The organism is Acinetobacter amyesii (assembly GCF_023499985.1).
Classification (GTDB): domain Bacteria; phylum Pseudomonadota; class Gammaproteobacteria; order Pseudomonadales; family Moraxellaceae; genus Acinetobacter; species Acinetobacter amyesii.
This window is the reverse complement of sequence record NZ_JAMCOU010000013.1, coordinates 1-230686: the sequence shown is the minus strand read 5'-3', so window position 1 is coordinate 230686 and position 230686 is coordinate 1. Positions and strand designations below refer to the sequence as shown.

Here is a 230686-nt window from a genome sequence, read left to right as displayed (position 1 = left end):
CCATTGACCCAATTGGTCAAACGACTTGATCATATGCAGTCTCAAATTGAGTCCCTTGAATCAACATTTAAATTGCGTAAATAATTATGATGACAGAGTCGAATACCCCAGCTTTCACAAAACCTGAATTACCAATGACTATTCAGACTATTCGTGAATATTTGCCACATCGTTATCCGTTTTTATTGGTTGATCGTGTTGTTGAAGTGACTGACAACGGGATTGTAGGCTATAAAAATGTAACGATTAATGAAGAATTTTTACAAGGCCATTTCCCTGAATACCCAATTATGCCGGGTGTGCTGATTGTTGAAGCATTGGCGCAAGTATCGGGTATTTTAGGCTTCATCATGAATAATGAGAAACCTTCAGCGGGTTCGCTGTTCTTATTTGCTGGTGCAGAGAAGGTTCGATTTAAAAAACAAGTCGTTGCAGGCGATCAACTTGTATTAAAATCGGAATTAGTGATGCAAAAGCGTGGCATTTACAAATATAATTGTGTTGCCACTGTAGATGGCGTAGTCGCAGCAACCGCGGAAATTATGGTTTCGCATCAGAAAACAGAGACAGCATGAGCAATAACGAATTAATTCATCCTACCGCCATTATTGACTCATCAGCAGTAATTGCTCCGGATGTGCAAATTGGACCATATTGTATTATTGGTCCTAAAGTCACAATTGGAGCGGGCACTAAACTGCATTCACATGTTGTGGTGGGTGGTTATACCCGTATTGGTCAACATAACGAAATTTTTCAATTTGCCAGTGTTGGTGAAGTCTGCCAAGACTTGAAATATGCTGGTGAAGAAACGTGGTTAGAAATTGGTGATCACAACTCGATTCGTGAACACTGTAGTTTACACCGTGGTACTGTTCAAGATCAGGGTCTAACTAAAGTTGGTAGTCATAATTTATTGATGGTAAATACACATATTGCACATGACTGTGTGGTAGGTGATCATAATATCTTTGCTAATAACGTCGGCGTTGCAGGTCATGTCCACATTGGTGATTACGTCATCGTAGGTGGTAACTCTGGTATTCACCAATTCTGTAAAATCGATTCATACAGTATGATCGGTGGTGCTTCGCTTATTTTGAAAGATGTACCTGCTTATGTCATGGTATCTGGTAATCCAGCCCATGCTTTTGCAATGAACATTGAAGGAATGCGTCGTAAAGGTTGGTCTAAAAATGTGATTCAAGGTTTACGTGAATCTTTTAAATTGATCTATAAAGATGGTTTAACGACAAATGAAGCGATTGAGCGTATTCGTACTGAAATTTTGCCTGATGTGGCAGAAGCGCAATTGTTGATTGACTCACTTGAGCAGTCTAAGCGCGGTATCGTTCGTTAAATACTGCGAATAAAAATAGACACCTTATAAGGTGTCTTTTTTTGCGTTAAAAATAGGACTATTTTTTAACAAAGCCTGCTTCTTCAGATTTTGGATACTTTTGGATAAGCTTGCTTTTGAGCTGCGTTGCTAAACTACTATTTCGATCGACGTCTTTTGCAATGCTATACAGTTGATATAACGCTCTAGGCGCGCGGGTCGATTCAGGGTATTGATCTACCACGATACTATAGTTCTTTTTCGCTTCCGCATAGTTGGTCGGTTCAACAGCAAGGTTGAACTCAGCTAGCCAAAAATATGCGTTGCTAATATAGACACTGTTAGGATTATTCTTAATAAAGTTTTTCATTGGTGCAATGGCTTTCTTTGCACCACCTTGTTTGTATGCGTCTAAAGCAACGGTATACGCTGCTTTCTCAAGCTCAAGTGAGTCACCACCTGCATTTACAGGTTGGTTTGCAGATGAGCTTAATGTTGATTGGGTCGTAGGTTGTTTAACAGGTGTAGGCGCTGTATTAGCTGTTACTGGGTGCAGTACCTTGTTGGTTATCCTCCGCGGCCTCTGTGTCTTCACTTGGATCTACTTTTTGTTGGAGTAGTTCTAAACGTTGATCTAAATCTGCATAGCGGTTTGTAAGTTCACTTTTTAATTGTTCGATAATATTGTCTTGCTCTTCCATTTTACCGCGTAAGCTACGCAATTCATTTTCAAGCTGTTGGTTCTTCTGCATAAGCTGCCAATTCAAATTGGTTGGAATAGGGGTAGAGCCAGCACCTGTTTGAATGGCCGTATTATTTGCTGTATACACAGTACCATTATTAGCGCCACTCAAACCACGAGATTCAATTGGAATATTGGCAAATAATGCACCTGAGCAAGTCAATGTAAGGGCACACAATACATGCTGTTTAAACATCATAAAAATTCCATGTAGTTACAAGCATGTCCGTATAGAATAGTTTTATTACAGACAGCTTTAGATAAAACGATAAGCACATTAAAAACGCCAAAGATCTGAATTGCAATAAGCTTTTACAATCTTGCTGTGTATTAAAGTAAAAATATAGTGATGAAGTTTCACGTTTTCTACATCATCGACCATCATATTGATTTATAAATAATCAAACAGTGTTTTCTACTCAGGAATTCTTGGTTTTAGGCTTGCATGTTTATTAAAAATCACTATACTCTGTTCTTGCAATGGTAGCCCTGCTGGTTACTTCGCAATTGTACTCTATAAACCCCGCCAGGACCGGAAGGTAGCAACGGTAGTAGAAATATGATGTGCCGAAGTCTTGCTGGTAGGGTTGCCACCAGTTTCAATAATAATAAATTAAACGTCCTCTCATTTTTTCAATCCTATATTCTTCTTTATTTTAGTTTTATTAATTTTTCATTTAGATTTATATCTTTTTTATTCGTCATCAAATTCTTTACGTGCAATCACTTTAAAAATCGTATCGAGATCAAAGCCTCGATATTGCAAAAAACGTATTTGTTTGGCTTTTTGTTTTGGATCACGTTCAACAGCTTTGCCAAATTTTTTTATTTTGAGCTGGTAAGCTTCAGCGACCCAATCTGTTTCTTTTAATTCATCCAGAATTAATTCACTGTCTACTTTTTTATTTTTTAACGCGAGCTTTATGCGATTAGGGCCTTTACCTTTACGTTTTTGACTCGATAGCACCATCTCTGCTACACGCTGATCGCTTTGATAGTTCTCACGTGCGAGTTCTTCCACCAAGTGTATGACTTCTTCACGACTATCCGCATACAGTGCTAATTTTTCGATTAAATCCGCTTTTGAGTATTCTTTACGTGTGAGTACTGCAAAAGCGTACGAGCGTAGACGAGAGCCGCGCAGTCCCGATTTTTTTTCAGCATGAACATCTTTACCATTGGTGTCAAAATGCAACGCAGTGTGATCGATCACCGAAGTATCGTCATGTGAAATGTCAGTTTGTGCAGCATGATTTACGCAGGTAGTTTCTTCAGCTTCTGCAAACTGTTGTTTCAGTGCTTCATAATCAAGCAAGAGTGGAAAATGGTCTTTAGTCATGGGGTCATTTTAATACAAATTTTGAGTGCAAAACAAAACGCCCCGTAGGGCGTTTCGTCTGCTATTAAAGTATGCTGTAATTAAGCATCTAAAAAGTCTGGTTCTTCTTCGTCTTTGTCTTCTACAGGTGCTGTACCCGTAGTCAGAAGTTGTTCACGAATCAGTTTTTCGATAGTTTGCACAAGTTCAGGGTGTTCTTCTAAGTGGCGAATGGTATTGTTTTTACCTTGCCCAATCTTGTCACCTTGGTATGAATACCAAGCACCTGCTTTTTGAACAATTTCTTGTTGTACTGCGAGGTCAACAAGCTCACCTAAATGGTTCACGCCTTTACCATAAAGAATTTGGAAAATCGCTTCACGGAATGGAGGAGCCATTTTGTTTTTCACAACTTTCACTTTGGTTTCTGAACCAATGATCTCGTCGCCTTCTTTCACTTGACCAATACGGCGGATATCTAAACGTACAGATGCATAGAATTTAAGTGCATTACCACCAGTTGTGGTTTCTGGGCTACCAAACATTACACCAATCTTCATACGGATTTGGTTAATGAAGATCACCATACAGTTCGAACGTTTCGCATTACCGGTAATTTTACGCAGTGCTTGGCTCATCAGACGAGCTTGTAAGCCCATGTGTGAGTCACCCATTTCGCCTTCAATTTCGGCGCGAGGGGTCAGTGCAGCTACAGAGTCGACAACGATCAGGTCAATGGCACCTGAACGTACCAGCATGTCTGCAATTTCAAGTGCTTGTTCACCATTGTCTGGCTGTGAAACAAGTAAGTTATCAATATCTACGCCAAGTTTACGTGCGTATTGAGGGTCTAATGCATGTTCAGCATCGATGAATGCACAAGTACCGCCAGCTTTCTGACATTGTGCAATAGCTTGTAATGTCATAGTCGTTTTACCAGAAGATTCAGGACCGTAGATTTCTACGATACGACCTTTAGGCAAACCACCAATACCTAGTGCGATATCTAATGTTAAAGAACCTGTAGAGACAGCTTCAACTGCCTGTACAGTATTATCACCAAGACGCATAACGGTGTTTTTACCAAACTGCTTTTCAATTTGGCTTAAGGCCGCATTTAACGCCTTGCTTTTATTATCATCCATCTTACAACCTCAATACGATGTCACGAAACAATATACTCAAGTGGATGTATTCAGTTTAAATCTGTTCCACGAGGGTATAGTGACAGAAATCATCCTTTTGTTCTATGAAAATCACAACAGGTGCGACATGTTGTGACGCTTTAACTTAATCATCATTATAAGACCATTGCTGGTCAAACTGTTGATCATTTTCTCTTTTAAATTTACCAATATCTCGACGATCTTTTTTACTTGGTCGATGATCTGGCCGAGCTAGATTATGCAACTTTCTTTGTGATGCGAGCAATTCCCGTTTTGCAATACTGACCTCAGTTTCATCATAAAGCAGCTGAGCGGTTGGGGCAGGCCCACGAACATCCGACAGTGCTTTCACCACCACGGTTTTTTTCTCAAGGCCTTGTGCAATGGTTAATTCCATGCCTACACGAACTTCACGAGAGACTTTAACGCGTTCGCCATTATGATGAACTTTACCGCCTTCAATCGCATTTTTGGCAATAGAGCGTGTTTTAAAAAAACGTGCAGCCCACAACCATTTGTCTATACGCATACCAACCGCATCTTCGGCTAGATTTGATTTACGCATATTTTTTCTGTTCCTCGGCTTGCTCAGTCATTTGAGCTTCTAAAATAGGGATTAAATCTGTTAATGCGGACAGCATTGGATAATTGCAAGTCTCGCGAGGCGCTTTGGCAGATGAAGGCTGCTGAATCGAATAGAGCTGTTCAATCCCAAAAAGTTTTGCACCATTAAGCACTTTTTCTGTGTCATCAATGAAGTAACAGTTTTTTGCATCGAAGGGATGTTTACTTGCTAATATTTGCCAAAACTCAATAAACTCTTTGGCATGACCGAGAGTTTCTGAACTGACGATAACATCGAAAAAATCACGAAGACCGGTTTCTTTGAGTTTGAATTGTAGGCCTGCATAGTCGGCATTGGTCGCAAGCCAAATAGGATAGCCATTTTCTTTAAGATAGGTAAGCAGCTCAATACAGCCTTCGCGTTTGGCTACTTTGGCTTTTTGTTCTATCTGCATTTCCAGAACATCAACGCCAACTTGTGACGTCCAAAAGCGAGAGGAGTACCATTTTAGGGTATGATTATGCTGTTGATAAAAACTAAATAGCGTTTGCTTGCTTTGTTCGAGTGAGCACTGATGCTGTTCAGCATAGCGAATTGGCAGCAGCTCATTCCAGATAAAATCATCATAAGCAAGATCGAGTAAAGTACCGTCCATATCGAAAATTATAGTCGGTTTTTGCATTCAAGATTCTCCAAAGATTTTCAAAGTTTAACAAAGCATTTAGAAAAGCTTTAGATTCAATGAAATTGCTCAACTTTCGCGTTTATTAACGATGATCAAATAATTTCAAAGTTTAACAAAGTTATTTACCTTTCAAGAAAAAATATGTACATATGTGTGTACATATTTTTGCTCTGCTTGAATATGTACAGAGTATAAAGTATTTGGACTGGAAAATTTAAATGTCTTTAAGTGATAGTTGGCTAAAATCAAATAATGGGAAACCGCGAGAAAAAGTCGAAGTTGTAACAGATAGAGATGGTTTGTCCGTCAGAATATCCCCAAAGGGAAAAGTCGTTTTTCAATATCGCTATCGTTTTGGTGGTCAAGCCAAAAGACTAGATCTAGGTACATACCCATTATTAGGTCTAAAAGATGCTCGTGCTCAGGTTCATAAATATAAAATTGAGCTAGATCAAGGCAAGGACCCAATGCAACTTAAGCTAAAAGGGGAAAGCGACTATCTGAAGCAGCTGACCGTCAAAGAAATATGTGACCTCTGGTTTAATACAATTGCCGTAAATAAAGTCTCAAAAGAATATGATTTAAGGGCATTTGAAATTCACGTTTATCCACGTATAGGTCGTAGAATTTGTGACGATGTCACCCTACAAGAATGGTCAACGCTATTATTTGAAATTACAGATGGTGCTAAAACGGTAGCAGTGAAAATACTTGGTAATCTCAAAATGATTATGCGCTGGGGGTGTGTACACGGGAAATTAATGAATCAGCCTATTCAGCATCTTAAAGCAGCTGATTTAAACGTAAAGAAAGTGAAGCGTTCCCGTTATCTTTCAGAACAGGAAATATTCTGGGTGGTGCATTCTTCTCTGAGATCCAATGCCATATCACCAAAAAACAAAGCCATTATTATTATGCTACTGTTCTTTGGCTGCCGTGTATCAGAATTGAGGCTGGCCAAGAAATCTGACTTTGATTTTCAGGAAATGATTTGGCACGTACCACCAGAGAATCACAAGATGGGGGACCGTACCCACAAGCCGATTATCCGACCCCTCATTCCACAAATTGTGCCATTCATTAAGTATGTTTTTTCACTGTCGCCTGATAGCTGTGAATATGCTTTTCCAAACTTAAAAGGTAAAGCATATACGAAGCTTTCAAAAAGCTTTCAAACAACAATTCCACCATATGTGAATGACAATGTGCGTAAGCGATTTGATGTAGAGATGCAGCATTGGACTATGCATGATTTGCGCAGGACGATGAGAACACATATATCCGAATTAGCGCCACCGCATATTTGTGAAATTATGCTGGGTCATGGGTTACCTGCTGTATGGGGAACCTATGATTTACATGAATACATGGATGAACAGGCGCAGGCTTATGAGAAGTGGTTCCATAAACTCTGCACCATATTGAACAATCACGAGCGTTTCGATATTAAAGGCTGTATTTCTAATGACTCAAGCAACCCTTTACTTCTTTCCCAAGCATCTACAGCCTTGATGCCATAGCGACTACATGAGCGCCCATGTGCTTTGATCAATGGTTCTGGAAAATCCTGTTTATCACGCCAATTGATCAAAGTGCCTTTGGTAATACCGTAGCGCTTCAACAAATCAGGCGTTGAAATATATAATCCCATCAAGACACCTCCTTTAAAATTTGTTTCACTGATTCAAGAAAATCCTTAGAAATACATTCATGTCCTATATCTGTATCTTCGCCGTTGGGATCCATCACGCCACCTTTAAAATAAGGGCCTGGGCTTGAAGGCGAAGAATAAATTCTTTGCCATTCTTTAGCCATAATTTAAGAAAAAGCTCATAACGCTTTTGAGCAGCACCATTCATGTTTCCCGCATTATCAATCTTCAAACCAGGTTTATTTGCTTTAGTGAAAACAGCTTCACCAACAATTTTATTAATTACGCATTGATATCCATCACTTGCTAAAAACATTGTGAAGGCCGGGACTAATGATTTAGGACAAATCATGAGCTCACCTCACTTGCTTGATTCTCAAGCTCGAAGCGACGCTTTTTAACGTAGTCCATTAACTTAGGTTGTATTTCAGGACTACGTGCAGAAACATCAATTTCCAAGGCATCCAATGCAGTTAAGTCAGGTGCATTCTGAATCTGAACCATAAGTGAAGGTGGAGTTTTAATCTCAGATTCTGCAGGTGCAAGCTCACGTAGGCGCTTATGAATAGCATCTAGTAATGGTTTGCGCTGTGCTTCAGTCCAGTTGCGTGTATAACCGGTAAGGACGGTAGCTTCTTTAGGTGTTTGAGCATTTGTTGCACTGGTTATTAAATCTTTCAAAAGATTTTGATATTCATCATCTGTTGATTCACTAGCTAACTTATTTTCCGCTACTAACTTTTCGGCCTCAACCTGCAAACGTTTGAGTTCTTCTACACTTAAGTTGTCAGTCGTATGTTCTGGCTTAGGTGTATATTGCTCAGGATCTAGTTCAAGCAGCTTATCCTCAGTTAACTTACATAGGTGCAGAGTGTGTTTACGTTCTAAATGACCATTTGCCATGAACACCGGACGTAATGCTAAGACTGCTTCGTTGGTGGTACATGCATTAATTTGCATAGTGAACTTTTCAACCAGTTTCACTGGATCTGTTTCAATCTCTTCAACTGCAGATTGCTCAGATGCCTTTTCTTCAACATCATTTGATGTTTGAATTTGGCTATTTTCAGCTTCTGTAGCCGGTTCATTTTCCCAAGGAAATGATGTATCAGAGGCAGGTTCCTCTTTATTTAAAGTTCCACCACTCACTGAAATCAATGCATGAGCGTGAGTAACTGCATTTTCATCATAAAGATGCACTAAGCCGCGAGTCAGTAACTCTAAGTCAGATGCTGAGTTCTTCCATTTAAACGACTTGCTTAACTCAGAAGTTAAAAGTGATGGAGAAAAACATGGTGTGCCTTTTGCTGGTGCTTCGGATATGGCTTCTGGAACTTGCATGGTACCAATGGTCATATATACGACAGCAATACGGAATTCATGATCAGGGTCAAAAAATACAGTCGCAGGGAAATTACGAATACCATCAAAATCTAGATCAGATCCAGTATGACGACATTCAATGTTTTGACCTGCAGCCATGGCAGCAAATGCTTCTTGTCCGTTTAAGATAATCATGAATTTACTCCCGCTTTAGCAATTTGATCTATTTCCTGTTTTACTTCTTGAATTTTAGATACATCGATCTGCATCAGCGAATCTATACCTAGATGTTCGCATACAGTTTTTGTATCTAATCCACGCTCATCGATGAAGGCCAATAGATCATCACGTTGCGCATCTGATATGCCATTAAATTCAGGTGAACTCATCCAAGTTTCTTTATGCTTATCAAAGGTACAATTTAGTTCTTTGGCTTTGAGTAGCATGGCTTGGCGCATGTTTTGGTAATACATATGACTCTTATCAAGGGACTCAGTTAACTGGTTTAGGTCACTGGCATATAGAGCTTCATCACAGCTTTGTTTCCAGTTTTCCAAGTCTTCAAGTGCTTTAGCAGAAGCCAATTGCGCAGGGGTTAATGTATTGATGTGTGCCTTAGCTGCTGAAATTAATTGTGCTAAAAACATCGGTTCTGTTTTTAAGTCAGGTACCCAAACTTCACCAGTTTCTCCTCCAAGAGCACCTGAGTTTTTTGCATGGTGAGTGGGAGATGGTTTAAAGTTGATGACACGAGCATTTTTACCTTCACCAGTAGTGACAGTAGTCATATAACCCATCATATCTGCGATACGGTACAGCTCATTTCTATTCTTACCACCCAAGTCAGGACGGTAAATGATCTGATCATTATTTTGATCCTCAGAGGCGTGAGCAATAAAGACAACATCCTTACCCATGCTGATTAGGGTATTCACATACTGCTTGAAAGTTTGATTGGCCAAGCCTTGGGCTTTTAGTTTTAAAGCGCCATCTTTCTGCCGGTTGTTTGGATGAAGTAGTAGGTGAGTTTTAATGCATTCAAGCATCGCGCCTACTGTATCAATGACAACAGTGTTGTAAGGTGCTAAGTCTTGAGTTGTAAGACCTGCAACGTCAGCCCATTGTTGAACTGGAATTACTGCACCACGACGAAGTTCACCGGTACGATGAGCACCACGGTCGAAGTCAAATGAAACAGCTTTATCTGCAGTAAAGCCTAAAGAGGATTTACCGAGGCCTGGATCCGCATAGATGTAAGTGATGATGGCACTGACATTTAGAGCTTGGTCTGCTGGAATAATATTAATAGTCATCACACTTCTCCCAACAAACGATTTTTAATCATGTGCTGCACCAACATTTCATTGATGTTGCGGTGGTCGTTGTAGTCCGTGAAGTCGGGGAAAGGATTGCCGTATTCATCGGTGATGTGATCTACCGATAGTTGGGTAATTTCAGCCGTATCAAATTCACTACCGGGTACGCCGTAGCTGTCTTCAAATGGTTCAAAGTCAAAGCTTACGTCTAGGGTGAAGTTATCTAAACGGATAACAGCTGTACCTGAGTGTTCACCAGAAATGTCCATTGCAGCGACTGCGGTGAACTCAGGAATGGTGTTGTGCTGAGTAGGTGCTTTGTGAATTTCAGGCTTGTAGGCGAATGCTAAAGCACCGATTGTTACGGTTGCAGCGACAAGTGTTACCTTGAGGCTATTGAAAGGGGTTAAGGTTTTGTTCATACTTATCTCGCAGTTTGCAAAGCACATCGGGGTTCGAAGATCGATGTGCTTTTTTGTTGTCTGTGAGACAAAGGTAAGATAACTTACCTTTATAGTCAAGAGTGTTTGGTAATTAAAGTTACTTTTAGCTCATTTTTGAATTATTTGTGGATAAAAGATATTTTTTAAAATACTAAATAAAAACATACTCTAATTGCTTGAAAATAGGGGGATAATATTTGAAAATTGGTTAAATTTTGAATAATAGATATATCTATGGAATTTTTTCTTTTATTGCTATTAATAGCTTTAGGTGGTGTAGTTTATTTCTTTTACACAAAGAATAAAGAGTTAAAATTAAATGAAGTTGATCTAACAGATAAGAATAAAAATTTATCTATAAAGATTAGCAAACTTGAAGCTCAAGCTAGCAGTGATTACAGACAAATTAGTGGGTTTTTGAATCAACAAGAGATACTAGGTAAGCGATTAAGTGAATTAGAAAAATATCAAGGTATTGTTGATGTTGTTGCACATATAGCATCTGAAAAAGAAAAATGTGCAAATGATATAAGTGATGCAAAACTTAAATGGCAGCAAGAATATGAATCCAATTTAAAATCACATGAAGCTTACAAAAGAGCTATTGTGTCTGAAGCTGAAGCTTTTAAGCGCCAAATTAAAGAAAAAATTAAAAATGTAGAATTATTCTTAGATGAGCATTCCCAAAAAACTCTACTTAACACGGAGCAGCAAGCTCAAAATATACTTGGTGATTATTACAATTTAGCCCAAAAAACTATGGAGTTAAATAAAATCTGTAACGCTCTTGAAAATAAAATACAAGGCTACAGTGATGAATACCTATTACCGAATCAGGCGATATTAGAAGATCTGATTGATGGGTATGAGCATCTTGATGCGGCACAAAGATTAAAGACGATAAAACTAGAAATCAAAACCGCAATCAAGCAATGTGTTGTTGCTGAGTGTGATTATGTCGAAGAGAATAGAAAATCAACAGCTATAGCCTTTATAACAAATGCTTTTAATAGTAAGGCTGATGTACATGTATCACGCTTAAGACACGACAATGTTGGTAAATTGATTGAGGCCTTAAAAGATGATTATTTACTTCTAAATAATTATGGACAGGCATTTAGAAACGCCAGAATTAATCCCTCATATCTTGCATTAAGGGTTGAAGAACTAAAGTGGGCTGCATTAGTGCTTGAATTTAAAGAAAGAGAGCGTGAGGAACAGAGAGAGATTCGTGAGCAAATTCGAGAGGAAGAGAAGGCAAGAAAAGAATATGAGCGAGCAATAAAAGATGCTGAAAAAGAAGAACAATTACTTAAGAAAGCTTATGAAAAGGCAAAAAAAGAGTTTGATCTAGCCTCTGATGATGAGAAAGCTAAATTTGACTTTAAAATGCAGGAGTTAATGGAAAAACTCAAAAATGCTGAGGATAAAAACCAGCGAGCATTATCAATGGCTCAACAAACAAGAGCCGGACACGTATATGTAATTTCAAATATTGGGTCTTTTGGTGATGACGTTTTAAAGCTTGGAATGACTAGACGCCTTGAGCCTTTAGACCGTATAAGAGAATTGGGTGATGCTTCAGTTCCATTTACATTTGATGTGCATGCAATGATTTATAGTGAAGATGCACCTTCGCTTGAGAAAAAACTCCATCATCATTTCAATCATGAGCGTGTCAATAAAGTTAATTACAAGAAGGAGTTTTTTAGAACTTCTTTAACATGTGTTAAAGACTATTTAGATGAGTTGGGTATTCAAGCTAAATTCACCTTGAAAGCCGAAGCTATGCAATATAGAGAGTCGTTAAAAATTGAACTCATGCCAGATGATGAGCAGAGAGAAATGGAGGATACCATTGAAGAAATGGAGTTAAAGCAGAAAGATTATGCATTGGTAGATGATGAAGAATAAAATAACAATAGGCCTGTAATCACAGGCCTGATTTTTAATAGTAATACATGTTTTTGAATAAATTAAGTCATATATCCTTCTAGCTTTTCAAGTATTTGAACTGATTTTTGAATTATTTCTACCATTCTTTTTTCTGAGTTTTCGTATTCACCTATATCGATAGATTTATTTTCAATAGGGGTATCCTCAAAAATTAAATCTTTATAGTCCTCAACAAGTGCATTCACAATATCTCTATTTTCAGAAATACAAGTTTTGCAATTATAAAACTTACCAGTTGGAAATGTTTTAACATCCAAAAGAACTAGGTCTAAATGCATAGAAATTTTATGATAAATACTTTCATCAATCGTTTTTTTTGCAAAAACATCTATGCATATTTTATTTATCTCTTTAATGTTGTCAGAAATACTTTTCAACACTCTTAACTGATTTGTTTCATGATTTTTATAAAAGAAACTTATGAGCGCGAAGAGAAAGCCAAAAATTGCAAAAAGTAATTTGCCATCAATCTGGCTTAGCATCGTTAATATACTCATAAATCCTATCCTTGATGATTTTTCGTTTTGTAATAATTTCAAGAATGTCTAAAAGAGATTCTTTAGTTATTTTCTTTTTACGAATCAAACCACCAAAGCTTTCCTCTAAAAAAGAAGAACCAGCCATTGTCACTAAAGAAAAATCCACAATTAATTTTTCATTAGCCTTTAATTTCTGTATAGCAGGCAAAAGCATTTCTTCACGGAATCTTTGTCCAGAATGACTTCCATCTGTATAAAAACGACCAGCAGGTCTAGGATAAAATTCCTCACCAACATTAATTATGATTGACATTCAATTTTCACCTAGAATAATTACACAAGAGCAGATAAAGAGGATTTAATAGGAATACTCCAATATACAATAGTGCCATCTACAGCTTCAGAGTAGGATTTTTTGCCAGAAGTTGTTGACCAAGCACCTTTTCTACTTAAGATATGTACAATTGTATTATCTCTTACTTCTTTAACTTGTATGATATTATCAAATCCCTTACCTCTATGTGAATCATTTGTTGAGCTTTGTCGCCATGAGGCTGCAAATTCAATCCGGTCAGCGTCAGATTTTTCAATCCACTTGAAATTTATTGCCTCTTGAAATCTTTCACCTAGTGTTTTTGGGGCTGTTTTAGGAATTGTTTTGCCTAAATCGGATATAATTATGTCGCATCTTTCATTACTTATACCAACAAACAAAACCCATTTTTTATACTTATCGTGCTCATCATAACCATGATGTACAACATTTGATACTGCTTCAGATATAGCAGTACTTACAATAAATTCTGAATCTTCATTTTTTAAAACTTCTTGTAACGCATCTTGTATCTCAACAAATTCATCACCAAAATCAGCGGTAACACCTGTCATCGTATACCATCGATCAACATATAAATGTTTGTACTCAAATGAAGGAAGTTTCATTCTTTGATGAATACCTAATTTGCTTAACATTCCTTTAACTATATTGGAGTTGGAAGCTCTGCCTGTTAAAGATAAATTAGAATACTTATCTAATTGATGAAAAAAATGAATTGTTCCATCTGGCATCAAAGTATCAACTTTTTTAAAGTCAATAAAACAAGGTTTTTTTTCTTTATTTTTACTGCGCATTTTATTAATAATACTTAGAACATTACCTCTAAATTTATTGTTAAATAGTGAAATGCTTGCAGGCATAGCCAAATGATATGTTCGCACATTGGGATCAAATATCGATTTAGTTTTAAGTAATTTTAAATTATGTAATTTAATTCTTAATCGATCTTTATTAGATAATTTTTTCATTGAAATTCTCTCAATAAGCCATTGAATTTCATCATTGATTCCCTGGTTGCCTTTTTTAAATAAGATAAGAATTTGATTAATTAATTAAATTTTTTTAAAAATTTAAACATCCCTATACAACCCAACAACCTTACCAACCAACTTGCAACCATCTTCTAACGCAATGGTTTTCTCTGGCCAGTCGGGATTCAAAGGCTGCAAATACATATTTCCGCTTTCAACAATAAGCTTCTTAAAAGTCGCTTCACTATCGCCTTGGCAAGAAACAATAACTAAATCACCTGTTTTTAAATCTGTTATTTGAAAGTCAGGATTTACATAAATTTTATCGCCAGGCCGAAAGTCAGGGAGCATTGACTCTCCAACTACTTCCAAACCATAGCCATTCTTTCCACATTTAGGATTTGGCGGTAACCATTCCTCAAACTGTGTGCCTGCAGGAACAGAATCAACAGTAGTCCATGCACCGGCTTGTACCCATGAAATAACTGGTACTAATCGGCCTGCAAGTGGGAATGGCACAGAAGTATTTGACTCCAAACCACCAAGTGCCTTACCGCTAAGCAAAAAATCAGGCGATACCGCTAGTGCTTTTGATAAAGCCATCAAGCTTTCATGTTTAGGGAGGTTGTCATCTTTCTCCCAATATATTACAGAAGTTTTAGATACGCCGATTGCATCAGCAAGTTGTTGCTGAGTTATTTTTTTTGTTTTTCTTAATGCTTTTAGGCGTGTACCAAGAGTTTCCATAATTTAAGCCCATATTCAATGTAAGGAATCTTACCATTTGACTAGGTAAGTTTTATGCTGTTTAATAAGGTAAGAAAAGTTACCTTTGTGAGTAAAATTAATGACAAAACAAGAAGCTCTAAAGCTTTTGAAATGTAATGTCGCGGATTTGGCTTTGAAGTTAGAAATAAGTTCTCAGGCTATTAGCCAATGGCCTGAAACAAAGATTCCTCTAATGCGTGAATATCAAATTCGTGATTTAGCAAAAGGGCAAATTCCTATAAAGCGTTCTTCTACTAAAAATAGTAATAACCCAGCCCTCCAATAACCACGTTCAAAGGATACCGATATGAACATATTGGATGCTGCTTACAACACTGTTCACGACTACCAAGGTGGAGCGAATGCATTGGCGCCACGAATGGGCATTAAAAGCCCAGCGGTACTGAACAGTAAGGTGAATCCAAATACGGAAACACACCACATTACCTTACTTGAGGCTTCAAAACTTATGGAGCTGACAGGGGATTACCGAATCCTACAAAGACTGAATGCTCATCACGGAAAAGTGGCCATTAACTTGCCGAATATTCCCGAATGTCGAGATACAGCGCTGACGGACTTAGTTCTGAGTTTTGGAATGGGCGGCGGGGATATCTACACGCTATTCAAAGAAATGATGGCAGATGGCCGAATTACGCGTGGCGAAGCGATTGATATGTCAAAGGTCATTCACATGCTGCACGAGATCTTGGCAGAGCTAGAAATGCAAATAAACAAATGTGTCGAGCAATAAAAAAGCCTGATCTCGAACATCAGGCTTCCAATTCAATTTATGAGGCAAATCACAAATGAATATGAAACCAAATATACCACAAAACAATGACATGGCAAACGAAGGGTTTCTTAATGGCGACGTCGTGGTCTTCACTGATCCAATCAAACCAGACCACTTGATGACCGTACACAAAGTACAAAGTGATGGTGTGTTACTGGATGGAAATCACAACTTTGCACTGAGCCATTTAGTGCGACCGGCAACAGTTGCAGAAGTCTTGGCCAAACGTCGTTTGACTGCTGCTGAACAAGCGCTTGCGGAGGTTTCATGATCACCAACAAGGCAATCAAAAAGCAGCCTGAGCATAAACACCTGCAAGGCGTTCAGAGTTGGTATGACCCAGCACTACGCACGCTTAATGGTTTATTGGATATCCGTAAGGCCAACTTACGCAAAATCAATCGTGACGAAGCCAATGCTGCAGTCACACGTGATGAGTTTATCGAAATGCTCACCAATGAACATCGGATCTCGGCCTGGTATGCCGGTGAAATTATCTCAAGCTTACAGCGTTCAGAAATGATTTTGATGTTTGGACGCTTTATACAGATTAATGAAGGGGTGAACTCAAAATGAGCCAATTTACGCCCAATAGCTTTCAAGTGCCTAACGCATTTGTGGACGAAGTGCTTAACCAAATATCGGACGCTGCATGCAAGATTTATCTTGTGGTGTGCCGTAAAACACGTGGATGGAACAAAGTGATGGATTCGATATCACTAAGCCAGTTAGAGGAAATTACGGGTAAGAGCCGTCCAACAGTCATCAAGGCAAAAAACGAGCTGATTAACGTCGGCTTGCTGGTTGAATTACCAAGCACGATTTATGGAAATACCTTCAAACTTGGTGACGAAACAAGTGTTGGTTGGACTGTAAAATTCCCTAGTAAAAAATTTTTACTAGGTGAAAAAGCAGCCGTTGCTAGTAAAGATTCTTTACCACTGCTAGTAAAAAAATTTTACCCCACTAGTAAAGAATTTTTACCATTGCTAGTAAAAAATTTTTACACACAAAAAACACTATCAAAAGACACTAATCAAAATAAAAAAATAAATAAAAAAAGATCCCGTGTTTCAGAACAATCTTCGACTGAAAAACCAAAAGTTGAAACTCAAAAATCATATGACCCGAAATCATGTGAATTACCAAGATTGGTAAATCAGGATTTATGGAATCAATTTGTGGATATGCGAACAGCTTCTAAAAAACCACTCACTGAAAACGCTGTAAAACTCATTTTGAAAAAACTCGAGTCATACGGATCTTTAGCAGACCAATCCTTGGAAAACTCAATCATTGGAAACTACCAAGGCGTTTTCCCTCCAAAACAGCAAAATTTGCATCAAGACCAGACTGGAATTCAGGAGCCGAGTTATTTCGCTCAGTCTTTTGATCAACAAGGTGGATCGAGCATCATCGATGTGACGCCAGAAGATTATGCTTTGATGGGAGGATATTGAGATGAATCACTTGGTTTGTCGTGATGATGTGCATGAGCTGATTGCAACCCTTAGAACACTCTACGCATCGCAGTTCAATAAAAACTTCCCAGCAGAGGGTAAGAACTCAATCCCAATGCAGGTCGTTGAAGACCGAGTTGCTAAGGCCATGATTGGGGTGACAACAGAACAATTTCAACGTGGTTTGCTCTTGTTGAGTACCAGTGGAAATAAATACATGCCTAGCTTTGCTGACTTCCGAACAATCTGTATTGGCGAAGATTGGTGGAATGCTCAAAAAGCTTGGATCAAAGCATGTGAGTACACAAAAATTACGAAGCCTAAACCAGTTATTTTGGCAGATGGAAGTTCTCAATATCGAGACATTACAACCTTGGCCAAGTTCGCATTAGATCAAGTCATGCTTCTCATCAATGATGGTGAAATGTACCGAGCTAAAGAAGAATTTATTCGCTTGTATGAGGCCTATGTGTTGGAAGCTCAGATCAAGGGGCGGCTTCAAGAGTGGTATCAAGAACGACCAAGTTTGGCCTGGAGTGAATCTGAGAAAAAACATGTGCCGGTTGCGAATGATGAAGCTCAACAACAGTTGGCGAACTTGAAAGCAAAAATGAATATTCGAAATCGCCATGTGCCAAAGCCACAAAAATTAGAGGCAAATAAAGCGAAGGCAGTGATTCAAAACGAATGGCCAGATCCATTTGAAAACCCAAGTGAATATCAGTCAATGATGGCGAATGGGTTTAATCGTGTATTGGGAGGTGCTTCATGAACACCTCATTCGTTAAAAAATTTGAAGAGATTAAAAACGTACTTGTATACATCGCATTTTCTACTGGTGAGGTGACTGCTTTAGAGCTTGAGGAAAACGTGACTGATTGGGGCCGTTGCCAATTAAATTTACATCTTAAGAAACTTGTAGAAGCAGGGTATCTGCATAGTAATGGCAAGCAAGTAGAACGTGCTTATACAGCTACTAACAAAACAAAGCAGTTATTTGGGGTTAAGTAGTGACCAGCTACTCAATTGCTGAATATAAACAAATGATCGGTGGTGCCAAACCTAAACGAGGTAGCAAAAGACCTAAGGTTAAAAGTCAAAAGGTACCGAATGAGTTTGAATTGAAACTGGCACTGGGGCTTAAAGCATTAAAGTTAGATTTCGAGCAAGAGTTTAAGTTTCACCCGAGCCGTAAATGGAGAGCTGATTTCCATCTAAAGGGAAGAATGATTTTAATTGAGGTTGAAGGTGGTATTTGGAGTGGTGGAAGGCATACAACGGGTAAAGGATATATCGGTGATATGGAGAAATATAACGCAGCAACAATGCTGGGTTATCAAGTCATACGGTTTAGTACAGAGCAAGTGAAGTCAGGTTTAGCAATTCAGCAGATTGAGAAAATGGTAGGGGATTTGGGATGAATGCAGCGGCAAAGCTAGAAGTAATGGATTGGTCAAAATTCACTGTAGATGAGTGGTTGAAGCAGTATGGTGCATATATTTCACAATGCAGAATGCGAGGTGGAGATGCGCCAGATCGTTTGGAAATTAATCAAATTCATTGGCTTGTACGTGAAAATGATCCTCATGGTCGCGGTAGTTATGGTAAGTTTGTTTATCTCCAAATTAGTGAATTTGAAGCTGTACAGATTGAAAAAATGCTTGAAGATATTCGAACTTCTAAACGCATTTGTAATTCAGGGAAAGTTGCTGTCGAGTTATATTTTCAGAAAATGATACGGGGTTTAACACTAGATCAGCTTGATGATGAATTTACGTTAAGTCGTAGCTCAATTAATAATATGATATTTGCAGGGAAATATTACGCTGCTGGACATGATAAACGCTTGAGAATAGATTAATTACTAGGCAAAGTATTAACACTTTTAAAGATTAGGAAGACATCAGGTGCAGAGAGTTGAATCATTTGAAGGGGATACAGTGGTTGATCTGCAGTTAAGGATTGACGCTTGGTTAAAGAAATTTCCAAATTTTAATGTTGTTCAAGTATTAAATATTCCTAGATCCCTAAATGACACGGATGAGACCGTATCAAATTATCAAGTTTTAGTATTTTATAGTATGTAGAAAACTTGCATTTAAATGGGATTATGATAAATTCTGCTATAGTGGACGAAGTTATAGTAATTCACTAAGTTTAAAAGCTCGCCAAATGGTGGGCTTTAATTACATTTGAGTTTTGATTTCATGGATGAAATAAGAGCAACTTTAGATGCTGCATATATACAGGGGCTTTTAGGGTTTGCAGGAGCTTTGATTGGAGCACTTGCTTTGATTATTTCTATTAAGATTGCTGCAAAAAACACCGTGGATGAAATAAAATTAGAAAAAGTAGCTGAATCTAAAAGAGACCAATATATTGCTTTAACAGATTCTTATACAAGATTTTTGACGTCCTCGATAATTCTACGGCCAGATAATAAAAATGATTCAAGAGAGGATTGGTATCAGCATTTGGATAAATATATTGAATTACTGGGTTGTATTAATAAAGTCAATTTAATAACAACGTCAGAAATTAGACTTGAATTGTATGAACTTGAAAAAGAATTAATTTCGTATCAGACATCAGTTTCAAATTTTTATTTTAATAGCCATCATTTGGCTTCAAGTCGCGATTTAGAATCAGCAGTATTCGAATTTGCTAAATTGTTACGTAGTGATTTAGGAATTGAAAGTAATCCAACTGTAGAAATGAAGATTACTCAATTAAGAAGTAAATAAATTTAATAGTAGTGCTGTTACAAATGTTTGAAGCGCCTAGGCGCCTATTTTATGCAAGGGGTATGTAAGTTGAAGAAAATTGGACTGCATTTTTTTTAATGCATATTCGGCTTTCATGGTGCGGTTGAAATTGATCACACGATTGATGGTTATGAGATAAAGGTTTGTCGTAGTTGTTTGAAAGAGGTTGAATAAGATATTTTGATTTTTTATCATGCATTTATTAACCAACTTTTAGAACATGATAAGAATGAAGAACATAGTAAATGAAGTGAGCTCATTAGCTGAGAAAGTATTAGATCAAAATATCAAAGGTGAAAATCTTGATGTATTAGGACTGGTAGTTCCCTCCAGTTTGGAAGAGGTTGGGGCGTATGGGTTTGGTATCTCTATTGCTAAATGTGCGATAGTTTTAAATGATCATTTATTTAGCAGGGCCTTTGAAAAATTTTCTAATGAATTAACAAGGTTGACTCCTGAACAAAAAATCAAATTTTATGATAAGTATTCAAAGAAAAAAATTCAGGAATTTGGCGAACAAGCAATTTTGGTGTTAAACAAAATTGAAATGCCATTGGCTGCTAAAATGATTGGACGAGCACATTACTTATTGGCGCTAGGAGAAATAGATGAGACAACATATTTTAATTATTGCCATGTCTCAAAAAACTTAAACTTTTACCTATTTAAAAAACTTCAAGCGGTGTATGAAAACCCTGATGAAAAAATTTTTAAAGGTGGGGTGTATTCTTTAATGGAAAGCCTTGGCCTAATGTTTGAGATTCAAGAGGGGTTGTTTGCCAGTGACTCAGCTGATGAAAGTAATCCACAAGCTAAGATTACAAGATACATGCCATCTAAATTTGGTAAAGAGTTTTATCATAATATTATAAAACCATTTCTTTAAAATTTGCCGAACGTATTACGGTACACAAAAACCCCTCGCATTCTAGATGTTGAGGGGTTTTTCTTTTCTTATTGGTGGTACCTATGACAGACAAAGTACAAGCAAAACAAGACTTAGATTTTTGCAGTGCTGAGCTGTCAAAGTATCAGAACCTAAGTCGAACTGGATTGACACGAAATGAGATGCTAGCAATAGACGGCATCATGATTAAGTTGAAAGAGCGGATTAAGAACTTGCGTGAAGCATTGTATGTTTGAATTGAAAATAATACGTTAATCAAAAACGCTAATTTATTGGGTTAATTTTACTCCCTACAATTATTCATCGCAGATGAGTATAGGAAAGTTGCCCGTTTACACGAACAACTTTAAAAATCTTAACTTAACCCCTGTGGTATCACATTAATAAATGTAATAGGATAAACACAACTCCTATAGGCGAACACTCAATCGATTGATTTTGTGTAAGCAAGTGCAATGCTAAGGGAGCTAGATCAAGATAGAGGGGTAATTGTTTGGCGACATCTCCCTCTAATACTTGATCTTTTTTTTGTTCAAAATTTAATTCAAGTTCACACTTGAAGCTTAGCTTCATTCGCACACTCCTATTTGATGCACCAAGGTTTTAGACATAAATTAAAGCCCTTTATTTGTTTAACTGATAAGCACTAGTTTCACTGAATTTTTTTACTAAAGCAATAATTCACAAAATTATGCTATTGATTTGCAATAGAATATTTTTATTTATTTTATTGCAAATTTCCACTGTAAGAGTCTGATTTAAGGAAACAAAAAACCAAGTACTGGAATGTATTTAATTGAATGTATAAATTAAAGTTATATAACTGAAATATAAAGTTACAATTTTGTGAATTGTATGGAACCTGACGCATATAAAACTCTAACCAAAAAGATTCCCCCCAAAAAGAAAACCCGTACGAGGCCATTACCAAAAGCCAGTGAAAAATACTTAGAAGCATTCGACCGTCTAAAAGAAATATTAGACTGCATGGAAATGAAGTATGAGGAATACTTTCATTTCAAAAGCACCAAGCATTGGCGTTTTGACTTACACCTCATTGAACATCGCATGCTAATTGAAATAGCAACTGGTCCATGGTCTGGAGGTCGCAAAGGCAAACTTGCAACGAAGGCTTGGAGTGTTGATCGTTATGACCATGCAGAAGAAATGGGATATCGATTTCACAGATTTGAACTTGCAGATATCAATATGGAGCGTGCAACGGCCTGGTTAAGACAATTAAAGGCATCACATGGAACAGATTAGACCATTCCCACCGACTGAACTTATGGATCAGGCTGAGGAAGAAGACGCTATACGTCTTGCACCAGCACAAGAATTACTGGCTTGGGTGAAAGATAATTATCTAACTATGGGTGGCCAACTTCACAACCCAGACCATGATCATATCGCTGAGCTGATTCACGATAATGAAGAGTTTTTGGCATTTGCATGGGCATCTTCAGCGGCTATGGCCAAAAAGCGCATGGTACTCGGTCAATGTGAAAAAGTGATGTTTAACCAAGGTGGATGGAAGAAAGCTCGTCAAGAACAACAAATGCGAGACTGGTTCGGCTTTGTGCCTCAGTACTTAATCACAATTGATGCTGCATTTTGTGAGCAAACCTCTGATCGTGAATTCTGCCGTTTGATTGAACACGAGCTATATCACATTGGTGTAGAACGAGATGAAGATGGTGAGATCATTTATAGCGATATGACTGGCTTACCGAAGCATTATTTGGCTGGCCATGATGTTGAAGTTTTCTTTGGTGAAATACGTCAGCACGGAATCGATAGCTCATTACAACGATTATTGGATATTGCTAAAAATGCTCCATTTGTATCGGAGACAAACATTGCAGCGTGTTGCGGAAACTGTGTGATTAACTGAGCCGAAAGGCTCTTTTTTTTGCCTATCTTGCGACACGTAGCGACACAAAGAGGAATTTATGGCAACACTTAAAGAGCCTGTTAAAATTTTTATAATTCAGTCTCTTGCTTGCCGTGACACCCCTCAAGAAGTCGCGGATCTTGTGAAGCAAGAGTTTGACCTGATTCTCGATCGATCTCAGGTGGCTTTGTACGATCCAACCAAGCGACGTGGGAAAAACCTGAGCAAGAAATACGTCCAATTATTTGAGAAAACCCGTGAGGATTTTGATGCTGGATTAATCGATATTCCAATTGCGAACAAGTTCTACCGCTTGAAAGAAATCCAAAAGATGTATGACGACTCTGGTAAGAACAAAGTCGCAAAACAAAAGTTATTAAAGCTTGCACATCAAGAAACTGATGGCAGGACAATTCGTCAGGAGCACACTGGTAAAGATGGTGCTGACTTGGAAATCAAAGTTATTCGAGAGTTTATAGATTAGAAGGATTCCACTGTGGAGCTTAGAATCAAAACTCCACGTTGGTCAAAACCTTGGTTTAAGACAGCACGATATAAGGGTGCTCATGGGGGGCGTGGATCAGGTAAGTCACATTTTGTAGGTGAGCAGCTGGTAGAGGAATGCGTCATTGATAAAGATCTTCGCGCTGTATGTATTCGTGAGATTCAGAAATCGATTAAGTACTCAAGTAAGCAGCTTATTGAGGACAAGATCAAGGCTCTAGGCGTATCACATCTGTTTGATGTGCAACGTGACCTAATCAAGCGAAAGGGTGGTGAGGGAGTAATTCTTTTTCAGGGTATGCAAGACCACACAGCTGATTCAATCAAATCCCTTGAGGGTTTTAAGATAGCTTGGATTGAAGAAGCTAATAGGCTTTCAGCAAAATCCCTCAGACTATTACGTCCAACAATGCGTGCTGAGGGGTCACAAATTTGGGCGACATGGAACCCCGAATCGAAAGACGACCCTATAGATGATTTTCTACGTGGTGAGTTTGCACCTGAAGACTCCATCGTTATTGAAGTAAACATCAACAACAACCCATTTGCTCCGCAAACACTGTTGGACGAATACGAGGAAGATCGTAAACGTGCCATTCGTATGCAGGCTGCAGGTGATGAAAATGCATGGCCTATGTTTGAGCATGTTTGGCATGGTGCTTACCTTGAATTTAGCCAGGCCATTATCTTCTCGGGAAGATATGTAATTGATGAGTTTGAACCAGATGAAGATTGGACAGAGGTTTATTACGGATCAGACTGGGGTTTTTCTCAGGATCCAACAACACTAAACCGTATTTTTATTCATGACGATATTCTCTATATACGTAATGAAGCTCATCAAGTGGGTTGTGAAATTGATCATCTTCCGAATCTTTTTGATGAAGTGCCGGGTGTACGTACTCACGAAATCAGAGCTGATAATTCGCGACCTGAAACTATTAGCTATATGAGACGCCAAGGTTTCAAGATTAAGGCAGCAGATAAATGGCCTGGATCTGTAGAAGACGGTGTGACGTATATGAAGAAATTCAAGCAAATCATTATTCACCCTGATTGCCCTGAAACAGCTAGAGAGTTCAAGTTGTATTCATACAAGGTCAATCGTGCAGGTGATGTACTGCCGGATATTTTGGATCTCAACAACCATCATATGGATGGTATTCGCTATGGCTTACAGCCATTGATTAAGGGTCGAAGCAGCAAAAAACCTGCTGGTGCAGGTAGTCGAACTTATTGATAAGGAAAACACATGGCAAAGTCTAAAAAAGACAAAGCGTCAAAGAAGGCTTTGTCTCTTGGCAACCTATACACTCAAGAAGCGGTAACGCGTTTTTTAGTTAATTTTGGCAAGCAACCAGATACCGATGAGGTGCTTCGTAAGGCTGGCATTACACGTCATAGATTACGAGTATTGCTAGATGATGATGAAGTTGCCCAGGCCGTTGAGACTCGCATAGATGCACTACTGGCTACACCGCTAAGAGTTGAGCCAAGTGATACAGATGAGGCCGAAAAATTAACACTTGTTCTCAAAGAATGGTTTCATGAGATTGCAGCCGGTTCTTTGAATGCCTTGTTTTTTGGCTATTCGGTTCAAGAAGCTGTTTATGAACTTAAACCAGAGGGTTACATCGGCCTGGAATGGATTGGTGAAAAGCCAATGCAATGGTTTGAACCTAAAAATGATGGTCGACTAATTTACCGTCAGGAAGGGACTGCTAATGAGCAGGAGGTCGATCAAGTATTTAAATTCTTCTTAACGCGTCGTAAAGCTTCATATGAACAACCTTATGGAAAAGCATTGCTAGCAACACTGTATTGGCTATTTTTCTTTAAGCAGAATGGATTCAAATTTTGGGCTAAATTCTTAGAGCGTTTTGGTACGCCAATTCTTTTAGGCAAATGTAAAGATACTGAAACTGAAGACATGAATAGAGCATTATTAAATGCTCATGCTCAAAGTGTATTGTCGATCGATGCTGAAGACGATGTTCAAGTATTGGGTACATCTGGTGCAAGTGGTACCGCGGGAGCCGCGTTTGAGTCCTTTAACAATCAACTCGTACGACAGATTCAAAAAGTTATATTGGGTCAAACGCTCACCAGTGGAACTGATGGTGTGGGTAGCAGAGCATTAGGTCAAGTCCATGAAAATGTAAGGATGGATAAACTCAAATCTGACATTCGATTAGTTACGCCTACTTTGCAAGCTGTGGTGAATGCGCTATGCACTTTAAATGGCTGGGGTGAGTATGAAGTAATGCTCGGCGAAAAACCTAAACCACTCAATAAGGATCAAGCTGAGCGGGATGCACACCTTAAAAATGCCGGTGCAAACCTAACGCCACAATATTTTCAGCGAGAGTATGGGCTTCAGGATGGTGATATTGCTGAGATAATCCAATCTCTTCCAAATACACAATTCTCAGCTATACCTAAACGCGCATTTAGTTTTAAAGCCCAGGCCAATAAACTTTCAGCTGAACAGCAAGAAGTTGAGGAATTAACTGATGGCCAAGCTGACTTGCAGCTTTTAAACAATGAGCAGATTAAGCAACTCGTCGCGGAGTCGGATAGTCCCGAAGGCCTGGCATTCAATTTAATGCAGTTGATTCCGTCTGTATCTGAATCTCAGTTTAAAGCCAATTTAGATCAAGCTTTATATGCGGCAGATGTATTGGGGTATGCGACAGCCGCTAAGGGGAAATAGATGCAACCAGTCACGTTCCTTGAGGCGCTCCAGTACGCGCATGAGAAAAAGATTGTGCTACCTGATGAGTTTTACTCAATGGACTTAAAGACTAGGCAGATGGCTACTACGGTGAGTTTCTTGTCGAGTCTTGAGCAAGTTGAGACAGTGATTAAGTCACTAAATAAGACTTTGGCCAATGGCGGCACATTCAACGACTTTCAAAAACTCATTGCAGAATCAGAGATTATTCTACCTAAGCATTATCTAGATACCGTATTTCGTACCAATATCCAAAGTGCTTATGGTCATGGACGATGGCAGCAGCAGAATCGAAATAAAGCCAAACGTCCTTACCTGATGTATTCGGCTATCGATGATAGTCGTGTACGCCCAGCACATTTGGCATTGAATCGAATTGTATTGCCGATTGATCACCCATTTTGGCTGACACATTATCCGCCATTAGGATTCCGTTGCCGCTGTACTGTTATCGCACTCACAGAGGCTCAGGCACTCAAATACGGTATTACCCCGGAGGATAAGTTGCCAGAAGTTGCTGAGGCATTGGACTGGTCATCGCATCCTTTGCAATTTGGTGATCTGGAAGCGTTGGTTGATAAAAAGATCAATGTGTCAGTACTAGATAAGGAATACCTATTCGAGCAGAAAGAAGTTATCAAGGCTGAATGGACTGCATCGAAAAAGCTTACGAGTTTATTTGCTCCTATGGATGATAAGACTCGGGACTTATTCGATACGGTGGCCAATACAGTGATTCCATTAGATCCTTCGATTCGACCAAGTGCTATTCGTACTTTCTTGGATTACGTACAAGGCAATGACCAGGTCATTACAGGCTATTTGAATAGCAAAACCTCATCCAAGGCTGACCAAGTGCTTAAGCAATGGTTGGTTCAGGATATGGAAGCGATTCATGTTGTAGCTAAAAACACCTCAGACGTTATTACTGGCACAACCACACTGGCTTACGCAGCTTCACTCGAAGTAGGCAAGGTGGTGACTTTGGATGCACCAATGCTTTTGGCAGGTCAGTCAAACATCATGATTCAGATTGAGAATGCGAGTGGCCTGGGGATTGATCTTGAAAAGCTGAATGCTGGTGAAGGGGTTTTGTTACCTTTGGGAATGGCTTTCGAAGTGGTTTCGATAGAGATGGTTGAGGGGGTGATGGTTTATACCTTAAGAGCTTTAAAAAACTAGCCGTTATTACACAACAAACCTGAACACGCCATGACCTTTAATTAGCTCATGGCGTTTTGCATTGAACAAATAGCAAAAAGCCAAGAATTGCAGTTCTTGGCTTTTTTGTTTCCCACAGATTTAAACGGAATAAGTGAGAACATTAGTGAATTTTAATCTAAATTTGAAGATGATGAAAGTGACTTGGGGTGCTTAAAAGAAGAAGGTTGTTGGGAATAGGAAATAGTTCATGTAAATCCGTTTTAATTTACTGTAGAATTTGAACTCAAACGTGCAATTTTGTAGTTATAGGATTCTTATGGAAAGGCTTGTTGTAAAAAACTTCCTTCTTTTAAAAGATGTAGACATAGAAATTAAAAAATATAATTTTCTTTTAGGACCACAGGCTAGTGGGAAAAGTATTCTTGCGAAACTTTTATATTTTATTTATTCAGTTCCTGAATTAATAAATGAATCTATTAATGATTGTAAGGATAAGTCTGAGCTAAATAACATTATTATTAATAGATTTGCATCTATTTTTCCTGAAAGATATTGGTCTAGTGATTCTTTTAGTATTGAGTACCAGTTGAATGATTTTTTTATTAATTTAAATAAAAATAAGGAAACATTGGAAGTAAATTTTTCTAGAAAATTTCAGAATGAAATCGATGAGACTTTAAATGAAATATTGTTTTTTTGGAAAAATGGAAGGGGTGGGAGGTTAGATTCTCAAAGTAATATAGATAGTAAAAAAACAATAAGTAATTTTCAGGATTATATTTATGAAAGAATAAGTAAATTGATTTCTGAGTGCGACTTAGATAATAAAAGGGAAACTATTTTTTTGCCATCTTCACGAAGTATATACTCTATGCTCTCAGGAATGACTGCAAAGGGTTCAAATATTTTTGCTTCTGATTTTATACTAAATCAATTTGCTAATGATTATGATTTTGCGAAAAAATTATATTATAATCATTTTAAAATTCCAGATTTTTTAGAAAATGAGGAATTCGAGTCCTTTGAGAAAAGTATTCTAAAAGGAAAGTATGTCTTCACTGGTGATGAAGAATTTTTAAATATAAATGGAAAAAATACAAGTTTAAACAACCTGTCATCTGGTCAACAAGAAGCCTTACCATTGATTGTAATGTTAAAGTATTGTGCAGCTTTAGGTGGAAGTTCTATGTTTATTGAAGAACCTGAGGCACATTTATTTCCCGAATCTCAGGCAAAAATTATGTCTTTATTAACATATTTTGGAAATATGGATTTTCCAAGTTTTAGTTTTTTTATTACAACACATAGCCCATATTTGCTTTCTATACTAAATAATTTCTTATATGGATCGAAATTGATTAAAGAGGGTAAAATTAATATAGATCAATATATCGAGATAACAGGTGGGGCTAGACCAATTAATACGGATGAAGTTAATGCATTTACTCTGGTTGATGGTAATTCATTATCTTTAATGGATGAGGATGGTGTTTTTATTGATTCTAATGTTTTAGATAGTGCTTCTACAATAATTAATGATATGTACGATAAGTTTGTAGATTGTAAACTAGGTTAATGTATTAAACGTAAATTTTAATTTGGGTAGTGGAAATGTTTTCATTGTGGCATAAGTGTACTTGTGGGAAATGTATCTGTAATACACAAGCAATATTTTGTACCGAACAAGAGAATGGTAGAAAATTAACCATTAAAAATAAAGATGGATCACATATTTGCATTATAAAACTAGATGGATGTGCATATCCGAATGGAAACTCAGAATCAAAATGTGATTATATTTTCACGATTGAGTCGGCAGATGGGAAACAAAAAAAGATTCTATTAGTTGAGCTTAAAGGTGGGAATGTGGATGATGCTTATGACCAAATTGAAAAGACAATAGGATTGTGCAAAAAACAAATCAATGGTTTTAAAAAAGAAGCAATTATTGTAGCGAAAAAGTGTCCTAGAGCTGATGATACCAAGGCAAAGAAAAAGAAAGATCTCTTTGCTACTAAGTATAGTACAAAGCTCATGATGAAAACCGATAAATGTGTTATCGATCATTCTTTTGCATAGCACCCTCGGGTGCTTTTGTATTCTTTAAAGAATAACTCTACTTATATTCCTTATGCTTTTACGCATAAACAACTATAAAAATATGCATAAAAGCATAATTTGCCTATAAAATTATAGGTAAAAGCATAATTTTGGCTATAATTGCCTATAATTTATAGCCAAACTTATAGAATTCCTATAAGCCTATTTATATTTTGAGATCGAGCATATAGTGAGTAGAGTTGAGCAAATAGGTTCTCGTTTGTATGGTTCATCTTGGCAAGCACAGATTGCAAATGAACTAAAAAATGCTGATGGAGAAAGCATTGCGCGTCAGACTGTCCAAAGTTGGCATAAGCGAGATACATTGCCACAATGGGCAATTGATCAATTATTTGAGATTGCCAAGCAACGTGAATCAGAGGTAAGGCAAGCAATTGAATTGCTATCGGAAATAAAGGAGCAGTAATTAGCTCTATTGATTATGCAGTCATTTGACTGCATAATGTGTTTATAAGGCCGCAAAAAAGTTGCAGCTATTACCTTGAGGTAGACTATGAACACTGTTGCAAATATCAATAACAAACAAATTTCGGTTATTAATTTTAAATCTATACCAGTTGTTACCTCAGCTATGCTTGCTGATTTGTATGGTTCTGATACAGATAACATCAAACAAAATTATTCTCGAAATAAAGAGCGTTTTATTCAAGACAAGCACTTTTTTAAACTTGAAGGCCCCGAATTAAGAGCTTTTAAGGACTGGGTGACTTTAAGTCACTCAGTTGAAATAAGTAAAAATACCCGAACCTTAATTCTTTGGACAGAACGCGGTGCAGCCCGCCACGCGAAAATGCTCGATACAGACCAAGCATGGGACGTATTCGAACAACTAGAAGACTGCTATTTCCATCGTAAGGAAATCTTGGCGAAAACTCATAAATCAGAACGTGAGCCATTAACCAACGCCGTAAACATGCTCGTGGCTAAAACCAAACATTTAAACTTTAGCGATGCCTACAAACTGGTTCATCAAAGATTCAACGTTCAGCATTTAGAAGACATCCCATTTGATGTCATTCCTGTAGCAGTGGAATATGTGCATCACCTAATTGCTTTATATAGCAACGCAGATAAGAAACAGCAGTTTGATACCAAACATGTAGAGTCATTAGCAAGACATGCGCTGTGGCTGAATCATTGGTGGGCAGAGTTTGGCGGATCAATCCGCAAGATAAGTCCGACTATGGGGCATGGCATACATGACCACTTCACCTTTGCTGCGGAAGACGCCAAACAAATAGTTGGTCGGGAAGTCTATATGCCTATATTTGAATTGGCGCAACGGCATGACTGGCATAAAGGTGGGCTGGGTTATAAGGCTTTATTGGAATGCAGCCTGATTAAGTCTTAGTTTAAAGTCTTGACAGTAATACCAGTTTTGGGGTAATTTTTACCACACTGAATAGTTGTGCAAACACCTAGTTTTTATAGAAAAACTATGCGAACTGTTAAGATATTCTAAACCACCTTTCGAGGTGGTTTTTTTGTGCCTGCAAATAGAGCTACACGTATAAGAGAGGAATCTAGGGAAGAATTTCAGCTCAAATCGTGCCTGAAAGCCGTCCTAGGTGAAAGGGAAAGTGAAGCCGCCATCATTGGCGGTTTTTTTATGCCTGAATTTTAGGAAATAGTTCCACATTTAAGTGTGAGCTTGGGCCGATATAGTGGCCTAGAAAAGCAAAAAGCCCATGACCGCAAATCATGAGCTTTTTAAATCTCAACCCACCGACAAAAGTAAGAGGAGAAACAACTTATGGCAGATTATATCACAGCAATTACAGGATTGATCAATATGGCATCAGGTTTATCAAATGGAATGTTAGTGTACATTTTAATCTTTGCACTACTTTGTATTCTTACATGGAAATTACCAGAGTTAATTAAGGCATTGCGTAAAGAGGATGATTGAAATAGTTAAAGCAAAATAGCACCGCCTTCGGGCGGTTTTTTTATGGAGCATGAAAATGCCAATAGATGAAAAACAGGATCACTACTGTTTTCGGTTGGGTGATTTAAGTGTTGATCCAGCTGAAGACGGAAAAAAGAAGCGTACCTTTTCAGGAATTGCATATAGCGGTGAAGTTATTACGGATCATTGGTATTGGACACGCGTCATCTTTGATTTGGACAGCATGCAAATTAAAGGTCGAATTCCTGCATTACTTGAGCATAGCTCTCGACAACGCGCAGGAGCCATCAATAGCCATACGATTAGCCATCAAGATGGTTTAGTAGTGCAGGGTGATCTGATGAGTAATGAGTTTGGTGCTCAGGTTGCTCAGGATTCTGACGATGGCTTTCCATGGCAGATGTCAGTTCGAATTGAGCCAGCAAAAACCGAGGAGGTGGCTGCCGATCAAACAGTCATCGTGAATGGCAAGACTTTGCAAGGACCAATCACAGTATTCCGTGGTGGTCGTATCCGCGAAGTTTCATTTTGTGCTTTAGGTGCAGATGAAAACACTATGGCTGTGGCTGCAAGCCATAACCCACAAACGTTTAACCCAACCAAAGAGGACACCGACGTGACCGAACTTGAAAAAGAAAAAGCTGCTCGCGAAAAGGCAGAGCAAGAACGTGATGCTGCACAAGCCGAACTTAAAAAGTTCAAAGCCGATAAGCGTGAAGATGACATTAAAAGCTTAGAAACAGCAATGAATAAGCAATTCAGTGCTGAAGAAAAGAAATCCTATACCGAAATGGATGATGCAGCTTTTGCATTTATGGCACAGCAGTTAAAGCAATTCTCTGCAGGTAGCCAGCAACCACCATCTGGTCGGCAACAACAACAGATTCCATCGCAATTCGCACACTTATTTACCCATCAAGCGAATGGAGACCAAGGTGGGCGACAAGGCCAAGACGATCAGCAAGGTACAGCCTTAGACCATGCGTTTAACCAATTTGCTGCGGCACAACAAGGAGCAAAAAATTAATGGACACAATTACTCAAACAATCACAACTACGCAACTTGTAGTCGGTGATGGCGTTCATACGGAAAACGCCAAAGTAAAAACGGCGACTGCATATAAACGCGGTGATTTGTTGAAGGTAGCTACAAACAACCTTGCAGATCACCCCGTAGTAACAGAAGGCGTGGTCGGTGATTGGAATGCCATTGCCAATACAGATATGACTGTAGAGCAGGCTACTTACCATGCAGCCAATGGTCTGGAAATGCCAATTTACGTACAGGGTGCATTTGATATTGCTGTGGTAACTGTGAACGGTACGCCGTTAACGGAAGCTCAATATGATGCGGTACGTGCCCAGGCCTTAATCAATAAAATCGAACTTCGTAAAGTCGTGGGGAAATAATCAATGAGTCAAACTTTTACATTTCAGAATGCACCGGTTGAATTACTGGATGTACCTCAGTTGGTGTTATTAACGGATACCACTCAGAAGGTAGACACGTGGTTAATGGATCGCTTTTTCCCGCAGCGTGTGTCGTATACCAAAAAAGAAGTACCAGTGGGTGAACTAAATACAGCGACACCGCTTGCACCATTTGTAACGCCTACAGCAGCTGGTCGCCAAATTAAAGTCGGTGAGTCTGGTAACGTTAAATTCGTTAAGCCGGCATATTTAAAGCCGATGATGACGGTATTTCCAAGTGATGTGCAAAATACTGCGCTAATCACTCAACTGCGTAAATTTGGTGTGATTGCCACAGGTTCAAACCGTTTAAGTGATGCAGATCTATTGCTGATTGACCAAGCGCAAAAGGCTTTATATCTACGTCAATCGATTGAAAACCGAAAATTGCTGATTGCCCGTGATGTATTGCTATATGGCAAGACGACCTTCGCTTCTGCTGACTTCCCAATGTATGAAGTAGATTATGAGCGTAATGCGGCTTGTACATTTGCTCCATTGATCAAATGGGGGCAATCGGGTGCTACACCGGTAAAAGATATTCAGACCATGATTGATCTATCAGTAGAACATTCAGGTACCTCTCCAGCAATGGCGCTTACAACATCTAAGGTGTACAACACTTTAATCAAAGATCCAGAGTTTAAAGAGAAGTTCATTGCTCCTTATGCGGGTATTAGTGTTCCTTTGACTCCTACCTTTGATCAAATGGATAAACCGCAGTTCCGTGGTACGGTCGACAACATTGAAATTTGGACGTATGACGTTCAACACAGTATTGGTGGCGGTACACCGGAACGATTTATTCCAGAAGACTTCTTTGGACTGATCTCTGATGCTAATGGTTGGATCGCTCACTGTGCTATCCAAAACGTAGAGGCTTTTGGCCAAGCTCTAGAGTTCTATCTAAGCCAATGGCAAGAAAAGAACCCTTCAAGCATTCAAATGCTTGCTGAATCATCTCCACTGGCGATTCCAAACAATAAGAATGGCCTGGTAGGCGGTCGCGGGTTCGTATAAGGAAAATATTATGACGAAGTACATTGCAAAGCAGTCGCTTGGACACTTTCGTCCAGGCCAAGAAATCACAGGGCTTGAAGCTAAACAACTTCAGGCCCTTTTAGCATCTGGGGCGATTGAAGAAGAAAAAGCTCCAGCAGAACCCAAGGCTGATGGTGCAGCCGCACGCTTAGCTGAGCTTGAAAAAGCCAATACTGATCTTCTTACAGCAAATAAGCTGATGACTGATGAAAAGGTCAAATCAGATCAGGAGAATGGTGAGCTTAAAGCGAAGGTTGCAGAGCTTGAAAAAGCATTGGCTGCATCTGACGCTGCCCTGAAAAAAGCAACTACCGAAGCGAAGAAGGCTGCTTCAGAAGCTAAGTAGGTGATCCATGTATGCGACTAAATCTGACTTGGTGGTGCGATTTGGTGATGAGCTAGAACAATTGTTAATGATGCTACCCAATGTCACCGCTGTAGATGATGCCATTCAGGACGCGACAGAGGAAATTAACGGTCACATAGGTGGCCGTTATTCTTTGCCGCTACCTAACGTGCCAAGTAACTTGAAACGTATGGCATGTGATATTGCACGCTATCGCTTGTATTTCCAGCAACCAACGGAAGAAGTCCGAAAGCGCTATGAGGATGCAATCTCATTCTTAAAGCGCGTGGCTGAAAACAAGGCACATTTACAGATCCAGTCTGAGGAATCGGACGAGATTATTGATGATGAGCCTACAAAGAAGCCAAGTACTTTACCTATCGGTAGTACTTATCGTGGTGGGGTATTTGGTGACGATGTCTTAAATATGATGCCTAGCATCAAGTGAGGCAATTATGGCGTTTGCAATCAAGATTGATTCAAATAGTTCAGCAATTGAGGCGGTAATGAGTCAATTGCTGGATATTGATGCTGAAAAAGCTCGACTATATGAAGACATTGGCCTGGCATTAACAACCAGTGTTCAAGAACGATTCATTGGTGGGTTTGATGTTGATGGCAATCCATGGAAGATGTCTTGGCGTGCGCGTATGCAAAGTGGTGAAACGCTACGTGATACTGGGCGTTTGATGAATTCTTACACATACAACGTTCTTTCGAATGGTGTTGAGGTAGGTACAAACGTCTTTTATGCGCCATACCTTCACTTCGGTGCTACGATTCTGCCAAAGACAAGCCAATACATTACCTTTGCTGTTGGTAGTCATTACAGAAAAGTAAAACAGGTGGTTAATCCTCCAAGGACACAATTAGGTATCAATTCTGCAGATGAAGAAATGATCCTAAATATCGTAGGAAGTTTTATAGATGAGTACCTTCTTCGCGGTACGTGATGAGATTGCAGAAAAACTGAAAGAAATTTCAGAATTTAAGCAGATTTATACCCCGCTAAATTCAGTAGTGGTCACAGAAATGTCGCAGGTCACTCCATCGGCGCATATCAACTTTGTACGCATAGACAAGAAAGCAAGCGCAGGTAAAGGGGGGATTAATCAGATTGGTCAGCAGTGGGCGGTGACTGTGGCGTGTCGCAATGCCCAGTCACAGAAGAATGATGGTCGAGCAGTTAGCGATGAAGCGGGGCTTTTAACTGAAAAAGTAATTCAGCTTCTTTCAGGTTGGAAGCCGCAGTCTTCTCGCAATGAATTAGACCTGATTTCTGTGCGTGATGGTTATAGTCCTGGGTTTGCATACATCACTATTATTTTTGAATCACAAAAATTTATTTAGGAGCCATTCATGGCAAAACAATATAAAGCCCAGCAACCCGTCGGGCGTTTTTCTGCCGGCGAGATTGTTGGTGGGCTGACAGAGAATCAAATCAGCAAATTACTCGCAGATAAAATCATTGAAGAAGTGAAGCCATCTGCTCCAAATAAACCCGCTAAAGAGGTAAAAGCCGATGGCTAAAAATTATATTTCACTCCAAGGTAAATTCTATTTATCTGAGATTGCAAATGGTGTTGCAGGTGCGATGCGCCATATTGGTAACGTGCCTGAATTTGAGCTTGAAATTACAACTGATCAGGTTGAGCACACAGAAAGCACATCCGGTCAGCGTACAACAGACTTTGTGCTTACAAAGACCACTGGTGTGAACTTTTCAGGACAACTTGAAGAAGTGGATGATGCCAACCTTCAGTACATCCTTTCTGGTATGAAGTCAGAAGTTGCTAGCGATACAGTGACGGATCAAGCACTGGGTACCGTGAAAGTCGGTGAAGAAATTAAGCTCAACGGCTATAGCCTTACAACAGTTTCGTTTAAAGCTGGATCTGCAGCTATTGATGAATCGAAATATGAGCTTGATGCTGTGTTTGGTACCGTGATTTTTAAAGAAACGATTGCAGAGCCAGTCACAGCCACTTACACCACTGGTGCAGTAAGTCACACCACCATTGCGAGTGATTTCAATAAAGAATATGAATTGTTCTTTAAAGGGATTAACACTGCAACTGGAGACAGTATGGCCATTCGTTTATGGCGTACTAAAAAATCACCAGAAACTACATTCCCATTAATTCATGAAGACCTTGGCCAATATGAAATTTCAGGTCAAGCCTTATCTGATGTGACCAAAGGAACGGATGCAACACTCGGTCTATATGGCCACGTTGTGACAATTCCGAAAGCTTAAACCTATTCAGGCACAAAGAACTCCACGGCGCATAAGCGTCTTTTTTTGTGCCTGAATTTTGAGATTCAATCATGAATGATTTCTTTTTAGCGAATAATCGCTCGATCACAATTAAAGTGCTTGGCAATGATGTGGAAGTGAAGCAGCTGCAGATGCAAAACTTTGATATCTGGTCACCGATTGCATCAGTTATTCGTGACAGACTAAAGCAAAGTGATTATTCAGATTTAATCGGCGCAGGCCTGGTTAAAGATTATGGCGCGCATGTATTTCAACTTTGCTCAATGTGTACAAACACTGAAATAGAGACGCTATTAGATCTCGCTGAATCAGATCCGTTGGAGTTTAGCCATCTTCTTAAACATGTGATCGAAGTAAATGGTGCGTATTTCAAAGAGGCCATTAAGCCAGGCCCTAAAATACATAAAAAGAAAGGTAGTGTTGAACAAACTTGGTTTGATTCATTCCAGTACTTGATAGCGTATGGCCATAGACATGAAGATATTCTGCAAATGACCTATGGGGCTTTTGTTAGCTACTTAAAGGCGGCTGAAAAGTATCAACGCAGCCGAGGAAAGTTTGATTCGAACATTATTCGGGTAGCGCACCATGCAGATAAAAAAGGATTTACAACGTTCCAAGATGAGCTAAGTAAACATTGAGGTAAGTTACTATTTTCACTTAATATGTGATCAATAATTATATTGAGGGTGTAGTGTGAAAAAGTTAGTTTTGATTTTGGCATTATTTATGTCAGCGCAAGCATTTGCTGTAGATATGAGAGCACTGCGTGGTAGCAATGGCTTTGTTGAGCTTGGCAACTCAGAAGCAAAACTCAAGGATGTACTTGGACAACCTGAGTCCGTAGATACTCGTGTAGTGCATGATCGTAATGGCTGGCCTCATAAAGGCATTATCTATACATACAAAGTGGATGGCCAGCTATACACAATTACCATTATTGGTGGCAATGTTTTTAAGATTAATTGGGAGCGCTGAAGGCTCAGTTTTTAGAAAATTCAATTAATTAAAAGTATCAATGTATATCTTTTGTTTAATTAAATGAGTATCTTATTCCGCTGTTTAAGAGGGAATAATGATGAAAAAAACTTTGGGTCTTTCTTTTTTAAGTTTTATATTAGTGGCTTGTGGTGGAGGTGGAGGCGGGTCTTACGACACATCTCCAGACGGTGGAACAGCGGGGAGTGGTGTTAATAATTCAAGCTTTGATAGTTTTACTCAATTTAATTGGGGTTCCGTACAATTTAAGACAGGCTTTGTAGAAATTATAAAAAATGCCCGCAATTCAGATATCTTGTATACGAATTATAAGAAATTAGAACCATCAAATGTTGAATTATATAAACGCCCAATTCTTAGTAAAGATGGGTTATATGAGCCAGATCAAACTAATTACCCTTTGGGATATCGGACTTATAAGATAAATAGTGTTTCGAAAGATGGTAATACTTTCAATAAAACACCATATACATTAAAAGGACTGAATCAGTTTAAAATTCAAGAAACTGGTGAATGGATAGCATTGGATAATGTGGTGATCAGCGAAAGAACGGCTGTTTACTGGAATATTCTTGCTAAAGAATATCCTAATAGTGTTTGGTTTAATTCAGGTGAATTAGGGAAACAGTTCAAAAATTTCTTGGCTTCAAGTAATGTGACTAAGTTCCCAACAGGCTCAAAATGTTTTAAGTCATCAAAGACTACTTATTCTTTACCCTATTTTGTCATTACTAATTTAGATGCGAAACCTTATATCAATGGTCAATTTATTAGTACTTTTGATCAATTCTTGAAAGTGCTTGGTTCAAATAAAGTTTCAGGAAATTGGGGTGGAACACCATGGGCTTATCAAAAAATGTATGATGGCTCTGAATATTATGCAGCAATTATTTATGCAAATATAAATAATAAATTAAGTGAAGGGTTTTGGGATAAATCTCCTAATATTACATTGGAGAGTAGATTGAAGGAATACACTAATCTACTTAATCAACCGTATGTAAGCTTGGAGGATAAAATATCTTTTAACGCAGGAATCGAAGAAGTCAATAAAGAGTGTACGTATTATAATGATATTGCTGCGAATACAATTGAAACGTTGATTATCCAAAGTTCTGAAAATTAATTCTATTAAATTCAATATTAAGAAACCCGCTAATTGCGGGTTTTTTAATGCCTAAATTTTGAGGTTCGCTATGTCCGGAAAAAATCTAACGTTCAAACTTATTCTTGATGGAGATAGCAAAGGCCTGATATCCGCCGCAAAGCAGTCGGAAGATGTGACGAAAAAACTGTTTGATTCAATTAAGTCTGAATCCGAAAAAATTAAACAAGCTGCCGAAGCAGCATCTAGCCAAGTTGGAAATATCATCCCAAAGGGCACGACTGAATTAGCTGATAAATTAACTCAATCTCTAACAGCTGCAACTGGAATCATTCAGGATGCGGGGGATAATGCTAAATCCACAGCAGGTAATTTTACTGATTTTGGGAATAAGGCTGAAAAAGCATTAGGTCAATTAAAAAGTGACTTGACCGAAGCTAAGCGAAATTTAGAGGCATTCTCCAAAACAAATGCATCACCAGCCGATATTGAAGTCGCACAGCGGCAAGTCGATCAACTTGAAAAAGAAGTTCAGCAAGCAGACCAAGCATTTAACGGTTTTCACGCTGAAGTTGGCAGGGCAAATAATAATTTAAAAGAAACTGATAATGCTGCTCAAACCGCTCAGAAAGGTATTGCTGGACTTAAGACTGGGTATACGGCTCTTGTTGGTGCTATGGCTGCTCTTGGCATTGGTCTTGGCATTAAAGAATTAGCAGAAGTAGCGGACTCATATACAAATCTATCAGCACGGATCAACATTGCGACAAGTGAAGGAGGTAATTTTACCCAGGCCATGGCGGGTGTTCATCAAGTCGCATTGATGACAAATACAAGCCTTGACGCCACAGCTGGCCTATTCACGAAAGTGAATGACGTTGGCAAGCAAATGGGAATGACCCAGCAACAAACATTAGATCTCACAAAAACCATCAATATGGCCATCCAAACAGGTGGTGGATCTGCTGCTTCGGCTGATGCTGCAATCACTCAGCTTACACAGGCCTTGCAATCTGGTGTACTTCGCGGTGACGAGTTCAACTCGATCATGGAACAAGCGCCAGGGATTTCCAAAGCCTTGGCTCAGTCACTTGGTGTGACCACCAGTGAATTGCGTAAGATGGCAGAGAATGGTGAGTTAACTGCGGAGAAGGTTATTAATGGCCTTCATAAACAATCTGCGGCTATTGAGGCGGATTACGCGAAATTTCCGACAACTATTGGAAATGCATTACAGCGTATTTCGACACAATGGCAAATTTTGATTGGTACCATGGATCAGGCGAACGGGGCATCAGCAACTGTAGCGCAATGGTTGGTAACTCTTGCTGATAATATGGGTATTGTTGAAATACTACTTAATGATGTTGGCTCTGGTTTTGTTTGGATTGGTGATCAGCTTTCATATATTGATGTATCTATTTTTGAAAGTCTTAAATCTGCGCTATCAAGTGCTTACGATGCAATCAAAGAGGTAGTTGTAGTTACTGCTGATTTGAGTAAAACAATTACAGAAATATTAAGTACATCGCTAACCAATGTTTTATCTGTCCTTTCATCATTTACAGGTGAAGCAACAGCAGCAGGAGAGCAAGTTAGTTTCCTTGAGCGAATACTTCAAGGGCTATCCATTACGTTTGGTTTTATTGCGGATGGCGTAACAGCAATAAAAATCGGTGTAAATCTCCTAGCAGGAGCATTCTTCGACTTAGCATCAGCAGCGAATAGTGTCTTATCGGCAGTCACATGGGGTGATGTTAGTAAGCAATTTGCATCAAATGCAGATTTGATGAAAAGCAAGGCTAAAGAATATTACGCTGAGGCTGATAAGGATGCGGTTGCCTTTGAATCTAAGGGTTTGCAGCGGTTAGAGGAAGCTGCGCAAACCCAAGAAGAGAAGAATGCACAAACATTACTTGAGGCGAAGAGCTTAGTTGACCAGTTGCTCTTGGAAGGCCAGCGTGAACTCGATGGGAAGAAGGTAACTGAACAAGAAAAGTTAGATGCTGTTCAAGCCTATGCAAAAGCCGCGATTGCAGCCAATAACGATGCAATGGATGGTGTAATGCAAGCTGATCTGATGACGAAGGGTTACATCGTCACTTTGGATGAAGCTGGGAAAGTTGCTATTCAAACTTGGGATGCAAATGCTACAGGTGCCGAAAAGGCAGCACTGTCAGCAGATAAAGCACGTAAAGCTGCGGCGACATTAAAACTTGATCTATATGAGCTAAAGAATGGTGTTACCGAAGCATTTAATAGTAATGCAAAAGTTCTAAATGATTTTGCTAATAATGTTGAAGCTTTAGGTTTAAAAGGAGAAGCCGCTGGTGAGGCAGTATATCAAGCCTGGTTAAAGTGGCTTGAAACAGCTCAAAGCCAAAATGAAGTAGATCTAGCAATATCAAAACTTCAGGAGTTTGGTAAAACAGGGCAGATGTCTGCGAAACAAGTTGAACTTGGTATGCTGGCAGTACGCCAAGTAGTATCCCATTTACCTGCAGACTTAGACCCAGTAGAACAAGCTTTTGAACGCCTTGGGATTAAAACAAAAGAGCAGCTTAAGCTTGCAGCACAGAGTGCCTTAGCAGATTTCAATACTATTCAATCAAGTGGTAAAGCTACAGCTGAGAGCTTGCGACAAGCATATGAGAGAACTATGCAAGCTGCAGCGGCATCAGGTGATCAGGCAGTCATTGCTGCAACTCAAGCCAAAGCAGCTTCACTTGGCCTAGAAGTACAAATTGATTCATCAGGTAAAGCATCAGTTAAAAGCTATGGTGAGCTTGAAGAATCAATTCATCGTGTACGCCGTGCTTCTAGTAGTGCTGAAGATGGATTCCGTAACCTTGGCCAAACTGGTCGTGACGAGGCTGATTCTGTTAAGAGCGCATGGGAAGAAGCGGTTGGTGCGGCATCGAGTGGAATGCATGAGACTCGAAAAGGTACCAAAGGCAAGATGGCTAAAAATGTCGAGGATATCGAAGCTGAGCTTAAGGGCATGGGATATTCAGATGCGGCTGCTAAACAGCATGCGAAGGATATCTATGAAGGGACTAAGGGTGTAAATGGCTACAAGTCGTCAGGCTTTGGCTTCTTCGGTGGCTTAAGCAACGTGGAGCAAGTGAATGCAGAGTTGGAGCGTATGCAGCAATATGCGCCTAATAATGTGTCGACCAAGGCCAGTGGCTTAGGATCTTCATCAAAGAGTATTTCATATGAACTCAAACTAGGTAATGAAACAGTGCAACTAACAGGATCGTCTGAGAGTCAATCAAGCCTTGAGGCGATGCTTAAACAGTTGGGTACATTGAGTAAATCAACATGAAAATAAAACGCATCTCAACATCGGAAACCGTCTCAATTGAAGACGGTTTTTTTTGGTCTGATGAATTTAGCTGGAAAGCCAAAGAGCAATCTTTGGAATATGCCATGGATGGAACGCCGAATATTCAGGAAGGTACAAAGCTCTCAGGCCGGCCAATTACGTTACAGCCTGCAGACAGTGGCATGGGATGGGCTTCATTAGGTGTCGTTCGTAAGTTGCAGGCCTGGTCAGTTCTAAATGAAAAATTTGAACTGCAATTTGAGTGGGCACATGACACACGTACTTTTAACGTGGTTTTCAATCATGTTGATGGTGCTTTAGAGGCAACACCTGTGAAAGGCATTCCACCTGTATCACTTGATGATCCTATGAATTTAACGCTCAGATTTTGGAGTGAGTAATGCCAATTGAAACCAAAGATTTAGTGATCTATCACGCTGAGCGTGACACCGATAATGCCGATGGTGGCGGGAAATATAATGGCCAGATTGTAGCAGACGGTTTAAGTAATAATTTGTTCAATGACATTTCTGAGCTGGATCGTACAGTCGGTGATGTATCGATGCGTAAGATCTTCCCAGCTGTCACAACGAATGACACTGACTTACTCATGGGGGCAACAGTCTTTGTATCTGAGCTACCTAAAGATCCAAACGTATCAGCACTGCTATTTAGCACTGAGTCATGGACTGATGAACGCCAGGCCGCACAAAACCGAGTTGAAAATTACTTGGCTAAAGGTGGCCAGATTGTTGGTACACCGTTAGATACACATTGGCAAGGTATGTCATCACTGCAAGTCGTGATGTTTCCACAAGAAACTGAATCCAGTGTCGGTGATACGATCGTGTTGATTTCAGATGAAGGAAAAGCACTTCAATTTGAACAGTATGTGCGGATTACTAAGGTTGATACCCGCACAGCAGTGATGGTTGTTGATGGTAAACCAGTTGAATACAAAGTTGCGACTTATCAAATCAACGATCCGTTAGAGCGTGATTTTGTGGGTCTGTCGGCGCGTCAGTGGTATGCAGGTAATACACAGTCTAAAACTATTCTTCGCGATACACTTGTTGCTGATACTGGTTTGTATTATTCATCTACTCAATTGGCATCTGATGCAAACTTGGGTGAATATACCGTAAACGCTGATTCCATGTTTACTCAATTGATTCCATCTGCTCAAAGTGAAACACCGATCATTGATGTCAATGCTGCAGGTGAAAGTGTTGTGTTGGTGCCGGGTAGCGATGGATTGATTACAGTGAACTATGCATCACAAGTCGTGAGTGAAAGTCAGAACTTATATATCGGCTCTGCAGTCATGCCAAGTTCTGTGTCATTTACCATGCAGGGCCAATCTATTACAGACCAAGGTGGATTGCTCAAGAACTCGCTTGGTACGCAGGTCGGTACGATCGACTATCAGCGAGGTCTAGTGAAATGGACCTCTGCTGCACCAACCGGCACCATGAGTTTAAACATTGCGTTTAAGCCGGCTGCCGCACCGAACCAATATTACCAAAGCAGTGCTATTCCAGTGACTCAAAACAATCAAAGTACCAATTGGTCGGGCGTATTGATTCCGATCCCTGCACCCGGCGCATTGTCTATTTCTTACATGGCTCAGGGTAAGTTTTACGAGCTTAAGGATGATGGATCTGGACAGTTAAAAGCAGCAAATAGCTCCTTTGGTTCAGGCATGATCAATTACGAGACAGGATCATGGCTTTTAACTGCAGGCGCATTGCCTGATGTAGATAGTGTAATTCTGCTGAATTGGGGTACACCGATTGTCACGTTTGTACGCTCAAATTTGAGTGTTGAAAAAGCTGCCTTTGAGTTTGATCTAGGACATCCAGGGGTATTACCGGGCGTGACGATTAATTGGTTGCTTGAAGGGGAAGCCAAAACAGCAACATCCAATGCTCAAGGAAAATTTACTGGTGATGCTACGGGCTCTATTAATTATGCATTAGGCACAGGCAAGATCATCCCAAATAAGTTACCGCAGAAATCGACAACTTTTAATGTGATCTATAACTTCGGTACTTCGCTTACACAAACCAAGAATGATGTTACCCCAGACTCCAGTCAAAAGTTGGTATTCACAATTGGTACAGGTTCAGCCATTCAGCCGAATAGTGTTGAGTTGGTAATTCCTGTATCTACTGAGACAGGAAACTTTGCAACCAATGTCTTGCTGACGGATGTACCGGTGACTAGTTCATCGGGGAATTTAGTGAATAGTCATGGTGCAGTTCAAGGTTCAATTAGCTATTCAACTGGCTTATGCGAAGTCACACCAGAAACGGTTTACAAGCAATTTATTACTAAATTTGAAGCAGCAGTTACTTATGGTACCGCTTAGGGGATTTCAATGGCTTTTTATAGTCCACAAACATCAAGTATTGTTGGCGAAGAAATTACTTTAAAGGCATTCAATACTGCTGATGTGAAAGTAAAGTATCGCGACACTTCAGGCTCAAATTCATCTACACATACGATGACTGTAGATAAACTCAAAGTTGATTTGTCCTCAGGTTTTGATGAGCAGATCTTAACGGGTTCAGCTCGTTTTAAAGTTGGTAATGATACATTTTTGGACCGCTCTGGTTTGCTTTATCGAAACGTAAATCCAACCAATAACTCAGGTATTCAGTCAGGTGTCATCCAGTATGGTACTGGTGTTGTCGAAATTGATAGCTGGACGCCCAACACTGATAACACTATTCAACTGCAGTCATTAACCACAACAACGGATTTACCACCTGTCAATAAAATTGCCTTTCGTACACCAGTCATTCCGCTGCGCGTTCAATCGCTAACTGTCGTTGTTGGGACTTTGGAACATGGTCAACTCACACTGACTGCTGATGAAAATGGTGTGATTGAGACTTCACGTGCTCATGGCCAAGTGAACTGGGATAATGGTTTTGTGCAGATTTATTTCTACACCAAAACCGAAGTTACAGTTGATAATCGTGCGGCGTTAGAAGCTGAGGACTGGTACGATCCGCTTCTTGAAAATGAAGAAGCAGGCAAGACTTATATCAATGTGCCAGTATGGGTGGATGCTTCAAGTGTTCGCTATAACGCGATTGCTTACACTTATCTGCCGATTGATTCTGAGTTATTAGGTTTGTCTGCTACACGTTTGCCAATTGATGGCCGTGTGCCGATTTTTCGTGTCGGTGGTATTGGTATTGTCAGCTCAACTAAGTCGCAAGAATTACCAAGTGCGATTGCTGGCACGACGTATGATTTAAATGATCAGCGCATTGCATGGTGCGAGCTTGAAGATGCAAACGGCGTAAAAGTTGGCTATGACCTATACACCATTAATTACGATTACGGTCGCGTGACATTGGGTGGTGATTTTACGCTGCTGGGATTGGTTGAGCCATTGGTTGCCAAGTATCGTTATCAAGATATGGGGCAAATTCGTGATGTGCAGATTAATGGCCAAGTCACTTTTACCAAGCCTTTGACGCATAACTATGAGGCCGACAATACGATCGTAGGCTCTGCATTGGTCATTAATGACATGCAGGCACGTTATACCCGTAAATTCGTACAACAGACCTGGTCAAATCAATGGTTGGATGAGCCAACTGGAACTTTGATCAGTGCGAATTACAATGATGCGCTGTATCCGATTCTAGTCACGAACAAAGGTGCGATTCAAGAGCGTTGGTATATCCAGTTTACAGATGCCACGAACTTTAAATGTGTTGGTGAATACACGGGGCAAATAGCAACAGGATCAACTACTGCGGATTTTTCACCAATTAATCCTGTCACCAATGCTCCTTATTTTGTGATTAAAAAAGAAGGCTGGGGAAGCGGTTGGGCCAACGGTAACGTTCTGCGTTTTAATACAATTGCTTGTAATTTCCCTGTTTGGGTTATTCGTACTGTAAAGCAGTCAGAACCTGCTGTAATTTCTGATGCATTCCAAATCATGCTGCGCGGCGATATTGACCGCGTTGTTTAAAATTTAATTCAAATATGGCCGCTTTATGCGGTCTTTTTTATGAGTAATACAAATGGTCGCAAGTACAGATATTAAGTTTTATGTGCACACGAATAACAATGCACCACAGCTTCAGAATGCTTATGGCTCCATGATTAATGTGCTTAATGCTTGTTTGGTAGATGGTATTCAAATTGGCTCGATCTCATCATTAACAGCATCAGGAAAAACAGTTACCGCAACATTTAGTTCAGCTCACAATTTGATGCAGTATCAAGTGATTAAAATTGCTGGTGCTGCTCAAGCCGAATTTAATGGTGAACATCGCGTGCTCACTGCGCCAAATGCTCAAACAATCACATTTGAGCTTGCTGCAGTACCGAGCGTGACCGCTGCAACAGGTACGATTACAGCATCATTACCGCCGCTAGGGTGGGAAAAGCCATTTTCAAGCACTAATGCAAATGGAGGTGGAAAAGCCGCATATCGATCTAAAAATTTATTGTTAGCGAGCCGACCATTCTTAAGAGTAGTAGATGAACTAGATCCTGCTTATACAGCAACTTACGCGAAATTTGCAAAAGTAGGCATTGTAGAAGATATGTCTGATATCAATACAATGCTTGGAGCACAAGCTCCCTATGATTCGACCAATCCTGATCAAAATTGGGTGGGAAGCACTGGAGGCACAGCTGCAACAACATTTAACGGATGGGCAAAATGGTATTACGCTAAAAGTAGTGATGCACCTGTAGCGACACCCGACAGTGCAAATGCTGCTGCCGGTGTTCGCAATTATATTTTAATTGGCACTGATTCTTGGTTTTATGTACTACCCGCAACAATAACCAATAGTTTCAATAAGATGTGCTACGGATTTGGCAACTTCCAAAGTTTACTTGCTGTTGATACTGCATCAACTTTTCTATCATCTACTTATGACTACAAAAATGTCGGAGCAGCCCAATACATTGCCGATACTGTAGCTGCAACAAAGGGGAATCAAGTATCGCTTTTACTTCAGCGCAAATATGATCTATCCGCAGCACCAAACACTGCGCGTGTGTGCACCTTGGCTATTAATTCTTACGCGCAAACCACAACTGGTGCTGAATCTTCAGCTGTAAGTTATCAAGGAGTGATTCCGTTTACACCTGTTGTTATTTATGAAACTGGTTCAGTGGTTCGAGGAGTGTTGCCAAATTTACACTGGCTTTTTCAACAAAAGCCTTTTACTGATTTACAGAAATTTAGCAAGGATGGTAGCGCTTTCGTCGCAGTAACAGTTGCTTCTGCCACACTCTCCGGTCAAGTTGTATTTAATTTGGGTAAATTATGAGCACATTAATCGATATTACTCCGCTCACATTTAGATCAGCAACAAATGATGGGATTATAGAATTTTCAAATGGTTTAAAGATATCTGGAAAGGTTTTGGAAAAGAACATTCAAATCCCTTGTCGCGTTCGACTATTTGAAAAACTATCTGGGCGCTTGATTGAAGACAAAGTCACTGATCATCATGGAAATTACGAGTTCAACCAATTAACAGCTTCCAAGTTTTTTATTGTTGCTCACCATCCCATGTCTCAATTTAATGCTGTCATTCAGGATAATGTGGTGCCGAAATGAATACACCATCTAAATTAGCAAGCCTTGCAATGCTTCGAGCATTAGCGAATTACTTAGATCAAGGTAGCTCAAATGCTACCCTAATTTTTTATGATGATATTAAGCCTGCCTCAGCCAGTGAAAATGCAGATGATGCAGCAAAACTTCTCACACTTAGTTTGCCAAAACCTTGCATAAAGTCTGTGAATGAAAACAACATTGAACTCTTTGCTTCAAACGCAGGAATTGCCACAAAAACAGGCACAGCAATATGGGCGAGAGTATTTAATGGAGAGGGTTTAACAGTATTTGATGTGTCAGTGGGAACAGATATTATTTTGGACAATGCTGATCTTGTGATTGGTTCTAGCGTAAAACTTGGTGTGATTTACTTAAGCCCACAGATTTAAAATGAGGTGGTAAATGTCTGACTACACACCACCAGATGCTTTAAATGTTGTTTTGAATTTTAAACAAGAGTTAAAGCCAATTGATTATCACAATTTGGTCTTAAATTTTGGCGCAGAAGACGGCTTTAATTACGCGAACTTTGGCATTGATTTAACCTTTCAGGTCAGTGCAGTTGGCACTGTTGAACCTCCCGTTGATGTGCATGGATCAGCCAATATCCATATAGATACGTCATTTACTTTGGATGTGCTTGGCACTTTTGATATTAATCATATTGTTGGCGTGTCTTGCACATTTGATGTTGGTTATCAAAAGGCTGTCGCAAGTTTAAGCGTGGTGGAAATACCGTGGTCAAAACCAATTCTAAGAGTCTTAAATGATGCTCTTTTTTTTGATCAAACTTTAGTGGTCTCAAACAATTCAAATGCTGTATTTAATGAGGCGACATTGCTGAGTAAAGCTGTACGAATACTGCATGAGCGAGCAAGCAGTTTAAGTTCTGATGCGCAGATGGTCTGGGAGCGAGGAGAGGCGCGCTTTATTCGCCAGCGTTACATGCATGAAGTATCCATTACTCTGCGACACAACCGTGAATCAAAATGGCAGGAAATGATTCGCAGGCGCAAACAATTCACCTATTCACATGAAGTCGCTGAGCAATTCGATAAGCGCTTTTCATTCGAGTGGGACAAGGGGTTAGAGATCGTCACTAAGTCCGAATTGCCTTGGGATAAAGCCAAATCTATTCATTATCACAAGCATCCGATCCAACCATGGCCAAAGCCTGAAATACCTGAATATATGGGCGATGGAAATCTCAACTTCATTTGTTCATGCACTGAAGTAGATGCTCACAATGTTATTTTAAATTTTGGTGCGGATGATTGTATTCCAGCACTACCAAATAAAAACTGGTGGTATATCGTGAATAATTTAAGTGCCGAACGCTTAGATAATGGTGAGCCGATTAAAGTCATTAATGGCACTTATAGCTGCAGCCGAAGTACGTGGTGCTGGTCTTATTCGATTACTGTGGCGCACACGGAAAAAGAGAAGTTACAGCCAATCAATGATCACCCGGTGATTCTTAAGTTGATGATCAATGGTTTTGAACATCATGTATTGCTTGAGACCGAAACGGAAACGATTAAGTTCGCGAATAAATCTTACACCTATGATGGCCGAAGTGTTACAGCTCTCAATGCAGCGGATTACGCGGCTAAGCGATCATTCATTCAAGACAATGAGCGAACGTCTGTACAGCTCGTGCAAGCAGAAATTGATCGAGCACAATCTGGTACCGGGCTAGATTGGAAGTTGATTGATGATGTGGGGTGGATCGTACCAATTGAGAGTCTGAGCTATGCAGAATTTACACCTTTGGATGCAATAAAGCATGTTGTTGAAGCTGGTGGTGGTTTCATCTACAGCCAAAAATCAGGTAATACGCTGTCAATCCTGCCTCGTTATAAAAAGGGCTATTGGGATGCAATGACTGTTGACGACTACGATATTCTGATTCCCCAAAGTATCGTGATTCAACAAACCATTGAGCAGAACAAGGATTATATCGCTGACTACAATGCCATTAATGTCGTGAATAGTCGAAGTGGTGACAGCCTGACTGTGAAACAGCGCAATACTGCAGGTGATGTTCCTCTTGAAGCTGTGAGTGGTCCAATGTTTGATGTCGTGTCAGGTGCAAGCTTTGGCAAGATGGAGTTAATCAAAGCCAATATTCAAGAATTTCACACCTTGTCAGGTTTGCCGGTCTCTCAAGAAATTGGAGAAATGCTGCCGGGTAAAACTGTGGCATTCCACGGACAGTGGTGGGGTATAATTGATTCTGTAAGTGGTTCATTTAGTCATGGCAAAGTGACGGAATCCATCAAAGTGGAGCGCATCCATCGTGAGTAATCCTTTATTTGAACTACGTAGACTATTGAACCCGACGCATGCTGAGTTAATTGGAACAATCACTTCTGCAAGTCATCCTGAGTACCGTGTTCAAGTGGATGGGGGATCTGGACCAGTGCTTTGCACAAGTGGGACGGCCTACAACATAGGGCAACGGGTGTTCATTTCAAATCAACAAATCTTACGGCCAGCTCCATCAGGTCACCACAGTCAGATAGAAGTCTGAATCATTTAAACAATGGCACCGAAAGGTGCTTTTTTATTGCCTAAAATTAGGGGGATTCATGCAAGAGCATGAGAGAAATTTACTATTGCTCATTGTCATTGGGGCAGCGATCGGGTTTGCAAAATTGCTTGTGTCTGATGAAAGGCTGACATGGCGTCTAGCAATTGGTCGAACAATTTTAGGGTCTGCAACTTCAACAATCGCTGGAGCGGTCGTTTTACAAATACCTGATATCAATCCTTTAGCATTACTAGCCATTGCTTCTGCTGTGGGCATTTTAGGAAGTGCATTTATTGAATCATGGCTTAAATCACAAGTTACAAAGTGGAGTATCAAATGAAGTTAATCGACAACTGGAAACAGGCTTGGAAACTCAAGTCAGTACAGGTAGGCGCAGTAAGCGCCTTTTTTTATGCCTTGATTTTATTCTCAGAGCAATTTTTAAATATCTGGAATGTTATTCCACAGGAACTCAAAAACAAGATTCCTGAAAACATTGAAGAGTGGGTAGGTCTCTTTATTGGTGTGGCCACAGTGCTTGCACGTCTGAAAAAGCAGCCTGAACTACACGATGTAAATCAATTTGTGACAATTACTGCAGGGCATAGCAATAGTGATCCAGGTGCTGTAAATGACAAATACAAAGAGGCTGAGTTAGTGCGACAATTCCGAAATGCCGTAGCACATTATCTTGCAGCCGCAGGTCTGTCTTATAAAACCGATGGCGTAGGCACAATCAACCTTCCTCTTACAAATGCTATCGCATTGGCGAAAGGTGCATCGATCGCAATTGAATTCCATATGAATGCCTCTGCAAACAGTCAAGCTAATGGAATTGAAACGATTGCGCTGCCAAAAGATAAGGTGTTGGCTCAAAAATTATCTAAGGCTGTGGCTGATGTTTTTGGATCTCGGTTGCGTGGACAGGATGGTTGGATTGATCAATCACAATCAGCACGTGGACGGCTGGGTTTTATCAATGCTGGTGGCTTGATTGTGGAGCTTGGATTTATTTCAAATGCGACAGAACTTGCAGCATTTCATACAAAATATTGGTCAGCTGCGAAAGCTGTTGCTCAAGTAATTATCGAACATGAAAAAGCCCTCAAATGAGGGCTTCTTTATCTCAACCACAAAGGGCTTCAATTGCCCTCAGCTTTACGTCAGATACATATATTGTATTGTAGTAGCTCTTCTCTATTCAATAGTCAACATCCCTTCCACAGAAAAATAGTTCTGCGTCAATCGATTACGACTCATTGACCATCTACGATTTGGCAGCATACATGGTCCAATCGCAAGAATCTTATCCCCGAATTTTTCCTTTACATCTTCTAAAGTCGACTGCAGTTTTTCATCCACTTCAATGGCGTCTAAATCTGCCAACAAGTCATGAATGTAAGTTTCCTTAGGCTCAATACCAGTCAATATCACGCCGCATTTCTTGAACTCAATTCCTTCTTTATATATCTCATTAATTCGCTTCATTACCGCTTTTATCATGACTGCAGCTGAGTCAGTGGGTTCGGCAAATCCAATACTGATTGATTTTCTATAAAATGGTTTGTTTGCATCAAATTTATTAGATTCTGCTGAAACTATTACGCAACCACACAAACTATTATCTTTACGCAGTCTTTTAACAGCCGATTGTAAGAATGAACTCATAGCCTCCCTCAATGAATCCAAATCAGTTACACGTTGGCCAAACGATTTCGAGCTGATGATTTGCTTCTTGCTGGGTGGAGTTTGCTCTAATTCAATACAAGCGGTACCAGTTAATTCAAGTACAGTCCTTTTCATCACAACTGAAAATTGCTGCTCTATATATTGCGGATTTGAGAGTGCTAAATCTAAAACAGATTTAATGCCCATTGCTTCTAGCTTCTTGGAATGCTTTCTTCCCACACCCCAAACTTCAGACACTTCAATATCATTAAGTACATATTCTTTAATGCATGGATCCATTTCTACAAAATTGCAGATACCGTTGAAGTGCTTATTTTTCTTAGCCACATGGTTTGCCATTTTTGCTTCAGTCTTAGATCGACCAATTCCAACACATACTGGTAGGGCAAGCCATTTCCACAAAGTATCTTTAATATTTTGAGCAATCACATTCACATCATGATTCACGTACGATGTGAGATCAGCAAAAGTTTCATCGATAGAGTATTGTTCAACATCTTTTTCACTGACAAAGCATTTAATTGTATTTACGAAACGTCGACTCATTTCAGCATATACAGCATAATTACTAGATAGCACTTGAACGTTATGCTGCTCAACAATGTCTTTGATCTTGAATAATGGTACGCCCATTTTAATACCAAGATCTTTAGCTTCTTGAGAGCGCGCTACGGCACAACCATCATTATTAGAAAGCACGATGACAGGGCGGTTTCTAAGTTTAGGTTGGAATAAACGCTCACAACTTACATAGCAATTATTGATGTCAATGAGCGCAATAATTCTATCCTGAGCACTCATTTGAACTTCTTAATTACTGATGTCACAACACCCCAAACCTCAAAAGTTTGACCATCCATAGGGTGGATGTCTTTATAATCCGGATTTTCGGCTTTAAGCCAGCACCCTAGAGCATCTTTAATTAATCTTTTAACAGTTAATTCATTATCAACAACAGCAATGACAATATCTCGATGCTGCGGTTCACGACTACGGTCGACAATCAACTCATCATTAATGTCAATTCCTATATTAAGCATGGAAAGTGAATCAACTTTAACTATAAATGTTGCGTCTGCATTCTTAATTAGGTGCTCATTCAAGTCGACTTTTCGGTCGATATAATCTTGAGCTGGGGATGGGAAACCAGCTTGAACGCGCTCAAGTGCAAGTGGAATTTCTAGGTGTGTAATTGGGTCAATTTGACGAATATTTGAAATTTCTACTTCATTTTTAGGTTTGCTGAGAAAGTTTTTGATCTCTAAAATACGGGACTCTGGCACACGAATAACTTTAGTTGACTCTAACTTTTTTCTCCCAGAGCCAACTCTAAAGCCCCCATGTGATATGATCTCAGACATAATAAACTTGATATTTGTTACAGATATCAAGATTCTAATAATTGCTTAATTAGAATTCAAATTTATAAAATTTAGTAAAATCAATAAGAAGTCAAAATAAGTCGCGCTGAGATTTGTTTTCAGATAAACGGTTTTTCGGAAAAGCTATAAACTCGTTTGGCATTTCAAAGAAAAATTCATGCGCTTCTTCAAAGTTAGTATTCAGCCAATCTTCTCTATATTCCTCAGGAATCACAATGATGCTGCGCTTTTCATCATGTGGAGCATGAAACTGTTTCATGAAAGGATGCTTATCTGCATTGATCGTGAGCATGCTCATTGAGCGAACTTGCTCACCATCGATCATTGCACTTTCATATATTGCGGCCACAGTAAAAGGCATACCATCTTCTCGTGCTATGCCGTACCAGTGGGGTTTTCCATCAATATATTTCGGCTCGTATATTGTTTCGACAGGAATTAAAGCAAATTGGTTTCTATGCCAAGCATTTTTAAAACTCGGTTTTTCTGCGACGGTTTCAGTTCTGGCGTTATAAGTATGGCGACCATATTTTAATTCTTTGGCCCACTTCGGGATCATTCCAAATTTTGCCGCGCGCCACTCAATATTGCCCTTGTTTGAGAAGACCAAAGGTGAGTTATAAGTAGGGAAGATCTCATCAGGGAATTCAAGTTGAGTTGGCTCTGGTAGGCTTAATAGAAAAGCCCAGTCACGCTTTATCGCTTCAAAGTTTGAGCACATAGACTTCTCCTTTCATTTTAATTATCATCCTTGCACAAATAATAACCCAAAAGAATAAAAAATGATTTCAAAGCAATTCAAATTAATGAGTTCTGCATTGGCAGTGTTAGGTGTGGCTGCATTTATCTATTTCCAATATCAAATGCGTCCTGAAGTACTTGGGGGATATAAAGAAGGAACTGAGCAGTATTTTGGATATCGCTATGCACGTGATAATCAACTTAAATCTGCTGATCAATGTGACGATGAAAAAGATGATCTTGAGATGAATGTGAATGCAGAATTTATAGAGGGATGCATCGGGTATTTTAGAAATAAATGAAAACAAATATTCTTTAATAGTAGTATTCAATTAAAAAGCCCTCAAATGAGGGCTTTTTATTTTTTCTTCATGACGATCATGTGTTGCTACCACTTCATTAGTAATACTTAGATTATATAATTTCAAAGTATTAAATTAGTACTTTTTGCTTATACTTAATCAGAGCAGATAATTAAATGTGTACAAGATTGTGTACATAAAAACTTATTTTAGAGTATTTTTTATAAATAAATATTTTATATTAATGGTTTATTAAGCTATCCATCCATATCGAAAATGATCGTCGGCTTTTCTGAGTAATTTGGCATATAAAGGTATTCTATGTTTAAAACAACAACAGCACCGCAAGACCCACTGATTTTGCAGTTGGTTCCCATTGTGACACAAGCTTGCGAAATTTTGCGAGAAGAATATCAGCGTTATTGCTCAGGTGCGGATTTTGATGTGGAACGTAAAAGTGATGATTCACCTGTAACGCAAGCTGACTATCGTGCAAATAGCTATATTACCCAAGCATTATCTAAAGTTTCTAGCTTGCCTGTATTGTCAGAGGAAGGTGACAAGTCTGAACGTATGCAATGGCAAAAATTTTGGCTGCTTGATCCTTTGGATGGTACCAAAGAGTTTTTACATAAAAGACCTGAATTTACCATTAATCTGAGTATGGTTGATGGCGCCAATACCACCTTTGCCATATTGGCGATCCCGGGGGAATATAGCGTATATATTTGCCCCTTAGAGGGACTACCGCTGAAATATGATAGCCAGTCAACTGCATGGTATGAGTATGTTGAAGCCTCTGTAGAGAATGTCGTACACATTGGTTTGAGTCAAAGTGCCAAAAATAAGCCGATTTATACGGACTATCTAGACGCTTTAGAAAAACTTAGTCCTTATCAGGCATACCATGCTGGTAGTGCATATAAGTTTTGTATGATGTTAGAAGATCGAGTGGATATTTACCCGCGTTTTCATCCTACCTGTGAATGGGATACTAGTGCTGGACAATGTTTAATCGAGCGTATTGGTGGTGGATTGATTGATTTTAAAGGTCGCGCATTTCTATATAACCAACGCACGACTTTATTAAATGGTGGATTTATTGCATTTAAAAATGCCGAAATGAAAGAATTGGCCTTAAATGCTTTGGCAAACATGCCTGACAAAACTTGAGCTAAATTGGGTTCATGCTATAGTGTCTGCACACTCCGTTAAATCTCCTGCATATAAGAACTGTCAATTATGGCCCTAGATTTGCTCCCTCCTAGTATGCTGAAAGCAATAGATTTATTGCCGGATGAAAAGACGCCTGTAACATTGTTTACGCGTCATTCCATTCGTGAAGTTGTACAAGGACAAGGCTTGGCCGGTTATGACTTGCAACTGACGCATCAAGGACGTGATTTAGCCGAAGCGTGGGGCAGCTATTTGGTTGAAAATACCGACCGTGTTATTCAGCACTGTATTTCGAGTCCAATTCAGCGCTGTGTGGATACGGCAGCATTGATGATTCAAGGTGCAGATAACGTCACGATTGAGCCAAATACCCACCATATCGAGATCATTGAACAAGGATTATTGGTCGAGCCGGGAAGTTTTGTGCTCGATATTAAAAAAGCAGGACCATACTTTCAAAAGCAAGGTGCTTTAGGCTTTATCAATAGTTTTGTGAATAATGCTTTGCCGGGTATGAAACAGCCCATTCATGGGGTGGTAGATGTTTTGGAGTTGATTTACAACACTCATCCAACCAATGATTATGGTCTGAGTCTAGCGGTGAGTCATGATACGATTTTGGCTGCAATTCTTGCCATTATTTCAGGTAAAAATATCGTGACACGCGAAGATTGGCCTAAAATGATGGAAGGTTTATTTGTTTGGTTTGAAGGAGATGTATTCCTTGAGTCAAAACTGAAATGGATTTGGCGTGGTGAACTAAATGAATTAAATATTCGTGAATTTCAGCAAGCTGAACAGCAACTTTAAGAAATTTTGCTAATAATAAAAAATTTATAAAAGGCATCCATGTGCGGATGCCTTTTTTATCTGTTTCAGTATTTCATTAAATAAAAGATTAAATATTGGCTTTAATTCGTGCAGGGTACTGATTTAAATCAATACTTGAACCATCGTCACTATAAGGCCAGCGGCTAGTATTAACTGGGAGGTGCTGTTGGTGGATTCGACTGTATTTGTCTGCAGCAATCAATGTCGCAATGTCATGATCCTTAATGCTATACGCTTGTACGATTTCAACTGGATATTGTGTGCGTTCAAAAAATTCAGCTTCTGTTTCCCCTTGATGCAGTGCAAAAATACGTTCTACAGCTGGTAAGTACACGCCATATGCTAACCATGAATCTACGCCTTGAGAGGCTTGAATCTCAGCGGTCGATTTCATATTTGAAATGACTTTACCTAAAATGTCTTTTTCACCTTTCGATGTAAAATATTCAATATATTGATTTTCTGCTTCTGCAAATTTTTCTAATGATGGCAAAAATTGGTTAATCGACATTTTTATCCCTCTTTTCATTTGTACAGCAATGGCTGCCTAGGATGAAAATTAAAATACCATAAAAAATATATGGGATTAAACCATTTCTTAAATTTTTTATTTACAAACTTTCTAAAAATATCCAGACAATTTCTGTCGGGAGTATACGATTGTATTAACAGGTCTACATCTTAATTTTAGTTGAAAAGTGAAGTACCTGTCACATTAATAATGATTCTACCAATAGAAAATATTTAGATTTTATTTGAATTGTTAATAAGTGACAAAACACGGCAATTGAATGATTAAAAAAAAGAAAATAGCATTAACTTTGTTGTAAATTATTGATTTATATATTTTATGTAAGTCTCTTTATTGGATTCTTTTGTGGCTAATTGGGGAATAGTAGTGAAAAGTGTGATAGATTTTTCATATAACAAATTATCAATTTATATTGTGTCATTAATGTTAGTTGCTTGTGGTGGTGGAGGCGGTGGTGATAGTTCAAGTGGTTCTGCATCAACTGCAAATTATCCAGAACCGACTCAAGACATAGTCGATGATACCAGTATTGGCTTTTATGACTACGATGCAAATGATGCAAATGATGCTGTTCGTGAAATACGAAATGATTTAGTCGGCAACTTTTCAGCGCAAGTTCAATTTGGTCAAAGTCATGTCGTCGATCCGAATGCGAACGAATCCAAGAAAATGCCACGGTTAACCAGTGAAAAAGAAGCGCTGCTTATCGTGACGCCAACACTTGATATGCAAAACATCAAGCAACTCAAAGTAGAAATCTATCAAAACAACCGCTTAATTCGTACCGCGACATTGGATGATCCGACGCAAATGCCTGTTTCAGACCAGAGTGGGCAAAGAGGTCGTCCAGATGTTTGGTACAGTAAGCGCGCGTGGACCACGAAGCTCAATTGGGATGAAGTTAAACCCGGTCTAAGATTAAAATTTATTGACGCAAATAAAGTCAGCGGTGAATTGGCTGAGGATAAAATCGATTTTGCTGCACCAGGTGAATTGGTTTTAAATAATATCCGTGTTGGTATGTTGGCAGATAAGCCAAATTCTACCGGCCACTATATGCTACTAGAGCCTGAAAAAGCGGGCACAGATTATTTCCAAACCATTCCTGCAGCAGAAATGACGGTTGCACAATATGATGATATGCAGTTAACACGTGCAATGGTATCTTCAGGTGTTATTTATGACAGTAAAAGTGCCGGAGATGGTGGTGTTTATGCAGGAGACATGCGTGAGGATGTCGGTAAATCAACCTTTAGTGTTGGTATAAACCTTGCTAACTGGGGTATTACCAGTGCATCTATGGCCAACCAAAGTCAGCCACAATTAACCCAAACAGTAGTTGTCCATCATACGAAGGGGAACTATGCCAATGGTGTGCATACTCATGGACTGAGTGGTGGTAATGGCATGCTCACGCTTTATGATTCTGTAGGGAATGAATTTAGCCATGAAATTGGCCATCACTATGGTTTAGGACATTACCCTGGTCAGGTAGGTGACAATCTATTTTGGGCTGCACATCATGCGGACAGTGGATGGGGTTATATTGCCAATCGCAATATGATGCGCGGAAATCTATCATGGACGGCGACATGGAAGTGGGATGGAGCGAATGGTATCCCAAATTTTAAAAATCTGTTTCCGTACGGAAAAGATGCCATGTCCGGCGGGTATCCTGATAGTAATGTATCACGCTACACACACTATACGGGTTACAGCACATTCCTGAAAATTCAACCGCACTTTGACCGTTATGTCTGGGATGAAACATCACCTACCGGCTACAAAAAGTGGAATAAAACCACTCGTGAAATGGAAGTCGCTCAACCGAAGATGCCAAATTCTACGGCTCCGGTTTGGTATAACGCAGATCAAAATTATCCACGACCACGTGTATTTGGGCAGCCTGTCATTACCATTTTAGGGGGCTATGATCCTGTCAATCAAGTCGGTTTGTTATATCCTGCGGCACGTTCAAACTGGGGTAATGTTTATGATTTAGCGGCGGCCAATACGGCCTTAGACCAAGCTGCATGTTGGTTGAATGTGCAATACACGAATAAAGTCAACAATATTGCTTTAGCACCTGTACGACTAGGCAGTAATGCCAATAAATTGCATGTCAATTTAGCTTTGGCAGATCAACCACAGAAAGTTGATTTGTATTGTAAAAAAGCAGGTGAAGAAGCCAAGTTATTAGCAAATATTGATATTCCAGTCTACAGCACAGCGATCAAGCCAGCCGTCAAAATTGGACGTCAGCATGGTTATAGTGCTTTGCGTGCTATCGAACTACCTCAATTAGAAAGTGCTTTGGAAGCTCAAGCTGCAAATGCTGTTGTTGCACTTAATCCAACCGAAAAAATGCTGTATGAGTCATATAAAAATGACAAGTCATTGATGAATAGTGTGGCGCGTCAGCAATTAACCCGTTATGAATCGCAACAAAACACCGCATACCGACTAAATCGATGGATGAATGTGTATGCACAAGACCTAACCAATCAAGTACCTGAGGCGCAAAGCGCACTCGACGCATTTATGAAAAAGCTTTCAGTCACTCAAGAAGGTTTGTTCGAGCAGGCGACATTGATCAAAAATGGTAACAACTGTTTGAAATCTGAAACCTTAACTGATGGAACATTAAATTTATACATCAGTGGCCCAAGCGGTTGTACGGCGGATGATACTGAACAGTGGGTATATGATGCCATTGGCCGTATACACAGCAAATCAAATCCAGATCAATGCATAACAGGCAACGGTGGTTCAGCTAAAGTGACGCTAGAACGCTGTGTGTTAAACCAAACCAACCAAATTTGGACCATGGACCCTGCGACTACAACGATTCGTCAAAGTGGTCAATGTATGGATTTAAATACGGGACGTTTGCAAAGTAACCGTGCGGATTTAATTCGATATAGCTGTACCAATGGTGCCAATCAGCGTTGGACAAATTTGACAGCAAGCCAAAACTTATTATGGACATATTTATCAGCGACGAATATGAAACTGATTGATAAATATTCTGTAAATAGAAAATAAGGTCCATCGAGGACCTTATTTTTTTGCTTTTAAAAACCTATAGGTACAAAAAAAGCCCTAAAAAGGGCTTTTTTTATCGCAACAAATTAGTTAGCTAAAGCTTTAACTTGTGCATTTAAACGGCTCTTATGACGAGCAGCTTTGTTTTTATGGATGATGCCTTTATCAGCCATACGGTCAATTACAGGAACAGCTTTTTTGTAAGCTTCTGTAGCGACAGCATAATCACCAGCAGCAATAGCAGCTACTGTGCGTTTAAGATAAGTACGAACCATAGAACGTAAGCTTGCGTTGTGTTGACGTGCTTTAACATTTTGACGAGCACGTTTTTTTGCTTGAGCAGAGTTTGCCACTCGTGCACTCCTTGAAATAGATTGGTCTGGGCGGGCTGAAATTACATCTGAAAACCAACATCAGAAGAACTATCACCAGCCCGTAAACAAGTGCCATATTGTGATTAAACTAAGCGCTTAAGTCAAGTCTTGACATGCTTTGACAACATTTTAGATGCAGAAAAATTTTAAAGAAAACGTTAGATTAGTCTAAAGTGATTGAGATTGTATGAAAAATGACTAAAAGTATAGAGAATGCGATTGTCATCGGAGCAACAGGATTGGTCGGGCGGGAATTGGTTCGTCAGCTCAGTCAAAATGCAAGATGTAAGAATATTACTGCTGTGGTACGTCAGCGTGACCATGAACTGAATGGACTGGCAAAAGTTCAACAAATGGTGATCAGTGACTTTCTTTCTCTGACTCAGGATGATGTGAGAGATTATAGTCATGCCTTTAGTTGTTTAGGCTCGACCATTAAAAAAGCAGGGTCTAAAGATAATTTTTATCAAATTGATTTTAGCATCAATGCGCATTTTGCTGAATTATTAGAATATACAGATACACAATTGATTATTGTCAGTGCTATGGGCGCTGACGCCAATTCTGCATTTTTTTATAATCGAGTCAAAGGGGAATTGGAATATTATTTAAAAACTTTAAAGTTAAATCAACTTTCGATATTAAAGCCTTCGCTGTTACTTGGCGAGCGTCATGAATCTCGGCGTTTAGAAGATGCGACACAGAAGCTCTATATGCGCTTTTCGCATTTTGTGCCTGACCGTTTCAAATTTAAGCCAGTGACAGCACAGCAAGTGGCTCATACTATGGTCGAGGCGGCACAAACTCAGACTGAAAAGTTCGAGATTTATGATAATTTACGCATACTAACAATTAAATGAGGGAAATACCGTGTCTACAGTTCCATTCGTCACTTGTGATTTACTTGATGATCATCCAGACAAAGAATTACAAGTGGTGATCCCGTCTTTGGATGGTAAATTCTTTCAAAGTTATGGTGCACGAAAAAGTTTTGGCGGTCAGGTGGTGACGGTTAAATGTTTTGAAGATAACTCTCGTGTTAAAGAATTATTGGCAACCGATGGTACGGGTAAAGTATTGGTTGTGGATGGTGGCGCTTCGATGCGCTGTGCCTTGATGGGCGATATGATTGCTGAATCTGCAGTCAGGAATCATTGGAATGGTGTCATTATTTACGGCTGCGTGCGTGATGTCGATGCAATAGCCGAACTTGATTTAGGTGTGCATGCTTTGGCCGCAATTCCACAAAAAAGTAACCGCAAAGGCGTGGGTGAAACAGATATTCCATTAAGTTTTGGTGGTGTAAACATTCAGTCTGGTGATTTTATCTATGCTGATAATAACGGCATCGTTGTTTCAAAAGAGCAATTGGTTGCTTTATAAGCGTACTTGAATTTTTAGTCGTGGAATGAAAGCGTAATTCTTGCTCATACACGACGATATAAATGTGAAAAAGAAAATACAAACATCAGCTGAGGACTCTCGGCTGTTGTATAAAAATACCAAATAAAAAAAGAAAGGAAAAAAGTATGTTGTTGCATCAATTAAAAGTGGCGCAAGCGTTGCTCTCAGGCGTAGCAGAGGGCGGACGAGGTACAAATGGGACGCCTTATCCCAAACAACCTGAAAAAGCCCTTAAACTGTACGAATTTGAAGGTTCTCCGTATTGTCGTCGTGTACGAGAAGTACTAACCACACTCAATTTGGATTATGAGGTCTACCCATGTCCCAAAGGGGCTAAAAAGTACCGTTTAGACGTGCAAAAATTGGGTGGAAAACAGCAATTCCCTTTCTTGGTGGATGACAATACTGGGGATCGTTTGTACGAATCTCAGCAAATTATTCATCATTTATTTAAATATTATGGCAAAACAGGCCAGACTCCTAAGAAGTATGCCAATTATCCTAAAATTCCGTATATTGCCTATGTTGGAACCTTAATTAATGGGGCTCAAGGCGTGTGGGTGCACCGTAAAGTTATCCATCGTGATGCACCAAGTCAACTCTTAGAACTATGGGGTTTTGAAGCGAGTCCATATACACGCATCGTACGTAGCGCATTGTCTGAAATGGAGCTGGCATATACTTTTCATAATGTGGCTAAGGAGCGTTGGCAAGATCAAGGATTAGCGATAATGCGCTTAAAACCTGGTAAATATGTACCTCTAAAAGGTGGTAAGCGTGAACAAGTGTTAAAAATCATGGGGAACAATATTCAAGTACCATACTTGAAAGATCCTAATACTGGTGTAGAACTTTTTGAATCTGAAAAAATTGTAAAATATCTGAAAAAGCAATATTTGAGCTAATCTTACTCAAGTTTAAGCTAAGTGCAGTGTATAGTCAGACAGATGGCTATACACATATTGTAATGATAAATGGGTCTAAAATTAGAAGAAAAATGCATCATAACTGCATCAATTGAATTAGAATAAATTATTAAAAATAAGAAATTTACTTAATTACAGGGATATCCTAAAAGGATTAAACTGATTAATGTAAAAGACATTTCATGTTTTTGGGGGAAGTAAATCATGTCAACACAAGAAGTCATACTACCCGTACCGGTGCTTGTCGTTGAAGATGAGGAAATTATTCAATTACGTTTACGTCAAATTTTGACGGAGCTGGGTTATAAGCGTGAAGAGCTTATCTTCACCAAAAATGTTAAAGAATCTATTCAAGCCGTAGAGACACAACCGATATCCTTAGCCTTAGTTGACTTAGGTTTGCCTGATGGTAGTGGTATCGAAATTATTGAAAAAATACGTTCCCTCGAAAGTAATACTATGATCTTGGTTGTCTCTGCATGGAGTACACAAGAAAGCTTATTTGCTGCGATTAAAGCAGGCGCAACAGGCTATGTATTAAAAGAACGTGATGATGCTGAAGTACTTTTATCTATTCGGAGTATTTTACGTGGTGGGGCGCCGATTGACCCATTTATTGCACGAGAAATCCTCAAACAAATATCTGAAGCTGAAGCACCAAGTCCAGAACAAACAGTCGCCGATGAAGCAGACTTAAACCTGCTGACCAGTCGTGAAAAAGAAATTTTATGTTTGGTTGCTCAAGGTTTGAGTAATCGTGAGATTGCTGAACAGCTTTTTGTATCACGCTATACCGTAGAAAGCCATATTAAACATATTTACCGAAAATTAGCCGTAACGAAACGAACAAAAGCCGTGAGTACAGCAAGATCTATGGGTATTTTATAATGCGTAAAGGAGGATATTTTGTATTATTTATCCTCTGTTTAGTATGGGGGAGCTTGAGTCATGCAGAGCAAGTATTCCCTGTAAATGATCAATGTAATGTAACTGTGAATAGCATTTCACGGGTGAAAACACCATCCAATCAAGAATTACCCAGAACGGGATGGAAAACCACACAATTACCTGATCGTTGGAAAGAAGATAAAGACTGGGAAGGTTATCAAGGTGGTGCTTGGTATAAACTAGACTGGTCTTGGTACTGTAAAAATAATGCCCGTTTGGCAGAACCCATCGTACTATATATTGATTATATCATTAATACGGGTTCAGTCTTTCTGAATGGCGACTTGCTGTGGACCAATAAAAATCTTCAAGAACCGATTTCTAAAAGTTGGAATGTTGCGCGCTATTGGATTTTACCGATAAGTGGAATCAAACATGATCATAATGAAACTTTGATCTATGTGTATGGTTACTCGAGTTTAAATGCTGGCTTGGGCCCAGTAGTATTTAACAATGTAATGGCAACGGTAGAGCAAGCCGAAAAAACAACATTTACACGTCGGACCATATTACAGTTAAATATTTTTCTTTCTGGGGTCTTGGGTCTAATTTGCTTTATCATTTGGTTGATGCGTCCTCGTGATACCAGTTTTGGCTGGTTTGCGCTTTCAACAGTGCTGTGGATTTTATTTCTCAGTAATGCCCTGACTACTGAAACCTTTCCATACCCAGATTCGGTTTTTTCTGCCAAAGCTAATCTGATATTTGTAATGCTGTACTTTCAGTGCTTTAGCATTTATATCTTACGCTTTCTTGGGCGTAAGTTTCCCCGAATAGAACTGTCATTCACAATGTTGACTGCTGCACTGATTGGTGTGGTGTGTATTTGGCCATTCGAACAAAATGCAGATATTTCGAGCCTTATTTTCTTTTTGTATTGTGCATTCTTTTTTATCACTTACCTCTATCTGTGTAAAATTTGTTTCAAAGAACGAAGAAAGGACTATATTTTATTAGCAATCTGTTTGACTGCGATAATTGTGATAGTCATAGCTGACATCATGGTCTTGGTACTCTTTCCAAAAGAAAATTTTACACCTTTATCACCCTTTACTTCACCGATTATAACCTTATTTATAGTGGTGATCTTGGGGGCGAGACTCAATCGAAATATACAGAAAATTGAAAAATATAATGATGATTTGGCATTTGAAGTTCAGAAAGTCAGTGATGAACTATGTAGTAGCTTGAATGATAAACATCAGCTTGAACTGAGTAATGTACGCCTGCAGGAACGGATTAAATTATCGCATGATCTGCATGATGGTCTGGGCGCATCCATTGTGCGCTCGATGATCTTGGTTGATCAGTGCGAAAGTAATATTCCAAACAGACAGTTCTTGTCGATGTTGAAATTATTGCGCGATGATTTAAGGCAAATTATTGATAGTGGATCATCTTTAGACAGTAAAGTGCCAGATTCACCTTTGCTCTGGATCGCACCTGTTCGACATCGCTTTAGTCAGTTGATGGATGAAGTGGAAATGAATGCCAAATGGTGTATTCCTTCGCAGTGGGCGATCAAACCAACGGCAATTCAGTGTCTGACTTTAATACGAGTGATTGAAGAAAGCCTGACCAATATTGTGAAACATAGCCAAGCAAATCATGTCAATGTCACGCTGTCACAGTTCGAAAATGGCGCATTGTTATTAACTATTGAAGATGATGGCGTCGGTTTTGATGTTGAGAGTGTTTCAAATCATGGCATGAGTATCGGTATGAGAAGTATGAAAATGCGTGTGGAGCGTATAGGCGGAAATTTCAAAATTCATTCTCAGCAAGGCTGTACCATTATTCAAACAGAAATTAATTTAAAATCAGCTGCATAAAATAATATGTTGAAATAATAAAAATGATGATCAATTCGATATTAAGTCATCTAAAGCGCATTGCATTCTTCTGCTGTGTCACTTTTATCGCAGCTTGTGATTCGCAGGATCAAGCGCCTAAACCAGGTGAGTATGGGCAATTTTGTTCCAACAAGCAGTGTTAAGCTCCGAAGAAATTCAGCAATTACTCACAGAAAGTCAAAGCGATACAAATGCATTAAACACTAAAAATTTTGCAGTGGATTACACGGCGACATCGAGCCAAACCCATATCGTGCAGTCTTGTTGGTCAAAGGTAGGGCAATGACCAGTGGTGAGGTATCCGTTAAATTTAAAATTGATAACTATAATGCCGCTATTCAGCAAAGCTCAAGCAATCTCATGCAAATGGATGCAGGTGTTGATCAGGTTGAACGATTAGAAACATTGGATGCAGGACAAGATTTACTTTTGTTATGGACGGTGCGCCTTTCTCGGTCAATGCTGCCAATGATCCAAATAGTATGACCAGTCAACTAAGTTTGTTAGAGTCGAGGAATGTGGAGTTTCAAAGTATTGAATTACAAATTTGGCAAGGCAAAGTTAGTCAATACGGTGTAATGCGCTATCTGTGGTTTATTGGATTGGTGTTATTGATTGTATGGGTTTATCGTGTGATCGTGGAGAAAAAAGCCGATCAAGTCGAAGATTTTTTAAATCGTAGAAAGCGAAAATAATGCTATTCAGCAGTATAAAAAGGGAGCATGACGCTCCCTTTTTATTGAGTTTATTCAGCTTCCGTTGGGACGAGCATCAGTACAGATTCATTTAATAGCATGGCAATATCTTCTAAGATATCAGCATCATATAAAGATTCGTCTAGCGCTAGACTTTGGCCATCGGCAATGGTTTTTAAATGCACTGCAAATTCGTCTGAGATACAGATTCCTTCGCCATTTGCCCAAAACAAAATATCACCGTCTTGCTCTGTATATAGTAAGCGTGAAGCCGGTTCTAACATGAGTTGATAGCCTTGATCTAAGGCCTCTTCAAGATCACCAGTGCCGATTTCTTCGGCTTCAGGAATATTGTCAGGATATTTAGGTTCTGACATTAAGCTCATGATTGCATCTTCAAGTACGGTTGAATTTTGCAATTGTTCAAATAACTTTTCTTTTAAATACTCAAGTTCATTTTCAGTCACTTGGCCAATCGCACTGATTTGGTCACGTAAAATGTCAGTTAATGGATTTTTAAGTAGAGGATTGTCTGTGAATTTGTCTGTCACTCGATCCATCATTTCAGTGACATTTGGCATGCGGAAGCCAAATGAATAGGTCAGACATTCATCTTCAGCTACGCCATAGTGTGATAGGCCTGGTGGCACATAAAGTAAGTCGCCGGGAGCAAGTACTTCATCAAAATGAACGTCCATTTCTGGCAGTAAGCGAAGCGGTTGACCTTCGACAAATGGAGTATCTGCATCACACATCTGACCCAATTGCCAACGGCGGTGACCATAGCCTTGTACGAGGAATACATCGTAAAAATCAAAATGTTGTCCGACAGAGCCACCTTTTTGTGCATACGACACCATGATGTCATCACGACGCCATTGCGGAATAAATGAAAACTGCTTCCATAGCTCGGCTAGGTCAAAAGAATAATGATCGACAGCTTGAACCAATAAAGTCCACAGTTTCGGCATTTTTTGAAAATCGGCTTTAAGTAGTGGAGAAGATTTTACTGTCCATTGGTTAGGATCACGATCTTTTTGTTTGATGAGACGTGCAGTGACGTTATCTTCTAAAGCCAATTCAAGAATGTCTTTGGGTTCTAGTATATGGGCAATTTCAGGGAGTGCATTACGAACCAATAATGGTTTTTTCTGCCAATATTCGGCAAGGAATTGTTCAGCGCTGATACCGCCGAGGATGTCAAGAGAATGAGCCATAGCTAAATACATACAATTTCAATGGATATATTGTCCCTTGAGATTCCTGTTTTTAGCAAGGCTCTATTTCATTAAATTATTTCGATTAGCTTGAGACTATTTTAAAGGATTGTCTTTGAGATATTGCATGACTAATTTTTCAACTTCCAAATCATAGCTATTGGCAGCAGCCGTGGTCGCTGAAAATTTCATGAATTGCTCAAAATGTGCATTGGTGTCAATTTTAGTATTTTCTTTATCAGACATTAATTTGAAATGATTCGGCATGACTTTTGCCATCATTTCAACATTTTCGGTTTGTAGTTTTAGAAGTTTTTTTACTTCAACTGTTTGTGGTTGAATGCTTTCAAATTTTTGTTTGCCTAGAGCAACCAGTTTATTGATTTGTTGTTCTGGCGTGTTACTACCACCGGTTTTGGTCTTAGTGCCTAGCTGTTGAATGATTTGCTCCTGCATTGCAGCGCCTTGTTGTTCTAATTCAGCATAGATAAATTTATATTGAACCCATTCATTGACTAAGTTTTTATTGTATTGCTGAGAGTTGGTCACAGTTTGATTCACTGTATTGGTATGACCGTTTGTCGAACAAAATAGAAGGCTAATGCTAATGAGGCTAGATGAAAGTAAATTAAACGTTTTCATGTTTTCAGTTCTTGGTTGTAATAAATAAGTAAGTGACTTTTTAATCATTAGCCCATAAAGAGCTAATGATGTGTTTATTATGCTGTAACAGATAAAGATTTTAAAATTATGGGACTAAGATATTAAGCTCACGCAAAATATTGCAGAGTTTAATCATCGGCATACCCATGAGTGTAGTTTGGTCTTGCCCGATCATTTCTTCAAATAAGCTAATCCCTAAACTTTCACATTTAAAACTGCCAGCGCAGTGTAACGGTTGTTCAACCTGAACATAACGTTCAATTTCAGGCAAGCTAAGTTTGCGAAACTTCACTTTATAGTGCTCGACAAGGGTTTGTTCAAAACCTGTCGATTTTTGTTGGACACTGAGTGCCGTACTGAAATAAACGATTTTGTCAGAATTGGCTTGAAGCTGCTTAATGGCTTTTTCATCGCAAAGCGGTTTACCGATAAAAATATCTGGTGCGCCTTCGCGCCATGCGACTTGGTCAGAACCAATCACAATCGCGTCTGGGTGTTGGTTTGCAATTGCTGAAGCTTTTTCAAATGCCAGTCGCTTTGCTAACTCATCAGCGTGGTTCTCACCACGAGGTGTTTCGTCTATATCTGGTACGATTGAGAGGTAATCAATCCGTAAACGGTCCATTAGGTCTTTACGGGTTTGGCTGCTAGAAGCCAAAATGATTTTGGAAGTACTCATTACACTGCATATTCCATAAGTACATCAAGCGGTACATAAGACAGCGCCGCTTGGTGACACGCTTGTATTTTAATAGGTGGGGCAAATCCTTCTTGATACGCTTCCACCCAGCGAGTCACACAGATACACCAGAAGTCACCAGGTTGTAGTCCTGGAAAACCAACTTCGGGTAAGGGTGTGATTAGGTCATTGCCAACTTTTTGGGAAAAGTTTAAAAATTCAGATGTCATTTGTGCACACATCGTATGCTGACCAAGGTCTGTTGTTGCTGTATGGCAAAAGCCATTTCTAAAATATCCGGTAATCGGATCAAAACAACAGCTTGCCAAGGGTTCGCCTAAAACATTTAAACGATTAATATTTGGGTCTGGATGAATCGACATAAGCGCTGAATCTTTATAAGGCTTTTCGCTATCATAACAAAACTTTGGCTCGACATAGCTTTTCTGCAAAAGAAGCTAACGTTTTTCTGCATAATCATTTAAAATCGTCGCGTTTTGATATCAATAAAAGAGAGTAATGCATGAACTTTCAGCGTATGACTGACCTAGATTTGGCGGGTAAACGTGTTCTGATCCGTGAAGATCTTAACGTACCAGTTAAAAATGGCGTGATTACAAGCGATGCACGTTTACGTGCGGCGTTGCCAACAATTAAAGCAGCTTTAGAAAAAGGTGCTGCTGTAATGGTGTATTCACACTTAGGTCGTCCTGTTGAAGGTGAGCCTAAAGCAGAACAGTCTCTAGCACCTGTAGCCGCTTATTTAACAGAAGCTTTGGGTCAAGATGTTCAACTGATCACTGATTATTTAGACGGTGTTGACGTTGCGCCAGGTCAAGTGGTTTTACTAGAAAACTGCCGTTTCAACGTAGGTGAAAAGAAAAACAATCCTGAATTATCTGCTAAATATGCAGCACTTTGTGATGTTTACGTTATGGATGCATTTGGTACGGCTCACCGCGCAGAAGCATCGACTGAAGGCGTAGCACGTTGTGCAAAAGTGGCTGCTGCAGGTCCTTTACTTGCTGCTGAGCTTGATGCACTAGGCCGTGCACTTAAAACTCCTGCAAAACCAATGGTTGCGATTGTTGCAGGCTCAAAAGTTTCTACTAAATTAGATGTATTAACTTCACTATCTGACATCTGTGATCAATTGATCGTGGGTGGTGGTATTGCCAATACATTCTTAGCTGCTGCGGGCTTCAATGTTGGTAAATCACTTTGTGAAAATGACTTGATCGATACAGCAAAAGCCATTGCTGCAAAAGTATCAGTACCACTTCCAACAGATGTTGTTGTTGCTGATGCTGCTGAAATTGATTTTGCAGACTTCCTCGGTTCATTAGCTGCTGCTAAAGCTGTCGTGAAAAAAGTTGAAGATGTATCAGACAATGACATGATTTTGGATGTGGGCCCTGAAACTGCAAAAGCATTTGCAGAAATCTTGAAAACTTCAAAAACTATTCTATGGAATGGTCCAATAGGTGTGTTTGAAGTTGATCAATTCGGCGAAGGCACCAAAGCATTGTCTTTAGCGATTGCAGAATCTGAAGGCTTCTCGATCGCGGGTGGTGGTGACACGCTTGCTGCAATTGATAAATATGAAGTTGCAGACAAAATTGGTTACATCTCGACTGGTGGTGGTGCTTTCCTTGAATTCGTAGAAGGTAAAACACTCCCTGCTGTAGCAGCGCTTCTTGACCGTGCTTAATTTAGTATTATCAATAAGATAATACAGTATTAAAAAAGGTTGGCTTCGGTCAGCCTTTTTTTATCGCCCATTCATTTTGCCGTCATCAAAGTGCAATATTTCTGCAATAAAATTCATCGCAACACCTAATTTGCAGTAGTAGGAAACAACGATGAACTTAAAACTTGCACTTGCTGTACTTTTAATCGCACCATTAACTTTGACAGCTTGTGCTAAAAAAGAGTCTGCACCAACGGAATCAGAAGCATCTGCTGTTGCCGTAGACAATGCTCAAACAACGCCAGAACAACAAAAAGCCATTGATGAACTTGATAAGCCAGTATTGGATGAAAAGAACCAAGATGTTCCTGCTGAAATTGCAAATGCACCTGCAGACGAAGCAACAGCTGACGCTGAAACAGCCGCTTCAGCAACAGCAGCTCACTAAGATTGTTGTCTTTATTTAAAAAGTCCCTGCAAATGCAGGGATTTTTTTTTAAATAGTGTTATTTGTTGCTGAATTGAAATGATTGAGCATGTAGAATATGCGGCATTACCTGGGAGGATATTATGGCTCTTATTTCATTGCGCCAGCTCTTGGATCACGCCGGCGAACATGCTTACGGCGTACCAGCATTCAACGTAAACAACTTAGAACAAATGCGTGCAATTATGCTTGCAGCAGATGCAACAAATTCACCTGTAATTGTACAAGCATCTGCGGGTGCACGTAAGTATGCAGGCGCTCCGTTCTTGCGTCATTTGATTTTGGCAGCAATCGAAGAATGGCCACATATTCCTGTGGTTATGCACCAAGACCATGGTACTAGCCCTGATGTATGTCAACGTTCTATTCAACTTGGCTTCTCATCAGTGATGATGGACGGTTCTTTAGGTGAAGACGGTAAAACGCCAACTTCATACGAATACAACGTAGACGTGACTCATCGTACTGTTCAAATGGCACATGCGTGTGGCGTTTCAGTAGAAGGCGAAATCGGTTGTTTAGGTAGCCTTGAAACTGGTATGGCTGGTGAAGAAGATGGTGTAGGCGCTGAAGGCGTACTTGATCATTCTCAGCTTTTAACTTCAGTTGAAGAAGCGCGTTCATTTGTATCAGATACAAATGTTGACGCACTTGCAATTGCGGTGGGTACTTCACACGGTGCGTACAAATTTACTCGTCCACCTACAGGTGACATCTTAGCGATTGACCGTATTAAAGAAATTCACGCTGCGTTACCAAATACGCATCTTGTAATGCACGGTTCAAGCTCTGTGCCACAAGAATGGTTGGCTGTAATTAATGAATTCGGTGGTAACATCGGCGAAACTTATGGTGTTCCAGTAGACCAACTTGTAGACGCAATCAAACACGGTGTTCGTAAAATTAACATCGATACTGACTTACGTCTTGCATCTACAGGTGCTATGCGCCGTATGATGGCTGAAAAACCAGCTGAATTTGACCCACGTAAATTCTTCTCTGCAACTGTTGATGCGATGAAACAAATTTGTATCGATCGTTATGAAGCATTTGGTACAGCGGGTAATGCTGACAAGATTCGTCCAATTTCTTTAGAGAAAATGGTGAGTCACTATAAATAATTTGTCTTGAGATAGATTATTTTTGAAGAAAAGCCCACAATTAAGTGGGCTTTTCTTTGATTTGAACTTAGAAATATTGCTTTAAATACAACTCAAGAATAAGAGCGTGTCATGGAATTGATCTTTGCTGCCGCGATTTGCAGTGTTCTCGTTTCAGTAATTCTAAAACTCTGTCGTGATCGGGGTTTTAACCCTGCACAAATGATCACATGGAATTATGCATCTGCGAGTATTTTATGTTTTCTATGGTTTAAGCCGGATCTAGCTCATATTTCGATTAATAAAACGCCGTGGGTTTTAATTGCGGCTTTGGGTGTATTATTGCCGACGATTTTTTATTGCTTAGCACGCTCACTGCAAACAGCAGGTATTTTAAAAACCGAATTGGCTCAGCGCTTATCTGTTGTGCTTTCTCTTAGCGCAGCCTATTTTATTTTCAGTGAATATTTTAATGCTATTAAGCTCATTGGTATTGCACTTGGTGTACTTGCGGTATTGCTGATTTTATTTTCACAGCGCAAGGGAAGCATTGATGGAAAGCAGGGGATTTTATTTTTATTAAGCGTTTGGGCAGGCTATGCACTGATTGATGTGCTATTAAAATTTGCTTCAGGTTTGGGCATGCAGTTTGCGGTGACTTTAAATTTGGTGTTTATTTGTGCATTTTTACTTTCGAGCATTTATAACATCGTACAGCACGGCAGTTTGGGGCAGACCAAAAATATCCTCGCTGGATTGGGCTTAGGTCTCTTGAACTTTGCCAATATCGCACTGTATGTGAAAGCCCACATGTTGCTTAAAGACACACCTGCAATCGTGTTTGCTGGAATGAATATTTTGGTCGTGGTTTTAGGTGTGGTTGCGGGCCTTATCATCTTTAAAGAAAAATTGAGAGTCGCAACCGTATTTGGTTTGATTGCAGGGATCATGAGTGTGGTTTGCTTAGCATATGCCATGTCTGTCTAAGATAATTTTTAGCAAAAACGATCGGGTGCTGTAGTACATCATCCCATTCAGCCAGGCCCATGAGCAGTCCTTGATCTCGACACGTTGGACACTCAGGGCAGTGGAGGTCGGTATATTGATAAGTATGCAGATACATTTGATGGCAATGACCGCATTCAAACTTCATCGGCATTTGTAGTAAATATGACATGTCCCACCTCTGCTTGATTTGTTGTTCTGATTCAATTTATTCAGCAAAGTTCAGACCAATTTATAAATTTTCTATTTTCACATTGTTGCTAAATATGTCGTTATTAAAAAAGCCCTCGTATTGAGGGCTTTTAGTTTTAGATGCTTAGTTAACGTGTGAGTTGTTGAAATCGTTGTAAGGTATTTTCAAAATAACATTTACCCACTGCAACGGGGTGTTTTAGGAAATCTTGAGTTTCAATCGTGCCTTGTAACTGACCCGGTTGTTTACAGTTTGGGCAGTTTGGATAGCTATGAAGCATATCGCCCGCATATTTTTGTAAATAAACCGTATTGCACGCTTCGCAATGAAATTTCATGGGTAATTTTATAGCTGTAGGCATAGGGAGAGACCTGAGTATATTTTGAGCAGAATATACTCGATAATTGTTTAAATAATAAGTCCCGAAATGACAAAAAAGAGGCAAAATTGCCCCTTTCGTCGGTTTTATGGAAAGCTTAGAGGTGTGTAAAAATTTCTTCAGCATTCAGACGTGATTTAGGTAATTTCGCATTGAAATCATTTTCACTTCGATAACCTAAAGTCATCAGTACAGAAGGAATCAAGTTTTGTTCAACTAAGCCCAATTCTTCAGTGATGATCGCTTCGTCAAATCCACCAATCGGTGTTGCATCGACACCTTCAATGCCTGCTGCCAAAAGCATTTGACCTAAAGCAATAAATGTTTGGTTTTCAGCCCAACGTTGAATATCACCTTTTTCATTACGATAATAATCGACATAACCTGTACGGCTGTCTTTTTGACCTTGTTTTGCTTTGTCATCTTTAAAGCGACCACTACGATCATCCTGATTTAAAAGATTATCTAAATGCTCTGCAGTGATGTCTGCTTTAGTACAGAATAAAATCGTATGTGATGAATCTAAAACTTTTGGGGCATTGTAGGCATATTTTCCTACTAAGGCTTTGGCAATGCGTTGTTTGGCTGCATCATGATCTGCAATAAAAAAATGCCAAGGCTGAATATTAATGGAAGATGGTGTTAAACGGAGTATTTGTAATAAACGCTCAAATTGTTCCTGTGGAATTTTTTTAGCAGGATTATATGCTTTCGTGGTATAGCGTTGTTTTGATACGTTTAACAGATCCATCGAATATCTCCAGATATAGTTTGCTGTAGTTTAGCGGATAAATGGCCAAATGGTCTAAGGAGAAAATTTTCCAAAGATAGATCTTAGTCGTATATGCTGGACTCAATGGCTAAAAATTAACAGATTTAAGCTGTATGAAGTGCGAATTAGAGTTATATAAAATCATAAGATAGATAAATGCTATTGGTAGTTTTTGCCAAAAGGCGTTTAATCAATTGTAGTTAATCATAGTTTAAGCATGAGACAGCAGCGATGGATTACACCAATCATTTCAAGAAAAAATTAAAAACCGAACAGCAGATTGGTTTGTGGGTCGGTTTAGCCGATGCTTATGGTACTGAAATAGCTGCAAATGCAGGTTATGACTGGTTGCTCATTGATGGTGAGCATGCGCCAAGTGACTTGCGGACGACATTGTCGCAATTGCAAAGTATTGCAGCATATCCTTCGCAAGCTGTGGTTCGACCTCCAATTGGTAGTGTGCAATTAATCAAACAATTGTTGGATATAGGTGCGCAAACCTTGCTCATCCCTATGGTCGAAACTGTTGAACAAGCTCAACTTATGGTTAAGGCAGTACGTTATCCACCCAACGGTATTAGAGGCGTTGGTGCAGCATTAGCACGTGCAACACGTTGGAACAGTATTCCTGACTATTATGCAAATGCACATGAAAATATCTGTTTACTGATTCAGATTGAGTCGGTTGAAGGGATTAAAAACTTGGATGAAATATTGAAAATTGATGGCATCGATGGGGTGTTTATTGGTGCAGTAGATTTGTCGGCGACGATGGGTTATCAAGGGAATCCGAATCATCCTGAAGTACAAAAAACCGTGATTGATGCGATTCAGCGCATACGTAAGGCGGGTAAAGCTGCAGGTATTTTGTCGACACAACATGATGTGACTCAGAAATATATCGAGTTAGGCACAGAATTTGTTGCCGTGGGTGTCGATACCAGTGTGCTCATGAATTCGTTACGTGAACTTTTATCGAAATACAAAAATGATACCCCAGTAACGAAAACAGAAGGTGGTTACTAAGCGATACAGCCTTCGTTATATTATTCACTGTATGGGTAATTAATTTACTCGATGGTTAAAATTTTAATTCAATAATTTTAGCAAAAGTAGTGGCTTAGAGTATATGTAAACTCTACTTTTGCTAATCAAAGCACAATATTGTATACTTCTGCTTAACTCGAAGCGGGTAATGTTCCTGCTTATCTTTTTTATTTAGCTGATTGTGATTTATCTGTATTCAAGCTTCTGACTTGAATCTTATCTTTGTAACTACAGAATTATTATTCCAAACCCGATTGATTAATCTCTTTGTTCTGTCACAAAAAGCTCACATGTTGAGTAAATCTTTTGAATATTTTAAATACTTGGCAAACTGCCAAAGCTGTAAATGGCGATGAAATTAATGTGAAATTGGTGCCTTTGAAACGTCAACAAAATACCAATGCTGGTTTAATTTGGGTTGATGTTGGGCAAATGATTGAATTAGAAACAGGTGAGACATTTAACCTGAATCTAGATGGTAAAAGCTTCTATACTGGCCCAAACCAGCTATATCGCTTAGCCTGAAAGCAAAAAACAGCAGATCATCTGCTGTTTTTTTTGCCTAAAAAAAGTGGCTTAAGCCATTTCAAGGTGTTGATGCTTGTTCGCAACTTGAGCGTGATTTTTATATCGGTATTGCGCCGCACGGTGGTTGTCGGGCAATTTCGCGCCTTGGCCGAAGAGTTTTTCACGCAAGGTTCCGTCAGCATATTCTGTTTGATATACACCACGACGTTGTAATTCTGGTACCACGTATTCCACAATATCTTCAAAACTCTTATGCGCCAATATGTAGGCTAAGTTAAAGCCATCGATACCAGTGTACTCAATCCACTCTTGTAAGCGGTCTGCCACGGTGATTGGTGAGCCAACAATGACTGGGCCGTTACCGCCGACACTGGTCCATTTTGCAATTTCCTCAATCGTCCAAATTTTATCAGGATCTGATTCTACATAAGATTGCAGCATGGATTGAATGGCATCGGTCTGAATGTATTCAACTTGATCGGTTGGTTTAAACTGCGAAAAGTCGACACCTGACCAGCCCGAAGTAAGCGTCAAACCACCATCATAGCTGCCATATTGCTGATATTCATAGAATTTTGCTTGGGCTTTTTCATCGGTCTCATCAACCACTATGGCCAGCATGGTATAGATCAGAACAGAATTCGGATCTTTGCCTTCTTTCACTAAATTATGACGAATACCATCTGCCAGCTTTTTTACAGCAATTTGAGTTGGTGCCGAGATGAAAACACATTCCGCATTTTGACTAGCAAACTGTTGTCCGCGTGCTGAAGCGCCAGCTTGATATAAAACCGGTGTACGCTGGGGTGAAGGTTCGCAAATATGAATGCCAGGAACTGTAAAGTATTTTCCTTCATGTTGAATTGGATGCACTTTACGGTAATCGGCAAAAATCCCTTTTTGCTTATCGCGTAGCACAGCATCATCTTCCCAAGAACCTTCCCAGAGTTTATAGAGGACCTCTAAATATTCATCTGCGATATCATAGCGGTTATCATGGCTGACTTGGGTTTTTAGGCCTAAATTTTTAGAGCCGCTTTCTAGATATGAAGTCACAATATTCCATCCGGCACGGCCTTTCGTCAGGTGATCTAAAGTGCTCATACGTCGTGCAAAAGGATAGGGATGTTCAAATGAAATCGAAGTCGTGACACCAAAGCCTAAGTGCTTGGTGACAGCTGCCATTGCTGGAACAATTTGCAAAGGATCATTCACAGGTACTTGGACAGCGCCAGTCAGCGCATGTTCAGCAGAACCGTGGTAGACATCATAAATACCCAAAACATCTGCTATAAATACGCCATCAAATTTTCCGCGTTCTAAAATTTTTGCTAAGTCGGTCCAATATTCTAGGTCTTTGTATTCTGTAGAACGGTCTAATGGATGACGCCACAGACCGGGTGACTGATGTGCAATACAGTTCATTTCAAAGGCATTGAAGCGAATATTTTTAGACATGATTTTTTACTGGGTTATTTAATCTCTTGCATAAGAGGGTATATAAAAATACAGCTGCATTTATTAATAAAAAGTCAAAAAGAAATCTGAATAAATACTAATCATAATTTATGCAAAGCTCATATATTTATATGGATAAGCAGATGTATTTTTTGTTTGGTACGGCTTATAAAGTTATTGTTTGACAATTAAAAATGTAAATTCCATGTCATCAAAACTGATTTGTTTTGATGATAATTCTATAAATAATCAAAATAAAAAGTGCTAGCTTATTTGAATAATATCTAAACTGAGCATTTTAATAATGACTTCAAAAATTGAAATTAAACTAAAAGAGGCGCAAAACATTCCGCGCGATTTCTATCAATCTAACGGTTTAGCGCATATTATTCGATCTGATCAAGAAGCTATCGATGTTGCTGAACAATTAGCTGTGGAATTTACAAAAGAATCAGCTAAACGCGATCATGAACGCCGCTTACCTTTACAGGAAGTACAGCAATATTCAGCATCAGGTTTGTGGGGCATTACTGTACCGCGTCAATTTGGTGGTGCAGGAGTGAGTTATAAAACCCTTGCAGAAGTGGTCAAAATTATTTCTAGTGCAGACTCATCCCTAGGACAAATTGCTCAAAACCATTGGGCCTTTGTCGAGCATATTCGTTTGGATGCAAATTCATCACAGCAAGAGTTTTTCTTTGATCAAGTCTTACAAGGTAAACGCTTTGGCAATGCATTTTCAGAAAAAGGTTCCAAAACAGTTGCAGAATTAACAACAGCCATTGAGTTTAAAGATGATCATGCGCTCATTAATGGTCAAAAATTCTTTGCAACAGGCGCTTTGCTTGCACATTGGATACCTGTTGTTGCTGTGAATGATGGAAAGCCTTATGCAGCCTTAGTACCCCAGCATACGCCGGGTTTAACCATTATTAACGACTGGAGTGGTTTTGGACAAAGAACGACAGTCAGCGGTTCTGTACTGTTGGACAATGTCAAAGTGGATTTAAATCACATTGTACCCATTCATCAAGCTTTTGAACGTCCAACGGCTGCGGGCGCTATTTCTCAATTCATTCAATCTGCTGTCGATGCTGGTATTGCGCGCGGTGCGATTAATGAAACGATTCAATATATACGCCAGCATGCACGTCCTTGGATTGATTCAGGCTTAGAAAAGGCGGTGCAAGATCCGTATACGATTGCCAACATCGGCGAGTTGAAAATTAAACTCCGAGCTGCAGAGGCAGTGTTGGCTTTGGCGGGTGAAGCGATAGACCGAGCCGTAGAGAACCCAACAGAAGAAACAGTGTCAGAGGCAACACTACTAACAGCAGAATCTAAGGTCCTGACGACTGAAATTGCGTTACTTGCGGCGAATAAACTATTTGAACTCTCAGGCACACGATCAACATTGTCTGAGCTGAATTTAGACCGTCATTGGCGTAATGCGCGCACGCATACTTTGCACGATCCCGTACGTTGGAAGCTGAATATTGTAGGCAACTACTATTTAAATGATGTACCACCGCCGCGCCATGCTTGGAGTTAAGAGGAGAAGATTATGACGATTCAAAATAATAAACAGCCCTTATCTTTAGGTGCTGACTATGATCAAGTGGCCGCTAAGTTCCGTCCGATTTTTCAGAGAATTGCAGAAGGCGCTTTGGCGCGGGAACAAAATAGGAAACTGCCATATGATGCAATTTCATGGTTAAAACAAGCTGGATTTGGTGCGGTCCGTGTACCCGTGGCTTTTGGCGGTGACGGGGTTTCACAAAAACAGTTGTTTCAGTTGTTAATTGAATTGGCTAAGGCCGATTCTAATGTTGTACAGGCATTAAGAGGTCATTTTGCTTTTGTAGAAGACCGTTTAAATGCGCAAAAAACACAAGATCAAACAGTTTGGTTTAAGCGCTTTCTGCAAGGCGATTTGGTCGGTAATGCTTGGACAGAAATCGGAAAAGTTGAAATTGGAGATGTTGTTACCCGAGTTACTGAAAATGTGCAAGGTCAGCTAAGGGTCAATGGTCAAAAATACTATTCTACCGGAACAATCTTTGCAGATTGGATCGATCTATTCGCTTTAGATGAAACAACGAATCAACATGTTATAGCCGCAGTTTCAACACATGACGCTGGCATACAAGTATACGATGATTGGGATGGCTTTGGCCAAAAAACCACAGGCAGCGGCACACTAAATATTCAAGATGTCAGTATTGATCGTGATCATATTTTGCCATTCGATCAGCGCTTTAAATATCAAACGGCGTTCTATCAGGTCGTGCATTTGGCAACGCTGGCAGGTATAGCACAAAATGCTGTGGACGTTTTCAGTAATGAAGTCCGTGAACGCACACGTATTTACAGCCATGGTAATGCTGATTTAGTTCGAGATGATGCACAAATTTTACAAGTGATTGGTAAGGCGTCGGCACAGTCTTATGCAGCTGAAGCAATTACACTTCGTGCAGCAGAAGCTTTGGATGTCGCATATTTAAGTCATTTTCAGTCTGATACCCTGTTGGATCAGCAAGCGAATGACCGTGCGGAGCTTGAATCCTCTAAAGGGCAAGTGGTCATATCAGAGTTGGTACTAAATTTGAGTAGTGAATTGTTTAATGCCTTGGGCGCTTCAGCAAGCTCGACAACTAAACAGTTAGATCGCTTTTGGCGTAATGCTCGTGTAGTGTCATCGCATAATCCACTTATTTATAAACAGAAAGTCATTGGTGATTGGGAGATTAATCAAACGCCGCTACCATATGTATGGCAAATTGGTAATAGTCCAGCAGTTAAGCAACCTGTCATTGCTGCTTAATTAATATCTGAAGATGTTCACTGTGGATGAAAGTAGTCCATAGTGAATTCCTCGTGAAATTATTTTTAAGTTTAAACCTTGTTTTTTTAAGATTTTAAATGACGTTAATCTGCTATATGTAGGATGCAGTTCAATTGATAATCTGTTGAGATAGTCTGGTAAAAGGCTATGTCTTAATATATGGATGTGTTGTTTTAACCAAATATGACGGCAGGATTAACTAAAGTCTAAGGGTTAGTAAGACCATTTTTTTAATTTTAAATCACTCATAGATGGGTTTTCACCAACCTCGAATATTTGAGCTTGTTCTGCGCGCCAGTCCCCTAAAACGATACGTAGTTTGCCATGCACATCATGTATTTGGGGCCGGTGGGTATGTCCATGAATCAGTAGATCGGCATGCTCAAAAGCTTTTTCTACAGCTTCGGCATTTACATCCATGATTTCATAAGATTTAACTTGCTTGGTTTCTGTACTTTTTTTGCGGAAGCCATTGGCGATTTTTTGTCGAATGCTAAGCGGTAAGCTCTTTAAGAAACCTAAAAGCAAAGGATTACGAATCACTTTACGAAACTTTTGGTAAGACACATCATCGGTGCAAAGTAAATCGCCATGTTCGAGGCGAATTTTATAGTTGCTAATGTGGAGATAATCAACGTCTTGTAATAATTGACCGTGAAATTTATCTAAAAACTTTTGACCCAATGCAAAGTCACGATTACCCACTTGGAAATAAATTTGATTTCCCAACGCAGTAAAATCTTTAAGCGCTGCAATGATTTCGTCTAACCATGGAGCAGTAAAGTCATCACCAATCCAAGCATTAAACCAATCACCTAAAATATACAGCTGGGTATTTTGAGTTTTGTATTGTTCTAACAAAGCTAAAAACCCCCGAACGAGTCGAGGGTGTTCAGGTGACAAATGTAAATCAGCGATAAACAGATAGGTCACGAATCTTTTCCTTATTCTAAAAATCCCTCCCAGCCTCCCTTTAGAAAAGGGAGGAGTTCCGACATTTATTTCATATTGAAACTCCCTCCGTTATTAAAGGGACTTGCGCAGCAATGCTACTCAGGGAGGATTTAAAAATTACTCAGAAATGATTTTAGCTGATTCAATTACAACGTTCTCTAGAGGAACGTCTGCGTGGTAGCCACGGTTACCAGTACGAACGCTTTTGATTGCGTCAACAACGTCAAGACCTTCAACTACTTTACCAAATACTGCATAGCCCCAACCTTGCGCTGTTTTACCAGTGTGGTTAAGGAAGGAGTTGTTTTTCACGTTAATGAAGAATTGAGCTGAAGCAGAGTGAGGTGCTTGAGTACGTGCCATAGCGATCGTACCAACATCATTGCTTAAACCGTTGTCAGCTTCGTTTTCAATAGAATCACGAGTTGTTTTTTCTTTGAAGTTTTCATCCATGCCGCCGCCTTGGATCATGAAACCATCAATAACACGGTGGAAAATCACGCCGTCATAGAAACCATCGCGAACATACTGTAAGAAGTTTTCAGCAGTTTTAGGTGCTTTTTCAGTGTTAAGCTCAAGAACAATACGACCTTTATTGGTGTTTAATTCGACTTGAGGAAAACTCATTGTGTAATCTCCTGTACATGGACATGAAAGCCATGGGTTTTTTGGTTGTGAGAAGCATAAGCAAACTGTAAACTACAAGGCAAGTAAAAACGTTACTTTCTTTGTTAAAAATAAAGAAAAGCGTTTTAATTATCCTAATTTTATCTTTATAGAAGTGATTTTATTACCATGAAGCCAAACGATGTTGTTTCATCCCTGCCTAACAATCCGACAACCAAGAACAATGCCCCTGTCGAAGCTGCGCAGCAGGAACAACAGCCAGGCTTAGATTTTGTACGTCAAGTCATTACCGATGATTTATCTGCAGGTCGTACCGAACAAGTTGTAACACGTTTCCCACCAGAGCCAAATGGCTACCTACATATTGGTCATGTAAAAGCTATTTGTCTAAACTTTGGTATTGCTCAAGAATTCGCAGGTCTATGTAACCTCCGTTTTGACGATACAAACCCGGATGCCGAAGAGCAAGAGTATGTAGACGGTATTGCCAATGACGTGAAATGGCTAGGTTTTGAGTGGAACGGCGAGCCACGTTATGCATCAAGCTATTTTGATCAGCTTTACACTTGGGCAGTGCAATTGATTGAACAAGGTGATGCTTATGTGGATTTGCAGAGCCCTGAAGAAATCAAACTAAACCGCGGTAATTTTGTGGAGCCGGGTAAAAATTCGCCGCAACGTGATGCTAGCGTAGAAGAAAACTTAGCGCGTTTTGAACAAATGCGTAATGGTGAGTTGGGAGAAGGTCAGGCAGTACTACGTGCCAAAATTGACATGACTTCACCTAACATTCATATGCGTGATCCTATTTTGTATCGTATTTTGCATTCTGAACATCACCAAACTGGTGATAAATGGAAAATGTACCCAATGTACGATTATGCGCATCCATTATCAGATGCCATTGAAGGGGTTACGCATTCACTGTGTACACTAGAGTTTGTTGATCACCGTCCATTTTACGACTGGGTTGTCGAGAAAGTTAAATCACCATCTGTACCACATCAGTATGAATCAAGCCGCCTAAATGTAGATTACACCATTACCTCTAAACGTAAATTACGTAAATTGGTTGAAGGTGGATTTGTGAATGGTTGGGATGACCCGCGTATGCCTACCGTTGTGGGTATGCGCCGTCGCGGCTTTACCCCAGAAGGTCTGCGTGACTTCTGTAAACGTGTTGGCGTAACTAAAGTCGATGGTAGTATTGTTGATGTTGCAATGCTCGAATATTGCATCCGTCAGTCTTTAGAAAATACTGCTTCGCGTGGTATGGCAGTGTTGAATCCACTCAAAGTGACTTTAACTAACTTGCCTGAAGCAATGGATTTGGTGCATGCACGTCATCCAAATGTAGACATGGGTGACCGTATCATTCCGTTGACTCAAGACATTTACATTGATCGTAAAGACTTTGAAGAAGTTGCGCCTAAAGGCTTTAAACGTCTGATTCCGGGCGGTGAAGTGCGTTTACGTCATGCGTATGTCATTAAGTGTGATGAAGTGATTAAAGACGAGAACGGTGAAGTGGTTGAATTGAAATGTTCAATCGACCCTGAAACTTTAGGTAAAAACCCTGAAGGCCGTAAAGTGAAAGGTGTTGTACATTGGGTTTCTGCAAGCAAGGGTATTGCTGCGGAAGTTCGTATCTACGACCGTTTATTCACTGAATCAGACCCTGAAGTGGGTGATGACTTCCTTGCAAACTTAAATCCAGAATCACTTAAAGTGGTTCAAGCGGTCATTGAGCCTGCATTGGCAGAAGCAAAACCTGAAGATCGTTTCCAATTTGAACGTGAAGGTTACTTTGTTGCAGATCAGTTTGATCATACAGCTGAAAAACCAGTGTTTAACCGCATCTTAGATTTGAAAGACAGTTTTAAACCGGGTAAATAAAATCTTAGTTTTTAAAGGGATTCATCTTTGAATCCCCAATAGGTTAAGATCAAGTAGGTTAAGATTAAGCTCAACTTCGGTTGGGCTTTTTTCATGCTTGAGATGGTTCATTAAGGCAGTACAGAGGGGAAATAAGTGATCATTCGAAATAAAAATAATAGCTTTAAACTTTTATTTGCATGGCATGGCACGATACTCCCAAAAGTCATGCCTGCGTTGGCTATCGTCGTGAGTTTGTCGGCGATTTTGGTGTATCTAAGCGCTGCACACTACCTGAATACGCCTGAAGTTCCAGCCATCGGATTTACCATCTTTGGGGTGATTCTGTCGATTTTTTTGAGCTTTCGAAATACTGCCTGTTATGACCGTTGGTGGGAAGGGCGCAAGCTTTGGGGCTCATTGATTGCCAATACACGCCACATGATTCGTGATAGCCATGTCCTTGAAGATGAGCAAAGAAACGTGTTGATGTACCGCATCATGCTGTTTTGCAACTTATTACGTGATCGCTTACGCTATGAATCACAAGATATTGCACATTTTAAAGACGGCGTAGCTTTGACGGATCAGCAATGGCAGCAATGCCGAGACAATATCAATGCACCACAGTATTTACTTGAAATTATTCAAAAAGATTTAGTCAAAGCCTATAAGCAAGGTCAGATTACAGACATTATTTACAGCACGCTCACACGTCATACTGTAGCGATGGGTGATATCCATGCAGGCTGTGACCGTATTATGACCACGCCATTACCATTTTCCTATTCGGTGCTTTTACATCGCGCAGTGTATTCATTTTGTCTGATTTTGCCATTTAGCCTAGAGGCCAGTTTAGGGATATGGACACCTGTCATTGTGGCTTTGATTGCATATTTATTTTTAGGTTTGGATGCGTTAAGTGCAGAACTGGAAGAGCCTTTTGGCTTGCAGGAAAATGATTTACCGCTGGACTCGATTGTACGAAACATTGAGCGTGAAATGTATAGCAGCTTAGAAGTTGAACTTCCGCCGCTGATTAAGACTTTTAACAGTAATTTAAGATAAATTTTTGGCCTAATTTTCAGATAAATTCGGCGATACGTACCAAGCATATTGATGCTGAAAATAATCGTCCAAGTGTCGCATAAAAGCCTGTACTTTAGGCGGAACAAAATGTCGATGCGGAATTACCACATAGATTGCAGTACTTTGAACAGGGATCTTGGGTAGAACTTGGATAAGTCGGCCAGAGAGTAGATCGTCCTCCACATGCCAGATGGAGTGGTTTGAGATGCCTAAACCTGCAAGTGCTGCTTGGCGTACGCCTTCACCTGAGTTGATATGAACTTGTCCTGAAACAGGTATATTTATGTTGTGTTGATCTTGGACGAATGTCCAAAGCTGCGAAACACCCTTAGGGTATTTCTGTAAAATGCATTGGTGTATAGAGAGCTCTTCTAGGGAGTGAGGTTCGCCATGTTGTTCGATATAGCTAGGCGAGGCACACAAAATACGACGGTTTAAGCTGAGCGGTTTAGCAATCAGTGATGAGTCTTCTAACTGTCCAATACGTATCGCAACATCTAAACCTGCGGAGACCAAATCTAAATTTTGATCGGTCTGTTCAATATCCAAAGTCAATGTTGGATGCAACTTGGCAAAGGCTGCAAATACTGGCCCTAAAATACGATTTCCAAAAACTTCTGAACATGTGATTTTTAATACCCCACTAAGTTGTTGTGGTTCAGGTTGAAATTGGCCTAGCAGAGAATTAAATTGTTCGAGCAAGGGAAAACCTTGTTGCAATAAAACAGCACCTTCCTGTGTTAAATGTAGTTGCCGTGTAGTGCGATGAAATAGGCGTAGCCCTAAACTTTGTTCAAGTCTGTGTAGACGGCTACTAGCGACAGAAACAGAGAGATTGGCCTCTTTTGCGGCTTGACTGATTGAACCCAGTGTCGCCATTCGTGTGAATAACTCGAAATCTTCAGTTAGCATTATCAATATAATCAAGAAAGTCTTTCTTGATATTCAGGGTTTTTCTGATAAATATCTGTGCCTATTCTGTGTATAAATCAAACACAGGAAATCACCATGAACTATCACAATCTAGGGCAATCTGGCTTACAAGTTTCAGAGTTCGGCTTTGGTGCAGGTACATTTGGCGGGCAAGGCCCTATTTTCTCTGCATGGGGGCAATCGAGTTTAAATGATGCCCAACGGATGATTGATCTCTGTATTGATCAAGGCGTGAATTATTTCGATACCGCAGATGCTTATTCAAATGGTGCCTCTGAGCAGATGCTCGGTGCATTACTTCAATCAAAACGCCAAGAGGTGATTATTTCCAACAAAGTGGGTATTCGATTGAATGATGGAATCAATCAAGGTGGATATTCTAGAAGTTATTTAATACAAGCCGTGGAGGCGAGTTTAAAACGGTTAGGCACAGATTATATTGATGTGCTGCAGCTGCATCAGTTTGATAGCACGACGCCACTTGAGCAGCTGATGCGCAGTTTAGATGACTTGGTACGTAGTGGAAAAGTTCGCTATATCGGTGCATCGAATTTTTCAGGCTGGCAGCTTATGAAAGCACAGTCGATTGCCCAACAGCATGGCTATGAAAAGCTAAGTGTGCATCAAGTCTATTATTCTTTGATTGGACGTGACTATGAATGGGAGTTGATGCCTGCGCAGCATGATCAACAGATTGGTGCAGTGGTTTGGAGTCCGCTGGGCTGGGGGAGATTAACAGGAAAATTTGATCGTGAGCATGCGATTCCAAAGCAAAGTCGGCTGCATGAAACAGCACAATTCGCACCGCCAGTTCGACATGAAAAGTTATTTGCAGTGTTAGATGTAATGCAAGAAATTGCCATAGAAACAGGGCACTCTATCCCGCAGATTGCATTGAATTGGCTGAAAACCAGACCGACTGTGTCTAGTATTTTGATAGGCGCACGTAATGAACAGCAACTGTTGGATAACCTTGCGGCGAAGGAATGGTCATTAAGCGTAGAGCAGTTAGCCCGATTAGACGCAGTCAGTGCAGTGTATCCACCTTATCCATACTATCCGTATTGGAATGGGCAATTTGCAGAGAAAAATCCAACGCTAGTGACATCAGCATTTATTTCAGAACATACAGCAGAATAGGGCAATAACAATTCAGTGGTAGGCAATGATCAGTGCTCTGTGCTATCACTGAATAAAATTAAAATACTGTAGGAATGCTGATGAGTGTCGTGATTGAAACCCAGATGTTAATTCGTAAGTCCATCAATATCGTATTTAATGCTTTTGTTGATCCTTTAATAACACAGCATTTTTGGTTTAGTGCATCGAGTGGCTATCTAGAAGAAGGTAAAACCGTGCAATGGACTTGGCAGAAATATAATGCAGTCGCCGATGTAGACGTGCTGAGTATTAAGGAAAACAAATTAATTCAAATACAGTGGGGAGAACCAAAAACTCAAGTCGATTTTATTTTTGAGCAGATTAGCCCGATGGAAACCTACGTTCGTATCAAAAATTCAAAGATTCCTCTGCAAGGTCAGGCATTAATTGATTTTATTATCGATAGTACAGGTGGTTTTACAACGGTTTTGGATGCAGCCAAAATTTATTTAGAACATGGCCTGCAAAGCAATTTGGTTGAAGATAAATTTCCACCTTTTAGCAATGCGAACTTTTAGCAATGTGAAGAGTGACCAAAATTAAGCATGACATCTGATACGCCGTAAGGAAAAGCTTGTGTATTAGCGCAGTATTTCTAAGCAATGTGCTGATGTATTGAAATTTGATAAAGCCACGGTTCAATGCTGCTGCAGTGAATTAACGATTTTTATGTTCTTCACGCTTTAAATAGGTATAAACCGGCATTTGCATTTTGGCTTTTTCGCGCAGTTTCTTTTTGATATAGAACACCAGTGCAAAGCAAGTGGTGGTCACGGTCAGCATCATACTGCTCATAAAACTCATCAGAGAACTGACATAGCCAATCGTGGTGAGTCGGTTCATCATACGGAACACTTGAGGACTACTTTCAACGCCGGTAATAGCCCATGTGCATAAGTGTTCACAGTTATTAATAATCAGATGATAGTTGTTTTCATGCATGCGAGAGCGCATACGACGCACCACTTTACGACCTTTAAATTTTGGATTGCTATATGACTGAACGATAATTTTTTTGCCGTGGCTGAATTTTTCGATCGAAGTCATTTCAATTGGATGTTTTTTGAAAAGGTGTGCAAAACCAGAGTAGTGAATGACTCTACCGCGACCGGCATATATGCCATGATGGCTATAACCGAAGTGTTTAACAATAAGATGTGTTCCAAGAGGAAAACCATCTTTCTGCACGTGCATGAATTTACCAGTCCTACTTTAAATCCGAATTATTTTTAAAGATTAGTCTACTTTTAATCTGTGAATTAATCGACTATTTTAGCGATGATTTAGCTAAAATTTGTTCGATTTTTAACGCACGCTATGGATAGGGTCATGCTTGGTGTTCAATCAACCTCAATGTTTAAAAAAATGCGCTTTATGATGCTGCTCGGTCTGATTTTCTCACCGACTATTTCCTATGCTAATATTCAAGCGAAACGTGTCAGTCAGCCCATTGCCGTGGATGTGGTTGAAATTTCGGATCTGAGTCAACTAAAGCTCTATTTATATGATGCAGAGCAGCAGCCATATCGAGACCTACAGCGTTTAAAGCAGTCATTAGCGCGTAAGTGTAATACGATGAACTTCGCAATGAATGCAGGGATGTATCATGCAGACTTAGCGCCTGTTGGTCTTTACGTTGAAAATGGGCTGCAGAAAAAAGCCTTGAATCGTGCAACACGAGGCTTTGGTAATTTTTTAATTCAGCCGAATGGTGTTCTGGCATGGAATGACAAGCAAGCGGTGATATTAACTACACAAAAATATGCTTCCACAGATTTTAAGGCACGTTATGCAACGCAGTCAGGTCCAATGCTGGTGGTAGATGGAAAAATCAATCCAAACTTTATCCCACAGTCAGATTCATTGAAAATCCGCAATGGCGTGGGGATCAAGAACGGGAAGTTGTATTTTGTGATCAGTCGTGAAGGCGTGTCGTTTTATGCATTTGCACAATATTTTAAGCAGCAATTATCGATTAACAATGCCTTGTATTTAGATGGATCTGTGTCTAGTGCAGATATTCAAGCATTGAATAGACATGATTCAAGTTTGAAACCTTTAGGGCCAATTGTAGCGTATACAACAGCATCTCAATGCAAACAATAAAAGCCCGAATAATCGGGTTTCATCTGTACAGTGTTTAGATTGATAGAAACTACTGTTTATTTGCCGACTAAACCTAAAAAGGTACTTTGGGTTTGGCACATTTGAATGGCTTGTTCTTTAGATTGTTTTTTAATACTTTCTTCAAACTGTTTTTTCTGTTCTTTGATTTGTTCTTCGTTTAAGCCCATTTGTTTCGACAAGGCTTCGAGTTTATCCCAGGATTCTTCGCATTCTTTGGGGATTTGGCTACAAGCACTTAGACTAAGTATACAGCAGGTAATAAGGCAATTTGTTAATTTATTCATGTGCATTCCTTTAGTTTTTATATCAATGCTGTTTAGAGGTCATCTGCCTCTAATTTAGTGCAATATTAGATTTTATTGTCGTGTGTTTAAAAATTAGACATCACTGAGTTGCCTTGGAGCATAGCATAAAAGCTGTAAATAGCGATGTGGCCAATCCACAAAACCTGATCTGTAAATAAGCGGCATATTTTTGATTAGACTAAAAATGAAAAAGGCACTCTGTAAAACAGAATGCCTTGTTTGAACATTGAATGTTCAGACTCTACTGTAGAGGTAGATGTTGGATTTCATTTAATTCCTTACGGCTATAACCGCGCGAAGCGAGTACTTTTTTAATGCCGAGGATAACATCTTCATCCGTTGCCTTTGTAAGAGCAGCAATAAGCTGTTCATTGGTTTTACAAGAGCAATCATTTTCAACACAGGCAATTTGATTCTTATGCCCGTTTTGCTGTTCTTTAGCGAACAACTTATGCCAAAAACTCATAGAGCCTTCATTTGCGACCTAACATAGGACGAAATATAACCAATCCAATAAATAAAGCAAGACTACTAAAGTGATATTTTAGCCAGTTGAATGATCATTTTTTCGATTGGACTTTTAGAATCTTTGCCTAATTGATATAAAAAGGCATCCATTACACCGCATGTGGCGAGAAAATAAAGCTTTTTTAGCATATAAAAAAGGAGCTTTTAGAAAGCTCCTTTTATGACAACAACATGACTTGAAATAATTTGTTTAAATCTTTTCAAGAAACACACCAGACTCTACATGGTGTGTATAAGGGAATTGATCAAACAAGGCAAATTTACTGATTTTATGCGTTTGTGAAAGCAGTTTAAGATTGTCATGTAAAGTATCTGGGTTGCATGAAATATAGATAATGCGTTCAAAACGTTGCAACAGTTTTAGTGTTTCATCATCGATACCTGCACGCGGTGGATCGACAAATACCGTATCGAAGTTATAGCTTGAAATTTCAATCTCAGCTTCTTCAAGGCGGCGGAATGTACGTTCAGCGTTGTAGGCTTGGGTAAACTCTTCAGCTGAAAGACGAGCCACTTGGATATTATCAATGCCATTTTGCTCAATATTCCACTGCGCGGCATAAACTGAAGACTTGGCTAATTCGGTTGCCAAAACGCGATTAAAGCGTGTTGAAAGAGGCAGCGTGAAATTACCATTACCACAGTAGAGCTCAAGTAAGTCTTTGTCTGAGTGATCCGCAACCTGACACGCCCATTCCAGCATTTTTTGACATACGCCGGCATTTGGCTGTGTGAAGCTACTTTCAATTTGTTTATACTGATATTTACGGTCAAATACTTGGAGTTCTTCAACCACATAGTCATCAGTTAAAATCACGCGCTGACCACGACTACGACCATAAATCTTGATATTGAGCTTTTCAGACAGCGCTTTGGCAGCAACTTCCCATTCAGCATTGAGCGGGCAGCGGTAAACCAATGAAACCAGCATTTCACCTTTCAGCGTTGCTAAGAAATGAACTTCAAATAATCGGCTAGATAAGATCTCTTGTGCCTTGAGTTCATTTAATAATACGGGCATTAAATCATTAATGCTTTTATCTGCAATCGGGAAATCTTTAATTTCGACAACTTGTTTTTCATTGTCTGCATTGCGTTCAAACATTGCATAGAACATATCATTTTCAGTATGCCAAATTCGGAATTCCGCTCGCATACGAAAGTTTTGTTCAGCAGAAGGAAAAACTTCTAAAGAGGGAGGGTTGTATTCTGAAAATTGAGCCGTAATGCGGGCAACTTTGGCATCAAGTTGTTGCTGATAAGTTGAAGTCATATGCAGTAAAAAATCGCAAACATATTAAAAAAAGTCATGTTAGCAAAATTCACCTTATAAGACTAAATTAATTCCACTTTTGGCTGTATTTATCTGTCGAGAAAATGAGTCTGAATGCGCTAAACAGAATATTTATCTAGGGGTAGTTAAAAAAACGCTCAATCTTTATGGAACATTCATAAAGATTGAGCTAAGTGAGGAACTGATTAGTTGGAGTTCAATTCAGTGTTTAATTCATTGTCATTAAGCTGGCATTACCACCGGCTGCCGCTGTATTGACACTGATTGCCCGTTCAATCACGAAACGTTCTACAGGTATGTCATATTGGCCTGAAGCTAAATGCGTAATGCCAATGATTGCACCTTCACGAGAAGCGATAACCTGTTGAATCTTTAATAACTCAGTTTGTTCACCATGGTGTAAAACTGCATCAAAATTGCCATGATAAAGATCCGTGATCACTTTAAATTGGTCAACGAGGATTTTTGGCATGCTATTTAAGTGTTTCAACACAAAAGTATTGTCTGCAAGTACGACGGGCTGACTACCCACCGATAAAATCGCAGCAATTTGATTCAGTTGATCTGCATCATTATTAGCTAATGAAAGCACACCCTTACGTGCCAAAATGGTATAATGGTTGTTTTCACCGGTTGGTCCTTGCAGTTCAAAACTTTGTCCAGCGGCTATGGCCTGTGGTGTTTGAATCGCAATGCCTGAAAAATGCTGCTTCGCCCAAGCGTTAAAAGCTTCATATGCAGGGAAGTGTGCAGCTTGTGTTTCTGCCTGAGCAGCATAAGGTGTAGCCAATTTTTTCTCAGAAATTTGATGCATTAAACGGTAAAGATATAAAGGACCGCCAGCTTTTGGACCTGTACCTGATAAGCCTTCGCCACCAAAAGGTTGTACACCGACCACAGCACCTACAATATTACGGTTAATGTACAAGTTGCCGACTTCTGCATGACCGATGACTTTTTGAATCGTGTCATCAATACGTGTATGCAAGCCCATGGTTAAACCATAACCTTTGGCATTAATTTGCGTTAATAGGTTTTCAATCTCACCATATTTGTAGGTGATTAAATGCAATACTGGCCCAAAAACTTCGCGTTCTAAATCATTTAAATTTGGCAGTTCAATCAAAGTTGGTGCAACGAAAGTTCCCGTACTTAAGGCATTGTCATCAGCATTAAACATGATTTGATGTACTGGATAGCCTTTGCTACGCATCTTCTCAATATGTTTTTCAATATTTTGCTGTGCTTCAAGGTCGATCACTGGGCCAATGTCAGTTGCTAAAAGTGCAGGATTTCCGACACGAAGTTGCTTCATCGCACCTTGTAACATGGTACGGACAACGTCCACATTATCTTCTTGTACACAGAGAATACGTAGGGCAGAACAGCGTTGACCTGCACTGTCATAGGCAGAGTTAACGACATCCAATACCACTTGTTCTGTCAATGCAGATGAGTCAACAATCATGGCATTCTGACCGCCAGTTTCAGCAATCAAAACCACACTTTCGCCAAATTGGTTTAAGCGCTGTGCCACGGTTTTTTGCAAGATACGTGCGACTTCCGTTGAGCCTGTAAACATGATGCCTTGGACACGTGAGTCCGCGCTGAGTTTGGCACCAATGGTTTCGCCACGGCCAGGAAGGAGTTGCAATACATCAAACGGAACACCTGCTTCCCATAAAATATGTACAGCTTGAGCAGCAATTAGCGGTGTTTGTTCAGCAGGCTTGGCAATCACGGTATTACCTGCAACCAAGGCCGCAGCAATTTGACCTGTGAAAATAGCCAACGGGAAGTTCCACGGGCTAATGCACAGCACAGTACCAAGGGGTTCAATTTGCGTATTTTCAGCTAGATCAATCATTTGAGCCGCATAATAACGTAGAAAATCTACAGCTTCACGGACTTCAGCAATAGCATTGGCGTAGGTTTTACCGCTTTCACGTGACAATAACACCATCAGAGATTGCAATTGTGCTTCCATCAAATCCGCCGCACGGTTTAAGCATGCTGCACGCTGGTCTTTGGCTAAAGTTTTCCATGAAGCTTGGGCATTTACCGCATTATTGAGAGCGATTTCCGCTTGTTCTAAACTGGCTTCGCTGACAGTGCCGACTACATCACTACGGTTTGCAGGGTTCGTAATGTTGATGGGTGCAGTGTGAATTTCATCTAAATTAGCACCCATTGCACTGGCATGCCATTGGGTATGCGCATGCTGTACTGCCGTGGTATTGAGCTGAGATAAGTCGCGATCATTGGCTAAATCGAGTCCTTTTGAGTTGCGACGTTCTGTGCCATACAAATCTTGCGGAAATGGGATAGAAGGATGCTTAGCGCCAGTGATACCTTCTTTTTCAGCCGTCGCTAATATCGTCTGTCTTGGATTGTCAATTAAATCTTCAATTTTTAAATTTTTATCTGCAATACGGTTGACGAAAGAGGTATTCGCACCATTTTCCAGTAAACGTCGAACCAAATAGGCCAATAAGGTTTCATGGTTACCCACTGGTGCATAAATACGACACGGCACCCCCAGTTTGTTGTCAGACTTCGAACCGACCACTTGTTCATAGAGGGGTTCACCCATGCCGTGCAGGCACTGGAATTCATACTGGCCTGGATAGTAAAGCTCTGGCTGTGCTAATTGGTAGATCGTAGCAACAGTTTGCGCATTGTGTGTTGCAAACTGAGGATAAATTTGCTCAGGTGCTGCCAAGAGTTTTTTAGCACATGCAATATAAGATAGGTCGGTATGAACTTTGCGCGTAAATACAGGATAGTCACTCATACCTTCAATTTGCGCTTTCTTAATTTCGCTGTCCCAGTATGCACCTTTCACTAAGCGGATCATTAAACGTTTTTGGCTACGCTTAGCGAGGTCAATAATATGGTCGACCACATAGAAACAGCGTTTTTGGTAGGCTTGAATCACAAATCCAATACCTTTCCAGTCTGCTAATTTAGGCTCAAAACACAGGCGCTCAAGTAGTTCCAAAGAAATTTCTAGGCGGTCAGTTTCTTCAGCATCAATGTTTAGACCAATATTGTAATGCTTGGCTAATACTGCAAGTTCAAGCACTTTGCCATAAAGTTCGTTATGCACACGGTCGATCTGTGAACGTTGATAGCGCGGGTGTAGGGCAGATAATTTGATCGAAATGCCTGCTCCGTTATAAACATCCTTACCTTCAGAAGCTTGACCAATCGCGTGGATCGCATCGGTATAATCTTGATAATATCGTTCAGCATCAGGTTCAGTTAATGCTGCTTCACCTAACATGTCATATGAATAACGGAAGCCTTTGTCTTCTAATACTTCTGCATGTTTAAGCGCTTCATTGATGGTCTCGCCTGTGACAAACTGTTCGCCCATCATACGCATAGCCACGTCGACAGCTTTACGGATAATGCCACGACCACTGCGTGCTAAAATACCCGTCAATAGACTAGACAGACTTTTTTGTTGAGGGGTTTCCATCAGTTTGCCCGTCAGCATTAATCCCCAAGCAGCAGCATTAACGAACATGAGGCTACTTTGGCCAACATGATCTTTCCAGTTACCTTGGTTGATTTTATCTTTGATCAGTAAATCACGTGTTGCTTTGTCTGGAATACGGAGTAGCGCTTCAGCTAAACACATGAGCGCGATGCCTTCCTGAGAAGACAATGAAAACTCTTGTAGCAAGCCTTGTACAATGCCTGCTTTACCTGTACCGCTTTTACGTTCACGTAATGAATGGGCTAAGTCAAAAGCCAATTGTTGAATTTGATCGCTGATCGGGGAAGGGATTTCACTGTGTGCTAATAAGTTTTCAATGCACTCAGTTTCAGCACGACGCCATGCTGTATTAATAGATTGTTCAAAGCTATTCTTGTCTTTAAATTCAGTGATGTAGTCATCGCTTCCCGTGACTTCAAATACTTTTCCATTCATGTTTCAATTTTCCGTGTCAAAGTTCTATGACGAGCAAATAAATCTTGAGCTTGATCCTTTATTTAATTTATCATCACAGAATATTTAGCAAATAACTCACTATAGTTTTAATAATATTTAGAGAAAAATTCAGATGAGTAGCCCATATTTGAGCTTAGACCGTATAGATATTCGAATTTTAGAGCTGCTGCAAGAAGATGGAAAATTGTCCAATATTAAGCTTGCAGAAATGGTGAATTTATCCCCCACTGCGGCGTTGGCACGTGTGCAAAAATTATCGAAAGAAGGCTTTATTTTAGGCTATGAAGCACGTTTAAATCCGGTCTTACTCAACAATGGATTTGTGGTTTTTGTGGAGATTTTACTAGATAAAACTACGCCCAATGTATTGGAAGATTTTTCGGATGCAGTGCGTCAAATTCCAGAAATCGTAGAATGTCACATGATCAGCGGTGGTTTTGATTTTGTGGTGAAAATACGCTGTGCAAATATGGAAGAGTTTAGAAAAATTTCAGGGCAGGTGCTTTGGCAATTACCTGGTATCAAGGAAACGCGTAGTTATCCTGTGATGGAGGTGATCAAAGAAAGTATGCAAATTAAACTGAAACCTGCGGCTAGGCCGAAGTAGCTAATCATCAATAATCGAGTATAAAAAAAGGGGCATTTAGCCCCTTTTTTAGTGTTAGAAATTTTAGATTTCAGACATTTCTTTTTGATATTGCGCTTCGGCTTTTTCAAAGCGTTCAACCACATCCGCTTCTGGTGCTTTGCCCAATAAGCTCACCACAACGATACTGATCGCAGAGAAAATAAATCCTGGAATGATTTCGTATAAACCAAGGTGGCCTAAGTAGTTTTTCCACACGATGACAGTCACAGCACCCACGATCATGCCAATGATTGCTCCGTTAAGCGTCATACGTTTCCACAGCAATGAAAGAATAATCAGTGGGCCAAATGCAGCACCGAAACCTGCCCATGCATAAGCCACTAAGCCTAAAACTTTACTTGCAGGGTTCATTGCAAAGGTGATTGCAAATACGGCAATTGCCAAAACCATCGCACGTCCAATCCAAACCAATTCTTTTTGCGATGCGTTTTTACGAATAAATCCTTTGTACAAATCTTCCGTCAAGGTTGTTGAACACACCAATAACTGACAGCTAAGTGTGCTCATCACCGCAGCTAAAATTGCCGCTAAAATAATCCCTGCAATCCACGGATTGAATAGAATTTTAGTCAATTCCATAAATACCGTTTCAGGGTTGGCATTAACGACGCTTGCCAGTTCTGGGTGAACTTGGAAGTAAGCAATACCGATATAACCGGCTGCTACAGCACCGCCTAGACATAGGATCATCCATGTCATACCAATGCGACGTGCATTCGGAATGGATTTAACAGAATCGGCTGCCATAAAGCGAACCAAAATATGCGGCTGACCAAAATAGCCTAAGCCCCACGCCATGCTGGATAAAATCGCAACTGTACTTAAGCCTTCAAATAAATTGGAAGCTTGCGGGCGAGCTGTTTCCAAAATAGCAGCAAGATTTTGACTGTTATCCCCTAAAGCAAGGTAGGTGATGATCGGTGTGATCAGCAGTGCAAAGATCATCAGACCGGCTTGGAAAGTATCGGTCCAACTAATAGCTAAAAATCCACCAATACAGACATAGCTGATGGTTGCAATTGCACCAATCCACAGTGCTGTTGTGTAGTTCCAACCGAATAAACTTTCGAAAAGTCGTGCGCCAGCCACCATGCCAGAAGCACAGTAAATCGCAAAGAACACTAAAATCACTACAGCTGAAATGATACGTAAAATCTTTTTACGGTCTGCAAAACGGCTCGTGAAATAATCGGGCAGGGTCAGGGCATTATTTTGATATTCGGTATGAACACGTAAGCGACCAGCAACGATCAGCCAGTTCAACCAAGCACCGATAATTAAGCCGATTGCAATCCAAGCTTCGGAAAGACCAGATAGATAAATTGCACCAGGGAGACCCATGAGTAGCCAACCACTCATGTCGGATGCACCTGCTGAAAGTGCAGTCACAACACTTCCTAAACTTCGTCCACCTAAAATGTATTCGTCAAAGTTATGCGTAGCTTTGTAGGCATACAAACCAATGGCAAGCATTGCAAGAATATAAAAAATAAAGGTGACTAATGTCGGGTTTAAATGGCTCATAGGCGGTTCATCCTTAATGAAAGCAAATCATCTCTGTCCTAGATGAAAATTTGTACTTCTGTCGTAAGTCGCAGATTCAAGCACGATTTAAAAATTACACTCTGTAACCTTTAAGCATATTTTATGTATGTTTTGCGTAAATGATATTTTTTCTTATTACAAATCGAATTTTTTATTGTGCTGCTGAAATGTTGTACAGAAGGGAATTTAAATTTTGAAATGTAAATCTACTTAAGACTTTTCATCACAAAAAGAGAACTAATGAAATTAGGTAAAAATTACACAATGTTACATGGTGAACAAGAAATGTGCATTTGAAATATTTTGTTGCAAATGTGCATCACATCATCTGTAGTGAGATGATTTGAACAGGTCGAATATGAGGTATGCACAGTCTTGGTGCGTAATTAGAGGGAATGCGCAGTGACAACGGTTCAAATGGAAAAAACGAGAATAGAGCATGATTTATTGGGGGATAAAGCAGTCCCGCAGTCATGTTATTACGGTATACATACATTGCGTGCCATCGAAAACTTTCAAATATCAAAGCAGCATGTCGGACAAAATTTAAATTTTGTACGCGCTATTGCTCAGGTAAAAAAAGCGTCAGCAGAAACCAATTATCAATTTAACTTAATACAAGATGATATTCGCCAAGCGATTCAGCAGGCGTGTGATGCATTGATTGATCATCCTGAACAATGGGCAGATTCATTTCCAATTGATATTTATCAAGGTGGAGCAGGCACTTCTATTAACATGAATGCCAATGAAGTCATTGCCAATATTGCCCTTGAGTCGCTCGGAGATGCGAAAGGCAGTTATCAACGGATTCATCCCAACGACCATGTTAATAAGTCACAATCCACCAATGATGTCTATCCAACAGCGCTGCGTCTAGCAACATTTAGCGCTTTTGATGCTTTATTTGTGGTTTTAAATCAGCTAATTGGAAGCTTACATATTAAAGCCGATGAGTTTAAACATGTCATCAAAATGGGGCGTACACAGTTACAAGATGCTGTTCCGATGACTTTGGGGCAAGAGTTCCGAGCATTTGCAACATTATTAAAAGAAGATTTGAAGTTGATTGAGCAAAATCGACAGCTTCTATTGGAAATTAATTTAGGTGCGACGGCAATTGGCACTGGCGTGAATTCTCCTGCGGGTTATGCAGCGAAGGCCGTTGAAAATCTAGCTCATTTGACCGGTCTAAAATTGCAAGGTGCAGAAGACTATGTCGAAGCAACCAGCGATTGTGGCGTATTTATTTTATTATCAAGCTGCTTAAAACGTTTAGCTGTCAAACTTTCTAAAATTTGTAATGACTTACGTCTTTTAAGTTCGGGGCCACGAACAGGTTTAGCGGAAATTCGTTTACCTGAGTTACAAGCAGGTTCGTCGATCATGCCTGCAAAGGTCAATCCCGTGATCCCTGAAGTGGTCAACCAAATTGCATTTCGAGTGATGGGCAATGATTTAACCATAACTTTAGCCGCAGAAGCGGGGCAATTACAATTAAATGTCATGGAGCCGGTGATTGCATTGTCCATGAATGAATCAATTGACCTTTTGGTGAATGCGGTGAAAACTTTAGACAGCAAATGTATTCAAGGGATTCAGGCAAATGAGCAAGCATGTTTTGATGCTGTGATGCGTAGTGTAGGAATTGTGACCTTACTCGATCCATATTTAGGTCATGCAAAATGTGATGAAATCGGCAAGCAATGTATTGCCGAAAATAAAACCATTCGCCAAGTGGTTTTAGAGCAAGAGCTGTTAACTGTAAGTCAATTGGATGAAATTTTCTCGATTGAAAATTTAGTTTCTGAAGTGACACCCTTTAGTATGCCACTCGCTCAAGTGAGTTAAATGCTTATTTAAGACTTTTAAATAGCCCCATGATGAGTAAATGACGAAGGTTAATCCTTCGTTTTTTATTTGAAGAAATTAGTGGTAAATCTAGAAAACTAATCTGATGGCAGTGATGTATTAAGTATCTATTAGATATTTAAATTCTAAAAGAAAGTATTGGGTTGAAAATAAAATGCTATATTTGCTTAGGATTGTAATTATTGTTCTATATATAGTCATGAAGGTTTGGATGAAAAATTTAGCGCATAGATAAAGTCAGAAATGCTTTAACTTGCCCCAAAAAGGACGTAATCGAAGTACAATAGGTTTTTTATCATGTTGTAGATAGTCAGATGTTTAATAAGTTAGTCGATTTATTCAAAGGCGCTAAAGAGTCGCCTGAGCAACTTTACTTAGAACAACACCACATTCAATATGATGAAACTCAGGGCTATATCATTGAAGGCGTAGTTTTAAATACTTTGTCTGAACGTATGGAATACTTGTCAAATAGAAAAATGACAAATTTCGATGATTTAAAACAGCTCTATGCCACTGCAATGATTATCAATGAAAAAATAGACTTGGAAATTGCAAGTCAATGCTTTGTTGCACGATTAGGCAATACTGAAGAAAATCTGTTGCAGTTTAAACACTATGTCAAACTATTGAATGATTATTATCGTCAATTCATCCGTGATCGTAAGTAAGTGAATGGACTGCAGTGTTTGAGTTTGATGGGTGCGTTAATGGTACTCATCAATAGAAAATACAATCGCAAATCCATATTGGTTAAAACACTGTATATAGTTGCTTAAATCTCGGAATGTAAAAAGCATCGTGTTAATATGATCACTAAGTGATTAAAACATTAAAAGCTATTTACATCATGTTCCAGCAAGAAATTTCACAACTCAATCTTAAACAGCTCAAAGCTGGCGAAAAGCGGTGGGTCGGAAACTTACAAGGCTCATCTGCTGCATTATTATTTAAAGAAATTAGCAAACAATCGAAACAGTTGTTTGTAATTGTAGCACGTAATAATCAGCATCTCGGGCAGTTAGAAAGTGAGCTGGAATTTTACGGAATTAAGCCGACTATTTTCCCTGATTGGGAAATTTTACCTTATGATCGCCTATCGCCACATCAAGACATCGTTTCTGAGCGCTTGGCGATTTTGTCCAATATGCCACAGCAAGGCGTGTTGTTGGTTTCAGCAACAACTTTAGCGCAGCGAGTTGCGCCTGCATCTTGGGTATTAGGTGAACACTTTGATATTAAAGTAGGTCAAAAATTTGATATCGAACAACAAAAATTAAGATTAGTACAAGCGGGTTATCACTTGGTGGATACCGTTTATGATCATGGTGAATTTGCAGTACGCGGCAGCATCATGGATATTTACGCTTCGGGGCAAAGTTCACCGATTCGTATTGACTTATTTGATGATGAAATCGATACCCTCAAATTCTTTGATCCTGAAACTCAGCGAACCACCCAAAATTTAGATCATTTCACGGTTTTACCTGCAAAAGAATTTCCATTAAAAGAAGCGCGCTCACTGTTTCGTAATCGATATGCGGAAAATTTTCCGACGGCAAATCCAAAGAAAAATCCAATTTATCAGGATGTACAAGATGGCATAGCTTCACCGGGTATTGAGTTTTATTTTCCGTTGTTCTTCTCTGAACAAGCCATGAGAGAGCAAAGTACGCTTTTTTCGTACTTACCAGAGAATGGCATTGTCATTACAGATAAAGCCATAGATGACACTTTGATTCAGTTTTGGTCAGACATTGTGCGTCGTTATGAAGACCGTCGTCATAATGTCGACCAACCGATTTTGCCGCCAGAGCAGATTTTCCTACAACCAAATCAAGTGTTAGAACAATTAAATCTTTGCCGTCGTATCGTGGCTTCACCTGAGGCTTTTGATGAACGCAATGGCGTGATCAATCTTGCAGCTGAGATTCCACCCCGTTTACCTGTCGATCCAAAACGTGAAAAGCCATTTTATGCTGTTAAGCAATATATCGATGCGGCAAATTATCCAGTGCTATTGGTGGCTGAAAGCGCAGGTCGACGTGAAACCTTAAAAGATGCATTGCGTCCAAGTTTGGGTGATATCCCGACGGTCGAAAGTTTTGATGATTTTATGCATTCTATGCATGCGATTGCGATCACCAATGCGCCCTTAGATCGTGGTTTATTGCTAACTGACAAACTCAGTGTAATTTCTGAAAATCAGCTTTATGAACACCGTGTGGTTCAACGTCGTCGTAAACGCCAACAGGAAGTATCAGAAGAGTTTCTTGTTCGTAGTTTAACCGAACTAAGTATTGGCGCACCTGTGGTTCATATTGATTATGGTGTGGGGCGATATGCAGGTTTAATTACCTTGAGTATCGATGACCAAGACCATGAGTTTTTGCAGTTAGACTATGCCGATGCAGCTAAGGTGTATGTCCCTGTAACAAACCTGCATTTAATTAGTCGATATAGCGGTGGTGACCCAGATCTAGCACCATTACATAAATTAGGCACAGATGCATGGTCTAAAGCCAAACGCAAGGCTTTAGAGCAGATCCATGATGTGGCGGCAGAACTTTTACATATTCAAGCCCGTCGTCACTCGAAGCCGGGTTATGGATTTGAACTGGATCAAAGTCTCTATATGCAGTTTGCCAGTGGCTTCGCCTATGAAGAAACTTTAGACCAAGCCAATGCTATTGAAGCGACACTGTATGACATGCAACAAGCGAAGCCAATGGATCGCTTGGTTTGTGGTGATGTCGGTTTTGGTAAAACAGAAGTGGCCATGCGTGCTGCATTTGTGGCAGTACAAAATAACAAACAAGTGGCTGTACTTGTGCCAACCACGTTGTTGGCGCAGCAGCACTACGAGTCTTTCAAAGACCGTTTTGCGGACTGGCCTGTACGTATTGAAGTCCTTTCACGTTTTGGTTCATCAAAATCACATACCAAAACCATTGAAGACCTCGCAGAAGGCAAAGTGGATATTGTGATTGGCACACATAAAATCTTGCAGGAAAGTGTGCAATTTAAAAATCTCGGCCTCATGATCGTGGATGAAGAGCACCGTTTTGGTGTACGTGATAAAGAGCGAATTAAAGCCTTACGTGCCGATGTTGATATGCTAACGCTAACTGCAACGCCTATTCCACGTACGCTGAATATGGCTTTTAGTGGTATGCGTGATCTATCTATTATTGCAACGCCACCTGCACGTCGTCTTGCTGTGAAAACCTTTGTGCAGGAGCATACTGGAGATTCGATCAAAGAAGCGATCTTGCGTGAATTGCTACGTGGTGGACAAGTGTATTTCTTACACAACGAAGTCGAGACCATTGAACGTACGGCAGAAACCTTACGGGAATTGGTCCCTGAAGCACGTGTTGCGGTTGCTCATGGTCAAATGCGTGAGCGTGAACTAGAGCAAATCATGCAACAGTTCTATCACAAAGAATATAACGTACTGGTGTGTTCAACCATTATTGAAACTGGGATTGACGTGCCAAACGCCAATACCATTTTGATTGAGCGTGCAGATAAACTTGGACTAGCGCAGTTGCACCAACTACGTGGTCGTGTTGGTCGATCGCACCATCAAGCCTATGCTTATTTACTAGTGCCTTCGCTCAAAGGTCTAAAAGGTGATGCTGAAAAACGCCTAGATGCCATTTCGCGTGCATCGACTTTGGGTGCGGGTTTCATGTTGGCAACAGAAGACTTGGAAATTCGTGGCGCAGGTGAGTTGCTAGGTGAACAGCAAAGTGGCTCAATGCAAACCATCGGTTATAGCCTGTATATGGAAATGCTTGAAAAAGCCACCAAAGCCATTCAAAAAGGCAAAACACCTAACTTTGACTCACCATTGTCATTAACGGCTGAAATTAGCATGCATATGCCAGCCTTAATTCCAGATGATTATTTGGGCGATGTACATCAACGGTTATTGTTCTACAAACGCATTAGTAATACGGATACTCAAGAGAAACTTGATAACATTCGTATGGAGTTGATCGATCGTTTTGGCTTACCACCGCAAGCAGTCAAACAGTTATTCTCTGTCCATCAGTTGCGTTTAAAAGCGGAGCAATTGGGTATTACTAAAATTGATATCAGCTCACATGGCGGCAGTATTGAGTTCTCGCCAGATACACCAGTTCAAGCCATATCCATCATCCAAATGATGCAAAAGCATCCGACTTTCTTCCGAATGGAAGGTGGACAACGTTTAAAAGTGATGGTCATGCTCGAAGAATATGACAAACGAATTCAATTTATAAATGACTTATTAGACAGTTTACTGAAGGAATTAACGCCAAATCACTAGATTTGGCGTATAAATTGCTTGTTCAAAATGAGTAGATTTTATGCGTGTTTTTTCTATAGAAGAAACGCTTGATTTTTTTGAAAAATTTATTAGAGTCATAAGCAAGCAACGTTTTATTCAAATACAGTTTATTTGTAATGAAACGTTCTGTACAGAATATTCACACCCATAAGGATGTGATAGTATTAGCCATCATTCTAATTTTGCATCATTTATAAAGATATGTTTAGTTTACATCCACAACTTGCTCAAGATACGTTTTATGTAGGCGACTTTCCTCTGTCAACATGTCGTTTGATGAATGATATGCAATTCCCGTGGCTTATTTTGATTCCACGTGTTCCGGGAATTACAGAGCTTTATGAATTAAGTCAGGCAGACCAAGAGCAGTTTTTACGTGAGTCAAGCTGGTTATCAAGCCAATTGTCACGTGTATTCCGTGCAGACAAAATGAATGTAGCTGCATTGGGTAATATGGTTCCACAATTACATTTTCATCATGTTGTTCGTTATCAAAATGATGTGGCTTGGCCGAAACCAGTTTGGGGTACGCCAGCAGTTCCTTATAACAATGATGTCTTGGCACACATGCGCCAAACACTGATGCTTGCACTACGTGGTCAAGGTGATATGCCTTTTGATTGGCGTATGGACTAATCCCGATTTACGGACAATATCAGGATAGTAGAAGAATGAGTGTCCGTATGGGGGCGATCGAGTGCCGTTAGACAATTTAATCAGCAAAGAGCCTAAACAGTTTGAATATTTTCATCGTTTGATGGGATATATCATGCTGTCTTTGGTGATTGTTGTCTATCATTACACTCAGCCAGATACGCAATATCAAATCTATATTCCTGTATTTTTATTTTTTCTGATTTTAGTCGTTCCTAAGTTTTCTCATTGGTTAATTTATCGATATAGCAATCAAGTTAAGCGCAATGTGCTTTTTCTGATCGATATCATAGTAATTGCTGTACTAATGTCTGCGGTACATTTAAGCCTCGTTTTAACCTTTCTTGCGGTCTTTGCGCTGCTATATACAACCATTTATAACAAAATTAATTTCTTAATGATGTCCTTAGCTGGGATTGTTGGTGTCACTGTATTTTATTTATGTAATATTTATATCTTTGGTTTTCAAGAATATTTTGAGTCAACCAGCAGTGAGTTAACCGTTCTAGGTTTTTTGTGTCTTATTACATATTTCAGTGTGGGGACATTTTATCAACACACCCAAGTTCAGTCTTTGAGCAATAAAAAGAACCACTATTATGATCAGATGAATCGTTATATGGAATTCGCTAATCAATTGAGTCGTTATGCGCCAATGCAGCTTTGGCAATCGATTATGAAAGGTGAGTCTGAAGCTAAAATCGAATATAAACGTAAAAAACTCACGATTTTCTTTTCAGATATCCAAGGGTTCACAGAACTTTCTGAAACATTAATCCCAGACGATTTAGCATTTCTACTCAATGACTATTTGAGTCATATGACTGAGATTGCCAAACAGTATGAAGCGACTGTCGATAAATTTATGGGTGATGCAATTCTAATCTTCTTTGGTGATCCACATAGCCAAGGTGTAGAGCAAGATGCAAAAACTTGTTTAGAGATGGCAATGGTTATGCGTCAGCAAATGAAGTTACTGCGTGAACGCTGGATTAAAATGGGTTATCCGCCGCTACACATTCGTATGGGTATTTCTACAGGGTATTGCCACGTTGGGAACTATGGTGCAGCTCACCGTATGGCATATACCATCGTGGGTCGTGATGCGAATTTGGCTGCACGATTGCAAAGTGCGGCCGAAGTCGATGAAATTTTGATTTCAGATGACACGCATCATTTAGTGAAAAATGACTATTTATGTGCGCCCAAAGCACCGATCTTCTTAAAAGGTATCAAAGGCCCAGTACGTACTTGGCAAGTGATGGAAAAATACACCTCACAGAAAACAGATTATCAACGTTGGTTCGATTACGAATATAAAGGCTTTAATCTATTGTTGAACTTAGATGAGGTACAAAACTTTGAATATCCTGAACTAATACATGTTTTAGAACGTATGATTAAACGCTTACAAACTCAGCAAAAAATGACCAACTCTGCTGGTATTGTTAAACTGAATTTAGAAGACGAAGTGATCGAAGAAGTCAAAAAAACTGAATCTCACTCTTAATTTCACATATACATTATAAAAATTAGATCTAATCGTATTGCCTTAAATTGTAAAAATAACTCAATTCATTCTTTTATCAAAACGTCTTCTTTTTTTTTGAATTGTTGAATAGTTTTATGCATAAAAAAGCCAGTGACGATGAACTGGCTTTTTGATTATAGAAAATTATCTATAAATTAATGATTTTCTGAAGCATGGTTGATGGTGTATTTAGGAATTTCAATTTCCAAATCTTCATCTTCAATTTTTACTTGGCATGACAGGCGAGAGTCTGGTTCTAATCCCCATGCACGATCGAGAAGATCTGCTTCGACATCATCCATTTCATCTAGACCATCAAAACCTTTACGTACAACCACATGGCAAGTGGTGCACGCTTTAGACATATCACATGCATGCTCAATTTTGATGCCGTTTTTTAACATGCTTTCGCAAAGGTTAGCATTTGATTCGACTTCAAACTCAGCGCCGTTTGGGCAGATTGTTGCGTGAGGCAGTACTTTAATACGTGGCATAATCTTGACCTATAAATTAATTTGAGTTTGACCAGTCATCGAGTTTTGTGCCTTTCAATGCGGCATCAATGTGCTGATTCATACGAGCTGCAGCAAATGCATCGCTATGTATTTTAAGCTGTTCTACAGCATGTTCAATAGCTTTGATATCAGTCGTTTCAAGTGCAGCATCTAAAACACTGCGTGCAGAAGTGAGGGAACTGAGTTGCTCTTGGCTGAGGAGTTGAGCATCCACTTTAAGTGCTTGATCAAGTGCTTCAAGTTCACGTTTTGCTTCAACCTTGGTTTCTTGAAGATGACGTAAGTTTTTGTCTTCTTCAGCAAACTTATAACCATCAATTAGTAAGCGTTCGGTGTCGGCATCAGATAAACCATAAGATGGTTTGATGTCAATTTGAGCATGCACACCAGAAGTGGTTTCTTTGGCAGACACCGTGAGTAAACCATCAGCATCGACCTGGAAAGTCACTTCAATGCGTGCTTGACCCGCAGTCATCGGTGGAATACCACGAAGCACAAAACGACCTAGACTACGGCAATGTTCAACTAGATCACGTTCACCTTGTACAACATGAATCAACATCGCTGTTTGACCATCTTGATAGGTTGTGAATTCTTGGCGACGCGCCACTGGAATGGCTGTATTACGCGAAATAAGGCGCTCAACCAAACCGCCCATGGTTTCTAAACCTAAAGAAAGCGGTGTGACGTCTAAAAGCAATGAACCATCTTTAGAGTTACCAATAAGCTGGTTCGCTGTAATCGACGCGCCAATGGCCACAACTTCATCAGGGTTAATAGTGCAGAGCGGTTCTTGATTGAAGACATCTTGAACAGCTTTTTGTACAGCATACGAGCGGGTAGAACCACCGACCAATACCACATTTTGAATATCGCTGAGTTCAAGCTTGGCATCACGCATGACACGTTTACAAACGCTGATAGTTTTATCCAAAGCAACTTTGATGATTGATTCAAAAGTAGGGCGGTCTAAAGTCAATGATTGATCAAGAACTTTAAGTTCTACAGATTCAGCCTCGGTTAGAGCTTCTTTTGCTTTACGAGCAGAAACGATGAAATGTGCATATTCAGCATCATCTAAAGTTTCAATATTCAGTTGTTTTTTTGCCCATTTTACAATCAGACGGTCTAAGTCATCACCACCAAGCGCCGTATGGCCACCCGTTGCTAGAACTTCAAAAACACCTTGAGAGAAACGTAAAATTGAAACGTCAAAAGTACCGCCACCCAGATCATAGATCACATAGTTCTGATCGTGTGCCAGATTGGTGTCTTGGTCTAAGCCATAAGCCACTGCAGCAGCAGTCGGTTCATTTAAAAGACGCAGTACATTTAAGCCTGCAAGCTGAGCTGCATCACGCGTTGCTTGACGCTGTGCTTCATCAAAATAGGCAGGCACAGTAATGACAGCACCATTTACTGGATTATTTAAGCTGCTTTCTGCACGGTCTTTGAGTTGTTTTAAAATTTCAGCAGAAATTTCAACGGGTGTTTTACGACCTTGTGCAGTTTCAAAAGCAGGCATTTCATTCGCTTCACCGACTAAGTTGTACGGGTGTTGGAATTTGATATCTGCTTTAGAGCGACCCATAAAGCGTTTTACAGAAACGATGGTGTTTTTAGGATCAGTCGTTAAGAATGTCTTTGCGTCGTCACCATATTGCGTAGTGGATTCGCCATAGTGTGCAATAGAAGGGAGTAACACACGACCATGTTCATCGTTAAGCACTTTCGCTTTACCAGAAAGTACCGTGGCTACTAAAGAGTGTGTAGTCCCAAGATCGATACCAATTGCGATGCGGTGTTCATGCGGCGCACTTGATTGACCAGGTTCTGCAATTTGCAAGAGAGCCATGTGTGTTACATCCTTTGAACGTCAAATATAAAAAATAAATTAAAAATCATCGTCTAAATCAAAGCTATCGTCGTCTAAGAAGCGATCTTCAGCTTTATCGATGTCAGCCATTACTTTTTGGAAGAAGCGTAATTTACGTACGGTATCACGTGCTTCTGCCCAGTCTTCGTCGTCATAATCAATTTTAAATTCACGAACCAAACCGTCAATCCATTGCTGAACTTCAGTTTTAAGTGAAGTGAGGTCATCAGCAGAGCCTGCCTCATCTAACTGTTCACGAATTTCTAAGGCATCTTGTAGGAACTCAAAATCACTAATCGATTGATCAAGGTGATAATCTTGTTTTTTGAGACTTAAAAGATATGCAGCGCGGCTATCAACATTGGATAAAGCTTTAAATGCTTGATTAATCTCACTAGATTTTATCAGGGCTAGATCTTTGTCTTCGGCTTTATCTGGATGATATTGTTGCTGCAACTTTAAAAATTCAGCTTTTAAAACTGCTAAATCAATATCGAGTGCTACAGGTAAGTTAAACAACTCAAAATGATTCATGGGAGATGGTGTCCGCAATAGAGGTGCAAAAAGTGTTGCTTTAAATGCAATTAAAACAGTGAATTTTACACTGTTTTAATGCGAAAAAGGAGCGTGGAAATGGCTTAAACCGTAAACGATTCGCCGCAGCCACATTCGCCTTTTTTATTTGGGTTATTAAATTCAAAACCTTCGTTTAAACCATTTTTCACATAGTCCATCTCCATACCTTCAAGATAAACTAAGCTTTTTGGATCAACGAATACTTTTACGCCAAACTGATCGAATACTTGGTCATGCGTGTCAATATCATCGACAAACTCAAGTACATAAGCTAAACCAGAACAGCCAGAAGTTTTCACGCCAACGCGAATACCTTCACCCTTACCGCGATTCTTGATGTAATTGCTGATATGAGTTGCAGCATTTTCAGTTAAATGAATCATGAAAACTCCGTTAATCTTTTTTAAAACACGTAAACAATTAAGCTTTTACTTTCTTGCTACGGTAGTCTTCTACAGCAGCTTTGATTGCATCTTCAGCAAGTACAGAGCAGTGTACTTTTACTGGTGGAAGTGCAAGTTCAGTTGCAATATCAATGTTCTTAATTGCTTGAGCTTCATCAAGAGTTTTGCCTTTTAGCCACTCTGTTACTAATGAGCTAGATGCAATTGCTGAACCACAACCGTAAGTTTTGAAGCGAGCTTCTTCAATTACGCCGTTGTCATCAACTTGGATCTGTAGACGCATAACATCGCCACAAGCTGGTGCACCGACCATACCTGTACCAACGTTTTCTGCATTTTTGTCTAAAACACCAACATTACGAGGGTTTTCGTAATGATCAATTACTTTTTCGCTATAAGCCATGATGCTTCTCCAAACCTCGGGGTCAGCCTTAAGATTAATATGGGGGTGAAATTACGTTAATCAATGAGATAGCCTTAAAATAAAAGCTATCTCACCGGGATGAATTAGTGTTCAGCCCATTCTACAGAATTAAGGTCGATACCTTCTTTGTACATGTCCCAAAGCGGTGAAAGATCACGTAGTTTTTCAACTGCTGCTTTGGTAATTTCAAGTACGTGGTCAATATCGGCTTCAGTGGTGTATTTACCAAAGCTGAAACGAATCGAGCTGTGAGCCAATTCGTCTGAAAGACCCAATGCACGAAGTACATAAGATGGTTCTAAAGTTGCTGATGTACATGCAGAACCAGAAGATACTGCGCAATCTTTAAGTGCCATCATTAATGATTCACCTTCAACAAAGTTAAAGCTGACGTTTAGATAGTTTGCAACGTTGTATTCTGGGTGACCGTTGAGGAAGACTTGTTCAAGATCTTGCAAGCCATTCCAAAGTTTGTCACGAAGTACACGAATACGAGTTTGTTCAGCATGCAGGTTTTTGCCGGCAAGTTCGAACGCTTCGCCCATACCCACGATTTGGTGAGTCGCTAACGTACCTGAACGCATGCCACGTTCATGACCGCCACCGTGCATTTGCGCTTTAATACGTACACGTGGTTGACGACGTACATAAAGAGCACCAATACCTTTAGGACCATAGATTTTGTGGCCAGAGAAACTCATCAAATCAACTTTCATTGTTGAAAGATCAATTTCTACTTTACCAGCAGCTTGCGCAGCATCTACATGGAAATAAGTTTTGTTTGCACGAGTCAATTCACCGATTGCAGCTACATCTGTAGTTGTACCGATTTCATTGTTCACCATCATCAAAGATACAAGAATTGTATCTGGACGGAGGGCAGCTTGAACCATTTCAGGTGTAATTAAACCAGTTTTTGCTTCTGGCTCAAGATAAGTAATTTCGAAGCCTTCTTCTTCAAGCTCGCGGCAAGTATCAAGAATTGCTTTATGTTCAATTTTACTTGTAATAATGTGCTTGCCTTTAGATGCATAGAACTGAGCAATACCTTTAAGCGCAAGGTTGTCAGATTCAGTAGCACCAGAAGTCCAAACGATTTCGCGTGGATCAGCTTTTACTAGATTAGCAACTTGTTCACGTGCATATTCTACTTTTTCTTCTGCCTGCCAGCCGTAAGCATGAGAACGAGAAGCTGCATTACCAAAAGTACCGTCAAACGTTAGACATTCCATCATACGTTCTGCGACTTGAGGGTCTACAGGTGTAGTTGCTGCATAGTCAAGATAAATAGGACGCTTCATGTCAAATACCTGTAACCGATAAAAGGGCTGAATCAAAGTTTGCTGAATTTTGACGAATTGATACGGTTTGAACGTTATCGCGTGCTACAAGGTCAGCAAGGGTGATTTTTGCAAGATAATCGGCAATGTGGTGGGAGAGTTCCTGCCATAAATCGTGAGTCAAGCACATTGCACCATTTTGGCAGTTGCCTTTGTGGTCACAACGGGTTGCATCAACTGTTTCATTTACAGCTTCAATAATTTCCAAAACAGTGATGTCTTCAGCACTACGAGCAAGGTGGTAACCACCGTTTGCTCCACGGATGCTGGAAACTAAGCCGTGACGCTTTAATTTTGCAAATAACTGCTCAAGATAGGCCACTGAAATGGTTTGACGAGCTGCAATTTCTGCAAGAGTGATCGTTTGTTCAGTTGGCTGCAAAGCTAGATCAAGTAGAGCAGTCACTGCGTAGCGACCGCGAGTTGTTAAGCGCATGATTCGATACACATGTTAAGTCTAGATGTGCAGATTTTATGAATCCTGACTAAAATAGTCAAGTTTTTTTGAGATTGTTTATTTGTTTTATTTTGTCTGAAAAATTATGTATTTATTTGAAACACACATTATACACTAATAACGTTATTAAAAGAACAGATATTAGACTAAAAGCGATATTAATCCGCTTTTGACGACGTTCGATACGCTTAATACGGTTTTTGTATTGTTTAACTTCAACTTGTAGCGTGTTTATTTTAGAGCGTTGCTGTTCAATTTTTTCTAAAAGTGGGGCAATACGTTTTTTAGATGCAACGATATCGTTTTCTTCGACAGGTTCAGACAGCCAGTGTTTCCAGTCAGATAAAATTTTCGGCACACTAAATAAAGAAACCAAATCACGAAATTCATCTTTTAAAACCACATCGCCATCGATACGCATGGTTTTGATGCTCTTACGATTACCAAATACAAAAATTTTCACCAAATCCATTAGTGTCGTGCGGACATCAAGGTCGATGACTTTATCTGGAGATTTAGTGTCGAACAGAATGCCGTGCTCAGTAAACTGAACATAAAAGTCAAAATAAGGGATGTAGCTATTTATTTTTAGTGCGACTTTTTGATCAACAAATTTTTTAGCTTGTAATGCTACAACGCGGTCATGTTTTAAAATGAAGGTAAAAATAGTTTCTAAAACAATCAGGGTCATAGTAAGCAACAAATGTGGTTGAGCTTGTGTTTGTTGCGTATCGCTCATAAAAAAATGTCCTTGTTAAAATCTGAAAGCACTGGAAACTGAGCGTCCTGCTCTAGAGGAACTTAGAATATACCAAAAATTTGGTAATTCACTAGCTTTGTAGAACAGTTTAATCAATCTATCAAGTTATATGTTTGCTATTATGTTGTTAAAATGAAGAATCACATGTTGATGTGCACATAAAATAATCAGGAGAAGTGCGGATTATGGAAAATACAGAAAGCATAATTGACGATGCACAGGAAACATCAGAAAAGCTGGCTAAACCTCGGGTACGTAGTCATTCTGATCGTCGCTCTAAAATGGATTTTCGTAAATATACCAAACAGATTTGGTTGGCTGGATTAGGTGCTTTTTCACGTGCTGAGGGAGAGGGGAATAAGCTTTTTGACTCTTTAGTCAAAGTTGGAGAGGAGCTTGAGTCCAAAACGATTGATATTGCAGATCAAACTGTCGAAAAAGTTTCAGAAAAAGCCAAGGAATCTGTAACCGATACGAAAGATAAGGTAGAAAAAATTTTAGATAATGGTGTTAATCATTCTTTAAACCGTTTAGGATTGGTGACTGTAAAGGATTTACAGCACTTAGAAAGGCTTATACTTCAATTACATACTAAAGTTGACCAATTGGCCGAAGAAAATGCCCAACTGAGGGCCGAAATATTAAAAAAACACTAACTTTTTTAATATTATCGAATTTTCAAGGTTTTTTTCGTCAAAAAATTCTATAAAAAGAGGTTGAGGAGTATTGCGTTTAACCCTAAAGCATTGCTATAAAGGCGTTATGGCGTTTTATACAAATTCTTGAACCTTAAATAAACGATATTAAGAGGACGTAATTTTCATGAATAAATCAGAATTAATTGATGCAATTGCCGAAAATGGGGGATTATCTAAGGCCGATGCCGGTAAAGCTTTAGATGCTACAATTGCTGCAGTTACCAATGCATTAAAAGCTGGTGATACAGTTACTTTAGTTGGTTTCGGTACTTTCAGCGTAAAAGAACGCGCTGCACGTACTGGTCGTAACCCACAAACTGGTGCGACTTTAGAAATCAAAGCAAGCAAAGTTCCTAGCTTCAAAGCGGGTAAAGGCTTGAAAGATTCTGTAGCTTAATCTTATTAAGCACATGAGACGCGCCATAAATTGGCGCGTTTTTTATTGGTAAATGTGATTAATTGATATATCGCATTCATTCATCTCGGGTTTTCGGTTAAAATTCACCGCAAATAAAATATTGGAATACTTATGGAATCGTTTCGTAAAGTCATTAAGGGTTGGCTGGGCAAGGTCTTGCTCGTTTTGTTTTTGACCCCTTTAGCACTTGTAGGTATTGAAGGATATTTTAGTGGTGGATCTAAAGATGCAGCAAAGACTGTAAACGGTACTGAAATTTCTCAAAAAGAACTCGAAGCACTGACGAACTCATTAAAAGAACAATATCTGGCATATGCTCAGGGTGATGAAACATTATTGAATCAAAATTTCATTAGCAATAAAGCGATGGATACTTTGGTTTCACGCCAATTGCTATTGCAACAAGCTGATAAATTAGGCATTAGCTTAAGTGATGCACAAATTGTGCAAATGATTCATCAGCAGCCAAGCTTTCAAGTCAATGGTCAATTTTCTGATGAAGCGTTTGCGCGATACCTTGAATCGATTGGTATGACGAATCGCACATTCATTGATAATTTACGTAAAGACCATGCTTTAAAAATGTTGTCTACAACATTTATGGAATATGCATTGGTGAGTAAGCTTGATATCTTGCAAATTGCGAACTTACAAACGGAACAACGTAGTATTCAGTTGGCGAGCATTAATCTTGAAAATTACAAGAAAAATGTAAAAGTATCTGATGCTGAAATTGCCGCTTATTATGAGCAGCATAAAAACAAATTTAAGCAAGCAACTAGTGTTGATGCAGATTTTGTCTTATTAACACCTGCCAATATAACTGCACCTGTAGAAGCTGCAACTGATGCTGAACTGAAAGAAGCGTATAACAGCTTTGTTGAGAATGCACAGAAGTCAGTTAAACCTATCGTTAAGCACATCATGATCACTGCGGACAATCGTTCAGATGCCGAAGCTAAAAAACTGGCTGAAAGTGTTCAAGCTAAAATTAAAGCGGGTTTAAGCTTTAACCAAGCTGCTGCGCAATTCTCTGAAGATCCTGAATCTAAAGCAAAAGGTGGTGAACTGGTTGCTTATGAAAAAGGTGTGTTTGGTGATGCGTTTGATGCTGCAGTTGAAGGTGCTCAAGCTGGTCAAGTGACTGCTCCAGTAAAAACAGACAGTGGTTATCACTTGATCGAAAAAGTGGCGCCAGCTGTAAAAGTGGCTTCATTTGAACAGGAAAAGGCACGTCTACAAGCAGAAGTCGCTGCTTCGAAAAAAGCCAATGTTTTTTCTGACACTGTAAACAGCCTCAATGATATGGTTGTGAGCAGTGATGCCCTTGATGTCGTGGGTCAAGAAGTGAAAGGCGTAAAAGTACAATCATTGAATGGCTTAACATTAGCATCGCAACATCCAGTTTTAAGTGATGCAAACGTCAAAGTTAAATTGTTTAACGATGATGTTAAAAATGGTGAACGTAATGTTTCATCGAGCATTCAGTTGAAAAATGGTGATGTGGTTTGGGTGAAAGTGCGTAACTATCATGCTGCGGGTGTTCAAACTTTAGCTGAAGCGAAAGCGCATGTGAAAACTCAGCTGATTGAAAAGAAAGCGTCTGATGCTGCAAAAGCCCAGATTCAAGCGACATTGAAAGAGTTTGCTGCAAAACCTGCTGCTTCAGTCGCGAAAGGCAATTTAAACTTTGAAAATGCGGGTACTTTCACTCGTGCTGATGGTTTGTTGAAACGCGAAATTCAACGTGCTGCATTTAGTGTAAAAGCGCCGAAAGCAGGTCATTGGTCTGTTACGACCACAAATCTACCAAATGAGTTGGTTGTGGTTGCTGTGACTGCAGTGAACAAACAATCTGATGCGGCATTAACGGGTGAGCAGTTAGATGAGTTAAAAAAACTTTATCAACAGCTTCGTGGTCAGCAAGAATTTGATGACTACACACGTTATCTAAAAGATCATGCCAAAATTAAATAATTAAGGCAGCTTTAAAAAAACCAGCTTTCGAGCTGGTTTTTTTTTGACTTAAATTGACAGATATAATTTTTATTTAAAAGATTTGGCAAATGAAATATCGACTCTAGCATCGTAGATTGGTGTTCTCAAAAAATAATATGAAGAAGAAATAACTCATCACGACAAAGGATTAAGCGGATGACATCTCTGTATATGCCTCAATTTAAACGTTTAAAGAAACCGTTATTGCGATGGATGGATCATTATTTTAAGCACATGATATTAATGCTATTAACGATTTGCGTTGCAAGTAGTATTCAAGCTGCAGAACGAAACTTTCAAAATGTTCTAGAGCAGGAAAGAGCTTGGGCGGGCTTGACCAGTAAAAAAGTCAAAAATAATGAAATCGAATGGACATACAGTGAAGGAGGAGATCCACGAAAACCGACGCTGTTGTTGCTGCATGGTTTGTCAGGCACGCGTGATAATTGGAACCGCGTTGCCCGTTATTTAACGCCAAATTATCATGTCATTATTCCTGATCTGCCAGCACATGGAGAAACTATTGTCGCAGATCAATTTGATCTATCGATTCTAAATTTAACTGAAAAATTACGACGATTTATTGATGCTACAAAGTTAGATCCAAATTTACATATCGCAGGGCATTCGATGGGTGGTGCAATTGCCATGCTCTATAGCGCTCAGTATCCCTTAGAAGTGAAATCTTTATTGTTGGTGGATTCGGCAGGTGTCTTTAAGTCGAGTAATACAGTGTATTTAAAAGATACGGCAAAGCTTGCAGAGCTAGTGGTCAGAAAAACTGGTGATTTTGATCGCGTGATGAAGATCGTGATGCAATCCCCGCCTTTTATTCCACAAGAATTAAAAATTGGGCAAGAAAAGTTGATGATAGTTCAGTCTAAACAAACTAATAAAATGGTGGAGCAACTGCAAAAAATGGCGACCTTGTATACGCCGGAGTCCTTTGCTTTGGCTGCACGAGGCATTGATGCACCTGTGTTTATTATCTGGGGGAAGCAAGATCAGATTATCAATGTTGAAGTGGCAGAAGAACTGAGACGCTTATTTAAAAAAGCCGAAAAGCCTCTGATTTTAGACCATGTTGGTCATATGCCTATCTTAGAAGCGGAGCAGTTAATGGCGTTGCCATATTTAAAGTTTCTTTCAACTGTTCAATGAATCAAATCTGTAAAGTGTGTGAAAAAAAAGCGAGAAATATCTCGCTTTTTTAAACTTAATTAGACACGTTAAGTCGATTTAAGTACGTACTTTAATTTCATAGCCCGTGTATTTACGAATATTGATTACACCGGTATCCAAAATCAGATATTGACCTTTAATCCCTTGTAATTTTCCTCGAATAATCGGTGTTTTGTCCAAATTATGTGATTTGATTTTTTCAGGATATTCTTCTACCGGGTAGATAAATTGGCGTGGCAACTCATCTTCTAACAGTTCAACAGTTTCATTAAACTCTAAATTTTGGCTAAATTCTTCACGAATGGTCTGAATTTTTGGTGCAAATTCTTCCACCAATTGGTCGCGAATTTCGATCAGGTTGATGGGTTCTGCTTCACCTTTTAGCAATTTACGCCAATCAGTTTTATCGGCCACTTGCGTTCCAAACATGACTTCAAGCTGACCAGATAGACGACGTGAACCAACTTTCATAATAGGCAAAGCTTGCGTCGCACCTTGGTCCAGCCAACGTGTAGGCATTTGACCAAGTCGAGTAATCCCCACTTTTAAGGCACTCGAATTGGCTAAATAGACAATATGCGGTTGAAAGCAAACTTCATGGGCAAAATCATCTTCACGGCAAGTGCCGAGATGATAATGACAGGTTTCAGGCTTCATAATGCACATATCACAAGAAGCCTTAGTCTTCATGCATTTGAAGCAATGACCTTGTGAATAAGATTTAGGTGTTTTTGCGCCGCAAGAAATACAGTAAATATTTCCCGTGGCTTCGATTTCAATTTCTTGGCCAAGGCTAAACGGTAGATCAACTTCTGAGCGATCTAGAATGAATTTATACTCAACATTTGCCTTGTGTGTATGTTGATCAGTTACACTAAGGTCTTTAAGACCTGCATGCATTTTATGGCAAATGCCTTGTAGTTCCATACGAATACTCACTTCATTATTAAGGATGCGGTCAATGGCTGAACAAAATGTCATCACTTCTATGCTAGACGATTTGTCAAAAGAGCAGTCCATTTCAACCGCAATCTGTATTGGTCAGGATCTTGAGCAATACAATCAATTTCATCCAATTCAATGGCAACATTTTAACGTAACTGAGTTTTTAAATCTGCCTTTTACCCAGCGTTTTGACCTTGGATTTGTGATTCTTGATACTGAAACGATGTTGAGTTTGGATCAGCAGCAGAAAACTCAGATATTGGTAAAATTGCGTGACCTATTTGCCAAACGCATCGTAGTGGTGAGTAAATTACACGATGAACAATTATTACGTGCTTTAGGCTTTACTCAGCTCATTGATAAAACCACGCATGAAAGTGATTTTGCTTTATGGCAGTTTAATATTTTGACTTATAAACACATTCCAGATTGGTTTAACTCTAAATTTTGGGCAAATCCTGAAAACTGGGATAAATTCCGTTGGTAACAAATACTTAGCCTGCGAGAAATTGCAAAAATTAACAAACATTTATGATAAATCTGTGTTTTCCCACGTATGCTGTAATGAATTTATCTAGGTTTCACTGGGAAAAATAAAATGACAAATTTAAATAATATTGTTGAGATTTTAGCAAAGCAGGCCCTTGGTGGTGCAAACAATCAAAATCAACAAGGTGGTCTGGGTGGTATTTTAGGTTCGGTGCTGGGTCAATTGGGCGCAAATGCAGGCACTCAAAATAACCAAACCAATGCTCAAAACCAAGCGGGTGGTTTGGGTGGAATTTTAGGCTCTGTGTTGGGCCAACTGGGTGGTGCAGCGCAGCCGCAGCAACGTAGTAGCGGTGGTAATGCATCAACCATTTTAGTAGCAGTGTTACCTCTGGTGCTGGCTTGGATTCAAAAACAAGGTGGCCTACAAGGTGCTTTGGATAAATTACGTGGACAGGGCTTGAGCAGTCAGGTTGATGATTGGGTATCTACAGGCCCTGGTGATAATGCTGCTGTGACTAATCAACAAGTACAAAATTTATTTGATGATGCCGAAGTGGAGCAAGTTGCACAAGAAACACAAACTCAGAAACAAGATGTATATAGCGCAATTTCAAGGGTATTGCCGCAAATTATTGACTCATTGACGCCACAAGCTGGACAAACCAATCAGCAAGAAGCGAATGCTGATATTCAACAAGTGATGAATTTGGTCTCAGGTTTCCTGAAGCGTTAATCAAAATATCGATTTAGGTATTTGATTGAATACAAGCCAGTGAACACTGGCTTTTTTATGATTTGAAAAATGATAACAATGTGACGCTTAGATTGTCACTAGGATGGATTAAATAGACGGTTCGACACACTGATTTTTTTGCCAATATAGTGTGATTTTTTTTGACGAATCAAAATGATTTTCGACTGAAACTCTAACTCACCAAATTCTGGCTCAACTTGCACATAATGTAGTTGACCAAACTCATCACGCACCCGCGCTTGAGCTGAAAAACCGGGACGGGCATTTCCACTTGAAATGGTGGCTAGACGACCCAGTAGGTTAACGGTATGTTTTTTATATTTGGGTGGGACAACCTGATCCAAACAATGAATCATAAATACCGTAAAGAATATGGCAATAATCAACGCAGGTAAAATCAGATAATAAGCGGGAACGAATTGACCTTCTTTGGCATGGATGCAAAACTGAAGTACATAGCCTGCAAAGCTAAAATTCATCAGTAAGAAGAACAAAATCAGAGTCTTGGAAAATTTGACATTCAATAATGCCAATTCTTGTATGCGCTGAGGGGCAATTCTTTTTAAAACTTGGCTAGGACTAATATTGATATAGTAGCCAATGGTTTCAACCATGCCCAATAACAGTACGGCTAATAAACTTAAATGAAAAGGTATTAAGTTATAGTCTGTTAAAAATGCGGACATGGTTGTATTCCAGTGTTTATTCTTCTGTGAGGTAGATTCCACCATCAGAATGCACGTTAATGTTCACTTTTTCAAGGGCTTGACCCTGGCATGGACCAGAAATACATTCCCCAGATTCGACCATAAACAGGGCGCCATGTGTTGAGCACTCAATAAATTCTTGGTCACGATCTAGAAACTGATTTTCTAGAAACTCAAGTTCTACGTGCAAGTGTGGGCAGTTATTTTGATAAGCGTAAAACATGCCATCACGTTGGGTGATAAAAATCGTTTCACCTTCAGGCGTTTCGAATGATCGTGCTTCACGTTCTGGCACATCATCCGTCATGCAAATTTTAAACATTAAGCACATTCCTTTTGAAATGATTGTAAAAGTTGAGCATAGTCTTCAACTGCTAGGCGTGGACCAAACTGAGCCACAACTTCACTTGAAATCAAGATGGCAAGTTCAGCAGCCGTTTGATAGTCATGACCTGCATTCAGTGCATATAGGAAAGCACCAGCAAATGCATCACCTGCACCATTGGTATCTACTGCGGTAACTTTACGACCTGGCACGGTAAATGTTGCTGCTTCATTATGGATTAAGGCGCCTTTGGCACTTAATGTAATGACAATGTGTTTGCCTAGTGATTGCAATTTAGCAAGTGCAGCATCTAAATGATCTGTTTCTGTGTACATCAGCGCTTCTTGTTCATTACAGAACAATAAGTCCACGCCATCATCGAGTAACTCATCTAGACCTTGACGTGCATATTGCACCATTGCTGGATCAGATAAGGTCAATGCAATTTGTACACCATTGGCTTTGGCGATTTGACGTGCTTGTTTTACCGCAAGACGCGCGCTATCTGATGTTGAAAGATAACCTTCGATATATAACCATTTCGCAGTATTTAAGCTGCCAAAATCAATTTGGCTATCAGTTAATTCAGCAGTAATACCGAGGTAAGTATGCATCGTACGTTCAGAATCAGGGCTGACCAATACCATACATGTGCCGGTTACACCTTCACTGATTGATTGAGTTGCAGTTTGGATACCTGCGTCGTTTAAACCATTTAGGTAAATTTGACCTAAGTCATCATTGCCGACACGACAACCATAAAATGCAGTTCCGCCTAAAGCACTAAAAGCAACCGTTGTATTTGCTGCAGAACCACCAGAAGCTTGACCTTTATATTCTTGAGTCGCTTTTAGATTGTTATAAAGGGCTGCTTGAGTATCACCATCAGTCAGTTGCATCGTACCTTTTTGCAGATTGTGTTGAATTAGGAATTCGTCAGAGACTTTAAATTCTTGGTCAATAAGTGCATTACCAATTGCAAAAAGGTCAACAGTTGCCATGTTGTATAATCACATCAAAAAATGAAAGTGCTTAGTTTACACGAATGCTCAGGATTGCTGTAGTTTGTTGAAGAAAATTCAATTAAAGGACAGGTGTGTATAAAAATCGGGCAAATCCATTATATTTTTACATTTTTTTTGAATTAGTTGCCGTTTTAATCAGCTTTGCTATTGTGCAAATCGAAAAATTTTACTTTTATAGAGCTATAAGGTGTTCAGACTGAATCAAGATGATTTGGTCATCATAAATAGATAACAGATTAAAAGTGTGAATATATGGAAATTACGATTCGTCCAGCAGAGCAACTTCCTGCTCAAATCGAAAATATTGCTGCTTTGGCGCAGCATGAAGGCTATACATTTATACACCGTTTAATTGAAGAATATCAAAGTGGTAAAAATCGTTTTGACCAAACGGGTGAGCAATTATTGCTTGCTTATGATGGCGATAAATTGATTGCTTGTGGCGGTTTAAATCAGCAATGGGGTGATACTGGTGTAGAAGAACGGATTGGACGAGTTCGCCGTTTCTATGTGCATCCGCAGTACCGTCAGCATGGCGTGGGTAAGCAGCTATTGGTGGAATTGGAAAAGGGTGCAAAAAAACACTTTTCTGCACTATGCTTAAATACAGAACTTAAAAATGCTGCAAAATTCTATCAAAAACAGAATTATGTCTATGTTGAAAGCCATCCAAATTATAATTATTTCAAATATCTGGTTTAGTTTTCAATCCAAAAATAGACAGTAAACACTATAAATCAAGCATCCGATATCGGGTGCTTTTTTCTTGTGATAATTCTAAAAAAGAGCGCCTTATTTTATTTTCGCAGGCATATTTATCAGTTTGCTGTATTTTCAAATAAAGTCCAAAGCCTATAAACCTTATTTATATTGGGCCACGATTATTGCCAGTACCACGGTCGGTACGACTTTAGCGGATTTTGTAGATCGTTCTTTAGGGATTGGCTACTTGGGTGGTAGTTTGCTGTTGCTGAGTTTGGTGCTCATATCGCTTTTTAGTTGGTATCGAGTCGAAGGATCGATCAATCCAAGTGTAGTGAATTTGCCGCGAACACAGATCTTTTATTGGTTGACGATTACATTTTCTCAAACATTAGGTACGGCTTTGGGGGACTGGACTTCCGATAGTGCAGGATTAGGCTATAGCGGTGGCATTTGGCTATTTGGTGGTTTAATTCTATTGATGGCATTGTTGTACTTTTTTAGTCGGGTCTCAAAGACGATTTTATTTTGGGCTACTTTTGTTTTGACACGTCCATTGGGCGCTGTTGTTGGTGATTTTTTAGACAAGCCAATCAGTTCAGGTGGATTGGATCTAAGTCGCTTTATGGCTTCTTTTGTATTGTTGTTGGCGATTGTGATTTGTGTCTATTGGTCAACACGAAATGATAGGCAATCCATAAAACCAGTCTAAATGTTTTAGTGCGAAAACAAGTGATTTTTAAAATTAAAGTTCAAGTTGATTAAAACAGTTGGAAATGTTGTTTCGGTGAATCTAGTTGTGATTTTTTAAGGTATACTTTGCCTAATTTAAATGAATAGATTAGGAGCACACATGACTGTAGATGTCACTGAAACCATTTCTCAAACTGTACATCCCGCGTTTCAGTTGATTCGTCAACATCATGTTGAAGCTTTAGACATTTTAGTGTCTGAATATAAACACAAAGTGACTGGCGCAGTGCATTATCACTTAGCCACAAACCATGACGAAAACGTATTTTTAGTTGCCTTCCGTACGCAGCCGATGGATTCAAAAGGTGAGGCGCATATTCTTGAGCATACAGCACTTTGTGGCTCAGAAAAGTTCCCTGTACGTGACCCATTCTTTTTAATGATTCGTCGTTCCCTCAATACGTTTATGAATGCGTTTACCGCAGCGGATTGGACGGCTTATCCATTTGCAACGCAAAACAAAAAAGATTTCCAAAACTTGTTAGAAGTTTATATGGATGCTGCTTTTGCTGCGAATTTGAACCCGCTTGATTTTGCGCAAGAAGGGATTCGTATTGAGCTAGAAAATGGCGAAGCGGTATATAAAGGCGTGGTATTTAATGAAATGAAAGGTGCAATGAGTTCACCTTCAGATCAGTTGTATCACCAACTTGCCCATCATTTATTCCCAGAAACAACTTATCATTACAACTCAGGCGGTGATCCGAAAGACATTCCTGACTTAAGCTATGAAGAGTTAGTAAGTTTCTACAAATCACATTATCACCCAAGTAATGCCGTGTTCATGACCTTTGGTAATGAGCCTGCATATAATTTACAAGAACAGTTTGAAACGCTTGCTTTGTCAAAATTTGAAAAAGGTCAAACGCTATATTCAAAACCTGAGCGCCGCTTAACTGCGCCTGTAACTGTAACTGAAACGTATGCAGTTGATGCTGAAGACCTCAAAGACAAAACATATCATGTGCTTTCTTGGTTATTGCCTGAAGCAAGTAATATTAAATTACGTTTAGGTATGCGTTTGGTTGAGGGGGTATTGCTTGAAGATTCTGCTTCGCCATTACGTCATTACTTAGAAACCTGTGGTTATGCACAGTCTACTGGTCCATTCATGGGCGTAGATGACTCAAACTATGAAATGACGTTCTACTGTGCAATTCAAGGTTCAAACCCTGAGCATGCAGAACAATTTAAAAATGGCGTGTTTAAAGTATTAGAAGACGTTGCGGCTAAGCCTGTTGACCCGGCTTTAGTTGAGGCGATTTTGCATCAAATTGAATTGCATCAGCGTGAAATCAATGGTGATGGTACACCATATGGCCTAAGCTTAATTCTGAATGGTTTAAGCAGTGCGATTCACCATTCAGACCCTGTGGATGTCTGGGATGTGGATACGGCCATTGAACAAGTGAAGGAAGAGTTGAAAGACCCAATGTGGTTATCTAACTTAATCAAAACTTACTTGCTTGATAATCAACATCGTGTGCAATTAACTTTGGTTCCAGATGCTGAAAAAAATGCGTTGGAAGCGGCAGCAGAAAAAGCACGTTTAAAAGAAATTGTTGCGAACTTAACTGAAGCGCAAAAAGCAGAGATTATTGCGCAGACTGAAGCACTGAACATTCGTCAAGATACCCCAGATGATTTAAACCTATTGCCTAAAGTAGGTTTAGAAGACGTTCCTGCACAATTACAGATTGTACAAGGTCAATTACGCGAAATTATCAGTAATGGATTAGATACACCGTTAAATCTTTACCACGCAGGCACCAATGGTCTTTATTACCAACAAGTTTTGATTCAGATTCCTGATGAAGTGGTGCAATCGCCGTATTTCAACCTCTTGTCGATTTTGATGGGTGAAGTTGGTGCAGGTGAATACGACTACTTAGAGCTACAACAGTTGCAAACAGCTGTGAGTGGCGGTTTAGGTATGGGTGCATCCCTGCGTTCAAAAGTGGACGATAAAGGTCAAATTAGTGCTTGGCTAACGTTGACCACTAAATCATTGGTGAATAATCTTGAAGCAATTCGCTTATTGAAATTGGCTTTTGAACAGCTACGTTTTGATGAGAAAAACCGTATCGTAGAGTTATTGCAACAACGTAAAGCACGTTGGCATTCACGTGTTTCTGGCTCTGGTCATAGCTATGCAATGCAAATTGCAGGTCGTCAACATAGTGCATTGGCGTTACGTGATTATCATAATACAGGCCTAGGCGCGCTGAACTGGTTGTCAGAACTTGTCAGCAAAATTGAGCAAGACGACACGGCTTATAATGCCTTGATTGATGAGCTTAAGTTAATTCACAACCTTTTGCTTAAAGCACCAAAACAATTCTTGGTGGTGTGTGAAGAACATCATTCAGACCGATTGGTTGAGGAAGTTCAAACCATTTGGGATAAAGTGGCGATTGATGATAACCCACATGCTTTAACTCAAGTGAATTTTGCAGATAACAACAATGACGAAGCTTGGCTCATTCAAGCCAATGTTCAGTTCTGCGCTTCAGCATATCCTGCGGTGGAAGTGTCGCATCCTGATGCAGCACCTTTAATGATTTTGGCGGCTTATTTGCGTAATGGCTTCTTGCATAGCGCGATTCGTGAAAAAGGTGGTGCTTATGGTGGTGGTGCAAGCTATGACGGCAATGCATGTTCATTCCGTTTCTATAGCTACCGTGACCCACGTTTAGCTGAAACGTTTAAAGATTTTGACGCAAGTGTGCAGTGGCTACTGAATGCTGAACAACAACCTCATCAGCTAGAAGAAGCGATTTTGGGTCTAATTGCCAGCATGGATAAACCGGGGTCACCAGCGGGTGAAGCCATTACAGCTTGTTATGCTTTATTGCATAAACGCACGCCAGCTTTCCGTCAAATGTTACGTGAACGTCTGTTGAATGTGACTTTGGAAGATCTAAAACGTGTTGCTGTGGCGTATTTGGTTGAACAACAACCGACAAAAGCTGTGGTTGCACCGGTGGCTAAGCGAGATGCTTTGGTTGAGCTTGGTTTCGAAATAAAACAAGTGAATTAAAACAAAAAAGGGGTTTTTATGGCGTTCAAATCTCTTGAGCGTACGACATTGCAACTGAGCCTCATTGCGCTCAGTTCAATGTATGTCAGTACTGTAAATGCACAAAATGCGGATGTGGCTGTTAAACCAGCTACCGCTGAAGCATGTGTGGCACTTGAGTCAAATGCAGAGCGATTATCGTGTTATGACGCTTTGTTTAAAGTGCAACCTGCTGAAAAAGAAATGTTGGTTTCTGAGCGTCAAGCCGCACAAGAAATTAAGCCTGAACCGACAGAGAAGCTAACTTTCAAAGAAAAAGTCAGTCATGCGTTTACGGACCGTTTATTTGCTGTAGAAGCACCGAACCTCAATCCAAATCTTTCATTATTGGATAGTCGTTGGGAACTTTCTCCAGAGAGTAAATTAGGGACGTGGAATATTCGCGGCTATCAACCTGTGTATTTAATGCCGGGATATTGGACTTCAGATAAAAATGAACGTCCATCAAGCCCGAATGAAAACAACACGGTACAAGCCGATCAGGAACAAAACCTGAAATCGATGGAAGCCAAGTTCCAATTGTCATTAAAAACCAAAGCTGTTGAAAACTTATTTGGTGATAATGGTGATATCTGGTTGGGCTATACCCAGTCTTCTCGTTGGCAAGTCTACAACGAAGATGAATCTCGACCATTCCGTGAAACTAACTATGAACCTGAAGCCAGTCTGGTTTTTCGTACCAACTATGAACTCTTGGGTTTGAACTGGCGTATGCTGGGCTTAACTTTTAACCATCAGTCTAATGGGCGTTCTGATCCCTTATCGCGGAGTTGGAACCGTGTCATGTTAAATCTAGGATTTGAACGTGACAATTTTGCACTGATGTTACGTCCTTGGTATCGTTTCGAAGAAGATACCAAAGATGATAACAACCCAGATATTACCGATTATGTGGGACGTGGGGATTTAACAGCATTTTATCGTCATAAAGATCATGACTTTAGTTTGATGTTACGTCATTCATTGAAAGGTGGTGATGATTCACATGGTGCTGTGCAGTTCGATTGGACTTTCCCAATCAATGGTAAATTGCGCGGCACAGTTCAATTGTTTGATGGCTATGGTGAAAGCCTGATTGACTATAACCATCGGGCAACCTATGTCGGTGTCGGTGTGTCATTAATGAATTGGTTCTAAAGATTCGCAAATAAAAAAACCACGCTACGGCGTGGTTTTTTATGACTGAGAGAAAATGTATAAATCAACCGATTTGGATCTCAGAAGGCGGGTGTTTTAAACGACTCTTCTTTGGTGTAGCAATCAGATAAGCCAGTGTTAAGGGGCCAAGACGGCCTGCGAACATCAACAACATCAGGGCGACTAAACTGGCGGGTTGTAAGTCACTGGTAATGCCACGAGATAGGCCTACTGTACAGGCAGCGGACACTGCTTCAAAGAGTAAGTCTAAAAAGCGTTTGTCAGGTTCGAGTAGCAATAGACTGAAAAAACCAATGAAAATCAACGTTACTGTAATGAAAATCACCGCTAATGCTTTAAAGGTGGTTTTTTCTGAAACAGAGTGGTTAAACACACGCAGTTCATCTTCACGTCTTAAAAAACTGACTACACTGAGCACAACAATGATAAACGTCCCGACTTTGATGCCACCAGCTGTACTGAGAGAACCACCACCAATAAACATCAGTAACATCGTTACGAGTGATGATGCATCGCTCATGCTTTCCATAGGTAAGCTGTTAAAACCCGAAGAGCGTGGAACCGTTGCATGGAACCACGCGTTGAGGGCTTGGTCACCAAGTGACATCGTGGCTAAGGTCGCAGCATTATTGGCTTCTAATAACCATATGGTGATGAAGGCGAAGACATTTAGTCCTGCAATGGTAGATAAAATCAACTTGCTATTGGTACTGAGTTTTTTCCAACTTTTATTGCGCTTAATGTCCATCAGTACCAAAAAGCCAATACCCCCAATGATGTAAAGCATACTGATGGTAAACGTAATGAAATAACGGTCAGCAAAGCTCATTAAACTATTGGGAAATAATGAAAATCCACCATTATTAAATGCTGAAACACTATAAAAGGCAGCATAGAACAGGGCCTGGTTAAAATTGTATTCTTGCATCCAAGCGATGGTCAAAATAACCGTTCCCACCATTTCAAAAAATAGCGAATACAGCAGTACGCCTTTGATGGTCATGGTCACTTTGGCAAGGCTGGTTTGTCCAATGGTTTCTTGAGCCATAATTTGTTGTTTTAGCCCAATTTTAGGGGACAAACTCATAGCGGCCAATATCGCAAAGGTCATAAAACCGAGACCACCGCATTGTAGTAACCCCATAATCACGACTTTACCAAACACCGTATAGGCTTCGCCGACATTCACAACTGAAAGTCCTGTAATGGTCACGGCAGAGGTCGCTGTAAAGAGGGCATTGATCCAACTTAAATCCCCATGATGTGAATAAGGGAGTTTTAACAGCAAGGTGCCAATGATAATGAGCCCAAGAAAACCCAATGCCAAAATACTGGGTGGGCTGAGATTAATGGTATTACGCTGTTTATTGTGCAGTTTCATGTTTTTCTACTGTCATCTTGCGCGATTGTGTGCAAAAGGAGCACGACGCTGATTACAAAGTTGCTTTAAAGTGTTTAGCCAGTCGACGTAAATGTTCGAGTAAACCTTCAACCACTAAAATATCGCCTGTTTGTAAAATCAGGTTCGGATCTAAACTATATTGAAGCTCGGTGCCACGTTTATGCAGAATCGTCTTCACTTCAGGGACATGATCCATTATTTGATTTAGACGCGTGCCTTGTTGTGATTCTTTAATTTCAACTTTCACCAAATAATGGTCATCTTCGAGCACCATGTAGCGGCTCACCATCGGATAACTCAGTGACTGAGCAACACGGACACCCATATCTTCTTCAGGATGGATGATTTTGCTGATGCCTAAATGGGTTAAAATCATGTGATGCGCTTTGGACTTGGCTTTGGCCCAAATTTTGTTGATCCCCATGTTTTTAAGATGGAGCACACATAAGATGCTGGCTTCAATATCTTCACCAATTGCGACTACGACGGCTTCACAATTTTGAATATTGAGTTCTTGTAAAACGTGCTCATCTGTTGCATCAGCAATCACTGCATGGGTCAGTTGGTCCGAAATACTTTCAACAAACTTTTTGTTGCTATCGATTCCAATGACATCGTGTTTTAAACCCATGAGTTCTGTGGCTACAGTTGCGCCAAAACTTCCTAAGCCAATCACAGCGAATTGAGCCATGCCGTATTCCTAAATTATTCTAAAGTTATTGAATATGTTGATGTTAGCTTGTTCAGCCTAGAGCGGCTATGAAAATTTACATAATCCATCTAAACCGAAAAGCTCTAATTTTTAATTTCTTCAGTGTTTTGATAGGCATAAAGTTCAGCAATATTGGGGGAATTATCCATAACTTGTTGATATTTAAAAATTTAATAGCCTAGTTTATTTTTTGGAATATATTGAAATTGATGTTGATCTTCTTTAATGACATTTAGAGTGGCTTTACGAACAAGCTCAGAATTGTTCTTTAAACGGTTTAAGCCATCGCATGAAAATTCACGGATGATGGCTTGAACAGGTTCGGGAGCGGTTTGATCATTTAGCTCATCAAAGCGAATATATACAATATAATTTGGATATTGATTCAGCATTTCAGCCTGCGCGGTATATCCGTAAATATTTTCTAGATTTTGCGTACGGGACTGATTTTGAATTTGTTTCATACTTTGACGAATCTTATCTTCCTCTTGCTTAAGTTGATAAGCCGGATATGCATAAAAATATCCACCTAAACCCACAATAGCGATCATAAATAAGGCATAAAAATTCAATTTTAAATATCCATTTTGTTTTATTTTCAATGGATTATAGGGTGTGGTGAATTTAACAACAACAATGACAGCGTTGATGATTTAAATTGATGAATATATTTATTTTGATGTAGAAAAGAATTGATGCAAATAAAAAAGCTGGAACCTAGATCCCAGCTTTAGAATAAAAGTTTTATTTATTTCAAGAAACGTTGATAACCGAGGTTATTTGTAATCTCAACATATGGATAGGTAATATTTTCCAATGTTTCAATCAAACCATCTGGGTTTTGTTTCGCATCCGTTGCTTCCATACCCACCAATACACGACCTTCCGCAGCACCGTGATTACGGTAGTGGAATAGGGTGATGTTATGCGTTGGGCCTAGACGTTCTAAGAAAGTCAGTAATGCGCCCGGACGTTCGGGGAATTCCACGCGGAATAGGCGTTCATTTTCAATATCGGCATGACCGCCAATTAAATAACGGATATGGAGTTTAGCCACTTCATCGTCTGAAAGATCGTCTACATCGTATTGGAATTTCAAAGTTTCAAAAATTTCCTGACGTTCTTTTTCGCCATTTTTGAGACTAATACCCACAAACACTTGAGCGGCACTTGAGTAGCTTGCGCGGTAGTTAAACTCAGTGATGTTACGGCCTTGTAGTGCACGGCAGAATTTAAGGAAAGAACCTTTTTCTTCTGGAATGGTCACAGCAAAAATGGCTTCTTTGCGTTCACCGAGTTCTGTACGTTCTGCAATGTAGCGCAGACGGTCAAAGTTCATATTAGCGCCGCATACAATCGACACCATATTTTTGCCTTCTAGACCATGCTCAGCTACATATTTCTTGATTCCTGCAAGCGCCATTGCACCAGATGGTTCAACAATGCTACGGCATTCATCAAAGGTATCCTTAATGGCTGCACAGATTTCATCTGTATTTACCAGTACAACTTCACGCTCAACAATTGGGCCTGAGTTATCTGATTTTTGTAGCTGAATCACTTCAAATGGTTTTTCACCAATTTGTGCAACTGCTGTACCGTCGGCAAATAAACCTACAGATGGAAGAATGACACGTTCATTAGCTTCAAAGGCTGCTTTTAAACATGCTGATTCGTCATATTCAACAGGAATGACTTTAACATGCGGTGCCACATCACCAAGATAAGCAGCTACACCGGCAATGAGACCGCCACCGCCTACAGCAACAAATACATAGTCCACATCACGCCATTGACGCAAAATTTCGTTGGCAATGGTTCCTTGACCGGCCATAACGAGTTCGTCGTCATAAGGTGGAATAAAGGTCATACCTTCATCTTTTGCACATTGGATTGCGTATTTATTGGCTACGTCAAAAGAATCACCATGCAGAACTACTTCACCGCCTAAGCGTTTAACCGCTTGTACTTTAATGTCTGGTGTGGTTTTAGGCATAACAATAATGGCGCGGATACCTAACTTTTTACCAGATAAAGCCACGCCTTGAGCATGGTTACCTGCAGAAGCAGTAATAACGCCACGTTCCAACTGAGATTTCGGTAATTGACTAATACGGTTGTAGGCACCGCGTAGCTTGAAAGAAAAGACAGGTTGTAAATCTTCGCGCTTAAAGCGAATGTTATTGTTTAGTTTTTCACTAATTCGTGGCGCTGCTTCGAGTGGGGTTTCGATTGCAACGTCATAGACTGTTGCCTGTAATATTTGTCGAACCAAACGAGACAGCATGTTAATTTTCCATCTAACAGTTTAAAATAAGCGTTCATTGTAACAAACACCCGTACATTTGGGCTGTAAAATCAGCAACAAATGTCAAAAAATAGTTGAGCCAAGTTATGAGTCTGTATGCAACCCAAGATGAAAAGAAACAAGCTGCTGCAAAAGCTGCGTTAAAGCATTTGCCAAAGGGCGGTATTTTGGGTGTTGGTACAGGAAGTACTGTGAACTTCCTCATCGAATTATTGCCAGAGCTTCAACTCGAAGCTGCTGTTGCGAGTTCTGAAGCAACTGCACAACGTTTGAAAAAATTAGGCATTGAAGTGGTTGATATGAACCACGTTGGCGGTTTAGATGCCTATGTAGATGGCGCTGACGAAATTGACCGTCATATGCACATGATTAAAGGCGGCGGCGCTGCGTTGACTCGTGAAAAAATCGTGGCGTCTATTGCGAAAAAATTCGTTTGTATCGTAGATGATTCTAAATGGGTTGATCAGTTGGCACGTGAATTTCCGCTTCCTGTAGAAGTGATTCCAATGGCACGTTCTGCTGTGGCACGTAAAATCGTTTCTTTAGGCGGTGACCCAGTTTACCGTGAAGGTGTTGTGACTGATAACGGTAATGTAATTTTAGATGTTCATAACCTAAATATTTTGAATGCGTTGGAACTTGAAAAAACCATCAATGATATTCCTGGTGTAGTGTGTAACGGTATCTTTGCTTTAAATAAAGCGGATATTGCTGTTGTAGCAACTGATAACGGTATTGAAGAGCGTACTGCGGTTTAATCTGTTGATTCAATATAGTCCTATCAAAAGTTTAATTTATATTGAAATCTCCTTCTCTTGCGCCATATATGGCTCAGGGAGAAGGCTAGGATGAGGGAATTAATCAACCTCTCCCTAACCCTCTCCTGAAAGGAGAGGGAATTATAAGTTTCATAATAAGATTATAGAATAAATGACCCCAAACCTTCCTGAAATTCAAATTACTCGGAAATTACGTGCCACACGCCTAAGACTCCGTGTAGAACCAACTCAAATCAAATTAACGGTTCCGCAGTTTTGTACTCAGCGCCAAGTTCAAGATTTTTTGAAACAATCAGAACAATGGATGATTGAGACATGGCAGAAGCAGCAGGAAAAAGCAGGGCTTCAGGATCGAAGTCTGCCAATAAAATTAAAGTTATTTAATTTAGAACAACCGTTAATGGTTGTTTATCAAACGCAAAAACATTCATTTATCTTGGATGACGAAAGCCATCAACTATTCATCAGTGATCGACAGCCTGAGCAATATTTAAAAAGTTTTGTGATTGCTTATGCCAAAGAGTATTTACCAATTTATTTAAAGCAAGTGAGCATTGAAACAGGCTTGAAATATGGTGAGTGCTCGATTCGTCAGCCTAAAACACGCTGGGGCAGCTGTTCTTCTAAGCATGACATTATGCTGAATAGTGGATTGGTGTTGTTCCCATTGGAAATTGCACGATATGTAGCTGTACATGAGTTAGCGCATACTAAGCACTTTGATCATAGTCTGAATTTTTGGGAGGAGGTGGAGAAGCATGATATAAATTTTCAGCAGCATCGAAAAATACTAAAAATGACGGCAATGCCTTGGTGGTGGGTGCTCTGAATTAAAGGCACTAAGTTGTAAACACTAAAGCATTTCTTAATATATTATGTCAATTAAATCAAATCCTTCTTGGTATGTAGGCGGTTCTAATGCGTAATAAACATTGGTTAATGCCATCAGATCGACTATTTCATCTGAAGGGCGTTGAGCGTTTCTTTTTATGCATACTTCGAGCGGAATTTGAAACCATACAGCAACGCATTTTTTACCCAATTATTTAGCTTGCTCAATTATCGGTAGACGTTCAGATTGCTTTACTAAAATAGCATCAAAAATAATATTTTCAGGTTCGCGGGATATTTGGTTTTTGGCCCAAGTTGATTTCCCAGCCCCTTGGCATCCGATCAATATATAAATGACTTTAACCTTTAGGTTAGTTTTTAATACATGCTTAAAAGCGTCAAAACAGCATTGCCATGCTTGAATATTTCTTTCTTTAGTGAAGACACGACCTTGAGCTGTGGATAGGTAATGATCAGGATTTATATGCATGATCTGACTTAATAGGATTCAGAAGATAAGCTAACATTATAAAGTGAAGCTTTATATGTCAAAACAGTTCAGAAAACCGTAACTTCCTGTCATACTACGCAGTCATCAAATGGATACTTTGAATAGAGGTAATGAGCGTGATTTCAGTAGGTATTGTCGGCGGTACAGGTTACACAGGTGTTGAATTACTGCGTATTTTACTGCGACACCCAAATGCAGAAGTAAAAGTTCTGACATCACGTACTGAAAATGGCCGCCGTGTGGATGATATGTTCCCAAGCTTGCGTGGACATACAGACCTTTGCTATTCAGATCTAAATATTGAAGAACTAAAACAATGTGACGTTATATTCTTTGCTACGCCTCACGGTGTAGCAATGAAACACGCAGAAGAGTTAGTTGCTGCAAATACTAAAGTGATTGACCTTGCTGCTGACTTCCGCTTGCAAGACTTAGCTCAATTTGAGAAATGGTATGGTTTAGACCATGCCTGTCCAGAGCTATTAAAAGATTCAGTTTATGGTTTGTCTGAATTAAACCGTGAAAAAATTCAAAAGGCTTCAGTGATTGGTAACCCAGGTTGTTACCCAACAACTGTTCAGCTCGGTTTAGCGCCAGTATTAAAAGCCGAAGGATTAGTGAAACCTGAAAGCATTATTATTGATGCAAAATCAGGTGTGTCTGGTGCAGGTCGTAAAGCCAGCCTAGGTATGATCTATTCTGAAAATGCAGATAACTTTAAAGCATATGGTGTAGCTGGTCACCGTCATCATCCCGAAATTGTAGAAGCCTTAGAAAATATTTCAGGTCAAAAAGGTGTGTTTAACGAAATTTTATTCGTACCGCATTTAGTACCGATGATTCGTGGCATGCTCAGCACTATCTATATTGATTTGACAGACGCAGGTGCTTCTGCGGATTTACAAAGCATATATGAACAGTTCTATGCCAATGAGCAGTTTGTAGATGTTATGCCTGCAGGTAGCTCACCTGAAACACGTACTGTGCGTGGTGCGAACCAATTACGTATTGCGATTTGCAAACCTCAACCGAAAAAATTAGTGATTTTGGTGGCTCAAGACAACTTGGTGAAAGGTGCAGCAGGTCAAGCCGTACAAAATATGAACTTGATGTTTAGTTTTGCTGAAAATGCAGGACTTCAAGGCATTGGTTTATTACCATAAGAAACGATTTAAAACTTCACACACATTTAAAACTGGATTTAAATGTGTGCCTTGAGTGAACTAAAAATAAGAGATGACGATGTCGAATACAGAATCTAATTTCAAGTCAGAACCTGAAAACAGTGAAAAAACGCCTTTTATGAAGACGAATATGCCACTGGCGATTGGTGCAGTTGTACTTGCATTGAGCAGCGGTTTGCTCGGATATAGTATTGGTCATCGTCAGGGCTTAACTGTGGTCGGTTATGATGCAGATGCAGAGCAACTTGTTGATGTGGTGCAAAAGCAAAAAACTGAATTAGCAGGCCTGAATAAAAGTTTGAATGCGGCAATTCAAGAGCGTGATGTTGCTGTAAGTAATTCAAATGATTTATATTTGGCTGTTAAAAAAGCACGTGATGATCAAGAATTAACCGGTAATTTGGGTGTTTTGTATCGTGAAGTATTGCGCCAACGTGGTGGTATGCCGCTTGCAGTACAACATTTAGCGATTAAACCGTTACCTGAAAATGCGTATGAATACCAACTTGATCTCGTTCAAGTAAGTCCGTCAAAAAGTAATGTGTCTGGAAGTGTTGAGCTGCGTCTAATTAAGGGTACAGAAGTACTTGCAGTGCCTTTAGAAGACAAAAACTTTAACTTTAGCGAAAGTGAGCGACTCACTGGACGTTGGACCATGCCAAAAGGCTTTAGTCCAGACTTTATTGAAGTGCGTTTAAGCGGTTCTAAACCCGTTATTCGCCGTTTTAGCTGGTCGAAAGGTCAGCCTGTTGAAAATCAATCTGCCTTCCTTTCAGAAATTCCTCAAACTGAAGCAAGTGCAAACTAAGTGTGAAACCTAAATCCTATGCGAACCAATAAGCGTCAAACGTGTTTATCTGACATTAAAAATTCATTTTACCAATCTGGTTTAGTGGACTGGCATCTAAACCCGACTCTCAGCCAAGGTACGCAGGATGATGGTGATTCAGACATTCAAGTATTGACTGCGCCACCTGAGTTAAAGCGTCCTCCTATGTATGCTGTCGTTTTAATGAACGATGATTACACCCCAATGGACTTTGTAATTGAAATTTTACAACAATACTTTGCTTTGAATCTTGACCAAGCCACTCAAGTAATGCTAACTGTACATTATGAAGGAAAGGGTGTTGCAGGGGTTTATCCGCGAGACATCGCAGAGACTAAAGCAAATCAGGTCAATAATTACGCTCGGTCGCAAAGTCATCCATTACTTTGTCAGATTGAGCCAAAAGATTAATAAGGGGATTACATGCTCAGTCGTCAATTAGAAGTATCACTACGTTTGGCTGTCAGCATGGCTCGTCAAAAGAGACATGAATTTTTGACGGTAGAACATTTATTATTGGCTTTACTGGATAATGATTCCGCTGTTAATGCATTGAAAGCATGTGGCGCAGACATTATTGTGCTTCGCAAAGAACTTGAAGAATACGTAGAACAACATACCCCTAAGCTTGGCGAAAATAGCGATCAAGCACCACATCCTACAGAAAGTTTTGATCGTATTTTGCAGCGTGCAATTTTCCATGTGCAATCGAGTGGTAATGACCGCACTGTAGAAGGTGCAGACATTTTAGTTGCGATGTATTCAGAGCGTGATTCATTTGCGGTGTATTTACTTAAACGCCATCAAATCAACCGTTTGACATTAACGCAGTATTTGTCACATGGCACACGTAAAGATGAAGTCCAAGCCGAAGAGGAAATTGAAGAGCTCGATGGTGAAAACACCACGTCTTCAAATTCTGGCCCATTAGAGCTATATACGACCAATCTGAATGTTGAAGCTCAAAAAGGCAAAACAGATCCACTGATTGGTCGTGAAAAAGAGATTGAACGTACAGCTCAAATTCTATGCCGTCGCCGTAAAAATAACCCACTTTTGGTGGGTGATCCGGGTGTAGGTAAAACTTCGATTGCTGAAGGTTTGGCTTGGCTCATTGTAAATGGCAAAGCTCCTAAACCGCTTGAAAATGCAGAAGTATTTAGTTTAGACATTGGTGCTTTAGTTGCAGGAACTAAATACCGTGGTGATTTTGAAAAGCGTTTAAAACAACTGTTAAATGCATTGAAGAAAAAGCCCGAAGCTATTTTATTTATTGATGAAATTCACATGATCATCGGTGCAGGCTCAAGTATGGGCAGCACGATGGATGCATCGAACCTCATCAAACCTGCTTTGGCGAATGGTACTTTGCGTTGTATCGGTTCGACGACTTTCCAAGAATACCGTCAAGTTTTTGAAAAAGATCATGCATTATCTCGTCGTTTCCAAAAAATTGATGTCAATGAACCATCTATTTCAGAAACGATTGATATTCTGCGTGGCTTAAAAGGCAAATTTGAAGAATTCCATCATGTGAAATACGAAGATCAAGCGTTGGTTTCTGCGGTAGAACTATCTGCGAAATTTATCAATGATCGTTTCTTGCCTGATAAAGCCATTGATGTGATTGATGAAGCTGGTGCGCAGCGTCGTTTAAAAGCTGAGCAAGATGATACAGTCATTTCAGTTGAAAACATTGAAGATATCGTTTCGAAAATTGCGCGTATTCCACCAAAAACTGTCTCTAAAGATGACAAGAGCGTTCTTGAACATCTAGAGCGTGATCTGAAACGTGTGGTGTTTGGTCAAGATGAAGCGATTGAAGCGCTTGCATCTGCGATTAAATTATCTCGTGCAGGTCTAAAAGCACCAGATAAGCCAGTGGGTAATTTTGTCTTTGCTGGTCCTACAGGTGTGGGTAAAACTGAAGTCACTAAGCAATTGGCAAAATTATTAGGCGTTGAACTTGTACGTTTCGATATGTCGGAATACATGGAACGTCATGCCGTATCTCGTTTAATTGGTGCGCCTCCGGGTTATGTAGGTTTTGATCAAGGTGGTTTGTTGACCGACGCGATTCATAAGAATCCGCATTGCGTACTTTTACTAGACGAAATTGAGAAAGCACATCCAGATGTCTTTAATTTGTTATTACAAATTATGGATCATGGTTCATTAACGGATAACAATGGTCGTAAGTCTGACTTCCGTAACGTCGTGTTAGTGCTGACTACCAATATTGGTGCAGAATCAATTTCACGTGTGAGCATTGGTTTCATGGATCAAGATAACAGTAATGATAACCAAGACGCGATGAAAAAAGCCTTCTCTCCGGAGTTCCGTAACCGCTTAGATGGTGTTATTCAATTTAAAGCATTGCCAACAACTGTCATTGAAAGTGTGGTTGATAAGTTTTTAACAGAGCTTCAGGCACAGTTAGATGACAAAAAAGTGGTTCTTGAGGTTGACCAAGATGCACGCGAATGGATGGCAGAGCAAGGATACGATCGCTTGATGGGCGCTCGTCCAATGCAGCGTTTAATTCAAGAGCATTTGAAGAAACCGCTTGCTGAAATGATTTTGTTTGGCGAGCTTGCGGAACATGGCGGTAATGTTGGTGTTTCAGTGAAGAAAGAAAATGGTAAAGCTGTGGGCTTAAAACTCGAAGTGTTTGAAGACCAAACCGCTGAACCTGCTTAAGTAATTTAATTAACGAAAAACCCGTGCTTGCACGGGTTTTTTATATTTATTCGACGCTAGATTTGGGTTTCTCAATGATGGACATACCATTAACAAAAGTGCTGACCACATTTGGTTTATTTGCACTGACAGCACTGATGGAAATTTTAGGCTGTTACTTCCCATATTTGATTTTAAATCAGCAAAAATCGCAGTGGTTATGGATTCCAACAGCGCTTGCATTGGCTGCATTTGTTTGGTTATTGACGTTGCATCCAGCAGCTTCGGGTCGTATCTATGCAGCCTATGGCGGAATCTACATTTTCTCTGCATTGCTGTGGTTGCGTTTTGTCGATCACGTAGTTCTAACACGTTGGGATATGCTAGGTGGCGTCATTGTGTTGGTGGGCGCAGCTGTGATTGTATTACAGCCTCAAGGTTTAATTCGTTAAGTTAAACAATGCAAAAGTTAAACCAAGAGCTGTAAGAAACCAAGAGCTGTAAGAAATTAGATATTTATTTAAATTTGCACTCTGTATTTTTAATGATAATTTCGTATTGATTGCTACCCGAGCTTAGATCCATTTCAATTTTATATGGATTAACACGTTGAAATTGATGCTCGAATAGTAATTCACAGTTTTGGAGTGAATTATGCTTGATGAGTTGCTTCACCTTATGTTCACCGACTGATTGTTCAAATTGCGCAAAATCAGGGGTGGTGATAATACCATCAATTTCAATCTTATCCGCTTCAATTTCCATTTTTTCCATCAACATATTCTGATCAACTTGATAGGGAAGAGTGCGTGAATCTTCATCACTAATGGCAGCCAGTATTTCGTTTAAACCTGTTTTATTTTTAATTTTAAAATTGCTATCTAAAATCTGATTTATCACCAAGTATTGATCTAATTCACTTGGTTCACCAGCAAAGCTAAAAGTAGATAAGCTCAATCCAAGAGCCAATAAGCAAATATTTCTTAAACGCATAATCTTAATCACTTATAAAAGTTATGGTTTTATTAAAGCATGCAAAAACAAAAAAAGCACCCGAAGGTGCTTTTTTTATCTAAGTAAAACCTTAGTCTTTTTTAAGATTTTCGTTAATTAAAAATTCAACAAGTGCTTTTTGTGCATGTAAGCGATTTTCAGCTTCATCCCAAACCACGGCATTTTTGTGGTCAAGCATATTTTCAGAAATTTCTTCGCCACGATGCGCAGGTAAGCAGTGCATAAATAAGCAGTCAGCGTGAGCAAGATCCATCAGGCGTTCATTTACTTGATAATCAGCAAACGCTTTTTCACGAATTTTTTGCTCTTCTTCTTGGCCCATACTTGCCCAAACATCTGTCACGATTAAATCTGCATTAACCGCAGCATCTTCTGCAGAATCAACAAGTTCCACACAGTGTGCAAATTCAGATAAAAATTCTGCTTTAGGTTCATAGCCCTTAGGTGCAGCGATTTTTAATTTAAAGCCCCACATATGAGCCGCTTCAATATATGAGTTACACATATTGTTGCCATCACCAATCCAAGCAACCGTTTTACCTTCAATAGAACCACGGTGTTCAACAAATGTTTGAACATCGGCAAGTAATTGGCAAGGGTGATGATCATCTGTTAATGCATTGATGACAGGAACTTTTGAATAAGAAGCAAAACGTTCAACAATGTCATGACCAAAAGTACGAATCATCACAATATCAAGCATGCTTGAAATCACACGTGCAGAATCTTCCACTGGCTCACCACGACCTAATTGAGAGTCGCGAGATGAAAGGAAAATTGCACTACCACCAAATTGGCTCATTCCTGCTTCAAACGATACACGTGTACGGGTGCTCGATTTCTCAAAAATCATGCCCATGACTTTACCAACGAAAGGTTGGAAAACTTCATTGTTATGCTGTTTGCGCTTGAGTTCGATACCGCGCTGTACAATTTGATTGAGTTCTAAAGTCGATAAATCGCGTAAAGTTAGAAAGTGACGTAGAGCCATTGTTACTCCACAATAATTGCTGAATCAAAAAACAAAACAACAATTAGTTGTTGGTTGGTTAGAGAAAAAGGAATCGATTAATATACTATAAGAGAGGTAAATTGCAAAAAATCTAGCGCTTTTGGTGACCGTCTAGGAAACGATCGACGCAATAACTGATGTAATTGATGGTTTCTTGATCATTTTCATCAATGGTAATGCCCATGAGAACGCGCCATTCTAAATTTCGCAAAATTCCAAAATAAAATTGAGCCGAAAACAACGGGTTTTCACAATACAGCAAACCGTGTTGATGCGCTTGATTTAAAATTTCTGCAACGGTGTTCTGAATTTGTTTTGGGCCTTGCTCATGAATATAACGTGCTATTTCAGGATTACGTCCTGTTTGTTCTAAGACTAACCGCATAAATGCCGCATTTTCAGGCATCACGATATGCTGATGAAAGTCACTTAAAGTATTGATGAGATAAGCACGAATATCGGTGTCAGGGCTCACCGTAAATGGTAGGCAAATATCTTTGAAAAATAAGCAGCGACGATAGTCACAAATGGCCTTAAATAATCCGTCTTTATTACCAAAATATTTATAGATTGACGCTTTTGAACCACCCGCATGGTTCACGATGTCATCTAATGAAACTGCATCAAACCCACGTTTTAAAAAAAGCTCCGTAGCACTTTCTAAAAGCGCAACACATCGTTCATGTCCGCGCCGCGTTTGTGGCTGGTCATGCGTTAAAGGTTCAATGTGTATTAAATCTTGCATAAAGTGATAATATTTAACAAAAAAAGAGCTGATTTGACGATAATTATAGCAAAAAATTCAGTACTTTTCTGCTTTGCTCATAAATAAGGGATCTTTGACTAAAGAATAACAACAGATAGGTGACAAGTGAAATATTTGACTAAAGTTTTAGAGTTAATATTCTACAAAGCCATAGAGTTGGAAAAAAATATGGATATACTCAAACTTCGAAAATTAAAGTAAATGCCGTGGAAAGGAATATGACACAACAAACGTCTGCAGGCTTAAGATTTAGACAAGCATTGGAAATCGAAAAACCATTACAAATCATTGGCACAGTAAATGCCTATGCAGCAATGATGGCAAAAGAAGTTGGCTATAAAGCCATATATTTATCTGGTGCAGGTGTTGCGAACTATTCATATGGTTTACCTGACTTAGGCATGACCAGTTTAGATAATGTTTTGGAAGATGTTCGTCGTATTACTGAACGTGTAGATACGCCATTGCTTGTCGATATCGATACAGGTTGGGGCGGTGCATTTAATATTGCCCGCACTGTGAAGCAAATGATTGCTGCGGGTGCTGCAGCGGTTCATATCGAAGACCAAGTGGCACAAAAGCGTTGTGGTCACCGTCCGAACAAAGAAATTGTGACGCAGCAGGAAATGGTTGACCGTATTAAAGCGGCTGTTGATGCAAAAACCGATTCAAACTTTGTAGTGATGGCACGTACAGACGCATTACAAAAAGAAGGTTTGCAAGCAGTGATCGACCGTGCATGTGCATGTGTAGAAGCAGGCGCAGATGCCATCTTTGCTGAAGCGATGACTGACATTACCATGTATAAAACAGTCTGCGATGCAGTCGGTGTCCCTGTACTGGCAAACATTACAGAGTTTGGTGATACCCCTTACTACACCAAAGAAGAACTAGGCGAGCAGGGTATTGCAATGGTGCTTTACCCATTATCACCAACACGTGCAATGCAAAAAGCGGCACTCGAAGTAATGCATGCGATCCGCAATGACGGTACACAAGTCAATGTACTAGATAAAATGCAGCAACGAAAAGAACTCTATCAATTCCTCGATTATCACACTTTTGAAAACACCTTAGATAAATTGTTCACTGAAGGAAAATAAAAAATGGCTGAAGGAAAAGTACTCACGGGCGCAGGACTGCGCGGACAAGTAGCTGGTAAAACTGCATTGTCAACTGTAGGCAAAAGTGGTGCGGGCTTAACCTATCGTGGTTATGACGTTCAAGATTTGGCAGAAAACTGTCAGTTTGAAGAAGTTGCGTATCTCATTTTCTTTGGTGAATTGCCAACAACAGAACAACTAGCAGCATACAAAGCCAAACTCAAATCATTGCGTCAATTGCCGCAAGCATTGAAAGAAGTATTAGAACGTATTCCTGCTGACTCACACCCAATGGACGTGATGCGTACAGGCGTTTCAATGCTCGGTAACCTTGAAACTGAAAAATCATTCGATGAACAACAAGATGTTGCAGACCGTATTTTGGCAACGCTACCTGCGATCATCTGCTACTGGTATCGCTTCAGTCATGATGGCGTACGTGTAGAAGAAAACACCGATGATGATTCAATCGGCGCTCAATTCTTACATTTACTTCGTGGCGAAAAACCAAATGAATTGCATGAGCAAGTGATGAACGTGTCACTGATTCTGTATGCAGAGCATGAGTTTAACGCTTCAACATTCACAGCGCGTGTATGTGCATCAACATTGTCAGATATGCATTCATGTATCACAGGTGCAATTGGTTCACTTCGTGGCCCATTACATGGCGGTGCAAATGAAGCAGCAATGGAAATGATTGAAAACTGGACGTCTCCAGAAGAAGCTGAGCGAGAAATGCTAGGCAAACTTGAGCGTAAAGAAAAGATCATGGGCTTTGGTCATGCGATTTACAAAGATAACGATCCACGTAATGGCATTATCAAGAAATGGTCTGAACGCCTAGCAAAAGATGTCGGTGATACTGTACTTTATCCTGTATCAGTGCGCTGTGAAGAAGTGATGTGGCGTGAGAAGAAATTATTCTGTAATGCTGATTTCTTCCATGCATCTGCATATCATTTCATGGATATTGCAACTAAACTGTTTACGCCAATTTTCGTGATGAGCCGTGTAACGGGTTGGGCAGCACACGTGATGGAACAACGTGCGGACAATCGTATTATTCGCCCAAGTGCGGACTATACAGGTCCGGAATTACGTAAAGTTGTGCCAATTGCAGAGCGTTCTGCAGCATAATTTTAAGTGTAATAAAAAAGCCTCAAAAGAGGCTTTTTTATTATTTGTTATTTAATTTAACAATCTATTTGGATAGTAAAACTGGATCTTCAACGCTATATCCTGTTTCAAATGGAATCCCTAGATATTTAACAGTTACTAAATAAAAAGGCTTTTGCACTACACGATAAGTTTTAGAGATTTTTAAACCTTCTTTATAGGTCTCAGCCTTTTGTACAGCGCTTTTATACTGCGAATTTTTAACACGATATTGATAGGTCCATTTATCAATGGTTTCAGTGGGGTCATACCATGATTTTGCAGTGCCATTCATGGTTGTTAATACCTGTATTCGAGCATTATTGTTATTTACAGGTGTTAACTTGACTAAACGTTTTTTTATTTTCGCGATTTCTTTATCAAACTGGGTGCTGTCTTGATCGTAATCAATCCGTTTTGTCTTTGGATTAATATACAAAGACTTCACTGTAATTAATTGCGTCGGCTTTTGGCTATTTAATTGATAATAATATAATTGTGGTAAACGACCACGACCATCTTCAAAATGACGCATTAAATAGATTTTTTGATCTTTTTTATCAAAACCTAAAACCTCAATGGTTTGAGGGCCGCCTACCGTCGCGAAAGCAGAGCAGGACAGTAGGGTGCTAATTGCGAATGCATTGAAATGACGTAGCTGCATTTTCTTGTCCTGATAAGTAAATTCCTTAATACAGTATGCGATGCAAAATGATATTTAAATATGAAGATTATGTATGTTTTATTCTGCATTTAAGATGTCTAATACACTGTGAGCAACATTTTCAGTTAACTGATCTAGGCGTTCTAAAGCCGTACCTAAAATAAAATAGTGATAATTATAGATACGACCGTCATGTAAGATTGAAATATAAAATGTACCTTCGGGTTTTTCTACGGTTGCACTGCCACCAGGTTTGAGTAATCCAGTGCAGGCCACCACAAAGTCCGCATGTAAAAATAGTTGTTGTCCTTGCTCAGCCATCGCTTGAGTCACTTCTGCGGATTCGGCCGTAAATTTTTCTATTAGTAGAGGATCTACTTTTAAAATTTCACGCTTGATTGATGGATCATAGCTCACTAGTCCACCTAATAAGATATCTGCACCACTATTCTTATAAATTGAAAATTGACTACATAAATAACCAGAGCTTGCACTCTCGATAAACGCGATAGTCATGGATTTTTGTTCTAAAGCATCGCAACACTGTTTAAGCATGTGCTTACCCCAAAGTAGAATGGTGAATGATCATTAGTATTCTTAAAATTTTAGCATTGATTTCGCTCGCCTGTAATTTCACTAAAAGTCTAAGTTGGTACTGTGTGTGTTGTGGAATTCACGAAAATAGCGTGATTGTTTAGAAGCTGTACGAAAATATGAAATAAAGGTTTCTTCGGAAGGAAAACGATGTTAAAACTTAAAATAAAGAGCGTAACAAAAGTAGGTTTATTTCAATGAAAACGACTGTTAAATATGTAGTATTAAAAAGCCTAGACTATCAATTGGGCACGCCACTTTTTCAAGAAGAATTAGACGCAGATAGCCTGTATTTTGATCAAATTCCGGCTGTAATTCAGTATCAAAATCATCAATTCAAAGTGAAAAGCAAAGAGTTAAAGCGAGTTTATTTGGCGGAAGAAAATGAAGACATGCAAACCATTATTGTGAAAGTACTTGCTGTTTAATTTCGATCAATTTGTAGTATTAAAAATACAGTTCTCATTGAGTTGGGAGCTGTTTTTTTGTATTTGACAGACTCAAATTTATATATAAATCTAGATTTAAAGGAGATATGTATTTTTAATGACCACTTGATCGTGTCGTCTTCGCTATTCGACTAACAGCTATTTAATCCCCCAGATATTATTTAGTATAATTTATCTGTTTTTTCATGGGGGGAAGAAATGATGGACTTATTTAAATTTCTAAAAAGCTTTAATACAACGGGCACTTATCTTTTAATTTCAACGATTTCGCTAGTATGCTTAGTTGTGTATTTCTATTTTATTAATCCAAAATGATCTAAGTTGGTTACCAACATCTTTGGCTTTAAATAAAAAGCTTAGTAAGTAAAACTACATAATTAAATTTTTTATCAAAAATATTGATATAAATTTTTGAATAAATTTAAAATAGAGCTAATGGTTTTAATTCATTTGTGTATGGGTAAAGCCAAAACGATAGCAAGGTTTTTCTATGCAAGATTTTATGAAAGAAGAAGCGCCACGTACGAAAGTTTTTGGACGTAGGTTTGTTCATCTAGGAATTATATTGCGGAATAAGACCTTACCGGTAGGTTTGTGCAACAAAGCCTTTAACGATATAAAAACTTTAATTTTTTAAAATTGTAAAAAAATAACTTTTAAGACTTTTAGGTTATGTATTTTAATTAAACTTAACAATGGTTTAGCTAGATATTTAAAATGGATAAAATTAATATCTTTAATTTACATTAATTTTTTATTTTTTTTTCTATTTCGCACTTTTTAAATTTATACAATTTAGTTAGATTTATAGAACAACAATTCTAAATCGAGCAATCAAAATGCCCAATCTATATGATCATCATGTTTTAAGGCAGATCTATGATTTTATAGTCGAACGGGAAGGATTCGAAAATTAACACCCTATAACCAAGCTATGGAGTTTTTCAAAGAACTTTCTCAAGGAGATCAATCGGACGTCATACAAACGGAGCCAAATATCCTTTATGGAAAATTTGGGAGCATATCTAAAATCAATCTTAGATTAGTACCCTTATTTCGAGAAAAGGATAAGTTCTTAAAATGGGCTTATGAGCAACTAAACTAACTAAATAACTTACTAAGTATTACTAAAGAGTATGAAATAACCAACTCAAACATTAGGAATAAAAAATGACTAACAATGCCAGTGGTATAGTGAAATGGTTCAATGAAGGTAAGGGATTTGGATTTATACAATCTGATAGTGGTGAAGATTTATTTGCACACTACAGTGAAATAAACATGAGCGGCTATAAAGCACTTAAAGAAGGCCAGCGTGTACAATTTGAAATTACTCAAGGAAAAAAAGGCCGACAAGCTAGCAATATCACAGTTATGTAAGGCAACTGTGTTGGGTTGCTAACCGCAGTTAATAAACATAAAAAATTTAGCCGTAAAAAATTTTTGAGGTTTCTCCATATGCGTAAAAGCTTCAAAATACTTATTACAATATTTCTATGTAGTTTAATCGTTGTCTGTTTTGTGGTTCATAGACAGAACACGGAAATAAGGTTAAGTGAAATGGAACGACTGGTTAAATAATATTTAAGCTCTTAAATTTAAATAATTAATTTAATATATCAGGGACCCTTAAAATGTTACAACTTCTAAAATGCTTGGTTGGTATTCATGGTGAGATGGTTACACGAAAGTGCTTTGATGGAAATTTAATTTTTTTGTCAGAGTTGTTTAAAAGTAAAGAAATAACGGCTCAAAATAATTTAAAGTTTCAGAAAATCCCGCTAGGAAGTAGCGGGATTTTTTTGGTGACTATATGACAGACAAAGCACAGGCGAAACTAGACTTAGAAATTAGTATGAAGTGTTGTAATCCTAATGCCCCGAATATGCCTAGCTAACAAAAAAGTTAATTTATAAGTTATGAAATATAAATAAAATTGAAATAACATTATGTATATATTAAAATATTTGATATAGTGTGTTTGATCGAATCCGTAAGCGGAACGGTAGTGTTTGAGTTGTTAACGGAATTGCGTATTCCCTCCATTCTGATGTTCAAGCATCAAATTCAAACAGTTAACGCATAGCATGAATTCGCATCATGCCGATCAAGGGAAGCCTGCAGCTATCCGTGGGTTTTCCTTAAATCATATTTTTAAGATAATGATTTAATTTTTATATCTTTTCTTAAATTTCATAGCTACTGTAAATATCATAAGTTTAAATTTTTCTTAAGTGAACAATCTCCAAAATTAAAGTTGGTTTTATTTTTAATACTATTCTGTTTACAAAAGCTCATTATATGAGTCAATAAATGAACATATCTAACGGCTGGACTACTGCTTCAGCAACTAACGGCGATGAAATTCGTGTGAATATTATTCCGTTAAAAAAAATTCAAAGCAATTTGAATGGTAAAACTTTAGTTGAAGTTGCTAAACAAGTTGTCCTAGAGTCAGGACAAAAGCTAACTTTAAATATTGATGGTAAATCTTTTTATACTGAACTAAATAAACTATATAAATTGTATTTTTAAACATTCACTCTCAAACCTAAACAGTTTAGAGCTAAATTTTTTAATTAAATTATTTATAGATTAACTATTTATTTTCTTAATTTTTGAAGAACTCTAAATTAAATATTATTAAAGGAAATTATTATGTCAAATTTAACTACAGGTACTGTTAAGTGGTTTAACGATACTAAAGGCTTCGGTTTCATCGCGGCTGATAATGGCGAAGAGGTCTTTGCTCATTTTTCTCAAATCATTTCAGGTGGTTTCAAATCACTTGCTGAAGGTCAACGTGTACAATTCACCGTATCAAAAGGTCAACGTGGTTTCCAAGCGAGTGAAATCATTGGGATTGATGGATAATACATGGATACTTTACTAAACAAAGTAATGTTAGATGTGGTTGATCAACATGGCGCTGTCTATACACTAGAAGCTATGTGCGAAAAATCCTCTGATGAGCCAAATAGTTATGGTGATTGCGTCCGTTATCTAAATATAGATGATGAAATAATTAAGCCTAGCTTTGATATGCATTTCTACAGTGATAAAACTGGAAAAATATTTAAGTTATTTTAATTTTTACATGCAATTAAATTAACCTCCTCCGGGAGGTTTTTTATTGGGTGAAATATGGAGCCTGATGTATATAAAGCGCTAACCAAAAAGATACCTCCCAAAAAGAAACCACGCACCAGGCCATTACCTAAAGCCAGTGAAAAATACTTTGAAGCATTCGAGAGGTTAAAAGAAATATTAGACCGGATGGAAATGAAGTATGAGGAGTACTTTCATTTCAAAAGTACCAAACATTGGCGTTTTGATTTACACCTCATCGAACATCGCATGCTAATTGAAATAGCAACTGGTCCATGGTCTGGAGGTCGTAAAGACAAACTTGCAACCAAGGCTTGGAATATGGATCGTTATGACCATGCTGAAGAATTGGGATATCGATTTCACAGGTTTGAATTAGCTGATATCAATATGGGGCGTGCAACGGTCTGGTTAAAAGCTTTAAAAAAAGATGAATTATTATAAGTTAGATATTTCAAAGCTTATTGTTTCAGGATGTTTGATTACTTTAACTTTCTCATAATATCCGTTAGTTTTGGATTTCAACCTTAACAATTATGAGAAGAAAGTCATGAATAAAAATTTTGAATTACATGTTTTAAGCCAGATTTATGATTTTCTAATAGAGCGAACTGAACATTCACAGCAAGGTTTGCATAACAAGGTTCTTGAGTTTTTTAAAGAACTGAATTTAGGTAATGACAATGATTTTGAAATTGTTGATCCTAAAAAGATTGCGGGTAAATTTGGAGCAGTGAGTTTTATTCACTTAATCAATGTACCAAACTTTCATGATAAAGATAAATTTTTAAAATGGGCATACACGCAGTTGAATCGATAGTTCATATCAATATGCTTTAAAGATATATTTTGAATACATATTTTGATTAAAGTGTTTTATAATTTACTGGCTCATATCAGCGCAAATGAATTGGGTGAAGCCTCACATGTATATGTGGGGCTTTTTTCATTCAATTTATGGAAAATGTGAATGATCAAATATTACAATCTTTATCTGATTATTACCTTAATATGAGGGATATTTATCACTTTTGTGTGTAATTGCAAAATAAAACAAGAACTTGATTCACATAGATCTAACAGTTGTATCCTCATATTTAAGGATTATTGGTTATATTGAATATGCTTGTTAATTAATCAATATTTACAGCAATTTCTAAACTGATAATTACTTAAAGGGAATATGAATGTCTAATTTAACAAACGGTACAGTGAAGTGGTTCAACGGTACAAAAGGTTTTGGATTTATTGCTTCCGATACTGGTGAAGAATTATTTGCACACTATAGTGAAGTACGAATCGATGGCTATAAAGTACTAGAGGAAGGTCAGCGTGTAATGTTTGAAATTACAAATGGCAAGAAAGGCAAGCAAGCCAGCAATATCCAAATTCTCTAAAAAAATATTTACTAAACATGTAATGACATGTCATGTCTTGACCCGTCAATAATTGACGGGTTTTTGTCATTAATTGCCATTAAGTTTTAATATTTAAATGCTTAATTTAATTAAATGAAAACTACATGATAAGAGCAATAAAAAATGGCCTTTACAAGACTACAAGTACTGATTGGCGGACTAATTATAAGTGTGTTGATTTCTTCTGTGTGGATTTACCATGAAAAGAAGAAACAACGACGGGAAGAAATTCAAAAAATCATCATCGAAGCTAGAGCAGGATTAAGTCACACTCAATAATAGGAGCTAAACTTGGAATACTTTAGACCATTCCCTCCTTCAGATCTAATTGATCAGGCCGAGGAAGAAGACGCCATACGTCTTGCAGCAGCACAAGAATTATTGGCCTGGGTGAAAGATAATTATTTAAATGTAGGGATAACTTCATAATCTAGACAATCATTAATATATGAAAAACTTTATTTAAAGAATTTCTTATTATTTATCTCATCAATGATTTTCATAAATTTACACAGTAATCGTCATGCTTTGTTAGTGTAGAGTTTTAACAAATATATAGGCCTAAAGTATGAAAACGTTAGCCATTATAAGCGTGGTACTCGTATTGGGGCTGGTAGGTTGCCAGCAAAAAGACAGCAATGAAAATGAAGAGACGACAACACCTCATACATTAGATAAAGACTAACTTCCTCCAATGATTATTACAGCAGATATGAAAAAACCCTCATTAAGAGGGTTTTTTTGGATTAGGGTTTTAAGCTTCAATCCAATTATCTTTAACTTCTTGAGAGTCTTTAGTCAGTACAATTTTATTGTCTGTAATTTCACCAACCCATGAAACTGGAATTAAGTGGTGATGACCATCACCATGCTTAGTCAGTTTAATTTGATCCGAACCTTGCAAGTGGTCTACTTCACCAACTTTAGTCCCACATGAAGCAATTACATCTGCATGGCTCTTAATATTTTCAACATTAATAGTAGTCATTAGAATATTATCCTATTTCAATGTGAGTGAGCATTCAGCCTATCGTAAATAGACGCTGATATCAGGGATTGAAATAGAAGGGATACAAAGGGCCTTATATTCTTACGTTCATGGCCAGATAAATTACATTGTATTATTTAGAAATAAGTCCCCATGATGGGGACTTATTGGATTATTACTTATGCTTAGTCTTAATCAGATCTGATAAATCAAAACCGATGGATTTTGCATAATCTAAGTATTCATCAACTGTGGCCTGGTCAGGGTTAGCAGTTCTGCTGAGTACCCAAAGATATTTTTTATTTGGTGACCCAACTAATGCAGTTTGATAGTCATCATCAATTTTTAGAACCCAATAATCACCACGGCCTACTGGCAACCAACGAATTGCTTTTGGTAAAAAGCTCACTTTAAGTTTCGAGTTGGCTGGCGCATTCTGAACATATGCTTCACCAATTGATTGGTTAAGTTTACCATCTGCGCTATAACAACTATTATCTACTTTCACGTTACCATTTTCATTTAAAGAATATTTAGCAGTGACGTTGTAATCACATTTGTTCTGGAAATATAGCGGCTTACGTGCAATTTCATGCCATGTACCAAGATATTTATTTAAATCTACCTTTGATACCGCTTGGACTTCCGTAGTGTTTGCATTTGCAGTTGAGAGCATTGAACCAGCTATAAGTACTGCACCACCAGCTAAAAGGAGCTTACGGGTTTTTGAATTCATGTTATAAGCCTACTTTAATTTGAAAGTGAATTAATTACTATAAATTGCTTTTAAGGTCATTTTGTTTTTTTATGTATTAAGTATTTGATCTTTAATCATTGTTTAACTTTTCAAGTTTTATTAATCCTTTTACTACCATTTTTAACAGATAAAATAATATTACTTATATAAGCCCAAAAACTAAGTGAAAAAATGCTTACATTAAGCAAAATTATAATTACTTTCTAAGAACTCACTTACTTCTAAAGCACTTCAAGAGAGTATTGAATAAGAAAATTAATTGACGAAATAAATAGTTTAGTAATGGTCTTAATTTGCTTTACTACTTAATATTGGATTATATATCTAAAAATATGATAACATGCTCAAACTCTAAACAACGGCTTTGAACGAGTCAGCTTTAAATTTTCAAACGAAAATGAAAATGCCAGCACTTTTCAATACAAGCCTGTTTCTTTCGCAAGTAGCGGATATCTCTTTGATCAATTTAGATCTGTCTTACAAATAAAACGGAATAGGGAAGGTATGTCTTCATTGAAACCGTCATGGTATTCCAATGTGAATCCAAATGTGTTTATTAGCACAGTTGTTATTATCGGCATTTTTATTGCCATTGTATTTTTAGCTCCCAATGCTTTTGATTTAATAACTAAACAACTGAATCAATGGGTTACAAACTCATTCAGTTGGTTCTATGTACTATCTGTAGCCATTTTTCTCTTAGTGCTTATTTATATTGCCTGTTCAAATATGGGTAAAATTAAACTTGGTTTAGACCATAGCCAGCCAAAGTTTAGTAATAGCTCTTGGTTCGCTATGCTATTTACAGCTGGTATGGGCATTGGCTTAATGTTCTTCGGTGTCGCGGAACCAGTGATGCACTATGTTTCACCTCCAACTGGTGAGCCTGAAACTATCCAATCAGCTCAGCAAGCTATGCGTGTAACATTCTTCCATTGGGGACTTCATGCTTGGGCAATCTACACAATTGTTGGCTTGGCGTTAGCTTACTTTGCATATAGACATAATCTACCACTAAAAATTCGCTCTGCTTTATACCCGCTCATTGGAAAGAAAATTTATGGTCCAATTGGAGATGGTGTGGATACTTTTGCGACCATCGGTACAGTATTTGGTGTTGCAACGACATTAGGTTTTGGTGTAACCCAAATTAACTCTGGCTTAAATTATTTATTCGGAATTGAATATTCAACGACGACGCAGCTTATTTTAATTGTCATTGTTACAGCTATGGCATCTTTATCTGTATTTATAGGCTTAGACAAGGGTATTAAACGATTATCAGAGATTAATCTGGGCTTAGCTTTAGTCCTGTTGCTATTTGTATTTTTTGCTAGTTCAAGCATTTTTATATTGCAAACGACTATCCAAAACACGGGGCAATACATTTCAAATTTGTTCAATATGACCTTTAATTTATATGCCTACCAGTCTGATGGTTGGATCGGTGGTTGGACAATTATGTACTGGGCATGGTGGATTTCATGGTCACCATTTGTAGGTATGTTTATTGCCCGTGTGTCTGAAGGACGTACTATTCGTGAGTTTATTGTAGGTGTTTTACTTATTCCAACAGGCTTTACGCTGATCTGGATGGGAGTCATGGGGAATGCTGCACTCTATAGTATTTTAAACGAAACGAACACCTCGCTGATTTCTGCAGTGCAACGAGATTCATCCGTTGCGTTATTTGAATATTTAGGAACCTTGCCATTCTCAGGCATTATGAGTTTTGTTGCGACTATACTGGTTATGCTATTTTTTGTGACGTCGGCAGACTCAGGGGCTTTAGTTACAGACTATCTAACTGCAAAATCTGAAAACTCTCCAACTTGGCAGCGATTGTTTTGGACAACAATAATGGCAGTGCTTGCGATTGTTTTGTTGTTCGCTGGAGGTTTAGGTGCTTTGCAATCTGCAACAATGTTGAGTGCATTACCATTCACCTTCGTAATGCTTTTAATTTGCTGGGGCTTAGTCAAGGCTCTACATTTAGATGCAACCAAGATGCAAGCATTACAGGATGCACGTATTACACCTAGAGCAATTCATAATCCAAGAAGTTGGCAGCAACGTTTAGGATTGATTATGCATTATCCGCATACACGTGAAGAAGTTGAACAGTATATTGATACAACGGTAAGCCAGGCATTTTTAAATCTACAGAAAGAGTTTAAGCGTCGTCATTTAGATGTGACAGTAAACACGATAGATGATGGCTTGCAGCTACGTGTAAACCATCAAGATGAGATTAATTTTATTTACCAAGTGGTTGTTCAAGAAAAAAATACACCAAGTTTTATGACTGATTCAGATGAAATTACGCAAGATTACCAAGCTGAAGTGTTTTTGAGAGAAGGTGGTCAAAATTATGACATCATCGAATGGACGCAAGAAGATATTTTGCAAGATGTTATTGATCAATACGAACGTCATCTACATTTTTTAAATCTAGTTCGAACCAAGAACCAATAGATAAAAAAACCGCCCAGAAAGGCGGTTTTTTCATTCATAGTTAAATTAGGCAGGTATAGAAGCAACCTTATCTTCACGGTCCCAACAACGGTGATTCTGTATCGCTGTTTTAAATTGATCACTGACATCTTTGAAACTTTGTGAAGTGAGAAGTGCAGCATCTTTGGTGAGATTCAGTTCTTTAATTAAAGCCTCTTTATCACCCAATAAAACTATAGGTTTAAGATGCTTAAATGTTTCCAATACATAATGTTTAGCTACACCATCATTCAGGAATTCATCTAGATTATCACCATCAATAACAACGACAGCATCGTAGGTAACCGAAGGTTCGCCATTCTGACGTCCATCAACTGCAATTTCTTTACCATCGTTAGATTTCACCGGCGCGGCATTTGGCGCTAATACTTCGACTACAGCGCTTTCTGATTCGCCCCAAGTTTTGACTGCATCGATAGAGGAAGTATTAGCGCCGTTGTGCACCAACAGAGCAATTTTTCGTTGCTTAATATCAGATGCAGGGTATGCCAATGTGCTTAAGTGATCAGATTTAGTGATGGTAGCTTTCTTAACCGATTTATTTTGCTTAGTCGGAGCAGCTAACCCTAATTCATTTGCAACAAATTTCGCTAAATCCAAATCAATATTTGCAAGCACCTCATTTACAACTCGTTCCCTAATTTCAACAGCTTTCACTTTTGAGAGTTCAAATGCATAGGCATCCTTTATATGCTGTTGTTCATGCTTAGCAAGACTTTGGTAATGCATGGTCGCTTGCGAGAAATGATCTGCGAAGCTTTCTGGTCTAATTCTTAACTTGCTGCCTTGGATTTGTTCAGGATGGGTTCGAAATGCATGCGGATCATTATTAGATTCTCTAGGCCAATTTTCATCTACAGAGTTAGGCTCATAATTCGCTTTACATTTATAGACTTCATGGTTTGCATAGCCGCCACGTCGATTGGTATGGAAAGGGCAGACCGGTTTATTAATTGGAATTTGATTAAAGTTTGCTGTTCCTAAGCGGTGCAGATGCGTATCTGTATAGCTGAACAAACGACCTTGTAATAAAGGATCATTACTAAAATCAATTCCTGAAACAATATTGGCTGGACTGAAAGCAACTTGCTCTGTTTCTGCAAAGAAATCATCTGTATTTCGATTTAGAGTAAATTTACCTAGTGGGGTAATAGGTACAAGCTCTTCAGGTACCAGCTTTGTAGCATCTAAAACATCAAAGTCCCATTGAGCCGCTTCTTCTTCAGTAAAGATCTGTGCCCCTAATTCCCATTCAGGATAATTGCCACGTTCAATGGCATCCCAAAGGTCGCGTCGATGGAAGTCTGGATCTTTGCCATTAAGCTTTAAGGCCTCATCCCAAACGACTTGAGCAACACCTTGCTTAGGAGTCCAGTGAAATTTAACCAAATGCGCCTGATTATCTTTGTTAATTAATCTGAAGGTATGTACACCAAAACCTTGAATCGATCGTAAATTCCGTGGGATAGCACGATCTGACATCACCCAGGTTGTCATATGAGAGGCTTCAGTATTTAAAGAAATAAAATCCCAAAAAGTATCATGCGCAGATTGACCGGTTGGAACTTCATTCGGATCTTCAGGCTTTACAGCGTGGACAAAGTCAGGGAACTTGATTGCGTCCTGAATAAAAAATACAGGAATGTTATTACCGACTAAATCGTAGTTTCCATCTTCGGTATAAAACTTAATGGAAAACCCGCGTACATCACGGACTACATCAGCTGATCCGCGTCCGCCTTGCACTGTAGAAATTCTGACAAAGATTGGTGTTGGATTTTGAGTATTAGTCAAAAATTTAGCCTTAGTCCATTTTTCGTTGCCTTCATAAGCTTCAAAATAACCATGCGCTCCAACACCACGAGCATGCACTACACGCTCAGGGATACGTTCACGGTCAAAATGAATTAACTTATCTCTTAATAGAAAATCTTCTAACAGAGTAGGGCCAGTCTGATTTATTTTTAAACTATTTTGATTGTCAGCTACAGGTACACCCAAAGATGAAGTCAGTGTTTTACCTTTAGGGTCTACATATGCCTCTTTTTCAAACTGATCAATTTTAGGGTTATTTGATTTTTTCATGAGCTACATCCCTTTGTATGATGTTATTTAGTACATGTGCTAGATAAGGTTTTGCTATTGCATAAAGCTAATATAGACAATAAAGATGCTCGGCAAATTTAAAGTAAAAAATTGTCTATTTTGTGTTCAATCTGAGGGTTGAATAGAGTTGCTTTCACAATAAAAAGCAGATTCAGCCCAGCGTTCACATTTGCAGCGGGGGCATTGAGCATTTAGAGAACTAATAAATTGTGTTTGACCACACAGCATGCACGAATAGTATTTTTTGGAATCAAAACGCTGTGCTTTTTGGTAGTGATCAGGAAAAATTGGTAGTCCCCATTTAATATTATCCTTGGCATAAGGGATTACACTTAGACACCCATCTGTTTCAAGTAAGGCTGATTTGACTTGCCCTAAGTGTTCTATTTTGTTTTGCCTTAACTCAGCAAAAAATTCGTCATATGAATACTTTTCCTGTTTGATATCTTCAACAATCAATAAGCCATCTTTGACGATATACATTGGCCTACCTTCTAACATGGATTCAAATGAATCTGATTTCATGATGAGGTATGTAGTTAATCTATAGAGAAGAATAATGACTGCAAATACTATGAGTGCTTGAATGATGGGGATATCATCATTAAACATGGGATCGCCTGCTGCAGATCCCAAACTTAAAATAATAGCTAACTCAAATACTGAAAGTTGCCTGACACCTCTTTTACCTGAAAATCTTAAAAAAGTAATAATTAAGATAAACATAATGATGCATCGGAAAATAATTTCCAATGCAAAGTTAAAAGAGGTGTCATGCAGAATTATTTTTATGAAGTCCATATTTGATACAATTTATTAATTCTAGTTTTACATACATACAGGGTTAAATTTTATCCCAAGCATCCTTAATCGCATGCTTAGCATGTTCCCATTTCAAGCGAGAATCTGCTTTAAACTCTTCCCATTTGGTTTGTAAATCCGGCTCAGAATCTTCGAAACGCGCATTTTCACCGTACAAATGACGTTCGCGCTCACCAAGCTCATAAGCTGACCTTAGATCACGGTCATAATCTATATCTGGCACTTCGCGTTGCAGATCCCCATAGTACGGTCTATTGGAGTAATCCGTGCGCCAGTCATGATGTATTGGATGTTCATTTTGATGGTCGTTCATAGTAATAACTCCGATAAATTATTTAATAAATTGCAAAAGTAGCGATCCCTGAGCTACTTCTGCAAATAAAAATTAATGTTGTTACTTTGACTATTGGTCTTGCAGATCATTCTGCTGACGCTGTTGATCAGACTGTTGGTTTTGTTGATGTTGGGGTTGCTGCTGCTGTTGCTGACCATTCTGCTGGCGCTGCTGATCAGACTGCTGATTTTGTTGATGTTGGGGTTGCTGCTGTTGTTGCTGACCATTCTGCTGGCGCTGCTGATCAGATTGTTGGTTTTGTTGATGTTGGAGTTGCTGCTGTTGTTGCTGATCATTCTGCTGGCGCTGCTGATCAGACTGCTGATTTTGTTGGTTTTGAGGTTTTTGAGTATCGCCACGTTGGTGCTGTAAGCGAGTATCATTATTTTGATCTTGGTTATAATTAGACATAATACTGTTCCTTTAAAGATTAATTAGATAATCTACTCAATTACAGTAGATCATTTATTATTAACATGAATATTGCTAATATGATTATTAAAGATGTTACATAATCTTTATTAAGTTTCAATTTGTTTAAAAGTAAAACTTTGGGGGCTGTTTTATATACATAAATAGTCCTTTTTTAATTAAATGAAACTAACAATAATAATTTTTTAATATTTTAGTGAGTGACTTGCATAGAGCTTTATATAGTATTTTTAATTTTTTGATAGGCTTACCTTTAGTTAAAATTTTGAAATTATAAAATTTTTTCTTGAAGTAAATGCAATAGAAAAAAGTACCTACAGGTTTCTTTTTGTTTTCGGATCCTCCGCGCTTTAAAAGTCCAGTGCAAGATATATAAATATCTGATTTAAATAATTTTTTCCCATTTATAATCATTTGATTGGTTACTTCTGGGGATTCAGCAGTATATTTATCTATAAGTGATTGTTTTATATTTAAAATACGCTTCTTGAATAGTAAGTCATAACTAACAATAGAACCATCCAGAAGTATTCCAGAGTTTTTATCTTGTGAAATTCTATATGCTAAATAACCTGCACTCGCACTTTCAAATAGCGTTATCGATAGGGATTTTTTAGAAATAAAGTCAAAAATTGATTTCATATAAATTATCCTATGAATATTTTATAAAAGAATCATAATTGATATTTAAATATGAATATGTGAATTAAGTCACATCAAAAAATGTTACTTTTTAAAAACTTGTTAAAAATTATGCTAAAGGTGTGTTTTATATATTAAAATTTTTAAAATATTACATTGCGTTAAATTTTATTAAAAAAAATTAACAAATACTACTTATTTTCTGAACTAAGGTTAAGAAGAATCATTTACCGCGTGAGAATTATAATGCCTACAGCAGTAAAAGAAAGAATCTTAAATTTAATAACCAAAGATCATCAGAAATATTTCGAAATTGTTGAGTTCTTCTTAGATGCTTCAATACCTAATTCTGCCAAAGAATTAAAGGCATTTAAGGTTCTAGAAAATGAAATTAAAACTCTAGACCATATCAGTGACATGCCAGACGAACTAGACCATCTTGTCGATTGGATTCATCATAATAACCGCACACAGTGTGAATACTATAAAGAATACCTAGATAGACGAAAGCAGGGTGGAGGAAGAGAGTATTTTTCATCAGTTAGTAAAGCTTATGAGTTTTTATACAAGGTTGCACCCACAAAAAAAGTGGATGGTTCATGGCTATATAGCTTTACTCAGTATTGGAATGATCCAGTATTTAGAGATTTTATTCAGATATATTTAGAGGAACTTGGTCTCGGTTCAGAAAAAGCCAATCACGTGAGAATGTACGACAACCTACTACTGGCACATGGTTTGAATCAACTATCTTTAAACTTATCTGATGCCTATTACCATCAAGCAGCAATACAGCTTGCGCTTGCATATGCACCTTCAGAGTTTATACCAGAGATAGCAGGTTTTAATTTAGGCTATGAACAACTTCCTTTACATTTGCTAATTAGCAATTACGAGTTAAAAGAACTTGGAATTGATGCACACTATTTTAATGTTCATATCACGATAGATAATTTTGATAGTGGGCATGCGCAGCTTGCGACCAATGCCATTAAAAAACTTTCTACAAGGTACAGATCTAAAGATGAGTTCATTCGTAAACTCAAAATTGGATACCTCCTAAATAATAAGGGAATGAGTTCAGTTCAGATAATTAAAAATTTAAGCACCGAAAAAATGGTCCTAGAAATATTTAAGAAAAAAGCGATCGTTGGTAAACATATGCATAGTAATAAATGTATGTTTAACAATAGAACGACGAATGAATGGCTATCTGAAGATGATAGTGTTGAAGAGTTTATTTTTGAACTTGTCCGTATGGGCTGGATAAAATTGAATCGACCACCTGAAGAGAGTAGGTTTTGGCAGATGATTCACGACGAAGACGGTAAAATGTTTGGAGTGTTTAATGCTGTTGAAAAAACTTTTATTTATGACTGGATTGCAGGTAAATCAGTAGATTCCAAACAAAATCAAGTGAATAATGAGTTTGTGAAAAACTTCCTAGAGACCAATTCATTTAATTATTTAGCCAACCATGAAATGGCTGAGCTTAAGAAACAATTTGATGGAAGTACGAATACAGGATATAAGATCAACAAACTTCTAAAGTATTTAGCACCTCATATGCATCATCAAGAAATTGGTTTATGGAGTACCCAGCGTATCGTAGAGAGTTTATTTCCATCTCTAGCCCGCCAATAAAATAAATACTCCAAAAGATTTATAACTTTCATCGTCAAAAATAACCGCCTTCGGGCGGTTTTTCTTTTATGCGATAAACAGTGATAAAATAGTGAAAATTAATGAGTTTTTAAAGCAGTCTACAAAAAATCAAAAAAAATATTTTTTTGCAATTTGTAGACTCATTTGTAGACTGTTGAGCTACAAATATAGCCAAATGACTGCAATCTTATACAACCATTAAAATTTTTAAGTGTTTGAAAATACAAGTGAATACAACCAAATGCAATCAATTCCAATCCAAACAAAACTAGGTGGATTCTACTTTTTCTATTATTCAATAGTGGGTACATTCATGCCGTATTGGAGTTTGTATCTAGAGGATCAAGGGTTTAATTATCAAGAAATAGGTATTTTATCTTCGATTGCAATTGTCACACGTTTTTTTGCACCGTTTATTTGGGGGTGGATTGCAGATAAATCCGGCAAGCGCATGCTTTTAGTTCGAATCGCAACATGGATAGAAGCCTGTATTTGGTTTCTGATTTTTATAATTCCCAACAGTTTTCAATCTGTTGCATTACTCATGCTGGTTTTTAGTTTCTTTCAAAATGCTATTTTGGCTCAGTTTGAAGGAGTAACTTTATTTTGGTTAGCTGAGCGGCGTGCAGAACTTTATGGAAAAGTCAGAAAATGGGGATCAGTTGGCTTCATTGTTGGGGTATTTGGAATTGGGGCTTTGCTAGAAATAATACCTGTTTCAATGCTGCCTATCATGTTGTTATGCATTGCATTTCTCGCATTTATTTGGTCATTTACGATTAAAGAGCCCGCTACTGCACCATCTTCACAGAAAAAACTTGAACCACTTTGGCCTATCTTAAAACGACCAGTTGTAGCGAGTTTTTTTATCATTGAATTTTTTCTGCTCTTTTCGCATGCACCGTTTTATAGTTTTTATAGCAATTACCTTATGCAGGCTGATTTTTCGACGAGCCAAATCGGTTTTTTATGGTCTGTCGGAGTCATTGCGGAAATCATTATGTTTGCCTATGCCAATGTCTTTTTTAATCGATATTCTTGGCGTAACTTAGTGCTCATTTGTTTGGGGCTAACAGGGATGCGATGGTTGATTGTAGGCTTATATCCGACGGTGTTTATCACTCAATTTGCTGCGCAAACGATTCATGCCTTTAGTTTTGGATTATTCCACTTAATCGCTATGCGAATCATTTTTCAAAATTTTACCGCAAGTCAACAAGGGCGTGGTCAAGCGCTATACAGTACCATGTGGGGCTTAGGTGTTGCGAGTGGCAGTATTTTAGCAGGTCGATATTGGGACATGCTTTCGGGACCCGTTATTTTTATGATCGCAGGACTGGCGGTTATACCTGCCATGTTTTTGGTCGTGGGCTTGCCTAAAACGAACCAAAAGCCAGCTTGAAACAATTCAGTATATTGAAAAGTCTCAATGGACTAAAATCACTTGATTACGGCCGAGTTCTTTAGCTTGATATAATGCCTGATCGGCTTGATTAATCATACTTTGCAAACTTGGAGCATTGGGCAAAGACTGATGAATCAGACCAATACTCACCGTAATATAAATCGTATTTTGTTCATCAATGATGATAGGCGTAGTTTCAACGACTTTTCGGATACGCTCAGCAATACCTTGAGCTTCAGGTGCTGCAATGTTCGTGAGTAATATACTAAACTCTTCACCACCAATACGTGCAAATAAATCTGTTTCACGTAAATTCTTACGCACAACGCTCGAAAATTCTTGTAAAACTTGGTCACCGACATAATGCCCATATTGATCATTCAATTTTTTAAAATGATCAATATCTATCATGATAATGGAAAAGTTAAGCTGAATTTGGTTTTGTAGGTAAAGCTCACCTTGCTCGAAAAAATATCGACGATTCATCGCATGCGTTAAACTATCATGATTTGCAAGGTATAAAACCTCTTTATATAGTTCGTGCCGATTTCGGCTAATAATACAAAGAATCAACGGCGAGAGAATCAGCATGGCTAGGCCAATACGAACTGAAATTGCTGTCGATAAATAGGCTAATGAAGAATCGTGTAAGTAGAACGCATTTAAATTGTAATAGGTCGCTAAAATTACCACGGCATTAATTAGGGATAAGGTAAATAAGCGATAGGTTAATGCTGCCCAAATTAGAGCCGCTAAAGGGTAGAGAATTGCCCCTGGACCTGCAGAAACGGCTGTTAAAAATACACAGAAGACAACTGCAATTGCCGGAAATATTTTATTGATCTGAAAGCTTTGATGACGTCGATCTTTGAAATAAAGTTTAAGATCGGCCAGTTTAGGAAAAGATAGAATAAGCGGTAATATAATCAGCGCATTTAATATTTCAGTAATCCACCACATACCAAAATCAATCGATAATCTATCGGTCGACATAAACGTGTTGGGGATATAAGGCACGGTGAAAATAGCAAAAAGAGCACCTGCAAGGCATCCACCACAGGCGATGATGACAATCATGGTCAGAAAGGTGAAACCTTTATTATAGTTTTGATAGTTCACCTGAAAATATCGCATAAAAAATAGCGATACCATGCTGTTGGTTAAGTTTGAAAAAGTGAGAAATAAAGTGAGTTGGAAATAATTGCCCGTCACTAAATCTGCGAGCATATAACCGGTAAATGCACCTAACCATCCTCCCAGATTACTCAGTTTAGGGAACCTTAAGAATATTGCTAACAATACTGCATTCGCAGGCCAAAAAATCGCTAAATAGCTTAATGGGCGGGTGAAAATACCGATTAAGCAGCAGCAAAGAATAACTGCAGCGACTATTACAAAAGCCATGCTGTGGCGTGCATTAAGCGGAGCAAGACTATTCGAATGCAGTTTCATTAGCTTATGTAAGCCTAGGTTAAATATGGGAGAATTCGTTTTTTTCGTATATTAAACGATAAAAAAGATTTTATATTATTTTATTGTAAATAGTGTGATTTGTTTGGCATTTAGCTGATTTGTAGTTTCGTTAACCGAGATTGATTTTTTGGATAAATAGGAAAAATGATTGTTATGAAAATGTGATAAACCGCGGATTTGTAAAAAAATGTGTTACTTTAAGAGCATGATTTATATGACTGATTAAATGTATGAAAATAGCATATCTTACAGTTTTACTCATGTTGAGTTCATCGTTGGTGATGGCGGCAGATAATAAGAATACAACTCAAAATTCAGAGGCTAAAAATCAAGTTGAAGCGGTGAATAGCTTTAGGGTGACAACACGTTCTGAATTGGTCGGCTTATGGGGTATGGAAATTCCGACCAATAAAAAGTGCGTTGAATATTATAATTTTAAAAGTAATAATGATGTTGTAATCAAAAGCGGTGAAGAGTGGTCATCTGGGGTATATGACTATCAACCCGCGCAAGATCCGAATGTGCAAATTCCAGCACTGATTTTGCAAGTGAAATATGACAATAATCAGATGGATTGTTCGGGCAATATTCAAGATCAAACCGGCGAAATTTCACAGTATTTTGTAAAGTGGAAAAGTCCATCGGTTATTAATTTCTGTGCCAATGATCAGGCTCAGCAGTGTTTTGCGACATTGCGTCGAGTTTTGCCTTAAGCATGACTATAGATCTTTCTTATGAAAATAAAAAACCACTCATTTGAGTGGTTTTTTTGACGCTGAAGATTTATTTATCTTCATGTCCTTCGACTTTCTTCAATAAATGCTTTTCAAGATAGTGAATATCCATAGCTTGTTCGCAGAAATTTTTATCTTGAAGAATCAAATCTTTATGTAGCGGAATATTGGTTTTCACGCCAGTTAAGATAATCTCTTCTAGAGCTTGTTTCATGCGCGCAATAGAGGTTTCACGATCTTTACCATGCGCAATGAGTTTTGCAATCATTGAATCATAGTATGGCGGGATACTATATCCTTGATAGATATGAGAATCTAGTCGGATACCTGCGCCGCCCGGTGCATAGAAATGATCGATTTTGCCCGGTGAAGGCATAAATGTAGATGGATCTTCTGCATTAATACGACATTCAATCGCATGACCTTTAAGTTGAATATCTTCTTGTTGAAGATCCAAACCTAAGCCAGCAGCAATGCGTAATTGTTGCTCGATAATATCCACACCAGTTACTTGCTCAGTAACAGGATGTTCTACTTGTACACGAGTATTCATTTCAATAAAGAAGAATTCACCTTCTTCAAATAAGAACTCAAATGTACCAGCACCACGGTATTGCATTAATTTACAAGCATTTACACATGCTTCAAGAATATGCGCACGTGCTTCTTCAGGTAAACCCGGTGCAGGCGCTTCTTCAAGCACTTTTTGATGGCGACGTTGCAATGAACAGTCACGATCATAAAGGTGAATTGCATGGCCATTACCATCTGCAAGAACTTGCACTTCGACATGGCGTGGCTTTTGAAGGAAACGTTCCATATAAACGGTGTCGTCACCAAACCACATTTCCGCATCACGTTGAGCAGCTTGTACAGATTCGAGTAGCGTGTCTACACGTTCAACGATACGCATACCACGACCACCACCACCAGAGGCAGCTTTTACGATCAATGGAAATCCAATTTCTTTGGCTTCTGCCAATGCATTGTGAATCGTTACAGCATGGTCACAACCCGGAACAGTCGGTACACCAGCTTTTTTCATCGCAATAATGGCAGAAACTTTGTTCCCCATTAAGCGAATGTGTTCAGGACGCGGACCGATAAAGATAAAACCTGAGTTTTCTACAATTTCAGCAAACTCAGCGTTTTCAGATAAGAAACCATAACCTGGATGGATGGCATCTGCACCGGTGATTTCAGCCGCTGTAATAATGGCAGGGATATTGAGATAACTTTCGCTGCTGGCACCTGGTCCAATGCACACAGCTTCGTCACAGAAGCGTAAGTGCATTAGGTCTTTGTCGGCATCGGAATAAATCCCTACGGTTTTAATTCCTAAAGTTTTGCAAGCGCGGGTGATGCGGAGCGCAATCTCACCACGGTTTGCAATTAAAACTTTTTGCAACATTGTGATTCCCCGTGGTCTTAAGCGCGATAGCGGAATAATGGTTGACCGAATTGGATCACTTCGCCATTTTTAACCAAAATTTCTTCAATCACACCGCTTTGAGTTGCTTCAATTGGGTTCATGATTTTCATTGCTTCGATGATACCGAGTGTTTCACCAGCAGATACAGTTTGACCAACTTTAACAAATGGTGCTTCACCTGGATTTGGCGCAGCATAGAACACACCAACCATAGGAGACGGCTCAACAGCACCACGTGGTGAACGAGGTGCAGCAGGTGCAGCGGCGGGAGCAGCCATAGCAGGCGCAGCGGCAGCAACAACTGGATTGCGACGAGTTAGAGCGATAGATTGATCGCCTTCTTTAACTTCAATCGCCTGTAAGTCAGATTCAATCATCAAATCGATGAGTTTCTTGATTTTACGGATATCCATGAACAGTATTCCTAATTAAGATTGAGAAGTTGGTTGAATTTTTTCGATGGCGAAGTCTAGTGCTGCGGCATAGCCTTTTGCACCTAAACCACAAATAACGCCAACGGCTTTATCAGATAGATAGGAGTGATGTCTAAATGCTTCGCGAGCGTGGACATTTGATAGATGTACTTCGATAAACGGAATGGCTACACCAAGAAGGGCATCACGCACAGCAACCGAAGTATGTGTTAGGGCTGCTGGGTTAATAATGATGAATTGAACGCCTTCTTGTTGCGCTTGATGAATTCGGTCGACGACAGCGCCTTCCCAATTACTTTGGAAAGTGTCGAGAGAAATGGAAGCGTTTTGAGCCTGTGAAATCAGTTTTTGGTTGATATCTTCAAGTGTCAGATAGCCATAAACTTCGGGTTCACGTTTTCCCAGTAAGTTGAGATTCGGTCCATGAATGACCAAAATGGTCGAGCTCATTCAGCCTGCTCCAATAAAAAGTTGCAAATTTACTTTGCAAGATACCTGCAAAGTTTGCTCATTATGGCATAAAATTCCACATTTTTTTTATAATTTCTTTGAATTGACGTGAAAAGCATGTGCCGAGAATGGGCTATATAATGCAAACTTTGCAGAGAATTGGCAATGTTAAAAGATTACATTTTTATCATTATATTGTAGGACATCATTTTAAACCCAATTGGCTAAAACTTTTGATATTTTTTGTGTAAACTTGCTTTATCGTGGTGCGTACGTTTAGCAATAACCAGTGCGAATGATCTAAAAGGTGTGCTGATTTGTGTATCCACCTTATAGATCTTTAGTTGAACAGCCTAAGCATGCATAGCCGTAAAGATGGTATTTATACAGCGACTTAAAAAATTCTAAGGTTTAACTTATTTCGAGTGTAAAGGAATCTAAATTGTTCTCAGTTTTCAATCGAGTTATTTGAAATAATAAATCAGCTTTGTATGCTAAGTATATAAAAACTAAAAGATAGTTAATTTTTTTATGGTTTATAAAGCATATTTCTAGGCCAATAAAAGGTTTTCATAAATGATAGGGCTCACGCTAGATATTTTGTTTGCCTCAGTGAATTGAATATTCTATGGGAGCATTTCCTTATAAGTAGGCAGCTTTAGATATGATGAACATTTATTGCCTAGCTAAGTCATACTTTATAGACCTATATATAAGCGTATTAACCATCCTGTGTATTTTCTAGTCAGTGTTTTGAATCTATGAAACGTGCAAGGCATTGACGATTTCTTTCATAAATCATGTAAGTTTGGAAAATCGGGTATTTGTCCAAATTTGTACAGGTATTGGCAAAAGTTAAATCTGTGGTGGTAAAGAAGCTTGCTGTTTGCATGCTGATTCTATTTTTTATTCGTCTATTACTGTGTTTTAGCGGTATATGTGTTGAATAAGTTTCCTTTCTTCTTGTTTATACTTTTAGGTGGAATCTACCGCATTGAGTCTTTTTCTATAAATGAATTGATAAAACAAGGCTCGAATGCTTTCCCGCGGAAAAAATTTATCTATATAAGTGTAATTCACGGTAGAATGCCCGAAACCTATATGGCCTGAGAACAAACATGGCAAAACATACGCAAAATTCATCACCTTTGGCAGAATTGATTGCAGAACAAAAGCTTTTATGTGAAGAAGTGGGTTCCGCATATGTAGAAGTGCAGGGCGATGATGTAATTGCGGTGGCGGTTCATACCTTAAATAAAGATCCAATTGTTGGTATTCGTAAGCCTGCAGAAGGTGATGAAAATGTCAGTTGGTATATTTATGGTGGTGAGCTTGAAGGCGCAGATAACTTTGAAACAATGACTGTGCGTAAACTGCAAGATGTTGTGCCTGAAGTGCTACCGTATTTAGCTTTGGATGTAGGCTATCGTTTTATGATCGATGCTGATGATTATGAAGATGTCTGGAAAGAAGGTGATGAGGCTTAATTTATGCATTCTCCGTTGATGTATAAACTTTATGTCCTTATTTTCTCTGTGTTTACTGCTTCTGTAGCATATGCAAATGTGAATGAAGCGGTTACTCGACAACTGACTCAAGCTGAATATAATGCTCAGATAAAAGCATATACTGAGCAAATTAATTCAACCAAAGCTATTTTGGATGATCCTGCATCTACTGCAACGGGTCAGCAGCAAAATCAAGCGTTTTGTTTAAGATTGAATGCATATCGACAGATATTAGAAATTTCTCAGCAAAATTTAGCTCTTGAAATGGCCAATCTAATGCAAGTGGCTTCACAGCACTATTTACAACAACAGCTACAGAGTATGCAGTCATCTGGCTTAAACGAAAGTGCGTTTTGTTCGAGTCCTGCAAAATAAATTTAGACATAAATTTTTCTTCTTTTTTAAACTCTAGTCTCACTTTCTTTCATTTTGTTCTATTTTTCAAAACTCTAAATAATCTGATATTTCAAAATTATTACAGCATTATTCACTATAGATGCATTTAGATTGTCAGGAAATGATATAAAATATGCTTAAAATGATAAGTCCATCACATTATTATGATCAAGTTAGAACGATTTATATGCAACAAACATCCCTGGTCCTGTTGCATAGATCAGTACTAATACATCAACTTGTTGATGTCGTTCTCTTTTGGCCACTGAATAAGTGGCTATTTTTTTGTGAAAAATTAAATGCTTAATCAGATTATAAATCGAATTTGGATAAAATTTAAATTATTCATGATGTGGCATCCTCATACATTGACTCATATGTGCAGTTTGGTTCGAGGAATACAGTCAAATGATTAAATCACTTTGTATTTTTATTATTTCACTCTCGGTATGAGTGATGGATAAATAGACAAATATTGCAAGTATGATAAGATAATTGAACACATTATTTTTGATGTTTGAGGAGTTGTTTACATGACAGCTTATACTTCAGTAATGAAAGCAAGCCAATATGAGGATGATATGATCCCGAGCCTTGCTATCCATGCATTTCGTCATGCTTTTGAACAAGCAAGTGCGTCATCCACTGTGGTTTATGTAAAAGGTCTACAACTGGTTCAACGTCTGCAAAATGGTCAAGAAGTACAAATAAAAGATGTATCAGCCGACTTTGTACAAGTGGATGATCTACCTAAAATTTTAAAACGTAAAAAGAAAATAGAGGAAATTGTTTAATACATGCCTCCACAACCTCGCATTAGAATGTTCGCGGGTCCAAATGGTTCAGGTAAAAGCACAGTTAAAGAATATTTATTGCCCCATCATATTGGGGCATATTTAAATGTGGATGAACTCGAAGCTCAACTGAAACATTCACACCGGCTCAATTTGTTGGATTACCATCCCGCTTTAAAATCAGAAGAATTAATTGACTTTCTCGATACGAAAAAACGTCCCGCGAATGGAGCATTAATTCCTCTATTAGCACGAAAACCGCAGATATTAGATCCGTGGAAAATAGAATTTCATCCAGACCAGATTGACTCATATCTTTGTGCAAGAATTATCGATTACATTCGTTTACAGTTTTTAGAGCTAAAAATTAGTTTTACCTTTGAAACGGTGATGTCCCATATTTCCAAGGTAGAATTTCTACGCGAAGCAAAAAGAAAAAGCTTTAAAACCTATCTGTATTATGTTTCCACTATTGATCCTGTTATCAATATTTCACGTGTTCAGTACCGCGTAAAAACGGGTGGACATGGTGTTCCAGAACAAAAAATTCGCGAACGTTATTATCGAAGTATGGATTTGTTAATGCAGGCGGTAGAAGCAACGGATCGAAGTTATTTATTTGATAACTCTGCCGATGGACAGCATGCTTCTTTCATTGCGGAAATTGAACAGGCTGAAATTTTAAAGATGAATTCAGGTATTCAGCGTTTACCGTGGTGGTTTGTAGATAAGGTGCTTAAAGAGTTTGAGCCAAATTAATATCAACTGAATATAATATAAAACAAAATAACAGGATGAACCTATGCAAAATAACGACTATAAATTACAACAACATGCAAACTCATCTTGATCAAGCCATTGAGCCGCAAGTTGAACAAGAACAGCAAAAAAATAGTACATCATCTGATCCTTTATCTTCTCTAGATTTGACTGACTTAGCTGAAATTGGTTCGAATATTATAGAATTGGGTTCAGATGCTTTAATGTGGGTGAGCGATGCACTCAGCGATATCAGTATTGATCTATAAATTATCTATTATTTCAATTAACTTCATAATAAACAGCCTATATTGAAAAATCTCCAAGGATATATTTCGTGATTTTTCAAGTTTATAAATTATTTCTAAATAAATTAATCAAACACTCTTGAAACGTTGAATTTTTCAATCAGGAAAGGCATGTCAGAATGAATATTTAGACTGGCGGCAGTTGGTTACTTCAATAAAATAGCCTAAGTATATAATAGATTTTAGAAACGCATGTGCACGCAGATCACTTAACCGCTTCTCAATATTTAAAACAAGTTCTTGGTGGTAAAATTGCGATGAGCCATAACATCAAGATTGTGCAGGAAACATTCAGCGCCATTTATAATTTTGATGTGAAATATTTTAATTCACATCAGTCTTTTGATTATTTATTTGCAGATCATGAGGCATTTAAAATCGGTGAGTTAAATGCCTATAACATTCCAACGCCTGGACATACACCTGCTTGTCTGAGCTATGTTGTTGTTGGTGATGCTGTGTTTGTCGGTGATACCTTATTTATGCCTGATTATGGCACACACGCTGTGATTTTCCCAAGGGTAGTGCGGCAGAATTATTCGACTCTGTACAAAAGATTTATCAGTTAGCACCTGAAATGCGCGTGTTTTTATGTCATGACTATTTACCAGAAAACCGGTCAAAATACTGCTGCGAAAGCAGTGTGCATGCACAAAAACAGCAGAATATTCATATCCACGTTGATACGAAAAAGAAGATTTTGTTACAATGCGAACTCAGCGTGACGCAAATTTGGCTATGCCCAAACTCATTTTACCTACCATACAAATCAATATGGATGCAGGTAAATTTCCAAAACCAGAAGGGAATGGTATCCGCTATTTAAAAATTCCTTTTAATCACTTTAAATCTGCAAATTAAAGACAAAGATCTTTTAGGTTGAATGCGGTTGGCTATTTCATTTTTAAAAATAGCCTAAGCAATTTAAATATTTGACACATACAAATAGCCTAAGTAAGGGTAATAAATTTTAACTGTCATTTGATTTCATTCCATCAACTAGGCATCATAATGTCAACATCGCAAAGTATTCAAAAATGATCCTAAATTACGAATATCATCAAAAATTAGAAGGCGAAACGTACCCGCTAGTCTTTATTCACGGTTTATTTGGCAGCCTCAGTAACTTAGGGATGCTTGCCAGAGCTTTTCAAAATTCACATTCTGTCATTCAGCTTGATTTACGAAATCATGGTAAATCACCTCAAAGTACAGAAATGAATTATCGTGAGATGGCAAACGATGTACTCGAAACATTAGATGCGATTGGCATCGATAAGTTTTCAGTGATTGGCCATTCCATGGGAGGCAAGGTCGCAATGCAATTGGCTTTAATCTCAGAGCGGGTAGAGCAACTTGTTGTATTGGATATCGCGCCCTTTGCATATCAAGAACGTCATCATGATGAAATTTTTAAAGCATTGATCGCCGTAAATAATGCGCAAATTCAATCTAGACAAGAAGCGGTTGAAATTATGCGTGAGTATATTCATTCGGATATGGTGATACAGTTTCTACTCAAGTCGTTTAGTAAAGGACAATGGTTGTTTAATGTAGATGCGTTGTATCAACAGTATGACCAAATTATTGGTTGGGAAAATATCGGAAATATTTGGCAACAGCCTGTATTGTTCCTCAAAGGTGGAGAGTCACCTTATATTTCAAAAGCGGAACATACTAAGGCTATAGAACACCAATTTCCACAAGCGAAAATTGTTGAGGTAGAAGGCGCAGGCCATTGGTTACATGCTGAAAAAACAGCTAAAGTTGTAGAAGAAATACAAAATTATCTAGAATAATACAGTGTGCCTTCACTGATATTCTGAAGGCACAACATCGAAATTATTCAATCGAAATATTATTGGCTTGAAGTTGACCTTCAGACGTGAGTAATGCAGCCATCTCTGCTGTTTTTTTCAGCCCTGGCATTCGATATTCTGTATGACCATAATCTTGAATAGATTTCCAGCGTCCGCCCCATGTTAAACCGACAGACTCAGCGGCTTGACCATAAAGTTGATAACCACGCATAGCCCAAGGGTCTCGTTCAGTAATGACCACTTTACCATTGCGTTTAAAGGCGACATCGGCTGCTAACCCAAATTGATGATAACTTTGGAAGCCTCTGGCACGAGTTGTATTCTTATTAGTAGCTAAATTATTTTGACGTTCAGGACTACGATAACCTTCAAGCAAAACCATTTCATAACCATGCTGTTCACGCATGATTTTAAACACCATTAATAAGCGCTGCTTATAACGAGGGTTCATTTTATGCCATTTACGATCTGCTGAAGGTACATCCGTAGAGTATGAATGCGTATGGATATCTTGAACTTCTGGGTTAAAGCTTGATGCCATTACAGATGGCTGCTCAATCATTGCTGCTTCTTCAGCGATCGCTTCTTGAACAAGATATTCTTCAACCTCAGGAGGCGCATCTAAAACCTGTCCATCAAGCATGGCGTAAATTTGTGGGTCGACTTTACGCAAATAATCAGCTTCCACTTTACTTGCAGTAATCGGGCGAGTAAAAGCAAATAATAAAATACTGGCAAACAGTAAGAAGCCTGCAAATAAAATCCACCATTGTTGTAAATGCCAGTGTGATTGAATTTGTTGCGGTGCTGCTGCATAGTTCAGTTCATAAGCAAAATTTTTGGCGTGCTGAATTCTTTTTTTACTTTGTGGAATGATTTGAAAGAAAAAATCCTGAACTTTAACTCTGAGTTCATAAGAAAAACAAAGCACTGTCACCAGTGCTAAGACAAAGAAACAACTAACCAAAAAGATGATCATGGGGAAACTGTAGCGCTCACAGTCGCATTAGCAGTGTTTGTTGCAGCAACCACTTTCGGACGTTTAGTTTCAGAAATTTGCGTTCCACCCATCGGTTCTTCAAAGTGTTCTTCTTTTGCTGCTTTCGTAGAAGGCTCTGTAGGTTTGGTCACCTTAGCTGTTGTTGGCGCAGCTTTTGGTTTTACTAATGTAGTTGGAATATGTTGCTTAACGGTTGTTGTAGCAGCTACAACAGGGCGCTGCGGTTGGGTAATTTCAAAAGGTGAACGGTTATTCGCTACAGCTTGAACAGGCTGAGTCACTTTAGCCGTATTGCCATGATTGAAAGCGGTAGCTAAATCATTCGAATATAAACCATTATCAGGATCTTTTTCTTCAGTTGCATGAACGGTTTGCGGCGCTGTTTCAGATGAAGCTTGCTTAATTTCGCTTTGACGGGGTGCAGTGGATGCTTCAGTTTCAGCTTTATCTTCAGTTGGGGCAGACGTAGTCATTTCTGCATTTGCAGGCTGATCGTCAGAACTTAGATAAAAATATCCCAGGCCAACAACAATAATGACCGCTGCACCAACAAGAAAGCCAATCGCAGCATGAGCTAAAGGCGGTAAATTATTCTTTTGAGTCGACTGTAAAATTCTAACGTTATTCGATTTTTCGTTTGCCATGGTGTCTAAGTCTTATGGTAAATGAATGGTGATATAAGCCTGTTCCGATGGTGCAGTTATGACATTTTGATATTGTGATAACGCCTGATTATTTTGGCTGGATAACATATATTTCAGTCCACCAAATGCTAATACAGCAAACAATGCCCAAAAGATAATGATCCAAAAAAATGGTAATTCACGGTGAATAATATTTTTAATTTGATCCGGCAGTGCCGCGAAAGGCGAAAACGCCTTTTTACCTTTCATATAATCAATTTCATCACCGACACGTGCAACGAGTGAATTGAGCATTTCAATCGATTCAAGTCGGTATTTACCATGAAAACCAAGGAGCATGCAGTAATGATAAACTTCAAGTGCTGCTAAACGATCTTTATTCTTAGAACGAATTTGCTCTAAATTTTCAAAAAAGCGGTAACCCGCAAGCTGTGAACCAAAAAGATTTAATTGCAATGGATTCATCATCCAATTGTTTTGTAAATCAAAAAAGCGTGCATCTTGTTGGGTGACAATGGTTTCATCTAATAAAGCGCAATAGGCATATTTTGCGTCCGTGATATCTTCATTGCTGAATTGAAGCTTACGGGCTTGGCTTTCAAATCGGTTTAATAGATCCATAATTTTTGTCCTGAAACTTTCAGGGCTGGATGGAACATATTGATTTTTGAGTAAGAAAACAATGTAAAACCCATCATGCAGTAGATCAACTAAATTGGTTGAACTGTTGATTTTCGGTTCAGTACTTGGTTTTGAAGAGCCTAATCCTATTTGACCATCGTCAAAAAGTGAAGGGGCATTATTTGAAATATTCATGATTGCTCCTTAACCATTCATCACAGCAATAAGTTCAATCGAGATATCTTGGAAGCCAGCTGGTATGTAAACGCAGATCGATTCAGAATCAAGCATACGCTGATACAAATCATTATTTGGCTCAACTTCAAAATAACTCACACCTGAACGAACTGGAATTGCTGTTGGCACTTGCATCATATGTTGCAATGGCACAGCCGGTAATGCCGCCATGACACGCTGTTCAACATCAACGGTATTACCGACTTTAAAGCGCAGCGGTACATAAGAAATAATGTCATGTGTAGGCATAACACTACTTGAAACAGCTAAATACAGGCGAGAATCGCGAGTAATTTTGTCACTTTCAAGGCTGCCCACCCAGTAGGATTGACGCGTTTCTTTCAAGTTAATACTGATATATCGATTTGAAATAATCGTATCGAGCAACTCACGTAAAATCACATCTAATTGAGCAAAACTTTCTTGCAAATTATGATGTTGATACTGTGGAAGCTGATCTACTTCGTAAGCTGTAGAGAAGGTGAGTAAGGAACCTGTCAGACGTAATAATTCAAAATATAAACGTTCAGGATGAATCAGTGGATATTGCAACAAATGATTTAGGGTTGCATGCGCAGTATTTAGCGCATTAACCAACCAAAATGACACGATATCGCCTGAACGGAATTCAATTAACTTTTGTTCGTTTTCACGATTGTTTGATTGAATGGTTTTAATTTTAGCTTTGATGATATTGAGCGTTCGTTTAAGCCCAGTAATCAGCGAATCACACGAACTAATATGTAATATTGGTGGGATAAATTGATAATCTAAAATAAAATTACCTGAACTTTGGCGCTTGATTCGGCCTATAGGCATATAAAGAAAACCATCAAGATTGTGCTGTGGTTCTTGGCCTAATTCAAAGATTTTGAACTCTGCACGGCGGCGTAATAAGGTAATTTCAGCAGCCGTTGCATCTGTAAACAAATCATGAGTTTCAGTCAAATGTGAATGATAGCGACTCGATTGGGTATTTTCTTCAAAATTGACGTTTCGTTTATTCGGTTGAACGATTGGTAATGCTAAATAAATTTGCATTTCACCGCGTAAATTTAATGAATCAAGTAGTACAGGCTCTGGTAATAAGTCTTGTGCAGGTGCTTGATAAATCTCGCCATCTTGCCAAATCATTTCAACTTTATTCAAAGCCAAAGTATTGGTACTGAGTTGTGATTCATCAAAAATTAAACTTTGAATACCATAAGCGAACGGTATTGTTGCGCGAACCGTATGGTTTAAACGCTGTTCATGATAAGCATCTTGTAATTGAAAGTGTTGCGGGCGTAAAAATAATCCTTCACCCCATAAAATTTTTTCTGCTTTAAACATTGTTTTTACCAGTCGCTATTCGATTCATTACTTTGTTGCTGAACACCTAACATTTCTTGTACAGCTTCAAGAGGGTTTTCATCCTTAATCACATGAGTTAACCATTCATGTAGAGGCATTTGTGACCATTTAATGGTTTTTTGCAGCATATAACTGACAGGGCTATGCGGCTCATTCACTTGAAAATAGTCAGCAATATCTTGCAAGACTTTCATGGCTTGTTCACGATTTTCAAGATGATTTTGCACTTGAGGTTTAAACTGCTGTGTATGCTGTTGTTGTATTATTTGCATATCATTCTGCACGGAAGTTACAGTGGAAAGTGTCTGGCTTTCAATTGGAGAATTTGATTGAACCTGTTCAGCGCTCGATGAATTGATAAAAGCATCTGCTTTATAGATTTTTTTTAAGCTCAAGTGAATCATTTCGATTTGAGAGTCAATGCCAGCAAAGCTTGGCGCATCTAAACCCATCAAATCATCAAGAGTCGTTTTTAAGTTTTCCCAATGGTTTAAAATATCTAAAAACTGTTGGTAATACTGGTATTGAATTGATTTTGACGTATTGAACAAGGCATGTTCAAACTGTTCCATACCATTAAAAGACTCTTCTTGATCATCATCTTCATGGTTGGATTTACGTCTTTGGTTTTGAACATGAAGTAGTCGATCATAGTCGGATAGGGAATAAGCTACCGCGCCATGAACGATTGAAACTGATTTAATTAATGTTGGGATTTGATTAATTATCCCTTGTAATAAACCTAGACGTTGATCAAGGTCATCATCTTCAATTTCAGGATGAAGTTGTAGCCAAAAGTCTTGCAAACTTTTTTGTGTAAGTTCAATCCCTTTGGCAATCCCTTCGAAACCATGAATGTGAGTCCACGCTTCAAGCAACCAACCATATAAGCGAATATCTTTTGTATGTTCGCGAAGTAGATCTGACGATTTTTGGTGCACAAAGCCCCAATCTGCCTGTTTTGGTTCTGCGATCCAGTCGCCTTGATCCAAGAGCGGGTCATCTTGTGTTTTAGCTTTTTTAATTGCATGAAAATCATTTGAAAATGAAAAATCACTACCGCAAGGTAAATCATCCGTAATCGGTTGCAATAAAGCGTCGAGCTCTAAACTCATATTCTACATCGTTCCTAACTTATGCTTCTAAGGTTTTAGTCTTTTTGCTGCTGCGTTTTTTCGCAGGTTTACTTTTAGGATCTAAAACATAAATAATTTCATCGTCTTTGACATCGATTTCAATGACTGATGGAATCTTTTGTTCACTCATCGCCATCAACAATTCAGTGGCTAAAGCAGGTAAGACCGTCGCATTTAAAATGTTGTCGACATTACGCGCACCACTATCGACCTCAGTACAGCGACTTAATAATAATTCGACTAAATCATCGGTATAGCGTGTTTGCGTACCATATTGTTTTTCAATACGCGCGGTGATTTTGCCTAATTTATGCTGAATAATGCGTACGAGCAGATCATCGTGCAATGGGAAATACGGCACGATACGCATACGACCTAAAAATGCCGGCTTAAATTGTTTATATAAAGCTGGTTTTAATACATCTAGAAGTTCTTCTGCTGACGGCCATTCTTCTACTGGCTGATTTAAACAAGCCTGCATAATGGCACTTGAACCTGCATTTGAAGTCAATAAGATCGTGGTATTTTTAAAGTCAATGACACGACCTTCACCATCTTCCAAAGTACCTTTATCGAATACTTGGTAGAATAGCTCTTGAACATCGCTGTGTGCTTTTTCAATCTCATCGAGCAAAACCACACTATATGGATTTCGGCGAACTGCTTCTGTCAGTACGCCACCTTGGCCATAACCGACATAACCTGGAGGAGCACCTTTTAAAGACGAGACGGTATGTGCTTCTTGATACTCAGACATGTTAATGGTGATTAAATGAGACTCACCACCATATAACTCGTTTGCTAACGCAAGTGCAGTTTCGGTTTTACCCACACCACTTGGGCCAACCAGCATGAAAACGCCTTGAGGTTTATTTGGATCTTCCAATTTTGCCTTGGAGGTTTTAATGCCTTGTACCAGTTGATGCAGTGCATAATCTTGACCCATCACACGTTGTTCTAACTGTGCTTCAAGCTTCAAAATTTGCTGAATTTCATCATTCACCATTTTACCAACAGGGATGCCGGTCCAGTCTGAAATGATTTCATTAATAATTTGAGCATTTACACGTTCAAAAACCAGCGGCGTTTGACCTTGTAAAGTTGCCAGTTGGTTACGAATATTGCTTAAAGTTTCAATATTTTCTGGTTTTTGCTCGGACTCTTGTTCAAGCGTTTTAATCTGTTGAATGATTTCGAGTTCTTTTTTCCACTGCGTTTCTGTTGACTGAATCTCTTGTTCAAGCGCGGATAATTGTGTTTTTACACTTTCAATGCGTTCGTGGTGAATCGGAATATTCTTATGTTCATTTTCAAGAATCGCCAATTCAAGCTTCAAATTATGTAATTGAGCTTGAAGTTGATCCAATTTTACAGGTTGTGCATTTTGCGTTAACGCAACACGCGCAGAAGCTGTATCTAAGACACTAATCGCTTTATCAGGTAATTGACGGCCAGTGATATAACGGTGCGAAGCATGGACTGCAGTAACGATAGCTTCATCGTCAATTTGTAAATTGAAATGTTTTGCCATCACTGGAATCATGGCACGCAGCATATCGATTGCGACTTCTTCAGTCGGTTCTTCAACCTGAATTACTTGGAAGCGTCGGCTTAATGCGGCATCTTTTTCAAAATACTGCTTATATTCAGCCCATGTAGTTGCGGCAATAGTTCTTAACTCACCACGTGCAAGCGCCGGTTTTAACAGGTTTGCTGCATCATTTTGACCTGCTTGACCACCCGCACCAATCAACGTGTGTGCTTCATCAATAAATAAAATGATTGGATGTGCAGAGGCTTGAACTTCATGAATGACTTGTTTTAAGCGATTTTCGAATTCACCTTTAACACTGGCACCCGCTTGTAGTAAGCCCATATCTAAAGTATGAATGCTGACATTTTTTAAAGCATCTGGAACTTGGTTGGTTGCAATTTTTAATGCAAGACCTTCAACAACGGCCGTTTTACCAACACCAGGCTCACCCGTTAAAATCGGATTGTTTTGACGACGACGCATCAAAATATCGAGCATTAAGCGGATTTCAAACTCACGACCAATCACAGGGTCAATGCCACCATTTTTAGCTTTTTCAGTAAGATTAATGGTGTATTGGTCTAGAGCTGGTGTTTTAACTGGCGTAGTTGCATTCGTTTGTGCTGCTGATTTTTCATCTGGTGATGCAGTTGCTAAATCTTCATTTTCAATGCTCTTTAGGCAAAGATCTAAAAATTTATGTTTAATCGTATCGATAGGTAATAAATCGAATAGAGAAGAAGCTCTTGCTGCAATTTGGTATAAATCTGGCGCGGTAAGGAGCGCAACAAGTAAATGACCACTACGAATTTGTGGATCTTGTTCAGCAGATGCTAATAACCAAGCTTGTTCAAGTAAGCGCACAATGGATTGGGCAAAAATAGGAGTGCGCGTATTTCCTTTTGGAAGTTGAGCAATACTTTCTTTGAGGTCATCTGCCAAACCATCTGCAGAAACTTTGTATTTTTCTAAGAGTATTTGAAGGTCATTTTTATTGTTATAGGTTAATAATTCGAGTAAAAAATGTTCAATTTCGATTTCATAATTTTGCTGTGAAATACATGTATTGGCTGACTTTTCGAGTGAAATGCGGGCGTGAGGTGAAAGTTTAGTAATTAAAACTTTTAAATTATTCATAAATAACTCATCAAATTTAGAATCCACAGTACAAAATTTTACAAGTTTGACTGTGATCTCTTTTTTCTTGCTATAAAAATAAAAACTTTAAAATCAACACCTTATATATTATTAGTGTCTTGCTTTAGGCGATATCATACAGACTAAATAAAAAAAGGAAAAAGATTTTTTTATAAAATGAAACAAAAAAAAACAAATAGTCAACAAACTTTGGAGTATTTGGCACATTTTTGTGTTGACTCTATGTGCTTATTTTTTGTTAAATCTGCAGCATATTTTTAATTTTGATAAATGAAGAGAAAACCCGCGGGAAAATAAGTGGTGATTTCTCCACATAAATTAAGTTTTAGCACGTAGAAATACAGAGGCAATTTTGAATAAATTTAGTGTTTTATTACCTATAATTTTAGCAGCCAGTTTAACACAAACCGTTTTTGCAAAAGATAAAGCGGCATCTGTGAAAAAATCCTGTTTAAAGGATTATCCACTGGCAGTAGGTGATACAGATCCAGAGATTATTGGTTTTTATAATCAGTTATGTGACAAAAAAAATAAGAAAAATGAGAACTTAAAAAATGAAATTTTTGTAGATATTGCCAAAAAATATCAAGCTAATGGTTACAATTTAAAAGCATTGCAAGCGGTCAATCTGCTACGAGAAAAGAACTATCAGTCGCCTGAACTTACTGATGTTACTTTTTTAGCAGGTATCGCTATTTCTTATAATGCGCTGAATCATATGCGGAGTAATGAAAATCGTACTCTAGATGAACAGACCTATTCTCCTGCCAAAGTGTTGTCGGATAATATTCGTTATATTCAGCCGACGATTGATAAATCTACGTCTGCTGCAGCAGATGTTCGTGAAAAAAGTACAGAATCTTCGAGCAATGTGAAATCTAAACAGACAACACCAGCTAAAAAACGAACCAATACAGCGTCTACCAAGTCTAAACAAACGACTACAGCAGCAAGCAAAAAGAAAACTACCACTACAGCAAAAACGCAGACTACAGCGAAAAAACCTGCTGCCAGTGGTTCACCTTTCGATACATTAAAAAATAAATAACAAGGAAAAGCACTCATGGCAAAACGTGAAAGTGTACAGAAAAAACTTCAACGAATTCGTCCTCCTCGTGTTCAATTGACTTACGATGTTGAAGTTGGCGACGGTAAAGAAATTAAAGAATTACCATTCGTTGTAGGGGTGTTAGGTGATTTCTCAGCGGCATCTGAAGTAGAGAAAACCAAATTAAAAGACAAGAAATTCATTAATGTTGATTTAGATAATATTGATGAAGTCATGGAGTCTTTAGCGCCACGTGCTAATTTTCAAGTTGAAAATACCTTGACTGAAGATGGTGGAAAAATGTCGGTAGATCTTACATTTAAGAGCATGGCCGATTTTACTCCTGAGCAAGTTGTACAACAGGTTGATCCACTACAAAAGTTAGTTGCTGCGCGCGAGCGTCTGTCTGACTTGCGTAATAAAATTTCAAATAATGAACGCTTAGAAGATTTATTGGATGAAGTGTTACATAACACTGATCAAATTCGTAAGTTGAGCGTGGAGGCAGAAAATGAGTAATTATAATACTGCTACTGCTGCAAACGTTGAAGCAACCGAAGAATATTCACTTTTAGATTCAATTGTCGAACAAAGTCGTATCGCGCGTACAGATCAAGAACATGATCGTGCAAAAAGTTTGATTGGTGAACTTGCTAAAGAAGTGATGGCAGGTACCATCACCGTTTCAGACAATATGACTTTATCAATTGATAAGCGTATTGCTGAAATTGATGCGTTGATTTCATCTCAGTTAAGTAAAATCATGCACCATGCTGAATTTCAAAAAATTGAATCGACATGGCGTGGTTTGTATTATTTCTGCCAAGAAACACCTTCAAATTCTTTAACAAAAATTCGTATGTTAAATACGACGAAAAAAGAATTGATTAAAGATTTCCAAGGTGCGACCGATTTTGACCAAAGCACGTTGTTCAAAAAAATCTATGAAGAAGAATATGGATCATTCGGTGGTGCGCCTTATGCAACATTGATTGGTGACTTTGAGTTTGACCGTACACCATCTGATATGTATTTGCTTGAGCAAATTTCACATGTCGCGGCGGCTGCACACGCACCGTTCATTTCGGCTGCAAGCCCAAATATGTTGGGTCTAGAATCTTTTACTGATATTGATCGTCCACGCGATGTTTCTAAAATCTTTGAAACCGCTGAATATGTACAATGGCGTTCATTCCGTGAAAGTGATGATGCACGATATGTTGCATTGACAATGCCACGTGTATTGGGTCGTTTGCCATATGATCCAAAAGAAGGTATTGCCACTGAAGGCTTTAACTTCGTTGAAGAAGTTTCCGGCGAAAACCACAATGAATATTTATGGATGAACGCGGCTTATGCCTTTGGTACACGTCTAACCAATGCTTTTGATATGCATGGTTGGTGTGCTGCGATTCGTGGTGTAGAAGGTGGTGGTTTAGTTGAAGGCTTGCCTGTCCATACGTTCAAAACCAATGATGGCGAAGTGGTCTTTAAATGCCCAACTGAAATTGCCATTACTGACCGTCGTGAAAAAGAACTGAGTGATCTTGGTTTTATTCCGTTGGTACACTGCAAAAATACGGATTATGCAGCATTTTTTGGTGCGCAATCGACGCAAAAACCTAAAAAATATGATAGCGATACAGCAAATGCCAACTCTGCATTGTCTAGCCAGATCCAATACATCATGGCAGTTTCACGTATTGCACATTATTTAAAAGCAATGATGCGTGACAAAGTGGGTAGTTTTGCATCAGCGGGTAATGTTGAGACCTTCTTAAATGAATGGTTATCGCAATATGTATTACTCGATGATGGTGCATCTCAAGAAGCTAAAGCTCAGTATCCATTGCGTGAAGCTTCTGTAAAAGTTGTAGAAAATCCAGCTTTGCCTGGTCACTACAAATCTGTGGTTTTCTTAAGACCACATTTCCAGTTGGATGAGTTGTCAGTTTCATTACGACTTGTGACCGAGTTACCTCAGTCCTCAAATTAATTTTGGGTCAACACTATAATAACTTTAAATAAATAGGTATTCAGAACAATGAAAGATATATACATTCAATTTCGTGGTAAGTACAAAGTAGACGGCGAATCTCGTGATGCAGAGCACAAGAGTTGGTTAGAAGTTAACTCTTGGACGCATAACATCCGTCAACCTAAATCTGCGACTTCTTCAAGTGTGGGTGGTCACACCGCAGAACGTGTAGAACATTCTGACATGGTTTTTGTTAAAGATTTAGATGCGACAAGCCCTAAACTTTGGGAAGCATGTTCAGCAGGTTATACATTTGATGAAGTTCAAATTGATTTTTACCGTGCGAATGGCGACAAACGCATTAAATATCTTCAAATCAAACTGAAACATGTGTTGGTTTCTAGCGTGACACCAACTGTAAATGATGAAGGTGTTCCACACGAATCATTTGGTTTGAAATATGCTGCAGTAGAGTGGACATATAACCAACAAGATATTAACGGTACTGCGAAAGGTGCTGTTACTAAGAAGTGGTCATTATCTAACAACACTGCTTCATACGCAGCGTAATAGATGGATTCAGATAGAGGCTTACTTGGGTAGCCTCTATTTTCATTTTTTTAAATATTTATAAGAAGATATGAATCTCGATCAGCTTTATCCTTATGGTTTTAGAACGACTTTATTTGACCGCTTATTACCAGCAGATGCTCAGCAGACTCAAGGTCTGTCTTTGCAAGAACTTCGTGAATCTGTTGCTTCCGATTTAGAGGATCTCCTCAATAGTCGGGTGGCAAAGTTAGATGAACTGATTGATGACTTTCCATTAGCAAAAAAGTCTATTTTGCAGTTTGGCATTATCGATTTTGTGGGCTTATCGACAGCAAATCCATCGGATCGTGACAAAATTTGTCAGTCAATTGAACAATCGATTGCTGCACATGAACCGCGTTTAAAGCAGATTCGAGTCGAAATGCTCATGGATGGCCATAATATGGGGGCACTATGTTTAAGTATTCAGGCATATTTAAATATTCATCCTTTATACGAACCAGTTATTTTTGATGCCTTATTAAAACCAACAACACAACAATATGTTATTTCTCCAAGAGCTTAATGAAGTGGGTTATCTGTGATTGAAGAGCTGTTACCGTATTACGAAAAACAACTACAGGAATTTGGACAACAGTCCCGTGAGTTTGCCAGTAAATACCCCAAAATCGCCCAGCGTTTGTCTTTAAACCAAGAACAAATAGATGACCCGCATATTGAGCGTTTAATTCAAGCCTTTTCTTTAATTTCTGCACGGATTGATAAAAAACTTGCAGATAGTTATGACGTTTTTACCCGATCAATTTTTGAGGTGATGTTTCCTCAATATTTAAAACCATTTCCTGCATGTTCTGTGGTGAGCTTCGAAGATATAAATAAAATTAAGCAATTAACAGATCGACACGTTATTCCAAAGGCGACCAGTCTAAAAGCCAAAAGTACGCGCGGTGTTCAATGTGAATATCAGACGGTACAAGAAGTCACATTATTACCGATTCAATTAAAACAGCTCAATTTCAAAACTCATCCATCGGCACATATGCATTTAAATCAAAATGCCACATTGAGCTTAGGATTTGAAATTTTTTCGAATAAGCACGCTTTACTCAAAAATGAAACTTTGCCGATCTTTTTAGACGCTATTTCTAATTTTCCTTTGCAGGTTTTGGATAGTATTTTTAAATCCACTACAAGTTTTTCGATTCGTGTAGGGCAGCACATTTTTGATATTGCCAATCCATTTGAAATTATGGGCTTTGATGAAGTTCAAAGTGTTCTACCTATCGATCAACATACGCATCATGCATATCGTTTATTGATGGAATATTTTTGTGTTCCTGAAAAATTCAATTTTTTAAATCTAAATCTAGATTTCATTAAGTTTTTAAGTTTAGAACATAGTGAATTTGATGTTCAAATGCACTTTAAACTCAATTTAAATGATCAAGCAGCGATTCGAAATTATTCTGAATTAAATGCTGCAAATTTTAAATTGTTTGCTACACCAATTGTTAATCTTTTCAATAAACAAGCAGAGCCGCAAAAGATTAATCATAAGCGAATGGAATATCCATTGGTGACAGATGCACACCATCCTGAATATTTTCAAGCCTATAGCATTTTAAAAATGAATATGGTGCGTGAAAAAAGTAACCAAGATGAAGTGTATTATCCGGTACTGCCTTTTTTTGCAATGAGTCATTATCATCAGGATAAAGTCCAGTTTTTTTATAGTTTAAATCCGCAGCAGATGAAGAATAAACATCAGGAATTAAACTATTCAATCATATCTCGTGCTTTAGACCCACATAGCACTCAGTCCGATTTTATTAGTACTGAACTACTATGTAGTAATCGTGAGTTACCTTACGAAAGTTATAATAAAGATCAAAATGCATTAACTCTGAATGATAGTAATTTGGCCCGTCGTGCTCTGATGCTCAAACGACCGTCGTTACCGTATTATTTTGAGCAAAATAAACAAGAACAGTGGCGGGTCATTTCACATTTATCTTTGAATAATATGTCTTTAATGAAAGGCGATGCGGTCTCTCATATTAAAGAACTTTTGGAATTGTATAATTTACCTAAATCGAAAGAAAACCAAATTATTATCGACTCCATAAAAAATATTCAGTTTTCTACCACACAGAAACTTGTAGATAGTAAACCGTTTCCATTATTTGTCAGAGGTTTAAAAGTACAGCTCGATATCGATGCGGATATATTTAGAGGGCATAGCCTGTATATATTTAGTCAATTGCTAGCCCATATCTTTAATTTAAAAGTCAATATGAACAGCTTTGTCGATGTCTCGGTTTTTGATGCAAATAGTCAACAGGAGTTATACCAATGCGTGCAGAACGTTGGTGGCAAGAAAGCTCTGTAATTGACGGACTTTTCCAAGAACCGAAAGCCTACGAGTTTGTTCAAGCTACTCGTTTGTTAAGACATGCACCTTATGGAGCAGCTCAAGTCCATTGGGCCAATGACTTTGAGTTTAATAGTTCACTTAATTTGAACTTCCCGAACACTGAAATTGAAAGTTTAGAGTTCAACGATGAGAAAGTTGAACTGACAAATTTAATGGTGGGTTTAACGGGTATTCAAGGTGCATTACCTTATAGTTATACCAATAAGATTAAGCTCAGCGGGCGACATCAGCGACACGAAACACAAAAGTTTTTAGGGCTGTTTAATCATAAATTAACAGCACATTATGTTGATGCCAGTTTAAATTATCATTTACCTATTCGTTATGAAATCGAGCAGGATAATCACTATCTTGATATTTTACATGCATTAAATGGTTATATCAGTAGCCAGCATGATCAGCCAGATTTAGATGATTATTTTGCTGAATTCTCAGGTTTAATGCAGGGGCAAAACAATACAGCTTATGCATTAAAAACCATGCTGAATTGTATCTTTAAGCAGAAATTTGATATTCGAGAATTTATCCCTGAAACTTTTGTATTTGAAGAAGATCAGAGAACATGTTTAGGTGGATCTCAGCCGAGCTTATTGGGGCTGAATACTTTTTGTGGTGAGAAGATTCAACAGATTGACGAAAAAATTGAAATCGTGATTGGACCTTTAAATCATGAAGATTATTTAACATTTTTACCGAATCAGGCACGCAGCCTAAAATTAAAACAAATGATTCAAACTTGGTGTAGTCCAACATTAATGGTGGATGTGCGCTTAATTTTACAAAAAGAAGAAATAAAACCGGTGTGTTTAAATTCTTTGAGCGGAATTGGTTTAGCTCAGGGAGCATTTTTACAGCCGAATAAACAGGTCGATAATACAGAAACCTGTTATGCCTTAATGGGGAATGCATAATAATGCTGAAATTAATAATTGGAACCTTTAGTACGCTTTTTGTTTTGTGTACTGCTTTCGTGATTTTTTACTGGCGAGATACAGGCTATGATCCGACGGCTTTCGATTTAGTCACATACTTTTTACTTCTTCCTTTAGCTTTATGTGCAATTATTTTGTCGCCTTATTTGCTTTACAAGGGCATTCAACATCAAAAAGAAAAAAAACTTGAAGCTGAAAAACGTGCAGAAGAACAAGCTGAGCAACAACAACTTGAGGCCATTGAACAAGCAAAACCGAAGCCTATTGATGTACAGCAATTTCGTTTAAATGTTTATTCTTCAGCGGCTTGGCATAGTTTTGGTGAAAACGAACAAATTATCCAAGATATTCAACAATTCAAAAGTCCTGAACTCGATGATAAGTTATTTAATGCATACGGTTTGCCTGTTCTTTCATTTCGAATCAAAGATTTAGATGAACTCACTAATGAAGAAGCAGATGATGAATATAGTGCCATCACCATGCGTGAAAAACGAATCCAGTCACTTATTCAGCAACAACTAGAGCAACACGTTGAAAGTCTATTTTTAATTGCAGAGCATCTGAAGCAATCAGCACTCTTTTATGATAGTGAATTGGCATATCAGTACCGTATGCATCCGGGTTGGGTGGATCCAGATTATACGCAAGATGAACATCCAGAACATTTGGCGAACAATGCACAGCAAGTTTCACGTCTAAATCGTATAAATGTTCATATTTTGCTTGCTGATAATTTGATTCATCAATGGAATGATGATTATGCTCAAATTATTCAGCAATATCTATCTGACGGATTTTCGATCATTCCCGAACAAATTCATATCGAGCCACATTTTATCGGCACTCAAGTCGCTTATTCAGAATGGTTAAGCATTTTAGAGATGATTTCAAAACAAAAGTTTGAAGTCAGTTTGATTCTGAATGCTGACTCTGAAATCGACCAAGAATGGATTGATGAAAAGATGTGGTTACAAGAAAAATACATTGCTGCAGAGTTTGCATCGAGTTGGTGTTTGGCTGCTTCAGACGTTCAAGTTCGAGGTTTAACTCCAAATAAAGTGCTACAAGTGGTGGCACATGAGCCTGAGTTGAAACGTAATTTAGAGCTTAAAGCACTGAATAATTTAGATCAGTATGATCAAGAACAACCCTTTTTATTGATGTTAGATGATGCAACAGATATGAAAGTGGTGAAAAAATTACAGCATAAATTTAATGAAACCGCGATTGAAACCTATCATTTTTTATATACAAAACAGAATCTTGGAAATACCCAGCAATTGGCAAAAATTTTTGGATTCATGTTGGGTATGCACTTGCCAGAAGAGTTAACTGCCATGATTTATAGCACAGACCAAGAATCGACATTTGCTTTTATTCAAGCATTTTCAGTAGAAGATGAACTTGAACAAGAAACTGTTTAATTAGAATTAAGACGAAATTGAGAACATTGTGAACACACTATTTTATACGATCCTCGGTTATGTTTGGCAGTACGTCACCAATCCTAAAGCGATGGTGGCTTTGTCATTTTTTGTGGCCATTGTGGCTATGCATAATTCGATTCCACAAAAGACTTTTTACATTGTGGTTGCTGTTTATATTCTCGGATTAATTCTGTGGGGTATTTATGAATTAGTGCAGCATTATCGTCATAAACAGCAAGGCGAAGAGCTGGCTGAGGCGATTGCCAAAGATAATGAAGCTGAATACGGCAAACAAAAGAATAAAGAAGAACTTGCGCTGATCAATCAGCAAATGAAAGACTCGATTCAACTTATCCGTAAATCAAAACTTGGCGACAAAAAGGGTAATGCAGCGCTATATGAATTACCTTGGTACATGGTGATTGGTAACCCAGCAGCGGGTAAAAGTTCAGCGATTTATAATTCTGGCCTTAGATTTCCATTTGAAGAAACTCATCAGAAAATGGTGTCAGCAGGTTTAAGTGGAACACGTAACTGCGATTGGTTTTTCTCTACAGATGGTGTGTTACTCGATACCGCAGGTCGATATTCTGTTTATGCCGAAGACCATTCAGAATGGTTAGGTTTCTTAAATATTCTCAAAAAAAACCGTTCTAAAGCACCAATTAACGGTTTAATCGTGATTGTTTCTGTGGCTGAGCTTGTCAGTCAAAGTCCTGAAAAATCAATCAAATTAGCCAAAAACTTACGCGCACGTATACAGGATTTGACTGAACGTTTAGAAATTTTTGCGCCAGTGTATATCGTTTTTTCAAAAATGGATTTGATTGCCGGCTTTACTGAATTTTTTGATTGTTATGATAAGGATGAATTTGATCAAGTTTGGGGTGCAACACTGCCTTATGATCCAGACTCATCTGAGCATGCCGTTGAGATGTTCGAAAAGCATTATTCAATTTTATACGATGGTTTGAAGAGCGTCAGTACTACGCACTTGAGTCGTCGTCATTCGCAAAATATTTCTCCAAGTGTAATGACATTTCCACTTGAGTTTAAAAGTTTAAAGCCAGTGTTAAAAACTTTTATTGGTACGTTGTTTCAAGACAACCCTTATCAGTTTAAACCAGTTTTCCGTGGGTTCTATTTCACCAGTGCGTTACAAGAAGGTGTGATTGAAAGTCCAATGACCGAGCAAATCGCTGAAGACTTTCATTTGGTGAAAAGTACGGATAGTGAGTTTGGCATTCCTACGAATTCTGTTTCGCAAGACCATGGTTATTTCTTAAAAGGACTCTTTTCAACCGTCATTTTAAAAGATAAAAATCTAGTTAAACAACATATCAATCCTGCACGTAAACGTCAGCGCTTTATGGCATTTATTGCTGCATTGTTATTGGTTGCTGTGGTGCTTGGGTTGTGGGTTTGGTCGTATCGTAATAACCAACAACTCGTGGCGGAAGTTCAGGCAGACCTAGATAAAGTTGTGCAAATGGAAAGCCGTAGCGGAAGTGAGCTTTCGACTCAATTGGATGCATTACTGATATTACAAGGGCATTTACAACAACTCGATCATTTTGATGAAGATCGTCCTTTGAAATACAGCTTTGGTTTATACCAAGGGAATAAAATCCGTGAAAAACTTAAAGTTGAGTATTTACGTGGTATTCAACAAATTGTATTGGCACCATCTCAGCAAAATATGGCGCAGTACTTACAACGCGTTAAAGCCAATGAAGCGACGTTGAAAGAAAATCACGTCAATGTGCAAATAACTCAAGCTGTGAAATCAAATCAGCCCTATTTAGAACCATCAGATACTAACCCTCAGGATGCATATAATGCACTGAAGGCTTATTTGATGATGAGCAATCATAAATATATGGAATCGAGCCATTTGAGTGACCAAGTTACTCGTTTCTGGCGTTCATGGTTAGATTCAAATCGCGGTCAAATGCCACGTGGGGAAATGATTCAAAAAGCTGAACAAGTTTTATCTTATGCGATGACTTTAGCTGCTGATCCTGCGTTCCCGCAAATGGAATCTGATCCTTTATTGGTTGATCAAACACGTCAATTATTGACGGCTGTTACTATGGGTATTCCTGCACGTGACCGCGTTTATAATGAAATTAAAATGCGTGGTTCGGTACGTTTCCCTGCAGTAACTGTGAAGCAAATTTTAGGTGAAACAGGCCAAAACAGCATGTTAGGTAGTTATGCCTTGCCGGGTATTTTTACTTACCAAGCATGGAATGATTATGTAAAAGATGCGATTAACCAAGCTGCGAATAATCCGACAGATACCCAAGATTGGGTACTCAATACCAATCGCTCTGATGACCTGACGTTTAGTGGTAGTCCAGATCAGATCAGTAAACAGTTAACCGAACTTTATAAGCAGGAATATATCGCTGAATGGCGTAAATTTTTAAATGCTGTGCATTATGGAAAAGGTGCAGATGTTGCTCAGCAGTCACGTTTTATCGATATTTTAGGTGAACCTGAGAATTCGCCAATTCGTAAAGTGGTGGACCGTATTGCGAAAGAAACCAGTTGGGATAATCCAATTGTTCAAGCAGAACTGGCTGCGCCTCAGAAAGGTTTTATTGCGTGGTTTAAACGTAAAGTCCTCAGCCGTGATGATGCGCAGCAGGCACAGCAAGTTGCTTCTAAAGCCGGTCAAGGTGTTATTGCAAAAGAATTTGATGTGTTCTATCAACTAGTTCGTAAGCGTGATGATCAGCAAAACAAATCTATTTTAGATGAATACATGCTGTCTTTGAGTCAAGTACGTAGTAAGTTCAATGATTTGAAGAGTGGCGGTGATATGGGACCTGCAAGCATGACATTGGTGAAACAAACCATCAATGATCAAAGCTCAGTCTTTAATAGCACACAAAAATTCGTAGATGAAAAAATGTCTGTGGGTCTAAATGAATTAGATCAACAGTTGATTCAAAAACTCTTTATGCAGCCAGTGACCCAGTCATTTGAAGTTCTGTTGATACCTGCTCAAAACGAAATAAATAAATTGTGGGCAATGCAGGCGTATCAACCATTTACAACCAATCTTGCGCCTAAATATCCATTTAATAGCAATGCTACTTTACAAGCGACCAGTTATGAAATTAGCCAAATTTTTGGTGAAAACGGAAGTATCGCTCGCTTTGTAAAAGAATATTTGGATCCATTGGTGATTCGTCGAGGCTATACCTTAACCACGAAAACATGGAAAGATTTGGGCATTGGTTTAAATCCACAATTTGTAGCGAACTTCCAACGCTATGTTGCGCCAAGTAATGGCGTTGCTACAGGGGAATTGAGTCAAGCAGCACCTGCGGCAACCAATCAATCGAACTTCCAGTTCTTCCCATTAGAAAATACACAGTTGCTTTCATATACCATTGATATTGATGGTCAGCGTATGGTGTATGAAAACGGTGTTCAGCAATGGGTGAACTTCGTTTGGCCAAATAAAGGGGCAATTCCGGGTGCACGTATTACTGCAATTGACTTGGAAGGTCAAACGCATACGATTTTTGATGAGCCGGGTGAATATGGTATTAACCGATTGATTGAAGGCGCTCAGCGTACACAAAATGGTAATTCATTTGAAATGGTGTGGCGTAGCAAACAAAATCCAAAAGTGTTTGTTAAAGTAAATTTCCGTTTAATTAGTGGTAACGCATCTGGCCCAACTACAGGTTCAGGCTATTCAGGTATGACTCTTGTTGATCAAGTGGTGACGAATAAAGGTGTTCGTGTCGTCGCAGCGCAAACGATGCCTGCAGGACAAGCGCCTGTAGCGCCACCAGCGACTTCACCGATGAGTGTTGTACAAGGAACAGCAACACCATGATGATGAATTTAAAAATGAGAGCGGTGGCATTCGTGCAAAAGAACAAGGAGTGTGACGATGTATGAAGTGAGAACGACACCGCTGTATTATGGAAAATGTCCAGCTCGTGGTGACTTCTTAAAGAGCCGTGAACAATATTCACTGATTCAGTTAATCGATCAGTGGATCACGGAGGCGCTTGAGTTCGCTATGCGTTCAGACAATTTTAATGCAGCGTATAACTCACTGCCTTCATTAGATTTCTTTATTGCCAGTCCAAAAGATAAGCGTTTTTTGGTTGCCAATTTGATTAGTAGTGAAGACAGTTCAAAGCGTCAATTTCCAATGGTGCTCGCTCATCTGCTAGAAATCGATGATCCTTTCGATAATATTTTGTATGCACCATATCGTTATAAACAAACCTTAATTGACTTATATCAGCGTAACCGAGTGATGCGTTCTATTCGCGATCCCGATATTTTGCTCGATAAATTAGGCAAACTGAATAACGAAATTCAAGTGTTCGGGACAGAAGAAACCTCTTCTTTTTATGAGCATCATACGTTGCATTCATTTGCACGTTTATTGAATTTTACGCCTTATCAGTTGGCGCAAAGCATGATTGGTCTCGGTTTGCTGCTACAACCGATTATTCATCAGGGTACGTCTCGGTTGAATAAAGTGCTGATCTTACCAATCAATAATATTAGTTACTGCTATGAAATTGCGGCTTTTTGGGTCAATTTAATTAGTCGTTTTGTCGAAAACCAAGATGCTGAGTTACTCATTGGCATCCTACACAGTGATTCACCTGTTTTACTGTTTGGTTTTCAAGGTGCTGATATTACTGCACTCAGTGATGTTTTTACCCAAAATATGCAAAGTGATCATTGGGTTTCCCTGATCGATGCCAGTTGGATTGATCCTTATCTTGAACAAAATGCAGGCTTAGCCGTTTTGGAACAGTCTTTGAGTGAGCGTCAGATCAGCCTTATTCATGGCATTAAACTTTTTAGACAGACTTTTATAGAAGAATAATGATGCAAAGAATCTTACCAATGTTGCCCAAATTTATTGCGAGTGTATGCATTTTAGGTTGTTCGACTTTGCTTTGGGCAGAGCCTATTGTGATTGAAGGTGCTGTACCGAATGAAGCAACCAAGCAAGAAATATTAAATAAAGCCTATTTGACCTATGGTCAGGCAAATGTGGTTGATAAAATTCAGGTTCGAGCGGTTACAGCACCTAATGGTTGGGGTAATAGCGTAAGCCAAATGATTAATGATGACCTAAAAAAAGTAAAACAGGGGAAACTCTCTGTACGCGGAACGCAAGTCGATTTAAGTGGCAAGATGTCAAATCAAAATGATATCCAACCCACGACCACCAAGTTTCAGTCTTTGGTCACAGCACCTTTTCGTTTCAATGCACAGCTTTCTGTCAATCAGGCTGAACAAGCCATTATTGATGCGGCTTTACGTAATCGTATTATTGAATTTGAATCGGGCAGTGCTATTTTAGCGCCATCTGGGGTACAGATCTTAGATGAAATGGTTGTCGCACTGAACCGCGTCGGTGGGAAAAAAGTACGAATTATTGGTCACACAGACAGTTCGGGCAATCCTGAGAAAAACTTAAGTTTAAGCCAAGATCGTGCTAATGCGGTTAAAAACTACCTGATTTCAAAAAATATTGCGGCGGCGAATTTAAGTACTGAAGGGATGGGATCAAATAAGCCTGTAGCAGACAATGCTACGCCTGAAGGTCGTAAGAAAAACCGTCGTATTGAGTTTGAAGTACTGTAACTATGTTAACTTAACTACAACGGCTAATACTATGAATGAACCCAGTGTATCTAGACTGGGTTTTTTTATGCCAATTGACTCAGTCGATTATTTGATAACTGAAAACGACATTTTTTAAAGCAGCAGTGTTATAACTAAATAAGACTATATTTTGAATAAAGCTTTAATTTTTGCATTTTATACCACTAAAGCATTCATATTTTGAGCAATAAAACAGTGGATTCTAAAATCAATTAAGGTTAAAACATAAGAATCAGTTTTGGATATGCGTTTCATATCTACTGCTTTCAACCTTGTCGATGAAGAATAATCACTTTTGACATGGTGCAAAGTTTTAAAAAATCTGCAGGACAGTGTGGAAAAACAACAACTCAATATGGATGAATGTGGGAGCAAAGAATGCTTGGTAATATGATGTTTAAACCGCTTTTGATTAGTAGCATGATTGAACATGCGGGTCGCTATCATGCGGATAGTTTAGTCATTTCAAAAAATACAGACACGACGATTACGAAAACCACTTGGGGTGATGTCCATAAAAATTCAAAACGATTTGCTAATGTTCTTGCATCTCTCGGTTTAAATTTAGGGGATCGTGTTGCGACCATCGCTTGGAATAACCACCGCCATTTAGAGTCTTGGTACGCTATTTCAGGTAGCGGCTATGTTTGTCACACCATTAATCCGCGTTTATTTCCAGAACAATTAATTTTTATCATCAATGATGCCGCAGACCGCGTCATGTTATTTGATAAAACCTTTTTGCCTTTAATCAAAGCAGTAAAACCACTATTAAAATCTGTTGAACATTTTATTTGTTTAGATGCACCAGATGCAGCGATTGTCGAAGCGGTGCCAGAAGTTAAATTTTATGATGAACTCATCGCGGCGCAATCTGCAGACTATACATGGCCAGAATTAGATGAATTATCGGCTAGTTCGTTATGTTATACCTCGGGTACCACAGGCAATCCGAAAGGCGTGCTGTATAGTCATCGTTCAACAGTCTTACACAGTTATGCGATTTGTATGCCGGATTCATTAAATATCTCAGCGCGAGATATTATGATGCCTGTTGTGCCGATGTTCCATGTCAACGCATGGGGTACGCCATATGCTGCGGCAATGGTGGGATGTACTTTAGTGCTGCCAGGCCCAGGTTTAGATGGAGCAAGCCTGACGCAAATGATTGATGACTATAAAGTATCCGTTGCATTGGGTGTTCCAACGATTTGGCAGGGTTTAATTAATGCTGCGCAACAAGCGGGTAGTCAGCTTGAAAGTTTAGTGCGTAATGTGGTGGGTGGATCTGCTTGTCCTCCTGCGATGTTAAAAGTGTTTAAAGAACAATTTAACTGTGAAACGATTCATGCTTGGGGAATGACCGAAACCAGTCCATTAGGTTCTTCAAACCAATTTAAAGCCAAACATTTGTTATTATCTGAAGAAGAACAATTACAAGTACGATTGTCACAAGGTCGTCCACCATTCGGGGTCGATTTACGTATTACCGATGAAGAAAACGGTACACACGAAGTTGCACGTGATGGCGAAACGACGGGTAATTTACAGATCCAAGGGCATTGGATTATTGGCAATTACTTTGGCAAAACAGAATCTGCATTAACCTCAGATGGTTGGTTTGATACCGGGGATATTGCAACCCTGAACGAAGATGGTTTCTTAAAAATTAGTGACCGTTCAAAAGATTTGATCAAATCGGGCGGTGAATGGATTTCTTCAGTTGAGTTAGAAAATTTAGCTATGGGACATCCTAAAATTGCAATGGCAGCAGTGATTGCAGCGACTCATCCAAAATGGGATGAGCGTCCTGTATTGATTGCAATTAAAAAGCCAGATGTCGATTTATCTGATACAGAAATTTTGGATTATTATGCAGATAAAGTCGCTAAATGGCAGGTGCCAGATAAAGTGATTTTCGTGGATGCTATTCCATTGAGTGGAACAGGTAAAATGCTGAAAAAAGATCTACGTGAGCAATTTGGTGCTGTATTACTAGAAAGCTAACTAATATAAGTCACTAACTAAATGTTGGTAAGGAGCAAAACGCAAAGGTAACATGCCTTTGCGTTTTTTTATAAAAACTTAAATTTTGATAAATAACATATGCTTAATATGAGGTTTTTAAATAAATTTTTTTCAACGAATCCATAACCAAGTTCAATGAATAATCTAGCCGTGTTGGGTCGCATTCAATTCAATAAAAGCGTAAATTGATGAGGCATCCACCGTTAAACCACCTTTCTTATGTTTCCAGTTTGGATCTTATTCACTTTAATGGCTGCTTTTATGCAGTCATGGCGCAATGCATTTCAAAAACAACTCAGTACCACTGTTGATGTGTATGGTGTTACCCTTGCTCGGTTTATTTTTGGGCTCCCATTTGCCTGCATTTATTTATTTGTGCTGTACCAACAACAGCCTGTGACTCAGGTGACCAAATTTACACCTATGTTTTGGGTCTATGTGGTGATTGCAGGACTAAGTCAAATTTTAGCGACGATTTTAATGGTCTTGCTTTTTAAACAAAAGAATTATGCCATCGGTGTCGGTTTAGCGAAAAGTGAAGCCATCTTTGCGGCCATAGTGGGGGTGATTTTCTTAAGTGAACATTTAAGTTTATTTGGTTGGATTGGTGTTTTGGTTGGTGGCATAGCCGTTTTTCTTTTAAGCAAAGGTTCTCAACGACAAAAGTTATCTTTGCCAACTTTATGCATCGGTGTAGGGAGTGGATTAAGTTTTGCCATTACCTCTTTATTGGTTCGTGAAGCCAGTTTAGAGCTAAGTGATTTACCGACTTTGCATCGTGCGGCGTGGGTATTGTTGAGTGTAATTGGCTTTCAATGTGTGATTATGCTGCTGTACCTCAGTCTATTTAGCCGCAAAACGCTCATTGCCATGTGGGAGAGAGTCGGTCTGACCTTTCGCGTTAGTGTCTGTAGCTTTCTAGCATCGTTGGGCTGGTTTACTGCCATGAGCATGCAAACGGTTGCGATTGTTAAAACCCTAGGTCAAATCGAAATATTATTTAGTCTATTAATCTCTGCCTTTTTCTTTAAGGAAAAACTCGCAAGAACTGATCATTGGGGTTTAGCCTTAGTGGTGATTGCGGCCATTATGGTGATTTGGGCTTAATGTGTGCTTTAAACATTCATGAAAGCAAATAGAGGCCGAATTTAAGTCAGTTTTTCGAATATATTTTTAATTAAAATATGGGAAAAATTAATGTTTACTAAGATATTTATCATGGAATTGTTTATGATTTAAAAGATGATTAAACTTTGAACATGATTGAAAATGCTCAAGTTGTTCAATTTATATATTTATTTTTCTAATTTTAGCGTTAAATTTATTTTAATTATTTTTTATTTATATTGCCAAAATAAACAATGTATTGATGGGAGGGCTTAAATTTGGAAATACTCATACAAACATTATCCTTCCCAGCATTGTTAACGATTTTAGCTTCGGCTTTAGGCTGTGGATTGCTCATCGGTTTGGAGCGTCAACGTAACAACAATTTAGACAGTGAACAGAGCTTTGCCGGTTTACGCTCATTTACCATTTGTGCATTGTTAGGAGCACTGTGTTTTTTAATCCATTTAGCTGTTGGTGTGCTCGGTGCAATTGTCGTCAGTATGTTTAGCTATTATGGATTAAGCCAACAAAAACAAGATATTGGCACAACCACAGAACTTGCTTTTGTTATGACCTATTTAATCGGCGCTGCTTGTGTTTTTAATATTCCATTGGCTGCGTGTTTGGCTGTGGTGCTGACCCTCATATTATTTGGAAAAAAAGGCTTACATCATTTTGCAGCACATTGGATCAAAGACTATGAGTTAAGAGATGGGGTCTTTTTACTGGCATTGATCCTAATTGCCTTACCTTTAACTCCAAATCAAGCCTATTGGGGTTCAGTATTAAATCCCTATGTGATTTTAAAATTACTGATATTGATCTTGGTGGTGCAGTCATTAGCACACATCGCCAAGCGGCTTCTATCTTCTGATAAAGCGATTATTTTATCGGCCTTGGCATCAGGTTTTGTGTCGAGCACAGCAACAATCGCAAGCTTAGGCATGGAAGTACGAGCAGGAAAAGCCAGTGCCAAAAGTAATGCAGGGGCAGGACTTTTTTCATGTGTTGCGACATTGGTTCAACTTTTGATCATTGTCCTTGGGGTGAGTTTTGCTTGGTTTAAAATATTAGTTATACCAAGTATCATCGGCATCTTGATATTGGTCCTTGCTGCGTTATATCTGATTTATGGCTCATCTCAAGTTCAACATAATAAAGAGTCAGAACCTGAAATGCTTCGTGTAGAGGCGAATGAAACAGTGCCGTTAGAAAATACTGATAGTCGAATGTTTAGCTTAAAACAGGCGGCAATCATTGCCATCACGCTTACTTTGATCCAAGCACTTGTTTATGGATTAAATCTCGCTTTAGGTGATAAAGGCTTAATTTTAGGGACATTATTAGCATCACTCTTTGAAGTCCATGCAGCTATGGCAACCGTGGTGATGCAAGGTAATATCGACAATTTAACATTGGTTTATGCTGTGGTGATTGGATTATCAGCCCATGCGATTTCAAAATGTGTGAATGCATTTCTCACAGGTGGATGGAAATATTTTCTATATTTTGCACCAACACAGTTACTTCACATGCTGTGCCTAATCGCGGTTTTGTTATTCAGTTTAAGATAATCAGAGGCAATTAACTGCGCCATATTATTCATGACGCAATTGCATTAATTTTGCTTTTATTTGTGGCCAACTGGTTGAAATCCAACATACCAGCGAACCTAATGTCACCAAAATGGCACCATGCCAAAAACTTAAACTCAGTGGTGTCTGTAATATAAACATTGAAATAACCGAAGAAAAAATCGGACTAAAATACGATAAAGTCACCAATATCGTAATATTGCCTTTTATAATACCTACATTCCACGCTGCATAGCCCAATGCAGTCACGATGGACACGATTAACATATACATACCGGTATGTAAGTCTACGGTAGGCATTCGCGGAATACCGTGAAATATCAACATTTTTAGCCATAGTATAATGGTAATTACGACGAAAAAGAATGAAATAGGGTTATGTCCATGACTGTATTTACGTGTAATCACACAGTAGAGTGACCATAAACTAGCGCCCATAAAAGCAAGAAAATAGCTTAATGGATTGGACTGAATGTTGGTAAAGACTGTAGACCAGTTAAAACTTCCGTTAACAGTTTGGATTAAAATAATGCCACCCAAACTAATGGCTAAACCAATGATTACGAAAAAGTTAAATTTTAATTCTTTAAATAATATTAACGCGGCAATTGTCAGACTCGGCCATAAATAATTGACCAAACTGATTTCAATCGCTTGTTGAGCTGTTTGAGCCAAAGCAATGGCATACGAAAAACACAACTCATAAATCACAAATAAAAGGGTGGCATATATCAAAAATTGGCGCGGAACCAGTTTAAGGTTTGGAATTTTAAATAAGAGCAATAGAATAATTGCGCTCAAGGTATACATAAAGAGCACAGCAAGATCAGGGCCAATACTGAAACTAATTTTCTTAAGTAAACCAACAATAGAAGACCATTGTAAGATTGCACTGAATCCAATCAGCGTTGCAAGATTTTTGGACATGATTGCTCGAAGATTTCGCAAATAGCGAATGAATTTTTAATTTTTATTATAGTCTTTATTCAGTCGTTTAGTATAAGCGTGAAATTATCAAACTCTATTTAATTAAAAAGATTTAGAGCTCGTCGTACGTCAAGAGCAGCATGGCGATGAACTAGGTTTAGGTTCTGGCTTATTAACGCACGATTTAAAACTTGGACAATGTATTCATGCCTATATTCGCGCGAATCCAAATTTTCACTTAGCAGAGGGCGTTAAGTCGGCAATTATGATTGGCAATGGCTCAGGAATGGCGGGTTTGCTTTCACATCTTAAGCAACGTGTCGCAACAGAGCACTATCAAAACTGGTTAATTTATGGTGAGCGTCACAAGATTTCGATGCAATTTTTGCTGATGAACTGCATAAATTACAAAACCAAGGTAAAATTGCAGAAATCGATCGGGTATTTTCTCGTGATGGATTTGCTGAAAAGTATGTGCAAGATGTCCTAGTTGTAAAAAAAGCTGAATTGATTGATTGGCTAGAGCAAGGGGCTTGTCTCTATATCTGCGGCAGTTTGAATATGGCTAAAGCGGTAGATGCCACTTTGCAAGAGATACTGGGCATTGAACAACTGCATACACTGCGTAAAGCAGGTCGTTACCGCCGTGATGTGTATTAAATAATTGATGTCTACTGAAGAAGTAAAGTAATGATGCAGTTCGTAATGAGATGGATCGATAGTTTAAAAAGGAATAATAATGGATAAATTTGTAATTAGAGTTTATCACGATTATAAAAGGCTAATTATAGCTATTTTTTTTATTATTGAGTTTTTGATTTTTTTAATAAAGTACTACTTTTTTGGGATAGGTTTCTGGAGTTTTATTGGTGCAGTAGTTTTTTTTATTATCTTTGTTGATCTAATTTATAATGGGAGTTATTTGTTGATCGGGAAGATAAAAAAAGAAAGTGAAGTTTATGAATATTATATTAGGTTTATCTATATTTTTGTAATTTATTTATTTTCAATATATTGCATTGTTGAGTGAAGAGTAAAATTTAAAAAATATGAGTAAATATTTTTTTTAATTTTTGTAGAATTTTGCTCGTTTATGGCTCTATTGCATAAAGATTCTTAAGGCAGACCATCATAAGTCATTAAAACTTAAGTAACTTACTTGGATATGAGGTGGGCCTAATCAAAATCTTTTGTCTTCTCCAAAGCAGGGATTAATCAATTGCTAGCCAATCTTATTGTTTGAATCTATAATTTAGAGCTGAGCAAAAAATGAATTATGAAAGAAGTCTAATGATTTAATTGAATTAGAGTAGGGGGAAGAATGGATAGTGGAGACTACCCATTCTTGGAGAATGATTAAGCGCTTACGCGGCGACGCTCAATTTCAGTCGTAGGTGCAGTAGTAGTTTCTTTTACAAGTTCAATATTGAACTGAATATGTTTAAATGGCTTATCTACACCGCGACATGCAATTTCTGCTTCATCGGTCACGTCAACAGCAGTTGCGACCAGACCATCACGTGTAGCGAATGCAAAGTCGTCCCAAAGATATTCATCACCTTCAATATTAAATTGAGTTGTTAATTTTCGATATCCAGGTGCAGATACGAAATAATGAACATGAGAAGGGCGATTACCGTGTCGACCTAGTTTATTCAACACAAATTGGGTGGTCCCTTCTGGAGGGCAACCATAACCGACTGGCATAGTCGTTTGAGCGACATATTTACCATCTTGATCAGTAAAAATTGTACGACGGAGATTAAACTCTGATTGAGACTTATCAAAGAAGGAATAATTCCCTAAGCTGTTGGCATGCCATACTTCAACTTTGGCGCCTTCAATAATATTTCCCTCAGCATCCGTTACGGTACCTTCAATAAATAAGGTGTCGACTGTATCTAGTTCTGATCCATCGTCCATACGTGCGAAGCCTACAGATTCAGGTGCCCCAGTAACGTATAGAGGACCTTCAATTGTACGTGGTGTACCCCCAGTAATACCGGCTTTTGCATCAGCTTCATCCGCACGAAGGTCTAAGAAATGTTCTAAGCCTAGACCTGCAGCAAGAAGTCCAAGTTCATTGGCTTGGCCAGCATCTGTAAAATATTCAAGACCTTTCCAAACTTCTGATTGAGATAAGTCTAGATCTTCAATTGCTTTAAATAGATCTGAAACCAAACGAACAACAACTTGCTGTACACGTGCATCTACAGATCCAGTTGCAGTGTCTACGTTCATTTTTTTAACTAAAGCATCGATTTCTTGATGGTTCATGCTACTTACTCCTTAAGTATTTTTTGTTAATTAGGACAATTCTTACTTTTGAAAAAAAATCTTGTCCTAGTCCTTCTTGCTAACTGTTTTTCGTGTTTATAAATTGATCTCAAAATTTTGAAATAAATTAAGTATCATCATCTCGAATTGAAGATGGATGACGATTTAATGCCATGACTTCAATCTTCATAAACGGATAAAGTGGCAAACCTTGTAAAAGGTTATGTAGCTCTTCATTAGTTTCGACATCAAAAATACTGATATTCGAGTACTGACCTGTAACTCGCCAAATATGACGCCATTTGCCTTGGCGTTGCAGCTCTTGTGAGTATACTTTTTCATTAGCTTTAATTTCGTTAACTTGTGCTTCAGGCAAGTCACGAGGAATATTTACATCCATTCGTACATGAAACAGCATATTCCACTCCTTAATCCGTTACAGTGTCGCTTATTTGCGGCGAAGGTTATCGATTTTGTCTTCATCCATTTCAATGCCGAGTCCTGTGCCTTGAGGCAGGTGTAATGCAAAGTCATGGTATTGCAATGGTGTTTTCAGAATTTCTTCAGTGAGCAGTAATGGGCCAAACAGTTCGGTACCAAATGCCAGATTTTCAAAGGTCGAGAACAGGTGAGCAGAAGCAATCGTTCCTACACAACCTTCTAGCATGGTGCCGCCATACAGGTCGATCCCTGCAAGGTTAGCCACAGTGGCTACATCACGGCCTTCAAGCAAACCACCCGATTGCGCCACTTTGACTGCAAATACCGATGCTGCATTGGTACGTGCCAGTTTATAAGCACTACTTGGCCCCATCAGTGATTCATCGGCCATGATGGCAATATCAAAGCGACGAGTCAGACGTTCCATGGCATCAATATTGTCAATAGCACATGGCTGTTCGATCAGATCGACACCACCGTCTTGCAGCAAGGTAATGCCTTTAATAGCATCCAGTTCTGACCAGGCACGGTTCACATCAACACGAATAGAGACTTCATCGCCGAGAGCTTTTTTGATCGCTAGTACATGTTCAACATCGGCTTCAACCGCACGAGAACCAATTTTTAGCTTGAAGAAGTTATGGCGTTTCGCTGCCAGCATTTTCTGTGCTTCTGCGATATCTTTTTCTGTATCCCCAGAGGCCAGTACCCAAAGCACTGGAACGTTATCACGTAAACGGCCACCGAGTAGTTCAGATAAAGACAAACCTAGACGCTGTGCCTGAATATCTAGCAGGGCTGTCTGAATAGCACATTTTGCAAAACGGTTGCCATTGATGTTCTTTTTTAGAACTTGCATGGTTTGTGCAATATTCTGTTTATTCAGCGACTTCAGTAGTGGGCTAAAATATGTATCAATATTGGTTTTGATACTTTCTGGGCTTTCTTCACCATAGCCTAAGCCACCGATTGTGGTTGCTTCCCCCCAGCCAATCAACCCGTCCTGAGTTTCAATTTTGATCAGCACCAATGTTTGGGTCTGCATTGTGGCTACTGCCATTTTGTGAGGGCGTATGGTTGGGATATCGATAAGCAACGTTTCTATTGATCTGAACATATCGCTATATAATCCATTATTCGATATCACATACCATATTTGAATTTATTTTGCGAAAATAGGCTATAAATAGTATTTTAATATACTTAAAAAGTATTTAATGGGGCGATTCAATGGAACTGAAAACTTTAAAATATTTTGTAGCGGCTTTGTTGCATAAATATGTAAGCATCTGATTTAAATAAATTTAATTTTGGATCAAAAAATAATCAAAATCTTTAAAATCATATGGTTATGAAATCTTTGTGCAACAAAGCCGTGTCAAACCAAATTGAAATATTTCCTCGATTTATTAATGCTCGATTATAAGAAGACCAATTGGTGGTACGATAAATTTTAGGTGCAGGCTTGTTCATTTGGAAATTATATTGTGGAATAAGCCCTTAACGATAGGTTTGTGCAACAAAGCCTATATGAGTTAAAAGTCGAATGTGGGCGTGCTAAGCAGAACAAATATAATAAAAAAGATTTATTAATCGATGGTAAATGGGTTGCAGAAGATGAATGGTTAATTCCAGGTTACATTCGACCAAGTGAAATAGTAGGAAAGAAAAAAGTATGATTAAGGTGATAAAGACTAAAGATCTTAGTCCAGAGGATATCCCAGATTCCTATCATTGGGATAGCTTTGTTAAACTTGCATTAAGCTTTGATTCATCATTAGAAAAAAAAGATTGGATTCAAAGTGATTACATAGATAGGACAAGACTACCTATATTATCTGATTCTATTATAGGTTTAAGAGAGTATCTATATAGTCTGCAACGAATAAACAATCAATATATTCGAGATGAAAATGAATTAAAAGAGAGAGTAGAGTATGTATACAAAATTTTAAGAAAAAAAATTAGAAAGCTAAGATGAATAAAGAATAATTGTATTAATCATCGGCTTTGTTGCATAAAGATTTTAAAGATAGAGCTTTCATAAGTTGTTCAAATTTAAGTGACAACTTGGGTATGAGGCCGGCCGAGCTCCGCAAACTTATTTAAGATGGCCACACGTGCATGAATCTCGTTGACTTGGCTGTCAAAATTTCGAGCACTGAGTTTATCGCCTAATAATTTGATGCAGTGCATCTTGGTTTCAACCAGACTTCGCTGATGGTAGCCCGACCATTTTTTCATAGTGTCCTGCCTAAACGTTTAACAGTGCGAAGTACTTCATTTCGCTCTAGCGAATGAACTTTTTTATCTTTCCATGGTTTCGCATTTTTTCTAGGTGGTATCACTGCATGTGCTTGCCGATCTGCAATGACCTGTCGACATTGCTTGGTGTCATAAGCTCCGTCTGTATAGACTGAATCAATCTGCTCTTCCACCGAGATTTGATCCAGTAAATCACCAAGTACTTGCGAATCACTCACGTTATTGGTTGTAAGCTGAACAGCTCGTATTTGTAGGGTTTTAGCATCTATACCAATATGAAGTTTACGCCATTGGCGACGATATTCAGGTCCATGTTTCTTGCGCTTTCATTCGCCCTCACCTAGAAACTTCATGCCTGTAGAGTCCATGAGTAGATGCAGCCCATCGCTACTTTTTTGGTAGCTCATTACAATATCAATATGCTTTTGTCTTCTACAAAGCGTGGTGTAATCTGGAGCTATCCAATTTAATCCGCAAAGTTTAATCAGACTTTGCACAAAGCCAGTAACCATACGTAAAGACAGACGAAATAAGGATTTAATTATTAAGCAGCATTGGATGGCTGCGTCGGAGTAGGTTTGATTTCGCCCTTGTTTGCCTTTTGATGGAGCATACCATTGCGTAGCAGGATCAAACCAAAGGGCAATATTTCCGCGACTCATGAGTGCTCGGTTATATGCGGGCCAATTGGTTGTGCGGTAGATTTTGTGTGTAGGTTTCTTCATTTGAAAATTATATCGCTGAAAAAGCCTTTACAGATAGGTTTGTGCAACAAAGCCCTTTTGAGTAGTTCATGCAACAAGGATAACCGAATACAGCTTATAGATCGGTACGAAATATAATCACCGAGTTGGTTGTTTTTTGATTTATGCAAGATGTCTATTAAAAACTTTATAGGAGTTTTTTTGTTATATCAGGACATTTTATTGGGAGAAATAATTTCCAAAAAATCAGGTGTGGTTCAGTTAGTCATTGCTGATCATAGGTATATCTACCTATACAAATAAGTATTCTTATAGATTCTGTCAGTTTTTTTCTTATCACATTACACGATTTTGACTATTACTCCTTAGCTTTTGCCTGATAAAAGCACAGATTCATCCTTATATTTCCCTGCCATGTTTCAGGTCTAGATTAAGTCATGAGCTTAAAGTCCGATAAACAAAGACTTTAGAAATTAGGGGAATGCTGTAAATGGTAAGAAAATATCTGAAAACAGTGGCATTGACCACATGTCTTTTCAGTAGTGCAAGTTTAGCGCTTGCCGCTGAAAATGGCGGAAGTGCTTATCCTGATGGAACAGAGAGTTTTTTTGGTGGAGCAATGCCACCACCTGGGATGTATCTCGTCAGTTATAACCAATACTACAACGCAGATAAATTTAAAAATGATCATCCAGTATTTGATGATTTTAAAATTGATACTTTTGCCACAGTTGCTCGTGGTGTCTATGTCAGTGACAAAACATTTTTAGGCGCGACATGGGGCATGCATGCATTCCTTGTATATGCCCATGCAGATCTTACATTAGGTGGTCGTCAAGATGATCACATGGCAATGGGTGATCTCATTATCGATCCATTCTTATTGGGTTGGCATAAAGGAGATTGGCATGTAGCGACAGGTATCGACTTTTATATTCCAGTTGGCTCTTACAACAAAAATAGACTCGCGAATATTGGACGTAACTATTACACCATTCAACCAATTATCTCAACCACATACTTAAATAAACAAGGTATCGAAGTCAGTACAAAGTGGATGTACGACATCAATTTCGAGAATAAGGATACCAACTATGAATCGGGCAACGCTTTGCATGTCGATTACTTAGTCGCTAAACACATGGGACCTTTGGCGGTTGGTGTTGGTGGTTATATCCACCGTCAGATTGAAGGTGACTCAGGTGAAGGTGCTGTTTTAGGTGACTTTAAAGCTAAAGCAGCAAGCATAGGTCCGCAAGTTCGCTATCAATTCCCTAAAGGGTATGCAATCGCAGCGAAATATCAAAAAGAATTTGATGTTGAAAACCGACCAGAAGGTCAGAAGTTCGCAATTGATATCACCATCCCATTTTAAAACATTGTTACCTAAACATTAGAGCAAGCATATAGAGGTAAGGCCATGAAAATTAAGAATCAAGAATATGCAGCAGGCAGTGCTGGAGCTGTCGATTATTTAGTGGTGAATGAGTTTTCAGGCGGTATTGTGGGACCAAGCCAACGTATGCTGGGACCTTTAAAAAATGGTGGAACGTTAAAAACAGGCACACCGCCTGGCTGTTGGGGTCCAATGATTACACCTGCATTCCAAGGTGGTCATGAAGTGACACTCCCTGTCTTTATTGAAGGTGCAGAGGTAGGTGATGCTGTTGCTTTAAAGATTAAGGATATGCATGTCACTTCTACAGCAACCTCATCGGGTGTGATGCAATTTGTTGAAGGGCGTTATAAAGGAGATCCATTTGTCGCGAAATATTGTGAGGCATGTGGTACTGAACAGCCTGTAAGTTATGTAGATGGGATTGGCGACGATGCGATTCACTGTAAAAACTGTGGGGCAGAAGTCAGTGCTTTTCGCTTTTCACATGGTTATGTGATTGTGTTGGATGAAGAAAACAAAGTGAGCTTGACGGTCAACCAAGAGATTGCCAACAAGTTAGCTGGTAATGCCAATGAGCTTTCTGCATTACCTGAACATGCAGCGCAACATTCAATCTTGTCGCTTGCACGTGCTGACATGCCAGGGGTTGCTGCGCATATGCGTCCATTCCTCGGCAATATTGGTACGACACCTTCACGTGACTTACCAGACTCTCACAACTGCCATGACTTTGGTCAGTATTTGATTGATGCACCGCATAAATTCGGAATGACTGAAGAAGAACTTATCGCAGCCAAAACAGACGGTCACATGGATACCAATTCGATTCGTCCAGGCTGTATTTTGATTTGTCCTGTGAAAGTACCAGGTGCAGGTGTCTACATGGGGGATATGCATGCGCAACAAGGCAATGGTGAAATTGCAGGACATGCCACGGACGTTTCAGGCGAAACAGAATTACAAGTAGAAGTGATTAAAGGCTTAACAATTGACGGCCCAATTTTACTTCAAGCACCAGATGACTTACCACCAATGGCACGTCCATTTACCAAGGAAGAGCGTGAAAAAGTGAAAGCTTTAGGTGCGCGTTGGGGACAAACTGAGATTGAGGAAAGTGCTCCAATCACATTTATGGGAACAGGTAAGAACCTCAATGATGCAACGGACAATGCTTTAAATCGAGCGGCAAAAGTCACAGGTTTAAGTGTGGATGAGGTCATGAACCGTTGCACCATTACAGGCTCTATCGAAATCAGCCGTTTACCAGGAATGGTACGTGCAACCTTCTTATGCCCAATGCCAATTTTAGAAAAACTGGGGATCGCAAACTTAGTTCGCGAACATTACCAACTTTAATTCATCACGTGAATGGTGGTTGATTAGCGTGTTTCAAACGCTGTTCACAAATAAGCATGAAATTTACTGAACTTAAAACTTAGAAAGAGAACTTGAACAGGAGTGTCCTATGAACAGTAATGCAAAACTTCGTTGGGGCGATTTATATCCAGAACTTGGTATTGAGCCGATTCCAACCGAACCATGTATTTCACCAGAGATCTATCAAGAGGAAATTGAAAAGGTTTTCTCAAAAGTCTGGTTGAAAGTGGGGCGTGTAGAAGAAATACCAAATAAAGGTGACTACAAAGTTAAACGCTTAGATTTTGCTAAAACCTCAGTCATTTTAATGCATGGCAAAGATGGTGAAATCCGTGGATTTCATAACATTTGTTCACACCGTGGCAATAAAGTTGTGGTGGAGACTGGCAATGAAACTTTTGGTTCAAATAAAGCTGCAGTCGTGACTTGCCGTTTCCATGGCTGGGTTTACGATGCTAAAGGTGATTTGGTCAGCGTGCCGGAAGAAGAAAAATTCACTTCTTGTTTTGATAAAGGTCATAACGGTTTGGCGCCTATTCGTACTCAAGTTTGGGAAGGCTTTATCTTCATCAATTTGGATAATGACGGCACTCAATCTATTGAAGAATTCCTCGGTGATATGGGTAAACATTTAGGGGGTTACCCTTTTCATGAAATGGAAGAGTGCTTTGCCTATAACACCTTATTAAATTGTAACTGGAAAGTCGCTCATGACGCATTTGCTGAAGCCTATCACGTTACAACCATTCATGCTGGCTCTTTCCCGAATGTCTTTGCTTCAGGCCTACAGGAAGTACAGTTGTTTGGTGATCACCGTACCTGTGCAGTGTGTCTGACCAAGAATGCCAATCCAAAACCTGCTGCAGCATTGTCGGGCGAGATTACAGGTGCCTCTTTAGTCAATCACTATGAACGTGTTCAGTTACCAAAAACAGTCAATCCAAATGACCGTGATGACTTCTCTTTCGAACTGTCTGTCATTTTCCCAAACATTTTGGTGCACGTGACTGAAGGGGTGTGGTTTACGCATCAATTCTGGCCAGTTGGGCACAATCAAACACGTTGGGAAGGTCGTTATTACATTCCTAAAGCGAAAACTTATTCGGAGCGTTGGGCACAAGAATTTGCACAAATCTTACAACGTAACGCTTGGTTAGAAGACACCGCAACCATGGAAGACACTCAAGCAGCCCTTGAATCTAAAGCAAAAAAAGTGATGCACCTTCAAGATGAAGAGATCTTGATTCGTCACGGTTACCACGTACTTGAACAATATTTAAATCGCGCATAAGGAGAATGCACATGTCAAACATCATTTCACAGTTGCCAGCTGACTTTGCAAGCTTAGAACCTTTTGTTGCGAAATGGGCTTTAGGAACGGGTAAGCAACGCCATGAAGCGCGTTTGAACTCAACCAAAGAAGAATTGCAAGCATTTTACGATGCTATTTTGCCCGAAATGCGCAAGCTACTTGCCGCACTCGATCAATATGCCCTAGGGACCTTACCTGAAGAGCTTCATAAGTTGTATTGGTTAAGTCTCAGCTTTGCTGAAGTTGCACCACACATCGAGCTTTATAAGGGTTCAGTTGGCGTACCGTATGCATTTGCGGAGAACCGTTTCATTTATGAAACTGGTGACGTGGTCAACGTTTAAGAGGAATACAGGATGAGCCAGCACAATCTAGAACAGCGTTTGCATTATCTGGAGGCCTGCGAGGCGATTCGTGGCCTGATCGGTCGCTATGCAACAGCGGCTGATCAGCGCAACAATTCAGCCATTTTACAGCATGTATTTCACCAAAATGCCGTTTGGTGTGCTAAGGGTTTTGGGGAGTATCAAGGACGTCAAAATATTTTAGAGGCATTGTCCAATATTGCAGAGGCTCAAGTGTTATGGAGCTTACATATTATGGCCATGCCCGATATACAGCTCCTAGATCAAGACCATGCAAAGGCAACTTGGATGTTATGGGAAGTCTGTAATTTAGCCGAGGAATCAACAACAGCAGCAACAGATCAAGTTAAATCTGCAACGACCTGTTGCTTAGGTGGATTTTATAAAACAGAAGTAAGTCGGAATGAGCAGGGTGAATGGAAATTTGAACGCGTCGAATTGAATTTGACCTTCAATCAACCCTATCCGAACACAGTTAAATAGGCACTGAATCAATACGGCCTAAAGGGAATTTAAGATGAGAAAAATTGCAATTATCGGTGGTGGACAAGCAGGTTTATTACTGGCGTTCTCACTACTCGAAAACAAATATGATGTCACTTTATATGTAGATCGCCCTGCGGATGAGTTGTTACATGGTCGTATGGTCAGTACCACAATGTTTTTTGAAGGAACTTTAGAGTTAGAGCGCAGATTGGGCTTAAATTTTTGGGATAGGAAAGCGCATCGTGGTCAAGCATTGCATGTCGATTTTCGTGCACCAAACGGCGATATCATGTTACCTGTGACAGGTTTTTTACATGATAATGACGGTATTGCCATGGACCAACGAACCAAATATCACCGTTGGTTAGAGGAATATCCGCGCCGTGGTGGCAAGCTCATCATTCAAAATGTCAGTCCAGAAGATTTGGAAGTAATCACTGTTGAAAATGATCTGACGATTTTGGCAGCAGGTAAGGGCAATATCACCAGTTTATTCAAACGCAACGAATCACGCTCAGTACATCACACTCCTCCTCGCAAATTGGCTGCAGCACTCGTCGTAGGTGATGATTTATGCGGTCCAAACAGTTGGCAAGGTCAACCATCTCAGACTTTGCATTTTAATTTTGTTGCAGGTGCAGGCGAATACTTCAGTATGCCGTTCTATAGTCACACGCATGGTCCATGTCGTAGTTTCTTATTTGAATGTGTACCGAATGGTCCAATGGATATCTTCGATGATGTAACATCTGGCGAAGAAATGGTCCAACGCATGAAAGAAGCGGTTGCCAAAGTAACACCAGATCAAAGCTTCCGTATGGTCGATAATATGGAATTAAGTGATCCAAACGCATGGCTCAAAGGTGCATTCCGCCCTGAAGTTCGAGATCCTGTTGCAACCTTAGATAACGGTGCAAAAATTTGGGGGATTGGAGACACTGTCATTGTAAATGATCCAATCGCAGGACAAGGCGCAAACAATGCAACCCGTATGGTGGAGCATTATTTAGCTGCGATTTTAGCACGAGGTGATGAAGACTTTAGTGCAGATTGGATGACAGAAGTATTCGAGCAATTCTGGGAAAAGTCAGGTCGCTATACGACTGAATTCACGAATCTATTGTTAAATCCACCAAGTGAGAGCTTATTACAAGTATTAGCTGCAGCCTCACAGAACCAAGCGATTGCGGATGACTTTATGGGGCATTTCAACAACCCGTGCGGTTTCTGGCCAGCCGTAGATGGTGCAGAAGGGGCTAAAGAATATCTGTCACGTGAGGAGTTTCAACATGCAGCTGCCTGAAGTTTTGTGGCAGGACGTTGACCTAGCTGAAGCGAAAGCGCTTCGGCAGGCCTTCGGCGGTTTTGCCACTGGTGTCGCGATTGTCACTTGTCTAGATGAACAGCAACAACCTGTTGGTCTTACGATTAATTCTTTTAGCTCGGTATCTCTTGATCCTGCGCTGGTGCTCTGGAGTCTAGTCAATCATTCACCAAGCCGTACAGTTTTTGAAAATTCAGAATACTTTGCCATCAATATTCTGGGAGCCGATCAGCAAGAAATCGGACTCAATTTTGCTAAGCCAATTCCAGACAAATTCCAGCATGGGAGCTGGAATCTTGAAACTACTAAAGCACCGCTACTGGAAGGTTGCGTAGTGCAGTTTATCTGCCGCCGGGAACAGCAGATTGAAGCAGGCGATCACCAGATTTTCTTGGGGAAAATTGAACAGTGCCGACATAGCAATCAACGCCCATTACTGTTCTGCAAAGGGCAATTTACCGAATGGCCACAATACAAGGAGGTTTCATGACCAATCTGAATAATAAAGTGGTTCTGGTCACTGGGGGCGCAACTCACATTGGCCAGGCAGTAGTCAAAGAATTAAAAAGTTTGGGGGCGGACGTCATTATTGCTGACATTAACGAAACTCAAGGCAGGCAGGTGGCAGCTGAAACCCAAAGTCGTTATGAATATCTAGATCTCGCTAATGATGAAAGTATTCAAGCTTTAGCTAGTAAACTAAATCAACTAGATATTTTAGTGAATTTGGCCTGTCTGTATGAAGATCATGGCTCACAATCTACACGTAACGATTGGCAAAATACATTTAATGTGACCGTGTTTGGTCATGCAGCTTTGGTACAGGTATGTAGACCATTGCTGCAGGCCAGCAATGATGGGGCTGTCATTAATATTAGCAGTGTTAGCGCCCGCATTGCCCAAAAAGAGCGTTGGGTTTATCCAGCCTCTAAAGCAACCTTAGAACAACTGACCAAAAGCATGGCATTGGATTTGGCTGCTGATGGTATTCGTGTTCATGCTTTATCCCTCGGATGGACCTGGTCGGTGCCGATGCAGATGATTTCAGGTAATGACCGTCCTAAAACTGATCGAGTTGCAGGCCGTTTCCATGTGCTAGGCCGTATTGCCGATGCTGAAGAAGTGGCTGAAGCCTTAAGCCTATTATGTAGCCCGAAAGCGAAACTGCTGACCGGCAGTGTGATTCATGCTGATGGCGGTTATCACACTTTGGGGCCTGAAGCGACAGATTCACCGATTGAGGAGTTAAGCAAATGAATATCAAAATGGCCAATATTGCAGAAAAATTTCTTTGCCTGACTTCCGATATTGAACAGGGTGAAGGTTTACAGGTGATTATTGAGGGATATCCGCCATTGGCGGTGTTCCACCTAGAAGATGGTGAATTCTATGTCACTGATGATACCTGTACCCATGGTGATGCTTCACTGGCTGATGGTGAAATTGATGGCTGTGAAGTGGAATGTCCGTTTCATGCCGGTGCTTTCGATATTAAAACCGGTGAGCCTTGTGGAGCACCTTGTACCATCCCGCTAAAAACCTATCAGTCTATCGTCCGCGAAGATCGGATTTATCTTGTGGAGTGATACCGATGTATAAAATCCAAATTGAAGGGCAAGGGGAATTTCATTGTGCAGCAGACGACGTGCTGCTGCGCGGCGGCCTTCGTCAAGGTCTTGGTTTACCTTACGAATGCAATGCTGGTGGCTGTGGGACTTGTAAAATAGAAGTGCTATCTGGTGAAGTAGATAATCTATGGGCTGAAGCACCTGGATTGAGCGATCGTGATCGCCGCAAAGGCCGTTTTTTGGCTTGCCAATGCCGACCTAAATCTAATTGTGTTATTAAAGTCCGTTTGGATGAACAATGCACGCCTAAAATTCTGCCAAAACAACAGGCCGTCAAGCTCAAATATGTACAGCCGATTACACACGATATTTTAGAAATCCATTTGCAGTCAGAGAAACCAGCGCAGTTTATTCCAGGTCAATATGCTTTGCTTTCAGTAAACCAGCAATTATTACGTGCTTATTCGATGTCGAATTTGCCGAATGATGAAGGCATGTGGGTATTCCAGATTCGCCGTGTAGTAGATGGCAAAATGACCAATCTGCTATTTGATGAGCAACAGCGACAAAGTGCCGTGATTCAGATCGATGGCCCATATGGTTTGGCACATTTACAAGAGCAGCCACGACCAATTGTTTGTGTCGCTGGTGGTTCAGGTCTAGCACCGATGTTGGCAATTGCCCGTGGAGTCGCAGTTAATCCACAACTACAAAATCATAAGGTATGGTTCTTTCATGGTGGACGTGAACAGCGTGATCTACTGACAGAAGATCAGTTAAGGGATTGGACTGAATTAGGTTCACGCTTGAATTATGTTCCAGCAACTTCATCTGAATTGATCGAAGGTATTCGATCAGGCTTTATTCATGAAATCATTCATGATGTTTTAGGTGAGCAACTGATCCAACATGAAATATACTGTGCTGGGCCACCGCCAATGGTAAAATCTATTGAACAAATGGCGTATCAGGCAGGTATTCCACTTCAACAAGTGCATTTCGACCGTTTCTTCTAAATCCTTTATTAATCTTCAAAAAACAGGCGATAGGTTAACCCATCGCCTGTATAGTTTTATCTCGACACATCAATACCATATTTACAATTTGGGCAATGGATTCTGTACCTAACTTCTGCCGAATATGCGTGCGGTGAATTTCTACTGTTTTATGGCTGATATTCAACATTTGTGCGATATGTTTACTCGAAAGTCCATCGACCAATAAATTGATAATCTCACTTTCTCTTGGTGATAAAGATTTCAATTTAATCATCTGTTCTTGACGTTTTTCTTCTTCAATAAAGTCTTGTTCAGCAAGTTGCAGACAGGCTTGGATTTGATTAAGCATATGCTGTGGATTAAAAGGTTTTTCTAAAAAATCAAATGCCCCAGCTTTCATCGCATTGACCGACATTGGAATGTCGCCGTGACCAGTCATGAAAATGATTGGCATACGGATTTTTTGTTGATTCAATTGTTGTTGTAGTTGCAAGCCACTCATCCCTCGCATACGAATATCAAGGATTAAACATGCAGGCGTTTGCGGGCGCTGAAAATTTAGGAATTCAGTAGCACTATTGAATGTTTTAGTTTCGAGTTGCACTGAATCAAGCAACCATGTGAGTGAATTACAAATGTCTTGATCATCATCTATTACATACACAATGGGCTCGGGAACATGAGAATTAGTTAAATACATTTTGCACGCTCCTGTGCTGCTAAAGAGATATTAAAAATGGCACCAGACTCACCTTCACAGACCCATAAGTAGCCATGATGATTTTCAATAATGCTGCGGGATAGCGTCAGACCAATACCCATACTGTCTTTTTTGCTAGAATAAAATGACTCGAATAATTGTTCAGGATTTTGACCCTGTAATCCTGGGCCGTTATCAGCAATTGCGATACGGGCATGTTGGTTGTGCTCCCAAGTACGGATAAAGATGTCGCGCTTTCCTTCTGGGTTACGTTGTAAAGCATCGACCGCATTAAAGACCAAATTAATAATGACCTGACTAAATAAAGTTTCGTCGGCAGAAATATAAATAGGTGAAACGCTTAATTCATAATGTATGACACAGCCAATTTGATCTGCTTTTAAGCCTATCAGTGGATGTAGATCCTGAATCAGTTTATTTAGAGAGTGAACTTGAAAATTGGCTTCGCCCTTACGTAAAAAGCTACGCATACTGTGAATGATTTTATTGACCCGCTGGGTCTGATCTAATGCTGCATTCATAGCGTCGAGTGTTTCAGTGGTATTTGCCAAACCTTTCTGAATCCGAATAATGCTACCACCAACATAGTTGTTTAAAGCTGCAAGTGGCTGATTCAATTCATGTGCTAAAGCAGTTGCAAGTTCTCCCATGGTTTTGCAGCGTGACATATGACCCAGCTGTTTTTCCCTTGCTCGAGCCATTTTTTCTGCTTCGATTCGTTCGGTAATATCTCGATAATTGACGAGAATGCCCTGAATTTCAGGATGATCAAGCAGGTTGCGATAGGTGGCTTCATGATGTCGCCATTTGCCATTATGATGCATGATTTTATAGTGAATCACACCAGCAGCTTGGTGAGAGGATTTTCTAAAAAGTAACTGGCGTACATTCATGCGGTCATCAGGATGAATCACATTCAAGATATTTTTGTTGAGTACAAAACGGTCGCGGTAACCGAGAATACGTTGTAGAGAAGGGCTGGCATAGAGCAACTTACCTTGCAAGTCGAGGATAGCAATACCATCTCCCGAGTGTTCCAGAAGCATCTTGAAATATTGATCTTTAGACTGTAGAGCATATTGATACTTTTTGATTTCGCTAATATTGCGGACAAGTGCTAATAACTTAGGTTGATTTTCAATTTCAACTGTTTTTAGGCAAACTTCAACAGGAATTTGTCGTTGATCTTGAGCTTGGATGATCCACTCAAAAGTAATCGCTTCATGGCTAGCAGCCTGTTGAACCTTTTTTAATGCATGATAAAAATCAAACCCATGGCTATGCGCGCTGATTTTTTCTACACTCATTTTTGTTAATTCGGATTTACTGTAACCGGTGAGGTTTTCAGCTGCTTCATTTACGTCCATGAATTCGACACTGCCGATATCATGCACGAAAATAGCATCACCCGCTTTATCAAAAATGGTTTGATAATAATTTAAGCTGTTCATTATGTTCCTTACCTTGGATGGCGTCCAGCTATCTGGTAGAGGTATGTTTGATCTTCACTGATAAACACTTGTTGTTATTTTATTCGATAATGCAGCAAATTGTGCAGTAGTGCAATTAGACTTAGAGTCTTATTACATACTTTAAACAATATACAAATGCTCATTTAAGTGTTTATCTCTATCCCTATTTATTAAGCAAGGTTAGTACCATATTCACGTTTTATTTTGACTAATAAAGGTAAATAATTTTTATTATTCATAAATACAAAGAAAACTTTTAGATATAAGAAGGTATTCTCTTTTTAAAAAGACACCAAGATTACCCAGTTTGGACGTGTTCTGAGCAATTTCAATATCGATATCATTTTCGCTAACTCCCCTCAAGCCAAAGGCCGTGTAGAACGCGCCAATAGAACGCTTCAGGACCGTCTGATCAAAGAGATGCGTCTAGAAGGCATCAGTTCAATTGCAGATGCCAATAAGTGGCTGCCGTGCTTTATTGAGCAATTTAATCGTAAATTCGCCAAGATGGCCTTTAATCCCAAGGATCTGCACCGGACTATCACTGAAACAGCCGAAGAATTAGATGATATTTTTACCTGGCGTGAACTCCGCAGGGTTACGAACAGCTTGACGATTACTTATGATAAATGCGTATATATCTTGGAAAACAGCGAAGAAAATCAAAGATTGGTCCGCAAGTATCTTGAGTTCCTGGAATATCCGGATGGTACTGTAGCGATCATGCATGAAGGACGGAAGATCAACTATCAATAAACTGGCTGGACTACAGCAAAATGCAGTTGTTGAGAATAAAAGATTAGGCTCGGTTCTAGCCCATATCCAGCAGCAACATGAAGATTTGGAGAAACAGAATAAACGTTCCCGTCTCAAGAAAAGTATGCCGAGTCGTAAAGCTCAGAAAGCCATCATTGGACAAAGAAATTTAAATCCTGTGCTTGACTCTTGTAGTTAAAAACAGGACATTTTAAATGGTTTATCGCATAGACATTTTAATTGGGGAATAACAGCTTTTTAAAATTTCCTTGTTTTTTATATAGTTAAAAAATTCATCCCCCTGAAGAACAACAAAAACCGACTTGGAAACAAGTCGGTTTCTTTTTAAGCAATTTTGATACTTCTTGCCAATAAATTTGATCAATATTTAATCATTTTTTCATTTTTCTCTGCGTTATCAAGACAGCACTGGCTTAAATTATCCCCAATTTCTGCGGACAACTTTTGGGATAAGTTCGGGGGGATTTTGTACGCCATGACACACATTAATTCACGTCCTTGGCATCTATTCGATATCTATGGGTTTTATTACTGGTCATCTGTAAAAAGGGATACAGCGTCTTGATGACCATTAACAGCAGCTTTTTTTAGCCATATTTCAGCTTTTTCATTATTTTGGGTAGTTCCATTACCCCGAAGATACATGATTCCCACTGTAAATTGAGCATCAGCATTTTCTTGCTCGGCAGATTTACTGTACCACTCAAAGGCTTTTTCATAGTCTTGAGTGATACCTTGGCCAATGGCATAAATTCTACCTAGACTATATTGAGCATCAGCATTTCCTTGCTTGGCAGATTTACTGTACCACTCAAAGGCTTTTTTATAGTCTTGAGTGACACCACTACCATCTTCATAAATAAATCCTAGACTATATTGAGCATCAGCATTTCCTTGCTCGGCAGATTTACTGTACCACTCAAAGGCCTTTTTATAATCTTGAGCTACACCTTCACCATTAGCATACGCTGCACCAAGGTTATTTTGAGCCTGAATATTTCCTCGTTGGGCAGCTTTGCTATACCATTCAAACGCTTTCTTATCATCTTCAGCTACCCCCTGACCACTGGCGTATAGTGCTCCAAGATTATTCTGAGCATCAGCATTTCCTTGTTCGGCAGCCTTGCTATACCACTCAAACGCTTTTTTATAATCCTGAGAAACGCCTTTGCTATTGACATAAGCTTCACCTAGCAGAGTTTGTGACAAGGCATCTCCACGATTTGCTGATTCTTCAATATCCTCAAAATCAGATGTCTGGCTACATGCAGACAAGGATAAAATTGATAAAAGAATTATTATTTTTTTATTGGGTATGAAATTCATAATTAAATTGAACTACTTTTTTTGGGTAGGCTATAAGTATATAGCCTCATATGTTATTCCCAAGTAGAAATGTCCTATATGGACATTTCCAAGTCAAGCACAGGATTCAAATTCTGTTGTTCAATCGCTGTTTTCTGTGCTTGTCTACGTGGCATCTTTTGAGAACGATTGCGTTTGTTTTGGTGTTCCAGTTGTTCATGCTGTTGTTGAATATGTGCCAGCACAGAACCCAAACGTTTATTCTCAACAATCTCTCGTTGATTGAGCTGACTTAATTTATCGAAGATGCTGTAATTGATTTTTCTTCCCTGATATTCAATGGCTACAGCACCATCCGGATATTCCAGGAACTCAAGATACTTGCCGACCAATCTTTGATTTTCTTCGCTGTTTTCCAAGATATATACGCATTTATCATAAGTAATCGTCAAGCTGTTCGTGACCCTGCGGGGTTCACGCCAGGTAAAAATATCATCTAATTCTTCGGCTGTTTCAGTGATAGTCCGGTGCAGATCCTTGGGATTAAAGGCCATCTTGGCGAATTTACGATTAAATTGCTCAATAAAGCACGGCAGCCACTTATTGGCATCTGCAATTGAACTGATGCCTTCTAGACGCATCTCTTTGATCAGGCGATCCTGAAGCGTTCTATTGGCGCGTTCTACACAGCCTTTGGCTTGAGGGGAGTTGGCAAAGATAATATCGATCTTTAATTCATTCAGAATGTGTCCAAATTGCGTGATTTTGCTGTCCTAGCTCGATTTCTGGTTCACTCGGAAGACCGAATGTTTATCGCTATAAAAGGCCAGAAGCTTACCGTATTGTTCAATATAGGCTCGGGTTGAAAGCATATAGTCGAAAGTCGTTTTCGCCTCACAGAACAGTGGCATCATCGATATAAACCAACAAGCAGCATTTTGCAGCTCGACCTTCAAACCAGTCATGATATGAGCCATCAATTTGGATCAGTTCACCGAAGCAATCCCGGTTATAACGTGGCTGATATGGACGCTTCAGGCGCTTGGATCGCGGAATCCAGAGCTCATTGGCAGTCATCCAGCGACGAACCGTTTCCACAGGAATATTCAGACCAAACATGCTGCTGAGCTTCTCATGCGCCAAGGTGGGTCCAAAGCCCAGCAAATGTTCAGCAATAATGGAAAGGCACTTTGATTTTAACAAGTCATCATGGCGACGATGGCCAGGTTGACCACGACTGGCATGTGCCATACCTGAGACACCATCTTGATTGAGCTTCTGCAATAACCGGGTAATTTAACGGGTGGAAAGATTGAGGATTTCAGAAGCACGGACTTGGGTAATACGATGATCTCGAACATCTTGCAGTACAGCAAGACGTTGAATTTCTTTATCAGACATAGTGATCAGCATCTATATTTTATATCCAGCCCATGATGGTTAAACCATCATAAACTAGACATTTTTATTGGTGAGAATATAGACACTTTAAATGGGTTCTAACAAAGAGACTTCGCATAAGAGATTTTATGTTAAATATACGATTAAAATTCTAGGCTATGAAACGTTGTTTGATAGCCTTCTGCATTAAAGCTTTATAGTGTAAGGATTTTTTACACTGATCTTCAGGTTATTCAAAATTAAATTAAAAAAATTTAGAAATTAAATTGTTATATTTAATATTATTATTTATATTATATTTTTATATGAGTTTTTATGATATAGTTTTTATTCTTTTCTGTATGTTATATATCCAATATAAATGTAGCCTACAATATTTTTTTTTACTTCGCATCCTATTTTGAGTGGATTATCCTTAATCTATAAATTTAGGTTTGTACATAAACTATTCTTACGATCCTAAATAAAATCAAAATTGGAGATAGGCGAAGCTATTAAAACTAATGGAGATAGCGATGACTAGAATAGCAATTATTGGTTCAGGTCCTAGTGGCATGGCACAATTAAGAGCATTCCAATCAGCAAAGGCCAAAGGTCTAGAAATTCCCGAAATTATATGTTTTGAAAAACAAAGTGATTGGGGGGGGCAATGGAACTATACTTGGCGTACAGGTGTAGATGAAAATGGAGAGCCCGTTCATAGTAGTATGTACCGTTACTTGTGGTCTAATGGGCCAAAAGAAGCATTAGAGTTTGCGGATTATACGTTTGACGAACATTTTAAAAAGCCCATCGCCTCTTACCCACCAAGAGAAGTGTTGTGGGATTATATTAAGGGTCGTGCGGAAAAAGCCAAGATCAAACATTTGGTCAGATTCAATACCGCGGTGCAGCATGTCTGCTACGATGAACATAAAAAGAAATTTACTGTTGAAGTAGAAGATTACAAGAACCAAAGACACTATGTGGAAGAGTTTGACTATGTGATTGTAGCCTCAGGGCACTTTTCGACACCAAAAGTACCTGTATATAAAGGCTTTGATCATTTTCATGGTCGTATTTTACATGCCCATGATTTTCGTGATGCCCGTGAATTTGCAGATAAAACGGTACTGCTTGTGGGCAGTAGCTATTCGGCTGAAGACATCGGTTCACAATGCTACAAATATGGCGCGAAGCAAATCTATAGTTGTTATCGTAACAAACCGATGGGTTTTAGATGGCCGAAAAATTGGTCTGAGAAAAAACAGCTAATACGTGTAGATGAACGTAAAGCTTATTTTGGAGATGGTACTTCGGCAAAAGTTGATGCGATTATTTTGTGTACTGGTTATCTTCATCATTTCCCATTTATCGAAGATAAATTGCGTTTAAGAACACACAATTGTTTATATCCACTAGATCTTTACCAAGGTGTGGTATGGGAAAAAAATCCCCGTTTATTTTATCTAGGTATGCAAGATCAATGGTATACCTTCAATATGTTTGATGCCCAAGCTTGGTATGTTAGAGATATCATATTAGGTAAAATTTCTTTGCCAAATATCATGGAAATGCAACATCATACTGAGAAGAAGCATTTAGAAGAGAAAGCTCTAAGTACAGATGAAAAGAAAGCACGTTTCCAAGGTGAATATGTGAAATATTTAATTAGTGAAACAGATTACCCTAATTTTGACGTTGATGGGGTGCACAATATTTTCATGCAGTGGAAAACGCACAAGAAAGAAAATATTATGGAATTTAGAGATAAAACGTATCGTTCAGTTATGACTGGAAAAATGGCAAGACCACATCATACGCCTTGGTTAGAAGCTCTCGATGATTCTTTAGAGAACTATTTAGATTCAGAAGGTGCTAAAGAGAAAAATTTTATTTAGCCAAAATTTAGAAAAGTAGCTAGAAGTCAAATGGGAGCTTTGCTCCCATTTTTATACGATAAAATTCATATACACGAGTAAGTTTATCTAAAAGGTGCAGAATCACATTTGAAAATTGCTAATAAAATATTAGAAGATTGAATATTCATCTAAAAAGTTTCTATGTAACCATAAGGCTCTGTTGCACAAAGATTTGAAATGCAAAGCGCCCCTAATGGAGCCAAATTTAAGGCGTAACTTGGGTAAGTGGTCGACCTAATTCCGTAAATCTGTTAAGGACTGCTACACGTGCATAGATCTCATTCACTTGGCTATCAAAACTCCTTGCACTGAGTTTATCTCCTAATAATTTGATGCAATGTATCTTAGTTTCAACCAAACTTCGCCGATGATAGCCTGACCATTTTTTCCATAGTGTCCTGCCTACACGTTTAATTGTTCGAAGTAATTCATTTCGCTCTAGCGAGCTACTCTTTGTATCTTTCCATGGTTTCGCATTTTTTCTAGGTGGAATCACCGCATGTCCTTGCCGATCTGCAATGACCTGACGGCATTGCTTGGTGTCATAAGCTCCATCAGTATAAACAGAGTCAATCCGCTCATCTTGTGGAATCTGATTAAGTAAATCACCAAGCACCTGTGAATCACTGACATTATTGTTTGTAAGCTGAACTGCTCGTATTTGTAGGGTCTTAGCATTTATACCAATATGAAGTTTACGCCATTGGCGACGATATTCAGGTCCATGTTTCTTGCGCTTCCATTCGCCCTCACCTAGAAACTTCATGCCTGTAGAGTCTATGAGTAGATGCAGCCCATCGCTACTTTTTTGGTAGCTCATTACAATATCAATATGCTTTTGTCTTCTACAAAGCGTGGTGTAATCTGGAGCTATCCAATTTAATCCGCAAAGTTTAATCAGACTTTGCACAAAGCCAGTAACCATACGTAAAGACAGACGAAATAAGGATTTAATCATTAAGCAGCACCAACAGGTATTAAAAGATAGGGAGGGTAATTATTTCCGGGATGATTTAGATAATAATAGGGTGTATTTTTGGGTTGCTTTCTATAAAGATGTCGATAGAAATAAAAAATCAACTGGTTGTCCAATTGATTGATTTTAATTTTAGCTAATGGTTTTTTAATAGTAACCTAAAAAATTAATAAATTTAAGGTAGTTAATTGCATCATTAAGTTTGAGGATATATTTTTCACTTAATGGGTTGTCAAAAGGAATTGTTTTTTTATTTTCTATATCTGGGGCATATTATATTTTGAATTGGTGTTTATTAGGTTTTTATTAAAGATGGTGTGTTTGGGAAAAATTCAAAAGGTTTAAATGTTGTGAATAAAGTAATAATGCTTATTCTTATTTGTCTTCAATTCAGCGCGTGTGCTGAAAATAAGGTTGTGAACGGTGTTGATGTTGATCGAAATGAGGTACAAAATGAGTTAAAGTTAGTAAGAGAGTATGTTGGTGAACAGAAGAATAAACTACCTGTGAATGTAGATAATTATACTAGATGGGTGGGTTTTAAATTTTCTGATAATAAATTAACCTATATTTACATGGTTTCATTTGAAAGTATTAGTGATTATCAGGCGGCTGATATGAGAAAATATTATTATTCTAAGCCAAAGATAGATGAAATTTGTGAATCAATTACTATCTTATCTAATTTGGATATTGTGTATGAGTATAAATATGTTAATTTAAAAAACAAGGAATTGATTACAATTCCATTTAATAAAAAGATGTGTGATATTTAATTGTGATTTTTTTTGAAAGGTATAATTTTAGCTTTATTTTAAATTGAGATTGTAGTGAAAAAATTTGAATTAATTAATAAATCCCTTTTAGCAACCGTAGCATTCCTTCTGTTGCCATTTTGGTCTTATCTTTATTATGGTTATTTTTGGATTCTTTTGCTAGGGAGTTTAACTATTTGTGTTTCTTGGTTATTCGGTCGTTTAAATTACAATAATAAATATTTTATTTTCCTGTATTTAATTATTTTTGTAATTTCATTATTAATGCTTGGTGCAGTATATTTAACTTTAAATAATGATTGGATAACTATTTTAAAATATATGTTCTTGTTTTTTATACTAGATACAGTATTGAATTTAAGTAAGATTAAAAAAATGCAGAAAAAATATAAAGATGATAATTTTGTTGTGGATGGTAATTTAGATGGTTATTCTGCTGATTTTGAAGAAAAAAATGGAAAAGTTTGGGGGGATAGTCTTTTTGCACAAATGGCTATAGTCTCATATATGCTTTTTATTGGACCGTATTTTATAGTCATTAATTCACCATTTGAATTTTATGCTGGTGAAATGATGCCAGGTATTAAGTCAAATCTTTCGGTATATGCCATAATCTTGATGATATTAATATTCTGGGAATTTACATTGAAAAGATTTTATTTTTTTAGTGGTCTTAATTACAAATTTGATAAAGAATGAAATAAAAAAGACTTGGTGGCATTCCAGCGCGATGACGTGCTCCGTGAAACTGCGCGGATGCTTGCCAATGGATTGGTTCAAAGCAAAAATTATAATGATGTAGGCTTACTCAGTTCACAGTTGATTCAGCCAGAGCAAGAAACCTTAGGGTATGTACAGCATCAGGCGGAACGGCAGTATCATTATGATCAAAATTATCTACTAACTCAGGTGGACGATAGCCGATTAGGTAAGCTGACGTATCAGTATGATGCAATTGGCCGTTTAACGCAGAGTCAAAGCCTACATCAAAACGAAAGCTTTACTTTTGACCCAGCAGGGAATTTGATTGACCCGATTGCCACGCAAACATCTCAAATAAAAAGCAATTTGATATCGTAATATAAAGGTAGAAACTATAAATACGATGCACAAGGCAATGTGATTGAAACCAGCCATGCAGGCAAACCATTAAAACTGACGTGGGATAACCTGAACAGATTGGTTCGCAGTGATCATAATGGTCTGGTAACTGAATATGGTTATGATGTATTTGGACGACGCTTGTTTAAGAAAAACCAAAATGCACAAACCCTGACTTTATTTGGTTGGGACGGTGACCTGATGGGAAGCGTCCGCTGAACCCTATGCCTATTTTTTAATTTGAGTTGGATTTCCAGCGATGTGGCAATAATTCTTCAATCTGAGTCACTTTATGTGTCGGCAACCTTTTCAGCACATCACTTAAATACGCATACGGATCCAGCCCATTCAGCTTTGCTGACTGGATTAATGTCATAATATTGGCTGCTCGCTGACCGCTGCGCAGCGAACCTGCAAATAACCAGTTCTTACGTCCCAACGCCCAGGGGCGCATCTGGTTTTCCACCCAGTTATTGCAAATCGGTAGATTGCCATCATCCAGATAGCGGCTTAAAAGCTGGCCAACGCTTCAGAGTGTAATTGATCGCCTTGGCGGTTGGAGAACTCGATGGCACAGTCAGTTGATGTTGGTTGAGCCATTCATACAGTTGTTGCATCACCGGTTGACTATGCTGTTGTCGGTATTCGCGGCGCTGTTCTGCTGTACCATCGGTCTTTTTCCTGAGTTCTGCTTCTATCGCATACAGTTTCTGAATCAGCACTAATGCCTGTTCAGCGACCTGACTTTTTTTGGTCACATGCAGTTCATGGAATTTACGACGCGCATGCGCCATGCAGCCCACCTCAAGGACCTGACCTGATTTAAACCGTGCTTTATAACCGCTGTAATCATCACAGACCAGATGGCCCTGCCAGTCTTTCAGGAACGCTTCAGCATGTTGACCTGAACGACTATCCTGAAAGTCATAGATCACGGCTTGAACTGGATTGTACTGTGTAGTGTCATAGGCCCAAACATAACCTTTCTTCGGTTTTTTATCATTCTCACCCATCCGCATGATGGTGACTGGTGTTTCATCTGCATGCAGCACCCGCTGTTGCAGCACCACCTCTTTTAAAGCATTGGCCAGAGGTTCCAGTTCTACACCGCAGCGACCTATCCAGTCGGACAGGATTAATCTGGATAGATCAATTCCTGCGCGTAGAAAGATTTGACGTTGACGGTACAGCGGCAAATGATTAGCGTATTTCGAGACCAGCACATGGCTCAGTAGTTCAGGACTGGCAATACCTTTATCAATCACATAGGCGGGCATCGCTTGCTGAGTCAGGGTGTCGCACTGATCACAGACCCATTTGCCACGAACATGCTGTTCCTTATAGAACTGTGCCGGTCTGAAATTCAGTTTTTCACTGATATCTTCTTCGACCGCTTCGTCCCATAGATGGATTTGTTTTGCGGTGAGATGTTCGTTTTTACTGCCGAATTTATGCTTTTTAAACAGCGCCAGTTCATGCTCGTATTTTTGATTGAGAATAGAAAGATGCTGAACATTGGCATCCAATTGCTGGTTTGATTTTTCTAATTCTTGATTTGATTGTGCCAGAGACTGATGCTGCATTGCCAACTGCTGGGTAAATTCCAGCAGTTATTCATGGGTCAGTTGGCTTAAATCGGGCAGCATTTTCATGACCGCAGTATGCCTGAGGTCATGAGAAGAATGAAATAGAACGTTTGGAGAATAGCAGAATGGACCAGCCTAGTTTAGAGCATCGTCACCACCTGCTGTCGTCCAATGCGCTGCCAGGGCAAACCCTGGATCAGTGCCTTTAACTGTTCCGGGCTGAGAGCTACGCTTTCACCCTGGTGAACTTTAGCCCAGTGAAATTTGCCCTGTTCCAGCCGCCGGGCACACAGCCAGATGCCCAGTCCATCATGCACCAGTACTTTCATACGATGGCCACGTTTATTACAGAACAGGTAGGCGCAATGCGGTTTAATGTAGCCAAAGGCTCTCACCACCTGAGTCATGACAGTATCCATCCCTGCTCGCATATCCAGAGGTTGGGTAGAAAGCCAGATTTCATCAATGCGGATCATGTTGCAAGTGCCTTGAGTAATTCTGCTAAAGCAGATATTTCTGATACTTGCCATTTCAAGCCAATTTCTGCTTTTGAGTGGGGTAAAGTAATTTGAACCGTTAACATGTCAGTAGGAGTAGGATCTAATGGTGCAGAGCAAGATAAGGCAATAAATGCAGGTTTATTCGGTAGTGGTGAGTGATCATTCCCTGGCTTACCATCAATTAAGCGAATCCATTTGGATACAAGATTTGTATTCAATCCATGTTGCAAAGCGACCGAAGCAATTGAAACGTCCGGTGCTTTACAAGCCTGAACGATCTGCTGTTTAAATTCAGCACTGTATGTTCTTCGTTTTTTCGCAAGAGATGCGATGGATGTCTGGTGATTTGTAGTCATAAATTTTAGTCCCCACTTGTTTTTAAGTGGGGACTAAATTAAGGCTTATAGGATGAATTCATAAGGTGTGTTCAGCGGACGTTTACTGTCCACTTAAATTTTAGTGGACACTATCGCGGTATTAATGAGTTAGAAAAAGTGGGGCTCAGCGGACGCTTACTGACAAAATTTATTTTATAACTACGTGTAATAAAGAAAATTATTTTGATCTGTCACACTTGTCACAGTAAAAAATAGAATTAAATGACATCACCATGATGTGGCATTATGACTGGACAATGGGAATTGGCTTACTCTCATTCAATAAAATTATATTGCTAATGCCGTATGTGTATTGGCAATATGTCCATATATATAGGTCTCTTTGTTTTGAAAGTACACATCAAAACAAGGACTCATTAAATTATCCTTATGGGCTTGAATCTTAAAAATTTGACACAAATGATTCAAATAATGATTGATCCAGTCATTCTGATTTTCAAATGAAGAAAATGGTCTAAGATTGGCATATAAATCTTGCAGATTCGCAACGATAGCCGAAATATCAGGATTGAAGAAAGATAATATAATCTCGTTGGTTTCAAATTTCTTTGCGATGTATTCACCATGCTCATCAGGCTGTATTGATGTAAGTTGCGCACCTGTTTCGGTATATTCAGAATAGGTCAATTTTGAGTTTTGAATATGGAAATGATGTACTTCTAGCTCTCGCATCATTCTTGATATTTTTAGGCACTTTGGCAGGTCTTCAAGATTGGATTTGGATAATTTAATAAAGAACTCAACTGCACGATCTAAAACAGTTTTTTCCCCTGTGCCAGCAATGATGCCATCCTTCCAAAAATAGAGCTTATCTGAATCATCCGAGAGGAATTCATAATCTTTGGTTGCTTCACGTTTATCAGCAGCAACGATAATACTATCTTCTAATTGGATTGAGATGATAAACGTCATACGAGAAAGTTAATGCTCTGATTGGGATTTTATTGTATTCTCACGACCATTATTGTCAAATTAAAAGGACATAAAGTGGCTGGTGGCTCTCAAATAATTATTAATAAAGAAGGAATTACTTTTATTACCCCTGCAAAATTCGAAGCAAAAGCAGGGCAGCATTTGTTTAAGAATGGAGCGAAAGTTTCAACTCAACTTCCGACCTTGCCTGTCGCTAAACAACCTTATATTCTTCAATATTTAGTGAAAGCGAAAGACAATATTCCACTTGCAAATAAGCCTTATTTTATTATTGATCAAGCAGGTAATTTGCAGAAAGGCGTAACCAATGCCGAAGGTTTAATGAAACTGAATACAACACCATCAGCTCAAGATCTTGTGACTCATGTGATGGCGAGTGAAATCGAAGAAGCACAAGAAGTCGGTGGAGAAGAAGAATAACATGGCAACGTACTATTCACGATTACAGTTTAAAGTAAATCCGCCTCTGCAATATAAAGACTTTTCCTTTCAGTTTTTAGTTGTTAACAGAGAACTAGGCAAGACAACTTTCAAAGACGAAGGAAGCTTTGACGAAAAAGGATTTGGTAAGTGGTTTCATATCTATCAACCGAATCGCGTGTTGATGTATAAAATCAAATATCGGGGTGAGGTCATCAAAACGGTGACAGCCAAAGCCTATCCTGAGCCAAATAAGTGGAGCTTATTTGAATTTAAAACGACAACTAGAACTACTGAGAAAACCAAAGAAAATATACAAGAAATACAAATCAATGACGGAGAGGTTGCTTGGTATTTAGTTAAAAAGTCTGAACCTGTGATGACTTGGGCACAACGTGTATTTAAAAAGCCATTGACTGAGAAAGATTGGGGAATTTTAAAAGCGAACAATCCACATTTAACCAATTTGGTTTCAATGGGTGTTTTGCAGCCTGGGCAGGTGGTAATTATCTCAAATTCAACCACAGCGAAGGAATTACCCGAATATAAAAAGCAAGCACAGCAGGCACATCAAAATTTAGAGCAAATGAAAAAGGATAAAGATTTTGATGCGGTGTTTTTCGCACAAAACTATGAATTTTTCTACGATGCATTATTGAGAGAAAACGCCAAGATTATTAATAAAAATATCTTTGAAGAAAATGACCATCCCCTAACGATTAAATTTAATAAGCAAGAAGAAGATGGATTTTTTGAGCACAAGATGGCGGTTGATGCTTCTTTATCATTGGTTGAGGGACAAGCGCATCGGGTTTACAGATTACATGGTGAACTCGCTCTAAAGTATGCCGAAGAACAAGCCAAAGGCTCAGGGTTAGCAAACCCTAAAAATTTTACCCAGTTCAAACAGAAGTATGCAAACTTGTATAGGGAGTTAGATAACGAAGGAACTAAGAAATTCTTGCGTTGGGATCAGTCGATTAAAACTACCAATATGCGCCGTATGTTGAAGCAATCGGCATTGGTTAGAGACAATAACTTTAAAGGTGGACTCAAAGAATACGCCAAAGAAATGGGCAAAATAGGTAAGTTTGCGACACAACTAAAGATAGCGGGTTATGTGTCTATTGCTACGGATGTTGTAGGTTCAAGCATAAAAGTATATGAAGCTGCACCTGAAGACAAAGCAAGAACAACAGTTGTTGAGACTGCTAAAGTTGGCGCTGGTATTGGTTTTGGAATTTATGCAAGTTATTTAATTGTCGGACTTGCGACAGGTGGAACAGGATTAATTGTTATTGGTATTGTTGCTGCTGGAGCTGCTATTGCCGCTAAAGGTACATCTGAGATTGTTGGATGGGGTGCAGGAACGGCTTATGATGTTATTGAAGAAAATGTGAGCAAATAAGTATGGAAATTATACTAATTTTATTTAAAAAGATTCCATTCATAACGTTGGGGCTTTTATTTTTTATTTTGCTGTGGGTATTTTTCGTAAGCCTTTATATCTATACCAATATTTATCTAAAAGGAATTTGCCAAATTTTATATAAGAATGAGAAACGATTTACAAGATTGATGGAGCCCTTTGATTTCTTTCATTTGAGTATGTTGCCCAGTGCCTATTGGAGAGAATTATCAAATATAAAGTTTAATACTTCTTTTAAAACCTACTATGGGAATAATTTATATCAAAAAATAGGTGATTCCCAGTTAAAGGAAATGTTGAAAAAGTATCCTGTATTTTTTTATCTACATTACTTGGTTATAGTGTCAGGTATTTTAGGTACTTTATTTATGCTTTATGCATACATTCATGCACATTATTTTTAAAAAGATTTGAAACTCTATCAAAAACTAAAACCGAGTGGCTTTGTTGCATAAATATGTAAGCATCTGATTTAAATAAATTTAATTTTGGATCAAAAAACAATCAAAACTTTTAAAATCATATAGTTATGAAATCTTTGTGCAACACAGCCAAACCGAGTTAATGTCTCGGTTTTTTTCTTAAAATAGCAGGCTATGTGTCTATTGCTACGGATATTGTAGGTTCGAGCATAAAAGTGTATGAAGCTGCACTAGAGGATAAAGCAAGAACGACAGTTGTTGAGACAGTGAAGTTAGGAACTGGAATTGTTGCTAGTACATTTACAGCAGCATTAATTGTTGGTTTGGCTACAGGTGGAACAGGATTAATTGTTATTGGTATTGTTGCTGCTGGAGCTGCTATTGCCGCTAAAGGTATATCTGAGATTGCAGGATACGGGGCTGGGTATATATGATAAAGTGGAAAGTATAAATGAATAAAATTATCAATTTATTGATTACAGATCATATTTTTGCACTCTTTGCTTTTGGTTTCTTATTCTTTATTCTATTGTGGGTCTTCTTCATAAGCCTTTATATTTATAGCAATATTTATGTAAAAGGAATTTGCAAAATTTTATATAAGAATGAGAAACGATTTACAAGATTGATGGAGCCCTTTGATTTCTTTCATTTGAGTATGTTGCCCAGTGCCTATTGGAGAGAAATATCAAATATAAAGTTTAATACTTCATTTAAAGCTTACTATGGGAATAATGTATATCAAAAAATAGGTGATTCCCAATTAAAAAAAATGTTGAAAAATTATCCCGTATTTTTTTATCTACATTATTTGATCATTGTGTCAGGTATTTTGGGAACACTTTTGCTGTTATTGGGTTTTATTGCGGATCAGTATTTTTAAAAATTTAGAGTTTTATTGAAAACCGAGCTTAATGTCTCGGTTTTTTCTTAAAATAGCAGGCTATGTGTCTATTACTACGGATGTTGTGAGTTCTGGTGTAAATGTATATGAAGCCGCGCCAGAAGACAAAGCAAGAACAACGATTGTTGAGACTGCCAAAGTCGGTACTGGTTTGGTTGCTGGAGCAGTAGTGAGTGCTATTGTGATTGGACTCGCCACAGGTGGAACTGGGTTGATTGTAATAGGTATTGTGGCTGCTTCAGGAGCAATGGCTACAAAGGGTGCTAGTGAAATTGCAGGATATGGCGTAGGTGAAGCCTATGACTATATTGACGAAATTAGGAATAAATAATGTTGGAAATTCTATTATCTATGTCTAAAGATAGACCTGGTTTATTTATTATTCTAGTTGGTATTTTATTTATTGTAGTGGCATGGGTGGTTATAATAAGCCTTTATATCTATATTAATATTTATCTAAAAGAAATTTGCAAAATTGTGTATAAGGATGAGAAACGGTTTGCAAGATTAATGGAGCCATTTGATTTTTTTTATTTAAGTGTTTTGCCTAGTGCATATTGGAAAGAGATATTAAATATAAAGTTTAATACCTCATTTAAAGCTTTCTATGGGAATAATATATATCAAAAAATAGGTGATTATCAGTTAAAAGAGTTTTTGAAAAATTACCCAATGTTTTTTTATCTTCATTATCTATTTATGCTATCTGGAATTTTAAGTTTGCTCTTTTTGTTTCTTGGCTACTCTGTGGACCAGTATTTTAAAAAAAATTAGAGTTCTATCGAAAACCGAGGTTAATACCTCGGTTTCTTCTAAAAAAGCTAGTTATTTAATTGTCTTGCGACAGGTGGAACAGGATTAATTGTTATTGGTATTGTTGCTGCTGGAGCTGCTATTGCCGCTAAAGGTACATCTGAGATTGCAGGTCACTATGCTGGTAAATCATACGATTTAGTTGAAAAAGTTATGGAAAATAAATGATAGAGTTTATTATTAAGTTATATAAAACTGAACCTACAACATTCATCGGAATGGTCGGGCTTTTATTCTTTATTTTATTGTGGATCTTCTTCATAAGTCTTTATATCTATACCAATATTTATCTAAAAGGAATTTGTACAATTATATATAAGGATGAGAGAAAATTTAAAAGACTAATGGAACCATTTGATTTCTTTTATTTGAGTATGTTTCCCAGTGCTTACTGGAGAGAAATATCAAATATAAAATTTAATACCTCATTTAAAGCTTTTTATGGGAATGATAGATATCACAAAATAGCTGATTCACAACTAAAAGAAATGTTGAAAAATTATCCCTTATTTTTTCATTTACATTAGACTTCTTTCATAATTCATTTTTTGCTCAGCTTTAAATTATAGATTCCCGCAATTAAATTGAATCTTAAGCCCAGTCTTTTTCCTCGATTACGATATCGCTCGGCAAGGATTTTGAAAGT

The 230686-nt window shown here is 38.8% G+C and carries 235 protein-coding genes, 1 other RNA gene and 12 pseudogenes (1 of these 248 cut by a window edge); 158 read left to right on the top strand and 90 right to left on the bottom strand.

Annotated elements, in window-relative coordinates:
- The 3 genes in view from lpxD to lpxA are tightly spaced (at most 5 nt apart) and all read left to right on the top strand, a layout consistent with a single transcriptional unit that may run on beyond the window.
- Positions 1 to 84 carry the 3' portion of a UDP-3-O-(3-hydroxymyristoyl)glucosamine N-acyltransferase gene (gene lpxD / locus M5F03_RS02630; RefSeq protein ID WP_180170099.1) on the top strand. 987 nt of this gene lie to the left of the window's left edge, so the window shows 84 of its 1071 coding nt (coding positions 988-1071); the start codon falls outside the window, past its left edge; it ends in the stop codon at positions 82 to 84.
- 5 nt (positions 85 to 89) lie between these two features.
- Positions 90 to 575, top strand: a complete 486-nt coding sequence (gene fabZ, locus M5F03_RS02625) for a 3-hydroxyacyl-ACP dehydratase FabZ (protein ID WP_171263789.1) — start codon at positions 90 to 92, stop codon at positions 573 to 575.
- Positions 572 to 1360 (top strand): acyl-ACP--UDP-N-acetylglucosamine O-acyltransferase, encoded by a 789-nt coding sequence (gene lpxA, locus M5F03_RS02620; protein ID WP_180102163.1) that lies wholly within the window; start codon positions 572 to 574, stop codon positions 1358 to 1360. The genes fabZ and lpxA overlap by 4 nt, the downstream gene beginning before the upstream one ends.
- Before the next feature lie 58 nt (positions 1361 to 1418).
- On the opposite strand, the pseudogene M5F03_RS02615 reads toward lpxA, so the two are convergent.
- Positions 1419 to 2280: pseudogene (locus M5F03_RS02615) on the bottom strand (YbgF trimerization domain-containing protein).
- A 291-nt stretch (positions 2281 to 2571) separates the two neighbouring features.
- Here M5F03_RS02615 and ffs point away from each other — a divergent pair.
- An RNA gene (gene ffs / locus M5F03_RS02610) (signal recognition particle sRNA small type) lies at positions 2572 to 2668 on the top strand.
- A gap of 107 nt (positions 2669 to 2775) precedes the next feature.
- Here the strand turns inward: ffs and M5F03_RS02605 are convergent.
- From M5F03_RS02605 to M5F03_RS02590, 4 genes are all read right to left on the bottom strand, one after another.
- Positions 2776 to 3420, bottom strand: a complete 645-nt coding sequence (locus tag M5F03_RS02605; RefSeq protein WP_249706399.1) for a regulatory protein RecX — start codon at positions 3418 to 3420, stop codon at positions 2776 to 2778.
- Between the two features lie 80 nt (positions 3421 to 3500).
- On the bottom strand, positions 3501 to 4544 hold the full coding sequence (recA, locus tag M5F03_RS02600; RefSeq protein ID WP_078193524.1) for a recombinase RecA: 1044 nt from the start codon (positions 4542 to 4544) through the stop codon (positions 3501 to 3503).
- A 145-nt stretch (positions 4545 to 4689) separates the two neighbouring features.
- Positions 4690 to 5130 carry an RNA-binding S4 domain-containing protein gene (locus tag M5F03_RS02595; protein ID WP_168377604.1) on the bottom strand — a complete coding sequence of 147 codons (441 nt, stop codon included), beginning with the start codon at positions 5128 to 5130 and terminating at the stop codon, positions 4690 to 4692.
- Complete coding sequence (locus M5F03_RS02590) at positions 5123 to 5812, bottom strand: HAD-IA family hydrolase (RefSeq protein ID WP_249706397.1); 690 nt, start codon at positions 5810 to 5812, stop codon at positions 5123 to 5125. Before M5F03_RS02590 ends, M5F03_RS02595 begins: the two co-directional genes overlap by 8 nt.
- Positions 5813 to 6033: 221 nt before the next feature.
- Between M5F03_RS02590 and M5F03_RS02585 the strand changes: the two genes are divergently transcribed.
- On the top strand, positions 6034 to 7335 hold the full coding sequence (locus M5F03_RS02585) for a tyrosine-type recombinase/integrase (RefSeq protein WP_249706396.1): 1302 nt from the start codon (positions 6034 to 6036) through the stop codon (positions 7333 to 7335).
- Here the strand turns inward: M5F03_RS02585 and M5F03_RS02580 are convergent.
- The 5 genes from M5F03_RS02580 to M5F03_RS02560 form a co-directional block, all read right to left on the bottom strand.
- Positions 7245 to 7466, bottom strand: a complete 222-nt coding sequence (locus M5F03_RS02580) for a hypothetical protein (RefSeq protein WP_168377601.1) — start codon at positions 7464 to 7466, stop codon at positions 7245 to 7247. The two genes, M5F03_RS02585 and M5F03_RS02580, sit on opposite strands and share 91 nt — an antisense overlap.
- Before the next feature lie 94 nt (positions 7467 to 7560).
- Positions 7561 to 7818, bottom strand: coding sequence for a hypothetical protein (locus M5F03_RS02575; RefSeq protein ID WP_180026396.1), 258 nt, complete (start codon positions 7816 to 7818; stop codon positions 7561 to 7563).
- Positions 7815 to 8984 carry a hypothetical protein gene (locus M5F03_RS02570; protein WP_249706394.1) on the bottom strand — a complete coding sequence of 390 codons (1170 nt, stop codon included), beginning with the start codon at positions 8982 to 8984 and terminating at the stop codon, positions 7815 to 7817. Before M5F03_RS02570 ends, M5F03_RS02575 begins: the two co-directional genes overlap by 4 nt.
- Positions 8981 to 10102, bottom strand: coding sequence for an ATP-binding protein (locus M5F03_RS02565; RefSeq protein WP_249706392.1), 1122 nt, complete (start codon positions 10100 to 10102; stop codon positions 8981 to 8983). The genes M5F03_RS02570 and M5F03_RS02565 overlap by 4 nt, the downstream gene beginning before the upstream one ends.
- The gene (locus M5F03_RS02560; RefSeq protein WP_249706390.1) at positions 10102 to 10527 is read right to left on the bottom strand and encodes a hypothetical protein; all 426 of its coding nucleotides are present in this window, start codon (positions 10525 to 10527) and stop codon (positions 10102 to 10104) included. The genes M5F03_RS02565 and M5F03_RS02560 overlap by 1 nt, the downstream gene beginning before the upstream one ends.
- A gap of 255 nt (positions 10528 to 10782) precedes the next feature.
- Here M5F03_RS02560 and M5F03_RS02555 point away from each other — a divergent pair, with 255 nt between their 5' ends.
- On the top strand, positions 10783 to 12462 hold the full coding sequence (locus M5F03_RS02555; protein ID WP_249706387.1) for an SNIPE associated domain-containing protein: 1680 nt from the start codon (positions 10783 to 10785) through the stop codon (positions 12460 to 12462).
- Positions 12463 to 12524: 62 nt separating this feature from the next.
- Here M5F03_RS02555 and M5F03_RS02550 read toward each other — a convergent pair whose 3' ends face one another.
- The 4 genes from M5F03_RS02550 to M5F03_RS02535 all read right to left on the bottom strand — a co-directional run bounded on the left by M5F03_RS02550 (position 12525) and on the right by M5F03_RS02535 (position 15038).
- Positions 12525 to 13001 carry a hypothetical protein gene (locus M5F03_RS02550; RefSeq protein WP_249706386.1) on the bottom strand — a complete coding sequence of 159 codons (477 nt, stop codon included), beginning with the start codon at positions 12999 to 13001 and terminating at the stop codon, positions 12525 to 12527.
- Positions 12970 to 13296, bottom strand: coding sequence for an STAS-like domain-containing protein (locus tag M5F03_RS02545; protein WP_249706385.1), 327 nt, complete (start codon positions 13294 to 13296; stop codon positions 12970 to 12972). The genes M5F03_RS02550 and M5F03_RS02545 overlap by 32 nt, the downstream gene beginning before the upstream one ends.
- A gap of 20 nt (positions 13297 to 13316) precedes the next feature.
- Positions 13317 to 14288, bottom strand: coding sequence for an ATP-binding protein (locus M5F03_RS02540; protein ID WP_249706382.1), 972 nt, complete (start codon positions 14286 to 14288; stop codon positions 13317 to 13319).
- Positions 14289 to 14390: 102 nt separating this feature from the next.
- Positions 14391 to 15038 (bottom strand): LexA family protein, encoded by a 648-nt coding sequence (locus tag M5F03_RS02535; protein ID WP_249706380.1) that lies wholly within the window; start codon positions 15036 to 15038, stop codon positions 14391 to 14393.
- 100 nt (positions 15039 to 15138) lie between these two features.
- Between M5F03_RS02535 and M5F03_RS02530 the strand changes: the two genes are divergently transcribed.
- From M5F03_RS02530 to M5F03_RS02305, 45 genes are all read left to right on the top strand, one after another.
- Entirely contained in the window at positions 15139 to 15345 is a 207-nt protein-coding gene (locus M5F03_RS02530; RefSeq protein WP_249706378.1) for a Cro/CI family transcriptional regulator, read from the top strand.
- Positions 15346 to 15366: 21 nt separating this feature from the next.
- Positions 15367 to 15813, top strand: a complete 447-nt coding sequence (locus tag M5F03_RS02525) for a phage regulatory CII family protein (protein WP_180073668.1) — start codon at positions 15367 to 15369, stop codon at positions 15811 to 15813.
- A gap of 55 nt (positions 15814 to 15868) precedes the next feature.
- Entirely contained in the window at positions 15869 to 16126 is a 258-nt protein-coding gene (locus M5F03_RS02520) for a hypothetical protein (RefSeq protein ID WP_249706376.1), read from the top strand.
- Positions 16123 to 16431: a hypothetical protein gene (locus M5F03_RS02515; RefSeq protein ID WP_249706374.1), complete on the top strand. Its 309-nt coding sequence runs from the start codon at positions 16123 to 16125 to the stop codon at positions 16429 to 16431. Before M5F03_RS02520 ends, M5F03_RS02515 begins: the two co-directional genes overlap by 4 nt.
- Positions 16428 to 17315: a phage replication initiator YdaU family protein gene (locus tag M5F03_RS02510; protein WP_249706373.1), complete on the top strand. Its 888-nt coding sequence runs from the start codon at positions 16428 to 16430 to the stop codon at positions 17313 to 17315. The genes M5F03_RS02515 and M5F03_RS02510 overlap by 4 nt, the downstream gene beginning before the upstream one ends.
- Before the next feature lies 1 nt (position 17316).
- Positions 17317 to 18087 (top strand): hypothetical protein, encoded by a 771-nt coding sequence (locus M5F03_RS02505; protein ID WP_249706371.1) that lies wholly within the window; start codon positions 17317 to 17319, stop codon positions 18085 to 18087.
- Positions 18084 to 18326, top strand: coding sequence for a hypothetical protein (locus M5F03_RS02500; RefSeq protein WP_249706368.1), 243 nt, complete (start codon positions 18084 to 18086; stop codon positions 18324 to 18326). The genes M5F03_RS02505 and M5F03_RS02500 overlap by 4 nt, the downstream gene beginning before the upstream one ends.
- A complete protein-coding gene (locus tag M5F03_RS02495; RefSeq protein ID WP_249706367.1) occupies positions 18326 to 18736 on the top strand; it encodes a putative endonuclease domain-containing protein in 411 nt (136 codons plus the stop codon). The genes M5F03_RS02500 and M5F03_RS02495 overlap by 1 nt, the downstream gene beginning before the upstream one ends.
- The gene (locus tag M5F03_RS02490) at positions 18733 to 19176 is read left to right on the top strand and encodes a hypothetical protein (RefSeq protein ID WP_249706365.1); all 444 of its coding nucleotides are present in this window, start codon (positions 18733 to 18735) and stop codon (positions 19174 to 19176) included. The genes M5F03_RS02495 and M5F03_RS02490 overlap by 4 nt, the downstream gene beginning before the upstream one ends.
- Positions 19177 to 19522: 346 nt before the next feature.
- Positions 19523 to 20059, top strand: a complete 537-nt coding sequence (locus M5F03_RS02485) for a hypothetical protein (protein WP_249706362.1) — start codon at positions 19523 to 19525, stop codon at positions 20057 to 20059.
- A gap of 250 nt (positions 20060 to 20309) precedes the next feature.
- A complete protein-coding gene (locus tag M5F03_RS02480) occupies positions 20310 to 20966 on the top strand; it encodes a hypothetical protein (protein WP_249706360.1) in 657 nt (218 codons plus the stop codon).
- A gap of 83 nt (positions 20967 to 21049) precedes the next feature.
- Positions 21050 to 21223, top strand: a complete 174-nt coding sequence (locus M5F03_RS02475; protein WP_249706357.1) for a hypothetical protein — start codon at positions 21050 to 21052, stop codon at positions 21221 to 21223.
- 619 nt (positions 21224 to 21842) lie between these two features.
- A complete protein-coding gene (locus tag M5F03_RS02470) occupies positions 21843 to 22253 on the top strand; it encodes a hypothetical protein (protein WP_249706355.1) in 411 nt (136 codons plus the stop codon).
- Positions 22240 to 22881: a putative metallopeptidase gene (locus M5F03_RS02465; protein WP_249706353.1), complete on the top strand. Its 642-nt coding sequence runs from the start codon at positions 22240 to 22242 to the stop codon at positions 22879 to 22881. The genes M5F03_RS02470 and M5F03_RS02465 overlap by 14 nt, the downstream gene beginning before the upstream one ends.
- Before the next feature lie 58 nt (positions 22882 to 22939).
- Positions 22940 to 23365, top strand: a complete 426-nt coding sequence (locus M5F03_RS02460) for a DUF2280 domain-containing protein (protein ID WP_168377682.1) — start codon at positions 22940 to 22942, stop codon at positions 23363 to 23365.
- A gap of 12 nt (positions 23366 to 23377) precedes the next feature.
- Complete coding sequence (locus tag M5F03_RS02455; protein WP_249706351.1) at positions 23378 to 24625, top strand: PBSX family phage terminase large subunit; 1248 nt, start codon at positions 23378 to 23380, stop codon at positions 24623 to 24625.
- A gap of 12 nt (positions 24626 to 24637) precedes the next feature.
- The gene (locus M5F03_RS02450) at positions 24638 to 26098 is read left to right on the top strand and encodes a phage portal protein family protein (RefSeq protein WP_249706350.1); all 1461 of its coding nucleotides are present in this window, start codon (positions 24638 to 24640) and stop codon (positions 26096 to 26098) included.
- Positions 26099 to 27301: a phage head morphogenesis protein gene (locus M5F03_RS02445; RefSeq protein ID WP_249706348.1), complete on the top strand. Its 1203-nt coding sequence runs from the start codon at positions 26099 to 26101 to the stop codon at positions 27299 to 27301.
- A gap of 298 nt (positions 27302 to 27599) precedes the next feature.
- The gene (locus M5F03_RS02440; protein WP_249706346.1) at positions 27600 to 28859 is read left to right on the top strand and encodes an AAA family ATPase; all 1260 of its coding nucleotides are present in this window, start codon (positions 27600 to 27602) and stop codon (positions 28857 to 28859) included.
- Positions 28860 to 28894: 35 nt separating this feature from the next.
- The gene (locus tag M5F03_RS02435) at positions 28895 to 29362 is read left to right on the top strand and encodes a hypothetical protein (protein WP_249706344.1); all 468 of its coding nucleotides are present in this window, start codon (positions 28895 to 28897) and stop codon (positions 29360 to 29362) included.
- Positions 29363 to 29573: 211 nt separating this feature from the next.
- Positions 29574 to 29810, top strand: coding sequence for a hypothetical protein (locus M5F03_RS02430; protein ID WP_249706343.1), 237 nt, complete (start codon positions 29574 to 29576; stop codon positions 29808 to 29810).
- Between the two features lie 87 nt (positions 29811 to 29897).
- Complete coding sequence (locus M5F03_RS02425; RefSeq protein ID WP_249706342.1) at positions 29898 to 30755, top strand: ORF6N domain-containing protein; 858 nt, start codon at positions 29898 to 29900, stop codon at positions 30753 to 30755.
- Positions 30756 to 31157: 402 nt separating this feature from the next.
- Positions 31158 to 31313, top strand: coding sequence for a hypothetical protein (locus M5F03_RS02420; protein WP_249706341.1), 156 nt, complete (start codon positions 31158 to 31160; stop codon positions 31311 to 31313).
- A gap of 55 nt (positions 31314 to 31368) precedes the next feature.
- On the top strand, positions 31369 to 32340 hold the full coding sequence (locus M5F03_RS02415) for a YkyA family protein (protein ID WP_249706339.1): 972 nt from the start codon (positions 31369 to 31371) through the stop codon (positions 32338 to 32340).
- On the top strand, positions 32340 to 32723 hold the full coding sequence (locus M5F03_RS02410; RefSeq protein WP_249706337.1) for a hypothetical protein: 384 nt from the start codon (positions 32340 to 32342) through the stop codon (positions 32721 to 32723). Before M5F03_RS02415 ends, M5F03_RS02410 begins: the two co-directional genes overlap by 1 nt.
- A gap of 3 nt (positions 32724 to 32726) precedes the next feature.
- A complete protein-coding gene (locus M5F03_RS02405) occupies positions 32727 to 33803 on the top strand; it encodes a major capsid protein (RefSeq protein WP_249706335.1) in 1077 nt (358 codons plus the stop codon).
- 10 nt (positions 33804 to 33813) lie between these two features.
- Positions 33814 to 34170, top strand: a complete 357-nt coding sequence (locus M5F03_RS02400; RefSeq protein WP_249680255.1) for a hypothetical protein — start codon at positions 33814 to 33816, stop codon at positions 34168 to 34170.
- 7 nt (positions 34171 to 34177) lie between these two features.
- Complete coding sequence (locus M5F03_RS02395; RefSeq protein ID WP_180005170.1) at positions 34178 to 34618, top strand: gp436 family protein; 441 nt, start codon at positions 34178 to 34180, stop codon at positions 34616 to 34618.
- Between the two features lie 7 nt (positions 34619 to 34625).
- The gene (locus M5F03_RS02390) at positions 34626 to 35123 is read left to right on the top strand and encodes a phage virion morphogenesis protein (protein ID WP_249706326.1); all 498 of its coding nucleotides are present in this window, start codon (positions 34626 to 34628) and stop codon (positions 35121 to 35123) included.
- The gene (locus M5F03_RS02385; protein ID WP_168377672.1) at positions 35098 to 35520 is read left to right on the top strand and encodes a phage tail terminator protein; all 423 of its coding nucleotides are present in this window, start codon (positions 35098 to 35100) and stop codon (positions 35518 to 35520) included. Before M5F03_RS02390 ends, M5F03_RS02385 begins: the two co-directional genes overlap by 26 nt.
- A 9-nt stretch (positions 35521 to 35529) precedes the next feature.
- On the top strand, positions 35530 to 35700 hold the full coding sequence (locus M5F03_RS02380; RefSeq protein ID WP_249706324.1) for a hypothetical protein: 171 nt from the start codon (positions 35530 to 35532) through the stop codon (positions 35698 to 35700).
- Positions 35693 to 36427 carry a phage tail tube protein gene (locus tag M5F03_RS02375; RefSeq protein ID WP_180128166.1) on the top strand — a complete coding sequence of 245 codons (735 nt, stop codon included), beginning with the start codon at positions 35693 to 35695 and terminating at the stop codon, positions 36425 to 36427. The genes M5F03_RS02380 and M5F03_RS02375 overlap by 8 nt, the downstream gene beginning before the upstream one ends.
- Before the next feature lie 71 nt (positions 36428 to 36498).
- Complete coding sequence (locus M5F03_RS02370) at positions 36499 to 37089, top strand: hypothetical protein (protein ID WP_249706322.1); 591 nt, start codon at positions 36499 to 36501, stop codon at positions 37087 to 37089.
- Positions 37090 to 37144: 55 nt separating this feature from the next.
- On the top strand, positions 37145 to 37426 hold the full coding sequence (locus M5F03_RS02365; protein WP_078193403.1) for a hypothetical protein: 282 nt from the start codon (positions 37145 to 37147) through the stop codon (positions 37424 to 37426).
- 97 nt (positions 37427 to 37523) lie between these two features.
- Positions 37524 to 38573 carry a hypothetical protein gene (locus M5F03_RS02360; protein WP_249706321.1) on the top strand — a complete coding sequence of 350 codons (1050 nt, stop codon included), beginning with the start codon at positions 37524 to 37526 and terminating at the stop codon, positions 38571 to 38573.
- Positions 38574 to 38643: 70 nt separating this feature from the next.
- Entirely contained in the window at positions 38644 to 41880 is a 3237-nt protein-coding gene (locus tag M5F03_RS02355; RefSeq protein ID WP_249706319.1) for a tape measure protein, read from the top strand.
- On the top strand, positions 41877 to 42281 hold the full coding sequence (locus M5F03_RS02350; RefSeq protein WP_249706317.1) for a hypothetical protein: 405 nt from the start codon (positions 41877 to 41879) through the stop codon (positions 42279 to 42281). Before M5F03_RS02355 ends, M5F03_RS02350 begins: the two co-directional genes overlap by 4 nt.
- Positions 42281 to 44251: a hypothetical protein gene (locus M5F03_RS02345; protein ID WP_249706315.1), complete on the top strand. Its 1971-nt coding sequence runs from the start codon at positions 42281 to 42283 to the stop codon at positions 44249 to 44251. The genes M5F03_RS02350 and M5F03_RS02345 overlap by 1 nt, the downstream gene beginning before the upstream one ends.
- Before the next feature lie 9 nt (positions 44252 to 44260).
- Positions 44261 to 45877 (top strand): hypothetical protein, encoded by a 1617-nt coding sequence (locus tag M5F03_RS02340; RefSeq protein ID WP_249706313.1) that lies wholly within the window; start codon positions 44261 to 44263, stop codon positions 45875 to 45877.
- A gap of 52 nt (positions 45878 to 45929) precedes the next feature.
- On the top strand, positions 45930 to 47195 hold the full coding sequence (locus tag M5F03_RS02335) for a hypothetical protein (protein WP_249706311.1): 1266 nt from the start codon (positions 45930 to 45932) through the stop codon (positions 47193 to 47195).
- Positions 47192 to 47488, top strand: coding sequence for a carboxypeptidase regulatory-like domain-containing protein (locus tag M5F03_RS02330; RefSeq protein ID WP_249706308.1), 297 nt, complete (start codon positions 47192 to 47194; stop codon positions 47486 to 47488). The genes M5F03_RS02335 and M5F03_RS02330 overlap by 4 nt, the downstream gene beginning before the upstream one ends.
- Positions 47485 to 47877 (top strand): hypothetical protein, encoded by a 393-nt coding sequence (locus tag M5F03_RS02325; RefSeq protein WP_249706306.1) that lies wholly within the window; start codon positions 47485 to 47487, stop codon positions 47875 to 47877. Before M5F03_RS02330 ends, M5F03_RS02325 begins: the two co-directional genes overlap by 4 nt.
- Positions 47878 to 47890: 13 nt before the next feature.
- Positions 47891 to 49795, top strand: coding sequence for a hypothetical protein (locus tag M5F03_RS02320; protein WP_249706304.1), 1905 nt, complete (start codon positions 47891 to 47893; stop codon positions 49793 to 49795).
- Positions 49796 to 50079: 284 nt separating this feature from the next.
- Positions 50080 to 50361 (top strand): phage holin family protein, encoded by a 282-nt coding sequence (locus M5F03_RS02310; RefSeq protein WP_180172421.1) that lies wholly within the window; start codon positions 50080 to 50082, stop codon positions 50359 to 50361.
- Complete coding sequence (locus M5F03_RS02305) at positions 50358 to 51134, top strand: N-acetylmuramoyl-L-alanine amidase (protein ID WP_249706300.1); 777 nt, start codon at positions 50358 to 50360, stop codon at positions 51132 to 51134. The genes M5F03_RS02310 and M5F03_RS02305 overlap by 4 nt, the downstream gene beginning before the upstream one ends.
- A gap of 84 nt (positions 51135 to 51218) precedes the next feature.
- Here M5F03_RS02305 and M5F03_RS02300 read toward each other — a convergent pair whose 3' ends face one another.
- From M5F03_RS02300 to M5F03_RS02290, 3 genes are all read right to left on the bottom strand, one after another.
- Positions 51219 to 52511, bottom strand: a complete 1293-nt coding sequence (locus M5F03_RS02300) for a Y-family DNA polymerase (protein ID WP_249706298.1) — start codon at positions 52509 to 52511, stop codon at positions 51219 to 51221.
- Positions 52508 to 53071: a LexA family protein gene (locus M5F03_RS02295; protein ID WP_180172424.1), complete on the bottom strand. Its 564-nt coding sequence runs from the start codon at positions 53069 to 53071 to the stop codon at positions 52508 to 52510. The genes M5F03_RS02300 and M5F03_RS02295 overlap by 4 nt, the downstream gene beginning before the upstream one ends.
- Before the next feature lie 91 nt (positions 53072 to 53162).
- The gene (locus tag M5F03_RS02290) at positions 53163 to 53813 is read right to left on the bottom strand and encodes an SOS response-associated peptidase family protein (RefSeq protein ID WP_249706297.1); all 651 of its coding nucleotides are present in this window, start codon (positions 53811 to 53813) and stop codon (positions 53163 to 53165) included.
- 85 nt (positions 53814 to 53898) lie between these two features.
- Here M5F03_RS02290 and M5F03_RS02285 point away from each other — a divergent pair, with 85 nt between their 5' ends.
- The 3 genes from M5F03_RS02285 to M5F03_RS02275 all read left to right on the top strand — a co-directional run bounded on the left by M5F03_RS02285 (position 53899) and on the right by M5F03_RS02275 (position 56121).
- Complete coding sequence (locus M5F03_RS02285; protein WP_249706295.1) at positions 53899 to 54135, top strand: hypothetical protein; 237 nt, start codon at positions 53899 to 53901, stop codon at positions 54133 to 54135.
- A 321-nt stretch (positions 54136 to 54456) separates the two neighbouring features.
- Positions 54457 to 55308 (top strand): 3'(2'),5'-bisphosphate nucleotidase CysQ family protein, encoded by an 852-nt coding sequence (locus M5F03_RS02280; protein ID WP_249706293.1) that lies wholly within the window; start codon positions 54457 to 54459, stop codon positions 55306 to 55308.
- A gap of 69 nt (positions 55309 to 55377) precedes the next feature.
- Positions 55378 to 56121 carry a histidine phosphatase family protein gene (locus tag M5F03_RS02275; RefSeq protein WP_078188709.1) on the top strand — a complete coding sequence of 248 codons (744 nt, stop codon included), beginning with the start codon at positions 55378 to 55380 and terminating at the stop codon, positions 56119 to 56121.
- An 88-nt stretch (positions 56122 to 56209) separates the two neighbouring features.
- Here the strand turns inward: M5F03_RS02275 and M5F03_RS02270 are convergent, their stop codons facing one another.
- Positions 56210 to 56653, bottom strand: coding sequence for a hypothetical protein (locus tag M5F03_RS02270; RefSeq protein ID WP_180066534.1), 444 nt, complete (start codon positions 56651 to 56653; stop codon positions 56210 to 56212).
- A 444-nt stretch (positions 56654 to 57097) separates the two neighbouring features.
- Between M5F03_RS02270 and M5F03_RS02265 the strand changes: the two genes are divergently transcribed.
- Positions 57098 to 59719, top strand: coding sequence for a M66 family metalloprotease (locus M5F03_RS02265; RefSeq protein ID WP_249706291.1), 2622 nt, complete (start codon positions 57098 to 57100; stop codon positions 59717 to 59719).
- A gap of 86 nt (positions 59720 to 59805) precedes the next feature.
- On the opposite strand, the gene rpsT is transcribed toward M5F03_RS02265, so the two are convergent.
- A complete protein-coding gene (gene rpsT / locus M5F03_RS02260) occupies positions 59806 to 60072 on the bottom strand; it encodes a 30S ribosomal protein S20 (RefSeq protein WP_078188707.1) in 267 nt (88 codons plus the stop codon).
- A 215-nt stretch (positions 60073 to 60287) separates the two neighbouring features.
- On the opposite strand from rpsT, the gene M5F03_RS02255 reads away from it, so the two are divergent.
- The 7 genes from M5F03_RS02255 to M5F03_RS02225 all read left to right on the top strand — a co-directional run bounded on the left by M5F03_RS02255 (position 60288) and on the right by M5F03_RS02225 (position 65919).
- A complete protein-coding gene (locus M5F03_RS02255) occupies positions 60288 to 60953 on the top strand; it encodes an NAD(P)H-binding protein (RefSeq protein WP_180133076.1) in 666 nt (221 codons plus the stop codon).
- Positions 60954 to 60963: 10 nt separating this feature from the next.
- Positions 60964 to 61476, top strand: coding sequence for a ribonuclease E activity regulator RraA (rraA, locus tag M5F03_RS02250; RefSeq protein ID WP_249706289.1), 513 nt, complete (start codon positions 60964 to 60966; stop codon positions 61474 to 61476).
- A 146-nt stretch (positions 61477 to 61622) separates the two neighbouring features.
- Positions 61623 to 62402: a glutathione S-transferase N-terminal domain-containing protein gene (locus tag M5F03_RS02245; RefSeq protein ID WP_249706287.1), complete on the top strand. Its 780-nt coding sequence runs from the start codon at positions 61623 to 61625 to the stop codon at positions 62400 to 62402.
- A 225-nt stretch (positions 62403 to 62627) separates the two neighbouring features.
- The gene (locus M5F03_RS02240; RefSeq protein ID WP_249706285.1) at positions 62628 to 63311 is read left to right on the top strand and encodes a response regulator transcription factor; all 684 of its coding nucleotides are present in this window, start codon (positions 62628 to 62630) and stop codon (positions 63309 to 63311) included.
- Positions 63311 to 65203: a sensor histidine kinase gene (locus M5F03_RS02235; RefSeq protein ID WP_249679908.1), complete on the top strand. Its 1893-nt coding sequence runs from the start codon at positions 63311 to 63313 to the stop codon at positions 65201 to 65203. Before M5F03_RS02240 ends, M5F03_RS02235 begins: the two co-directional genes overlap by 1 nt.
- A 303-nt stretch (positions 65204 to 65506) precedes the next feature.
- Positions 65507 to 65710, top strand: a complete 204-nt coding sequence (locus M5F03_RS02230) for a hypothetical protein (RefSeq protein ID WP_249706283.1) — start codon at positions 65507 to 65509, stop codon at positions 65708 to 65710.
- Positions 65707 to 65919, top strand: a complete 213-nt coding sequence (locus tag M5F03_RS02225) for a hypothetical protein (RefSeq protein WP_249706273.1) — start codon at positions 65707 to 65709, stop codon at positions 65917 to 65919. The genes M5F03_RS02230 and M5F03_RS02225 overlap by 4 nt, the downstream gene beginning before the upstream one ends.
- A gap of 50 nt (positions 65920 to 65969) precedes the next feature.
- Here the strand turns inward: M5F03_RS02225 and M5F03_RS02220 are convergent, their stop codons facing one another.
- The 4 genes from M5F03_RS02220 to M5F03_RS02205 form a co-directional block, all read right to left on the bottom strand.
- Complete coding sequence (locus M5F03_RS02220) at positions 65970 to 67136, bottom strand: ribosomal protein uL16 3-hydroxylase (protein ID WP_249706271.1); 1167 nt, start codon at positions 67134 to 67136, stop codon at positions 65970 to 65972.
- Between the two features lie 96 nt (positions 67137 to 67232).
- The gene (locus M5F03_RS02215) at positions 67233 to 67778 is read right to left on the bottom strand and encodes a hypothetical protein (RefSeq protein ID WP_180010132.1); all 546 of its coding nucleotides are present in this window, start codon (positions 67776 to 67778) and stop codon (positions 67233 to 67235) included.
- 106 nt (positions 67779 to 67884) lie between these two features.
- On the bottom strand, positions 67885 to 68478 hold the full coding sequence (locus M5F03_RS02210) for a Maf family protein (RefSeq protein ID WP_249706269.1): 594 nt from the start codon (positions 68476 to 68478) through the stop codon (positions 67885 to 67887).
- Complete coding sequence (locus M5F03_RS02205) at positions 68478 to 68861, bottom strand: DUF2237 family protein (protein WP_078188698.1); 384 nt, start codon at positions 68859 to 68861, stop codon at positions 68478 to 68480. The genes M5F03_RS02210 and M5F03_RS02205 overlap by 1 nt, the downstream gene beginning before the upstream one ends.
- 140 nt (positions 68862 to 69001) lie before the next feature.
- Here M5F03_RS02205 and M5F03_RS02200 point away from each other — a divergent pair, with 140 nt between their 5' ends.
- From M5F03_RS02200 to M5F03_RS02185, 4 genes are all read left to right on the top strand, one after another.
- Positions 69002 to 70189: a phosphoglycerate kinase gene (locus M5F03_RS02200; protein ID WP_249706267.1), complete on the top strand. Its 1188-nt coding sequence runs from the start codon at positions 69002 to 69004 to the stop codon at positions 70187 to 70189.
- A gap of 151 nt (positions 70190 to 70340) precedes the next feature.
- A complete protein-coding gene (locus M5F03_RS02195; protein ID WP_180034801.1) occupies positions 70341 to 70616 on the top strand; it encodes a hypothetical protein in 276 nt (91 codons plus the stop codon).
- A gap of 122 nt (positions 70617 to 70738) precedes the next feature.
- Complete coding sequence (gene fba, locus M5F03_RS02190) at positions 70739 to 71776, top strand: class II fructose-bisphosphate aldolase (protein ID WP_249706265.1); 1038 nt, start codon at positions 70739 to 70741, stop codon at positions 71774 to 71776.
- 111 nt (positions 71777 to 71887) lie between these two features.
- On the top strand, positions 71888 to 72742 hold the full coding sequence (locus M5F03_RS02185; protein WP_078193508.1) for an EamA family transporter: 855 nt from the start codon (positions 71888 to 71890) through the stop codon (positions 72740 to 72742).
- Between the two features lie 338 nt (positions 72743 to 73080).
- Here the strand turns inward: M5F03_RS02185 and M5F03_RS02180 are convergent, their stop codons facing one another.
- Both M5F03_RS02180 and nfsB read right to left on the bottom strand, forming a co-directional pair.
- On the bottom strand, positions 73081 to 73314 hold the full coding sequence (locus M5F03_RS02180) for a hypothetical protein (RefSeq protein ID WP_078188692.1): 234 nt from the start codon (positions 73312 to 73314) through the stop codon (positions 73081 to 73083).
- 115 nt (positions 73315 to 73429) lie between these two features.
- Positions 73430 to 74083 (bottom strand): oxygen-insensitive NAD(P)H nitroreductase, encoded by a 654-nt coding sequence (gene nfsB, locus M5F03_RS02175; RefSeq protein WP_111883737.1) that lies wholly within the window; start codon positions 74081 to 74083, stop codon positions 73430 to 73432.
- A 252-nt stretch (positions 74084 to 74335) separates the two neighbouring features.
- Here nfsB and hpaI point away from each other — a divergent pair, with 252 nt between their 5' ends.
- Together hpaI and M5F03_RS02165 are read left to right on the top strand one after the other, a co-directional pair.
- Positions 74336 to 75130: a 4-hydroxy-2-oxoheptanedioate aldolase gene (hpaI, locus tag M5F03_RS02170; RefSeq protein ID WP_180155516.1), complete on the top strand. Its 795-nt coding sequence runs from the start codon at positions 74336 to 74338 to the stop codon at positions 75128 to 75130.
- Between the two features lie 327 nt (positions 75131 to 75457).
- Positions 75458 to 75676, top strand: coding sequence for a transposase (locus M5F03_RS02165; protein WP_111883736.1), 219 nt, complete (start codon positions 75458 to 75460; stop codon positions 75674 to 75676).
- A gap of 51 nt (positions 75677 to 75727) precedes the next feature.
- Here M5F03_RS02165 and M5F03_RS02160 read toward each other — a convergent pair whose 3' ends face one another.
- Complete coding sequence (locus M5F03_RS02160) at positions 75728 to 77137, bottom strand: LLM class flavin-dependent oxidoreductase (protein ID WP_249706263.1); 1410 nt, start codon at positions 77135 to 77137, stop codon at positions 75728 to 75730.
- Positions 77138 to 77441: 304 nt separating this feature from the next.
- Between M5F03_RS02160 and M5F03_RS02155 the strand changes: the two genes are divergently transcribed.
- Together M5F03_RS02155 and M5F03_RS02150 are read left to right on the top strand one after the other, a co-directional pair.
- Positions 77442 to 78689 carry an SfnB family sulfur acquisition oxidoreductase gene (locus M5F03_RS02155; RefSeq protein WP_249706261.1) on the top strand — a complete coding sequence of 416 codons (1248 nt, stop codon included), beginning with the start codon at positions 77442 to 77444 and terminating at the stop codon, positions 78687 to 78689.
- Between the two features lie 12 nt (positions 78690 to 78701).
- Positions 78702 to 79961: an acyl-CoA dehydrogenase family protein gene (locus tag M5F03_RS02150; RefSeq protein ID WP_249706259.1), complete on the top strand. Its 1260-nt coding sequence runs from the start codon at positions 78702 to 78704 to the stop codon at positions 79959 to 79961.
- 234 nt (positions 79962 to 80195) lie between these two features.
- On the opposite strand, the gene M5F03_RS02145 is transcribed toward M5F03_RS02150, so the two are convergent.
- Together M5F03_RS02145 and M5F03_RS02140 are read right to left on the bottom strand one after the other, a co-directional pair.
- On the bottom strand, positions 80196 to 80915 hold the full coding sequence (locus M5F03_RS02145) for a UDP-2,3-diacylglucosamine diphosphatase (RefSeq protein ID WP_249706257.1): 720 nt from the start codon (positions 80913 to 80915) through the stop codon (positions 80196 to 80198).
- A 138-nt stretch (positions 80916 to 81053) separates the two neighbouring features.
- Positions 81054 to 81563, bottom strand: coding sequence for a peptidylprolyl isomerase (locus M5F03_RS02140; protein WP_078193500.1), 510 nt, complete (start codon positions 81561 to 81563; stop codon positions 81054 to 81056).
- 168 nt (positions 81564 to 81731) lie between these two features.
- Between M5F03_RS02140 and M5F03_RS02135 the strand changes: the two genes are divergently transcribed.
- The gene (locus tag M5F03_RS02135) at positions 81732 to 83459 is read left to right on the top strand and encodes a glutamine--tRNA ligase/YqeY domain fusion protein (RefSeq protein ID WP_078193499.1); all 1728 of its coding nucleotides are present in this window, start codon (positions 81732 to 81734) and stop codon (positions 83457 to 83459) included.
- Between the two features lie 135 nt (positions 83460 to 83594).
- Positions 83595 to 84506 carry a bestrophin family protein gene (locus tag M5F03_RS02130; protein WP_180171463.1) on the top strand — a complete coding sequence of 304 codons (912 nt, stop codon included), beginning with the start codon at positions 83595 to 83597 and terminating at the stop codon, positions 84504 to 84506.
- A gap of 9 nt (positions 84507 to 84515) precedes the next feature.
- Here M5F03_RS02130 and M5F03_RS02125 read toward each other — a convergent pair whose 3' ends face one another.
- A complete protein-coding gene (locus tag M5F03_RS02125; protein WP_180171462.1) occupies positions 84516 to 85439 on the bottom strand; it encodes a LysR family transcriptional regulator in 924 nt (307 codons plus the stop codon).
- 96 nt (positions 85440 to 85535) lie between these two features.
- On the opposite strand from M5F03_RS02125, the gene M5F03_RS02120 reads away from it, so the two are divergent.
- Both M5F03_RS02120 and M5F03_RS02115 read left to right on the top strand, forming a co-directional pair.
- Positions 85536 to 86600, top strand: a complete 1065-nt coding sequence (locus M5F03_RS02120) for an aldo/keto reductase (RefSeq protein ID WP_249706256.1) — start codon at positions 85536 to 85538, stop codon at positions 86598 to 86600.
- A gap of 80 nt (positions 86601 to 86680) precedes the next feature.
- The gene (locus tag M5F03_RS02115) at positions 86681 to 87139 is read left to right on the top strand and encodes an SRPBCC domain-containing protein (RefSeq protein ID WP_372491103.1); all 459 of its coding nucleotides are present in this window, start codon (positions 86681 to 86683) and stop codon (positions 87137 to 87139) included.
- A 139-nt stretch (positions 87140 to 87278) separates the two neighbouring features.
- Here M5F03_RS02115 and M5F03_RS02110 read toward each other — a convergent pair whose 3' ends face one another.
- Positions 87279 to 87815, bottom strand: coding sequence for a lecithin retinol acyltransferase family protein (locus M5F03_RS02110; protein ID WP_078193494.1), 537 nt, complete (start codon positions 87813 to 87815; stop codon positions 87279 to 87281).
- 135 nt (positions 87816 to 87950) lie between these two features.
- Here M5F03_RS02110 and M5F03_RS02105 point away from each other — a divergent pair, with 135 nt between their 5' ends.
- Positions 87951 to 88727, top strand: a complete 777-nt coding sequence (locus tag M5F03_RS02105) for a phosphodiester glycosidase family protein (RefSeq protein WP_249706254.1) — start codon at positions 87951 to 87953, stop codon at positions 88725 to 88727.
- A 56-nt stretch (positions 88728 to 88783) separates the two neighbouring features.
- Here M5F03_RS02105 and M5F03_RS02100 read toward each other — a convergent pair whose 3' ends face one another.
- From M5F03_RS02100 to putA, 4 genes are all read right to left on the bottom strand, one after another.
- Positions 88784 to 89032 (bottom strand): YybS family protein, encoded by a 249-nt coding sequence (locus tag M5F03_RS02100; RefSeq protein WP_249706252.1) that lies wholly within the window; start codon positions 89030 to 89032, stop codon positions 88784 to 88786.
- Between the two features lie 262 nt (positions 89033 to 89294).
- Complete coding sequence (locus M5F03_RS02095; RefSeq protein ID WP_078188679.1) at positions 89295 to 89519, bottom strand: hypothetical protein; 225 nt, start codon at positions 89517 to 89519, stop codon at positions 89295 to 89297.
- A gap of 252 nt (positions 89520 to 89771) precedes the next feature.
- On the bottom strand, positions 89772 to 90854 hold the full coding sequence (gene trmA / locus M5F03_RS02090) for a tRNA (uridine(54)-C5)-methyltransferase TrmA (RefSeq protein ID WP_078193491.1): 1083 nt from the start codon (positions 90852 to 90854) through the stop codon (positions 89772 to 89774).
- 229 nt (positions 90855 to 91083) lie between these two features.
- A complete protein-coding gene (putA, locus tag M5F03_RS02085; protein ID WP_249706250.1) occupies positions 91084 to 94815 on the bottom strand; it encodes a trifunctional transcriptional regulator/proline dehydrogenase/L-glutamate gamma-semialdehyde dehydrogenase in 3732 nt (1243 codons plus the stop codon).
- A 133-nt stretch (positions 94816 to 94948) separates the two neighbouring features.
- On the opposite strand from putA, the gene M5F03_RS02080 reads away from it, so the two are divergent.
- Positions 94949 to 95443, top strand: coding sequence for an Lrp/AsnC ligand binding domain-containing protein (locus M5F03_RS02080; RefSeq protein ID WP_180007830.1), 495 nt, complete (start codon positions 94949 to 94951; stop codon positions 95441 to 95443).
- Positions 95444 to 95506: 63 nt separating this feature from the next.
- Here the strand turns inward: M5F03_RS02080 and putP are convergent, their stop codons facing one another.
- The gene (gene putP, locus M5F03_RS02075; RefSeq protein ID WP_180109192.1) at positions 95507 to 97009 is read right to left on the bottom strand and encodes a sodium/proline symporter PutP; all 1503 of its coding nucleotides are present in this window, start codon (positions 97007 to 97009) and stop codon (positions 95507 to 95509) included.
- Between the two features lie 423 nt (positions 97010 to 97432).
- On the opposite strand from putP, the gene aspA reads away from it, so the two are divergent.
- The 5 genes from aspA to M5F03_RS02050 all read left to right on the top strand — a co-directional run bounded on the left by aspA (position 97433) and on the right by M5F03_RS02050 (position 105405).
- Positions 97433 to 98881 carry an aspartate ammonia-lyase gene (gene aspA / locus M5F03_RS02070; protein WP_249706240.1) on the top strand — a complete coding sequence of 483 codons (1449 nt, stop codon included), beginning with the start codon at positions 97433 to 97435 and terminating at the stop codon, positions 98879 to 98881.
- Positions 98882 to 99216: 335 nt separating this feature from the next.
- Positions 99217 to 99573: a hypothetical protein gene (locus M5F03_RS02065; protein WP_249706239.1), complete on the top strand. Its 357-nt coding sequence runs from the start codon at positions 99217 to 99219 to the stop codon at positions 99571 to 99573.
- 179 nt (positions 99574 to 99752) lie between these two features.
- Positions 99753 to 103220: a transcription-repair coupling factor gene (gene mfd, locus M5F03_RS02060; protein WP_249706802.1), complete on the top strand. Its 3468-nt coding sequence runs from the start codon at positions 99753 to 99755 to the stop codon at positions 103218 to 103220.
- Between the two features lie 222 nt (positions 103221 to 103442).
- Positions 103443 to 103877: an HIT domain-containing protein gene (locus tag M5F03_RS02055; RefSeq protein ID WP_067762788.1), complete on the top strand. Its 435-nt coding sequence runs from the start codon at positions 103443 to 103445 to the stop codon at positions 103875 to 103877.
- Positions 103878 to 103938: 61 nt separating this feature from the next.
- Positions 103939 to 105405: an adenylate/guanylate cyclase domain-containing protein gene (locus M5F03_RS02050; protein WP_180042105.1), complete on the top strand. Its 1467-nt coding sequence runs from the start codon at positions 103939 to 103941 to the stop codon at positions 105403 to 105405.
- 176 nt (positions 105406 to 105581) lie between these two features.
- Here M5F03_RS02050 and fdx read toward each other — a convergent pair whose 3' ends face one another.
- The 8 genes from fdx to M5F03_RS02010 form a co-directional block, all read right to left on the bottom strand.
- A complete protein-coding gene (gene fdx / locus M5F03_RS02045; RefSeq protein ID WP_078193483.1) occupies positions 105582 to 105920 on the bottom strand; it encodes an ISC system 2Fe-2S type ferredoxin in 339 nt (112 codons plus the stop codon).
- 16 nt (positions 105921 to 105936) lie between these two features.
- Positions 105937 to 107796: a Fe-S protein assembly chaperone HscA gene (hscA, locus tag M5F03_RS02040; protein WP_249706236.1), complete on the bottom strand. Its 1860-nt coding sequence runs from the start codon at positions 107794 to 107796 to the stop codon at positions 105937 to 105939.
- Positions 107797 to 107835: 39 nt separating this feature from the next.
- On the bottom strand, positions 107836 to 108351 hold the full coding sequence (hscB, locus tag M5F03_RS02035; protein WP_180034816.1) for a Fe-S protein assembly co-chaperone HscB: 516 nt from the start codon (positions 108349 to 108351) through the stop codon (positions 107836 to 107838).
- Positions 108352 to 108455: 104 nt separating this feature from the next.
- Positions 108456 to 108776 carry an iron-sulfur cluster assembly protein IscA gene (gene iscA, locus M5F03_RS02030; protein ID WP_078188668.1) on the bottom strand — a complete coding sequence of 107 codons (321 nt, stop codon included), beginning with the start codon at positions 108774 to 108776 and terminating at the stop codon, positions 108456 to 108458.
- A gap of 37 nt (positions 108777 to 108813) precedes the next feature.
- Entirely contained in the window at positions 108814 to 109200 is a 387-nt protein-coding gene (gene iscU / locus M5F03_RS02025) for a Fe-S cluster assembly scaffold IscU (protein ID WP_078188667.1), read from the bottom strand.
- A gap of 104 nt (positions 109201 to 109304) precedes the next feature.
- Entirely contained in the window at positions 109305 to 110522 is a 1218-nt protein-coding gene (locus M5F03_RS02020; RefSeq protein WP_078193480.1) for an IscS subfamily cysteine desulfurase, read from the bottom strand.
- Between the two features lies 1 nt (position 110523).
- Positions 110524 to 110997 carry an Rrf2 family transcriptional regulator gene (locus tag M5F03_RS02015; RefSeq protein WP_078188665.1) on the bottom strand — a complete coding sequence of 158 codons (474 nt, stop codon included), beginning with the start codon at positions 110995 to 110997 and terminating at the stop codon, positions 110524 to 110526.
- Between the two features lie 112 nt (positions 110998 to 111109).
- Positions 111110 to 111757, bottom strand: coding sequence for a hypothetical protein (locus tag M5F03_RS02010; RefSeq protein WP_249706226.1), 648 nt, complete (start codon positions 111755 to 111757; stop codon positions 111110 to 111112).
- Between the two features lie 206 nt (positions 111758 to 111963).
- On the opposite strand from M5F03_RS02010, the gene M5F03_RS02005 reads away from it, so the two are divergent.
- The 4 genes from M5F03_RS02005 to M5F03_RS01990 all read left to right on the top strand — a co-directional run bounded on the left by M5F03_RS02005 (position 111964) and on the right by M5F03_RS01990 (position 116053).
- Entirely contained in the window at positions 111964 to 112434 is a 471-nt protein-coding gene (locus M5F03_RS02005; protein ID WP_111883718.1) for a phasin family protein, read from the top strand.
- 166 nt (positions 112435 to 112600) lie between these two features.
- The gene (gene hbs, locus M5F03_RS02000) at positions 112601 to 112873 is read left to right on the top strand and encodes a non-specific DNA-binding protein Hbs (RefSeq protein WP_078188662.1); all 273 of its coding nucleotides are present in this window, start codon (positions 112601 to 112603) and stop codon (positions 112871 to 112873) included.
- Between the two features lie 132 nt (positions 112874 to 113005).
- The gene (locus M5F03_RS01995) at positions 113006 to 114871 is read left to right on the top strand and encodes a SurA N-terminal domain-containing protein (protein WP_249706224.1); all 1866 of its coding nucleotides are present in this window, start codon (positions 113006 to 113008) and stop codon (positions 114869 to 114871) included.
- Between the two features lie 234 nt (positions 114872 to 115105).
- Positions 115106 to 116053, top strand: a complete 948-nt coding sequence (locus M5F03_RS01990; protein ID WP_372491123.1) for an alpha/beta fold hydrolase — start codon at positions 115106 to 115108, stop codon at positions 116051 to 116053.
- A 78-nt stretch (positions 116054 to 116131) separates the two neighbouring features.
- Here the strand turns inward: M5F03_RS01990 and M5F03_RS01985 are convergent, their stop codons facing one another.
- A complete protein-coding gene (locus M5F03_RS01985; protein ID WP_180023994.1) occupies positions 116132 to 117001 on the bottom strand; it encodes a DUF2797 domain-containing protein in 870 nt (289 codons plus the stop codon).
- A 34-nt stretch (positions 117002 to 117035) separates the two neighbouring features.
- Between M5F03_RS01985 and M5F03_RS01980 the strand changes: the two genes are divergently transcribed.
- The gene (locus M5F03_RS01980) at positions 117036 to 117506 is read left to right on the top strand and encodes a DUF6231 family protein (protein ID WP_249706215.1); all 471 of its coding nucleotides are present in this window, start codon (positions 117036 to 117038) and stop codon (positions 117504 to 117506) included.
- A 111-nt stretch (positions 117507 to 117617) separates the two neighbouring features.
- Positions 117618 to 118244 (top strand): YidB family protein, encoded by a 627-nt coding sequence (locus M5F03_RS01975; RefSeq protein ID WP_111883715.1) that lies wholly within the window; start codon positions 117618 to 117620, stop codon positions 118242 to 118244.
- A gap of 98 nt (positions 118245 to 118342) precedes the next feature.
- Here M5F03_RS01975 and M5F03_RS01970 read toward each other — a convergent pair whose 3' ends face one another.
- From M5F03_RS01970 to M5F03_RS01960, 3 genes are read right to left on the bottom strand one after another with little or no spacing between them, the layout of a single operon-like run.
- On the bottom strand, positions 118343 to 118951 hold the full coding sequence (locus M5F03_RS01970; protein WP_249706213.1) for an OB-fold-containig protein: 609 nt from the start codon (positions 118949 to 118951) through the stop codon (positions 118343 to 118345).
- 16 nt (positions 118952 to 118967) lie between these two features.
- Entirely contained in the window at positions 118968 to 119294 is a 327-nt protein-coding gene (locus M5F03_RS01965; protein WP_078188656.1) for a Rieske (2Fe-2S) protein, read from the bottom strand.
- On the bottom strand, positions 119294 to 120298 hold the full coding sequence (locus tag M5F03_RS01960; RefSeq protein WP_249706203.1) for an adenosine kinase: 1005 nt from the start codon (positions 120296 to 120298) through the stop codon (positions 119294 to 119296). The genes M5F03_RS01965 and M5F03_RS01960 overlap by 1 nt, the downstream gene beginning before the upstream one ends.
- A 276-nt stretch (positions 120299 to 120574) precedes the next feature.
- Between M5F03_RS01960 and M5F03_RS01955 the strand changes: the two genes are divergently transcribed.
- The 4 genes and pseudogenes from M5F03_RS01955 to M5F03_RS01940 all read left to right on the top strand — a co-directional run bounded on the left by M5F03_RS01955 (position 120575) and on the right by M5F03_RS01940 (position 125993).
- On the top strand, positions 120575 to 121024 hold the full coding sequence (locus M5F03_RS01955; RefSeq protein WP_078188654.1) for a GNAT family N-acetyltransferase: 450 nt from the start codon (positions 120575 to 120577) through the stop codon (positions 121022 to 121024).
- Positions 121025 to 121118: 94 nt separating this feature from the next.
- Positions 121119 to 121736 (top strand): annotated as a pseudogene (locus M5F03_RS01950) (COG4705 family protein); the annotation flags it as partial.
- A gap of 141 nt (positions 121737 to 121877) precedes the next feature.
- Complete coding sequence (locus M5F03_RS01945) at positions 121878 to 124817, top strand: insulinase family protein (RefSeq protein WP_249706200.1); 2940 nt, start codon at positions 121878 to 121880, stop codon at positions 124815 to 124817.
- Between the two features lie 18 nt (positions 124818 to 124835).
- Positions 124836 to 125993, top strand: a complete 1158-nt coding sequence (locus M5F03_RS01940; RefSeq protein ID WP_180094543.1) for a phospholipase A — start codon at positions 124836 to 124838, stop codon at positions 125991 to 125993.
- A 64-nt stretch (positions 125994 to 126057) separates the two neighbouring features.
- Here M5F03_RS01940 and M5F03_RS01935 read toward each other — a convergent pair whose 3' ends face one another.
- From M5F03_RS01935 to ilvA, 4 genes are all read right to left on the bottom strand, one after another.
- A complete protein-coding gene (locus M5F03_RS01935) occupies positions 126058 to 127395 on the bottom strand; it encodes a TrkH family potassium uptake protein (protein ID WP_168378596.1) in 1338 nt (445 codons plus the stop codon).
- A 52-nt stretch (positions 127396 to 127447) separates the two neighbouring features.
- Entirely contained in the window at positions 127448 to 128107 is a 660-nt protein-coding gene (locus tag M5F03_RS01930; protein WP_078188649.1) for a potassium channel family protein, read from the bottom strand.
- Between the two features lie 191 nt (positions 128108 to 128298).
- Positions 128299 to 128679, bottom strand: a complete 381-nt coding sequence (locus M5F03_RS01925) for a hypothetical protein (protein WP_249706198.1) — start codon at positions 128677 to 128679, stop codon at positions 128299 to 128301.
- A gap of 197 nt (positions 128680 to 128876) precedes the next feature.
- On the bottom strand, positions 128877 to 130415 hold the full coding sequence (ilvA, locus tag M5F03_RS01920; RefSeq protein WP_180004662.1) for a threonine ammonia-lyase, biosynthetic: 1539 nt from the start codon (positions 130413 to 130415) through the stop codon (positions 128877 to 128879).
- A 107-nt stretch (positions 130416 to 130522) separates the two neighbouring features.
- Here ilvA and rpiA point away from each other — a divergent pair, with 107 nt between their 5' ends.
- Positions 130523 to 131194 carry a ribose-5-phosphate isomerase RpiA gene (gene rpiA / locus M5F03_RS01915; RefSeq protein WP_249706195.1) on the top strand — a complete coding sequence of 224 codons (672 nt, stop codon included), beginning with the start codon at positions 130523 to 130525 and terminating at the stop codon, positions 131192 to 131194.
- A gap of 172 nt (positions 131195 to 131366) precedes the next feature.
- The gene (locus M5F03_RS01910) at positions 131367 to 132044 is read left to right on the top strand and encodes a YgjP family zinc-dependent metalloprotease (protein ID WP_249706193.1); all 678 of its coding nucleotides are present in this window, start codon (positions 131367 to 131369) and stop codon (positions 132042 to 132044) included.
- A gap of 213 nt (positions 132045 to 132257) precedes the next feature.
- On the opposite strand, the gene M5F03_RS01905 is transcribed toward M5F03_RS01910, so the two are convergent.
- Positions 132258 to 132536, bottom strand: a complete 279-nt coding sequence (locus M5F03_RS01905; RefSeq protein WP_249706190.1) for a hypothetical protein — start codon at positions 132534 to 132536, stop codon at positions 132258 to 132260.
- A 131-nt stretch (positions 132537 to 132667) separates the two neighbouring features.
- Between M5F03_RS01905 and argC the strand changes: the two genes are divergently transcribed.
- From argC to M5F03_RS01880, 5 genes are all read left to right on the top strand, one after another.
- Complete coding sequence (argC, locus tag M5F03_RS01900; RefSeq protein WP_249706185.1) at positions 132668 to 133720, top strand: N-acetyl-gamma-glutamyl-phosphate reductase; 1053 nt, start codon at positions 132668 to 132670, stop codon at positions 133718 to 133720.
- Positions 133721 to 133799: 79 nt separating this feature from the next.
- Positions 133800 to 134549 carry a hypothetical protein gene (locus M5F03_RS01895; protein WP_078193467.1) on the top strand — a complete coding sequence of 250 codons (750 nt, stop codon included), beginning with the start codon at positions 133800 to 133802 and terminating at the stop codon, positions 134547 to 134549.
- Between the two features lie 18 nt (positions 134550 to 134567).
- The gene (gene clpS / locus M5F03_RS01890) at positions 134568 to 134981 is read left to right on the top strand and encodes an ATP-dependent Clp protease adapter ClpS (RefSeq protein ID WP_078188641.1); all 414 of its coding nucleotides are present in this window, start codon (positions 134568 to 134570) and stop codon (positions 134979 to 134981) included.
- 12 nt (positions 134982 to 134993) lie between these two features.
- Positions 134994 to 137270, top strand: a complete 2277-nt coding sequence (clpA, locus tag M5F03_RS01885) for an ATP-dependent Clp protease ATP-binding subunit ClpA (RefSeq protein WP_249706184.1) — start codon at positions 134994 to 134996, stop codon at positions 137268 to 137270.
- 77 nt (positions 137271 to 137347) lie between these two features.
- On the top strand, positions 137348 to 137701 hold the full coding sequence (locus tag M5F03_RS01880) for a YnfA family protein (protein ID WP_111883867.1): 354 nt from the start codon (positions 137348 to 137350) through the stop codon (positions 137699 to 137701).
- A 64-nt stretch (positions 137702 to 137765) separates the two neighbouring features.
- On the opposite strand, the gene M5F03_RS01875 is transcribed toward M5F03_RS01880, so the two are convergent.
- The 3 genes from M5F03_RS01875 to M5F03_RS01865 form a co-directional block, all read right to left on the bottom strand.
- Complete coding sequence (locus M5F03_RS01875) at positions 137766 to 138242, bottom strand: hypothetical protein (RefSeq protein WP_249706182.1); 477 nt, start codon at positions 138240 to 138242, stop codon at positions 137766 to 137768.
- Positions 138243 to 138333: 91 nt separating this feature from the next.
- Positions 138334 to 139254 carry an ornithine carbamoyltransferase gene (argF, locus tag M5F03_RS01870; protein ID WP_078193464.1) on the bottom strand — a complete coding sequence of 307 codons (921 nt, stop codon included), beginning with the start codon at positions 139252 to 139254 and terminating at the stop codon, positions 138334 to 138336.
- 112 nt (positions 139255 to 139366) lie between these two features.
- The gene (locus tag M5F03_RS01865; protein ID WP_078188637.1) at positions 139367 to 140020 is read right to left on the bottom strand and encodes a TetR/AcrR family transcriptional regulator; all 654 of its coding nucleotides are present in this window, start codon (positions 140018 to 140020) and stop codon (positions 139367 to 139369) included.
- 239 nt (positions 140021 to 140259) lie between these two features.
- Between M5F03_RS01865 and prpB the strand changes: the two genes are divergently transcribed.
- On the top strand, positions 140260 to 141144 hold the full coding sequence (gene prpB / locus M5F03_RS01860) for a methylisocitrate lyase (RefSeq protein ID WP_111883701.1): 885 nt from the start codon (positions 140260 to 140262) through the stop codon (positions 141142 to 141144).
- A gap of 3 nt (positions 141145 to 141147) precedes the next feature.
- Positions 141148 to 142284: a bifunctional 2-methylcitrate synthase/citrate synthase gene (prpC, locus tag M5F03_RS01855; RefSeq protein ID WP_078193462.1), complete on the top strand. Its 1137-nt coding sequence runs from the start codon at positions 141148 to 141150 to the stop codon at positions 142282 to 142284.
- 64 nt (positions 142285 to 142348) lie between these two features.
- Here the strand turns inward: prpC and M5F03_RS01850 are convergent, their stop codons facing one another.
- Together M5F03_RS01850 and M5F03_RS01845 are read right to left on the bottom strand one after the other, a co-directional pair.
- Positions 142349 to 142966: an aminotransferase gene (locus tag M5F03_RS01850; protein ID WP_180106444.1), complete on the bottom strand. Its 618-nt coding sequence runs from the start codon at positions 142964 to 142966 to the stop codon at positions 142349 to 142351.
- A gap of 78 nt (positions 142967 to 143044) precedes the next feature.
- Complete coding sequence (locus M5F03_RS01845; protein WP_168379808.1) at positions 143045 to 143521, bottom strand: CinA family protein; 477 nt, start codon at positions 143519 to 143521, stop codon at positions 143045 to 143047.
- Positions 143522 to 143757: 236 nt separating this feature from the next.
- Here M5F03_RS01845 and M5F03_RS01840 point away from each other — a divergent pair, with 236 nt between their 5' ends.
- The 9 genes and pseudogenes from M5F03_RS01840 to M5F03_RS16720 all read left to right on the top strand — a co-directional run.
- Positions 143758 to 143988: a hypothetical protein gene (locus M5F03_RS01840; protein ID WP_078190858.1), complete on the top strand. Its 231-nt coding sequence runs from the start codon at positions 143758 to 143760 to the stop codon at positions 143986 to 143988.
- A 1191-nt stretch (positions 143989 to 145179) separates the two neighbouring features.
- Entirely contained in the window at positions 145180 to 145389 is a 210-nt protein-coding gene (locus M5F03_RS01835; protein WP_180102255.1) for a cold-shock protein, read from the top strand.
- A 933-nt stretch (positions 145390 to 146322) separates the two neighbouring features.
- Entirely contained in the window at positions 146323 to 146544 is a 222-nt protein-coding gene (locus M5F03_RS01830; RefSeq protein WP_067766975.1) for a transposase, read from the top strand.
- A gap of 123 nt (positions 146545 to 146667) precedes the next feature.
- Positions 146668 to 146883 carry a cold-shock protein gene (locus M5F03_RS01825; protein ID WP_249706180.1) on the top strand — a complete coding sequence of 72 codons (216 nt, stop codon included), beginning with the start codon at positions 146668 to 146670 and terminating at the stop codon, positions 146881 to 146883.
- A gap of 3 nt (positions 146884 to 146886) precedes the next feature.
- Complete coding sequence (locus M5F03_RS01820; protein ID WP_180115731.1) at positions 146887 to 147099, top strand: hypothetical protein; 213 nt, start codon at positions 146887 to 146889, stop codon at positions 147097 to 147099.
- A 54-nt stretch (positions 147100 to 147153) separates the two neighbouring features.
- On the top strand, positions 147154 to 147561 hold the full coding sequence (locus M5F03_RS01815; protein ID WP_249706176.1) for a hypothetical protein: 408 nt from the start codon (positions 147154 to 147156) through the stop codon (positions 147559 to 147561).
- 106 nt (positions 147562 to 147667) lie between these two features.
- Entirely contained in the window at positions 147668 to 147937 is a 270-nt protein-coding gene (locus M5F03_RS01810; protein WP_078193453.1) for a hypothetical protein, read from the top strand.
- A gap of 367 nt (positions 147938 to 148304) precedes the next feature.
- Positions 148305 to 148514, top strand: coding sequence for a cold-shock protein (locus M5F03_RS01805; RefSeq protein WP_111883687.1), 210 nt, complete (start codon positions 148305 to 148307; stop codon positions 148512 to 148514).
- A 312-nt stretch (positions 148515 to 148826) separates the two neighbouring features.
- Positions 148827 to 148952 (top strand): annotated as a pseudogene (locus M5F03_RS16720) (putative metallopeptidase); the annotation flags it as partial.
- A gap of 337 nt (positions 148953 to 149289) precedes the next feature.
- Here the strand turns inward: M5F03_RS16720 and M5F03_RS01800 are convergent.
- Both M5F03_RS01800 and M5F03_RS01795 read right to left on the bottom strand, forming a co-directional pair.
- A complete protein-coding gene (locus tag M5F03_RS01800) occupies positions 149290 to 149523 on the bottom strand; it encodes a DUF2171 domain-containing protein (protein WP_078193451.1) in 234 nt (77 codons plus the stop codon).
- Between the two features lie 175 nt (positions 149524 to 149698).
- Positions 149699 to 150259 carry a lipocalin family protein gene (locus M5F03_RS01795; protein WP_078190805.1) on the bottom strand — a complete coding sequence of 187 codons (561 nt, stop codon included), beginning with the start codon at positions 150257 to 150259 and terminating at the stop codon, positions 149699 to 149701.
- Between the two features lie 525 nt (positions 150260 to 150784).
- Between M5F03_RS01795 and M5F03_RS01790 the strand changes: the two genes are divergently transcribed.
- Positions 150785 to 152755 carry a glycine betaine transporter gene (locus M5F03_RS01790; protein WP_249706174.1) on the top strand — a complete coding sequence of 657 codons (1971 nt, stop codon included), beginning with the start codon at positions 150785 to 150787 and terminating at the stop codon, positions 152753 to 152755.
- A 45-nt stretch (positions 152756 to 152800) separates the two neighbouring features.
- Here the strand turns inward: M5F03_RS01790 and M5F03_RS01785 are convergent, their stop codons facing one another.
- The 5 genes from M5F03_RS01785 to M5F03_RS01765 form a co-directional block, all read right to left on the bottom strand.
- On the bottom strand, positions 152801 to 154879 hold the full coding sequence (locus tag M5F03_RS01785) for a catalase (protein WP_249706173.1): 2079 nt from the start codon (positions 154877 to 154879) through the stop codon (positions 152801 to 152803).
- Between the two features lie 126 nt (positions 154880 to 155005).
- On the bottom strand, positions 155006 to 155701 hold the full coding sequence (locus M5F03_RS01780; RefSeq protein ID WP_249706169.1) for a DUF421 domain-containing protein: 696 nt from the start codon (positions 155699 to 155701) through the stop codon (positions 155006 to 155008).
- Positions 155702 to 155744: 43 nt separating this feature from the next.
- Positions 155745 to 156041, bottom strand: coding sequence for a hypothetical protein (locus M5F03_RS01775; protein WP_078193446.1), 297 nt, complete (start codon positions 156039 to 156041; stop codon positions 155745 to 155747).
- An 84-nt stretch (positions 156042 to 156125) separates the two neighbouring features.
- Positions 156126 to 156467: a hypothetical protein gene (locus M5F03_RS01770; protein ID WP_249706167.1), complete on the bottom strand. Its 342-nt coding sequence runs from the start codon at positions 156465 to 156467 to the stop codon at positions 156126 to 156128.
- A 189-nt stretch (positions 156468 to 156656) separates the two neighbouring features.
- The gene (locus tag M5F03_RS01765; RefSeq protein ID WP_180023743.1) at positions 156657 to 157130 is read right to left on the bottom strand and encodes a CinA family protein; all 474 of its coding nucleotides are present in this window, start codon (positions 157128 to 157130) and stop codon (positions 156657 to 156659) included.
- 246 nt (positions 157131 to 157376) lie between these two features.
- Between M5F03_RS01765 and M5F03_RS01760 the strand changes: the two genes are divergently transcribed.
- Positions 157377 to 158774: an iron-containing redox enzyme family protein gene (locus M5F03_RS01760; RefSeq protein ID WP_249706165.1), complete on the top strand. Its 1398-nt coding sequence runs from the start codon at positions 157377 to 157379 to the stop codon at positions 158772 to 158774.
- A gap of 262 nt (positions 158775 to 159036) precedes the next feature.
- Complete coding sequence (locus M5F03_RS01755; RefSeq protein WP_249706156.1) at positions 159037 to 160197, top strand: MFS transporter; 1161 nt, start codon at positions 159037 to 159039, stop codon at positions 160195 to 160197.
- 24 nt (positions 160198 to 160221) lie between these two features.
- Here the strand turns inward: M5F03_RS01755 and M5F03_RS01750 are convergent, their stop codons facing one another.
- Positions 160222 to 161604, bottom strand: a complete 1383-nt coding sequence (locus tag M5F03_RS01750; protein WP_249706155.1) for a GGDEF domain-containing protein — start codon at positions 161602 to 161604, stop codon at positions 160222 to 160224.
- Positions 161605 to 161903: 299 nt separating this feature from the next.
- Between M5F03_RS01750 and M5F03_RS01745 the strand changes: the two genes are divergently transcribed.
- On the top strand, positions 161904 to 162386 hold the full coding sequence (locus M5F03_RS01745) for a hypothetical protein (protein ID WP_078190792.1): 483 nt from the start codon (positions 161904 to 161906) through the stop codon (positions 162384 to 162386).
- Positions 162387 to 162456: 70 nt separating this feature from the next.
- On the opposite strand, the gene accC is transcribed toward M5F03_RS01745, so the two are convergent.
- From accC to aroQ, 3 genes are read right to left on the bottom strand one after another with little or no spacing between them, the layout of a single operon-like run.
- Positions 162457 to 163818, bottom strand: coding sequence for an acetyl-CoA carboxylase biotin carboxylase subunit (accC, locus tag M5F03_RS01740; RefSeq protein WP_111885487.1), 1362 nt, complete (start codon positions 163816 to 163818; stop codon positions 162457 to 162459).
- Positions 163819 to 163835: 17 nt separating this feature from the next.
- The gene (gene accB / locus M5F03_RS01735) at positions 163836 to 164252 is read right to left on the bottom strand and encodes an acetyl-CoA carboxylase biotin carboxyl carrier protein (protein WP_078190790.1); all 417 of its coding nucleotides are present in this window, start codon (positions 164250 to 164252) and stop codon (positions 163836 to 163838) included.
- Positions 164253 to 164267: 15 nt separating this feature from the next.
- Positions 164268 to 164723, bottom strand: coding sequence for a type II 3-dehydroquinate dehydratase (aroQ, locus tag M5F03_RS01730; protein ID WP_078190789.1), 456 nt, complete (start codon positions 164721 to 164723; stop codon positions 164268 to 164270).
- 1118 nt (positions 164724 to 165841) lie between these two features.
- On the opposite strand from aroQ, the gene M5F03_RS01725 reads away from it, so the two are divergent.
- The 7 genes and pseudogenes from M5F03_RS01725 to M5F03_RS01695 all read left to right on the top strand — a co-directional run bounded on the left by M5F03_RS01725 (position 165842) and on the right by M5F03_RS01695 (position 170287).
- A complete protein-coding gene (locus M5F03_RS01725; protein WP_078190788.1) occupies positions 165842 to 166210 on the top strand; it encodes an immunity protein Imm33 domain-containing protein in 369 nt (122 codons plus the stop codon).
- A gap of 3 nt (positions 166211 to 166213) precedes the next feature.
- A complete protein-coding gene (locus tag M5F03_RS01720) occupies positions 166214 to 166606 on the top strand; it encodes a hypothetical protein (RefSeq protein WP_249706153.1) in 393 nt (130 codons plus the stop codon).
- Positions 166607 to 167160: 554 nt separating this feature from the next.
- The gene (locus M5F03_RS01715; protein ID WP_168379492.1) at positions 167161 to 167421 is read left to right on the top strand and encodes a hypothetical protein; all 261 of its coding nucleotides are present in this window, start codon (positions 167161 to 167163) and stop codon (positions 167419 to 167421) included.
- Between the two features lie 3 nt (positions 167422 to 167424).
- Positions 167425 to 168180: an ATPase gene (locus M5F03_RS01710; RefSeq protein ID WP_249706151.1), complete on the top strand. Its 756-nt coding sequence runs from the start codon at positions 167425 to 167427 to the stop codon at positions 168178 to 168180.
- Between the two features lie 74 nt (positions 168181 to 168254).
- Positions 168255 to 168449 carry a hypothetical protein gene (locus M5F03_RS01705; protein WP_180115671.1) on the top strand — a complete coding sequence of 65 codons (195 nt, stop codon included), beginning with the start codon at positions 168255 to 168257 and terminating at the stop codon, positions 168447 to 168449.
- A gap of 218 nt (positions 168450 to 168667) precedes the next feature.
- A pseudogene (locus tag M5F03_RS01700) lies at positions 168668 to 169349 on the top strand (MBL fold metallo-hydrolase); the annotation flags it as partial.
- Positions 169350 to 169525: 176 nt separating this feature from the next.
- Positions 169526 to 170287, top strand: coding sequence for an alpha/beta fold hydrolase (locus M5F03_RS01695; protein ID WP_249706149.1), 762 nt, complete (start codon positions 169526 to 169528; stop codon positions 170285 to 170287).
- Positions 170288 to 170330: 43 nt separating this feature from the next.
- Here M5F03_RS01695 and M5F03_RS01690 read toward each other — a convergent pair whose 3' ends face one another.
- Genes M5F03_RS01690 through tssH form a run of 6 tightly spaced genes read right to left on the bottom strand, consistent with a single transcriptional unit; the run spans position 170331 to position 177970 of the window.
- Positions 170331 to 171287, bottom strand: a complete 957-nt coding sequence (locus M5F03_RS01690; protein ID WP_078193371.1) for a M15 family metallopeptidase — start codon at positions 171285 to 171287, stop codon at positions 170331 to 170333.
- Positions 171284 to 171952: a hypothetical protein gene (locus M5F03_RS01685; protein ID WP_249706148.1), complete on the bottom strand. Its 669-nt coding sequence runs from the start codon at positions 171950 to 171952 to the stop codon at positions 171284 to 171286. The genes M5F03_RS01690 and M5F03_RS01685 overlap by 4 nt, the downstream gene beginning before the upstream one ends.
- Before the next feature lie 12 nt (positions 171953 to 171964).
- Positions 171965 to 172768 (bottom strand): type IVB secretion system protein IcmH/DotU, encoded by an 804-nt coding sequence (gene icmH, locus M5F03_RS01680; RefSeq protein ID WP_249706146.1) that lies wholly within the window; start codon positions 172766 to 172768, stop codon positions 171965 to 171967.
- Positions 172769 to 172777: 9 nt separating this feature from the next.
- Positions 172778 to 174142, bottom strand: a complete 1365-nt coding sequence (gene tssK / locus M5F03_RS01675) for a type VI secretion system baseplate subunit TssK (protein WP_249706144.1) — start codon at positions 174140 to 174142, stop codon at positions 172778 to 172780.
- Between the two features lie 5 nt (positions 174143 to 174147).
- Positions 174148 to 175278: a type VI secretion system protein TssA gene (gene tssA, locus M5F03_RS01670; RefSeq protein WP_111885477.1), complete on the bottom strand. Its 1131-nt coding sequence runs from the start codon at positions 175276 to 175278 to the stop codon at positions 174148 to 174150.
- 19 nt (positions 175279 to 175297) lie between these two features.
- On the bottom strand, positions 175298 to 177970 hold the full coding sequence (tssH, locus tag M5F03_RS01665) for a type VI secretion system ATPase TssH (protein ID WP_249706142.1): 2673 nt from the start codon (positions 177968 to 177970) through the stop codon (positions 175298 to 175300).
- A gap of 457 nt (positions 177971 to 178427) precedes the next feature.
- Between tssH and M5F03_RS01660 the strand changes: the two genes are divergently transcribed.
- The 14 genes from M5F03_RS01660 to M5F03_RS01595 all read left to right on the top strand — a co-directional run bounded on the left by M5F03_RS01660 (position 178428) and on the right by M5F03_RS01595 (position 196741).
- The gene (locus tag M5F03_RS01660; RefSeq protein WP_180023731.1) at positions 178428 to 179039 is read left to right on the top strand and encodes a hypothetical protein; all 612 of its coding nucleotides are present in this window, start codon (positions 178428 to 178430) and stop codon (positions 179037 to 179039) included.
- Positions 179040 to 179054: 15 nt separating this feature from the next.
- Positions 179055 to 179558: a type VI secretion system contractile sheath small subunit gene (gene tssB / locus M5F03_RS01655; protein WP_078193364.1), complete on the top strand. Its 504-nt coding sequence runs from the start codon at positions 179055 to 179057 to the stop codon at positions 179556 to 179558.
- Positions 179551 to 181035: a type VI secretion system contractile sheath large subunit gene (gene tssC, locus M5F03_RS01650; protein WP_180050798.1), complete on the top strand. Its 1485-nt coding sequence runs from the start codon at positions 179551 to 179553 to the stop codon at positions 181033 to 181035. The genes tssB and tssC overlap by 8 nt, the downstream gene beginning before the upstream one ends.
- A gap of 48 nt (positions 181036 to 181083) precedes the next feature.
- Positions 181084 to 181587, top strand: a complete 504-nt coding sequence (locus tag M5F03_RS01645; protein ID WP_078190771.1) for an Hcp family type VI secretion system effector — start codon at positions 181084 to 181086, stop codon at positions 181585 to 181587.
- Between the two features lie 70 nt (positions 181588 to 181657).
- Complete coding sequence (tssE, locus tag M5F03_RS01640) at positions 181658 to 182134, top strand: type VI secretion system baseplate subunit TssE (RefSeq protein ID WP_078190770.1); 477 nt, start codon at positions 181658 to 181660, stop codon at positions 182132 to 182134.
- A gap of 15 nt (positions 182135 to 182149) precedes the next feature.
- Positions 182150 to 183958: a type VI secretion system baseplate subunit TssF gene (gene tssF / locus M5F03_RS01635; RefSeq protein ID WP_180102273.1), complete on the top strand. Its 1809-nt coding sequence runs from the start codon at positions 182150 to 182152 to the stop codon at positions 183956 to 183958.
- Positions 183922 to 184914: a type VI secretion system baseplate subunit TssG gene (gene tssG, locus M5F03_RS01630; protein ID WP_180095180.1), complete on the top strand. Its 993-nt coding sequence runs from the start codon at positions 183922 to 183924 to the stop codon at positions 184912 to 184914. The genes tssF and tssG overlap by 37 nt, the downstream gene beginning before the upstream one ends.
- A 2-nt stretch (positions 184915 to 184916) precedes the next feature.
- On the top strand, positions 184917 to 186362 hold the full coding sequence (locus M5F03_RS01625) for a hypothetical protein (protein ID WP_180133785.1): 1446 nt from the start codon (positions 184917 to 184919) through the stop codon (positions 186360 to 186362).
- A 28-nt stretch (positions 186363 to 186390) separates the two neighbouring features.
- Positions 186391 to 190224: a type VI secretion system membrane subunit TssM gene (gene tssM / locus M5F03_RS01620; protein ID WP_249706132.1), complete on the top strand. Its 3834-nt coding sequence runs from the start codon at positions 186391 to 186393 to the stop codon at positions 190222 to 190224.
- 57 nt (positions 190225 to 190281) lie between these two features.
- Positions 190282 to 191241 carry a type VI secretion system-associated protein TagF gene (gene tagF / locus M5F03_RS01615; protein ID WP_078190765.1) on the top strand — a complete coding sequence of 320 codons (960 nt, stop codon included), beginning with the start codon at positions 190282 to 190284 and terminating at the stop codon, positions 191239 to 191241.
- Between the two features lie 20 nt (positions 191242 to 191261).
- Complete coding sequence (locus M5F03_RS01610; protein ID WP_249679969.1) at positions 191262 to 192008, top strand: OmpA family protein; 747 nt, start codon at positions 191262 to 191264, stop codon at positions 192006 to 192008.
- Between the two features lie 399 nt (positions 192009 to 192407).
- On the top strand, positions 192408 to 194036 hold the full coding sequence (locus M5F03_RS01605; RefSeq protein WP_180079167.1) for a long-chain-fatty-acid--CoA ligase: 1629 nt from the start codon (positions 192408 to 192410) through the stop codon (positions 194034 to 194036).
- A 240-nt stretch (positions 194037 to 194276) separates the two neighbouring features.
- Entirely contained in the window at positions 194277 to 195164 is an 888-nt protein-coding gene (locus M5F03_RS01600; RefSeq protein ID WP_249706130.1) for a DMT family transporter, read from the top strand.
- A 278-nt stretch (positions 195165 to 195442) separates the two neighbouring features.
- Positions 195443 to 196741 carry an MgtC/SapB family protein gene (locus M5F03_RS01595; RefSeq protein ID WP_180128025.1) on the top strand — a complete coding sequence of 433 codons (1299 nt, stop codon included), beginning with the start codon at positions 195443 to 195445 and terminating at the stop codon, positions 196739 to 196741.
- Positions 196742 to 196765: 24 nt separating this feature from the next.
- Here M5F03_RS01595 and yddG read toward each other — a convergent pair whose 3' ends face one another.
- Positions 196766 to 197689, bottom strand: a complete 924-nt coding sequence (gene yddG, locus M5F03_RS01590; protein ID WP_180102280.1) for an aromatic amino acid DMT transporter YddG — start codon at positions 197687 to 197689, stop codon at positions 196766 to 196768.
- Positions 197690 to 198163: 474 nt separating this feature from the next.
- Between yddG and M5F03_RS01585 the strand changes: the two genes are divergently transcribed.
- Positions 198164 to 198349 (top strand): ferredoxin reductase domain-containing protein, encoded by a 186-nt coding sequence (locus M5F03_RS01585; protein WP_249706128.1) that lies wholly within the window; start codon positions 198164 to 198166, stop codon positions 198347 to 198349.
- 696 nt (positions 198350 to 199045) lie between these two features.
- Here M5F03_RS01585 and catA read toward each other — a convergent pair.
- The 4 genes and pseudogenes from catA to M5F03_RS01565 all read right to left on the bottom strand — a co-directional run.
- On the bottom strand, positions 199046 to 199966 hold the full coding sequence (catA, locus tag M5F03_RS01580) for a catechol 1,2-dioxygenase (RefSeq protein ID WP_249706126.1): 921 nt from the start codon (positions 199964 to 199966) through the stop codon (positions 199046 to 199048).
- A 127-nt stretch (positions 199967 to 200093) separates the two neighbouring features.
- Positions 200094 to 200384 carry a muconolactone Delta-isomerase gene (gene catC, locus M5F03_RS01575; protein WP_180079175.1) on the bottom strand — a complete coding sequence of 97 codons (291 nt, stop codon included), beginning with the start codon at positions 200382 to 200384 and terminating at the stop codon, positions 200094 to 200096.
- A 30-nt stretch (positions 200385 to 200414) separates the two neighbouring features.
- Positions 200415 to 201524, bottom strand: a complete 1110-nt coding sequence (locus tag M5F03_RS01570; RefSeq protein WP_180079176.1) for a muconate/chloromuconate family cycloisomerase — start codon at positions 201522 to 201524, stop codon at positions 200415 to 200417.
- A 260-nt stretch (positions 201525 to 201784) separates the two neighbouring features.
- Positions 201785 to 201880 (bottom strand): annotated as a pseudogene (locus tag M5F03_RS01565) (IS5/IS1182 family transposase); the annotation flags it as partial.
- Between the two features lie 41 nt (positions 201881 to 201921).
- On the opposite strand from M5F03_RS01565, the gene M5F03_RS01560 reads away from it, so the two are divergent.
- Together M5F03_RS01560 and M5F03_RS01555 are read left to right on the top strand one after the other, a co-directional pair.
- Entirely contained in the window at positions 201922 to 202086 is a 165-nt protein-coding gene (locus tag M5F03_RS01560; protein ID WP_180079177.1) for a hypothetical protein, read from the top strand.
- Entirely contained in the window at positions 202083 to 202388 is a 306-nt protein-coding gene (locus M5F03_RS01555) for a hypothetical protein (protein ID WP_218949578.1), read from the top strand. The genes M5F03_RS01560 and M5F03_RS01555 overlap by 4 nt, the downstream gene beginning before the upstream one ends.
- A gap of 77 nt (positions 202389 to 202465) precedes the next feature.
- Here the strand turns inward: M5F03_RS01555 and M5F03_RS01550 are convergent.
- A pseudogene (locus M5F03_RS01550) lies at positions 202466 to 203397 on the bottom strand (IS5 family transposase).
- A 469-nt stretch (positions 203398 to 203866) separates the two neighbouring features.
- Between M5F03_RS01550 and M5F03_RS01545 the strand changes: the two are divergent.
- The 10 genes from M5F03_RS01545 to M5F03_RS01500 all read left to right on the top strand — a co-directional run bounded on the left by M5F03_RS01545 (position 203867) and on the right by M5F03_RS01500 (position 212223).
- The gene (locus M5F03_RS01545) at positions 203867 to 204751 is read left to right on the top strand and encodes a SphA family protein (protein WP_180109971.1); all 885 of its coding nucleotides are present in this window, start codon (positions 203867 to 203869) and stop codon (positions 204749 to 204751) included.
- Between the two features lie 45 nt (positions 204752 to 204796).
- Positions 204797 to 206131, top strand: coding sequence for an acetamidase/formamidase family protein (locus M5F03_RS01540; protein WP_249706124.1), 1335 nt, complete (start codon positions 204797 to 204799; stop codon positions 206129 to 206131).
- Positions 206132 to 206240: 109 nt separating this feature from the next.
- Positions 206241 to 207443 carry an aromatic ring-hydroxylating oxygenase subunit alpha gene (locus M5F03_RS01535; RefSeq protein ID WP_225543735.1) on the top strand — a complete coding sequence of 401 codons (1203 nt, stop codon included), beginning with the start codon at positions 206241 to 206243 and terminating at the stop codon, positions 207441 to 207443.
- A gap of 11 nt (positions 207444 to 207454) precedes the next feature.
- Complete coding sequence (locus M5F03_RS01530) at positions 207455 to 207808, top strand: hypothetical protein (RefSeq protein WP_179998700.1); 354 nt, start codon at positions 207455 to 207457, stop codon at positions 207806 to 207808.
- Positions 207809 to 207820: 12 nt separating this feature from the next.
- Positions 207821 to 208312, top strand: coding sequence for a nuclear transport factor 2 family protein (locus M5F03_RS01525; protein WP_180024901.1), 492 nt, complete (start codon positions 207821 to 207823; stop codon positions 208310 to 208312).
- 34 nt (positions 208313 to 208346) lie between these two features.
- Positions 208347 to 209618 carry a styrene monooxygenase/indole monooxygenase family protein gene (locus M5F03_RS01520; RefSeq protein WP_249706122.1) on the top strand — a complete coding sequence of 424 codons (1272 nt, stop codon included), beginning with the start codon at positions 208347 to 208349 and terminating at the stop codon, positions 209616 to 209618.
- Complete coding sequence (locus M5F03_RS01515; protein ID WP_180024911.1) at positions 209605 to 210129, top strand: flavin reductase family protein; 525 nt, start codon at positions 209605 to 209607, stop codon at positions 210127 to 210129. The genes M5F03_RS01520 and M5F03_RS01515 overlap by 14 nt, the downstream gene beginning before the upstream one ends.
- On the top strand, positions 210126 to 210896 hold the full coding sequence (locus M5F03_RS01510) for an SDR family oxidoreductase (RefSeq protein WP_180095336.1): 771 nt from the start codon (positions 210126 to 210128) through the stop codon (positions 210894 to 210896). Before M5F03_RS01515 ends, M5F03_RS01510 begins: the two co-directional genes overlap by 4 nt.
- Positions 210893 to 211225, top strand: coding sequence for a non-heme iron oxygenase ferredoxin subunit (locus M5F03_RS01505; RefSeq protein WP_180024898.1), 333 nt, complete (start codon positions 210893 to 210895; stop codon positions 211223 to 211225). The genes M5F03_RS01510 and M5F03_RS01505 overlap by 4 nt, the downstream gene beginning before the upstream one ends.
- Positions 211226 to 211230: 5 nt before the next feature.
- Positions 211231 to 212223 (top strand): 2Fe-2S iron-sulfur cluster-binding protein, encoded by a 993-nt coding sequence (locus M5F03_RS01500; protein WP_249706118.1) that lies wholly within the window; start codon positions 211231 to 211233, stop codon positions 212221 to 212223.
- A gap of 34 nt (positions 212224 to 212257) precedes the next feature.
- On the opposite strand, the gene M5F03_RS01495 is transcribed toward M5F03_RS01500, so the two are convergent.
- Together M5F03_RS01495 and M5F03_RS01490 are read right to left on the bottom strand one after the other, a co-directional pair.
- Positions 212258 to 212905, bottom strand: coding sequence for a response regulator transcription factor (locus tag M5F03_RS01495; RefSeq protein WP_180079184.1), 648 nt, complete (start codon positions 212903 to 212905; stop codon positions 212258 to 212260).
- Positions 212896 to 214377 carry a PAS domain S-box protein gene (locus M5F03_RS01490; protein WP_180079185.1) on the bottom strand — a complete coding sequence of 494 codons (1482 nt, stop codon included), beginning with the start codon at positions 214375 to 214377 and terminating at the stop codon, positions 212896 to 212898. The genes M5F03_RS01495 and M5F03_RS01490 overlap by 10 nt, the downstream gene beginning before the upstream one ends.
- A gap of 306 nt (positions 214378 to 214683) precedes the next feature.
- Here M5F03_RS01490 and M5F03_RS01485 point away from each other — a divergent pair.
- Positions 214684 to 215353 (top strand): annotated as a pseudogene (locus M5F03_RS01485) (transposase family protein); the annotation flags it as partial.
- A gap of 350 nt (positions 215354 to 215703) precedes the next feature.
- Here the strand turns inward: M5F03_RS01485 and M5F03_RS01480 are convergent.
- Together M5F03_RS01480 and M5F03_RS01475 are read right to left on the bottom strand one after the other, a co-directional pair.
- Positions 215704 to 216501: a tetratricopeptide repeat protein gene (locus M5F03_RS01480; protein WP_180079186.1), complete on the bottom strand. Its 798-nt coding sequence runs from the start codon at positions 216499 to 216501 to the stop codon at positions 215704 to 215706.
- Positions 216502 to 216575: 74 nt separating this feature from the next.
- Positions 216576 to 217893, bottom strand: a pseudogene (locus M5F03_RS01475) (ISNCY family transposase).
- A gap of 503 nt (positions 217894 to 218396) precedes the next feature.
- Between M5F03_RS01475 and M5F03_RS01470 the strand changes: the two are divergent.
- Positions 218397 to 219761, top strand: a complete 1365-nt coding sequence (locus M5F03_RS01470) for a trimethylamine monooxygenase (RefSeq protein ID WP_249706116.1) — start codon at positions 218397 to 218399, stop codon at positions 219759 to 219761.
- Between the two features lie 226 nt (positions 219762 to 219987).
- Here M5F03_RS01470 and M5F03_RS01465 read toward each other — a convergent pair.
- Positions 219988 to 220749 (bottom strand): annotated as a pseudogene (locus M5F03_RS01465) (IS5 family transposase); the annotation flags it as partial.
- A gap of 359 nt (positions 220750 to 221108) precedes the next feature.
- Here M5F03_RS01465 and M5F03_RS01460 point away from each other — a divergent pair.
- The 3 genes and pseudogenes from M5F03_RS01460 to M5F03_RS01450 form a co-directional block, all read left to right on the top strand.
- On the top strand, positions 221109 to 221534 hold the full coding sequence (locus M5F03_RS01460) for a hypothetical protein (RefSeq protein WP_249706114.1): 426 nt from the start codon (positions 221109 to 221111) through the stop codon (positions 221532 to 221534).
- Between the two features lie 54 nt (positions 221535 to 221588).
- Positions 221589 to 222233, top strand: a complete 645-nt coding sequence (locus M5F03_RS01455) for a hypothetical protein (RefSeq protein ID WP_249706111.1) — start codon at positions 221589 to 221591, stop codon at positions 222231 to 222233.
- A 15-nt stretch (positions 222234 to 222248) separates the two neighbouring features.
- Positions 222249 to 222839 (top strand): annotated as a pseudogene (locus M5F03_RS01450) (RHS repeat domain-containing protein); the annotation flags it as partial.
- A 31-nt stretch (positions 222840 to 222870) separates the two neighbouring features.
- Here M5F03_RS01450 and tnpC read toward each other — a convergent pair.
- From tnpC to M5F03_RS01430, 4 genes and pseudogenes are all read right to left on the bottom strand, one after another.
- A pseudogene (tnpC, locus tag M5F03_RS01445) lies at positions 222871 to 224218 on the bottom strand (IS66 family transposase).
- Positions 224219 to 224361: 143 nt separating this feature from the next.
- On the bottom strand, positions 224362 to 224697 hold the full coding sequence (gene tnpB / locus M5F03_RS01440) for an IS66 family insertion sequence element accessory protein TnpB (RefSeq protein WP_249706109.1): 336 nt from the start codon (positions 224695 to 224697) through the stop codon (positions 224362 to 224364).
- On the bottom strand, positions 224694 to 225077 hold the full coding sequence (tnpA, locus tag M5F03_RS01435; protein ID WP_249706107.1) for an IS66-like element accessory protein TnpA: 384 nt from the start codon (positions 225075 to 225077) through the stop codon (positions 224694 to 224696). Before tnpA ends, tnpB begins: the two co-directional genes overlap by 4 nt.
- 309 nt (positions 225078 to 225386) lie before the next feature.
- A complete protein-coding gene (locus M5F03_RS01430; RefSeq protein WP_249706106.1) occupies positions 225387 to 226031 on the bottom strand; it encodes a hypothetical protein in 645 nt (214 codons plus the stop codon).
- Between the two features lie 75 nt (positions 226032 to 226106).
- Here M5F03_RS01430 and M5F03_RS01425 point away from each other — a divergent pair, with 75 nt between their 5' ends.
- From M5F03_RS01425 to M5F03_RS01400, 6 genes are all read left to right on the top strand, one after another.
- The gene (locus M5F03_RS01425; RefSeq protein WP_249706104.1) at positions 226107 to 226472 is read left to right on the top strand and encodes a hypothetical protein; all 366 of its coding nucleotides are present in this window, start codon (positions 226107 to 226109) and stop codon (positions 226470 to 226472) included.
- A gap of 1 nt (position 226473) precedes the next feature.
- Complete coding sequence (locus M5F03_RS01420) at positions 226474 to 227880, top strand: hypothetical protein (RefSeq protein ID WP_249706102.1); 1407 nt, start codon at positions 226474 to 226476, stop codon at positions 227878 to 227880.
- Positions 227881 to 228499: 619 nt separating this feature from the next.
- Positions 228500 to 228757, top strand: a complete 258-nt coding sequence (locus M5F03_RS01415) for a hypothetical protein (RefSeq protein ID WP_249706099.1) — start codon at positions 228500 to 228502, stop codon at positions 228755 to 228757.
- A 17-nt stretch (positions 228758 to 228774) separates the two neighbouring features.
- Complete coding sequence (locus M5F03_RS01410) at positions 228775 to 229206, top strand: hypothetical protein (RefSeq protein ID WP_249706097.1); 432 nt, start codon at positions 228775 to 228777, stop codon at positions 229204 to 229206.
- Positions 229207 to 229270: 64 nt separating this feature from the next.
- On the top strand, positions 229271 to 229558 hold the full coding sequence (locus tag M5F03_RS01405; RefSeq protein WP_227591931.1) for a hypothetical protein: 288 nt from the start codon (positions 229271 to 229273) through the stop codon (positions 229556 to 229558).
- A complete protein-coding gene (locus M5F03_RS01400; RefSeq protein WP_127800628.1) occupies positions 229558 to 230001 on the top strand; it encodes a hypothetical protein in 444 nt (147 codons plus the stop codon). Before M5F03_RS01405 ends, M5F03_RS01400 begins: the two co-directional genes overlap by 1 nt.
- Before the next feature lie 580 nt (positions 230002 to 230581).
- On the opposite strand, the pseudogene M5F03_RS01395 reads toward M5F03_RS01400, so the two are convergent.
- Positions 230582 to 230686, bottom strand: a pseudogene (locus M5F03_RS01395) (IS5/IS1182 family transposase); the annotation flags it as partial.

Bases quoted from the DNA above. Each gene is read 5' to 3' on its own strand.
- fabZ (WP_171263789.1), top strand. From the start codon at position 90: ATGACAGAGTCGAATACCCCAGCTTTCACAAAACCTGAATTACCAATG.
- lpxA (WP_180102163.1), top strand. From the start codon at position 572: ATGAGCAATAACGAATTAATTCATCCTACCGCCATTATTGACTCATCA.
- M5F03_RS02605 (WP_249706399.1), bottom strand. From the start codon at position 3,420: ATGACTAAAGACCATTTTCCACTCTTGCTTGATTATGAAGCACTGAAA.
- recA (WP_078193524.1), bottom strand. From the start codon at position 4,544: ATGGATGATAATAAAAGCAAGGCGTTAAATGCGGCCTTAAGCCAAATT.
- M5F03_RS02595 (WP_168377604.1), bottom strand. From the start codon at position 5,130: ATGCGTAAATCAAATCTAGCCGAAGATGCGGTTGGTATGCGTATAGAC.
- M5F03_RS02590 (WP_249706397.1), bottom strand. From the start codon at position 5,812: ATGCAAAAACCGACTATAATTTTCGATATGGACGGTACTTTACTCGAT.
- M5F03_RS02585 (WP_249706396.1), top strand. From the start codon at position 6,034: ATGTCTTTAAGTGATAGTTGGCTAAAATCAAATAATGGGAAACCGCGA.
- M5F03_RS02580 (WP_168377601.1), bottom strand. From the start codon at position 7,466: ATGGGATTATATATTTCAACGCCTGATTTGTTGAAGCGCTACGGTATT.
- M5F03_RS02575 (WP_180026396.1), bottom strand. From the start codon at position 7,818: ATGATTTGTCCTAAATCATTAGTCCCGGCCTTCACAATGTTTTTAGCA.
- M5F03_RS02570 (WP_249706394.1), bottom strand. From the start codon at position 8,984: ATGATTATCTTAAACGGACAAGAAGCATTTGCTGCCATGGCTGCAGGT.
- M5F03_RS02565 (WP_249706392.1), bottom strand. From the start codon at position 10,102: ATGACTATTAATATTATTCCAGCAGACCAAGCTCTAAATGTCAGTGCC.
- M5F03_RS02560 (WP_249706390.1), bottom strand. From the start codon at position 10,527: ATGAACAAAACCTTAACCCCTTTCAATAGCCTCAAGGTAACACTTGTC.
- M5F03_RS02555 (WP_249706387.1), top strand. From the start codon at position 10,783: ATGGAATTTTTTCTTTTATTGCTATTAATAGCTTTAGGTGGTGTAGTT.
- M5F03_RS02550 (WP_249706386.1), bottom strand. From the start codon at position 13,001: ATGAGTATATTAACGATGCTAAGCCAGATTGATGGCAAATTACTTTTT.
- M5F03_RS02545 (WP_249706385.1), bottom strand. From the start codon at position 13,296: ATGTCAATCATAATTAATGTTGGTGAGGAATTTTATCCTAGACCTGCT.
- M5F03_RS02540 (WP_249706382.1), bottom strand. From the start codon at position 14,288: ATGAAAAAATTATCTAATAAAGATCGATTAAGAATTAAATTACATAAT.
- M5F03_RS02535 (WP_249706380.1), bottom strand. From the start codon at position 15,038: ATGGAAACTCTTGGTACACGCCTAAAAGCATTAAGAAAAACAAAAAAA.
- M5F03_RS02530 (WP_249706378.1), top strand. From the start codon at position 15,139: ATGACAAAACAAGAAGCTCTAAAGCTTTTGAAATGTAATGTCGCGGAT.
- M5F03_RS02525 (WP_180073668.1), top strand. From the start codon at position 15,367: ATGAACATATTGGATGCTGCTTACAACACTGTTCACGACTACCAAGGT.
- M5F03_RS02520 (WP_249706376.1), top strand. From the start codon at position 15,869: ATGAATATGAAACCAAATATACCACAAAACAATGACATGGCAAACGAA.
- M5F03_RS02515 (WP_249706374.1), top strand. From the start codon at position 16,123: ATGATCACCAACAAGGCAATCAAAAAGCAGCCTGAGCATAAACACCTG.
- M5F03_RS02510 (WP_249706373.1), top strand. From the start codon at position 16,428: ATGAGCCAATTTACGCCCAATAGCTTTCAAGTGCCTAACGCATTTGTG.
- M5F03_RS02505 (WP_249706371.1), top strand. From the start codon at position 17,317: ATGAATCACTTGGTTTGTCGTGATGATGTGCATGAGCTGATTGCAACC.
- M5F03_RS02500 (WP_249706368.1), top strand. From the start codon at position 18,084: ATGAACACCTCATTCGTTAAAAAATTTGAAGAGATTAAAAACGTACTT.
- M5F03_RS02490 (WP_249706365.1), top strand. From the start codon at position 18,733: ATGAATGCAGCGGCAAAGCTAGAAGTAATGGATTGGTCAAAATTCACT.
- M5F03_RS02485 (WP_249706362.1), top strand. From the start codon at position 19,523: ATGGATGAAATAAGAGCAACTTTAGATGCTGCATATATACAGGGGCTT.
- M5F03_RS02480 (WP_249706360.1), top strand. From the start codon at position 20,310: ATGAAGAACATAGTAAATGAAGTGAGCTCATTAGCTGAGAAAGTATTA.
- M5F03_RS02475 (WP_249706357.1), top strand. From the start codon at position 21,050: ATGACAGACAAAGTACAAGCAAAACAAGACTTAGATTTTTGCAGTGCT.
- M5F03_RS02470 (WP_249706355.1), top strand. From the start codon at position 21,843: ATGGAACCTGACGCATATAAAACTCTAACCAAAAAGATTCCCCCCAAA.
- M5F03_RS02465 (WP_249706353.1), top strand. From the start codon at position 22,240: ATGGAACAGATTAGACCATTCCCACCGACTGAACTTATGGATCAGGCT.
- M5F03_RS02460 (WP_168377682.1), top strand. From the start codon at position 22,940: ATGGCAACACTTAAAGAGCCTGTTAAAATTTTTATAATTCAGTCTCTT.
- M5F03_RS02450 (WP_249706350.1), top strand. From the start codon at position 24,638: ATGGCAAAGTCTAAAAAAGACAAAGCGTCAAAGAAGGCTTTGTCTCTT.
- M5F03_RS02445 (WP_249706348.1), top strand. From the start codon at position 26,099: ATGCAACCAGTCACGTTCCTTGAGGCGCTCCAGTACGCGCATGAGAAA.
- M5F03_RS02440 (WP_249706346.1), top strand. From the start codon at position 27,600: ATGGAAAGGCTTGTTGTAAAAAACTTCCTTCTTTTAAAAGATGTAGAC.
- M5F03_RS02435 (WP_249706344.1), top strand. From the start codon at position 28,895: ATGTTTTCATTGTGGCATAAGTGTACTTGTGGGAAATGTATCTGTAAT.
- M5F03_RS02425 (WP_249706342.1), top strand. From the start codon at position 29,898: ATGAACACTGTTGCAAATATCAATAACAAACAAATTTCGGTTATTAAT.
- M5F03_RS02420 (WP_249706341.1), top strand. From the start codon at position 31,158: ATGGCAGATTATATCACAGCAATTACAGGATTGATCAATATGGCATCA.
- M5F03_RS02415 (WP_249706339.1), top strand. From the start codon at position 31,369: ATGCCAATAGATGAAAAACAGGATCACTACTGTTTTCGGTTGGGTGAT.
- M5F03_RS02410 (WP_249706337.1), top strand. From the start codon at position 32,340: ATGGACACAATTACTCAAACAATCACAACTACGCAACTTGTAGTCGGT.
- M5F03_RS02405 (WP_249706335.1), top strand. From the start codon at position 32,727: ATGAGTCAAACTTTTACATTTCAGAATGCACCGGTTGAATTACTGGAT.
- M5F03_RS02400 (WP_249680255.1), top strand. From the start codon at position 33,814: ATGACGAAGTACATTGCAAAGCAGTCGCTTGGACACTTTCGTCCAGGC.
- M5F03_RS02395 (WP_180005170.1), top strand. From the start codon at position 34,178: ATGTATGCGACTAAATCTGACTTGGTGGTGCGATTTGGTGATGAGCTA.
- M5F03_RS02390 (WP_249706326.1), top strand. From the start codon at position 34,626: ATGGCGTTTGCAATCAAGATTGATTCAAATAGTTCAGCAATTGAGGCG.
- M5F03_RS02385 (WP_168377672.1), top strand. From the start codon at position 35,098: ATGAGTACCTTCTTCGCGGTACGTGATGAGATTGCAGAAAAACTGAAA.
- M5F03_RS02380 (WP_249706324.1), top strand. From the start codon at position 35,530: ATGGCAAAACAATATAAAGCCCAGCAACCCGTCGGGCGTTTTTCTGCC.
- M5F03_RS02375 (WP_180128166.1), top strand. From the start codon at position 35,693: ATGGCTAAAAATTATATTTCACTCCAAGGTAAATTCTATTTATCTGAG.
- M5F03_RS02370 (WP_249706322.1), top strand. From the start codon at position 36,499: ATGAATGATTTCTTTTTAGCGAATAATCGCTCGATCACAATTAAAGTG.
- M5F03_RS02360 (WP_249706321.1), top strand. From the start codon at position 37,524: ATGATGAAAAAAACTTTGGGTCTTTCTTTTTTAAGTTTTATATTAGTG.
- M5F03_RS02355 (WP_249706319.1), top strand. From the start codon at position 38,644: ATGTCCGGAAAAAATCTAACGTTCAAACTTATTCTTGATGGAGATAGC.
- M5F03_RS02350 (WP_249706317.1), top strand. From the start codon at position 41,877: ATGAAAATAAAACGCATCTCAACATCGGAAACCGTCTCAATTGAAGAC.
- M5F03_RS02345 (WP_249706315.1), top strand. From the start codon at position 42,281: ATGCCAATTGAAACCAAAGATTTAGTGATCTATCACGCTGAGCGTGAC.
- M5F03_RS02340 (WP_249706313.1), top strand. From the start codon at position 44,261: ATGGCTTTTTATAGTCCACAAACATCAAGTATTGTTGGCGAAGAAATT.
- M5F03_RS02335 (WP_249706311.1), top strand. From the start codon at position 45,930: ATGGTCGCAAGTACAGATATTAAGTTTTATGTGCACACGAATAACAAT.
- M5F03_RS02330 (WP_249706308.1), top strand. From the start codon at position 47,192: ATGAGCACATTAATCGATATTACTCCGCTCACATTTAGATCAGCAACA.
- M5F03_RS02325 (WP_249706306.1), top strand. From the start codon at position 47,485: ATGAATACACCATCTAAATTAGCAAGCCTTGCAATGCTTCGAGCATTA.
- M5F03_RS02320 (WP_249706304.1), top strand. From the start codon at position 47,891: ATGTCTGACTACACACCACCAGATGCTTTAAATGTTGTTTTGAATTTT.
- M5F03_RS02310 (WP_180172421.1), top strand. From the start codon at position 50,080: ATGCAAGAGCATGAGAGAAATTTACTATTGCTCATTGTCATTGGGGCA.
- M5F03_RS02305 (WP_249706300.1), top strand. From the start codon at position 50,358: ATGAAGTTAATCGACAACTGGAAACAGGCTTGGAAACTCAAGTCAGTA.
- M5F03_RS02300 (WP_249706298.1), bottom strand. From the start codon at position 52,511: ATGAGTGCTCAGGATAGAATTATTGCGCTCATTGACATCAATAATTGC.
- M5F03_RS02295 (WP_180172424.1), bottom strand. From the start codon at position 53,071: ATGTCTGAGATCATATCACATGGGGGCTTTAGAGTTGGCTCTGGGAGA.
- M5F03_RS02290 (WP_249706297.1), bottom strand. From the start codon at position 53,813: ATGTGCTCAAACTTTGAAGCGATAAAGCGTGACTGGGCTTTTCTATTA.
- M5F03_RS02285 (WP_249706295.1), top strand. From the start codon at position 53,899: ATGAGTTCTGCATTGGCAGTGTTAGGTGTGGCTGCATTTATCTATTTC.
- M5F03_RS02280 (WP_249706293.1), top strand. From the start codon at position 54,457: ATGTTTAAAACAACAACAGCACCGCAAGACCCACTGATTTTGCAGTTG.
- M5F03_RS02275 (WP_078188709.1), top strand. From the start codon at position 55,378: ATGGCCCTAGATTTGCTCCCTCCTAGTATGCTGAAAGCAATAGATTTA.
- M5F03_RS02270 (WP_180066534.1), bottom strand. From the start codon at position 56,653: ATGTCGATTAACCAATTTTTGCCATCATTAGAAAAATTTGCAGAAGCA.
- M5F03_RS02265 (WP_249706291.1), top strand. From the start codon at position 57,098: ATGTTAGTTGCTTGTGGTGGTGGAGGCGGTGGTGATAGTTCAAGTGGT.
- M5F03_RS02255 (WP_180133076.1), top strand. From the start codon at position 60,288: ATGACTAAAAGTATAGAGAATGCGATTGTCATCGGAGCAACAGGATTG.
- M5F03_RS02245 (WP_249706287.1), top strand. From the start codon at position 61,623: ATGTTGTTGCATCAATTAAAAGTGGCGCAAGCGTTGCTCTCAGGCGTA.
- M5F03_RS02240 (WP_249706285.1), top strand. From the start codon at position 62,628: ATGTCAACACAAGAAGTCATACTACCCGTACCGGTGCTTGTCGTTGAA.
- M5F03_RS02235 (WP_249679908.1), top strand. From the start codon at position 63,311: ATGCGTAAAGGAGGATATTTTGTATTATTTATCCTCTGTTTAGTATGG.
- M5F03_RS02230 (WP_249706283.1), top strand. From the start codon at position 65,507: ATGACCAGTGGTGAGGTATCCGTTAAATTTAAAATTGATAACTATAAT.
- M5F03_RS02225 (WP_249706273.1), top strand. From the start codon at position 65,707: ATGACCAGTCAACTAAGTTTGTTAGAGTCGAGGAATGTGGAGTTTCAA.
- M5F03_RS02220 (WP_249706271.1), bottom strand. From the start codon at position 67,136: ATGGCTCATTCTCTTGACATCCTCGGCGGTATCAGCGCTGAACAATTC.
- M5F03_RS02215 (WP_180010132.1), bottom strand. From the start codon at position 67,778: ATGAAAACGTTTAATTTACTTTCATCTAGCCTCATTAGCATTAGCCTT.
- M5F03_RS02210 (WP_249706269.1), bottom strand. From the start codon at position 68,478: ATGAGTACTTCCAAAATCATTTTGGCTTCTAGCAGCCAAACCCGTAAA.
- M5F03_RS02205 (WP_078188698.1), bottom strand. From the start codon at position 68,861: ATGTCGATTCATCCAGACCCAAATATTAATCGTTTAAATGTTTTAGGC.
- M5F03_RS02200 (WP_249706267.1), top strand. From the start codon at position 69,002: ATGAACTTTCAGCGTATGACTGACCTAGATTTGGCGGGTAAACGTGTT.
- M5F03_RS02195 (WP_180034801.1), top strand. From the start codon at position 70,341: ATGAACTTAAAACTTGCACTTGCTGTACTTTTAATCGCACCATTAACT.
- fba (WP_249706265.1), top strand. From the start codon at position 70,739: ATGGCTCTTATTTCATTGCGCCAGCTCTTGGATCACGCCGGCGAACAT.
- M5F03_RS02185 (WP_078193508.1), top strand. From the start codon at position 71,888: ATGGAATTGATCTTTGCTGCCGCGATTTGCAGTGTTCTCGTTTCAGTA.
- M5F03_RS02180 (WP_078188692.1), bottom strand. From the start codon at position 73,314: ATGCCTACAGCTATAAAATTACCCATGAAATTTCATTGCGAAGCGTGC.
- nfsB (WP_111883737.1), bottom strand. From the start codon at position 74,083: ATGGATCTGTTAAACGTATCAAAACAACGCTATACCACGAAAGCATAT.
- hpaI (WP_180155516.1), top strand. From the start codon at position 74,336: ATGGATTACACCAATCATTTCAAGAAAAAATTAAAAACCGAACAGCAG.
- M5F03_RS02160 (WP_249706263.1), bottom strand. From the start codon at position 77,137: ATGTCTAAAAATATTCGCTTCAATGCCTTTGAAATGAACTGTATTGCA.
- M5F03_RS02155 (WP_249706261.1), top strand. From the start codon at position 77,442: ATGACTTCAAAAATTGAAATTAAACTAAAAGAGGCGCAAAACATTCCG.
- M5F03_RS02150 (WP_249706259.1), top strand. From the start codon at position 78,702: ATGACGATTCAAAATAATAAACAGCCCTTATCTTTAGGTGCTGACTAT.
- M5F03_RS02140 (WP_078193500.1), bottom strand. From the start codon at position 81,563: ATGAGTTTTCCTCAAGTCGAATTAAACACCAATAAAGGTCGTATTGTT.
- M5F03_RS02135 (WP_078193499.1), top strand. From the start codon at position 81,732: ATGAAGCCAAACGATGTTGTTTCATCCCTGCCTAACAATCCGACAACC.
- M5F03_RS02125 (WP_180171462.1), bottom strand. From the start codon at position 85,439: ATGCTAACTGAAGATTTCGAGTTATTCACACGAATGGCGACACTGGGT.
- M5F03_RS02120 (WP_249706256.1), top strand. From the start codon at position 85,536: ATGAACTATCACAATCTAGGGCAATCTGGCTTACAAGTTTCAGAGTTC.
- M5F03_RS02115 (WP_372491103.1), top strand. From the start codon at position 86,681: ATGAGTGTCGTGATTGAAACCCAGATGTTAATTCGTAAGTCCATCAAT.
- M5F03_RS02110 (WP_078193494.1), bottom strand. From the start codon at position 87,815: ATGCACGTGCAGAAAGATGGTTTTCCTCTTGGAACACATCTTATTGTT.
- M5F03_RS02105 (WP_249706254.1), top strand. From the start codon at position 87,951: ATGCTTGGTGTTCAATCAACCTCAATGTTTAAAAAAATGCGCTTTATG.
- M5F03_RS02100 (WP_249706252.1), bottom strand. From the start codon at position 89,032: ATGAATAAATTAACAAATTGCCTTATTACCTGCTGTATACTTAGTCTA.
- M5F03_RS02095 (WP_078188679.1), bottom strand. From the start codon at position 89,519: ATGAGTTTTTGGCATAAGTTGTTCGCTAAAGAACAGCAAAACGGGCAT.
- trmA (WP_078193491.1), bottom strand. From the start codon at position 90,854: ATGACTTCAACTTATCAGCAACAACTTGATGCCAAAGTTGCCCGCATT.
- putA (WP_249706250.1), bottom strand. From the start codon at position 94,815: ATGAATGGAAAAGTATTTGAAGTCACGGGAAGCGATGACTACATCACT.
- M5F03_RS02080 (WP_180007830.1), top strand. From the start codon at position 94,949: ATGAGTAGCCCATATTTGAGCTTAGACCGTATAGATATTCGAATTTTA.
- putP (WP_180109192.1), bottom strand. From the start codon at position 97,009: ATGAGCCATTTAAACCCGACATTAGTCACCTTTATTTTTTATATTCTT.
- M5F03_RS02065 (WP_249706239.1), top strand. From the start codon at position 99,217: ATGTTTAATAAGTTAGTCGATTTATTCAAAGGCGCTAAAGAGTCGCCT.
- mfd (WP_249706802.1), top strand. From the start codon at position 99,753: ATGTTCCAGCAAGAAATTTCACAACTCAATCTTAAACAGCTCAAAGCT.
- M5F03_RS02055 (WP_067762788.1), top strand. From the start codon at position 103,443: ATGTTTAGTTTACATCCACAACTTGCTCAAGATACGTTTTATGTAGGC.
- fdx (WP_078193483.1), bottom strand. From the start codon at position 105,920: ATGCCACGTATTAAAGTACTGCCTCACGCAACAATCTGCCCAAACGGC.
- hscA (WP_249706236.1), bottom strand. From the start codon at position 107,796: ATGGCTCTCTTGCAAATTGCAGAACCTGGTCAATCAAGTGCGCCGCAT.
- hscB (WP_180034816.1), bottom strand. From the start codon at position 108,351: ATGAATCATTTTGAGTTGTTTAACTTACCTGTAGCACTCGATATTGAT.
- iscA (WP_078188668.1), bottom strand. From the start codon at position 108,776: ATGATTCATTTAACTGAAAATGCTGCAACTCATATCAGCAATTACATC.
- iscU (WP_078188667.1), bottom strand. From the start codon at position 109,200: ATGGCTTATAGCGAAAAAGTAATTGATCATTACGAAAACCCTCGTAAT.
- M5F03_RS02020 (WP_078193480.1), bottom strand. From the start codon at position 110,522: ATGAAGCGTCCTATTTATCTTGACTATGCAGCAACTACACCTGTAGAC.
- M5F03_RS02015 (WP_078188665.1), bottom strand. From the start codon at position 110,997: ATGCGCTTAACAACTCGCGGTCGCTACGCAGTGACTGCTCTACTTGAT.
- M5F03_RS02010 (WP_249706226.1), bottom strand. From the start codon at position 111,757: ATGAGCGATACGCAACAAACACAAGCTCAACCACATTTGTTGCTTACT.
- M5F03_RS02005 (WP_111883718.1), top strand. From the start codon at position 111,964: ATGGAAAATACAGAAAGCATAATTGACGATGCACAGGAAACATCAGAA.
- hbs (WP_078188662.1), top strand. From the start codon at position 112,601: ATGAATAAATCAGAATTAATTGATGCAATTGCCGAAAATGGGGGATTA.
- M5F03_RS01995 (WP_249706224.1), top strand. From the start codon at position 113,006: ATGGAATCGTTTCGTAAAGTCATTAAGGGTTGGCTGGGCAAGGTCTTG.
- M5F03_RS01990 (WP_372491123.1), top strand. From the start codon at position 115,106: ATGGATCATTATTTTAAGCACATGATATTAATGCTATTAACGATTTGC.
- M5F03_RS01985 (WP_180023994.1), bottom strand. From the start codon at position 117,001: ATGGAACTACAAGGCATTTGCCATAAAATGCATGCAGGTCTTAAAGAC.
- M5F03_RS01980 (WP_249706215.1), top strand. From the start codon at position 117,036: ATGGCTGAACAAAATGTCATCACTTCTATGCTAGACGATTTGTCAAAA.
- M5F03_RS01975 (WP_111883715.1), top strand. From the start codon at position 117,618: ATGACAAATTTAAATAATATTGTTGAGATTTTAGCAAAGCAGGCCCTT.
- M5F03_RS01970 (WP_249706213.1), bottom strand. From the start codon at position 118,951: ATGTCCGCATTTTTAACAGACTATAACTTAATACCTTTTCATTTAAGT.
- M5F03_RS01965 (WP_078188656.1), bottom strand. From the start codon at position 119,294: ATGTTTAAAATTTGCATGACGGATGATGTGCCAGAACGTGAAGCACGA.
- M5F03_RS01960 (WP_249706203.1), bottom strand. From the start codon at position 120,298: ATGGCAACTGTTGACCTTTTTGCAATTGGTAATGCACTTATTGACCAA.
- M5F03_RS01955 (WP_078188654.1), top strand. From the start codon at position 120,575: ATGGAAATTACGATTCGTCCAGCAGAGCAACTTCCTGCTCAAATCGAA.
- M5F03_RS01945 (WP_249706200.1), top strand. From the start codon at position 121,878: ATGACTGTAGATGTCACTGAAACCATTTCTCAAACTGTACATCCCGCG.
- M5F03_RS01940 (WP_180094543.1), top strand. From the start codon at position 124,836: ATGGCGTTCAAATCTCTTGAGCGTACGACATTGCAACTGAGCCTCATT.
- M5F03_RS01935 (WP_168378596.1), bottom strand. From the start codon at position 127,395: ATGAAACTGCACAATAAACAGCGTAATACCATTAATCTCAGCCCACCC.
- M5F03_RS01930 (WP_078188649.1), bottom strand. From the start codon at position 128,107: ATGGCTCAATTCGCTGTGATTGGCTTAGGAAGTTTTGGCGCAACTGTA.
- M5F03_RS01925 (WP_249706198.1), bottom strand. From the start codon at position 128,679: ATGATCGCTATTGTGGGTTTAGGTGGATATTTTTATGCATATCCGGCT.
- ilvA (WP_180004662.1), bottom strand. From the start codon at position 130,415: ATGCTGTCTCGTTTGGTTCGACAAATATTACAGGCAACAGTCTATGAC.
- rpiA (WP_249706195.1), top strand. From the start codon at position 130,523: ATGAGTCTGTATGCAACCCAAGATGAAAAGAAACAAGCTGCTGCAAAA.
- M5F03_RS01910 (WP_249706193.1), top strand. From the start codon at position 131,367: ATGACCCCAAACCTTCCTGAAATTCAAATTACTCGGAAATTACGTGCC.
- M5F03_RS01905 (WP_249706190.1), bottom strand. From the start codon at position 132,536: ATGCATATAAATCCTGATCATTACCTATCCACAGCTCAAGGTCGTGTC.
- argC (WP_249706185.1), top strand. From the start codon at position 132,668: ATGAGCGTGATTTCAGTAGGTATTGTCGGCGGTACAGGTTACACAGGT.
- M5F03_RS01895 (WP_078193467.1), top strand. From the start codon at position 133,800: ATGTCGAATACAGAATCTAATTTCAAGTCAGAACCTGAAAACAGTGAA.
- clpS (WP_078188641.1), top strand. From the start codon at position 134,568: ATGCGAACCAATAAGCGTCAAACGTGTTTATCTGACATTAAAAATTCA.
- clpA (WP_249706184.1), top strand. From the start codon at position 134,994: ATGCTCAGTCGTCAATTAGAAGTATCACTACGTTTGGCTGTCAGCATG.
- M5F03_RS01880 (WP_111883867.1), top strand. From the start codon at position 137,348: ATGGACATACCATTAACAAAAGTGCTGACCACATTTGGTTTATTTGCA.
- M5F03_RS01875 (WP_249706182.1), bottom strand. From the start codon at position 138,242: ATGCGTTTAAGAAATATTTGCTTATTGGCTCTTGGATTGAGCTTATCT.
- argF (WP_078193464.1), bottom strand. From the start codon at position 139,254: ATGGCTCTACGTCACTTTCTAACTTTACGCGATTTATCGACTTTAGAA.
- M5F03_RS01865 (WP_078188637.1), bottom strand. From the start codon at position 140,020: ATGCAAGATTTAATACACATTGAACCTTTAACGCATGACCAGCCACAA.
- prpB (WP_111883701.1), top strand. From the start codon at position 140,260: ATGACACAACAAACGTCTGCAGGCTTAAGATTTAGACAAGCATTGGAA.
- prpC (WP_078193462.1), top strand. From the start codon at position 141,148: ATGGCTGAAGGAAAAGTACTCACGGGCGCAGGACTGCGCGGACAAGTA.
- M5F03_RS01850 (WP_180106444.1), bottom strand. From the start codon at position 142,966: ATGCAGCTACGTCATTTCAATGCATTCGCAATTAGCACCCTACTGTCC.
- M5F03_RS01845 (WP_168379808.1), bottom strand. From the start codon at position 143,521: ATGCTTAAACAGTGTTGCGATGCTTTAGAACAAAAATCCATGACTATC.
- M5F03_RS01840 (WP_078190858.1), top strand. From the start codon at position 143,758: ATGAAAACGACTGTTAAATATGTAGTATTAAAAAGCCTAGACTATCAA.
- M5F03_RS01835 (WP_180102255.1), top strand. From the start codon at position 145,180: ATGACTAACAATGCCAGTGGTATAGTGAAATGGTTCAATGAAGGTAAG.
- M5F03_RS01830 (WP_067766975.1), top strand. From the start codon at position 146,323: ATGAACATATCTAACGGCTGGACTACTGCTTCAGCAACTAACGGCGAT.
- M5F03_RS01825 (WP_249706180.1), top strand. From the start codon at position 146,668: ATGTCAAATTTAACTACAGGTACTGTTAAGTGGTTTAACGATACTAAA.
- M5F03_RS01820 (WP_180115731.1), top strand. From the start codon at position 146,887: ATGGATACTTTACTAAACAAAGTAATGTTAGATGTGGTTGATCAACAT.
- M5F03_RS01815 (WP_249706176.1), top strand. From the start codon at position 147,154: ATGGAGCCTGATGTATATAAAGCGCTAACCAAAAAGATACCTCCCAAA.
- M5F03_RS01810 (WP_078193453.1), top strand. From the start codon at position 147,668: ATGAATAAAAATTTTGAATTACATGTTTTAAGCCAGATTTATGATTTT.
- M5F03_RS01805 (WP_111883687.1), top strand. From the start codon at position 148,305: ATGTCTAATTTAACAAACGGTACAGTGAAGTGGTTCAACGGTACAAAA.
- M5F03_RS01800 (WP_078193451.1), bottom strand. From the start codon at position 149,523: ATGACTACTATTAATGTTGAAAATATTAAGAGCCATGCAGATGTAATT.
- M5F03_RS01795 (WP_078190805.1), bottom strand. From the start codon at position 150,259: ATGAATTCAAAAACCCGTAAGCTCCTTTTAGCTGGTGGTGCAGTACTT.
- M5F03_RS01790 (WP_249706174.1), top strand. From the start codon at position 150,785: ATGTCTTCATTGAAACCGTCATGGTATTCCAATGTGAATCCAAATGTG.
- M5F03_RS01785 (WP_249706173.1), bottom strand. From the start codon at position 154,879: ATGAAAAAATCAAATAACCCTAAAATTGATCAGTTTGAAAAAGAGGCA.
- M5F03_RS01780 (WP_249706169.1), bottom strand. From the start codon at position 155,701: ATGGACTTCATAAAAATAATTCTGCATGACACCTCTTTTAACTTTGCA.
- M5F03_RS01770 (WP_249706167.1), bottom strand. From the start codon at position 156,467: ATGTCTAATTATAACCAAGATCAAAATAATGATACTCGCTTACAGCAC.
- M5F03_RS01765 (WP_180023743.1), bottom strand. From the start codon at position 157,130: ATGAAATCAATTTTTGACTTTATTTCTAAAAAATCCCTATCGATAACG.
- M5F03_RS01760 (WP_249706165.1), top strand. From the start codon at position 157,377: ATGCCTACAGCAGTAAAAGAAAGAATCTTAAATTTAATAACCAAAGAT.
- M5F03_RS01755 (WP_249706156.1), top strand. From the start codon at position 159,037: ATGCAATCAATTCCAATCCAAACAAAACTAGGTGGATTCTACTTTTTC.
- M5F03_RS01750 (WP_249706155.1), bottom strand. From the start codon at position 161,604: ATGGCTTTTGTAATAGTCGCTGCAGTTATTCTTTGCTGCTGCTTAATC.
- M5F03_RS01745 (WP_078190792.1), top strand. From the start codon at position 161,904: ATGAAAATAGCATATCTTACAGTTTTACTCATGTTGAGTTCATCGTTG.
- accC (WP_111885487.1), bottom strand. From the start codon at position 163,818: ATGTTGCAAAAAGTTTTAATTGCAAACCGTGGTGAGATTGCGCTCCGC.
- accB (WP_078190790.1), bottom strand. From the start codon at position 164,252: ATGGATATCCGTAAAATCAAGAAACTCATCGATTTGATGATTGAATCT.
- aroQ (WP_078190789.1), bottom strand. From the start codon at position 164,723: ATGAGCTCGACCATTTTGGTCATTCATGGACCGAATCTCAACTTACTG.
- M5F03_RS01725 (WP_078190788.1), top strand. From the start codon at position 165,842: ATGGCAAAACATACGCAAAATTCATCACCTTTGGCAGAATTGATTGCA.
- M5F03_RS01720 (WP_249706153.1), top strand. From the start codon at position 166,214: ATGCATTCTCCGTTGATGTATAAACTTTATGTCCTTATTTTCTCTGTG.
- M5F03_RS01715 (WP_168379492.1), top strand. From the start codon at position 167,161: ATGACAGCTTATACTTCAGTAATGAAAGCAAGCCAATATGAGGATGAT.
- M5F03_RS01710 (WP_249706151.1), top strand. From the start codon at position 167,425: ATGCCTCCACAACCTCGCATTAGAATGTTCGCGGGTCCAAATGGTTCA.
- M5F03_RS01705 (WP_180115671.1), top strand. From the start codon at position 168,255: ATGCAAACTCATCTTGATCAAGCCATTGAGCCGCAAGTTGAACAAGAA.
- M5F03_RS01695 (WP_249706149.1), top strand. From the start codon at position 169,526: ATGATCCTAAATTACGAATATCATCAAAAATTAGAAGGCGAAACGTAC.
- M5F03_RS01690 (WP_078193371.1), bottom strand. From the start codon at position 171,287: ATGATCATCTTTTTGGTTAGTTGTTTCTTTGTCTTAGCACTGGTGACA.
- M5F03_RS01685 (WP_249706148.1), bottom strand. From the start codon at position 171,952: ATGGCAAACGAAAAATCGAATAACGTTAGAATTTTACAGTCGACTCAA.
- icmH (WP_249706146.1), bottom strand. From the start codon at position 172,768: ATGAATATTTCAAATAATGCCCCTTCACTTTTTGACGATGGTCAAATA.
- tssK (WP_249706144.1), bottom strand. From the start codon at position 174,142: ATGTTTAAAGCAGAAAAAATTTTATGGGGTGAAGGATTATTTTTACGC.
- tssA (WP_111885477.1), bottom strand. From the start codon at position 175,278: ATGAGTTTAGAGCTCGACGCTTTATTGCAACCGATTACGGATGATTTA.
- tssH (WP_249706142.1), bottom strand. From the start codon at position 177,970: ATGAATAATTTAAAAGTTTTAATTACTAAACTTTCACCTCACGCCCGC.
- tssB (WP_078193364.1), top strand. From the start codon at position 179,055: ATGGCAAAACGTGAAAGTGTACAGAAAAAACTTCAACGAATTCGTCCT.
- tssC (WP_180050798.1), top strand. From the start codon at position 179,551: ATGAGTAATTATAATACTGCTACTGCTGCAAACGTTGAAGCAACCGAA.
- M5F03_RS01645 (WP_078190771.1), top strand. From the start codon at position 181,084: ATGAAAGATATATACATTCAATTTCGTGGTAAGTACAAAGTAGACGGC.
- tssE (WP_078190770.1), top strand. From the start codon at position 181,658: ATGAATCTCGATCAGCTTTATCCTTATGGTTTTAGAACGACTTTATTT.
- tssG (WP_180095180.1), top strand. From the start codon at position 183,922: ATGCGTGCAGAACGTTGGTGGCAAGAAAGCTCTGTAATTGACGGACTT.
- M5F03_RS01625 (WP_180133785.1), top strand. From the start codon at position 184,917: ATGCTGAAATTAATAATTGGAACCTTTAGTACGCTTTTTGTTTTGTGT.
- tagF (WP_078190765.1), top strand. From the start codon at position 190,282: ATGTATGAAGTGAGAACGACACCGCTGTATTATGGAAAATGTCCAGCT.
- M5F03_RS01610 (WP_249679969.1), top strand. From the start codon at position 191,262: ATGTTGCCCAAATTTATTGCGAGTGTATGCATTTTAGGTTGTTCGACT.
- M5F03_RS01605 (WP_180079167.1), top strand. From the start codon at position 192,408: ATGCTTGGTAATATGATGTTTAAACCGCTTTTGATTAGTAGCATGATT.
- M5F03_RS01600 (WP_249706130.1), top strand. From the start codon at position 194,277: ATGTTTCCAGTTTGGATCTTATTCACTTTAATGGCTGCTTTTATGCAG.
- yddG (WP_180102280.1), bottom strand. From the start codon at position 197,689: ATGTCCAAAAATCTTGCAACGCTGATTGGATTCAGTGCAATCTTACAA.
- catA (WP_249706126.1), bottom strand. From the start codon at position 199,966: ATGAACCATCAAGAAATCGATGCTTTAGTTAAAAAAATGAACGTAGAC.
- catC (WP_180079175.1), bottom strand. From the start codon at position 200,384: ATGCTGTTTCATGTACGAATGGATGTAAATATTCCTCGTGACTTGCCT.
- M5F03_RS01570 (WP_180079176.1), bottom strand. From the start codon at position 201,524: ATGTTCAGATCAATAGAAACGTTGCTTATCGATATCCCAACCATACGC.
- M5F03_RS01555 (WP_218949578.1), top strand. From the start codon at position 202,083: ATGATTAAGGTGATAAAGACTAAAGATCTTAGTCCAGAGGATATCCCA.
- M5F03_RS01545 (WP_180109971.1), top strand. From the start codon at position 203,867: ATGGTAAGAAAATATCTGAAAACAGTGGCATTGACCACATGTCTTTTC.
- M5F03_RS01540 (WP_249706124.1), top strand. From the start codon at position 204,797: ATGAAAATTAAGAATCAAGAATATGCAGCAGGCAGTGCTGGAGCTGTC.
- M5F03_RS01535 (WP_225543735.1), top strand. From the start codon at position 206,241: ATGAACAGTAATGCAAAACTTCGTTGGGGCGATTTATATCCAGAACTT.
- M5F03_RS01530 (WP_179998700.1), top strand. From the start codon at position 207,455: ATGTCAAACATCATTTCACAGTTGCCAGCTGACTTTGCAAGCTTAGAA.
- M5F03_RS01525 (WP_180024901.1), top strand. From the start codon at position 207,821: ATGAGCCAGCACAATCTAGAACAGCGTTTGCATTATCTGGAGGCCTGC.
- M5F03_RS01520 (WP_249706122.1), top strand. From the start codon at position 208,347: ATGAGAAAAATTGCAATTATCGGTGGTGGACAAGCAGGTTTATTACTG.
- M5F03_RS01515 (WP_180024911.1), top strand. From the start codon at position 209,605: ATGCAGCTGCCTGAAGTTTTGTGGCAGGACGTTGACCTAGCTGAAGCG.
- M5F03_RS01510 (WP_180095336.1), top strand. From the start codon at position 210,126: ATGACCAATCTGAATAATAAAGTGGTTCTGGTCACTGGGGGCGCAACT.
- M5F03_RS01505 (WP_180024898.1), top strand. From the start codon at position 210,893: ATGAATATCAAAATGGCCAATATTGCAGAAAAATTTCTTTGCCTGACT.
- M5F03_RS01500 (WP_249706118.1), top strand. From the start codon at position 211,231: ATGTATAAAATCCAAATTGAAGGGCAAGGGGAATTTCATTGTGCAGCA.
- M5F03_RS01495 (WP_180079184.1), bottom strand. From the start codon at position 212,905: ATGTATTTAACTAATTCTCATGTTCCCGAGCCCATTGTGTATGTAATA.
- M5F03_RS01490 (WP_180079185.1), bottom strand. From the start codon at position 214,377: ATGAACAGCTTAAATTATTATCAAACCATTTTTGATAAAGCGGGTGAT.
- M5F03_RS01480 (WP_180079186.1), bottom strand. From the start codon at position 216,501: ATGAATTTCATACCCAATAAAAAAATAATAATTCTTTTATCAATTTTA.
- M5F03_RS01470 (WP_249706116.1), top strand. From the start codon at position 218,397: ATGACTAGAATAGCAATTATTGGTTCAGGTCCTAGTGGCATGGCACAA.
- tnpB (WP_249706109.1), bottom strand. From the start codon at position 224,697: ATGATCCGCATTGATGAAATCTGGCTTTCTACCCAACCTCTGGATATG.
- tnpA (WP_249706107.1), bottom strand. From the start codon at position 225,077: ATGACTACAAATCACCAGACATCCATCGCATCTCTTGCGAAAAAACGA.
- M5F03_RS01430 (WP_249706106.1), bottom strand. From the start codon at position 226,031: ATGACGTTTATCATCTCAATCCAATTAGAAGATAGTATTATCGTTGCT.
- M5F03_RS01420 (WP_249706102.1), top strand. From the start codon at position 226,474: ATGGCAACGTACTATTCACGATTACAGTTTAAAGTAAATCCGCCTCTG.
- M5F03_RS01410 (WP_249706097.1), top strand. From the start codon at position 228,775: ATGAATAAAATTATCAATTTATTGATTACAGATCATATTTTTGCACTC.
- M5F03_RS01400 (WP_127800628.1), top strand. From the start codon at position 229,558: ATGTTGGAAATTCTATTATCTATGTCTAAAGATAGACCTGGTTTATTT.